Genomic DNA, 230686 nt, shown 5'->3' with positions numbered 1-230686 from the left:
ATATGTTCAGAATCAATGTAGATGCCTCCCATAAAAAACTCGATTTCCATGCAGAATATCGGTTTTACGCTAAAGCCTCTGGCGGATCGTTTTTAAAAGATGGGTATTTAACCTATCACTTCAATGACAGTACCAATCTCGCAATTGGATTAGTTCAGAATCCCTTCGGGAACACGACATATAACTCTCACAACTGGTTTTTTAACCTTCCCTACTACCTGGGCTTTGAAGACAAAGCATCCATGGGAATCCGCTTCCATCAACGCAGCAACCGCTGGATGTATGATTTAGCCTTCTTTAAAAGTGCAATGGAGCTGGATTTTGGCGATAAAACCAGTATCGACCCTTCGCGATATTCTTATGATGTTGCCGGTAGAAATAAAGAAGTAAACCAAGGGAACATAAAAACAGAATATTTACTCTCAGAAAATAAACGAATTGGTGTTTCCGGAATGCTGGGTGGTGTTTACAACATCCCTACAGGAAACATGGGCTCCAGATGGGCAGCAGCAATACATACCGACCTAAATTTCGGGAAGTTCAATGTGAAACTGCAATCCATGTATTACCAATACCATTTGGCAGATTCGGCACAATATAACCATAGTGTAAGTCTTGGCGCTTACGGATCTACTTACGATGTAGCAACAAAAGCATACCTGCACACGGCATCAGTGGCTTTTACCCAAGCGGTAAAGATCGGTCCGATCAGTTCGATCACCTTCTATGAAAACTATTCTTACATGGATAAGACGCAGCAAGGAGCCAGTGACACGCAAATGAATGTCCTGGGGATGATGCTGAAAGCAGGTAATCTGATCAGCTATGTAGATTGGGCGGCAGGGAAAAATCAACCTTGGTTAGGTCCGGAATGGCAAAATGGCCTTGCCATAGGAAATCAGGATGCCACATGGCATAGCCGATTTAACATCAACATCGGTTATTACTTTTAATACCACAGGCTATTATTTTTTAACATCATATCTATCAAAAATGTCTAAACTTAAAATAGAAGACCTTACCCTCATTTTCGGAAAAGAAAAGGAGAAGGCACTTTCATTATTGAAGCAAGGGGAATCCAAAGCAAAGATTCTTAAAGAAACAGGTTGTACAGTAGCGGTGAAAAATGCAAGCTTCGAAATTGAAGAAGGCGAGTTTTTTGTCATCATGGGCTTATCAGGAAGTGGTAAATCTAGCTTATTGCGTTGTTTGAACAGGTTAATTGAACCGACTTCAGGTAGTGTGATTCTAAATCAAAGAAACATTACCAGCCTGGGCGACCTGGAATTACAAGCCGTTCGTCGTAAAGAGATGGCTATGGTATTCCAGAACTTTGGACTCCTTCCACACCGTACGGTATTGGAAAATGTAGCCTTCGGACTAGAATTACAAGATATCCCGAAGGAAGAAAGAGAAGAAAAAGCGAAAACGGTGATTGACCTGGTTAGTCTACGTGGTTACGAAAATCAACATACCGGCGAACTTTCCGGTGGGATGCAACAACGTGTTGGCCTGGCCAGAGCTTTAGCCAATGATCCGGAGATCCTGTTGATGGATGAAGCATTTTCTGCATTGGATCCACTTATCCGTACCCAAATGCAGGATGAGCTGATCGACCTGCAAGAGAAAATGCATAGAACTATTGTTTTTATTACACATGATCTGGATGAAGCTATTCGCTTAGGAGATCGCATTGCAATCATGAAGGATGGAGAAATTATACAAATAGGTACGCCAGAGGATATTTTAACCAATCCGGCAACAGATTACGTGGCCTCTTTTGTAGAGAAGGTAGACCGTAAATCGATCATCACAGCGGCAAGCTTGCTTTTTGAAAAACCTACAGTAGCGATTTTCAAAAAGGATGGGGTAGAAGGAAGTCTGCGCAAAATGCGTTCTTCCGGATTAACCACACTACCGGCAGTATCAATTGATAAACATTTCCTTGGCTTTGTATACCTGAAAGATCTTTTGGATTTGAAAGCCCAAAAAGAAACATCAATTGAAAAAGCAATCATCAGGGATATTCCGGTGGCTTACCCGGAGACAACCGTAGAGCAGATGCTGCCATTTATCGCAGAAAACGGTAGAGCAGTGCCTGTAGTGGATGAAAAAACAAATAAACTGATTGGCATCGTTGCCCAAACCTCCTTGTTGATTGAAACTACAGGAGCAAGCTGGGAAAACGTGACCGGAAATACAATTGATAACCTTCAAAAAGAAATTATATAATGATACATATAGGGACATATATAGAACAATTTATAAACTGGCTTACGCTAAATTTTGGGCCGTTTTTCGCCTTGATTAAGGTAGTGGTAGAGTCTGTCGTTAATTCCGTAGAATGGGCACTCATGTTTCCACCGTTTTACATCGTGATCGCTTTAATTGCCTTTTTGGCCTGGAAACGTACTGGTTGGGGACTAACAGTATTTAGTGTCCTCGGACTGGGCTTAATTTGGGGAATGGGGTATTGGGACCAGACGATGGCAACCCTTGCGCTGATTTTATCTGCAGCATTTATGGCATTGCTGATGGGTGTTCCATTGGGAATCTGGGCAGCTAAAAATCCAATGGCAGGAAAAATGATCCGTCCGGTGCTGGATTTAATGCAAACCATGCCTGCTTTCGTTTACCTGATTCCTGCGGTGCTGTTTTTCGGCTTAGGAAAGGTTCCCGGAGCTTTTGCAACGGTCATCTTTGCGATGCCTCCAGCGGTGAGGTTAACCACCCTTGGGATCAGTCAGGTGCCTGCTGCTATCGTAGAAGCAACCCGTTCGTTTGGGGCAACGCCTCGTCAGCTGCTTTTTAAAGTAGAATTGCCTTTGGCATTGCCAACGATCCTTGCGGGGGTCAATCAAACGATCATGATGGCACTTTCTATGGTCGTGGTCTCTGCTATGATTGCTGCCGGTGGATTAGGTGAGGTAGTGCTGAAAGGAATTACTCAACTGAAAATTGGTTTGGGTTTCGAAGGTGGGATTGCAGTAGTGATTCTGGCCGTGATTCTGGACCGGATTACGCAGTCCTTTGGCGCTAAAAAAGTTGCCAAAGTTTAAGCCCAATCAAATGATCAATAGTAAAAAAATAATACATCAATTAAAAAAACATCACATGAAAAAGATAGTCGGTAGTATATTAATCGCATTAGTTATTGGTGTGATCGCTTCCTGCGGAACGGCCAATAATGATAAAAAAGTAACCATTGCTTATGTAAACTGGGCAGAAGGAGTAGCCATGACACAATTGTCGAAAGTGCTATTGGAAAAAGAAGGTTACACTGTAGCCTTGAAAAACGCGGATGTTGCGCCGGTTTTTGCGGCTGTAGCCGGTGGAGATGCCGATGTTTTTCTGGATACCTGGATGCCGGTTACCCATAAAGAATACCTGGAGAAATTTGGGGCAAACCTGGAAGTTTTAGGAACTAATTTCAAAAATGCAAGAATCGGTTTTGTGGTCCCTGAATATGTGAAGATCAGTAGTATTGAAGATCTAAACGTTAATGCAGCGCTGTTTAACGGTAAAATTGTAGGTATTGATGCGGGTGCCGGAATTATGAGTAAAGCAGAACAGGCGATTAAAGATTACGATTTAAAACTGGAATTGCAATCGTCAAGTGAGGCTGCAATGCTGGCCATACTGAAGAAAAGTATCGACGCGGAAGAGCCGATTGTGATCACAGGATGGGCACCACATTATATCTTTAGTACTTATAAATTGAAGTTCCTGAATGATCCGAAAGCTGTTTTTGGTTCAGTAGAATCGATTCAAACGGTAGCCAACAAGCATTTTGTAGCGGCTAAACCAAAGGTAGCAGAGTTCTTTAGAAACTTCCAGCTGGATGAAGCAGAGCTAAGTTCCTTAATGGCTGCTTTGGAAAATAATACGAATGAGAAATTAGCAGTAGTAGAATGGTTAAGCAAACACCCGGAATTGGAAATGCAGATGCGTTCTTTTATAAAATCGGATCCTGAGTAATTTTAGATTGTAGCATCACAATGCCCCGGTTATAATGCAAGTATAGCTAAAACATGCCACCTCATGAAAATGACGTGGCATGTTTTTTTTATTAAAGTTTTTGAACCACTCTTGACTTAACACCTAAAGGTATCTTTTCCTCCAGATTTGCATCATATAGGTGTTGATTTCCCATTGATTCGCAACTGGAACATTCGTGTAAGGAAGGGTAGGCATATAACTTGGCGGTCCGAATTCAGTCAACATCGTCAGGATTTTTCCTTGTTGTTTTTTCATTGCAACGACTTTGTCCCACCAAGCAAAATGTGCGGCTACTGCATTTTTCCATTCTGGTGCACGTGGATCGCTCACCTGCGGCCCTTGCTCATGTCCAACGCGGGAGTGTATATGGTCTGTGCGGGAAAGTGCAAGGTCAATCGTTTCTTTTTGGTCGTCCAGCAAGCTTTCACTTACATTGCACCAATGAGAAATGTCTAACGTTAGCCTTAAGTTCGGGTTTTCTTCCAAATAACGTAAGGATGCAGGAGCGGAGTACAGCATTCTGGACCTATGGGTTTCATGGTAAATTGGAACCCCTGTTTCTTTAGCATATTGAACGGAGTAATCAATGAACTTTTTATTGTCCTCATATTTAAAGAAATCCTTCCCGGAATGGACATTGATGTACAATGGCTTTTGATACTTGTTTTCAGCAGCTTCTTTCAATACCTTCTTATAAGTTGCAAGGTTAGCGGCAGGATTAGCTTCATCCCCCCGACAAAGAAAACCTACTTCCAGCTGATACTTCTTTAGCGCTGCAAATAATTCTTCAGCACTACCCGGCATCCATAAGATCTCTATGCCATCATAGCCATCTTGTTTTGCTTTTTTACAGCAATCGGTTACAGATCCAGGGAAACCCCAGTAAGGTGCCATAATTTTTAAGGAAAAGCCATCAACAGCTTTCAGGCTATGCAATGGCGAAGCTTCAAATGCTTTCATGGATGTTAAAAGGGTAGCGGATGTTACGAGCATACTTGCCCCTAGAAAATCTCTTCTATTATAGTTCATAATGATATATACCTGGAAAAACCAAAATACAGATTATATGTTAATTTGCACGAGATTTTCATAAAACACAGAAGAAGTTCGATGGGGAAAGAAAAGAGGATAGTCTAGGACAAGGCCTAGGGGGATTTTCATGCTCCCTTAAAGGGAGTATGAAAATAATCCAGCCTTGGAGTAGTACTGCCTCTTTTCTTCCTTTTCCTCAGCAATATCCAATAAATCAAACATGACATAAATTTTAAGATTCTAAGCTAAAAACATCACCGTTCTACTTAGAATATAGGTACTTTTGCCCCATAATTCCAAGGATTCGTGAGCAGTTTTTCTGATCCTGAAATTTAAAACAGCAAGAAGGGAGATCAGCACTAATAAATGCAGAATAACCTGAAAGCCGCAAGCGAAATAACCAAATAAAAATAGATAAGAAATATATTCTAATGAAAATAGCAATTAATGGTTTTGGTAGAATTGGCCGTATCTTTTTACGTAGTGCAATTGAAAAAAACATCAATGTTGTGGCGATCAATGACCTCGGAGATCCTGCAACACTGGCTCATTTGTTCAAATACGATACCGTTCACCGGGGATTTAAGGGGACAGTAAGTTTTGAATCTGATGCTTTAATTGTTAACGGTAAGAAAATCCAGGTCTATGCGAAGTCTAATCCTGCAGAATTGCCATGGGCGGAACTAGAGATCGACCTGGTTCTGGAATCTACTGGTAAATTTACCAGCAGAGCAGGAGCGAGCCAGCATTTACAAGCGGGTGCAAAACAAGTGTTGATTTCAGCACCGGCTGCGGATAAGGATATTCCAATGGTGGTATTGGGTGTAAACGAGGAACAGATTGATCTGAAAGCGGAAATCCTTTCTAATGCTTCTTGTACTACAAATAATGTGGCACCAATGGTGAAAATCCTGGACGATAACTGGGGGGTTCTCGAAGGTTATATTACCACGATTCACTCGATGACCGGTGATCAGAACCTGCATGATGGTCCACATAAAGATTTAAGAAGGGCGAGAGCGGCTTCGGCTTCTATCATTCCAACGAGTACAGGTGCGGCAAAAGCGATCACCAATATTTTTCCTCATCTGGAAGGAAAACTAGGTGGTGCCGGCATCAGGGTGCCTGTATTAAACGGTTCCTTAACTGATTTTACCTGTTTGTTAAAATCAACCACTACCATTGAAGATATCAATGCGGCATTTAAAAAAGCTGCAGAAAATGAATTAAAAGGGCTGGTAGAATATACCGAAGACCCTATAGTTTCCGTTGATATTCTAGACAATCCACATTCCTGCATCTTTGATGCTCAGCTGACTTCCATCGTTGGCGATATGGTAAAAGTGGTGGGTTGGTATGATAATGAGTCCGGCTATTCTAACCGTTTGGTGGATCTGGTACTGAAAATTGCAGCAACATATGATTAAAGAAATTACGGCGGCAGAGACCCTGCCATTAAGAAGTTTGGTGCTAAGAAATGGGATGGCTTATGAGCAATGTGTTTTCCCTCAGGACCAGCAGGAAGGTGTTTTTCATCTGGGGTGTTTTGAAGGAGATCAGCTGGTTACGGTGGCTACTTTCTTCCCGGAAGATCGCCCGGAGCAAGGTTCAGGCGGCTTTCGCTTGCGTGGTATGGCTTCTGATCCGGCCTTTGCTGGGAAAGGATACGGGGCAAAGCTGATAAAATTTGCAATTGATGAACTGACATCAGCTAATGCTGCTTATATTTGGTGCAACGCACGTAGTACCGCTGCTGCTTTTTATACAAAGCTCGGTTTTGTGCTGATTTCTGAGGAATTTGAAATACCGGGCGTAGGTCCGCATTTTGATATGCTCAGAAAGCTGTAAATGAATACCATTCGAAAACCAATAATTCTAAACAATAACAATAATGAGAACAATAGACCAGTGTAATTTCAAAGATAAGAAAGCAGTAGTTAGGGTAGATTTTAATGTGCCTTTAGATGCTGAATTCAACATTACGGACGACAAAAGAATGCGTGCGGCATTGCCAACGATTACTAAAATCCTTAATGATGGTGGTTCAGTAATTCTGATGTCTCATTTAGGTCGTCCTAAAAACGGACCTGAGGATAAATTTTCTTTGAAACACATCTTAGGTGACCTTTCCAGAATGTTAGACCTGGAAGTGAAGTTTGCAAATGATTGTATTGGAGAACAAGCAGTAGACAAAGCTAAGAACCTGGAGCCAGGACAAGTTTTGCTATTGGAGAACCTTCGTTTTTACAAAGAAGAAGAAAAAGGAGATAAAGCTTTCGCAGAGAAATTAGCGAAACTTGGAAATGTATATGTGAATGATGCTTTTGGTACTGCACACCGTGCGCATGCCTCTACAGCGATCATCGCTGAGTTTTTCCCTAATGATAAATACTTCGGTTATTTGATGGCTGAAGAGCTTAAAAATGCGGAGAAAGTAAACCATGGTGCTGTGAAACCTTTCACTGCAATTATGGGTGGCGCGAAAGTGTCAGATAAGATTTTATTGATCGAAAGCCTGTTGGATAAAGTAGATAACCTGATCATCGGTGGTGGTATGGCTTATACTTTTGCGAAAGCACAAGGTGGCGAAATTGGTACCTCTCTTTTAGAGGAAGACAGAATGGCACTTTGCCTGGAATTGTTGGATAAAGCGAAAGCGAAAGGTGTAAATATTTACCTTCCTTTGGATACCGTAATTGCGGATAAATTCTCTAATGAAGCAGAGAAGAAAAACGTAGATACAGGTTGTATTCCTGCAGACTGGATGGGCTTAGACATCGGTCCTAAAACCATCGCTTTATTTTCTGAAGTGATCAAAGGTTCGAAAACTTTGCTTTGGAATGGCCCAATGGGTGTTTTCGAAATGGCAAACTTCGAGCAAGGAACACGTGCAGTTGCTGATGCGGTTGTAGCTGCTACTCAGGAGAATGGCGCATTTTCGTTGATCGGTGGTGGTGATTCTGCTGCGGCCATCGCGAAATTCAATTTAGAAGACGAAGTAAGCTATGTTTCTACCGGTGGTGGTGCATTATTGGAGTATATGGAAGGCAAAGAATTGCCAGGTGTAAAAGCCATTAATAACTAATATTTTCGTCTGAAAAACTAGACAGGCGCATCTCGATTTTGTGGTGCGCCTGTTTTTTTTACCACCTCATTTACTGTGTTTTCGATCCCCTCAAGGCACAAAAAAAGTGGTACGAATTATGTTGATAATTTTTTGTGGGAGAATGTGGTAAAAAGTGGTAGAAATATCTATTTTTACACTACATTATAAAGACCACATAAAGAAATGGTTCAACTGTTAGGAGAGTTTGATTGTAAATTGGATGCGAAAGGCCGCTTGATGGTTCCTTCGTCTCTGAAAAAACAATTGCCTAATGTTGAGGTTGAGGGACTTGTGATCAATAGAGGTTTTGAGAAACACCTCGTGATCTACCCGAAAAAAGTATGGGAAGGAATAGTGGAAGAGTTGAGTAAGTTGAATCCATACGAACAAAAAAACAGAGAATTTATTCGATACTTTACTCGCGGCGCTACGGAATTGACGTTGGATGCAGCAGGAAGAGTGAATTTACCCAAATCTTTATTGGAAGCTGTAGGCATTGAAATCAATACAGAATTGGTTTTGGCTTGTCAGTTCGATAAGATTGAGGTATGGTCGAAAAAAGGGTATGATGCTTTGTTTGATAGTGAACCGGCTGACTTTTCAAAACTTGCAGAAGAAGTAATGGGTAATAAAAATAGGAGGAGCGATGGAGAATAATTACCACATTCCTGTCATGTTGAAAGAATGTATCGAAGGTTTGAATATCAAACCCGATGGCGTATATGTGGACGTTACCTTTGGTGGTGGCGGACATTCAAGAGAAATCCTGAAGCATTTAGGAAAAGACGGAGTGTTGATCGCCTTCGATCAGGATCCTGATGCACAAAGGAACAAAATTGATGACCCACGTTTCATTTTTGTAGATCAGAATTTTGCCTTTATCAAAAATAACCTGCGCTTGCTGGGTTATAGAGCGGTGGATGGTATTTTGGCTGATCTAGGTGTTTCCTCACATCAGTTTGATGTTCCGGAACGTGGTTTTTCTACCAGATTTGAATCTGACCTGGATATGCGTATGGACAAACAAGGCGCTTTAACAGCTGCCGATGTGTTGAATACCTATGCAGAAGATAAACTGCACAAGATTTTCGGAATCTATGGTGAAGTGAAAAATGCAAAGTCGCTGGCCCGTGCCGTGGTGACTGGTCGTGTAGAACAACCGATTAAAACCCTTGCGGATTTTAAAAGAGCTGCTGCTGCCCATATCCCAAAAGGGAAGGAAAACAAGTATATGGCTCAGGTTTTTCAGGCTTTACGTATTGAGGTAAACAAAGAAATTGAAGTGTTAGAGAACTTTTTAGAGCAAACAGCGGATATCCTGAAACCAGGTGGCCGTTTGGTGGTGATGTCTTACCATTCTTTGGAAGACAGACCGGTAAAAAGTTTCATACAGAAGGGTAAATTCAGAGGCGAAGTGGAGAAAGATTTTTATGGAAATGAACAAAAACCATTTAAAATCATCACCAGAAAAGCGGTGATTGCTGACGAAGAAGAGGTAGAACGCAATAGCAGGGCAAGGAGCGCAAAGCTTAGGATTGGAGAAAGATTATGAATAACCAGTTCAGGCAAAATATAGAAGAGGAAGAACTGGGAGCTGAAGAAATTCAGATTAAGAAACCCAGAAGGAAGGAAAGGGAGCCTGAGAGTGGTAAAGCGTTCTTTAAGAAGTTATTTACCGAAGGGGTGGTAACCAAGGAAGCGGCAACAGATATGTTACCGTTTTTACTGTTTTTGTCGGTTTTGTGTATGCTTTACATCGCAAACAGCCATATGGCAGTGAAGAACATTAGAAATATTGATAAGTTAAATAAAGAAGTAAAAGAGTTGAGCTGGGAATATAAATCGCTGAAAGCAGATTTAATGTTCAAAAGTAAGCTGACTGAAGTTGCTAAAAAAGTAGATACCCTGGGGATTAAAGAATTAATTGAACCCCCTAAAAAAATTGTTATAAACGCTAATGAACATTAGAGCTAACATATTACTACGTGTTTATCTGTCATTTGGACTGATTGTACTGCTTGCCGTAGCAGTATTGGTCAGACTATGCGATGTACAATTTGTAGAGGGGCATAAGTGGCGCGCCATGGCCGACAGCCTCTCTACTAAGTATATCAATGTAGAAGCAGCGCGTGGAAATATTTACTCTTCAGATGGAAGTCTGCTGGCTACTTCTATTCCTGAATATGAATTGAGGATGGATTTGTATGCTGGTGGGATTGACGACGATAAGGTGTTCTATGGAAAAGTAGATTCTTTAGCCTTGCAGTTGTCCGCCTTCTTTAAGGATAAAACACCTAAAGAATATTCACGTTACCTACGTTCTGCCAGACAGGATAGCGCACGTTACCTGTTGATCAAACGTAAAGTAGGGTATCAGGAGTTGAAAACGATCAGAACCTTTCCGCTATACAATATCGGTAAGTATTCTGGTGGCTTGATCGCTGTGCAGCAAAACAAAAGAATTAAACCATTTAAATTTCTGGCTTCCAGAACAATTGGTTACAAAAACGAAAATGTATCTAATGGTGTAGGTCTGGAAGGTGCTTATGGCAATTATATCAATGGTGAAAGTGGAAAAAGATTGGTGCAACGTATCGCCGGTGGCGTATGGATGCCAGTAAATGATGAAGCTGAGGTTGCCCCTAAAGAAGGAGCAGACATCATCTCTACCATCGATATCAATATGCAGGATTTAGCGCAGACCGCTTTGGAAAGACAGCTGAAACTGAGTGATGCAGACCATGGTACGGTGATTCTGATGGAAGTGAATACTGGTGAAGTAAGGGCAGTAGCCAATTACACCAGGGTATCAGAAGGTGTGTATGAAGAGAAATTTAACTATGCCATTGGTGGCAGTCAGGATCCGGGTTCTACCTTTAAACTGGCTTCGTACATGGCATTACTGGAAGATAAAAAAGTAGATACAAATACCTTAGTAGATACTGGTGATGGTTTTTACCGCGTTCCGGGACATACGATTAAAGATTCACATGGTGGGATTGGTGTCGTTACCGTAATGAAAGCATTTGAGCAATCGGCAAATACAGCTATTGCTAAATTGGTAAATACTCATTACAAGGATAATCCTTCGCAGTTTACCGATCATTTGTATGATATCCATATGAATGAGAAGTTGGGCTTACAGATTCCTGGAGAAGCAAGACCAGTGATCAAAAACCCTTCGAACAGAAGCTGGAACAAAAACCTGACTTTGGCGCAAATGGCCTATGGTTATGAGATGCTGATTACCCCATTACAGATCCTGGCATTTTACAATGCAGTGGCCAATGACGGGAAGTTCATCTCTCCGATTTTTGTAAAAGAAATCAGAAGACTTGGGAATCCGATTGAACAGTACCAGGCGAGAGTAATCTCTGAGCAGATTTGTTCGGAGAAAACCGTGAAGAAATTACAAGCCATGTTGGAATCAGTAGTAACCAAAGGTACAGGTAAGCTGATGGGCTCTCCTTTTTATCGTGTTGCGGGAAAAACAGGAACAGCACAGGTGGCTGATGGTAATAAAGGTTATAAAGCAAAAAGAAGTTACCAGGCTTCATTTTGCGGATATTTCCCTGCTGATAAACCTAAATATTCGATCATGGTGTCGATTAACGGGCCTAAAAACGGTTATTATGGTGCTACAGTAGCGGGCCCGGTATTTAAAGAAATTGCAGATCGTATTTACGCAAGTGACATCGATATGTACAATAATGTGAAGGATCATTTTGTAGGCAATACAAAAAATCCGGAAGCGAAGTCGGGACAGAGCAAAGCGGTTAAGAAAGTATATACTGCTTTCGGAATCAAGTCTTTATATGCGGCGAAATCGGATTACTTCAACAGCATTGATACCAATAACGGGATCGTGTATGAAGAATATAATTCTGTCAAAGGAGTGATGCCTAACGTGAATGGAATGGGATTGAAAGATGCCCTGTACCTGTTAGGGAATGCTGGTTTGAAAACAAGAGTAATTGGAAGTGGAAAGGTGTTTAGTCAGTCGATTCCTTCCGGTAGTAAAATAGGTAGAGGATTAGGAGTGGATTTAGAATTAAGATAATATGCAATTACAAGACGTTTTATATGGAATCGCAATAACAAACCTGGTTGGATCAACCAATAGGGAGATTACTGCGCTTGTTTTTGATTCCCGTCAGGTGGTTAAAGATGCGGTGTTCTTTGCAATTAAAGGAACGCTTTCAGATGGACATAAATATATTGACAATACGATACAGGCAGGTGCTGCGGTGATTGTTTGTGAGCAGATCCCTGCACAAACGGTTCCAGGTGTAGTTTATATAGCGGTAGACAATAGTTCGGTGGCTTTAGGAGAAATGGCGGCTAATTTTTATGGCAACCCTTCTTCAAAGTTGAAATTGGTAGGGATTACGGGTACAAATGGTAAAACGACGATCGCAACGATCTTGTTTAAGCTGTTCCGCAGTTTCGGGTATCATGTAGGCTTAATTTCTACTGTACAGAATCATATTGATGACCTGGTGATTCCAGCTACGCATACTACGCCAAATCCAATAGCTTTAAATGAGTTATTGCAGAAAATGGTGGATGCAGGTTGCGAATACTGCTTTATGGAGGTGAGCTCTCATGCCGTGGTTCAGCACCGTATTGAAGGTTTGGATTTTGTGGGTGGCGTGTTTTCGAACATCAGCCATGATCACCTGGATTTTCATAAAACCTTTGACAATTACATCAAAGCAAAGAAAGCTTTCTTCGATGGATTGCCAGCAGGCGCTTTTGCACTAACCAACCTGGACGATAGAAACGGAATGGTGATGTTGCAAAACACCAAAGCAAGTAAAATGACTTATGCTTTAAAACAGTTAGCTGATTTTAAAGCTAAAGTAGTAGAAAATAGTTTCAATGGTTTACACCTGGAAATTGATCAGGCAGATGTATTCTTTAAACTGGTAGGTTCTTTTAACGCTTATAATCTGCTTGCCGTTTACGGTACTGCAGTATTATTGGGGGAAGATAAATTGGAAGTGTTGACGGCATTGAGCAACCTTACCGGTGCTGAAGGCAGGTTTGACTACATGACTTCCAGCAACCAGATTATTGGGATTGTGGATTATGCACATACCCCGGATGCGGTGCAGAATGTGTTGAGTACCATCGCCGATATTAGAAAAGGCACAGAGCAGGTGATTACCATCATTGGTTGTGGTGGCGACAGAGATAAAACGAAACGTCCGATTATGGCGCAGGTGGCCTGCGATTGGAGCGATAAGGTGATCCTGACTTCGGACAACCCGAGATCAGAAAATCCACAAACGATAGTAGAGGAAATGGAAAAGGGCGTATCGCCTACAAATAAAAGGAAGACGTTGAGTATAGTAGATAGAAGAGAAGCGATTAAAACGGCTTGCCATTTAGCAAAACCAGGAGATATCATCCTGCTTGCTGGTAAAGGGCATGAAAAGTATCAGGAAATCAATGGCGTAAGGTATCATTTCGATGATAAGGAAATATTAATGGAACAGTTAAACTTGATCAGCTAATGTTATATTATTTATTCGAATATCTAAACGCAAATTACGATTTTCCGGGATTGAGGCTGTTTCAATACATCACTTTCCGTACTTCTTTAGCGATCATCATTTCTTTAATCATTACCACCGTTTTTGGTCGTAGTATTATTAACTATCTGCAAAAAATGCAGGTGGGTGAAACTGTTAGAAACCTGGGCCTGGAAGGACAAATGCAGAAAGCTGGTACGCCTACCATGGGTGGAATCATGATCCTGTTGGGGATTTTGGTGCCTACACTTTTATTGGCCAACCTTTCTAATATCTATGTGTTGTTGATGATCATTACTACGGTATGGATGGGGGTAATCGGCTTTGTAGATGATTACATTAAGGTTTTCAGAAAAAATAAAGAAGGTTTAGCAGGTAGGTTTAAAATCGTTGGACAAGTTGGTTTGGCTTTAATTATCGGCTGGACAATGTATTTCAATCCTAATATTGTGGTGCGTCAAACAGTAGATGAATCTGCGGTTTCCAAAGATTCTAATACACCAATGGTATTGCGACAAAAAGGAGAGAGCTTCTACTATACTCAGGATGTGAAATCAACGCTGACTAACGTTCCTTTTTATAAAAATAATGAGTTTGATTATGCCAAAGTCCTGAAATTTTTAGGAGATGGCTATGAGAAATATTCGGTGTTTGTGTTCTTGTTTTTCGTGGTGATTATTGTGACCGCGGTATCTAATGGGGCAAATATCACGGACGGGATCGATGGTCTCGCCACAGGAACTTCCGCCATTATCGGAATTACCCTGGGCTTGCTGGCTTATGTATCGGGTAATACCGTGATTGCCGACTACCTGAACATCATGTACATCCCGAACTCCGGCGAGCTGATGATCTTTGCAGGTGCCTTTGTTGGGGCTTGTGTAGGCTTCTTATGGTATAACTCTTACCCTGCACAGGTGTTTATGGGAGATACCGGAAGTTTAGCAATTGGTGGTATCATCGCCGCTTTTGCGATCATGATCCGTAAAGAATTATTAATCCCGGTTTTATGTGGGGTATTCCTGATTGAAAACTTATCAGTAATCATTCAGGTGAGCTATTTTAAATATACTAAAAAGCGGTTTGGAGAGGGAAAAAGGGTATTTTTGATGTCCCCTTTACACCACCACTATCAGAAAAAAGGATACCATGAAGCTAAAATCGTAACCCGATTCTGGATTATTGGAATTTTATTGGCCATCATTACGATCATTACTTTAAAACTTCGATAATGGAAAAGCAAAGGATAGTCGTTTTAGGGGCCGGTGAAAGTGGTGTGGGTGCAGCAATGTTAGCGCAGAAACAAGGATTTGAAGTTTTTGTATCTGATTTTGGTGCTATTCCTTCGCAGTATAAAGAACGTTTGCAAGAACTGAATATCGCCTTCGAAGAAAAGCAGCATACTGCTGAATTGATTTTGAATGCGACAGAAGTGGTGAAGAGCCCTGGGATTCCGGAAAAAGCACCTATGATCAAAGCGCTGAAAGCAAAAGGCATTTCAGTGATTTCGGAGATTGAGTTTGCGAAAAGATATACCAAGGCAAAAACGATCTGTATCACCGGGTCAAATGGTAAAACAACGACTTCCCTGTTGACCTACCATATTTTGAAGAATGCAGGCTTGAATGTTGCCCTTGCAGGAAATATTGGAAATAGCTTTGCTGCATTAGTAGCAACAGCTGATTTTGACTATTACGTATTGGAAATTTCCAGCTTTATGTTGGACGATATGTATGATTTCAGAGCTGATATCTCCATTTTATTGAACATTACGCCGGATCATTTGGATCGGTACGACTATAAACTGAGTAATTATGCAGCCTCGAAATTGCGTATCACTCAAAATCAGCAGAGTGATGATGTTTTCATTTATTGTGCTGATGACGACGAGACTTTGAAAGCAATGAAGTCTGTCAAAATCAATTCAGGAATGGTGGCTTTCTCTATCCGTAAGGAGATTGAAAATGGCGCCTACCTGGAAGGCAATAACATACACATCAACATTAACTTAAAAGAGGAATTAACCATGTCGATCACAGAATTAGCCTTGCAAGGCAAGCATAATGTTTATAATTCTATGGCTGCGGGCATAGTTGCGAAAATATTGGATATTAAAAATTCCGTGATTCGTGAGAGCATGAGTGATTTCAAAAATGTAGAACATCGCCTGGAACATGTGGGTAAAATCTCCGGCGTGGAGTATATCAACGATTCTAAAGCGACTAATGTGAACTCTACCTGGTATGCACTTGAAAGTGTTAATCCTGGGGTGATCCTGATTATGGGTGGGGTAGATAAAGGCAATGACTACAGTATGCTGAAGGACCTGGTTCGTGAGAAAGTTAGGGCGATTGTATGCTTAGGGAAAGACAACAAAAGAATCCATGAGGCTTTTGAAGATGATGTGGAAGTGATCGTGAATACGTTTTCTGCAAATGAAGCAGTTCAGGTGGCTTACCATCTGGCAAATAAAGGAAATACGGTGCTGTTATCACCGGCCTGCGCAAGTTTTGACCTGTTCAAAAATTACGAAGACCGTGGCAATCAGTTTAAAATGGCTGTGAAGGAACTATAAGTTATGATCGCAATTAATCAGATTTTAGATAAGACAAAAGGAGATCGCTGGATATGGCTGATCATTATCCTGTTGTCGCTGATCTCTATACTTACCGTGTATAGTGCGACGGGAACGTATGCCTATAAAGTCAATAAAACGGTTGAAAAGGTATTGTTGACGAAACACTTGATCTTCGTGATCATGGGTATAGGGATGATCTATATTGCGCATTTGCTGGACTATAAATATTATGCAGGGATCTCTAAAATCTTAATGATCATCACCATTCCACTGTTGTTTTATACTGCAGTGTTTGGAGCGAATATCAATGAGGCTTCCCGTTGGGTGAAGATTCCAGTGATTGGATTGACTTTCCAGACTTCCGATTTAGCGAAACTAGCCTTGATTACCTTTTTGGCGAGGATGCTGACGAAGAAGCAGGAGAATATTAAAGATGTAAAAGAAGCTTTTGTCCCGATTATGGGATCGGTTTGTGTGGTTTTTGCACTGATTGCATGGGCGAATTTATCGACAGCAATTATGTTGTTTGGCGTGAGTATCTTATTGCTGATTATCGGCAGGATCTCCATCAAGCAGATTTCAATAGTTTGTGCCGGTGGTGCAGTATTGCTATTGTTTATCGTGTTTTTAGGACCAAGGGCTGGAACGTATAAATCAAGGGTAAACTCCTTTTTGCACCCGGAGATGCAGAATTCTGATAAAACTTATCAAGCGGATCAATCGAAAATCGCGCTGGCAACAGGTGGTGTTTTTGGAAAAGGTCCGGGAAATAGTACGCAAAGGAACTTTTTACCGCACCCGTATTCGGATTTTATCTTCGCAATTATCGTGGAGGAATATGGTTTGTTAGGGGCGATGACAGTAATTGTGTTGTACCTGGTACTACTGTACCGATGTGTGCGGATTGTGACGCAGAGTCCCAAGGCCTTCGGGGCTTTACTGGCCGCGGGTTTGAGCTTTAGCTTAACGATACAGGCTTTTGCAAATATGGCCGTAGCCGTAGGTTTAGGTCCGGTTACCGGGGTGCCTTTACCATTGGTAAGTATGGGTGGTACTTCCATGATTTTCACCAGTATTGCCTTTGGAATTATCCTGAGTGTGAGCAGGGACGTAGAAGAGAATAGTAATAAAAAAGTAGTTGTAGGTGAGATCCCTGCAATAGATTAAAGAAGATGAAGAGAGCAACGAGAATAATTATTTCAGGTGGCGGTACTGGCGGACATATTTTTCCGGCCATATCGATAGCGAATGCTTTAAAACGCATGGAGCCGGGCTGTGAGATTTTATTTGTCGGCGCAACAGGCAGAATGGAAATGGAAAAAGTTCCTGCTGCCGGATATAAGATCATTGGTTTAAACATCAGCGGTTTCCAGAGAGGCTCGATCGTTAAAAATTTAAGTTTGCCATTTAAAATGCTTGGAAGCATGCGTAAAGCCTTGCAGTTAATTGCTGATTTTAAACCTGATGTAGTGGTTGGTGTGGGTGGCTATGCTTCCGGACCGATCTTATTTGCTGCATCACTAAAAAATATCCCTTACCTGATTCAGGAGCAAAACTCCTATGCCGGGGTAACCAATAAATGGTTAGGGAAAAAGGCTTCGAAAGTATGTGTGGCTTTTGATGATATGGATCAGTTTTTCCCTGCAGAGCATATCCTGAAAACAGGAAATCCGGTAAGGAAAGATGTGGTAGACATTGCACAGAAACATCACGCAGGTGCGGAATTGTTGAAACTGGATCCTTTAAAGAAAACCATTCTGGTAACAGGTGGGAGCTTAGGTGCAGGTACTTTAAACAAGAGCATTGAAAAGCATTTACAAGATTTAATTGCTGAGGATGTTCAGGTAATCTGGCAGACGGGTAAATATTATTATAAAGGAATTGTGGAGCGTTTAGGTTTGGATTACCATCCGAATGTATGTATTCTGGAGTTTCTGAATAAGATGGATATGGCTTATGCTGCTGCGGATGTAATTATTTCCAGAGCAGGTGCAGGCACAATTGCCGAGCTGTGTTTGATTAAAAAGCCGGTGATCCTGGTGCCTTCGCCAAATGTGGCAGAAGACCACCAGACAAAAAATGCAATGGCTTTGGTGAAACACCAGGCTGCACTTTTAATTGCCGATCGTTCTGCAGAAGATACCCTGGTATCAGAAGCATTGAGGTTGTTGAAAGATAAGGATCGCTGTAAAGTGCTTTCCGAAAATATAGGAAAAATGGCTTTGCCTGATGCGGATAACATCATTGCAGAAGAGGTGTTAATTTTAGCAGGGAAAGGAGGTCTAAGTGAAGTTAGATAAGATTAAGAGGATTTATTTTGTTGGCATTGGTGGGATTGGAATGAGTGCCCTTGCGCGTTACTTCAAAAACAGAGGTTGCGAGGTTTGTGGGTATGATAAGACCAGTACTAACCTGACAAAAGCTTTGGAAGACGAAGGGATTGCGATCTCTTATGTGGATGAAGTATTTTCTTTGCCAGTAGAATTTTTGACAAATGATGAATATACGTTGGTGGTGTATACCCCAGCGATTCCTAAGCATAGTGCCTTGTTGAATTATTTTCAGGAGCAGGGTTTTGTATTGAAGAAACGTTCGGAGGTTTTGGGAATCATTAGCGAAGGGCAGTTTTGTATTGCCGTTGCTGGAACCCATGGTAAGACCACTACTTCTTCGATCATTGCACATGTGCTGACGGACACCGGTTTTGGCTGTACTGCATTTTTAGGTGGTATTGCGAGTAATTACAACAGTAACTTTTTATTAGGTACCAACCATGTTGTAGTGGTGGAGGCCGATGAATATGACCGTTCTTTCCTGACTTTACATCCGGATTTAGCCGTGATCACTTCTATGGACGCGGATCATTTAGACATCTATGGTGATGCAAGTCAGCTGGAAGAGTCTTTTCGCTTGTTTGCCGGACAATTGAAGCCGGAAGGGACCTTGTTTGTCAAAGCAGGTTTGCCTTTAGAAGGAGGCCTTAGTTACAGCGTAGGGATGGCTTCTTCGATCAAAGGAGAAAACATTCGTGTTGCCGGATCTAAGTTTGTTTTTGACTATGTAGATGGGGAGGTTAAGATTGCAGATGTGCAATTGATGTTGCCTGGAAAACACAACGTTGAAAATGCAGTTGCAGCAATGGCAGTGGCCTTAAAGCTGGGCATTGATGCGGATAAAATAAAGGGCGCTATTGCCAGTTTTAAAGGAGTAAAAAGAAGATTTGAATACATAGTTGATACGAATAATCATATTTATATTGACGATTATGCACATCATCCAGAAGAATTAAAAGCTTGTTTTCATGCGGTGAGACAGCTGTATCCGGATAAGAAAATGACGGTGATTTTTCAGCCTCATTTGTTCAGTCGCACACGCGATTTTGCAGATGGATTTGCAGAAGTTTTGAGTACGGTAGATGACTTGATTTTATTGGAAATTTACCCTGCAAGAGAGCTGCCGATTGAAGGTGTGGACTCCTCGTTTTTGCTGAATAAAATCAGCCTTGGAACTAAGCAGATTTGCGCGAAAGACCTTGTGCTGGAGTTGATTAAAGATAAAAACCCAGAGCTGCTGATTACCGTTGGTGCTGGGGATATTGATACATTAATACAACCATTAAAAACTAATTTCACTAATGTTTAAAGACATCAATTGGAAATTTGTATTCAGGTGCTTTGCATGGGTTTTTTGCCTGTGTGGAGTGGTTGTGCTGATGAGTTTCATCAGCATGAAAAAGGATACGGTGACCATTACGAATGTCAAAATATTAATTCCTGGTGCGGATAATTTCATCGAGCGTGAAGAGATTGATGCGGTTTTAAAGCATAGCCAGGGCACTTTAATTGGTCGGAAGTTGGAAGATATCAACCTTCAGGCGATTGAGAAGAAGATCATTTCTAATCCATACATTGCCCGTGCCATTGTGTATGCGGATATGGATGGAGTGATCCACATTGAAATTACGCAGCGTCAGCCTATTTTAAGGGTGATTAATGCTGGTGGACAGGACTATTACATTGACCGAGACGGTTTGAAAATGCCGGTTTCTCCGAACTTTACTGCCAATGTTTTGGTGGCCAATGGAAACATCATGGAGCGTTTTAGCGGCCGGGTGGATACTTTAATCACCAAATTGGCAGCAGATTTGTATGAGACCGCATTGTTCATCAAAAGAGATACTTTGTGGGATGCACAAATCGAACAATTGTTCGTAGATGATAAGATGGATATTGAGTTGATCCCAAGAGTAGGTAACCAGCGCATCTTGCTGGGTTCTGCTGATTCCTTGCAGGTGAAAATGAGAAACCTTCTGGCGTTTTATAAGCAAGCCATGCCTAAAGTGGGATGGGATACCTATAAAACGATCAATATTAAATATACGAATCAGGTGGTTTGTGAAAAGAATAAGCCTGATTCGCAAATAGTAAATGGTGTGAAGCGGCCTGTGATTTCAGACACGGCAAAAGCGAATAGAGGTGTTGTTAGCAAATTGGTATTGCAGCAGATTGCAATGGAGATGAAAAACGATGCTGATGATCCTGATGTTCCGGATGGAAGCGTAGCCGTACAGCCAGCTAAGCCTCCGACAGTAAAGCCGGTTGTTAAAGCAGCTGCAGTGAAGAAGGCAGAAATTAAAAAGCCAGTAGCTAAGAAGCCGGAGCCGAAGAAGAAGACGGAACTGAAGCAGCCAGTTAAGACGACGGTAAAAGCTCCGGTTAAAAAGACGGAAAGCAAGCCAAAGCCGGCAGCAGTAAAACCTCCGGTCAAGAAGGCTGAAGCGAAAAAGCCAGTTGCGACTGCGGTTAAAAAGACGGCAACAACTACAGAGAAAAAAACAACTGCTAAGAAACCGGCAACGGCAGCAGAAAAGAGATAAAATACAGATACCAGAAAAACAACAAGAATATAACTCAGCAAATCGATATAGTTATGGGCAAAGAAAAATCTATCGTGCAGTCTCCAATCGTAGTAGGATTGGATATTGGTACTACAAAAATTTGCGTGATCGTTGGTCGGCGCACTCAGCATAAAAAAATAGAGGTATTGGGCATTGGAAAAGCGGAATCATCAGGGGTAACCCGTGGTGTGGTTTCGAACATCCAAAAAACAGTTCAGGGAATCGCACAGGCAGTGGAAGTTGCCAGCGGTCAATCGAATGTAGAAATCCGCGTGGTGAACGTTGGTATCGCTGGTCAGCATATCAAGAGTTTGCAGCACCGTGGGATTTTGACCAGGAGAGAGCTGAACAATGAAATTGGTAAGAAGGATATAGACAAATTAATCGACGATATGTTCAAACTGGTAATGCCCCCAGGAGAAGAAATCATCCATGTCTTGCCTCAGGAATTTACTATCGATAATGAGCCCGGCGTAAAAGACCCGATCGGAATGGCAGGAGTGCGTTTAGAAGCGAACTTCCACATCATTTCCGGACAGGTAACTGCGGTTAAAAATATCATGAGGTGCGTAACCAATGCCGGGTTGCAAACTCAGGAATTAATATTAGAGCCTCTTGCTTCTTCAGAGTCGGTGTTGAGCGACGAAGAGAAGGAAGCTGGTATTGCTTTAGTGGATATTGGTGGTGGTACGACCGATATTGCTATTTTTCATGAAGGCATCATCCGCCATACAGCAGTTATCCCATTTGGTGGTAACAGCGTAACGGAAGATATTCGTGAGGGATGTTCTGTGATGAGAAACCAGGCTGAATTGTTGAAGACCCGTTTCGGTTCTGCCCTGGCTGAAGAGAACAAAGAAAATGAGATCATTTGTGTTCCCGGACTTCGTGGAAGAGAGCCAAAAGAGATTTCTGTGAAAAACTTAGCTTATGTGATCCAGGCCCGTATGGAAGAAATCATTGAGCATGTTTATTATGAGATTAAGTCGTCTGGATATGAGAAAAAACTAATCGGTGGTGTAGTCATCACTGGTGGTGGTGCTTTGCTGAAACACCTTTCTCAACTGGTAGAATATGTAACTGGTTTGGATTGCCGCGTTGGTTATCCGAATGAGCATTTGTCGAAATATGAAGACATGCCAAAGACGATTTATGACGATTTGAAAAGCCCGATGTATGCAACCAGTGTTGGTTTGCTGATCAAAGGAATTCAAAAAGCAGAGGAGTTAATTGAAGAAATGAAACAACCAGGTGTTTATGTTGAAAAGCCGAAAGATCCTAAAGACAAAAACAAGAATTCTGGTGGTGGACTCTTCGATAAGCTTTTAGCGAAGGCTAAAGACTTTGTAAAAGACGATATGAACGTAAGCGACGAAGATTATATTAAATCATAAATACTTATCCACAATTAGCGATTTTTCCACATTCCAAACAGATTAATAAAAGCCCTGTTAAATTTTGGTATTATTACGTTGGTAGATGAACAGGAAAAACGAATTTTTAAACAACTGATTCATAAAGATATGCAGTTCGAAATGTTAAAAGATAAGTCATCAATCATCAAGGTAATTGGTGTTGGTGGCGGTGGTGGTAATGCGGTAAACCATATGTACCGTCAGGGAATTACAGGTGTAGACTTTATTATTTGTAATACAGATGCGCAAGCATTGGAGTTTAGTCCGATCCCTAACAAGGTACAATTGGGTGCTAGCTTAACAGAGGGAATGGGTGCAGGCTCAATCCCGGAGGTAGGAAAGAACTCAGCTATAGAGAATATAGATGACATCAAACAAATGCTGGGAAGCACCACAAAGATGTTGTTTATCACTGCCGGAATGGGTGGTGGTACCGGAACAGGCGCAAGCCCGATCATTGCTAAAGCCGCGAAAGAATTGGATATATTGACCGTTGCGATCGTGACTACGCCATTTGCCTTTGAAGGTAAAAGACGTAAGATGCAAGCCAATGATGGTCTGGATGAACTGAAGAAATATGTAGACTCTTACCTGGTTATCTCGAACGACAGGTTAAGGGAGATCTTTGGTAACCTGACTTTAGGTTCTGCTTTTGCACAGGCAGATGATATCTTAACTACCGCAGCTAAAGGAATTGCAGAGATCATTACAGTACCTGGATACATCAACGTGGATTTTAAGGATGTGCGTACGGTGATGAAGGACAGTGGGGTTTCGATCATGGGTAGTTTTGCTTGTGATGGTGAGAACAGAGCATTAAATGCAGTGGAAGGTGCTTTAGCTTCTCCATTGTTAAAAGATAACGAGATTGAAGGCGCCAGATATATTTTATTAAATATCAGTTCAGGATTACGTGAAGTAACGATGGATGAGGTGACGATTATCACGGACTATATTCAGGATAAAGCAGGACTTTCTGCGGACCTGATTTGGGGTAACTGTATTGATGAGAACCTGGAGGACAAATTATCGGTAACGATTATTGCGACAGGATTCCAGACTACGGAACAACGTGATGAAGAAAAAAAAAATGTAAGAAAAGTTTCTTTGCTTACGCCTGAGGAAGCACCATTGGTGAAACCGGTAGAGGCAGTGAATTCTTTTATTGCACCAAGACCAGAAGCATATTCAAATGAGCCAGTTATGAAATCTAAAGAAGAGATCAAGCAATCTGATCTTTTTGGTGATTTATACGGCAACAATAAAAGAGGCTATCAGGAGCCGGATAACAATGGTATTGTCAGACATACTTTAGTAGAAGAAGAGGCACCAGTTGCAGAGACACAAAATGATCCTTCATTTGAGTTTGAGGTAAAGGTAGCGGAAACTGATTTTACTTTTGAAAAACCAGAATCTGTATTCCATAACAATGTAGAGCCTCAACGTCAGGAAATCGCAGAAGCAGGAGCAGATGACGATAAGAATGATGATTCTATTGAAGATCAGTTGAAAAAATCTAAAGAAAGGATTTTGAGATTGAAAGACCTGAGCATGAAACTAAGAACCAGCAATGGTTTACAGGAACTGGAAAACGAGCCTGCTTATAAACGTAAGCAAATGCAGTTGGAGCAAGTTCAGCATTCTTCAGAGTCTCAGGTTTCGAGATTTACATTGAGTAATGATGAGGAAGGATCAACAGAGATCAGACCTAACAACTCATTTTTACATGATAACGTTGATTAGTCAGTCGGTTTAAATATTTAAAAAGCCTTAGCAATTTTCTTGTTAAGGCTTTTTTGGCATAATAATCGTGTGGCGAGGGCTAGCGGTTTAAAGCGCAGCCAGGTAAAATTGCTATTGAAGCAGATTAACCTTAAATTTGCAAAAAAATAAGATACATCACATTTAAATAAATACACATTGGATATTTTTGATAAAGTAGCAAAACGCATGGGACCGATTGGTCAGCACCAGAAATGGTCACATGGATATTTCTCTTTTCCTAAATTAGAGGGGGATATCGCACCTCACATGAATTTTCGTGGCAAAGAGCATTTAGTTTGGAGTTTAAACAACTATTTGGGTTTAGCTAATCACCCTGAAGTTAGGGAAGCGGATAAGCAGGGTGCGACTGATTTTGGTATGGCCTACCCGATGGGTGCAAGAATGATGTCTGGTAATTCTAAGTACCATGAGCAAATGGAGCATGAATTGGCAGAATTTGTAGGGAAAGAAGATGCGTTCTTATTGAACTTCGGTTACCAGGGTATGGTGTCTATCATCGATTGTTTAGTAGACAGAAATGACGTGATCGTTTACGATGCGGAATCTCATGCTTGTATTATCGATGGTTTACGTTTACATATGGGTAAACGTTTTGTTTACCAACACAATGATATTGAAAGTGCGCGTAAGCAATTGGAACGTGCTACTAAACTGACTGAACAGTCGGGTGGTGGTATTCTTTTGATTACTGAAGGTGTTTTCGGTATGTCAGGTGCGCAAGGTAAATTAAAGGAATTGATTGAATTGAAAAAAGAATTCAATTTCCGTTTATTGATCGACGATGCGCATGGTTTTGGTACAATGGGCCCAACAGGTGCAGGTACACATGAAGAACAAGGTTGTATTGATGGCGTAGATGTGTACTTCGGTACTTTCGCAAAATCAATGGCAGGTATTGGTGCTTTCGTTGCTTCTACACAGGAATTAACTAACTATTTCCGTTACAATATGCGTTCGCAGACTTTCGCGAAGGCTTTACCAATGCCAATGGTGATTGGTTTATTGAAGAGATTAGAGTTGTTGAAAAACAATCCGGAGTTAAGAGAGCGTCTTTGGTTGATCGCAACCAGCCTTCAAAAGGGCTTAAGAGAGCGCGGTTTTGATTTGGGTATTACCAATACAATGGTGACACCAGTGTTCTTAAAAGGCGAGTTGTTAGAGGCTACTGCATTAACAATGGACTTACGTGAGAACTATGGTATCTTCTGTTCGATTGTGGTTTATCCGGTGATCCCTAAGGGACTTATTGAGCTAAGGTTGATTCCAACCGCTGTTCACACAATGGAAGACGTACAGCGTACTTTAGACGCTTTTAGCGAGGTGTCTGAGAAATTGAAAACAGGTTATTATAAAGAACATCAGTTCTCTATGGCGTAGTCTTTTCGGTAAGAATACGGTAAGATTTCAGGAAAGACTGCTTTTTTTAAGCAGTCTTTTTTTTGTGGCTAAAAATTAGTTTTCAAAAGCCCTTTATTTATTGTCTGAAAATCTTTTTTTTATAGAATAAACACCTTACTTTAGTAATAGAGTATCAATCAAACCATTAAAAACTAAAAAGGAGTAAATTAACGATGAAAAAATTTAATGAAGCAAAAGAACTTGTTGCTGCTTTAGAAGCAGATGCAGACAAATTCTACAACAAAGCTAATAGCGCCGCAGGAACACGTGTTCGTAAAGGTATGCAGGATCTTAAGAACTTAGCTCAAGCGATTCGTTTGGAAGTTCAGGAAACTAAAAACAAAGAGGCGAAGTAAGCTTTTTGATTCAAAAAAAAAGCGTCCAGGCAACCGGGACGCTTTTTTTTATGGAATAAGGTTTTGCTTTTAAGCTGTAATTCTGTTGGTTTCTGCGATAATCGCTTTGCGAAGGTCCTCAGTTACCTGTACCAATGGCAAACGCACATAGTCATCACATACGCCTAATTGTTTCAGGGCTGCTTTTACACCACCAGGGTTTCCTTCTGCGAAGATTAGTCTGGTGAACTCAATTAAGTTCAGGTGTAAAGGAGTTGCCGCTTTGAAATCACCGTTTAAGCACAATCTGATCATATCAGACAATTGCTTAGGTAAAGCGTTTCCTACTACGGAGATTACCCCAACAGCACCTAATGCGATCATTGGCATTGCTACCGGATCATCACCAGAGATCAACATGAAATCTGCTGGTTTATCACGCAGGATTTGGTTGAACTGATCGAAACTTCCAGACGCTTCTTTTGTTCCAATGATGTTTTTGAAATCATTAGCTAAGCGGCAAGTGGTTTCAGGGCTTACATTGCTACCCGTACGACCTGGTACATTGTATAAAAACACAGGCAATGCACTGGCTTCCGATACTGCTTTATAGTGTTGGTAAATGCCTTCCTGAGTTGGCTTATTATAATATGGACTGGCAGATAAAATGGCATCATAACCAGCTATTTCGAATTCTTTTATACTTTGAGCAAGTTCAGCTGTATCATTCCCTCCGATACCTGCTACCAGCGGTAAACGGCCATTGTTAATTTCAGCAGTAAATTCCCAGATCTTCTTCTTGTCGCTCTTATTCAGTGTTGATGCTTCTCCCGTTGTACCTAAAGATACCAGGTATTCTACTTTTCCTTCAACAAGGTGATTGATCAGGTTTTTAAGGCCTGCATAATCCACTGTTCCGTCTGCATTAAATGGGGTGACCAATGCCACACCCGTTCCGTGAAATTTGTTCATCTTTTTTATTTACTTCAATAACGCTAATAGGTCATCCTGTGAAATCAGGGGGACATTCAATTTATTTGCCTTTTCCAATTTAGAAGGTCCCATGTTATCACCCGCGACAAGGTAGTTGAGCTTTGCGGAAATTCCGCTCAGGATCTTACCACCATTGCTTTCTATTATCTCTTTGAGTTCTTCCCTACTGTAATTGTCAAAAACTCCCGAAATTACGAATGTTTTTCCAGTTAACTTGTCACTTTGCAGGGTAATTTCTTTTTCTACCACTTCAAACTGCAGTCCGTACGACTTTAACAGCTCAATTTGCTGTATATGTTCTGGTTTTGCGAAGTATTCTATGATACTTTCTGCGATTCTCTGGCCGATTTCATCTATTGCAGTGAGTTCTTCTACCGTTGCCGTCATTAACTTGTCGATGTTCCTGGTTCCGATAGCTAATTTACGTGCTACAGTTTCACCGACATATCTGATACCTAATCCGAAAAGCACCTTTTCAAAAGGCATTTGCTTAGAGTTTTCAATTCCTTTCAGCATGTTTTCAATGGAACGCTCTCCGAAACGGTCGAGGGTTTTCAGGTCTTCGGATCTTTCTTTCAGGGTATACAGGTCGCTGATGTGTGCAATCAGACCACGCTGGTAAAAGGTTTCGATGGTTTCGTCACCTAATCCGTCGATATTCATCGCCTTGCGGCCGATAAAATGCTGGATTTTACCTACAATTTGCGGCGGACAAGCTTCGTCATTCGGACAATAAAAGGCTACTTCTCCTTCTTTTCTGACCAATGGGGTGTTACATTCCGGGCATTCGGTCAGGTAATGTATTTTTAGGGCCCCCGGTTTACGTTTCTCCAGGTTTACATTGATGATTTTAGGAATGATCTCACCACCTTTCTCTACAAATACAGTATCTCCTTCATGAAGATCCAGTCTTTCGATCTCATTAGCATTGTGTAGGGTGGCTCTTTTTACCGTTGTTCCGGCCAGTTGAACTGGTTTTAAATTGGCAACCGGGGTTACCGCACCGGTTCTTCCTACCTGGTAACTTACTTTTTCCAGAATGGTTTCTACTTCCTGTGCTTTGTATTTATAAGAGATGGCCCAACGTGGAGATTTGGCGGTAAAGCCCAATTCCTGTTGTTGTGCATAGCTGTTTACTTTGATCACAATCCCATCAATATCATAAGAAAGCTTGAAACGCTTTTCTTCCCATTTGTGGACAAATGCCAATACATCATCGATGGTACTGCTTAGTTCCGTATGTTCACATACATTGAAACCCCATTCTTTTAAGCTTTGCAGGCTTTCCCAATGGGTTTTGAAATAGTTTTTATCGGTGTTAAGTGAATATAGGAAGCAGTCCAATGGTCGTCTGGCGACTTCTTTGGAATCCTGCATTTTAACGGTTCCTGCGGCAAAGTTTCTAGGGTTTGCATATTGTACCTCTCCAAGCTCTTCGCGTTCTCTGTTGAGGCGGTCGAAGGCTGCACGGTGCATAAATATCTCTCCTCTGATTTCAAACAGTGGAGGAACGCTTTCGTCTTTTAACTGATGGGGGATATTGCTAATGGTTTTGATATTGGTGGTTACATCATCGCCTTTGGTACCATCACCACGGGTAACTGCACGAACGAGTTTGTTATTTTCGTAGGTTAAGCTGATCGATAGTCCATCGAATTTAAGCTCACATACATATTGAAACTGATCTCCAATTGCTTTTCGAACACGTTCGTCGAAGTCGCGCAGGTCTTGTTCGTTATAGGTATTCCCTAAAGAAAGCATTGGCCAGCGGTGGTTGACAGTCTTGAAAGATTTAGTGATATCTCCGCCAACTTTCTGTGTAGGGGAGTTCGGGTCAGCGAATTCCGGATGTGCTTTTTCAAGCTGATCCAGTTCGGCTAGTTTCTTATCGAATTCGTAATCTGCAATGGTCGGCATGGCCAATACATAATAATTGTAACTATGCTGGTTAAGCTCCTTAACCAAGGCTTCCATTTTGTCTTTTATCTCCATAAGTGGCATAAGACAAAGATAGAAAAACTCAGATTATAAAGGGGGTAGAATAGCTTCTATGCGGTTAAAAATATCCAGGTATTCCGGTTCCAGTGTATCACGGTAAATGATAAGTTGTTCGGTCAGCATTTCTGTTTGTGCTTCGGTAAAAGGAGCCGACCAGATGCGCATACAGATTCTGTTGAGGGCATAAGAGATATTTTCTATCTTTTGATAGCTGAATAGGTAACGGCTAGTGATGAAGTTCTCCAGGAATTTAAGGAATACGCTGGTATCTGCTACACCACAGTTTTTCAGGAAGATTTCTATTGCTTTTTTATCTGATTTGATGAGTTGTTCGTAAAAGGTGTTGATGTTTACGGTGCCTTTTACGGTAAGAATGTGGTCTAGTACCAGTTCAATCCCAATATGAGCGAGGAAAAACGGTTTCACCGGACTGTTTTCACAGGCAGGTAAGATCAGTTGCTTTAAGGCATTGGTTTGTACTTTGAAGAAGTCTGAATTGTGGAAAACCCGGTCTACTTCCAAGTGTCTTTCCCAGCCTTTTAACAGGGATTGCTGGATGGGGTCCTGTAAAAACAGGTGTTTTTCTTTTAATGGATAGAGGTTACTTTCTTTCTGCGCGTTTTTGACCAGATCGGGCAAAATAACGCCTATGACCATGTTTTCGTCAGGGTTGCTTCGTTCAAAATAATAGTGGGAAAGAAAGTTCATGGCTTTAAAAGTAGCGATTTTTGTTTGGTTTTTGTCTTATATTTGCGGCAAACTAAGGAGATACATAATGACCAATTTCGTTGAAGAGTTACGCTGGAGAGGCATGTTGCAGGATATAATGCCTGGTACTGAAGAAAAATTAAATGAAGGAATGACATCGGGATATATAGGTTTCGATCCAACGGCAGATTCACTGCATGTGGGCCACCTGACTCAGATCATGACTTTGATTCATTTTCAACGTGCAGGACATAAACCTTATGCTTTGGTAGGCGGAGCAACCGGAATGGTTGGTGATCCTTCAGGTAAATCTGATGAGCGTAACCTGCAAACAGAGGATATGGTAGAGCATAACCTTGCGGGAATGAGAAAGCAACTTTCGAAATTCCTGAACTTTGAAGAAGCAGGAAACGGTGCAGTAATGGTGAACAATAATGATTGGTTTAAGGATATGAATCTTTTTACTTTTATCAGAGATGTTGGTAAGCACATTACGGTAAACTATATGATGGCAAAAGACAGTGTAAAGAGACGTCTTGAAGGTGATTCAGGATTGTCATTTACAGAGTTTTGCTACCAGTTGATTCAGGGTTTCGACTTTTACTACTTATGGAAACACCACAACTGTTTAATTCAGATGGGTGGATCTGATCAGTGGGGAAATATCGTGACTGGTACGGAATTGATCAGACGTAAAGATGCAGGAACTGCTTTTGCGGTAACTACAAAGTTGATTAAGAAAGCTGATGGTACTAAATTCGGGAAAACGGAAAGCGGTGCAGTTTGGTTAGCTCCAGAGAAAACTTCTCCATACAAATTCTACCAGTTCTGGTTGAATGCTTCTGATGATGATACTAAAAAATGGATCAGAATCTTCACGTTAAAAACACAGGAAGAAATCGAAGCTTTAGAAGTAGAGCATGATGCAGCACCTCATTTGCGCATCTTGCAGAAAGCATTGGCGGAAGATATCACGGTGAGAACGCATTCTGTAGAGGCTTTGGAAACTGCGATTAAAACTTCGGAGTTTTTATTCGGTAATGGTTCTTTAGAGTTCTTTAAGACTTTAAATGAAACTCAGGTATTGGAAATTTTTGAGGGTATTCCTCAGTTTGAAATTTCTAAAGAGGAGTTGATGTTGGGTATTGACGCGGCGACATTACTTGCTGAAAAATCGGCAGTATTTGCTTCTAAAGGTGAAGCTAAGAAATTGATTCAAGGTGGTGGTGTATCTGTAAACAGAGAGAAACTGAAAGATGCAGCAGAAGTAATTGGATCTGAACATCTTTTGAATGATCAGTTTATCATTGTGCAAAAAGGAAAGAAAAACTACTTCTTATTGCAGGTAAAATAAGGGTGTTATTATAAAATAAAGAATCCCGGTTTGATGAAAACCGGGATTTTTTTTGCTTTTTATTTTACTGAACGAGTAGATTGCATCCTCTGATATCTGCATTGTCAAAGCGGCCAAGGACTTCGAAAGAACCATCAGGGAATACGCGACCTAGGTCCTGGGTAGCGATGAAAGCGCAGGAATTGACATTTGAAAGATCAATGACATTAATGCCACCACTGCTTTTATTGCTGATTAGACTTAAAGGGTCGTTGGTGTCACGCAGGTAGATTTTCATCCAGGGTGGACAGTTAAAAACACCTTTTCCATTAGAATAAGCTTGTCCTAGCAATTCGGTCATGCCATATTCGCTATGGATATCGGCTACGCCAAAACCATCTTGTAGTAATTGGTGTAGTTCTTCACGTACCATTTCTTTTCTTTTTCCTTTCATACCACCAGTTTCCATGACTACGAGTTCCGGGAAATCGATTTGATATTTTTCGATAAAGTCGAGCAGGGCATAGGTCACGCCGATCAGGATGGTCTTTTGCTTGCTGGCTTGTAGTTGTGTTAGTTTTTGATGTAATTCTTCATGGTTGTGCAGGAAATAGCCACTATCGGGATGTTTACTGTCGCGGATTAAAGCATCTACCATATAGATCAGGGAAGATCCCTCACGTTCCAGATAGGATGGCAGTAAGGCCAGGAAACAAGTGTTTTCTATGGGACCATAAAACTGTTGAAAGGCCAGGTTAAAACTCTGGTCGTACACGGAAAGGTCTGTTACCAGGTGTTTACTTTGGGACATTCCGGTGGTACCGGAGCTACTAAAGGTAATTTCCGCCGGGGCTGTGCTGCTCAATACTTCATGTGTTTTGAAAAAGCCGATGGGTAAAAACGGAATGTCTTTTGAAGACTTTATTGCCTCTGGTTGCAGTCTCAGGTGCGACATATAGGCTTTATAGACCTTACAGTTTTCTGCCTGGTGTTTAAACACCTCCAGGCAGGTTTCTTCAAACTGTTCGTTATTGGAGATAGAAAATATTTGCTTGATTAAGTCCTTCACGCTGCAAAAGTACAAAGAAAGCTTTAGTTGGCGACCGGATTTTTACTGAGCAAGGCTTTTCTGAACTGGTAACCACAGAAACCACTTATGCCGGCTGCAAAAGCACCGAGGATGGCGGTTAAGGCTAGTACCAGATACCAGCTTTTTACACCGATCATTTCTGCCACCCTTACAGCCAGGATATGGTCATTAGGAATACTTTTGAAAAGTGCCATACCTGTCCAGAGTAGTAAGATGGCAAAGAAAGGGGCCCATAAAGATATTTTTGCAGTCTTGCCGATTAGTCCGCAGGTAGCAAAAGAGATCGGAATGATGATCCACCAGGGAAGCAGCAGTTGCAATAAGAAGGAAGCGATGAGTATGACTAGAAAAACCATGAGCTTATTTTTTGGTTATTTTTAAGGTAGAAATAATTTTGGCAGCAGGATCATTTGGGGCTTGCATGAAATAGAGGTCGTATAATTTACCACTTGACCAGGCATCAATCATGTTGTCGTAGAAGCGACTTCCAGGGTTTCCTGATTGTCCGCCCGGAAATACGCCATGTCCTTTTGGGTTTTTACCAAGTTCGATGACCATTCTCCAGGAAGGACCATTACTTTCGCTAAGGGCATTGATGGTCATCTTTCCACCGCCTGTCATCAGTACTTTAGAGCCGAAACCTGGGATTTTAGCGAGGTGTGGCACATTGCTATGTTTCACATTCGCCCATGCCCATTCCATGCTGATGGCGCCATATTTTTTTTCCAGGCTGTCGCATGCATATTTGAAAGCTTCGTTTACGGCATCATTTAAAGTTTCTTTTGCAGGGGTATTGATGTTGTCAAACCATTTGGAATTCGGTTCTTTTTGAATCAATTGAACGGTACGGTCTCTGGATGGGAATCGCATTGGAACAGAGTCCACAGTAAATTCATCGTTCCAGATGTTGGACATCATCCTTTTGGTCCATAGGTCGAATATGCTCGCGCCAACAGATTCCGCGCCATAATATTTGTTCCATTCGGAAGTAATTCTGAAGGCTTCTTGCTGTGTTGCATTCAGCTCCAGTTGCTTAATCTGGGGTAGGATATAGGGTAGGATATTCTGCGCATAGATGCTGTAGGAATCCGTTTGCATGAGCCTGATACTATCGGCAGTAGCATTTTTCATCACCGTAAGACGGTCATTGATTCTTTTACCACGTTCGTAAGGACTGAACTCCCAATTGATATAGTAGGGGTAGGTTTGATCGGTAGAGGATTGATTGGCAGAGCTGACAAAGTTTCTCGGCGGGTTTTTTACGGTTGGATTTTGCGATGCAGGAATCCAGCCTTGCCAGTCGTTTTTAGGGTCGGTACCATCCAGAATAAATTTACCCTGATCTTTCCATTTTAGGGGGAATTTACCATTTGCGGTGATGGAGATGTCATTATCCGCGGAAGCGAAAACAAAGTTCTGTGCCGGCGCGGTATAATAAGTCAGGGCATTGCGGTAATCGTTATAGTTTTTACCTCTGTTTAAAAGGTAAAAGGTTCTGAGTTCGTTAGATTTTTCATGAGCGATCCAGCGTAAAGCATTTCCGATTGGTACGTTTGCTGCTTTCGAGAAATCTTTAGGCTTTTGCAGATATACTACAGGGCCATGGTGGGTATAGAATACCGTATCAACTTCTGTCTTTTCTCCAAGGATTTTGATCTGTTCCAGATGGGTAATGGTATTGTTCCATTTGTTGTTGTACCAATAGCTTTTATGGGTATTGTCTTTGAATTTGATTTGGTAGAAATCGAGTACATCTGCGGCTACATTGGTTACTCCCCAGGCAATATTTTGATTGAATCCGATGACAATTCCAGGTGCCCCTGGAAGGGACACACCATAGGCATTTAAGCCGGGCGCATGGAGTTGGATCTGGTACCAAATGGAAGGTAGCGTAAGGTCCAGGTGGGGATCATTGGCAAGAATGGGAGATCCGGAAAGTGTTTTTGCACCAGATAATGCCCAGTTGTTGCTACCGATTCCTTCTATTTTCTCCTGTGTTTTGATGTTAGCGGTATTCATTTCCGTAAATGCAGCAGGAGGAGTAGGGATCGGTAATGGTTTGAAATCCCATTTGGTTCCTACAGGAATGATCGGATCTTCTTTGAAGGGATAATCAGGAAATAAGTCTTTTACCACATCGGTACCTAGTTTCCTTCTGATATTGGTCATGTAAAACTCGTCGGAACCCATGGCCAGTACTGCTGACATTTGTTTTAACAATAACGCACATTTCAGTGGTGTCCAGTCTTCAGGTTTAAAGTCCAGTATTTTGTATTCCAAAGGAAGCGTTGAAGCATTAAGGCTGTGGATATAGGCATTGATTCCGGCGGTATAAGCGAGGACCATTTCTTTTGATTTTGGGTCTGCCATCATGCCTTCCATAGATTTTTCTGCGCCGTATACCATGCCCATTCGGCGTTGGTATCGATCTAATTCTATGGCTTTTTTGCCGACTACTTCAGATAAGCGTCCTGCAGCATAACGTGTTTGGAAATCCATTTGCCATAAACGATGCATGGCGGTTACATATCCCTGTGCATAATACACATCATGGTCGTTTTGTGCGAAGATGTGAGGGATCATACGATCGTCAAACGCAATATCTACATTTTGTAGGGTTCCTTTTAAGGCCAGGCTTGTTGTTGGATTGACCGTGTTTTTCTCAGCATTTTGCCAGAATCCGGTAAAGGGATTGAGGAATTTAAGCAATGGAGGAGTATTGCCAAACTTGGTATTCAAGGCATACGCGAGTAGTATGGGAATAATCACGCAAACCAAGGCTTTTAATTTATTCATCATGATTGAATTAAATGTACGGCTTTATGTTGTCAATAAAAGGAAATAGATTTTTTATGCTTTTGCAATTTAACATAAAACTTAATTCATTTGAAATGAAAATTAGATTTCGTCAATTAAATTGTTAACAAAATACAGTTTGGATAATTAAAAAATTGTATTAATTTTAAGATAAATTAACCAACTATAAATTCTCGATAGTATGAGCAAAACTTCTACAAGAACGATCCTCACGTTTTTATTGCTGTGTATGACTGCCGTATTTGCACAGGCACAAAATGTGATCATTAGTGGAACAATTACGGATAAAACCACTAAGGAACCAATACCAGGTGTTGGGATTACCGTTAAAGGCACCACTTCCGGCACAGCGACAGACATTAATGGAAAGTACAATTTCAGCACTTCACAAAAAGCTCCATTTATTCTTGTCATTTCTTATGTAGGTTATGCGCCTATAGAAAAACAAGTCACAGGCAATACCTCCGGCCTGGATGCTGCATTGGAACAGATCGGGATTTTAGGACAAGAGGTGGTAATTTCTGCTTCCAGAACTCCTGAGCGGATTTTGGAATCTCCGGTTTCTATTGAAAGGATGGGAGCTAGTGCCATTAAAGAAGTCGCGGCACCATCATTCTATGATGCTTTGATGAATTTGAAAGGGGTGGAGATGAGTACACAGAGTTTGACTTTCAAATCGATCAATACGAGAGGTTTTAACTCCAATGGAAACACACGTTTCAACCAGTATGTGGATGGAATGGATAACCAGGCTCCTGGTTTGAACTTTTCTGTTGGTAATATCGTTGGGATCAACGATCTTGATGTAGACAACGTAGAGTTGTTGCCTGGTGCTTCTTCTGCATTATATGGTGCAGGTGGGATCAGTGGAACGATGTTGATCAGCTCAAAAAACCCTTATGATTATCAGGGTGCAAGTTTTCAATTTAAAAGTGGAATCAACCATGTGAATGATGAGACTTCTAAAGTGGAGCCTTTCAATCAGCTGGATGTTCGTTTGGCAAAAGCATGGAACAATAAATTGGCTGTTAAAGGAAGTTTCTCTTTCCTTCAGGCACAGGATTGGCATGCGAATAATTACAGCGATTTTGACCGTGCTGCACGTAAATTTAAAGAAGGAACAAGAGCCTCAGATCCTAACTACGACGGGATTAACGTTTATGGTGATGAGGTGAGTCAGAATATGAGAAACGTGGCTCAGGCGGCGGTAAATGCAGGAACTTCTGGATTTGTACAACAAGCTTTGGGCTTACCAGCTCCTCCAACTGCTGCTCAGATTGCAGGATTTAAGTCTAATCCGAATGGCTTAGCCGCTTTAAATAATTTTCTAAGCACTGACCCAAGGTTCAGACCTTTTACAGCGGGATTGGCGAATAAGGCTTTACTTCCGGATCAGGCGGTTTCCAGAACAGGTTATGAGGAACAGAATCTGGTAGATTATAAAACTCAGTCCTTGAAAGCTTCCGGTGCTGTGCATTACCGTTTCACACCAACAATCGAAGCGATTGCACAGGCGAATTGGGGAACAGGAACATCGGTTTATACCGGATCTGACCGTTACTCACTACGTAATTTCAGCATTGGACAGTACAAACTGGAATTAAAAGGACAGGATTTCTTCTTAAAAGGATATACCACTCAGGAGCGTTCCGGAGATTCTTATATTTCTTCTATTTTGGGCAGTTATATCAATGAGACTTCTAAAAGTTCTACGAGCTGGTTCCCGGAATATGTAGGGAATTTTGTAGGTGCAAAAGCATTGGGTAGAACAGATGAGCAAGCACATGCTGCGGCAAGAGCTGTTGCTGATCAAGGAAGATTTCAACCTGGATCTGCTCAGTTTGAAGCTGCAAAAGATAAGATCATGAATACGACTATTGCCAGTACAGACTTTAAGAAAGGTGTGTATGGTGCAAAATTCGATGATAAAACCAATTTATACCACTATGAGGGTATGTACAATTTCTCTAATGCTTTGAATAATGTGGTAGAATTACAAGTAGGTACTTCTTATCGTATGTATCAATTGAGATCTGGTGGTACTATCTTTGATGATTTTAACAAAGGAATTGACATCAATGAATATGGTGCTTTTGCGCAAATTGGTAAGAAATTCTTCAATGAAAAGGTGAAATTAACCTTTTCAGGACGTTATGATAAAAGCTCTAATTTTGATGGCAGGTTTACGCCAAGGATAACAGGTGTATTTACTGTTGCGCCAAATAACAACATCCGCGTATCTTATCAAACAGGCTATCGTAACCCAACTACTCAGAATCAGTACATAGATTTATCAGTGGGTGGTGGTTCTCAGCGACTGATTGGTGGTTTACCAGGGAGCTTAGAGAAGTATAGCCTATTGACTAATAAGCCTTATACTGATGTGAGTTACCGTGCATTTTTAGCATCTGCTTCGGCAGGTACACCAAATCCGGCATTGCTTCAGGCATATAACTTTGATGTTAAAGGTGTTCGTCCGGAAAGTGTGCAGTCGTATGAGTTAGGTTACAAAGGTTTATTGGGCCCTAAATTCATGATTGATGCTTATGCTTATTACAGCATTTACAAAGATTTCATTACTGCAGTAGATGTTTACCAAGGTAATGCAGATGGTTCTTTCACTAAATTCGGTGTTCCTGTGAATGCTAAAGGTGAAGTGAAAACTTATGGCGGTGCTTTAGGTTTGGATTATCTAATTGGCAAATACAATTTGAGTGGTAACGTTTCCTATAACAAACTGGATCGTCTTCCTCAGGATTATATCAATGATTTCAATACACCTGAGTTCCGTTATAACCTGGGATTTGGCAATAGAGAAATCATCAAAAATGTAGGTTTCAATGTGAACTGGCGTTGGCAGGGAGATTTCTACTGGAACTCTTCTTTTGCTTCTGGAGAAGTACCTGCGTTTAGCACGCTTGATGCACAGGTTAACCTGAAAATACCTTCTGTAAACTCTATGATTAAAATTGGTGGATCTAACGTGTTGAATAAATATTATTTCACTTCATATGGTAATCCATCTGTTGGAGCGCTTTATTATGTTTCATATGTATTCAATCCATAGTCTCTCTCTTTAATTTAAATTGTAGAAACCCCGGCAGGAATGTCGGGGTTTTTTATGCGCTAAGCTTTTAGCTACCAATATAAAAGAGCTGAAATAATCCTTTGGTTTTCCTGTAAATTTTAACAACCTTAGTTGTATAAAATACACCATCTATCTATCTGCTACTTTTAATAAAACGATTTTTATGGAAGAACTAAATGAACAAGGGAAAGAAATAAAAGGGGAGGACAAAGTTTCCGAAATTGTTGGAGAGACCATTCAACATTTAAATAATCCCGTTACCGATATAAAACCAATTGTAAAGAAATATTTGTCTGCGGTGCAGAAGGTGAAGAAAGATGGGAATAAGTTCTTTTTTTCTGATGGAGATGCCAGGGTAGAAGTGAGAGTAGTAAGCGATGAGATCATCAGGGTAAGGTTGGCACCACACGGTGTTTTTCTGGATGATTTCTCTTATGCTGTGCCTGTAGTGGATCAAAAGGTGACTACTTTTAAGATGACTGAGCTGGAGGACCATTATGCGATCTCCACAAATACGATCACCTGTAAGGTCGGAAAGGCTGATTTTAACATCTCTTTTGTAGAGAATCTGAACCAGATGGTGATGAGTACGGATGAAGCGCCGATGCATTGGGAGGAAAATGTGGAGTTCGGTGGCTATTATGTGTATGCGACGAAGAGATGTCATGCGGAAGAAAACTTCTTCGGCCTGGGGGATAAATCAGGTAATATGAACCTTCGTGGCCGTCATTTCCAGAATTGGAATACTGATGCTTATTCCTTTGGATGGGATCAGGATCCATTGTACCGTACCATTCCTTTTTATATTGGGGTACATCAGCAGGCGGCTTATGGTATTTTCTTTGACAATACCTTCCGTTCTTATTTTGACTTCGGAAAAGAAGACCAGCAGAAGACCAGTTTCTGGGCAGATGGCGGTGAATTACAATATTACTACATCCACGGTCCGCATATGATGGACGTGGTAAAAAGATATCAGACTTTAACAGGGACGCATCCTATGCCTCCTAAATGGGCCTTAGGCTATCACCAATGTAGGTGGAGTTATTATCCTGAAAAGAAGGTAAAAGAAATCGCCGATGGCTTCCGTTCCAGAAATATTCCTTGTGATGCTATTTATCTGGATATCGATTATATGGATGGCTACCGCTGTTTTACCTGGAATAAGAATTACTTCCCTGATCCTAAAAGAATGATCAAGGAATTGGCGAATGATGGCTTTAAGACGGTAGTGATGATTGATCCAGGAATTAAAGTGGATGATAATTACTGGGTTTTTAAAGAGGGTAAGGAGCATAATTACTTCTGTAGAAGGAGTGATGATTATTTCATGGAAGGTCATGTTTGGCCGGGGAGATGTCAGTTTCCGGATTTTACCAATCCTGCAGTAAGGGAATGGTGGGGGAATTTGTATAAGGAATTGGTGGATATTGGCGTAGCCGGTGTTTGGAACGATATGAATGAGCCCGCAGTATTTGGTGCAGGGACTTTCCCAAATGATGTGAGGCATAATTTTGATGGCTATAGAGGGTCGCACCGTAAGGCACATAATGTGTATGGAATGCAAATGGTGCGTTCTACTTACGATGGGTTGAAGAAATTGATGCGCAATAAGCGTCCATTTACCATTACCAGGGCCGGGTATTCAGGAATGCAGCGTTATGGTTGTGTATGGACTGGCGACAATGTAGCTACCTGGGAGCATTTAAAAATGGGCAATATCCAGTGTCAGCGGATGTCGGTTTCCGGCGTTCCTTTCTGTGGAACGGATATTGGCGGATTTAGCGGTGAACCGGATGCGGAATTGTTTACCCGCTGGATTCAGCTGGGTACTTTCTCTCCTTTCATGCGTGCGCACTCTGCTGGAGATACTGCCGAAAGGGAACCCTGGAGTTTTGGAGAACCTTATACGAGTATCAACAGGACTTTTATTGAATTGCGTTATCGTTTGATGCCTTACTTGTATTCTGTGTTCTGGGAACATCACCGTTATGGTTTTCCGATCTTAAGACCTTTGGTGATGATGGAGCAGGAAAATGTAGGCAACCATTACCGTCAGGATGAATTTACTTTTGGGGATAAGATATTGGTTTGTCCGGTATTGGAACAAGGGGCAACTTCCCGCATGGTGTATCTTCCTAAAGGGAAATGGTATAATTTCTGGACGCATGAGATTCTGACCGGTGAAAGTGAACACTTGATCCAGGCTGCTTTAGACCACATGCCTTTATTTGTACGTGCAGGTTCGGTGATCCCTGAATATCCAGTGATGCAATATGTAGGCGAGAAAAATATTGATGAGGTATTGCTCAATATTTACTACTCAGATTATGAGGTGAATTCCTTCTTCTACGAAGATCATGGGGATACTTTTGCCTATGAGCAGGATATTTACTCGGAGAAAAAGTTTAGTGTAAAGGGAGATCTTAAAAAGTTGACCATCGAGCAGAGTGTAGCCGGACTTTATACTCCGAACTATGAATTGTATGATTATACCGTGGTTGGCATTCCATTTAAAGTGAATAAGATCACTGTAGATGAAAAGGATGTAAAAGATTATTATATGGATGAACGTAATTGCTTGCGATTCAAGTCCAACAAGAATTTTATGGCAGTAAAGATATATGGTGAATAAGGCAAATTATTAAAATCATTTTCATGAGTGTACCAGTTAAGAGCAGTTCCGTTAATACAATTGATGATAAAGTAGTGCAGCAAGAGAGTAGTGTTTGGCTGCATAGTTTATTTACCGATTTTGATGTTTCTTTATTTGTGAGCGGAAAGCATTTCCGTTTATATGAAAAAATGGGCGTTCATCTGCTGCGGGTTAATGGTCGGGATGGCGCTTATTTTGCAGTTTGGGCACCAAATGCACAGCAGGTAAGTGTGGTTGGAAATTTCAACCAATGGAACGCTGTTGCTCATCCACTGAATAAAAGGTGGGATGCCTCCGGGATTTGGGAGGGTTTTATCCCTGACTTGAAAAATGGAGAGGTTTATAAATATGCGATTAAAGGCTTTGATGGGGTAGATATCCAGAAAGGAGATCCCTTTGCCAGGCACTGGGAACATCCTCCACGAACGGCTTCCGTGATTTGGGAAGCTGATTACCGTTGGAAAGACAAGAGCTGGTTAAAAAAGCGACCGAAGATCAATGCTTTGAACCAGCCTTTATCGGTGTACGAATTGCATTTAGGATCCTGGCAAAGGGATCCTGCAGAACCTCAGCGGGTGCTGACCTATAAAGAGATTGCGACTAGTCTGGTACCTTATATTCTGGATATGGGTTTTACGCATGTGGAGCTAATGCCGATCATGGAGTATCCTTATTTCCCCTCCTGGGGGTATCAGATTACCGGGTATTTTGCGGCCAGTTCCAGACATGGAACTCCGGAAGAATTGATGTACCTGGTTGATGAACTTCATAAAAACGATATCGGGGTCATCCTGGATTGGGTGCCTTCACATTTTCCTGGTGATGCTCATGGTCTTTATCACTTTGATGGCACGCATTTGTATGAGCATGCAGATATGAGAAAAGGTTTTCACCCGGATTGGAAGTCCTACATTTTTAATTATGATAGAAATGAGGTACGATCTTTTCTAATCAGCAATGCGGTATTTTGGATGGATAAGTTCCATGCAGATGGATTGCGGGTGGATGCAGTAGCTTCTATGTTGTATTTCAACTTTTCAAGAAAGGCAGAAGAGGCGGCAACGAATGAGTTTGGTGGACCTGAGAATCTAGGTGCCATTCAGTTTCTGAAAGATTTGAATGAGGCCGTTTATGGGAATTTTGAAGGGGTGCATACCATCGCAGAAGAAAGCAGTACTTATCCTGGAGTTACGCATCCGGTAAAGGATGGGGGATTGGGTTTTGGAATGAAATGGATGATGGGATGGATGAATGATACTTTGAAGTATTTCAAGAATGATCCGCTTAACCGGAGTTATCACCACCACCAGCTTACTTTTAGCGCGACTTATGCATTTACTGAGCGGTTTATGTTGCCTTTTTCTCATGATGAGGTGGTTCATGGGAAGTCTTCCATGATTTATAAGATGCCTGGTGATGAATGGCAGAAATTTGCCAACCTGCGCCTTTTGTATGCCTATATGTTTACGCAACCGGGAACAAAGCTCCTGTTTATGGGCAATGAATTTGCACAAACGCATGAGTGGGATTTTAAAAGTTCCCTGGATTGGCATTTGCTACAGCATGCCCCTCATTTAGGGATGCAGAAGACGGTTAGGGCACTGAACCATTTATACCGTAGCGAACCCGCGCTTTATGAACATAGTTTTTCTTATGAAGGTTTTGAATGGATCAATGCTGATGATGTGAATAATTCCGTTTATGTATACCTTAGGAAAGGACTGAAAGCGAAAGATACATTGATTGTAATCCTGAATATGACACCTGTTTTCCGAGAGGATTACCGCATTGGACTTCCTTTCAAAGCGAAATGGAGAGAGGTGTTTAATACGGATGAAAAGGAGTTTTTTGGCAGTGGGAAAGGAAATGAGGCTTTGCTTTTAGCGCCTGAATCTTTAGAGTGTCATGGTCGGGAGTATTCCATTCAATTGCAGTTGCCACCTTTAGGGGCGATTGTATTAAAGCAAGGGAAGTAAATAGGGGATAATAAAGAATAGCCTTCATTTTTGAAGGCTATTCTTGTTTTTAATCAGCAAGGTTTTACTGGGCTTTTGCTTAGCATTCCTTGTATTTAATCTTGTGACTGAAAGTTGTAAATTACCGTAGATGTTAATTTCTTTTTGTCTTTTAACCGTTCCAGGTTATCATGCAATGCGCTTTTGTCTTCTATGCCCGTACTATTCAATAGTGCTTGCTTATAAAATTCATTAGCCGCTTCCCATCTTTTATCCTGTTCTGCGTAAATTCCCATTTGCTCATAGATACAGCATTTGCAAACACCTTTAGTAGCTAGTGCCTGTGCGAAAATCTGCTCTGCTAACCTCGGCATTTCTAAGGTACTCAATAAGCGTAAATAGGGTAGGTAAGTATCCGGAAACTCCGGCTCTAACTCAATACATTTCTTGTAATAATATCCGGCAGTCTGGAAGTTTTTAAGTTTATCCTGATAGATATTTCCCAGGCTGCAGTATGCTCTCGCATATTCCGGGTCTGTTTGAATAATTGCATTTAGTAAATGAAGCGCTTTTGGCGGCTCTCCAAAGTTTAATTCTTCAAGAGCTTCCAAATACTTTTCTTCGGTGGTATATAAAATGTCCATAAGGAATCGTGTCGTTTTTAATCCGATAAGAAAAATTCGGGGTGGTATTAATTCATTGTTTTTGGTAATGGCTGAATATCAGCGAGGGATGGCTTTTAGATCCCTGATAAAAAAGGATATTCCATGCCGATCCGATGCAGGTTAGCCTTCGGGCTACTGCTTCTAAATGGGATATGTGGATATTTTAGCATGGCCTTTTTTTACAAAGATAAGGATATGTGTCTTAATATCAAAACGTTTGGTTTTTGTGGCCTTCTTACCTGTTTATTGGCCATAAATTATAAAATTCTTAGATTTAGAAACACAATTTTGAAACCAAACCTATTTTAAATGAATTTAACTGGTACAATTCCCGGGCAAAGTAACCGGATCGATGTCGTAGACGCTTTTAGAGGATTCGCTGTAATGGCCATCTTTTTAGTACATAATATTGAACATTTTATTTCGGGGATTTATCCTGATGCAGCCACGCAACCTAACTGGTTAAATACCTTGGATAAAGGCGTTTTTAGCTTTATTTTTTCTCTTTTTGCTGGTAAGGCTTATGCGATTTTTGCGTTGCTTTTCGGTTTTACATTCTCTCTTTTATTTGCTAAGCAGCAGGCCTTAGGGAAAGATTTCGGTTACCGTTTTTTATGGCGATTGTTGTTGTTGAGTTTGTTTGCATCTTTAAATGCCTTGTTTTTTCCGGGAGGAGACGTATTACTGCTTTATTGTATTGCAGGCATAGTGTTGTTTTTTGTTAGAAAAGTAGACAATAAGACGCTGTTGATATTGGCAATACTTTGTTTACTACAGCCAATTGAATGGTATCATTACACGAGAAGTGTATTTGATGCAGGATATACTTTACCTGTTAAGCAAGCCAATGCACTTTACGGAGAGATAGGAAAAGTGGTGGCCAGTGGTAACCTTTGGGAGTTTTTTATCGTTAACCTGACTACCGGTCAAAAGGCCAGTTTGTTATGGGCAATTGAAGGTGGTCGTTTCATGCAGACCATGGGTTTATTTATGTGCGGTTTATGGATTGGAAGGAAACAGCTTTTTCTGGATTCTAAAGAAAGCAGGAACTTTTGGCTGGTCGCTTTAATCATCTCTGCCATATTGTTTGCACCACTTTATGAGTTTAAAGTGATCATGATGGATAACAATAAGGATCTGATCAGTAAATCTACGGTAGGTGTGGTACTGGATATGTGGTCTAAGTTTGCATTTACAATCGTCCTGACGGCCTCATTTATGCTCTTGTATCAGAAACTTCAGTTTAAGAAGCTGACTTCCTCTTTGATTCCTTATGGACGAATGAGTTTAACCAATTATGTGAGTCAATCTATTTTGGGTGCTTTGATTTATTTTCCTTTCGGGCTTTCATTGGCTAAATCCTGTGGCATGGCTTTGAGCTTATTGATTGGGATTGTTGTTTTCTTAGTTCAGGTACAGTTTTGTAAATGGTGGCTGAGTAAATACAAACAAGGCCCTTTGGAAGGATTATGGGCTAGAGCAACCTGGTTAAAATAGCCAGGTTTAGTTAGGTCTGGTATAAAAATGAAATTATTAATCATGGAATTGTTACATTAGAAATAGATTTCAACCAACAAACCATTTTACCAAATGACCACCACCATTAAAGATAAAAGCGCCTGGGCTTATTTGCTCAGCGCACCTGTTGTTGTAGCCTCTCTTGGCTATTTCGTAGACATTTATGATTTACTTCTATTTGGCATTGTTCGGATTCCCAGCTTAACAGAGCTTGGCCTTGATGAGGCAGCCCGTTCTGTAGAGGGGGCGAGTATTATCAATTGGCAGATGACCGGATTATTGCTTGGAGGTATTCTATGGGGTGTTCTGGGAGATAAAAAGGGAAGGCTTTCGGTTCTTTTCGGTTCCATTATTACTTATTCCATTGCAAATTTTGCCTGTGGATTTGTGCAGGATGTATTTGTGTACAAGATCCTTCGGTTTATTGCTGGAATAGGTCTGGCAGGAGAGCTTGGTGCCGGGATTACGCTGGTGTCTGAGAGTTTGCCAAAAAAGTTAAGGGCATTGGGCACTTCATTGGTAGCAGGAGTAGGCTTACTCGGCGCTGTAGTCGGCTATTTTACAGTCGAATTATTTAGCTGGAGGAATGCTTATTTTATCGGTGGAGGGATGGGTATCCTATTGCTGTTCTTAAGAATTGGTGTATTTGAATCAGGAATGTTTCATGCGATGAAGGCTAAGCAGCAATTGAGTAAAGGCGATTTTCTGTCTTTTTTTACTAAGAAAAGCCGCTTGATCCTGTATTTGAAATGTATTGGTGTAGGATTGCCAACCTGGTTTGTGATTGGCATTTTGGCCACATTTAGTAATGAAATTGGTAAAGCCTTAAATATTTCTGAGGCCATCAAACCTGGATTGGCAGTAATGTGGTGTTATGTTGGGCTTGCTGCGGGAGATTTAGTGAGTGGGGTGATCAGCTATTGGCTGGAATCCAGACGTAAGGCAGTGGCTTATCTGATGCTTTTTGCAGCTATTGGGAGTTTGATCTTTCTTTATGGAGGCATTTCAACTCCAAAAGGACTTTATGCGATGTGCTTGTGGGTAGGATTTGGAATTGGTTACTGGGCAATGTTTGTCACTATTGGGGCAGAGCAATTCGGTACAAATGTAAGGGCAACAGCAGCCACCACTATTCCAAACATGGTGCGTGGAACAGTGGTGTTGATGACTACCGGTTATACTTTTTTAAAACCGCATGTTATGGAATTGCATGCTGCGGCAATTATTGGTTTGCTTTGTTTCGGGATCGGTTTTTATTGTATTAAAACGATTCCTGAAACCCATCATAAAGACCTGGATTTCGTAGAAGATTAAGTTATAATATAGGCTGGAGGATCACTGATTTCAATTTAAATAATTCTTTCGTGTTATTCTCCGGCCTTAAATTCAAAGTATATACGCCTGGTTTTTCTATGGTAACTGTGGCTACAGGGTGTTTTATGAATAACAATGGTTTTGATGAGGTGTATTCTGAGGTTCTTAACGTTTGAAATTTATAGGTCTTGTGGTTAAATTCCATAATTCCTTCCTGTTTTGCACTTTCTTCCGGACAAGCATATTCCAGTTGTATTTTATAATCACCAGGTTCTGTGACGTTGAATTCGAAGGTCACCTGGTCTTCTGGTTTAACCATATTGGTAACGCAAGTGGTATGCTTCCAGTCGCCAAAATAATGACTATAAGTCAAAGTTTGCATTTTTGCAGCTCCTGTGGTTTTGGAGTGGATAACCTCGAGCATATTCTGGTCGTAGGCAGCAGAGACCGTTGGGACTGAATTTAAATAACCATCATTTAACTGACCATTAAAGGAAACCGCAATCACACTGTGGTAAAGATCTGTTTTTGGAGGAAGGTTCAGGTAAAGGATCTGGTCTTTAATTTCATATTTCAACTTAGTATTGCTGTTGAGCTGTGTTACACCGGTTACGTTCACATTGATTCCCGGTACCCTGATTTTCCCATCTTTTGGGGGATTAAGAAGGTGTAGAAATAGTTTTCCTGGTTTCGAAGTACTCACGCCCCAGGGTTGAGCTGGGACAAGGCCATAGGTACTCCCATAGATACTTTCTCCATTTTTATCTAACCATTTACCGGTTGCTCTAAGATACTTTTCCGAGTAATATGGGATGTTTCCTTCTCCGTCCGGGCCTACATTGAGCATCAGATTTCCTCCTTTTGAAGCTACATTGGCCAAGAGCTGGGTAATTTCTTCCGGTGTTTTAAAGTTCATATCATGACTGATATAACCCCATGAATCATTATGGGTGTAAATAGATTCCCATGCGCCTTTTATCGGCGTTGCCGGAACTTCTGAGTCTCCGAAAGTACGGTAATCTCCAAGTCCCTGGCCTACACGACTACTAAAAAGACTCTGTGGCTGTAATGCATGCATTTCATCTACCAATGCCTGTGTCTGTTGCTTGTTTAATCCCCCTGGCATATCAAACCAGACAATGCCCAGTTTACCATAGTTGGTTAATAGTTCTTTGAGCTGGGGGATTGATTTCTCTTTATAATATTTTAAATAATCTTTATCTGCTTCTTTGAAGTCCCATTTATTACCGCCACCATTGGGTTCATGCCAGTCTAAGAATTGAGAGTAATAGAAACCAAATTGAATGCCTTTTTTTCTGGTCGCATTGGCCAATGCTTTCATTGGATCTTTAGCATAAGGGGATGCTTTTACAATCGTGAAGTCACTTACTTTAGAATCGTACATCGCAAATCCTTCATGGTGTTTGGCGGTAATGACCATATATTTAATCCCGGCATCTTTTGCCAGCTCTGCCCATTCTTCTGCATTGAATTTTGTAGGGTTAAAAGTTGCAGCGACCTTTTCATAGGCTTTCGCGGGTATTTTTGCCTGATGCATCAGCCATTCTCCACTGCCATAATAATCTTTATCTTCCCATACACCTGCCAATTTTGAATAAAGTCCCCAATGGATAAACATCCCAAATTTGGCATCCTGAAACCAGGTGGTATTGGGATTTTCTTTGCCGACTGCATTTTTGTCCCATCTTTCGATGTCCTGCGCCCTGGAATGATAGATTGTGGAGAAAAATAAAAAAAGGTAAATCGCTGTTTTTCTTAGCTTGTTCATATTTGGATATCGCTTGATGGTTAGTCGGTTACTAAGATAAGTCCCCTGGTTTTTTATCATTATCCGTTTATAGCTAATGATTAAACGCTTTTGGCAATATCCAGCTGTTTGTAGGCAAAGCTTGATAGTTTGCGTTAATTGGTTTAGGTTTATCCTCCCAATTAGTAAGCGTATGGAAGACCAATTAAGAACAGAGCAGGCGATATTGAAGAACAAGGTGAAAATTAACTGGCTGGATTTACTAAAAGTGATTGCCGTTTTTATGGTCATCGTGGCTCATGCCAATGACTGTATAATTTTAAATCAGGACGGTAATTTTAATTTTGAATGGGGAACTTATATCGGCTCTTTGTACCGTTTTTCGGTTCCTTTATTTGTGCTGATTTCCGGCGTTTTACTATTGCCGACTAAACTGAATACCCTTGAGTTTTATAAAAAGAGACTCTGGCGAATTCTTCCTCCATTACTTTTTTGGGGCGTAGCATATGTGCTGTTTGATGGCCTGGTATTGAATGCTAAATCATCAAGTAAAATGTGGTTCGATGTGCTAAGGTTGCCGCTTAGTTTTGGTGATGCTTCGCCACATTTATGGTATCTGTATATGTTGGTGGGCTTGTACCTGATTATTCCCATTCTTTCTCCATGGGTAGCTAAGGCCACAAAAAGAGAGCTGGAGCTGGTATTGGCCATCTTTATTTTCTCCACTTTTATTCCTTATCTAAAATTTTTAACAGGATTGGCTTTTGGAGTTTGTGATTGGAATGAATTTCATTCCTTTTATTATTTATCTGGCTTTATTGGCTATCTGCTGTTGGGATATTACCTCTATACGTACTTGCCAGGTTGGAGTACGCTAACAAAACGTTGCCTTGGTGCGGTGTTATTTCTGAGCGGTTATGGCATCACTTATTACCTCACGGTTAGCGTTCCTTTTTCTATTCCAAATATAGAAATGGTCTGGTATTATTGTTCGCCAAATGTGCTTTTGGAAGCCGTAGGTGTATTTTTAATGGTAGAGGGCTTAACACTTAAGCCTGGTCTGTTTACGCAGTTGATACAGGCAATTGCTAAATATTCGTTCGGGATCTTTTTAATTCATTACTTTTTTATCGGAGTGATCTTCAGATATTTCGCGGCTCAGTTTGACCTTCATCCAGGCTTGAATGTGATGTTATCTTCCCTGATCACGCTATTTGTGGCCTTTACAACGGTATGGTTACTCAGTAGGATCAGCATGATGAAAAAACTACTGATGTAGTTTCATAGCAGGAGGTCATAGCGTCTTCGATAGCCTATATTTTATCTGTTGATTTTCTATCGAAGAGGCGCTAAAGCAGGTTTTGCTAAATAAATGTTAGTTTATTTTTTGCTGCTGTTTTCCATGAATTGTTTCATCAGTTCAATGATGAGCCTCATGTCGCTATTCTGTTCGAGATCCTGGTGGTTACTAAGAGGTTGTAAACCAAGTTCAGGATCCAGCTTTTTAAAAAGACTGAGTTTCACATTTAGAATTTTCGCGATTTTCAACAGCAATTCATCTCCGATAGCATTTTTCTGTTCCATTTTAGAAACTGCTTGCTGGCTAATTCCGAGGGCTTTAGCTAATGTGGTTTGTTTCATTCCATAGTATAAACGGATGCGGCTTAGATTTCTTCCTAAATGGGGTTTCTTGATCATTTTATTGTGGTTATTAAAGTTTCATGGATTTATTATTGGTTTAGTGATTGTAAAATACAACCTACTAATTGTTAAATACAACTTCTTTTGTTCACTAATCAGAACTATTGTTTTTACTTTTGGTTAATTAAAACTGAAAATATGACAATTATTGCTAAAAGGAAAGAAAAAGGGTTAAAAACTACCTATTTAAATTTTGATTTGATTTATTTCATACAATTGAAAAGGATAGCCTCCCAGTTTTCACAGGAAGAGCTTTCTTTTTTAATGGGAAGGAAGAAGGGATTTATTGCGGATCGGGAAGCATTTAAACTGAATAAAGAATTATGGCTTGGGGATGTTTCTGCCATGGCAAAGATATTTGATTGTCATACGGTTGATTTTTTTAGGAGCATTGATGGTAAACCAAAGGAAATCAAATTATGTGCATTGCAGTCGCAGAAAGGGGAGTATATTCAACATAAGGTTTATCAGCTCCATGAAGATCATCCTATGGAGCTGTTGTATATGTTGAATGAAATGGATCCTTCGAAGCGATATCATGAAAATGAGCAAGTTGCTTTTCGACACCATTCCCAGATTGAACTCAGTCATTTATTGATGGAAGGTTTTTTTGATGCCGGACCAAAAACGCCTTTAGCGATTTTCACAATGTGTAGAAACCGTGCTGGTCATTTGATTAAAGTAGGGTTTCTAGAACAAGCTTTGGAAGCGTACTTAGGAGAAGCGAAGGGATTAGCTTTAAAGCGGTATAAGCATAAGGATCTGGGATTTGTATATGAATCTGTTTAGTTTCTATTCGTTAAAATGAAGGAAAAATAATGTGCGAGTTGAAAAATATTTTAATATTTTAGTAAGGCTTTATCTCTTAGTCATATAGGAGCTGATGCGATATCTCAAACGAATCAAAAACCTTTAACCCATAAAAATTAACGCTATGAACCTAAAAGTTGGCCTAATTATCCTTACTTCAGCTGTGATCCCGGTATTGAATTCCATGATTCCCAGTGATCAGCTTACAAAAGACTTAGCTATTCAGGGTACCTGGCAACTGGTATCCGGAGTAACGATTGAAAAAGGAAAGTCTACGTTTACCGATTATAAGAAGGACATGAAGCAGATCAAAATTATCAATGGTTCTCATTTTGCCTTTTTTAACCATGATTTGAAACTAGGAAAAGATCCAAAACCTGTTTTTGTAGCTGGAGGGGGTAAGTACACTTTGAAGGGGAATGAGTATACTGAACATTTGGAATACTGTAATTACAGGGAATGGGAGGATAAGACCTTTAAATTTACGCTCACAATGAAAGGGGATACTTTGATACAAAGAGGACTGGAAAAGGACGAGAAGATTGGGGTGGATCAGGAGATCATTGAGAAATATGTACGATTGAAGGATTAGTTTATGAATTTGCCAGATATTTCAAATGCCAGGTTGAGTAACCAATGGGTTCATCCCAGGCCTGATTTTTCTAGGGCCAAAGATGTTGTGGCATGGATGACTGCGATACAGGCTCAGGATTATGCCATGTCGCTTTGGGCGATAGGGCTTCGTGGACAAGGCTTAACCGAGGGCGCGGTTCAACAGGCTGCGGATGAGGGACAAATCCTGAGGACACATTTGTTAAGACCAACCTGGCATTTTGTGGCAGCTGATGATATCTGGTGGCTACTGGAATTATCTGCTCCACACTTGAAAGCACACATGAAATCCAGATTTAAGCAATTAGGAATCAGTCCGGAAGATTATCTGAGGTGCAGTCAGGTGATTGAAAAGGCTTTGTTGAAAGCTGGGCAGCTGAATAGAGCTGAATTGCTTTTTGCACTTAAATCGGATGGGGTTTGTAGCGGAGGAGAATATCTATCGCATTTATTGTTATGGGCAGAGCTGGAAGGTGTTGTTTGTAGTGGCGCACATAAAAACAATAAAGTCTGTTATGCCTTGCTGGAAGAGCGGGTGCCAAAACCTGCAGCTTTAAAAAGAGAAGAAGCATTGGCTAAGCTGGCTCATCGCTATTTTAGTAGTCATTGTCCCGCTACACTATTAGATTTTAAATGGTGGTCGGGATTATCTTTGACCGATGCCAAAAAGGGATTGGAAATGATCAAGCATGATTTTATTGCTGAACAGGTAGGTTTAGCGGAGTACTGGCTTCCTAAATCATTTTCAGGAGCGCTTTCGCAACAAGTTTTCGATCATTCCTCTTTATATTTACTACCTGCCTTTGATGAGTTTTTAGTTGGTTATAAAGACAGGACGCCTTCCTTTCAATTGGAGCATCAGGTCCATGCTTTTACTAATAATGGGATTTTTCATCCTGTGGTGGTGGTCAATGGTCAGGTAAAAGGCGTTTGGAAACGAACAATAAAGGGAGCTAAGGTTCTGTTTGAAGCGTCTTTCTTTTATCCTGTGGATGCTCAGGTGTTGGAGCTGACCGCAATTGCAGCCAGGAACTTAGGGGGATTCTTTGAAAAGAAGATCGAGATCGTCAGGATCGGGTAAAAGAGGCATCGAATGAATGGATAAACAGCACTATATTTTTTATATCGAAGCATTTGGGCTACATTTGTCTTAATGAATCCCATTAGGCATATCAATCAGTTCCGTTATAACCAGCTCGCAACACAATTGCGAAGGGTATCGGCTGTGTCTTGCCATTTTTTATCTCTACAATATCGTTTGGGAGATTCTTTTCTTAAAAGTAGTAAGGACTTTATTAACTAAGCCCCAGCCTTTCTGAAGGTTTGGGGATTTGACCTTAATTCTTTTTTCCTTTTATCTTTTTCTTTCTTACCATGAAAAAATCAGGCATCATATCCTTTTTAAGGGTTGTTCTTGTATTGCTTTCTTTACTAAATCTTGGCGTATTGTTCATGTCCATTTTGATGGTTAAACCATTATGGATTGGGCTTTCTATCTTCTTTTTTGTGTTGATAGCAGCTTTTCAAAATGATGATCAATTTGAGGACAGTGGACTAGACCTTGTTTTGGGGAAAGAAAAAAATAACGCTTATTAAGATGGGAATATTGGTAAGGAGGATTAGGGATTTTGATGGTTTAGCCCCAGTTGAGTATTAGACTGGGGCGAGTGCATAATCCATTATTATATCATTAATCAAAAAAGAACAATCATGACTACAAATTCATTAAAAATAGACGAGACCCCTATCATTTTATCAACTGGAATTTTTGACTTACTAAAAGATCACCTGAGAAGAAGAAAACTAAGTAAGTTCAATGAAGATAAGCTAAAACTTGAGCTTCGTTTTGCCAGACAGGTGTTGAACAAAGAATTGCCGGAAGATGTGGTGACTGTGGACAGATCTGTGCGTGTAAGAGAAATGGAATCTGGTGAAGAATTTACTTATAAGCTGGTTGCACCAGCAAAGGCTAGAGATAAGCATAAGACGCTTTCTATCTTGTCGCCAATTGGTGTAGCTATGGTTGGCTACGTTAAAGGAGCACAATTACAGTGGGAAATGCCTGATGGCGTGAAAGTTTACCGTATAGAAGAGGTGAGTAAAATCGCTTAAGTTTCTAACCAAGCATCATTATCATTTTGTTTACAACAAAGCTGTTCAGGGAATTCCTGAGCAGCTTTGTTTTAAGATCTCTTTTAGCCTTTCTGAATCAATAACTCGTCTTTCTCAAGCACCAATTTAGCGCTGTTTCTGTACTTAACCAGGTTGATGAGCAATACGCTACCCAGGATAACAAATAGTCCAATAATCTGGATAAATGTAATTTTCTCATTGGTAAAGCCCAGACTGAGTAATATAGCGACCACCGGATTGACATAAGCATAGGTACTTACCTGTGTGGCTGATCGCACCTTTAGTAGCCAAACATAAGCACTAAATGCAGCAATAGAGCCAAATATGATCAGGTAGCCGATAGAAAGCCAGGCATCCAATGGCACTTGTGACCATTGAAAAGTTTTATATTCGGCGCTGAAAATGCTGCCAGGAATGAACATTATTCCAGCTGCAATCATTTGCCAGGCCGTATTTACGGTAACCGAACTGTTTGGATCGGTTTTATATTTCGCATAAAGTGATCCTCCTGCCCAGGCAATGGGACCAACTACCAATAAGCTCATACCGATGATCTGCTTTGTACTTTGATGGGTATTAAAGGAATGGATCATTTGTTCCCCAAAAAGTAAAATCACGCCGATAAAGCCTATAATTAGTCCAGCAAGGGTGGATTGGCTGGTTAGATTTTCTTTCCATTTTGGTTTATCCAGGATTACAAACCATATTGCTGCGGAAGCAACCATGATTGCGACGAGACCGCTAGGAATAAACTGCTCTACCCAGATCACGATTCCATTTCCTAAACCGAGCATCAATATCCCGCCGATTGCGGCAATCTTGATGTTTTTCCTGTTAAAGATCTGCTCTCCCTTCATTGAACACCAGGAAATTAACAATCCCCCGGCAACCAAAAAACGGAAAGTACCCAAGATAAATGGTGGAAAACCTGCAAGGGCTTTCTGAATGAAAAAGTAAGTCGAACCCCAAACGATGTAAACAATGGCAAAAGCTAGGTATACCATCAGTGGGGAGGCGGTTTTAGTTGGAGCAGTCATAAGAGGTTCAGTTTATTTTTCAGGGATGACCAATTGTATTTCTTCTTTTACAGTTTCGAGTACAATTGTGGTTCTTATAGATTGTATCGTGGTTATTTTGCTAAAGGAATCTCGCATTAATGCCATTAAAGAGGCCGAATCCGTAGTCCTTACTTTGACCAGGTAACAATCGTCTCCGGCAATAATATGTACTTCCTGTACTTCCTTAATCTTGGACAATTCATTAGCTGTAGTGGTGCAGCCTATGCTATGGGATGCTTTCATAGAGATGAAGGCCAGTAATTTTAAATCTACGGCAGCAGGGTTGATCCTTGCCGTGTATTGTGTAATTACATTCTTCTGCTCTAATTTTTTCACACGTTCCAATACTGCAGAAGGAGCCATTTCCAATTCTTTAGCCATGTGAACGTTGGAGATTCTTGAATTCTCTTGCATCAACCTTAAAATAGCAAGGTCGATCTTATCTAAACTAATGTTGTTTTCGATTATCATTCTATAAATTTATATAAAATCAGAATAATATTCAAAAATACTTTTAAAAAAGTGATTATTGTTCTTTATGTGTTCCAATTAGCTTTTTTGTCTGCGCTACGATAATTTTAGTTGAGTTTTCAAATTAGGATGTATATTGGCGGATATCTGCTAAACGATAAATAAGCTATGAAAAACCTTAAGGCTGTATTATTTGATCTTGATGGGACATTGATTGATTCCGAATATTTTCATTATGAATGTTGGAATGAGATATTGGGAGCTTATGGCGTTCAACTAAATTATCCTGATTGGTTAAAAAATTATGCAGGAATTCCACTACCTGTGAATGCGAAGAACCTCTTGTCGAAATATGAAATAAATGCCGTTTTGGAGGATGTAGTGAAAAGGAGAGAGGCGCTTACTTTGGAAAGATTGAAAACAAAGGATGTGGGCTTGATGCCTTATGCTTTGGAGATGATCGAATTTCTGCATGCACGCAAGTTGTTACTGGCGATTGTGACCTCTAGTCCGAGGGAAGACGTAACCGCAATTTTCGATAGAAATGGATTAGGAAAGTACTTTACACTGATCATTACGCGAACGGATGTACAACAGAATAAACCTGATCCGGAAGGTTATCAAAAATGTTTTACAAGTCTTGGTTTAGCAAAAGAAGAATGCCTGGTATATGAAGATACCCTCAACGGAATTAGGGCGGCAAAAGCGGCTGGAATCAGGTGTGTTGCGGTACAAAGTAATCTGGAAGTTCATCCTTCATTGAGCATAGCGGATGAATTATTTGCAGATTTGGGAGCAGCTAAAACAGCATTAGAGGGAGCAGGGGTATAGGTCCTCCTGCTAAATGTCTGTATCTATGATTTTGTGTTTGAAAGCAAAGACAACCAGTCCTGCTACATTTTTCGCCCCTGTTTTTACCAGTAAATTATTTCGGTGACCATCTACTGTTCTTAAGCTGATGGAGAGTTTCTCCGCAATCTCCGCTGTCGTAAATTCTTCGCAAATCAGTCCTAATATTTCTTTTTCTCTTTGGGTAAGGGAAGAGCCAGCGTCAAAACCTCGAAGGTTGCTTTTTTGCAATAGCTTTCCTGATTGTAGGGTTTTCAATACCATATCATTGAAATAGAACCCGTTATTGTATGTCGTTTCTATGGCATTTTTGAGTTCAGAAAGCTCTGAGTTTTTAGCGATATAACCATTTACTCCTTGTTGAATCATCCTGGAGATGTGTTTCTCTTCACCATGGACGGACAGCACGATTACTCTTACATCCGGGAAGGCTATTTTTAGTTTCCTGGTAGCTTCCATTCCGTTCATTTCAGGCATGTTCAGGTCCATCAGCACAATGTCTGGCTTGATGTCGCCACATTCATTCATTGCTTTTAAAAACTCCAGTCCATTTCCTGCTTCAAACAGGACCTCCATGTTTCCAAAACTTTTGATATTGTTGACCAGGCATTCTCTAAACATCACCTGGTCGTCGGTAACGGCTATTTTTATCAATTTGTTCATTTTATTCGTTTAACGCAGGGAAACAGATAGAAACGCCAAATCCCTGAGTACCGGTGTGGTAACTGAGTTCTCCGCCATTCATTTCTACCCTGCTGGTGATGTTTTGTATACCCAGTCCTCTGCGAACCAGGTCTTTGTCGAAACCAATACCATCGTCTTTATATTGGTACATTACTTCATTTTCACTGCAGTTGAGCTGTATTTCTACATGTTTCGCCTTAGCATGTTTTACGGTATTACTGATCAATTCCTGAGTGATGCGGTAAAGGGCAAGTTCTATTTCAGTTCGGCCACATTTGTCAAGACCTTCGCTTTCAAAGCTGACATCGAGTCCGTCGGATCCTTCTATCTGAAAGCATAGTTCTTCAATTGCTGCTGCGATTCCAAACATTTCTAATTCATTGGGGATCATATTATGAGAAATCCGCCGCACGCTCATTACGCCTTTATCTACCAGGAGTTTCGTTTCTTTAATGAGTTCTATTCCTCCGTTATCATTTGCTAACGCGTTATTTTTCTTCTCAAACTGTATGATTTTTATGCCAATGGTAGAGAAAATACTGCCTACTTCATCATGGAGATCTTTTGCAACTCTACGTCTTTCTTCTTCTATTTTTTCGATGTTATTGTGTAGTAGTTTCTGCTGGTATTCTGCTTCTTTTTCACTAAGCTTTACCTGTTGGTTGTAGAATTTCTTCTGATATACAAAGAAGAGGACTACCACTGCCGCGCTCAGGATGAACATGACAATCATTCCAGTAAAGAGAAAGAAGTAAACGTCTATGTTTTCTTGTGCTGCCATAAGCCGATAAAGATTAAAATGTTGTTCACAATGGAAAGGAAGGCATGAAATTGCCAAACCATCATATTGAATTTAAAGCTATATGGCAGGATATAATTGCTAATGGTAAAAAGTAAGAAACTTCCGGAAAAGTAAATGAAAAAGCCTGTATTGATCCAAAATACCGGACTTTTTTCGATTTGAGTATATAGGGTTTCGCGGGTAATTTTATAATAATAATATAAGGATGCGCTAATAACCAGGATACTTTCCAGCGTTCGGGGATAAGTATTGAATATTTTCCAATCCTGGATACAGGTGGCATTGAGTATACAAAATGCCAGGAATACCCCAATGACTAACCAAAACCAGTGTTTTGCAATGTATGATTTGAAAATTACCTGATAAAAAAGCATGATGGCAGTAAACTCGACCATCGTATAGATATGCAATACCGGGAGGTTATTTTTAAGCTGTGCCCATAAGTAGGCGCTATAAGATCCGATAACCGCAATGGATACCAGATATAGGGTGATCACTTTTAATTCCTTAGGATAGGATTTAACATTGATCAGGGCTAAAATCAATGGGCATATCACTATGCCCATTGAAAAGTATAAGTAAATTTTTTGTAGCGTTGATGCCATTTTACGAAAAGGGCTCAGGTGAACATGTCGGTGGACAAGGCATGGTAAAATCAAACACATTACTGTTTACCTCTGAGGTTTCAGATGTAGCTTCAACAGGTTCTTTATTGACCATATCCTGGCCATATTTATCAGCAGGAACCATGATCATTCTTTGTTCTCTTCCGGCTTCCATTTGTACGTCCCAACCAAAATATACCCTTACATATCTGGTGTCTTTTTCTCTTAGCATGTCTTGTAATTCATCCTTATCAATAAGAAATCCTTTAATGAAGTGCCCTTGTTTGGCCCAGGCTGCTGTAAGTTCTTTTGCTTCAGCTAAAGGAATTTCAAAAATACTTTTGTCGTGTTTAACGGCTTCTTTTCTCATGGTTTATTCTAATTTTTATTGATTTATTGGCTTGTTTAAGAACTCTAGGGTTTAAATTCTTGATCTAAAATAAAACATTCCTTGTTAAGCGCAATGATTATTTATTGGTAATTCATATTTGTTACGATTCTATTATTTAAACAGGTATTTATACCTGTTTTTTTTTTCAGGTACTCTAGCGCATTTATAGGTTATTTCATTTGTTGATCTTTATTTGTGATACAACCAGTGCATTTAACGTCCCATTATTTATGAAAGCTCCGGATCCTTTATTTATTGCCTACTGGTTAGGTTACGCGAATCAAAAGATGATTATTGAAGAGTTGCCGGATGGAATTGATGTGATCAATTTGTTTCTCATCAATCTGGATGCTGATAAAACGCTGCAGCATTTATACCTAACTAGCAATGGAATGAATTGGGATACTATTCTGACTGGAGTAAGGGTACAGCAAAAGAGAGGGGTGAAGGTTTTAGCATCTATCGCAACTGCTGTTCATCCACGAATCTCCTGGAATACGATTTCAGACCCTAAGGCTTTTGCCGCTGATGTTTATGAGTTGGTAGTCAATACATGGGGCCTGGATGGGATTGATATAGATCCGGAAATGGCGGGAGATGTCCCTAATGAGACCTTTATCAAAGTTATTATGGAGCTGTCCAGGTATTTTGGACCCAGGTCTGCAAGCGGGAAAAAGATGAGTTATGTAACCTATCAATATTATGCAGATGAGCAGCTATTAAAGCAATGTAATGCTTGTTTTGATTATGTAGCTCTGGCAGGTTATCTATGGGATATGGAAACGATGATTAATCAGTTTGAGTTATATGCCGGCCTGGTTGGCAGTAAAAAGTTACTATTTGGTGTACAGCCAGGTAAGCATCAGTCTACATCATTAGAGGAAGCTGTTGAATTGTCTCAATGGCAACCTGATAATGGCTTAAAAGGGGGGATGATGCTATTTAATATCAACCTGGACAAAGATTTTCATTATACCAGTGAACTGATTAAAGCACTTAAACCAGTAGTAAGTAAGCTATAAAAAAATAAAAATAATAAGATATAGAAGCTCTCAAATCTTCTGGCGGAATCGGTTCTTAAGAATTGTTTCCGCCTTTTTTATTGAATAAAGCTGTGTTATAACTTTTCAATTGATTTCCCAAAATACCAGCATATCCAGCTAAATAGCGGCGCTGCGAGCACATCAGCAGTATAATGCACGTGCTGAACCAGGAGCAGTACTCCAATCACTCCGGATGCAATGAAAGCGATAGTTTTCTCCCGTTTATTCTCCAGGCATAAAGCGCCTAAAAAGATCGTAGCAGTGTGACCAGAGAAGAAAAGATCTTTTGTGATTACATTAGAGCCATAGAACAGAACAGAACATGGGTCTACCAATTCAATGATATCTTTAGGTGGATGAAGTGGGACAATAGAAATGGTAATGATTCTTGCGGTGCAGAGAAAAACATACGACCACAATGCCGTTAGGCATATGGAGGTATTTCTGGACATGCGAATGATGAAGAATATGGACATGCCATAGAGGATAATGAAAATCCACCAGGATACATCAACTGCAGGAATGTTTGCCAACAACCAGTCGTTTAGAATAAATCCTTTCTCCCGATTTTCTACGAAAGCGAAAAAATGAGGAATGAAAAGGAGAATCAATGCAAGAATTGAGATTCCCAGGATAAATTTAAGTCTGAATGGGGGGTAATCCCAGGCAATTTGCCAGGAGAATTGTTTAAACTGCATTAATATGTTCTGTTGATATATTTTAAACTAATCAAAACAAATAACGGAATTAATCTATTATAAATGAATACCCAAGATGAGAAATAGTGCTTATTTCTCTAAATAAATAAGATGTTTAAACAGATAATTTGTACTTTTTCTGTTTAAAATAGACTGAGCTGTTGGTCTTGTAGTGGTTTAGCATCAGCAAAGACCGTTTTCCCTCCGTATTTCCAAGAATCTCGTCTTTCTTTTTCAATGACTGCCTCAAAATTATCATTAGGAATAAAATCTTTTTCTACTTTTCGGGCAATAATACTCAGTTGCTGGATGGCGTTTTGTTTATCAGATTGCCCTATTTTAGCTTGTTGAATTGCTTTGTTCAATACCTGAATGGTTTCATCGTAAACTGTAATGGGAACAGGAAAAGGATGGCCATCTTTTCCGCCCAGTGCAAATGAGAAACGGGCAGGGTCAGTAAAGCGGGAGGGACTCCCATAGATCACCTCAGCTACCAGTGCCAATGATTGCAAGGTTCTTGGACCCATTCCTTTTAGCAACAGGAGTTCTTCAAAATCTTTTGGTTGTTTTTCCTGTGTGAGCCATAACATGGCCCCCAATCTCTTAAGGTCTACATCTTTTGCTTTTAGTTCATGGCGGTTGGGCATAACAAGTTTTTTAGCTTCATTGATGATGCGGTCGGGGTGTTCAGTGGTCATGGCCAGCATAGATTGTTGTGCTGGAGCAGCTGCTTTTGCAACCAGGTTCAAAATTTGACCCTGATGGACTCCGCAAACACCCGTATGTGGCTCTTCCACGAAGGAATTTAGCGCAGAGGAATGCCAGTGGTATCTTCTTGCAGTACCATTGTGTTGCTGCATCCCTTGTTGAACAACGGTCCAGAGGCCTTCTTTGTTGAGTATGAAATTGTGAGTATAAAGCTGAAATCCGTCCTGGATAGCTGTATTGTCTACTTTTGCGCTGAGCTTGCTACACCTCACTAAATGGTTTCCGTCTAAACCTATTTGATTGGCAATGTGTAAGAGTTCCGTTGGAGTTTGTTTTGATCTGTTGCCTTTTCCACCACAAATATATAAGCCCAATTCCTTGCTATGAGGATTGATGGCGGCTTTTAAAGCCCCCATTACGGAGGTTGTAATTCCGGATGAGTGCCAATCCATACCCATTACAGCACCTAGACTCTGAAACCAAAAAGGATCGCTTAATCTGCGCAATACTTCGGCCGTTCCATATTCTGCAATGATGGCCTCGGTAATTGCCAAACCAAGTCGGGTCATTCTTTCGGTTAGCCAGCTGGGTAAATAGCCGTAATGCAAAGGTAGGTCTGCTGTTCCTGAAGATTTCATTACTAACAAAGTTAGTGCTTACAAATCGTTTACCGGTGATTTTCTGCTATTCGTCGGTTTTTTTATAGGCTTTGGCTGCTGCTACTTTTGGAAATACGTTGGATAATGCATTTTTAAAGAAGTTTATTCTTGAAAACTAAATCAGAAAACGATGAACATAATGATTTTTAAAACTTCGGTACAGGATCAAAAGGATTTGATTTCTATTAGACCAGTGATGAATACTTTATTCGGAGAGAAAAACTGGTCTTTTGCTTTTGAAGATGTGGACAAAATATTAAGGGTAGTAAGTTCTATTCCGGCTGTTGCTGTGGTGAAACATGTCCTCCTAAACAACGGCTTTTTCTGTGAGGAACTTCCTTACTCCCTGGATGATTTTGATGTCTAAAAGCTATTTTTTAAATTCGCTAATGTCGACAATTCTGTCATTGTCATTTTTCTTCAAGAAGGAAACGCCTTGTTTGTCTTTCTGAAAGCTGTAATTGTTTTGAACCCAGCTATAAATTGCAGGTAGCTCTGAAGGTAAATCACCTGGAAAAGCTTGTTTTAAAGTTTGATCAGTGATGAAATTTACCTGATATAATTCTTTTGGAGTCGCAAAGACGATAGTTTGTCTGTCTGGCGATAGTAATAAAAACTTTCCTGCAATACGTTGCTCAGGAGCCTGTCTTTTTAGAAGGTATGCTTTTGCTGTCACACCAGTGATGAAAAAATCATTGTTGATCAAATGTCCTGTTCTGCCCAATCTATTTATGCCTAAACCGGATTTCTCTCCAGGTCCAGGTTGAGTTGGACGATCCAAACTGATGACTTCCAATCCACCATCTTTTAAGGAGATGATGTAAACAGGTGCAACTATTGTAGTTTCATCTGCAATTTGTACAAGTAGACTAGTCTTTTGGGTGTTTATGAATTCGGCGAAGGTAAAATGTGGTGTCGTTTTTTTAGGATCTTTGGGATCCGTCTGGATACTTACCGTACTGTCTCTGAATTTTACGGTTAACCATTCCTCCTGTTCTGGTTTGTTTAATTTGTAAATAGAGAGAGAATCACTCTTTTTTTCGGAATACTCATTAAAGGCTTCGTTTTTTGCTAAAACTCTTGGAACATAGTTTTTGGTCTTCTCTTCATCTTTACTACAGCCAAAGATTATGGCCACTAGTGAAAGGGCAAGCAGTGATTTTTTCATAATTGAGCGGAAAGGTATTTCATTTGTTTAGACGCAAATATAAAAAAGAAAGGGTAATTAGCGATATGGTTTTAGTATAGAATTAGGGTTTGCCGAGGAGTTAATAAGGTTTACAGGGAGGACCTCATGAACTGGATTTTTTTAGTTTTGAACGTAGCTAGTTAGGGGAAGATTACACGGGGACGAGAAAAGGGATAATAGGGACGAGAGACTACAAAACTTACTTCAAAACAGTAAATTTGAAAAGAAATAAATAACAGATTAATTACACCTTGTAACTGCAATCTGCTCTAATAGGTTCAAAACAGCATATAACTGGTCGGAAAACAAGAAAGGGATGTTCCATCCAGACACATCCCTTTTCTAACCAAATATAAACCTGTATGAACGGGTTTTACTTTAAATTTCCGTAGTATTCTACGAATTTAGCTAATGCATTAGAATAGCCCCATTCGTTATCATACCAAGAAACCACTTTCACGAAGTTGTCATTTAATGCAATACCTGCATTTGCATCGAAAATTGACGCATGATCATCTCCTATAAAGTCAGAAGAAACTACTTCATCTTCTGTATATCCTAGCACACCTTTCAAGTAACCTTCTGAGGCTGCTTTCATGGCTGCTTTAATTTCTTCATAAGTTGCTGCTTTTTCCAGACGAACTGTTAAATCAACAACAGATACGTCAGCTACCGGTACACGGAAAGCCATACCTGTTAATTTTCCTTTTAAAGCAGGAATTACTTTTGCTACTGCTTTAGCAGCACCAGTACCAGAAGGGATAATGTTAGAGAAACCTCCACGTCCACCTCTCCAGTCCTTAGCTGAAGGACCATCTACTGTTTTTTGAGTTGCAGTTACAGCGTGAACTGTACTCATTAAGCCTTCAACGATACCGAAGTTATCGTTTAATACTTTAGCGATTGGTGCTAAACAGTTAGTAGTACAAGAAGCGTTAGAAACTACAGTTTGATCAGCAGTTAATAACTCATGATTTACACCCATTACGTAAGTAGGGATTGAATCATCTTTTGCAGGAGCAGAAAGAACTACTCTCTTAGCACCAGCCTGAATGTGCTTTTCAGCATCAACCTGAGTTAAGAATAAACCTGTAGATTCAATTACAGTTTCTACACCTACTTCATCCCATTTTAAGTTTGCTGGATCTCTTTCCGCAGTGATGCGGATCGTTTTTCCATTTACTACAAGGTGTCCGTTTACTACTTCAATAGTACCATCAAAACGACCGTGAGTAGTATCGTATTTTAACATATAAGCCATGTAATCCGGCTCAACTAAATCATTGATTGCAACAATATCTAATCCTCTTTTTAAAGCAGCTCTAAAAACCAGTCTGCCGATACGGCCAAAGCCGTTTATTCCAATTTTGCTCATTTTGTTAATTTGAATAGTAGTTTAGTAAATTATATATCGGTTCTTTAGTAATCGATGTTATTTCCAGTTCGTGCCTTTTTGCAGTTGCCCGCAGCTCTTCCTGAAAGTTTCCGGCCACAAGACCTACAAAATGTATTTCTTTACCGGGGTGTAATTTCAATGTTGGTAACAAATAAGTATTAAAATAACTTTCAAATCCTTTCTCTATTATCCCTAACAAAAATTTATCGTTTCTGTTTTCCAAAAAGAAGTCAAAGAAAGAACTTAGAAACTGCTGAGCCAGAGGGCGTTTGTATACGCGTTCCAGGATTTGCGGCCTGTCCAGGTTATACTTCAGTTCAAACTTTTTATGTAAGTCCTTTGGCAGTTTATCTTGTACAAAATACTTCAACAGTGTTTTTCCAAGGTAGTTTGCCGAACCTTCATCCCCAAGGATATACCCCAGTCCAAAGTTGTTCTTCTCCGGTTTCTTTCCGTCGTAATAAGCGCAATTTGCTCCACTACCCAATAAGCCTACAATTCCAGGGTTATTGTAACAGGCAGAGATTGCTGCACCATACAGGTCATCTTTAACCGTTATTTTACTATATCTAAAGAACATTCCAAGCGTTTCCGCCAATTCATTTCTTCTTTCTTCTGAGGAAGCACCAGCAGCAAAAACATAAATCTTCTTAATGCTTTCTGCGTGATTCACCAGAATCGATTTTTTATTTAAAAACTGAAGTATAGACTTCTGGTCATTAAAACAGGGATTAATTCCTGGCATATTGCATTCGGCAATGGTTTTCCCATCCTGAGCAATTTTCCAGTATGCTGTTTTAGATCCACTGTAAACTACCGCTATCATAATTAAATGGATAAAACCTTAGTCATCTCCAATAAATCACTTTCCAGTTTAAATGTATGTCTGGTTAGCGCTTCGTCTATACTTGTCGTCTTTATATCATTACCACGTAATCCAACCATTTGCATAGTACTTCCTTTTAATAATTCATTCACGGCTGCAAAGCCCAAACGACTACCTAAAATTCGGTCGAAACTACTTGGGCTACCTCCACGTTGCAGGTGGCCTAATATCGTAACTTTCGTATCATAGTGGTTAAAACTCTCTTTAACTTTTTTCGCAACATCGTAAGCACCACCGGCTTTATGGCCTTCAGATACAATTACAATGCTCGAAGATTTTTTTGTAGAAGCTCCAATTGCCAATTGTGAGATCAGCTCATCCAGACTGGTTTCTTTTTCCGGTAGGAGTACAGCTTCTGCGCCACTGGCGATTGCACTTCTCAAGGCAATACATCCTGAATCTCTGCCCATTACTTCAATAAAGAATAAACGGTCATGTGAATCTGCAGTATCTCTGATTTTATCTATTGCTTCAATAACGGTATTTATAGCCGTATCGTATCCTAAAGTAAAATCAGACCCATATAAATCATTGTCGATTGTTCCTGGAATTCCAATTACACGAATTCCGAACTTCTTGCCAAATAGTTGTGCGCCTGTAAATGTTCCATCGCCTCCGATCACTACTAAGCCGTCAATATCACGGGCTTTTAAGTTCTCAAAAGCTTGCTGCATACCTTCTTCAGTTTTAAACTCAAGACAACGTGCTGTTTTTAAAATGGTACCACCTAAGTGAATAATGTTACTAACGGATCTTGCATCCATTGGGTTGATGTTGTTGTTGATCAAGCCCTGGTATCCCTGCAAAACCCCAAACATGTTGATTCCATTGTATATGCCGGTACGTACTACTGCTCTGATGCAGGCGTTCATCCCTGGAGCATCTCCTCCAGATGTTAATACGGCGATATTTTTAATATTTGGTTTCATGATTTATGATTACGAATATAGCGTGTATTTATTACACTAAGTAATTTATTTTTTATTTTCCTTCCTAATGAGGATGCGAGTGTATTTTATTGCTTCAATGTTTAAAAATTTACTGTTTAGGCATAGTTGATTAAAAACTGTCTGTTGCTTTAATGATTTAGCAGCTAAAAATAAAAGCGCAGTACCGGATGGTTATTCCGACAAAAAACAGAATCTAACCTCCATCAACAAGATTTTACATCTCTGCATCCGAAGCATTAGCGGATGCAATATAGAAAACACGACGGAAAAATCCGATTCAGCACCTCAATTCCTCAAAGATTCTTTTGCAACATTATTTTTATAATTATACTTTTCATTTTGTTTTTAACTTAAATCCTGTTAATCTTGTTAAAACACGATATTATTTAAGAACTTTATAGATTAAACCCGAATAGAGGAAGGAAGTATAGCAGCGGGGAGCAAGGGTAAAAGAATAGAACAGATAATAATCTACCACAAATTAACGCCTTAAATAGAATTCAAGGCAGATTGAAAAATAAGTTTGATAAATAAAATTAGATATTTTGAAAGAAGTCTTACCAAAGTTTAATTCCACTTTCTCGATTGATTGTGTGCTGTTCGGATTTGATGAAGGAGAATTGAAAATTCTTTTGATTGAAAGAAACGAGGAACCCTTTAAGGACTGGTGGGCATTGCCAGGAAATATAGTTGCAGAAGATGAGAGTCTAGATCAGTCTGCTTCCAGGATTCTGCATGAACTTACCGGATTGGGGGATGTGTATATGGAACAGTATTACACATTCGGTGATGTAAACCGACATCCACAAGGAAGGGTTGTCAGTATTGCCTATTACGCTTTACTAAGGTTAGGAGGCGATAAAGCTTTAAAACCATTAAGTAACTATGCCAAACAAGCGCATTGGATCAATGTGAAAGATCTGCCAAAGCTGGCATTTGATCATCAACAGATCTTCGATAAAGGGCTTGAAAAGATTAAAAGGCGGATTAAACACCAGCCAATTGCTTTCGAGTTGTTACCAGAGAAATTTACCCTGACACAATTGCAAAATGTGTATGAGATTATTCTGAACAAAAAACTGGATAAAAGAAACTTCAGAAAGAAAATGCTGAGCTTCGGTGTATTGAAAGACCTGGAGGAGAAACAAAAAGGGGTAAGCTTCAGGGCTGCAACCTTATATAAATTTGACAAGCGTAAGTACGCCAAATTATTCAGCAAAGAAATCTCTTTTTAAATAATTGAAACTATTCATTAAAATGGCCGTAGCATTCTAAATGCTACGGCCATTTTGCATAAAATTCCTTTTTATTTCCCTTTATGTATGGAGAATTTATATTGGTAGGTGGCCAGAAAGTACCTTCTAAGGATTTGTTGCTCAGAAATACTCACCGAATTTTCATTCGCATATTGGTAAACCGAAATACTTTGATCTAAAAGGTCGAATACAGAAAGTTTGAACTGTCCACGGTCTTTCTTTAACATTTGAACGGTTATTGCAAGATTCAGGATATTGGCGCTTTTTGAAAAGCCCTGTGTAATCTTCGGATTGTAGTTGAAATTGTATTTGCTGTCGATAATGATTCTCTTGGGCCACCTCAAAGTCAACTCCGCCCCGATATTGTGTGAAGGATTGTTGACGTTTTTATAGTCTACCTTTTTGTAAGTGGTGATGGATTGGTTATAATCATATTTCGTACTGATGGTAAAAGAAGATTGGTAATTAAAATTGACGGATTGACCAACACGGAAACGATAATTGTATTGTATGCCTTCATCCTCATTCAGGAAAAATGCATTCTTATTGATATTCAGATAGAAGCTGTTGTTTAATCCAATTTGCCAGTCCTGGGATTTTTTAAATTGCTTCCCAATATTGCTGCCCATATAGGCATAAATGCCACCATCTTTGTTGATGGGGGTAGTAGTGCTGGCGCCATTGGCGTCTATGGTGCTTTTTTCTATCGTATTATTTTCTGAGAATGTTAGTCCACCATACATATTGTAATTGAGTTGTTTTTCATGGTTGTATTTATAAACATTACCTGAAATTTCACGATTATATTTAGGTTTAAGGTCAGGATTTCCTGTATACTTATAAAGCTGTGTATATTCTCTTACGATTGGTTGCATTTGAGCGAGTCGGGGTTGTTCGATACGTTCGCTATAAGAGACAGAAAAACTCGGCCCCTGGAAGGAGAATACAGGAAATAGGTTAGCATACTTCCTGTGCTGATCTTCAATACTCCTGTTGAACTTGTTTTGGATATTTTGCAAAGCGGCATTAATCCCGAGTTTTAGCCTATACTCTTTTCCAATGGCATAGGAAAGCTGTGGTCTTAGGTTCTGAGTCCAGGTAATTCTGCTCAGCTCGCTGCTTTGATTCGGTAAAAAGATGTTGTAATTGCCATCCTCAGGGTTTTTATCATTGTTGGATACTTTTTCTGTGAAATTAGAGTAACTCCCGCCTGCATTGATTTCAAGATCAAATACTTTGCTAAGTGGGTAGTTATATTCGACACTGAGGCCTGCATCATTTGATTTGTTATTGTTTTCTTCCAATCGGTCAAATAGTTCAGGTTTGATGCTTTCTACATATGATTTTAAATCATAGAAGGAGTAACGGTTGGAAATACTTTTGTTTAAGGATAGGTTGTGCTGGATGTTGATCGATTCGCCTTTCTTTTTTAGACGTCTGTAATAGGAGGCTGTATGAGAAAAGGAAGAATTATTACCATTAGAATTTGAACGGTTGCTGACCTCATTTAGCTTTGGATGTAAAGTGTTAAAACTATTGCTAAACGCTGTGCTTTCCCGTGTATCATAACCTAGATTGAGTTTTGGCTGATATCGGAATTGATTTAAGGTGTCTGGTTTCCATTCTATTAAACCACCTATTGCATGTTTATCATCGCTACTCCAATTTCTGGATGATGAAGCAGAAGTAATTTTTAGGTCTTTTAAAGTCTGTTCATTAAAACTGCTGGAAGCAGCGTTGGTATTCGTCTGGGTGTAGAAATAAGTGAGATTGGTTTTTAGTTTTTTCCCATAATTGTTATTGATGTTCAGCCCGCCGGCGCTCACCTTTTGCATATTGCCACCCCAACTATTTCCGCCAAAGGTGCCATCGTAATATCCGGAACCTCCAGAGCGGTTAAAACCACCCATATTATAGAGTTCATCCTGCGAAAAGCCAGTTTTATTCAGGTTATTGGATAATCCGATGAGACTCACCTGTAAGGTATCTCTGAAATTACTGAGGATGCCACCTCCCTCATAGCGATCGCGGCTTCCGGTACCTCCATAAAATTTACCTATGGTGCTTTTCTTGATTTTGCTTTTTAGCTTCAGATTAATGATTTTTGATACCTTGGAGGCACTGATTTTATGGTCAGGGTCATTTTCCCGATCATCATAAATCTGAATCTGATCCAAAAGATCTGCATCCAGATTTCTGGTGGCGACCAAAGGGTCATTTCCAAAAAACTCCTTACCATCAATCAGTAATTTGCTGATCGACTTGCCATTTACCAGTATGGATCCATCAGCGTTTACCTGGACGCCAGGTAGTTTTCTGAGCAATTCTTCCACCACTGCATTTGGTCTGGTTTTAAATGCTTCTACGTTGAACTCAATCGTATCTTTTTTAATGACTACCGGTGATCTTTCTCCTTGAATAACGACTTCTTTTAGATGGGCACCAGTAAATAATAAAGTGCCAAAATCTTTGATTTCCCCTGCTTTCAGCAAGAGGTTTTGCCGGCGTGTAGGATAGCCTACATAAGAAATGATCAGTTTTGTTGGGCGATCTGTTGGAAGGCCTGATAAGTTAAAAGCACCTTTTTTATCAGATAAGGTATAAGAGATTAAGGAAGTGTCTTTGGCATTGACCACTGCAACTGTGGCGTATTCTATTGGGCTATTGCTACTGGAATCGGCTAAAGCTCCTTTTATGGTCGCTTTGTTTTGTGCATAGGTACTGGACGCTATTAAAAATAGCAGGAGAGGCGCTAGAATTTTAAACATGAAGAGGAGGTTGTTTGGTTTGATTTCCTTTTAGAGAAATTTTTTGGTTAATCAATGATACCAAATTTTCTCAAAAACCGCCTGTTAAAATATGTTAAAATAATTAGGGCCTTAAAATAAAAAGAGGGCACCTTTTTGGATGCCCTCTTATTTCTTTATAGGAATTTATTGCTTATTTGTTCACGGTATTCATGTGGTAATCCACTAAATCATCTATAGGAGAGCGGATCACTTTACCAACGCCCATCTCATATCTGTCTGCAACGATGCTTAAAATATCTCTGAAACTATAACCTACAGATCCTACACAGTTTAAAGAGTAGTCTTTGTAGTTTGGATAATGAATCACCAAATTCTCAAAGAAAGCTGTAAATGCGAAATCTACTGTAGAGAAGGTATAATCTTCATAATTGTCTTTATAGTCGTATAAGAACTTGCTGAAACCAGCGCAAAAACGATTTGGAAGAGGTTTGTTATAAATATGATCAAAGATGTCCTCGTTAGTTAAAGCGAAGTTATCATAGAAACTTTCTCTTAAACCTTTAGGCATATAACCTTTCATATAATCACTAAGGATTCTTTTTCCGATGAAGCATCCGCTACCTTCATCTCCAAGGAAATAACCTAGAGAATCAATGTTTAGTGTAATGTCTTTACCGTCATACAAACAAGAGTTTGTACCAGTGCCTAATATCGCTGCAAAACCTGGCTCATCACCTAGTAAAGCACGGCATGAAGCCAATAAATCGTGTCCTATGTTGATCTTTGCATTAGGAAAAACCTGTTGCATAGCATCTGCTACAATTTTGCGCTTGGCATCTGTCGAACAGCCCGCACCATAGTAATTTACTTCGGTAAGTTTATCTGTTTCTAAATGATCAGGAAGAGACTTTCTTAACGAACCAACAATGTATGCTGTATCTGAAAAGTATGGATTGTATCCTTCTGTGTTAAATAGAATTTTTCTGCCTGCTTCATTAATTAAACACCAATTGGTTTTGGTTGAACCACCATCTGCAATAACTATCATCTTAATTTGTTTTTTTCGGGATAAAAGTAAATAATCCTAACACTTTTGTATGGTTTTTTTTCATAAATTTAATTCTTTGGTTTAAGTTTTTAAATAATTTACCGCCTCTATTGTGTAAATAAGGGCGTTTTTGCTCGTTTTACTTATTGATTTAAAGTTACCATATTGTTAAAAAAACACTAAGCCTAAAATACACTTGTTATTTTGAATTCCAAATTTAAAATCAAGCATTTACGGTAAATGGCATTTTAATTCTGGAAAAGGAGCTTTTTAAGAATTAAAAAAACCTCATTGCAGTGGTTAATAAACGTTTTACTAGCGTTAAATGCTGTTTTTGAATAAAATGCAGCCCTTCCAGATTTAATGTAATTATATCGTTAGCTCTATTGATTTTGTACTGCAGCACTTTTTAACGAGATTTAAAAAGTTAATATTTGTAGAAAGCTATAATAATATATGATGGCAATAAAGATTGATTTGAGAAGCGATACTGTGACCAAACCAACGGCAGGAATGCTGGCTGCAATGATGGTAGCGAAAGTTGGAGATGATGTTTTTGGAGAAGATGAAACGGTTCATCAATTGGAAACAAAGCTGGCAAAGATGTTTAACATGGAAGCTGGATTATTTTGTCCTTCTGGAACAATGACCAATCAGATTGCAATCAAATGCTTTACCCAGCCAATGGACGAAGTGATTTGCGACCAGACTGCTCATGTATATCGATATGAGGGCGGCGGGATTGCCTATCATTCTATGGCTTCAGTACGACTGTTGAATGGTCCTCGTGGCATCATTAGTCCGGAGTTAATAGAACCGGAAATCAACGATGAAAATATTCATTATCCAAATTCAAGCCTGGTGGTACTGGAAAACACTGTCAATAAAGGAGGCGGTGCCTGTTATCATCTGTCCCAAATCGAGCCTATCCATACCTTATGTAATATAAAAGGACTTAAGTTGCACTTGGATGGCGCCAGGATCTTTAATGCCTTGGTGGCTACTGGAGATACTGCAAAACATTACGGACAATATTTTGATGGCATCTCGGTATGTTTATCCAAAGGATTAGGCGCTCCGGTGGGTTCTGTATTATTGGGGAGCAAAGAAACAATCAAGAAAGCGGTTAAAATCCGCAAAGCATTTGGTGGTGGAATGAGACAGGCAGGATTTCTGGCTGCGGCTGGAATTTATGCATTAGATCACCATGTAGAACGGATGGCTATTGATCATGATCATGCCAGGGCTTTATCTGCAGCATTGAATCAGGTGAATTACGTAGCTTTAGTACTGCCTGTAGAAACTAATATTGTGATTTTTGAAGTCGCATTGGGCTTTAAAGCGGAAAGTATTGTCCAGCTTTTAGCCGAAAAAGGGATCGTTTGTACTGCTTTCGGGCCTAGAGCGGTCCGTATGGTGACGCATCTTGACATTTCATCGGAGATGATCGACCGTGCCATTGAAACCATTTTACATTTACATCCTTCCTTCCATAAATAACCCTTACATGAAGAAAATTTTGATAGCCAACAGGGGCGAGATAGCATTGCGTATCATGCGCTCTGCACGTGAAATGGGGATTAAAACGGTGGCCGTTTATTCGGAAGCCGATAGAACAGCACTCCATGTGCGCTATGCTGACGAAGCCATTTGTATAGGCCCGGCAGCATCTAGTCAGAGTTATTTATTGGGCGATAAAATTATTGAGGCCTGTAAAATTACCGGGGCTGATGCCATTCATCCGGGGTACGGCTTTCTATCAGAAAATGCTGCTTTTGCCAGATTGGTAAAAGCTTCAGGTTTGATTTTAATAGGCCCTACGCCAGAAGCCATGGAAATCATGGGTAATAAATTATCTGCAAAAGCAGCAGCTTTGAAATACCAGATCCCTATGGTTCCAGGTACGGAAGAGGCCATTACTGATGTTGAAGAAGCGAAATCCAGAGCGGTAGAAGTAGGTTTTCCAATCTTAATTAAAGCCGCTGCCGGTGGTGGTGGTAAAGGAATGCGGGTAGTAGAAAAAGTAGAAGATTTCGAAGAACAGATGCAGCTGGCCGTGAGCGAGGCAACTTCCGCTTTTGGTGATGGCGCTGTCTTTATCGAACGTTATGTTTCTTCCCCGCGACATATAGAAATACAAGTTCTGGGAGATACCCATGGGAATATTGTTCATCTTTTTGAACGCGAATGTTCTGTGCAACGTAGGCATCAGAAGGTGATTGAAGAAGCACCATCCAGTGTCCTTACCGAAGAGATCAGAGCGAAAATGGGCAAGTGTGCCGTAGATGTGGCCCGTTCTGTAAATTATGTAGGTGCAGGTACCGTAGAATTTATTCTGGATGAAAACCTTGATTTCTTCTTTTTAGAGATGAACACCAGATTGCAGGTAGAACATCCGGTAACCGAGTTAATCACAGGTTTAGACCTGGTAAAAGAGCAAATTAAAATTGCCAGGGGAGAAGCACTGTCTTATGTGCAGGAAGACCTGGAAATTAATGGCCATGCGATCGAACTCAGAGTGTATGCAGAAGATCCGGAGAATAACTTCTTGCCTGATATAGGCGTACTGGAAGTTTACCAAACTCCCAAAGGGAATGGCGTACGCATAGATGATGGTTTTGAACAGGGAATGGAAATTCCTATTTATTACGATCCAATGATCGCAAAACTGATTACTTATGGTCAGACGCGTGAGGAAGCGATCGAGAGAATGGTACGCGCAATCGACGAATATCACATTACCGGGATAAAAACTACCCTTGGTTTTGGTAAATTTGTCATGCAACATGAAGCTTTTAAATCAGGTGATTTTAATACACATTTCGTGAGCAAGTATTTTAGCCCGGATCGGATGAAAGAAAGTGATGAAAATGAAGCACTGATGGCAGCAGTAGTGGCAGCAATAACTTATAAAAAGAAAACCAGTGCAGCGATTGCAGTTGCTCAAGAACCGCAAACCAGCAATTGGAAAAGAAACCGTACAAAATATAATTAGCAGATGTTTACAGGAATTATTGAAACATTAGGAGAAATAACAGCGATTAGGGAAGAAGGAACTAATCTTCATTTTACTGTTAATTCAGAATTGAGTAATGAATTGAAGATAGACCAGAGTGTAGCCCATAATGGGGTATGCTTAACAGTGGTGGCTTTAACGGATAGCACACATACTGTAACCGCTATCCAGGAAACCTTGGAAAAGACCAACCTTTCAAATTTAAGTGTAGGTAGTAAAGTAAACCTGGAGCGTTGTATGCAGATGAATGGACGCCTGGACGGACACATTGTTCAGGGCCATGTAGACCAGACTGCTCTTTGTGTAAAAAGAGAAGAATTAGATGGCAGCTGGGAATACCGCTTCAAATACGATGGGCAAAATGGAAATGTGACTGTTGAAAAAGGCTCTGTATGCGTAAACGGAATCAGTTTAACCGTTGTAGGTTCAGAAAATGATGAGTTTTCTGTTTTTATCATTCCCTACACTTTTGAACATACCAACCTTCATCAGGTGAAGGTTGGAGATACGGTAAACCTTGAATTTGATATTATTGGTAAATATGTAGCGCGCTTAATGGCACGCGGGGAATTACCGCTTTAATTCTTCAATTTTATTCTTGATAAAAACGACCAGTTTGACTTGCTCTTTAGGGTCGACTGTTTTCAGGTACTGCTGGTAGTAATTGATTGCATTTTTCTTATCATTTAGCTTGGTCTCATAAACTAAAGCGATGTTATAGTATAAACTGCCATTATTATCAAATAATAAACCTCGTTTGTAAGCGGTGTTTGCCAGGTCGTTTTTATCAAGACTTTCATACGAGTCTCCCAATAGACCATAATAGCTGGATGTTTTCTTAGAAATGGCGGCTTTTATGGTATATTCCAAATATTTGACCGCATTCTTGTAATCTTTTATCCCACGATAACTCAGTGCAATATTGTAAGATAAGGTCTCCATGTCATCAAGTTGAGGGTCTACTCTTAAAAAGTAATCCAGCGCTTTTTGATAATCAAGCAGTAGAAAATAGCTTTTCGCCATGTTTTTCAGTACAAAGTTAGAGCTGTCTCCGTAATTCATTATTTTCTCGCCAGTCAGAATGGCTTCTTTGTATTGCTTGGAACCGATACTAGCAGGCATTTTCATTTTTAGCAATTGAAGATTACTACTATCCACCGCCAAAGCAGGTTCAAGCACCTTTAAAGCAGCAGGAAACTGATTCATTTTGAAGTAAAGTTCACTTAACTCATAAGCGACATCTGCATCAGTTGGATTCAGTTGAATTGCCTTTCTATAATTCTTCAACATCTCTAACAATTGACCCTGTTCTTTTTCTATTCGTCCGATTTGTTTGTAAGCATTGAAATTGTTGCTATCTAATGCCACCACCTTAGTTAGGTATTCTTTGGCTTTCGCATTGTTCCCTCTTCTTAAATTGATATTAGAAAGATTGAATAGGCCGGCAATGTCTTCTGGTTTTTCTGCATACAATTTCAAGTAGTTTTTTTCTGCTTCGGGTAGTTTTCCCGCCATTAAATAGGCATAAGCCAGTTGTGAGATCTCCTTAGGATCTTTTGTGTCTTCGGTATAGGTGCTTTGCAGGTATTGAGCTGCTTCCAGATAGCGCTGCGTTTGAAAATAGTCCAATAGTTTTTCTTTATCAACAGTAGCCGTTTGTCCATTTACGCAATAATTGCTGATCAATATTAAAAAGGGAAGCAGGAGTTTTTTCATGGGCTAAGCTGGTTGTCTAAAAATTCAATTGGGATTTATATGGGATAAACTTAATCAGGTTATTCAATAAACTAAGTTATTAGTTTGATCTGAACTTTCCAAATAATACCTGTAAGCATTTAGTTTGATCGGAAATAAGGAAAACATCTTGGCAAGGTAATTGGTTCTATTAGCATATCAATAATAGGTTAAACTAAATCGATAAAAATATGGATACATTAAAAAAGTTTGAATTAATGGAGAAGATAGTTAGGGAGTTGGAGGATTTACAACATTCACAACAAGCAATTATCCAGAAGATAGGTAAGATTGAAGTGGACAATATTGAACTGGGAGATAAACGACTAGACAAAGATCTACCGGACATGCACCAAAGGGTTTCAGATAACCTGGATACTATTGTAGGGATCCTTGAATACTTTGCTGATAAAACTCAGAATTTTGGAAATAAGAACAATGTGGAAGCTTTAAAAGAGAAGCAAGCCATTAACGAAGCTACAGGGCATTAATGTCCTTCAAAAAGCCGGTAAGCAGTTAATGTTTATCGGCTTTTTATATTGAAATCATCATTACTGGGCCCCACGGGAATAAACAAGTTGAACTTGGTTCCTACGCCCAATTCACTTTCTACGTTAATGGTCCCGTCATTACGTTCCATAAACTCCCGGCATACGACCAAACCAAGTCCGGTTCCTTTTTCATTTAAAGTACCCCTTGTAGACATATTCTCCCCACTAAATAGCTTTTCAACAGTTTCTGCTTTAATCCCTATCCCATTGTCATGTATGCTGAGCATCATTGTCCCCTTGGCATAGACGGAAGAAATGTCAATTTCACAGCCTTCATAACAGAATTTTATCGCGTTACTCAACAAGTTACGTACTACAATTTGGATCATTAACATATCTGCATATACCATGATTCCTGGAAAAACATCCTGAATAATCTTCACGTTTTTTGAAGAAGCGGAAGGTAAATGATAATTCACCTCATTGACAATCATACTCCTGAGATCGAAAAACTCCCTGTTGAGTCCATATCCTTTTAACTGACTTCTAGACCAATGTAATATGTTTTCCAGCAACTCTGTAGTATATAAAATGTCCTTGTTTAAGGTCGGTGATAACATTTTAAATTCATCAATGGTGATCTGATCATTAGAAATCATTTTGAGTACCTCCGAAAGATTTACCAAGGGACCACGCAGGTCATGCGCAATGATAGAAAAAATCCGATCTTTTAACTGGTTTAGCTTTTTAAGCTCTTCAGTTTGTTCCTGAGATTTTAAGGCTTCCTGTTTAAAATTGGTGAGGTCCTGAAACTTAATCACCGTGGCATTATTGCTCAGTTGATTCTGATCCAGGTAAAGGATATCCGCTTCCAGGTCATGCACACCTAGAGGGCTTTCTACGCGCAATTCCACTTTGCCCGATCGGTGGTTTTTTAAGAATTGAAAGAAAGCATCCTGTTCCGGGAATAGCGTTTCAATCGATGTTCCTATGATTTTTTTACTGTTGGGTTCATCCAGGTATTTTCTTAGCGCATGGTTGTAATCAATCACCCTAAACTGCTTGTCGATCACTAAAAATCCATCCTGAATTAATTCCAATACCTTTTCTCTAGCCACTGGCAGCACATCAAAAAGCTTATAACGGTAAATGGCAATGGTTACAAAAGTAATGGTCCCAGCAAATGCAAATGGGGTAAGGTCCAGGTTGTCTACTGGTCTGAAACCAAAGGTATAGGCGATATTGGTGATCCATGGGATCAGTGCAGCGATGATAATGCTGTAGTTTTGCCTTTTATAAATAGGGTCAGATTTACGGAAAGTGGAGATCAGGAGGTAACTGCCAATCGCCAGTAACAGGTAAAAATAGCCAGTGAATAACTTGTAAACGATACCTGGTTCAATGGAAACCATTGGAAATGGACCACTGTTGTCCATAAAATAATGCTTGTAATGGAGGTGGTGACTATCATTGGTCCATACCAGGATTGAGGTAACTGCGGTTACGCAAATCAATAGAGACAGGTTTACCGTCCGCTTATACCAATACTCTTTTCCGGAGAGCTTTAAACAAAATAGCAACCAGTATAATGGGAGGGTAGTGATGCCAATATATTCGATGTCGATCAGTAGCTTCGCTTGTGCTAAGTTGCTGCTGGCAAGTTCGAATCCATAGCCTAAAGACCATATGGCATTAGACAACATGACCAGGCCAAAAAGTCTAACTGCACCATGTTCCTTCCGGTAAGCATAGCCGGATAAAAAAAGCGTTACCGCCCCGAAAAAAATTAAGAAATAGGAGTATGCATTAAATGTAAAATCCATCTAAATAGGTGATGATAAGGGCTCACCTTTGAATTCTAACGCGATTTCAAACAGGCGATTATAAATATAAAATTACGTAATATACTGATGAATTAAAAATATTCTTAGTTTTACATAACAGTATACATATCAACCTATTCATTATATTATGAAAAAAATAATCTTATCTGCGCTATTCATCTGTTCCAGTATGATGGCGTTTAGTCAGATCCTGCCTAGTTTTCAATTCGGACTAAAAGGTGGGGTCAACCTTACCAAATTTAGTACGGAAGGTACATTGAAAAGCGATAATAGAGCGGGATATTATGGTGGTATCTGGGCGCGTATTGGCGCGGCAGGAATTCACTTGCAACCAGAGATGTATGTTTCAGGTAAAAATACTACGTTAAAAGCAGATAACGGCTTTGAAAATAAAGTTGACTTTACCAGTTTAGATATCCCGGTTTTAGTGGGTACAAAAATCGGCGCAGCTGGTATTGGCCTTCGTCTGAATACCGGACCAGTAGTATCTTTTGTATTGAGTAAAGATCAGTCTATATCAGACGCGGCAGGTCAGGCTTTTAAAGGTAGTTTTAAAGACCAAAACTTTGCATGGCAGTTTGGTGCCGGACTGGATGTCAGTAAATTAGGTATTGACCTGAGATATGAACAAGGTTTGTCCAAAATTGGCAAAGATGAGTACAGTGGTGCAAAAAAACTAGGTTTATTCACGCTAGGACTAGCTTACCGTTTGTTCTAAAATACAATTTTTCAACATTTGTGGAAAAGGGCTGAACTTTAGGGTTTTGCCCTTTTTTTTGGCGCTAAAATTGATATTATGATTCTCCCTAACTTAATTAAGAAGACCATGAATATCAAAGAATTATTATTGAATGGAAAAGGCTTCTCAGAGCTGCTGAAACAATTCTCTATTGAAGCTGATGATGTCAAAATTCAGGATGAAGACGTGATCTTGTCTGACCAGATTTTGCGACACAAGGATATCCTAAGAGAGAGTATCTGTATTGAAGGAAAAAATAAAGAAGGTATTGTAAACCTTTTTGGAACCCTTCATTACAACCTGCTCAATAAACTGGCCGTGTTCGAAATGCAGGGATTTGAGAAAATTGCTACAGTTTAAACTTGCTTAGGCATCTTTTACTATTTCCTTGATTTCGTAATTGAAAGCGCCCTTTATAGGGCGTATAGGACGATTCTTGTCGTCACTCAGCACTTTTACATAGCAAGCCCCAAAGTAAAAGATAAAGGAAGAGTAAAATACAAACAGCATAATCAGCACGATTGAGCCTGAAGTACCATAGATATTTCCAATACCACTCAGCGGCAGCATAATTCTAAGAATGGACTTACCGATGGTAAATAGGATACCTGTCAGGATCCCCCCATGTATGGCAGCTTTCCAACCCGGACGGCCATTGGTAAGGTATTTGAATAGTACAGAAAACCAGGTGGTTACAATTGTAATGAACAGCAATTGATTCAACATCAATAGGAAAAACCTTCCGAAATTTGGGGAAGCATTGTTGACATAAGTGCCAATAATAGCTTGCATGCTATCTGTCATGATGCCGACAAAAAACAACAGTCCTGCCAGTAAAATAATCACAAAAGAGCGGGCTCTGAGTTTCATCTTGAAAACAAATCCTACCTTTTCTTTGATGCCAATAGACCAGATTTGGTCCATTGAGTTTTTGATCACCGCAAAGAGTGTGGTGGCAACAAAGATGAAAAAGATAAAACTCAATACCGTTGCATACCATTGATGATCTACGCCCCGGATATTTCTCAAGACCTGTTTGATTTGAGTCGTACTGCTGTCGTCTAAGACCGTACCCAGGCGTTCAAATAAGGTGTTTGCCAATTCCTTTCTGTCCATGAAAAATCCGAACAAGCGAATTAAGATAATCAGGATTGGTGGCAGCGCGAAGTTGGCAAAGAAAGCAGTTGCTCCCGCAAGACGCAGTGGATCATTCTTTTGGAATAATTTAAATGCCGCGCTAAAGCGTGTTAAAAATAATGAGATGCTTCCGATGATGTTAATGTCCATTCCCCGCAGGTTGCCTTGAAGCCCGAAAATAGCTATTTTTTCCTAAATCTACAGCAGTTATGATGTAAAAAAGCCAGTACTGTTTCCAGACTGGCTTTCGTTTTATGAATAATAAGAATCAGTTTTTTATAAGTTACCTCTCAGTTCCTGCTCACGTTCCAGGGACTCAAATAAGGCTTTAAAGTTGCCGGCACCAAATGATTGTGCACCTTTTCTCTGGATAATTTCAAAGAATAAAGTCGGACGGTCTTCTACCGGTTTAGTAAATATTTGCAATAGATAACCTTCCTCATCGCAATCTACCAGGATACCCAGTTCTTTCAACTGCGCAATCTCCTCATCGATCTCACCCACACGGTTTGTCATCATGCTATAATAGGCATCAGGGGGTGCACTTAAAAACTCAACCCCTCGAGCTTTTAATTCTCTCACGGTAGACAAAATATCTTTTGTAGCTACCGCAATGTGTTGCACCCCTTCGCCTTCATAAAACTCTAAATATTCTTCAATCTGAGATTTCTTCTTTCCTTCTGCAGGTTCATTGATTGGAAACTTGGAAAAACCATTCCCATTGCTCATCACCTTACTCATCAGGGCCGAATATTCGGTATTGATCTGCTTATCATCAAAGGATAAGATGTTGACAAATCCCATCACTTCTTCGTACCATTTAACGGTCTCATTCATCCTGTTCCAGCCTACATTACCCACACAGTGGTCGATGTACAATAAGCCCGCTTCTGTTGGTGCATAGTCGCTTTTCCAGTCGCGATAGCCTGGCATAAAGGTCCCCGTATAGTTTTTACGCTCTACAAACATATGGATGGTTTCTCCATAGGTGTAAATTCCTGACATCCTTATTTCTCCGAATTCGTCAGTTTTTGTAACTGGCTCCAGATAAGGTTTTGCCCCACGTTTTGTAGTTTCTTCAAATGCACTATAGGCGTCATCCACCCATAATGCCAGTACTTTTACGCCATCACCATGTTTTTTCACATGTTCTGCAATCGGGCTATCCGATTTTAATGCAGTGGTCAATATCAATTTGATTTTTCCTTGTGTCAATACATAGGAAGCGCGGTCACGTACCCCTGTTTCCGGTCCGGCATAAGCCAGAGATTGGAAACCAAACGCTGTTTTATAATAGTGTGCAGCTTGCTTTGCATTGCCTACATAGAATTCTATGTAATCCGTTCCATTAATTGGAAGAAAATCAGGCGCTTTAGCAATCTTTTCTGCAAATGTTTGTGTACTCATGATTTTTAAATATTTTAAAACTTTATCTGATTATTCTACGTTTTCTTGCCAGCTTTTATGGTAACTCTCATCCTCAATATTAATGGCATCTTCCGTTAACATTAAAGGACGGAAAGGATCTATCATCACGGCCAGCTCTTCAGTACTCTCTTTACCGATAGATTTTTCTACTGTTCCCGGGTGTGGTCCGTGCGGAATTCCACCTGGATGCAAAGTAATCTGCCCTTTAACGACACTCTTTCTGCTCATGAAATCACCATCCACATAATACAATACCTCATCACTGTCCACATTACTATGGTTGTATGGGGCAGGAATAGATAATGGGTGGTAATCATATTTCCTTGGTACAAAAGAGCAAATCACAAAATTATGACCTTCAAAAGTCTGGTGTACTGGAGGTGGCTGATGCAAACGACCGGTAATTGGTTCAAAATCATGGATAGAAAATGCCCATGGATAATGAAAACCATCCCAGCCTACAAAGTCAAAAGGGTGAGTTCCATAGGTGTATGGATACATTAAGCCTTGTTTCTTGATCAAAACCTTGAAATCACCGTACTCGTCGATAGTTTCCAGGTCCTGAGGACGCCTGATGTCACGCTCACAGTATGGAGAATGCTCCATTAACTGTCCGTATTCATTTCTATAACGTTTCGGAGAGCGGATCGGACTGAAACTTTCGATGATAAAAAGTCTGTTCTTCTCGTCGTCAAATTCCAATTGGTAAATGGTACCACGGGGTACTACGAGGTAATCGCCATAGGCAAAACGGATCTTTCCAAAGCCTGTTTTTAGCGTTCCTGTACCTTCATGGATAAAGATCACTTCATCTGCCTGACTATTCTTATAAAAATAGTCGGTCATAGATTTTCTTGGCGCGGCCAAAGAGATGTGTAAATCGCTGTTTACGAGTACAGGTTTTCTGCTTTTCAGGTAATCATCTTCCGGTTTGATGTTGAAACCAATCAAACTGGTATGACGAAGGTGCTTTTCACGCGCAATCTTTGGCTCTACAGAGTAAGGCTCACCGAGTGCTTTTACAATGGTTGGCGGGTGACAATGGTAAACGAGTGAGTATAAGCTGGAAAACCCTTCAGTAGAAACCAATTCTTCTGCATATAAATTGCCATCGGGCTTTCTAAAAACGGTATGACGTTTCGCAGGAATAGTTCCTAAGGTATGATAAATAGGCATAACAGTAGGTTAATTTGGTTAGAATTATATATGTATTAATAACAGTAAAACGCGGAAAACGTTTTATTCAAAAGCAGCGGGAAGCTATATGGAGTATTGTGCAAAGATGATCTTGGAAAGCATCGCATACCTGAATGCAGCCAACGCTTGTTTGGCCACCTGATTTTGATATGTGAGTTGTAAGATCATTTTGTTTGCGGAGCTAAATTAAGTAATAATTATAGTAAAGAACAAACAATCAGTCCGATTATATGTAGATAAAATATATTTAACCACTGATGCTGTATTTTTATATAGCTTTGAATAACTTGATAAAAAACTGCACATATGAAGCTGGTATCCTATAAAACAGAAGACAGAGAACACCTGGGTGTTTTTGTAAACGGACATATTTATAACCTGAACTCTTGCGACAAGCTGTTGCCTGATGAAATGTATGCTTTCCTACAGGGTGGGGTCGATCTGATGGATCGTGCTAAAAAGGTTGATGCACAGATTAAATCTGGCGAAATCGAACCTAAAGAAGAAGCTTTCTTTGAATTATTGGCACCAGTACCGCACCCAACATCTTGTAGAGATGGCTACGCTTTTCGTCAGCATGTAGCTGCGGCACGTAGAAATCGTAAGGTAGACATGATCGCTGAGTTTGATCAGTACCCAATTTTCTACTTCACCAACCACAATGCCATTCAAGGTCCTGGCGACATAGAATGTATGCCGGATCATTTCCAGAAACTGGATTTTGAATTGGAAGTAGCGATTGTAATCGGTACGAAAGGCCGTAACATTACTGCCGCAGAAGCCGATAACTATATTGCCGGTTATATGATCATGAATGATATGAGCGCAAGAACCCTGCAAATGGAAGAAATGCTGTTAAATCTAGGGCCTGCAAAAGGAAAAGATTTCTCTACCGTAATCGGCCCATGGTTGGTTACTCCTGATGAACTGGAAGAATACCTTTGCGAAGCTAAACCTGGTCACACCGGAAAAGCTTATAACCTGGAAATGACTTGTACAGTGAATGGGGTACAGGTATCTGCCGGAAATATGGCCGATATGGACTGGACTTTTGCGGAGATCATTGAGCGTTGTGCTTATGGTGTAGATATTTTACCTGGTGATGTGATTGGTTCTGGTACAGTAGGTACAGGATGCTTCCTGGAGCTTAATGGAACAGGATTGTTGAACGACTCTGATTTTAAACCACAATGGTTACAGGACGAAGATGTGGTCGAAATGGAGATCACTGGTCTTGGACACCTGAGTAATGTCATCAAAAAAGTAGATACAGACTTCTCTATCCTTGCTTTGAAAAAGAAATAATAGATCATCTCCGGTAAGCAAGAATAACTGTTTACCGGAGTATCTTATTTTTATAAGGCGATAAACTGGCATTCCCTAGCCCGCTCCCCTAAATTAATCTTCGAGATTAAAATTCAGTAAGCCCTTTTTTAAACTACATTTAGGCAGTAACTTTGAGCTTAAACAAGCCCAAATCCATATGCTGACGATCGATGTAACCACAATTCCTGCTGTTCAATTGCAAAACTACCTGCAATATGCCATTGCACCCAGACCCATTTGTTTTGCAAGTACCATAGATCAGGAAGGAAACATCAACCTCAGCCCTTTTAGCTTTTTCAATATGTTCAGTACTAATCCACCGATGTGCATCTTTTCTCCATCGAGAAGGGTGAGGGATGGTAGTACCAAGCATACACTGGAAAATGTACTGGAAGTAAAAGAATGCGTGATCAATATTGTCAACTATCCAATGGTACAGCAAATGAGCCTGGCCAGTACGGAATATTCGAAAGGCGTTAATGAGTTTGAAAAAGCTGGTTTTACCATGTTGCCTTCCCAGTTGGTGAAGCCACCAAGAGTGGCCGAAGCACCTGTACAGTTGGAATGTATAGTTAAAGAAGTGATTCATTTAGGAGATCAGCCCGGTGCTGGTAACCTGATTATGGCAGAAGTAAAGCTGATCCACATTCATGAGGATATTCTGGATGCAGATGGCAAAATAGATCAGGAAAAGATAGACCTTGTAGCACGTTTAGGCGGCGATTGGTATTGCCGTGTAACTCCGGAAAGCTTGTTTAAAGTGGCTAAGCCCTTAACTACACTGGGTATTGGGGTAGATGCTTTACCTAAAGCCGTAAGAAACTCTTATGTGCTTTCAGGGAACGACTTGGGTAGGTTGGGGAATATTGAACAACTGCCTAGCGCAGATGATATCGATGAAATGCAACAACATCCTCAGGTGAAAGAAGTTTTAGACGCTACGATTGGTGATGCGAATAACCGTGAGCGTGAACTTCATGAACTGGCGAAGCAATTCCTGACAGAAGGAAATGTACTGAATGCTTTAAAAGTAGTATTGCTTTAAGAGGCGGGCTATAAAATGCTCACCACTTTCATAAAGCGCTTCTTGTAGAAACCATCATTTAAACTGGTGATGGTTACGCCTTTTGCACTTCCTGAAGAAGAGTGAATGAACTTGATTTCATCACCATTCACTGCAGAAATAATACCTACATGACCCACACGACGAATGCGACTGTTGGTGCCGGTAAAGATGATCACATCTCCAACCTGCGCATCAGCAAGCTTCTTGTCCTGGCCTTTAGTGGCAAAATCTCTAGAGGAGCGAGGGGCATTGATCCCAAAATTCTTAAACACATAGTTTACAAATCCTGAGCAGTCAAAACCAATCTTAGGATTGCTGGAAGCATAACGGTAACGTGTACCAATCATAGACTTTGCAAAAGATAAAAGATTGCTCGGTTGAAATTTGCTGGCAGGAATTGCCGGTAAGTGTTCCATCAGCTTGAAAACCATATCCTGATAGGGGATAGGTGTCAATCCTTGCGACTTTGCCGCAAACGTACTCATGGATAGAAACAGGAGAATGATGATGCTTTTCTTCATAGGGATCGGGCTAAAGATAGTAAAACTATCTTTAGCCAAAAATAATGTTGATAAGTAATTGATTAAGGGGTGGTTACTGCTACAGGTAGCACTTTTCCGTTGAAAAACTTATGACCGGTCTTCGCAAAGTCGGCCACATATTTCCCCATTTCGAAGGCCATTACCGGCGATTGATAGCCTGGGAAAGCCTGTTCTAACATTTCTGTTTGTGCAGAACCTAAAGCCAGACAGTTCAGCTTTATGCCAGTCTCTGCCAATTCAAATGCCAGGCATTCTGTAAGCGTGTGTAAAGCAGATTTACTCGAAGAGTAAGCAGCAAGCCCAGGGAACTTTACGCTGCCCTGAAAACCACCCATACTGCCAATATTTACAATATGACTACCAGCCGTCATTAATGGCAAAAGGTTTTGAATCATATTAAAATGACCCAATACATTGCTTTCGAACATCTGGTACAAATCCTCTTTGCTGGTTTCCAGGAAAGGCTTGTTGATCAAAGCACCCGCATTATTGATTAAAATATCAATGGTACCTAGTCTTTCCTTTAAAAAAGGAAGTAATACAGCATAATCATCATTTACAATGTCAAATTCAACCGGAAGCAACACGCAATCCGGATTGATACTCCTGGCAATTTCCAGCAGTTTACGCAGCTTGTCCGCAGAACGGGCAATACATACAATTTTATTCTCTTTATGGAGTGCGAATTCTAAGGCAGTTTCAAATCCAATCCCACTACTCGCACCTGTTAAAACTATATTCATTTAATCTTCTTCTATAATCAATTGAGTTACCGGATTTTCAATCACATGTAAGCCATCGGTAATTAATTTATAATGATCTGGTTCATTTGCTGCTTTTAGCTCCAGATAAATACGTATTTCTTTCTCCAGCTCAGGATCAAGGTTCTTATGGTAAAGGATCTCCAGAATCTCTAAAGCAGCCAGCCAATCGTAACGGTGTTCTGTTTTTAGGGCTTCAAATAGTGCAATCACCTGTTCATAATTTCTCTTTTCTTCTCTGATCGTACGGATTTCTTTGTAGATGGCATGAAGTTTCTGCGTTTTTTCATCGTAGGTCACTTTATGCGTCTGTTTATCACTGATATGTGTGATTTCTTCGTAGGCATCTTTATCCGCGGCACCATTAAATACGGAAACAATTTTCTCTCCAACAGCCATGTCATAAGTACCCCATTCCGGTTGGAACAGGACATTACCATTGCCTTCTTTTACGGTACAATCTTCAAATACAATCAGGATTGTTTTACCGCTATGTTGCAGAATCTCTTTTACTAAACCATTAAGTTGGATGCCACTGTCGAAAGTTAAATCTGCCCTGCTACCCGTCGCAATTCCTTGCTCCTGTAGTTCAGATAAACTTAACTCTTCCAGTACCAAGCCATTTAATCTACCAACAGGAGAGGAGAACCCGTCCTTATGGTAAAATTTACCATGCCCTTCCAATTGCTTTGAATCTACTGCTAATGCAGAAGGTCCGGTTGTTTTTAGGAAAGTAAGCTCATCAGCAGCATTCAGCCCCATATCTGTAAAGATACCGGTTACCTGTAATCCAGAACTGTATACTGCCGTTGCCGGGTTTTTACACTCAATTGCTTTGACTATACTTTCTGCACCGCCACGTCTGAATGCCATGGTATCCGCAAACTGCTCTAAAACGTCGATCAGATTTTGGAAATTTTCCGTTACAAATAGCTGTGGCTGTGGTTTCGTGATGTCATAAGAGTAATTGATGGTATCAATATTATACCACAACTTTTTCACTTCTTCTTTCATGCAGCTGGAACTTTCGCCAATAGAGGAAAGTAAACCTGCACCGTATATTTTCGGATTTTCTAATGTGCCGATCAAGCCGTATTCTACAGTCCACCAGTGTAAACGACCCAATAAGGCCATTTCAGAAGGCTCGCCCATATTTTCAGCTACGGTCTGTAAATGTTTTTCTGCCTTTGCAATTTCCTGCTCAGGGGTATTCGCCGATTCTTTTAAAATGCTCAGGTTTCGAATGGCTTCGTAAAGTTCAAAATCTTTCGAAGAGAACATGGCTTTAGCACCGATAGAACCAAAATAGCTTAGGTAACTGTTGTAATCCATATCTGCGATAATCGGGGCATGCCCTGCCGACTCATGGATGATATCCGGAGCAGGAGTATATTCAATATGGTTAATCTGACGGATGTCTGCTGCAATCACCAATACCTGGTAAGCCTGATATTCCATGAAGGCTGCAGGTGGAATAAATCCATCAACAGTTACCGCACCCCAGCCAATCTTGCCCAGGTTGTCGTTCATGGTTTGCAAATTCGGGATGTGTTCTATACTTAAACCTGCGCGTTGCAAACCTTTAATATAGGGATAATAGGCCACTTCTTTCAGGTAGCTATAGTTCTGGCGCATTACATAGCGCCAAACAGCCTGATCAATTGGCGTATATTTTTCATAATGCTGCTCTACAATAAATTGCCTTAAATGCTTTGGAAGCTTAGCTACTCTTGGATTGTTAAAGTCATTAAAATCACTCATTACCTATATGGTTTATATGGAGGCCAATATAAGAAAATCTATTTCTTCTCCTAAACAAAACCTGCCTTGATTTATGAAAAATAACGGAAACTAGACATAAATAGGGATAGGCTTCTTTATTTCTTCACTTTGAAAGAAAAGTGCTTTTGTGAGAAATAACTAAATACAGCCAGTAATAAGGAAATGATGATTTTTGAAACCGTAGGATAAAAACCGAAGGCTTCTACCAACACTTTTAGCAGGGCATAATTGATGAGGATATTTGTGGCCACTACAGAGGCATACCTAAACAATTGAATCCTGCCTTTTAAGGTCGACTTCGTAAAAACCAGGTACTTATTTAAGGTGAAGCCGATAAAAAAAGTAATCACAGATTCTATACAAAGTGCTGCTACCGGAGCGGTAATGAGCTTTGGCAACATTGGAAAGTCCAAATGAACATCCTGTTGCTGTAAAATCCAGTTGTAGGCAATATAGTAAATCACAATACCAGCCACGAAGGTAGTACCTCCGGAAGCGATATACCTGAAAGTATGTAAGGAAATGTATTTCGAAAAAGGGGGATAGAAAAAGTCTATGAGCTTTAACAAAGCTTTGCGCATACTTATTTATAGGTTAACTGATTTGCGATCATTCTGTTGTTATATTGTTGACGGAAGGCTTTCAACTTCTTTTCCATAGCTGCGGCAACATCCGGTTCCTGCGCTAAAATATTGTTTTTACTCAGGCGGTCTTTTTTCAGGTTGTATAAAGCCAGGTTCTCTTTACCATCATTTACCAGGTAATAATCGCCCATATAAAAGTTAAAGGAACCATCGTTATTGTTCACTACAAAGTTATCTGTTTTTTCATCAAAGGCATCAAAGCCCATAGAGAAGTAAGGCTTGTTGTAATGCAGGTAGTTCAGTACCGTAGGCATGATGTCTGTTTGTTGGATCAGCTTATCGGACATTCCTTTAAGAGAGCCATCCGGGCGATAGAAAATAATAGGAATAGAGAAATAACCTGGGGTATTCTGGTATTCCGGGTGGTAAGAAACTGTAGCATGGTCGGCACAGAGTACAAATAGCGTGTTTTTGTACCAGGGCATACTGGATGCAGTTTTGAAGAAATTACGTAAAGCCATGTCCGTATAACCCAGAGGCTCCTGTACGGGTAGTGGTCCTTTTGGAAATTTGCCTGCATACTCATCCGGAACACGGAAAGGATGGTGAGAAGATAAGGTGAACACACTGGCAAAGAAAGGCTGTTTAAGCGTATTCAATGTTTTTGCTGTGAACTGTAAAAAAGGATCGTCCCAAATGCCCCAGGTACCATCAGTATCTCCGGTTTTTCCATACTCATTTTGTCCGAAGTATTTTTTTATTCCGGCAAGGTTGGTATAAGAAGAGAAGCCCATAGAGCCATTGGCTGCGCCATGGAAAAAGGCAGTTTCATAACCTTCATCACCCAGAATCTTAGCGATACTGGTGGTCTTGTTGCTCGAATAAATCGACAATACAAAAGGTTCGTTGATAGAAGGGATGCCGGTGATCACAGAAGGCAAGGCGTCAATAGACTTTCTGCCATTTGCGAAACTTCGTTTAAAGGTATAGCTCTCGGCCACTAAAGAATCCAGGAAAGGAGTGTAGCCTTTGTATTTACCACCATCAAGGTCTTTGTTCAGGCTTCCTATATGTTCTTTCCCAAGGCTTTCCACTATGATCACCATTACGTTTAACTTATTAAAGCTAGCGGTATCTTTTGGCAGGTGAATCGGGTTGTATAGTGAATTTAAAGTCTGTTCATCAAAATAGTTCAGCGGCTTTAACTTCGAAGCTTTTAAGGTTCTGATGATGGAAAAAGGAGTGTTTAATACCAGACTCATCTGATCTGGTGTGTCTACATAATCTCCCGCATTACTCAAGGTAATTGGTCTGGTTTGCGCTCCCCAGCCCCCGCGGACACCCGTGATACAGCCTACAGCCATCAGACCCATCAATGCAGTATGTAATAGATAAGTTGTCCAGGTAAAAGTAACGGTTTTTTTAACCTGAACCAGTTGGTATAGTTTGATGAATAGCCAAATCAATACCGCCAGTAAAATCAGCAGGTACCAATAGTCTTTTAGGAAATCGCCAAAGAGTTTTAACTTGTTTTGCTCATTGCTAAACTGGTTAAAAATCGTTGCTGTGGTTCTTTTAAGCGTGAATTTATAATACGCAAAATCCATTAGATTGGCAATTATACCTAAGCTGTTGGTCACAATAAACCACCATTTGAAAAACTTTTGATAACCTTCATTATAGCGGAAAGGAAAGGGGATCAAATGGGCAAGGATATAAATCGAGTTGATATAGATTAAGGCAGAAACATCAAATTTCAGTCCACCCCAAAGGATGTACAGGTATTTGGGAAGCGTGATATTTTGGAAGAGGTCCTGATTGAAGAGGTAGAATCCGATTCTACACAAGGTATATAGTAATAGTAAGATTAGAAATCGATAGGCCAATACCAGATAAAGATTCAGGCCTGTAGTGTCTTTTATTTTCAATTTTCGAATATTTGCTCCAAAGCTAAGTATTGATAATGATTTATTAATGTTAAATTCATCAAAAGGGCCATCTCCTTATGGAAGACAGCCCTTTATGATCATTGTTAGCTATTTCTCTATAATATCATGCTCTAGGAGAAATAGATGTCTTTAAAGTTCAACGATTTGGTGGTATCGATTCTTCTGTTAAAACGTTCTGGTTTGATCTCATTTAAGGTGTCAAAACCACAAGCTTCCATCAGTTCAATCGTAGCGTGAACGGTGTTTTTATGGAAGTTGGCCACACGATGTTTTTTATCGGTCACGTCAATTCCTTTAAACAAGCTCTTATCTTGTGTAGCGATACCTACAGGGCATTTACCACTGTCGCATTTTAATGCCTGGATACAACCTAACGCCATCATCATTCCTCTGGCACTATAGCAGGCATCTGCACCAAGTGCAACTACGCGCATAATGTCAAATCCGGTGATGATCTTTCCTGAAGCCAGGATCTTAATGTCATTTCTTAGTCCGTATTTTTTCAAGGTGATGTTTACAAAAGCTAGGGCATCCAATAATGGCATCCCTACGTAATCTGTATATTCCAGAGGAGCCGCACCGGTTCCACCTTCTGCACCATCAATGGTGATGAAATCCGGAGAGATTTTAGTAGCTATCATCGCCTCACAGATGTCAATAAACTCTTCTTTACTACCGATACATAGTTTGAAACCAATTGGTTTACCACCAGAAAGTTCACGTAATTGCTTGATAAAATGCATTAAGCCCGTTGCATCTGAGAAGGTACTGTGTGCTGGAGGAGAAAGAATTGTAGTTCCTGCAACTACATTTCTAATTTCCGCAATCTCGGGTGTATTTTTGGCTGCTGGTAAAATACCACCGTGACCAGGTTTCGCACCTTGAGATAATTTAAGCTCAATCATTTTCACATACTCTCTTTTTGAGTTCTTTTGGAACAAGGCACCATCAAATTTACCTTCTGCATCTCTACAGCCAAAATAACCTGTACCTACCTGCCAGATCAAATCACCACCACCTTTAACGTGGTAAGGGCTGATTCCACCTTCGCCAGTATTGTGTGCGAATTTATTCAGGTTGGCACCGTTGCTCAACGATTGGATCGCTGTTTTACTCAATGCACCAAAACTCATGGCACCAATATTCAGGATACTTAGGTCGTATGGCTGTAAACAACCAATACCACCAACTTTTACCCTTAAATCCATATTGGCAATCTTTTTAGGATAAATACTGTGGGATACCCACTCGTAGCCTTCCTGATATGGGTCTACCTGCATCCCGAAGGCTACAGTTTCTCTTTCATTTTTTGCTCTTTGGTAAACGATAGAACGCTGGCGACGGTTAAATGGCTTACCATCCAATTCCGATTCGAAGAAATACTGACGCATCTCAGGTCTGATCGATTCGAAGAAATAACGTAAACGGCCAATTACAGGATAATTGCGGAGAACCGCATGTTTGGATTGAAAGCGGTCGTAAGCCAATGCGGTGATCAGGATAACGGGTAATGCAATCAACAGGTGGAAGGCGGATTTTTGATAAAACGCATTCACGATTAAAGCGATAATGCCTAATAAGGCGATCCAAAGAAATACTGTTCCAAGTATGGAACGAAATCCTTTTTGTTTCATAAGGTGCTGATAAATAAAAGTAGAATGAACATCTTGAAAAGGAAATGACTTTTGAATCATAAACCTTCAAAATGAATTTAAATAATGATTTTTCGAATAGAATAGGCCCCTGAATCGAGAATCTTAAGGTGAAGGACTCGGGGCTAAGAGAATAAAATCTCTACAGGTACTCTGGAAAGCGAAGCCGAAAGCGTAGTTCTCCCGCTCATATCGCGCGAAGCGCCTATATGCGGTGTTGTACTTATCCTCAGTCGTTTTCATTGGCGCAAAGCTCGGCACCTTTTTCCTCAATTCAAAGGATTTCGACGTTATTTAATTGTAAATATTAATCTGGAAGGGAGACAAAGTCGATCACGGCACAATAACGGTATCTCGGATGCGGTTGAATGCTCAGGCCAACGGTATTCAGTTCAGAGGATTTATTTAAGATCAGTTTCCGGTGACCGAGGTTTGGAACACCCTTGTCCAACAGTAACATACATACGTTTTCTAAGCCGGAGTTGAAGCCGAAAGCAATGCATTCTCCATTGGATTTCCTTGGATATACGGTACTAATCCGCTGATTTAAGCTCCTTCCATCTTTCGAAGTATGCCCTGCATAATTGTTTCTGTTCAAGTCTTTTGCATGGGCTTTAGCGATGCTAGTGAGTGCCTGGTCGGGCCAGAATACCGGAAAATCCTTTATTTGTTGAAGATCTCTTCTCAATGAGCGGTAATAACTGTCATTTCTACTCACTTTCAGCTCTTCGTAATTTCCGTACTGTTTCATTCTAATATTATAGGCATCAACAAAGTCCTGGAAATAGGTGTCAAAAAATCTGGCACCATCCATTCTCGCCAGGTTCATGTAAATCACCATATCTTTCTCCTCAGCGGTTAGGTAGTTGGCATTACCCGCAGTATTGGCCATTTTTAGTTCTTCCCTGCTCCAGTTGTCATCTGGTGATTGTGCATTTAATGGAGTAATAGCGGAGGTAAACGGGAGGGTTAGCAAGAGCGCAAGGGCAATTATCTTCATCTTATCTTTCTTTTTGCAAGGATCTGTTATGTTTTCGCTGATCTTTGTTGTTGCTTTAACGCAAAACACAGGCCATATCATATATAGGCGCTAATTTTTTTGCGATCCCTATAGGTTCCATTCTAAATAATCCTGAGCTGAGTTTAATTATAGGTTAATTCTAATGCTTGCCGTATGTACGCCAAAAATTCTACTGATCTGATTTTGTTATGGTTTTGCTTTTGTCTTGCTCAGGCAAAAGTAGAGCAAAACAAAAGCAAAAGAAAAGCAAAACAAGAGCAAAACAAGTAGCGTCAAAAAGTAGTAGAAATGACGGCTAAATGTAGGAGGAAATTGCTCTTGATTTTTGTTTAATCTCCTGCTTTTTTAAAATTTAAGCAGAATTTCTTCTTGTTTTTTGAGGGATTTAAGGAGAAATAATAATTTCATATATGTGTTGATTTGTTTCTTTTATAAAAAATAAAGCAAACCTGGTTTCAGATAAAAAAGATTGGATCTTAAATGCGAATGAAAAGAAATGATCCTGAAAACAAAAAAAGAGTTGTCCGCAAAGACAACTCTTTTTAAATATGGTTTAGCTTTTTAGCCAATATCCGTAAAACAGCATCCTTAGAATCTGTAGCTTAAGGTAGTCATAAATTGTCTTGGTGGAATTGGGTTGATACTATAGTTCTCATGAACATAGTAATTCAAAGTGTTTCCAATATTTGAAACTTTTCCTAAGATGGAGAACTTCTTGAAGTTATAACCAGCAGAGAAATCAAATGTAGTGAAACCTTTAACCGGGATCAGGCGTGATATACCTTTGTCCAAATCCAATTTTGTATTGTTCCATCCAGCATAACGTTTACCCGTGTAAAATGCAGAAGCACCTAATTTTAGCCCTTTTACCGGACCTTCACTGAAGGTGTAAAACAACGTTCCATTAGCGGTATGTGCAGTATTACCAACTATACGCTCTCCAACTACATTGCCATTATCTTCTACTGAAGTTTTGGTATAGCGCATAAAGTTATAGCTATAACCAGCAAGGAAATTCAATCCTGAAACAATCGTTCCAGATAAATCAATTTCCAAACCATCACTTGTTGTTTGTCCGGCAAATTCTTTTGCTGCTGTTGGTTCATTCCCAGGAAGCACTACGTTTTGAACAAAATCATGGTTAATAATTCTGTATAATGACACGTTTGCCGTCATTTTTCCATTGAACAAATCATTTTTTACCCCAATCTCATATTGATCAATGATAGAGGCTTTAAGGTTATCATTGTTAATGTCAAAACCACTGTTTGGTGCAAAGTTATTAGAGTAACTCGCAAACAATGACGTCGTTTTGAAAGGTTGGTAAACAAGTCCAACTCTAGGAGAGAAAGCCTGGTCGTATCTCGCTTTAGTTGTTGTAGACTTAACGGTTTCACCTGTTGCTACGGTATACACCTCTGGAACACCTACGGCCTGATAAGAATAACGTAAACCAGCAAGTATTTTTACTTTTTCAGATACCGCAATTAAATCCTGGAAATAAACACCTACGCGATCAGTTGGCGTTTTAGTATTTCCTGTAATATTGGTGACTGGCATATCTGTACGTGGTACAAATTTGTTCGGATCAAGGGTGTTGATTTTGTCGTAAACAGTTTTGGTGTTTAAATCAAATTGATTCGTTAAGTTCATATACCTGTCGCCATCAATACCAACTAATAAAGTATGTTTGATCTTACCCGTGTTGAAAAATCCGTTTAAGTTTACTTGTCCGGTATAATAATCTTCGGAAGTTTTCAAACGATTTAACAAACGGTCTAAATCTCCGTTTTCTTTCGCCTGGATTCTTTCCGAAGCAAAATAATCTCTGTTGAATGACTGGAATGAACCTACTGCATTCAACTTCCAGTTGTCATTGAACTGGTGGTTTAACTCCGCAGAAGCTGTTCCTTGTTTTCCTTTATTGTAAGCCCAGGCAGTATTGAAAAATGCAGAGCGCGGAATAGAAGTAGGGATTTTTCCATCTACAGATCCAATTCCAAAATCAGGAGTAAGGTCATAATCTAAATAATCACCCTGTACTAAAAGGCTTGTTTTTTTGCTGATGTTATATAGTAAAGATGGATTTACATAAACGCGGTCAGATTTTACCGAATTTCTAAAACTTCTCGCATTCTCATAAGTACCAATTACACGAAAGGCAAGGTCTTTGGTAATCGGGCCGTAGATGTCGGCTGTTGGCTTGTATAAGTCATAGCTACCTGCTCGAAGAGATACTTCTCCACCATATTCAAATTTTGGTTTTTTGGTGATCATATTGACGATTGCACCACTGCTTACATTTCCGTAAAGCAATGCGGCACTACCTTTCAATACTTCTACACTTTCTAAAGTGCTGGCTTCAGGTAAAGCTCCTGAATTTGATCTAGCACCATTTTTAAAGTAATTGTTTGCACCAAGACTATATCCACGGGCAAAGAAATTATCTCCGGTAGTTCCTCTGGTAGAACCCAATGCAATACCGTTTACGTTTTTCAATACGTCGCTTAAACGGTTCGCTTGTTGATCTCTGATGACCTCTTTACCAATAACGGTAACACTTTGAGGAAGATCCATCGGTTTGATTGCGATTTTACCTGTACTTATCGGTTTAAGGTTCTGAGATTTATAAGAAGTAATCACCACCTCTTCCAAATCAGCAGCACTTTCTGGAAGTACAAAATCTATGGTCACCGTTTGTCCTTCAATAACTGTAACTTTTTTAGTCTGTACTTTTAAGCCTACATAAGAACATTTTATGGTAAATGTTCCAGCTTTTAGGTTGTTAAAAATGAAAGTACCGTCTTCATTTGTGATTGATTTTTTACCATTTTCTACCAATTGTAAGTTTACAAAAGAAGCAGGTTTGCCATCTATGGTATGTACCGTTCCGCTGATCGTTCCCCTTAGAGGTGCAGATGCCAGTTGGGCGAAAGTGTTATTGGTTAGTAGTATTAGCAGTACAAAATTTAATAATATGTAAAGTCTATTCATATTCTTTATTTAGATTAATTCTATAAAGGCGCAAATGTAAGCGCTGATCCTGACAAGTACAAGAATTATTTAGATTAATTGTAAATAGAGAAATCGGGAATAGGAGGGCTAAAAAATGAGGATTGCGAATAGCAATAAAAAATATTTTCAGTCAGATATAATAATCTGAATAGACGAGCGTCTATATATATGAGAGCGTTAATTTAAACGGGGAGGTTTCGGAGGAAACTTCCCCGTTTTACTTTTAAAGCTTATTTTAAACACCAAACATGGTAGGTGTCATCTTTCATTTCTGATCCTTCCACTACCTTTTCGAAACCAGGGAACTTTCTACCCCAATCCTGTAGGCTGCGGATATAGCTTAACCAAGGACCATCTGCCGGACCGAAGTTTTCACCAGGCATAATGATTGGAATTCCCGGAGGATAAGGAATAACCCCTACTGCCGAAGTTCTGCCTGTCAATTTATCCAATGGCAATAGTTCTACATCGCCTGACATTAATTTTTGGAATGCAGCTCTTGGCAAGGTAACCGGTGTTGGCAACTGACTAAATGCTGCGGTCTGCCATTTATCCATATTGCTTTCTCTCATGTTATGGAACATCTCATCAGCAAGGTCCTTTATTCCCATTTTACCATAACGATCAGGATAGTTCGCAGGCAAGTCAGGAATAGTCGCTGTTAATGGCGCATTTTCATCATAAAATCTTTTGAACTCTAATAGCGCATTGATCAATGTACCCCATTTTCCTTTGGTATTTCCTACCGAGAACAGGCAAAGGACCATAAAGTCTGTCGTTCTTGAAGGGATAATTCCTTTCGCATATAGGAAAGAAGACAATACAGCTGCAGGGATTCCCCAGGTACTCAATTTACCATCATCTTCCATGCCTGGACACAATATCCCTGCTTTAATCGGATCGAGCATACACCAGTTGTCGGTCATATGATCGAAACCATGCCAGGCATCCCCAGGCTTTAATACCCAGCATTTCGGATCATGACTCAATAATTCTTTCGGCGCATCTGCAAAATCTATTTCTTTTCCAGTTGCCGGATCAGTTACTGTTGGTGCATTCCAGGAGCCAAAGAACCAGTCTTTTTTCTTATGAAAAGCACGCTGTGTACGTGCTAATGCCTGACGGAAATCTACCGCCTCATCAATAACATCCTGGATCAGGATTTCTCCTTGCGGACCATCCATCATCGCAGCGCCAATTTCATTAGAAGCGATGATCGCGTACAATGGGGAAGTAGTGGACTGTAAAAGGTAAGATTCGTTAAAGCGACTGTGTTCAATTGGCCTTCTTCCATTCCGTACATGGATGTAGGAAGATTGAGAAAGTGCAGCCAATAATTTATGCGTAGAATGTGTTACAAATATCGTTGGCGCATCTTTTGGATGATCTTCCGCTTTGCCACGTAAGCCAAACCGATCTTTGTATAATGGGTTGAAACGGGCATAAGCATACCAGGCCTCATCTAAGTGAATCTGGTCTACCGTTGGTGCCAATATGCTTTCAAGCTCTTTTGAATTGTAACACATGCCATCGTAAGTACTGTTCGTCACCACGGCATAAACCGGTCTGTCCTGAACAGCTAAATCTTTAAGCGCATGATTTTTTATTTTCGATTGAATCACCTCCGGAGAAAACTCTTTCGCTGGAATTGGACCGATAATCCCAAAACGGTTACGGGTAGGGATAAAGAAGACAGGAATCGCACTCGTCATTGTCAAGGATTGCTCTATGGATTTATGACAATTTCTATCGCATAGTGCGTACTGTCCATCTGAAACCGCAGCCACAAATATCGCCCTGTTGGAACCGGAAGTTCCATTCAGCATATTGTAACTTAAGTGGGAGCCAAATACCTTAGCGACATAAGCTTCAGATTCTTTTACTGGGCCTTCATGATCCAAAAGAGAGCCAAGCGGTGTTCTTTCAATACCGGTGTCGGTACGGAAAAGGTTCTCTCCAAAGTAATCAAAAAATACTCTTCCTACCGGAGATTTTGTAAAGGCAATGCCACCTTGATGCCCCGGAGCAGCCCAGGAATACTCTGCTGAATTTTCAGTGTAATTGATTAAGGCTTTAGTAAATGGAGGTAATAAGTTTTCGAAATAATGATTAATGGCAATTTCTACTCTTCCTCCAAGGAAAGCAGCGGTGTCTTCCAGCATCCATATGAATTCATTCGCCAGGCTCATTGATTCTATTGTGAAAGAATTTTGGTCGCCTTTCTCCGCAATCAAGAACACAGGTACTGTAGCATTTCTTTTCCTGATCTCTTGCAATAATGCGGTACCTTGCTGATGAGTAGCGGTGTCATTATCACCCAAAGTCCAGTCTAACAAGACACAGCTGATTGCGGCATCAGAAATGATCACAGACAGCGCATCGTCGTAAGAAATGGCCTCTATGACTTCAAAATTGCGGTCTTTTAGCTCATTTACCAATGCTCGAACCGCTCTGCCATTAGCTGTATTTAGGATCAGAAGTTCATCATCGATGATCAGAACTTTTCTTTTGTTGAGTTTATTGATACGTTGAATCATAGGTTTATTTATTTAATTAGAATCAAGTGGATATGCGCCTTTATGAGTACGGTTATAATTGAATGCGTAAAGAGCAGTAGTAATCAGTACAGAAACGAAAGCACCCAATACGGTAGTAGAATCTGAACTTACCACCGACCAGATACAGTAGATGAAGGCAACGCCGATAATCACGATGTAAGCATTGCGCTTCTCGCCAAGGTTTCCATGACCAATGAGCATCAAAGCCGCACAGGTATAGATATATGGGATTACAGTAAATATGACCGTGATTGAAGACACTACGCCAAACTGTTTTGCTGCATTTGGAGATATGGTGGTCAATTGTAAAATGGTCATCAGGATGCCCACAATCACCAAACCGGTAACCGGAATCCCGTCTTTGTTGACTTTCCCAAATATTTTAGGGAATAATCCGTCATCTGCTGCTGCTTTTGCCGTTTGTCCGGCTACAAGCGTCCAGCCACCAACAGAACCTAAACATCCTAACATCGCACAAAATGCCACTACTGCACCGGCAGTTTTTCCTAAGGCCATGGCTACGGCATCGCCAAATGGGGAAGAGGAAACTTGTAATTCCGCATTTGGAATCATACCCATAATGGCAGTGCTGGATAATATATAAGAAACTGCAGCAATTAGTACCCCTCCAACTGTCGCAATAGGCACATTCTTCTTAGGGTTTTCTACTACTCCCGCAACTACTGAAGCCGTTTCTACTCCAATAAATGCCCATAAAGTAATGTTTAGGACGCTTTGTACCGCGCTTAAAGAGTCTTTTCCACTTACGTTCCAAGCCTCCATATAGGTACTGCTTTTAAACCAGAACCAACCAAATACGGCCACTCCGATAATTGGAATCAAGGCTAAAACGGTCGTTACGGCTTGTACTTTGGTCATTAACCTTGGACCAGAGATATTGATGAATACAAATGCCCATAGGATGGCAATTGATGATATGGTAGCGGGAATTGGTTCTTTTAATATCGGAAAGAAATAACTGAGGTAGCCAACACCGACCACCACAATGGCGATATTACCTACCCAAGCGGCGACCCAATACAACATATTGGTCTGGTAACCTAGAAAAGGACCGAAAGCTCTTCTGGCATAGGCATAGGATCCACCCGGACTGTGGTCTATCGAAGAGATCTTCGCATATACAATAGAGAGCGCAATCGCACCAACAATGGTGACCAGCCAGCCGTAAATGGCGATACCACCGGTAGCCGCCAGATTTGCAGGCAATAGGAATACTCCGGAGCCCATAATGTTTCCCGCAACCATCAGCATTACAGGGATTAAACCAACTTTCTTATTATTTTCTGCCATAATATTTAAGGATTTAGATAGACCTTAATAACAAAGCTATTGATACCCTTCAACAAAGTGGACTAAGCTCTGGCCCAATGCGTTTCACTTTAGAATGTGGAACATAGTTGAGCGAATACGGGGAACGCTTTTATGTAATTTGAGGAAATAAATATATTATGGCGCTGACTGAAAACCGATTGATTAAGCTATCTATTTATCTGACAGGTGTTTTTGCTTTTTTAAGCATCTGTTTTGGCTTGTTTACCGATGCCAAGGCTATTATTTTTGACGGCCTTTTTAGCCTGATTGGGATGGTTTTATCTATCGCCTCTATATTTGCACTCCGCTTTATCAGAAAGCCTGAAGATCAGGTGCTTCCCTATGGAAGAGCACATTTTGAACCTTTTATTATTTTGATCCAGTGTCTGGTCATCATCTTCCTCTGTCTCTATTCTTTAATTACGGCATCGCTGGATTTTATGCATGGTGGCAGAATTGTAGACCTGGATGTTGCCATTCTATATTTAATATTTTCTGCCCTGGGTTCCCTCGTTATTTGGTTGTATTTCAGGAAGAAAGCGTCTAAGGTGTCTTCTGAATTCCTGAAAATTGAGGCATTGGAATGGCAACTGGGGAGTTTTTTAAGCGTAGCGATTTTAGTAGGAATGCTGATTGCCTTTGTATTGGACCGGCTCGGTTTCCATGCGGTTGTTCCTTATGTAGATCCGACGCTGGTGATCCTGGCCTCTCTTATTTTTCTCGTAGAACCTATCAAAACGGGGATAAGGAACTTGAAGGAGCTACTGTTATATGCACCCGAAGATGAAGTAGAAATGACTACCAAAGCTTTGGTTCAGGAGATTGTAACCAGTAAAAATTTTTTAGAAGTAAAGAGTCACATTGCCAAAACCGGGAAATACCACCTGATAGAAATAGATTTCCTCTTACCAGAAGGCTATCCGCTGCATTCTGTGGATGAGCTGGACTTAATCCGGGCAGAAGTGTATGATGGCATTAAAAATAAGAACAATAACCTATGGCTCACCATTTCTTTTACCGCACAAAGAAGATGGATGTTATAATGAAATATTAACCTTTGAAAACTGATCAAATGATGCTTTTTAAACTGACTCTTACCTTTGTACTCCTCCAAATGCTGGCGATCACCGCTTTTTCACAAACTGACTCCCTCACCAGGAAACGTTTGGATAGCCTGGAAGCCCGCTTAAATTACCTGGATATTCGCTTAAAGAAAAATGCTTCACCACCTAGAACACAAACCAGAAGTGCGGTAGAATCCGGAAGATATACAGGAGTAGTAATGGCAGACGATGAGGGGATTGCTTTACAGATTGGAGGTTTCATTCAGACGGATGCAATTCATGATTTTCACAATAATAATAGTCCTTTAGGCTTTCTTTCTTCTGGAATAACGATTCCTAATGATAAAAAAAGCAATACTACTTATAGTGTTGCGGCCAGTCGTTTTAACTTGAGCGGACAGATTCCAATAGAAGGGAAAGCACTGAAAACTGTTTTGGAGTTTGATCTTTTTAACAGCTCCTTTAGTCCGAATTTAAGAATGGCCTATGCGGAATATGGGAAGGTGCTGGTTGGGATGTACTGGTCTAACTTTATGGACGTGGATGCTTACCCCAATACGTTGGATTATAACGGTCCTAATGCCATGACCTCCGGGAGGCAGGTGCAGTTCAGACTTAGCCTGCCAGTTACTAAAACGACAGAGCTAGTATTGGCGCTCGAAGATCCGGTGAGTTTTCTGACGCTGCCAGAGCAGTCGGGATTTAAATCATTAAAACAAATACCTGATTTTACCAGCAGTATTCAATATAGTAAAAATGGAAGTCACCTGCGTTTTGCTACAGTATTACATCCTATCGTTTACGAAAACGAGCAGCAAAAACGCAAAAGTAAGCTGGGATATGGCTTAAGTGCGAGCGGTGTTTTACAGCAACCTGGAAACAAGGATAATTTCGTGTTTCAGGCTACTTATGGCAAGGGAATCAGTAAATACATTAACGACATTGGTCCCGATAATTACGATGGTGTCTATAATCCTGCCACTTCCAACCTGGAAGTATTGGCCGTTTGGGGCCTGTCTGCCTCTTACGATCATTGGTGGGCCGATAAATTTAGTTCCACTGCTGGCTGGGGATATTTAAACCTGGAAAATAAAGGGCTGTCTGAAGATCAGAACTTTAAAGCTTCCAATTATGGGATTTTGAACCTGATCTATTATCCAAATTCCTTTATAAAAGGAGGTGTTGAATATTTATATGGTACCAGAAAGAACGTTAATGGCGATTCCGCTAATAATAGTCGCATTCAGCTGACTATGCAATTCAGATTCTAGTTATTCTTTTCCTTAGTTTTTTGTTAAGAAATTAATTGTTTCTCCTCTTTTATCTTCATGAAAGATGGAGGACTTTACGTAGAGTTATTCTGATAATAATCCTCTATTTAGGTAATTATTTATTTGAAAATAAATAAAACCTTTTTCTCTAAAAACTGTACTATAATAAACCCTGCTCTATATAAATGGAAGTTTTGGCTCATTTTATAGAGATACAGGTTGTGAAATTATTAATTGCTTAGCGGAAAAATATACCAAATCCATTACCTATGGAAAAACATACTCCTCATGCTAACAGGTATCTCCGTCCGGGGTAGGTCTTCCTGTTGCCAAAAAACCTATCTATCCTTGAAATATTAAATGCTCATTACATGGTACATTTTTCCCCGCAAATTGATAATAACGCGTTTGCTAGCGCAGCTTATCTGCTTTTTTTCGTTCCGCAAGTCGTAAAACACCCCATTTTTCGATTTATAAATACCCTCAAAAAGAAACTTTCTCCCGACCAAAAAATGGAGCAATCCGATGAAATCCCCATGGAAAAATCTAAAGAAGAGACCATGGAAAAAAACAACGCTTGTGAAGGGCAGCTTTTATATAGTAAAGATAAGCGCAATGCTTACCTGCAAACCCTCGAAGAAATCCTTACCGAGGATCAGCCTTTTCTCAAAAAGGGTTATTCTATCAAAGACCTTTCAGATGATACCGGTATTCCTTCCCACCATCTTTCTTCTCTGATTAACAAGGAGTATCAAATGAATTTCCAGAATTTCATTAACTTCCAGCGAGTGGAATATGTGAAGTCGCAGATCCAACTGGAGGAATGGAAACAATTGTCTTTAGAAGGCATGGCATGGCAGGCAGGATTTACTTCCAGAACTACTTTTTTCAGGGCCTTTATTAAAAACACCGGTAAAGCCCCTTCATATTATTTAGGTGATGCTCATCAAAAGGTCTAATTTAATGAAGTTCAAAATTCTAACGTTTTTATCGTTTCTATGTACCCCAGTTTTATTGAAGGCACAGGGCGTAGAAATTCCTGTGTCCTCGAAAACCAAGCTGACGCTTTCTGGAATGCTGCAAAGTCAGTTCAATTACTCGCTCGATGATGATGTAGACATTAAAGGTTTACACCATTCCGGTGATGAGCATTTTGCACACAATTCCTTTTCTGTAAAAAGAGCCAGGGTACAACTGAATGCCGCCATCAACGATCGTATCAATGCGGTGATTTTGGTCAACTTCGGTGACTTTACCGGAAATCCGCAAAACAAGGTATTGGAAAATGCTTATATCAAATATAGTGTCAATGATTATGTGAATTTTCAATTCGGACAGTTTCGTCCACAATTTGGACAGGAAGACAATTATCCGGTGGACTTTGTTAAATCTATAGACTTTTCTAATCAATATTATTTGTTTGGTGCCAATAGCTGGCAAAGTTTCCAGATTGGTGCTAGTTTCTCTGGTCAGATTAAAGACATCGCCATTCCGATTCAATATTCGGTAGGCGTGTTTAATGGAAACAATAGAAACCAGATTAGCGACAATGATGATGGCAAGATTTTCCCTGCCAGAGTCGTACTTGGCTTAAGCAAAAATACTCATTTGGGAGCCAGTGCTGGTGTTGGAAAGAACATGGGACAGCGGATCTGGGCTTATGGTGTAGATGTAGACTATACCAAAAAACTAAACGAGCGCTGGGGAATGTCCTTTGTTTCTGAATACAAACAAGGAATCAACAGTCAGGAGTTCTTTGGACAGGAAACACCGACAGTTCCAATTAGTAAGTATGCCATGAGAGGGATTTATGTATTGCCTAATGTTAGCTATAGCTTTAAAAACACGAGGTTGAAAGAGCTGGAATTTGCCTTTCGCTATGAATATCTGGATGCTGATTTCAGGCAGGCCGGAAATTCCAGGGAAACTTACATTCCAATGCTGAGCGCCTCTTTTGCCGAAGCTTATGCCATCCGCGTACAAGTTGGACTGCAAATGGACCGCTATGAAAAAAATATACCGAACACCACACAGTATAATACCAATCGGGTGATCTGCCAGGTGCAAGCCCGCTTTTAAAAAAGTCAGTCTCTTTTTTAAGAGTGACTAAGTCAGTTTAAAAAAAAAGTATAAACCAAACTATGCAAGAAATAAACTACAAAATGTTACTGATCACCCTCGTATTCGGGTTGATCATCTGGTTTATTCCAGAACCAGAAGGAGTCAAGGCTGAAGCCTGGCATTTATTAGCCATTTTCCTGGCTACAATTCTTGGGATTATCCTCAAAGCCGCTTCTATGGGCACGATGTCTATCGTTGCTATAGCTTTAGTGGCCCTTACTGGTGTACTCGCCCCCGGAGATCCAGGAAAAGCAATCTCTTTAGCTTTAAGTAGCTTCGGTGATAAGGTGATCTGGTTAATCGGGATCTCTTTCTTTATCGCCCGTGGATTTATAAAAACGGGTCTGGGAAGCAGAATCGCTTACCTCTTTATCCGCGTGTTTGGCCGTAGCTCTTTAGGCTTAGGTTATGGATTAGGATTGGCGGATTTAGTTTTGGCACCTGCAATTCCAAGTAATACCGCTCGTGGGGGTGGGATTATCTATCCGATCATGAAATCTATGGCCATCAATTTTGGCTCTTTTCCTGATAAAGCAGAAACGCACCGAAAATTGGGTGCTTACCTAAGTCTGAGTAGTTATAATGTAAACCTGATCACTTCTTCTATGTTCCTGACCGGTACGGCAAGTAACCCGATGTGTCAGAAGTTTGCTGCGGATCTGGGAATCCAGATTACCTGGATGTCATGGATGTGGGCTGCAATTGTTCCTGGTATCATCTCCCTGTTGGTGATCCCTTATGTATTGTACAAAATATATCCGCCGGAAATAAAGGCCACTCAAGGTGCAACCAAAATGGCAGTGGATAAGCTGAAGGAGATGGGGGCGGTTTCTAAAAATGAGTGGTTGATGCTGATCGCTTTTGTCCTGCTCCTGATTTTATGGGTAAGTGGAGATTTCTTCAAGATCGATGCAACTACTACTGCTTTCATCGGACTGGTGTTTCTGTTGCTTTCCAGAGTACTGACCTGGGAAGATGTGAAAAGCGAAAAAGGAGCCTGGGATACGATTGTCTGGTTCTCTGCCCTGGTCATGATGGGCAGTGCCTTAAATACCTTAGGGTTGATTCCATGGTTGAGCAACCTGGTGAAAAATGAAATTGGTGGCTTAAGCTGGACGCTGGCATTCCCTATCATTATACTGGTCTATTTTTACAGTCACTATCTTTTTGCCAGTGCAACGGCACATGTGGCCTCTATGTATGCCGCATTATTAGGAGTGGGGGTAATCATTGGGATTCCACCAATGTTACTCGCTTTATCACTGGGTTTCTGTGGTGGTATTTTCGGCACCTTAACCCATTATGGACATGGACCTGCTCCAGTGTTTTTTGGAAGTACTTATGTAGATGTGAAAGACTGGTGGTCTCGAGGCTTTATTCTCAGCATCATTTTCCTGGTTATCTGGATCGGAATCGGTGGCCTTTGGTGGAAAGTAATTGGCGTATTTTAATTTAAAGCTATGGATAGAAAAACAAATACCTCTACGCTGATGCGTAAAACATTGATGGCTTTAACAGGTTTATTCCTATGCTTTTTTTTGGTGATTCATTTGTTGGGGAACCTGCAATTGCTACTTCCCGCAGATCAGGCAAAAGGAAGCTTTAACGGTTATTCCCAACTGCTTTCGGGAAATATCTTTATTAAAATCGTATCCTATGTATTGTATGCATCGCTAATTATACATGGTGTCGATGCCTTAGTTATCACCCTAAAGAATAAAAAAACAGCAGGTAAATATGCTGTAGATGGAAGAGCTGCCACCAGCAAATGGTATTCCCGGAATATGGGAATTCTAGGTACGCTGATCCTGATCTTTCTGGTCTTCCATTTTAAAGATTTCTGGTATCAGTATAAGTTTGGTAGCCTGCCTTTGGACGAATCCGGACACAAAGATTTATATACGATTGTGATTGCTGCTTACCAGGATTGGTGGTATGTATTGTTCTATGTACTATCGATGTTTGCATTAGGTTACCACCTTTTACATGGCTTTTTTAGTGCCGCCCGTTCGCTTGGACTCTATCATCCTAAATACGTTACCTGGGTAAGGAATTTTGGAAAAGTATACAGTTACGCAATTACGCTAGGCTTCGCAATTATCCCAATTTATGTTTATTTAACTCAGCATGTGGTATGGAATTAAATGCTAAAATCCCGCCGGGCCCATTAAAAGATAAATGGAGCTTTTATAAAGACCATGCCCGATTGGTGAATCCCGCCAATAGAAAGAAAATGGATGTGATTGTGGTAGGAACCGGACTTTCCGGAAGTGCCGCCGCCGCATCCTTAGGCGAAATGGGCTATAATGTGAAATCATTTTGCTTTCAGGATTCTGCCAGAAGAGCGCATTCCGTTGCCGCCCAAGGTGGTGTGAATGCCATGAAAAACTATAAAAACGATGGCGATAGTGTTTATCGGATGTTTTACGATACGATTAAGGGAGGTGATTTCCGCTCCAGAGAAGCCAATGTGTATCGGCTTGCAGAATGTTCTGCACAGCTGATTGATCAGGCAGTAGCCCAGGGCGTACCTTTTGGCCGGGAATATGGTGGATACCTAAACAACCGATCTTTTGGAGGGGTACAGGTGAGCCGGACTTTTTATGCAAGGGGACAAACCGGACAACAGTTATTGTTAGGCGCTTATCAGGCACTCATGAGACAGGTGGCTGCCAAAACTGTGACCTTATATACCAGACATGAAATGCTGGACCTGGTGATAGTAGATGGGAAGGCGAGAGGGGTAATTGTCAGGAATCTTGATACGGGAGAAATCGAAAGACATAGCGCACATACGGTGATCCTCGCAACCGGTGGTTTCGGTAAGATATATTACTTATCTACCCTTGCCATGGGCTGTAATGCCTCGGCAATCTGGCGTGCCCATAAAAAAGGCGCCTTTATGGCCTGTCCAAGTTGGACACAGGTGCATCCAACTTCTTTACCACAATCTGGAAGTTACCAAAGTAAGCTCACCCTAATGTCTGAATCCTTAAGAAATGATGGTCGGATTTGGGTGCCTTTGAAAAGTCCTGAAACTAGAAAACCCAATGATATTCCTGAAACAGAAAGAGATTACTATCTGGAACGTCGTTACCCTGCTTTTGGAAACCTTGCGCCAAGGGACATTTCTTCCCGCGCGGCTAAGGAACGGATCGATGCCGGTTTTGGTGTAGGTCCACAGCTTAACGCAGTTTATCTTGACTTTTCAAAAGCGATCAAAGAACAAGGGCAGGGGAAAATAAAAGAGAAATACGGAAACTTATTCGATATGTACCGTAAAATCACAGATATCGATGCTTATAAGGAGCCAATGATGATTTCACCAGCAGCTCATTTTTCTATGGGTGGTTTATGGGTGGATTATGAACTGATGACCACCATTCCGGGGTTATTTGCGCTTGGAGAGGCCAATTTTGCTGATCATGGTGCGAATAGGTTAGGTGCAAATTCCCTGCTGCAAGCTTGTGTGGATGGTTATTTTATTGCGCCTTATACGGTGTCCAATTACCTGGCCGGAGAGATTAAATCTGCCAGACTAACCACCGATGAGCAAGAGTTTGTTGCTGCGGAAGTTCAGGTAAGGGCACAGCTTGGTAAACTACTCGCAATTAATGGTACGAAAACCGCTGATCACTATCATAAAATTTTGGGAAAACTTCTTTACGACTATTGTGGTTTATCAAGAAGTAAAGCAGGATTAACAACAGCAATACAGGAGATCAAAAATTTGCGTGCAGACTTCTATCAGCATCTAAAAGTACCGGGTACGGAAGATGAAATGAATGGGGAATTGGAAAAAGCAGGCCGCATCGGCGACTACCTGGAAATTGCAGAACTGATGTGTCAGGATGCCTTAACCAGGGAAGAGTCTTGTGGTGCGCATTTTAGAGAAGAATACCAGACTCCGGAGGGAGAGGCTTTACGAAACGATGATCTGTATTGTTTCGTATCCGCATGGCAATACAAAGGGGAGGATAAAGAAGAAGCGTTGGTTCGGGAGCCCCTGCATTTTGAAAACGTAGAATTAACCGTAAGGAGTTATAAATAATATACCGGCTATGAAGATCTATTTAAAAATATGGCGACAAACTGATGCCGGTAGTCCGGGGAAATTAGTCGATTATGAATTGGATAATGTGATTCCACACATGTCATTTCTAGAAATGATGGACACCCTGAATGAACAACTGATCCTAAGTGGTGATCGGCCAGTAGAGTTCGATCATGATTGTAGAGAAGGGATTTGCGGACAATGTGGGATGATGATCAATGGCCGTGCGCATGGCCCGATCTCTCATTTAACCACTTGTCAGCTGCATATGCGCGAGTTTAAAGATGGGGATACGATTTATATTGAACCTTTTAGAGGTGCAGCTTTTCCGGTAAAAAGGGATCTTCGGGTTGACCGATCTGCATTTGACCGCATTATTCAGGCAGGAGGTTTTGTTTCCGTAAACACCGGTCAAGCGCCGGAGGCCAATGGTATTCCGATTACACATGAACAGGCAGAATCTGCTTTTGATAGTGCCGCTTGTATTGGTTGTGGCGCCTGTGTAGCCACCTGCAAAAATTCCAGTGCAGCATTATTTACTTCTGCTAAAATTTCACATCTGGTGAAATTGCCACAAGGGAAGATGGAGTCTAACAAACGTGTGTTGGCTATGGTGGCTCAAATGGATCTTGAGGATTTTGGCCATTGTACCAATACAGAAGCTTGTGAAGTGGAATGTCCACAAAGTATTTCCGTACTCAATATCGCCAGAATGAATTGGGAATATACCCTCAGTAAAGTTTTAAAAAAGTAACATGTTTAAAGAAATACATACCTATAAAAGCTATGTCCTCCTTTGTGGCCTGATGGCTTTTGGCGTTGCTGCAAACGCACAAAATACCTCTTTGGAAGATTGTTTTAACCTCGCTCAGCAAAATAACCTGAGTCTCAGACAGGCGAAATCATCCCTGGCTTCAGGAGAAGCGAACCTGAAAGCCGAGAAAAAAAGCTACCTGCCAAAGGTGGATTTATTGTCGAGCTATACCTATATGAGCAGCCCTTTAACCATCAACCTGCAACAGGCAAGAGATGGTGTGGTGAACGGTTCTTCGCAACAAAGTGTGAATACAGCAAATGAGGTGTTTAAAGAAATCACCGGAACGCCCCTTCCTCAATCGGTACAAGATCGTATTTACAATACTTCGAAAAATGTGATTGGTGCCATTTATCCGGACTACAATCCGAGTTTGAGCAGGCAATCTTATTTTGTAGCAGGGGTCGGTTTTAGACAACCAATATTTTTGGGTTATAAACTGGATGCTGCGGGAAACCTGGCTGAATCTCTGGTGAAGTCGGCAGATATCAATGTAGACCTGGTAGGGAAGGAAATTGAATTCCTCATTTCTTTACAATACCTCCGGATTTTATACCTGAATACTTTGCTACAAGAACAGCAAACGATGGTGACAGCGCTGACTAAAAACAAGGCTTATGCACAGGAACTGGTGAAAAATCAAATCCTTGCTCCTTACCAAAAAAGCTGGACTAACGTTGTTTTGATTCAGGCAGAAAGCCAATTCAATAACATTAAGTTAGAACAGGAAAATGCTAAAGTAGAACTGAATAAACTGTTGGGTATTCCTCTGGATTCCAATATCGTGATCGCAGATACCTTAAAATATCGCCATATCGCACCGGCTCCTCCAAAAGAAGATTTCTGGGTGTCGAATCCTATTTACAGACTCGCTGGGAGCAAAATCAATTATGCAAAAACTGCGGAGAAGATCAGCAAGTCTTTTTCTTTACCTAATATTTTTGCGATCGGTAATTATAATCTTTACCAGAAAGACCTTCCGGTTACTATGCCTGATTGGTTTATCGGTGTGGAAATGCAATGGAGTTTATTTAACGGGCAAACGCGTAAACGTACGCAAGCTGCCCGAAAACTGGTAGAAGAAGCCAAACTAGGCGAGCAAAGTGCAGGATTAGCACTTCAGGTACAATCTACAGTGGCCAGAAATAAAATGAGGTCCCTGCAAAATGATGTGAATGCTTTAGACAATGCTCGTAAAGAGGCGCATACCACTAGCACACTTATTGGCGAAAGGATGAAGAACCAGCTTTCTTCTCCTAAAGATGTGAACGATGCTTTATTGGTTGAAACAGAGATTGATAAAGGGTATCACACTGCTGTTTTTGGCTATTACCTAGCTGTTGCCGCCTACTTTAACAGCATCGGAACACCAAAAGAACTGGCTCAGTACCTTAAATAAATTACCAGATTAATTAACAAACATAAAAACTCAAGCTATAAAACACTTATACATGAAAGATATCATCAAAAATTACTGGGCCTTACTGATCCCTATTATAGTGGTCATCGCTGCTTTGTTCTTTTTCCTGGCAGGGAATAAAAAAGAAGCCAATAACTTTATTGGTATGGTGGATGCTTCCAGCGTAGATGTGGCGGCCGAATTTCCGGGTCGACTGGATTCTTTACTGGTAGAACTTGGAGATACGGTAAAAGAGGGGCAAATTGTGGCCATTCTTCGTTCCAATGAGATTGATGCGATAAAAGCACAAGCCCTTGCTGCAATTGATGCAGCAAAAGGTCAACAGGAATTGTTGCAGAAAGGTGCAAGACCAGAATTGATCGATGCGACTTCCAAATTATACCAGATCAGTGAGGATCAATATAAATTGTTTAGCGCAACCAACGACAGGATGCAACGCCTTTACAATGCAGATGTGATCTCCGGTCAGGAGAGAGATGTTTTCTATTTCCGCTATGAAGCAGCTAAAAAAGAGATGGAAATGGCAAAGCTGAACCTGAAAATGTTGAAGGATGGGACACGTCCGGAGATTATGAAAACGGCCAACGCGATTGTAAAACAAGCAGAGCAGGCTTATGAGTTAACCAAATCATTAGGCGACAATACCAGGGTGCATGCACCTGCCGATGGGGTGATTTCTAGTTTAGTAACTCACCAGGGAGAGATTATTTCTATTGGTTATCCAATGATGACGATTGAAAAGAAAAATTCGAAGCTGTTGAGGTTCAATGTTCGTCAGGATGAATCCAATCTTTTGAAAGTAGGTTCTAAAGCTTCTGTAAAAGTACCCGGTTGTGAGCCGGAGACTTTTGAAGTAAAGGTGACTTCTATTGCACCAACCTTAGAGTTTGCCAATTGGGTGCCTACAAAAGACAAAGGACAGTTTGAACTGAGAACATTTACCATAGAGCTGAAACCAGAAAATGCTGCCGGAATTAAAGGTCTGCGTGCTGGAATGACTGCTTCCTTAATTTTGCCATAATGCGTTCGACTTGTCAGATCATCATTCGGGAATGGGACAGGATTCTCCATCTCAAGGTATTTTACCTCGTGATGTTGGTGATTCCTGCCCTGTTGTTTTCTTTTTATGCGTATATCTATCAGGAGAAAGAAGCAAAACACCTTCCTTTTGCGATATGGGATGACGATCAGAGTCCGGTTAGCCGACAGCTGATTTTTTTACTCGAGCAAAGGGATGCCTTGCACATCACCAAAAGATTGTATAGCGAAGCAGAAGTGCAGTCTGCGATCCAAAAAGGAGAGATCATGGGGGCTGTGCATTTTCCGGTAAATATGCAGAACGATATTTACAGCCGTCACCCTACAACAGTGACGTTGTATACCAATGCAGCGGCTTTAGTTCCCGCAAAAATGGTGTATAAGGCTGCAGCCCAAGTAATCATTACGGGAAGTACGGGGATTGTGCTTAAAAAGCTGGTCAAGACAGGGATGGAGCCAGATCGGGCAATGGCTTTGGCCAACCCCGTAAAGCTGGATACTTATCAGTTGTATAATGCCACTTACAATTACCAGGAATACCTCGTGCCAGGACTGATAACGGTGGGGATGCAAATGATTCTGATCATCAGCAGTATGCTGGCACTCAATTACGAGTATAAGACGAATACGATGTCTCAGTTGTATGAACTGGCAAAAGGCTCGGCATTTCGCGTGATTGTCGGTAAAACGATCGCTCATTTGGTGGTCAGCTGGTTTAATTTTGTCCTGATTGCATTTATCCTGTTTCCTTTTTTTGATATAGGTGTACCAGCGGCAACAGGTAAGTTTTTTGCCCTTTATACGCTGCTTTCTATCGCCTGTATCGGGATTGGAATGTTCATTTCTGCTTTGTTTAAAGATGTGATGCTTTCCGGTGATGTGGCTTTGTTTTATACTTCACCGGCTTTTGTGTTCAGTGGTTTCACTTTTCCAAGGTGGGCAATGCCCTGGTATGACCAATATTATGCGACCATCATGCCCTATACCCCTTTCCTGGATACGTTCTTTAAGATTTACTATATGAACCTGCCTTTCTATTATGCGCAGGCAGATTTGTATAAGCTATTGTTGTTTCCAGCGGTCATGTTCCCGACTGCCTTAATTCTTTTCCAACGTCAATTTAATAACAGCAAAAATGAAGCAGCAGCCGAACCCGTCCTTAATTAATCTTCTACTGAGAGAGGCGAAGCTAGTAGTAAAGGACCATAGTTTGCTCCTTACTTTGCTGATTGCCCCTTTGCTGTATGCCTTTTTCTATGGCAGTATTTATATCAATAAAGAAGAAGAAAATGTGAAACTGGCAATCGTTGATGATGATCAGACCCGCTTGTCTCGTTTATTACAGCAGAATATAGACAATTCTCCGATGGTAGAACTGATCCATTTTTCCAACCTGGAAGATGCAAAGGAACAGATGTATGAAGGAAATTGTCAGGGCTATATGTACATTCCAAGAGGCACACAAACAAATTTGTTGAGCCTCAAACAGAGTAATGTGGTATTGGCAGTCAATGCCGCTAGATTTTTGCCCTCCAGTGATATCCTGGCAAGTGTCCAGCAAATTTGTCTGACTGTTGGTGCAGGAGTGCGACTCCAGTTTTTCGAGAAGAGCGAGGGGATGACTTCCGCAATTGCCATGCAGAATGTGATGCCGGTGAGTCTGGATTACCGACCGCTATTTAATGAACGCTCTAGTTATGGCGCTTTCCTTTTGCCCGGTTTACTGGCATTGATTTTACAGCAAACATTACTGATTGGACTTTCCGAGAGTGTAGCTTCCGAAAGGCAGCATTCTACGTTGGGAGCCTGGTTAAGAGGAGGGGCCTCCACGGCGATTTGGGGTAAGGGGTTATTTTACCTGATCCTGTTTTCGGCCTATGCTTTTTTCTTTTTGAATGTTAACTATAGTTTACTCAATCTGCCCATGAGGGGCAATGGTTTCGAGCTGAGTTTATTGTTACTCTTGTTCCTGCTGACATTGATCCCTATGGGACAGTTTATCGGTTCTTTGTTTAAGTCACAGTTGCTCTGTTTACAAATGATGGCCTTTTCAACGTATCCGATTTTCTTGATCACGGGCTATTCCTGGCCATTTGAATCCTTGCCTTTGCTGGTACAATGGTTGTCGATGCTATTGCCTACTACGCCATTTATCCAGCTGTATACGGCAGTGGTGCAGTCGGGGGCGAGTATATGGGATAATCCTAAATTATTGTTGCACCTGGTGCTGTTATGGGCTTTTTATAGTGGGATTTGTTATGCGCGATTATATACTTTGAGAAAAAGAACGCTGGCCTAGTTTATCCTTCTTCAGCATCCATATAAAAGAAAATGCCCTGCTTATCATAGGATGAGCAGGGCATTTTTATTGGTTTGTATCCTTATCTTAAAAGATTTTTCCAGCTTACTCTGCTAGAGATTAACTCTTCCAGGTCTTTGATATCAATTCTTTGTTGCTCCATTGAATCACGGTGACGGATCGTTACCGTATTGTCTTCTAAAGTCTGGTGATCTACCGTTAAACAGAATGGCGTACCAATTGCATCTTGTCTGCGGTAACGTTTACCAATTGCATCTTTTTCTTCATACACACAGTTGAAATCAAGTTTCAGGCTGTTCATGATTTCTCTTGCTTTTTCTGGTAAACCGTCTTTCTTCGTTAATGGGAAGATGGCTACTTTAACTGGTGCTAAGCAAGGGTGTAAGCGTAATAAAGTTCTGCTGTCTTGTTTTTCTTCAGTACTCAAATCCTGCTCTTCGAAAGCATTGATCATAGTTAATAAGAACATACGGTCTAAACCGATAGAAGTTTCAATTACGTAAGGAACATAGTTTCCGTAAGGCTTGCCTTCTTCATTCAGTTCACTGTCGAAATATTGCATTTTCTTACCAGAGAAAGTCTGGTGTTGTACTAAATCGAAATCTGTACGACTGTGGATACCTTCTACTTCTTTAAATCCGAATGGGAATTCAAATTCGATATCTGTAGCTGCATTTGCGTAATGTGCTAATTTCACATGGTCATGGAAACGGTATTTCTCCTCAGGAGTACCTAAAGCCTGGTGCCATTTTAGACGTGCTTGTTTCCAATATTCAAACCATTTTGCATCTTCACCTGGGCGAACAAAGAATTGCATCTCCATTTGTTCAAATTCACGCATTCTCATGATGAACTGACGTGCAATTACTTCATTTCTGAATGCTTTACCAATTTGTGCGATACCGAAAGGAACTTTCATTCTTCCAGATTTCTGCACATTTAAGAAGTTTACAAAAATACCTTGTGCGGTTTCAGGACGTAAATAAACCTCTTCTGCACCTTCTGCCATCGCACCAAACTGCGTGCTGAACATCAGGTTAAACTGACGAACATCCGTCCAGTTTTTAGTGCCACTCACCGGACAAGCAATTTCATGCTCTTCGATCAGTAGTTTTAAGCGTGGAAGATCATCAGCTGTTAATGCGTCATCCATATCAGCTTGCAATTTTGCAGCTTTATCAGTTTTACCGTCTTTTTCGTAACGGGCAATTTTATCTTCTAACAACTGGTCAGCGCGGTAGCGTTTTTTCGAGTCTTTGTTGTCGATCATAGGATCGCTAAAGCCATCTACGTGTCCGCTGGCTTTCCATACTTTCGGGTGCATAAAGATTGCAGAATCAATTCCTACAATGTTTTCATGCATCTGAACCATGGATTTCCACCAATAAGTTTTAATGTTATTCTTTAATTCCGAGCCTAATTGTCCGTAGTCATATACAGCACTTAGTCCGTCATAAATCTCGCTACTTTGAAATACAAAACCGTATTCCTTGGCATGTGATATTACATTTTTAAATTGTTCGTCGTTAGTGTTCTTTGCCATAATGATGCAAATATAGAAGATTAACAAATATATATAGGGCCTAAATTCCTACTTTTGACCATGAAACAATTTAATCTGCTTCTGGTAAGCTTCCTAATGCTTGCCGTATCCTGCACAGGACAAACAAAAAACTATATTTCTTTTAGCAATAGCGAAGAATTAAGGTCGTTTTTAAATAGAAAAACACCGGGTTATCCGCTGATCTCTGCACATAGAGGCGGACCAATGAAAGGTTTCCCTGAAAATTGTATTGCAACATTTCAGAATGCAACGAAATATCAACCAGTAGTGATTGAATTTGATGTGGCTTTGAGTAAAGATTCGGTATTGGTGATTATGCATGATGACCGTCTGGACAGAACCAGCAATGGAACGGGGATGATTGGTAGCTATACTTATGCAGAACTACAAAAACTACAATTGAAAGATGATGAAGGAACTTTAACCAACTATAAAATCCCTACTTTAAATGAAGTGCTGACCTGGGGGAAAGGGAAGGTGTTGTTTACTATAGATGTTAAAAAAGGGGTGCCTTTCGCAAAAATCATTGAAGAAGTACGTAAAACAAAATCTGAATCCAATTCTATTGTGATCACTTATAATGACAATCAGGCGGTAGAAGTACACCGTTTGGCACCCGACCTGATGATTTCTGCTTCTGTTAAATATGCGACAGACTTAGAACGATTGAATGGCAAAGGTGTTCCAAATAACAGGATTGTGGCTTTCGTAGGCACCTCTCTTCCAACGGAGAAAGTGTTTCAAGGATTACATGAAAATGGGATTACCTGTATCATGGGGACCATGGGCAACTTAGACAAACGCGCATTGGCCAGACCAAATGCTAAAGATTACTATCAATACCTGGAAGCGGGTGCTGATATGATTTCTACCGATAACCTGGCCTTGGCAGGAAAACAATTTGATCAGTACAGAAAAGATAAAAAGATTCGTTCCTCACACGTTAAAAAGGTAAAATAAATTGAGCATCCAGGTAAATTCACTCAGCAAGCATTTCGATCAACAAAAGGCGGTAGACGGAATTAGCTTTGAAGCTAAGCCAGGTAAGATATTGGGTTTTCTTGGTCCTAATGGGGCTGGGAAATCAACTACAATGAGGATGTTGACGAGTTACCTGAAACCTAGTTCCGGTACGGCCAGCCTCTGCGGTTTTGATGTCCAGACGCAGTCGATCGAAGTTAGAAAGATCATGGGCTATCTTCCTGAAAATACACCTTTATATGCCGATATGTATGTTCAGGAGTTTTTACTGTTTGTAGCCAATACTTATCAATTGAAAGATGCGAAACAAAAAGTTAAGGAAACTATTGAAAAGGTAGGCCTTGCTTCGGAACAGCATAAGAAGATTGCAATGTTGTCTAAAGGCTATAAACAAAGGGTGGGATTGGCACAGGCGATCATCCATGATCCCCAGGTTTTGATCCTGGATGAACCAACCTCTGGACTGGATCCTAATCAGCTGGTGGAGATCAGGGACTTGATCAAACAATTGGGGAAGAATAAAACGGTGATCATTTCTACGCACATTATGCAGGAAGTAGAAGCACTTTGTGATGAGGTTATTATTATTGATAAGGGAAGAATTGTAGCAAATTCGGGTATCAATGAACTCAAAAAAGAACACCATCTGACTTCTTTAGAGGATATATTCAGGAAACTGACTTCCTAATGTAGTTTTTTTGCTGCGGTTTTAGTCATTGGCCAAGTTTTTGCTTTTGAGTATTGATTTTATATCAATAATAAAAATTAAACTTAAACACATGAAAAAAGTATTTTTACTAACAGCAATCGCAGGTATTTTTGCATTCTCGAACGTAAAGGCTCAGAAAGATCCTGCTATGAATGGCCCTAAATTAGGTATAGGTGCAGAATTTGCGTTTCCAATGGGAAACTTCGGTGATATTTATAATATGGGATATGGAGGTTCATTATTGTACCAACATCCTGTTGCTCCGAATTTAAACTTAACTGCAAATGCAGGTTATTTAAGCTTTAAAGCTAAAGATATTTTTGGTGGTGGTACTTCAGGAGTTATTCCGGTTAAAGTTGGTGCTAGATATTTTGTAGCTGAAAACTTTTATTTGAATGGTGAAATTGGTGCTGCATTCTCAACTGAGAATGGTGGTGGAACAAAATTCGCGTATTCACCAGGAGCTGGTGTTGAATTTCCTGTGGCTGATAAAGCTTCCATTGATTTAGGTGTACGTTACGAAGGATGGTCTAAAGGTGATGGATTGGTTACGCCTTCTTTCATTGGTCTACGTGCTGCATTTAACTTCGGTTTATAAGCTCGATCCATTTTATTCCGTGCTAACATAAGCACATAGGCAAAGCCTTCCTGGAAACGGGAAGGCTTTTCTTTTTTTGTCTTTTAAATTTTCTAACTTCGGCATCGTTAATCCAAATGAATGTACGCGGTATTTAAAAGAGAGTTATTTAGTTTACTGAATTCATTGATGGCCTATATTACCATTGGTGTTTTTTTGCTGGCTTCCGGCCTATTGTTATGGTTTTTCCCCGATACTTCCATTCTGGAGTATGGATATGCAGAGCTTAGCGGATTTTTCGGTCTGGCTCCTTTTTTATTCCTTTTTCTTATTCCTGCCATCACCATGCGTTCTTTTGCAGAGGAAAGAAGGGAGGGGACTTATATCTTGCTGGCCACGCGTCCGGTAAGCGATTGGCAGATTATTTTCGCTAAATATCTGGCCTGTTTTGTCCTGGTGATATTTGCCCTATTGCCCACATTGATTTATTCTTATTCGATTTCTGAATTGACCTTGCCAAAGGGGAATATCGATACTGGTGCTATCATCGGTTCTTATATTGGATTATTATTATTAGGAGCGGCTTTTGTCTCCATAGGGATTTTTGCTTCATCGCTGACTAAAAATCAGGTAGTGGCATTTGCTTTATCTGTGTTTCTTTGTTTCTTCGCTTATAGCGGATTTGAGGCGATGAGCCAGATCTTCAGCTTTCGCTCGATTGAAAATGTATTAATCAATCTGAGCATCAATGAACATTACCAATCCATGAGCAGAGGGGTGTTAGATACACGAGACCTGGTTTACTTTCTGACTTTTATCCTGGTTTTCCTGGGCTTAACCAAACTGCTGATCGGAGGTAGAAAATGGTAATGAAACAGCATAAAATAGGCAGCATTGCTGTTTTTATTATTGCTTTGGTTTTAGTCAATGTGCTGGCACAATATGTTTATACCAGAATCGATTTTACCAAAGAAAAACGATATACCTTAACACCAAAATCTAAGGAGATCCTGAAAGGAATTAAGCAGCCGATTACCATTACTGTATTTCTAGATGGCGATTTACCAGCTCCTTTTAAAAGGTTGAGAAATGCCACAAAAGATCTGCTGGCAGATTATAAAGCGGAATCCGGACAGGAGATTAAAGTGATTTTTAAAGATCCGATTTCCGGACTATCTATTGCTGATCAGGACACGGTAATGAATCATTTATACAGTGCAGGGATTGAACCCACCACTATCAACATTAAAAATGATGCTGGATTTGCACAGAAAATTGTTTTTCCGATGGCTATGCTCGAAAGTCCAGACAGACAATTACCTGTCAAGCTGTTGCAGAATTTAGGAGCTACAGGTGGTTATGAAGAAAATATCAACAACTCTATTCAGAATCTGGAATACCTGTTTACTTCCGCCATTCAGAAAGTGCTTTCTGCGGATCATCCGAGGATTGGTTTTACAGAAGGCAATGGGGAGTTACCGGACTTGATGTTAAATGATGCGATCACGAGTTTGTCTGACAGCTATGAGGTGGGTAGGGTGAATCTGAGTACGATCGATGCTGCGGGACTGGATAAATTGAAAACATTGATCATTGCTAAACCTCAAAGAGAATTTACAGAAGCTGAAAAATATAAGATCAATTACTTTGTGATGAAGGGGGGCAGGGTAGTCTGGGCGATTGACCAGGTGAGTGCCGATCTGGATAGCTTAAAGGGTTCTGGAGAGCAACTGGCCTTCAATAAAAAGCTGAACCTGGACGACATGTTGTTTATGTACGGTGCAAGGATAAATTATAACCTGATTGCTGATGCCAATTGTGCCGAAATTCCATTGAGTATGGGGGCTAATGGGCAAATAGAAATGGCGCCATGGGTATATTATCCTTTGGTGCAGCCGGACACTTCACATAACCTGGTTAAGAATATAGATGTGCTTAGAGGGGAGTTTGTGAGTACAGTGGATACCATTGCCGTTAAAGGATTAAAGAAAACGGTGATTTTACATTCTTCGCCTTTTAATAAAATTTTCAATGCCCCTAAATTATTGTCACTGCAAATGGTGGCAGAGCAACCAGATCCCCGTGATTATGCGAGTGTGCCGCAGTCATTAGGTGTATTGATTGAAGGAAGCTTTCCTTCGGTGTTTTTGAATCGTTCTGTTCCGGCAGGGATTACCGGAAGCTATCCGCTTCCCGCAGTTAGCAAGCCTACCAAAATGGTGGTGATTGGTGATGGTGATGTCTTCAAAAATCAAATCAGCAGTAAGGACGGTTCTGCATTTCCATTGGGCTTCGACAGATACACGCAAAAAAATTACGGAAATAAAGCTTTGCTCTTAAATATCGCAGATTACCTGTCAAATGACGATCATTTAATCGCTTTGAGGAATAAAGAGGTTAAGATCAGACTGTTGGATAAGGCAAAGCTGCGTACGGAAAAACTACAATGGCAATTGGTCAATATGGCTTTGCCATTAATATTGTTAATATCGTTCGCGATTTTTCAACATTATTACCGCAAGCATAAGTATGCGAGGTAATTTTTATATTTTTGAGAACTGACAAGATCATACTATGAGATTTATTGTATCCACATCAACGTTATTAAAACATTTGCAAACAGTAAATGGTGCATCAAGCAGCAGTACTGTATTGCCGATATTGGAGAATTTCCTTTTTGAAATTAAAGATGGAAGTTTAACCATCTCTGCTACTGATTTACAAACCAGCATGACCACCTCTTTACCGGTTGAGTCTAAGGAAGGCGGAAAAGTAGCTGTGCCAGCAAAAATACTTTTAGACACATTAAAAACATTACCAGATCAGCCGATCTCTTTCAATATTGACGACAACACTTTCTCTATTGAAATCAGCGCAGGTGACGGTAAATATAAACTAAGCGGAGAAAATGGGGACGATTTCCCGAAAATCCCGGTAGTTGAAAATGCTTCATCGGTAAACCTTCCTGCCTCTGTATTGACAGAAGCGATTACCAAAACCATTTTTGCAGTAAGTAGCGATGAGTTACGTCCGGCAATGACAGGTGTATATTGCCAGTTATCTGAACAACACATCACTTTTGTAGCCACTGATGCACATAAATTGGTAAGATATAGAAGAATGGATAGCAAAGGCGAAAAAGCTTCTTCATTCATCCTTCCTAAAAAAGCATTGACCTTATTAAAAGCAGCACTTCCTTCTACTGATGTGAATGTTTCTGTGGATTATAATGCAACCAGTGCTTTCTTTAAATTTGAAAACATCAATTTGGTTTGTCGCCTTATTGATGAGCGTTACCCGGATTATGAAGCAGTAATTCCTGCGAATAACCCAAATAAGCTAATTATTGACCGTGCTTTATTTTTAAATACCTTACGTAGGGTGGTGATTTTCGCCAACAAAACTACACACCAGGTGCGTTTAAAAATCAATGGTTCTGAGCTGAATATCTCCTCTGAGGATTTAGATTTCGCCAATGAGGCGCATGAGCGTTTGAGCTGCCAGTATGAAGGTGAAGATTTAGAAATTGGTTTCAATGCCCGTTTCCTAATTGAGATGCTGAGCAATCTGAGCGGAGAAGAAGTGACATTAGAACTTTCTACACCTAACCGTGCAGGATTACTAATTCCACACACGAATGACGAGAATGAAGATGTTTTAATGTTGGTGATGCCAGTAATGCTGAACAACTACAACTAGAATTATCTTAAAGTATAATGTAAGGCCTGGTATTTATATCAGGCCTTCTTTTTGCCAAATTCCCAAAAGAACCACGGAATTTATTCTGTCACAGCTAACTAATTATTGACGACTAAAATTTAAAATAGCAGGTTTATTAACAGGTTATTCTTAGTTTTGGTGCTTAAACTATACGATTTGGAACTTTTATCACAACTAGTAGATTTTATATTGCATACCGATAAAGCCTTAGTGCAGCTGGTAAGCGATTATAAGACATGGACTTATCTAATTTTATTCTTAATCATTTTCGCGGAAACCGGATTTGTAGTGACGCCATTTTTACCTGGTGACTCGATGCTATTTGCTGTTGGTGCATTGATTGCAAAGGGCGGAACAGGCCTGGACATCTGGATCATGTTCCTGTTGCTCACCATTGCTGCTATTGCAGGAAATAGTTTGAACTACCGTTTGGGCAGCTATTTTGGGATTAAAGTCTTTAAGGAAGGCAATAAAATCCTAAAACTGGAATACTATAACAAATCTCATGAGTTCTTTGAAAAGCATGGTGGTAAAGCGATTATTTTTAGCCGCTTTCTTCCGATTTTCAGAACGATTGCGCCTTTCGTTGCAGGGGTAGCCAAAATGCCTTTCGGCAGATTTACCTATTATAACGTAGTGGGTGGTATTGGCTGGATTTTCAGTTTATTATTTGCTGGCTTCTTATTGGGACAGATTCCAATCATCAGAGATAACTTTTCAATTGTGATCATTACGATTGCTGTTGTGACCTTCGGTCCGGTAATTTATGCAGCTGTGAAAAGCAGAATCAAACCCAAAGATATTTTGAAGGACTAATTCGGTTCTCTACCAATAATACGCCCTTTATCATTGGGCAGCGGCGCAGCTTCAAGCTCTTTAACAAGACTTGAAGCTGCGTTTTTTTTAGGCATATTTCTTAAGTTGGGTTGTCCGGCATCAATCCATGCGGAGTACCAGTAACTTCCTGTGGCATGGACAGCAGCGCGCATTTGTCGCTCCACCATCTGGTTCATTTCCTGGTGATAAGCAGTTGAGTACTGCAAAGAATACTGGCGGATCAGCAATTGCTGTCGCTTAGAAAAACTGTATTTCTTTCTTCCAGGGGTGTTTGCGCTTACTTTCGCTTCCATGGCCAGTACGCTATCCAATAAGCGATGACTATTACTGACGATCTTCCAGGCTGTTTTTAATGGGTCATCTACATAGACTGCTTTTCCGACCTGGAAATTGTATTTTTCAGCAAAGAGTTCCGGTAATCGACTTTCCCAGAAGGCATGGATACCGTGCTGGTTGGTCAATTGCCCGTTGTGGTTTTGGGTAGTGTGCAAGGGGACGTGGGCATCAGAAAGGTAATGTCCGAGGTAAGCAGAATAAATCAGAATTTTCAGAGAATCCCTTTCTGTAAAGGCTTTGACGAGTTTGAAATAGGATTTTTGGATTTGCCAGGGGAGGGTGCCATTGAGCTGTAGTTTTTTAGCACCATATTTTTTTAGGGCGTCATTCCATTTCCGTGGAATACTGTCAATATGACTTTCATAGCATTCTACATCGAGGAAATGTCTGGGTGCTTCTGCCGAGTCTGCATAGCGACGTTTGTCGGCATCTACCGCATGTTCGCTGAGGTAGTTGATGTTTTCCTTGTAAAAAGTATTGAGGCCCTTATGGAGCGTAAAAACAGCCAGATAGTTGATGCGTTTATGTGCGTAAAATCCCCAGGAGGAACACAACATAAAAATGCCTAAAAGCAAAACAGGGATAAATACACGATTCATCCCTGTCAAGTTCTATATTTTTACCTATTGAGTGGTTATTCTTCGATACTTTTTCCTTTCATGGCTGAAGATACGGCCATGTCCATCACTCTTTCTGCAAAAGGACGGGTGAATTCATTCAGCTCATCCGCTTTTTTCAAAATAGTATCTTTTTCTGCAGTAGCCAATGCGGTTTTAAGCGCCTCAATATGAGTTTTAGTGTCTGTGATTTCTGCTGCTGTTAAGAAGTTGCCATGTTTTTCAATGAAACGTTCTGCGGTATATACCAATTGCTCGCCTTCACTTCTTGCCTCGATCAACATGCGTTGTTCCACGTCACTTTTCGCATGGGTAATGCTGTCGATCAACATTTTTTCTACCGTATCATCGGTAAGGCCATAGCTAGGGGTAATGTCGATTTCCTGTTTTACACCAGAACGAAGTTCAATGGCCTGAACAGTAAGAATTCCATCGGCATTCAACATAAAGTTGATGTCTACTTTAGGCAATCCTGCCGGCATTGCCGGAATTCCCTTTAGGTCGAATTCTGCCAGTTTCCTGTTTTCTTTAACCAGGTCACGTTCTCCCTGGAATACAGAGATCTTCATGTTCACTTGTCCGTCGATAGAGGTGGTATATTGTCTACCTGCTTTGGTAGGTACTTTTGCATTTCTAGGGATGATTACGTCCATCAATCCGCCCATGGTTTCAATTCCAAGGGACAATGGCGTTACATCTAGTAATAGGATGTCTGAGCGGTTTCCAGCAAGGATATCTGCCTGAATTGCAGCACCCAATGCTACTACTTCGTCCGGATTGATCTGGTCGTGTGGCGTAGAATTGAAGAACTCAGCTACTTTTGCTTTTACATAAGGGGTACGCGTGGAACCACCTACCAGGACCACTTCGTCGATTTCATCTACAGTTAGATTGGAATCACTTAAAGCTTGTTTACAAGCGTTCAGGGTTTCTGCAACTTTGGCCGAAATGAGTTCTTCAAAGGTCTGTTTATCTAAAGTACACCAGATTTCTCCGATTTTTTCATTGAAAAGATTTTGAGTACTCAATGCTTTTTTAGCTTCTTCCGCTTTTAGTCTTAAAGACTGCATTAAGCCTTGATCGGCTGATAATGCTGCAGCATCAAGTTTATTTTTTTCTATCCAGTGGTGAACGATGGCACGGTCAAAATCATCACCTCCTAAGAAGGTGTTTCCATTGGTTGCCAATACTTCAAAGATTCCATTTTGAATGGATAGGATGGAAACGTCAAAGGTTCCGCCACCAAGGTCGTATACAGCAATGTTTTTTTGTTGAGTAGGGTCCAGACCGATACCATAAGCCAGACTGGCTGCGGTTGGTTCGTTTACGATTCTCAACACATCAAGACCTGCTAATCTGCCCGCATCACGTGTTGCCTGGCGCTGACTATCATTAAAGTAAGCAGGGACAGTAATTACAGCACGGTTTACAGGTGTTTTTAAGGCGTGTTCTGCTCTTGCTTTTAGTTCTTTCAGTATTTCTGCAGAAAGTTCTATTGGCGTGTAAAACTTATCACCAGCTTTAATCTTTACCAATGAATCGTTTTCGTCATCTATGATTTTGTAAGAGAAAGTATCCTGGTGAGCAGCAACATCTTTATAGGATCTGCCTAATAATCTTTTTACTGAGAATATGGTGTTTGAGGGATCGCTGATTAAAAATTCTTTGGCTTCATTTCCTACAACTGCATCGCCATTTGAATTAAAATGCACGATAGATGGTACCAATACACCTTTCCCAGTGTCATTAATGACCATAGGGTTTTTGTCGGGGTTGATAAAGGCCACCAGACTGTTGGTTGTACCAAGGTCAATGCCGACGATGATTTCTTCTTTCTGTAGGGAACCTGTTGCGAGGTTAATGGATATCTTTGCCATAGTTGGGCAAATTTAGGAATGTTTTGTTCTTTTTTTGTTTTAAGGTTGTAATGTTTTATCCTTCTGACGTTGAATCAGCTCTTTTTTATGAATATTATACAACCATAACACGATATCCTGATAGCTATCAGTTCCTTTTTTCTGGTTATTTAGCTTTAAAAAGCTATCCAGGGCTATATCCATATACCCATACATATCGCTGTTGTATTTTCTCCAGAAAGCTCTTTCTATTTTAAAATCGTTTATGGTAACCGGGTTTATGGTCTCGTATAAACGCTGATAATCTTCTGGAGATTTGATTTTGACTTCAAAAAGAATGCTTCTGAGCATGTTATAGGCCGCAGAATACTGGAAGTTTTTATCACTGCTATTGATGGCTACGAGGTAACCGATCAGGTTGGCTTCATCTTCCCGGCCGATACCTAACTGATGTGCAATCTCATGACAGGTGACAAAAGGTAAGGACGTTGTAGGGAGTCTGGTGTTGACATTGGCTTCGCCAGATACTGGGTTGTAATAGCCTTCAATGCCGATTTTAGTGACTATCCAGCTGTTCAATACGGCTTTCACAGCAGGATTTCGATAGTTGAAAAGAGGATTGGTTTTCTTGAGGTCATCATAGGAAATTTTGGCTTTGCTTTCCAGTTGATCCAGATTATATCGCTCTTTTTTAATTGTTTGTAAATCGTTGAGCTGCGCTATGAAGTACTCGCCTAGCAAGACTAAATCTGCTGTTGTGTATTTTTCATTTGAAATACCCAGTTGTTGGGAAATGGATGGACGGGAGTAGTTCAATCCCCATAGGATTTTAAAGACGAGGTATAAGATCAATCCGAAATTAACGACTTGCAGTGGAATCCTGATCCGGTCTGCCTTTGTTAGTTTCTTTTGAAATAGTTTTTTGAAAAATAAATACAGGCTTCTTAATACGAATAAAACGAGTAGGACGTATAAGAAATCGCCAAGAGGGAATGGGAATAGGGAGCTGACCCAGCGTTGAACAAGGGAGCTGACCTGATACAGGCCGTTGGAATAGTATTTTTCTATAAAATTACTGTTCAGTCCGGCAAGAAATACGATTCCTGACAGACTGAACAGCAGGACAAACTGTTTAATCCGGGGTTTGTCCATTAAACTCATTATCTATTAAAGGCCAGTCTTTTTCCTTTTTCATTGGTCATAAAGCTACCTTTTTGATAAGCCAGGTTTCCAGAGATGAAGGTATGTGTGATTTCCGACTGGAAGGTTTGTCCTTCGAAAGGCGACCATCCGCATTTGTACCAAAGGTTTGCTCTGGTTACTTTAACAGGATCATTCAGGTTTACTAGTACTAAATCTGCCCAGTAACCTTCTCTAATAAAACCTCTTCTATCCACCTGGAAACAAGTAGCCACGTTATGAGCTGTTTTTTCTGCAATCTGCTCTAGTGTGATTTTCTTTTGATGGTACATTTCCAATAATGCAGAAAGGGCATGTTGTACCAATGGGCCACCAGAAGGGGCTTGCAGGTAAGGTTGCTCTTTTTCGGCAATGGTATGTGGGGCATGGTCTGTTGCAATGATGTCTATATGGCCATCCAATACGCCTTTTAAGATCGCATCTTTGTCCTGTTCTGTTTTTACAGCTGGATTCCATTTGATCCAGTTGCCTTTTGTAGCATAATCTCTATCGTCAAACCATAGGTGATGGACACAGGCTTCTGCGGTGATTCTTTTATCTTTTAATGGCGTGATGTTGTCAAATAATGCGACTTCTTTAGCGGTAGAAATGTGGAGAATGTGTAAACGGGTCTGGTGTTTTTTAGCCAGTTCCACTGCCATAGAGGAAGAAATATAACAAGCTTCTGCGCTTCTGATCAATGGGTGCATGTCAATGGTGATATTATCGCCATACTGTGTTTTGTAACGCGCCATGTTTTCTCTGATGGTCTTTTCATCTTCACAATGTGTAGCCACCAACATGGGTGCATCTTTGAAAATGTTCTCCAGAACGGTCTCATTGTCTACCAACATATTTCCGGTAGAAGAGCCCATGAATACTTTAATTCCACAAACGTTTTTAGGGTCAGTTTTCAATACTTCATCCAGGTTATTGTTGGATGCGCCCATGAAAAAGGAGTAATTCGCTAAAGAAACTTCTGAGGCAATTTTGTATTTATCGGCCAGTAATTGCTGACTTAGTGTATTGGGAACCGTGTTGGGCATCTCCATGAAGGAGGTGATCCCACCGGCAACGGCAGCCATACTTTCAGAAAATATATCTGCTTTATCCGTTAGTCCGGGTTCTCTAAAGTGTACTTGATCATCGATCATTCCAGGGAAGAGGTGCAAGCCCTCTGCATTGATTTCTTTTGCGCCCTCCGCTTGGATATTCGGCGCAATTTTCACAATAAATCCCTCTTTAATTAGTACGTCAGCAACAAAGATTTGGCCTTCGTTTACCACTGAGGCCGCTTTTATCAGAATGGTGTTCATGCCTTCAAACTTAAATAAAAAAAATTGTTATTTGCCCTTCCAGATGTTATCTGCAGGGTTCGCATCAACAAATATCCCTCCATCAACCAGGATTTCGGTCACTGCCTGTTTTGCATTTAAGGTGATGGTGGTCGTTTTTTGATTGGCTTTCCATAGGGCAGCGCTCTGGTGAAATATGCCTGTTGTACCATCTTTATATTTCAATTTTATATCAAAAGGGACGGCGAAACCACCAATGTTATCAAGTTTAACCTGGTAAACAAGTCCTTTATTGGACAATGATTTAATAGCGAGGTCAATGTAATTATTGCTAAAAAACCAGTTATTCCAGTACCAGTTCAGGTTTTGTCCGGATACGTTGTTAAAGGTGTAAAAGAAATCCCATGGAATAGGATGTTTACCATTCCAACGCTCCATGTAGGCATGCAGGTATTTCTTAAAAGCGACATCACCTAACATATCTTTTAAGGCCAGGTAGGCCAGTGCAGGTTTTACGTAAGCATTATTGCCGTAACCGGGACCGGACACTTGTGTAGAAAGGCTGATGATTGGCTGATCTTCTTCTGTAGAAGCGTCACTGATCCAGGGGTTTGTTCGGAATGTTTTGAAGTTCTCATCTGCTTTCTCTTTTCCTAGTTGTGCGCTGGAGATCAGGTATTCCAAAGTGGTGGCCCAACCTTCATCCATATGTGCATAACGGGTTTCATTGGTTCCCATGTAAAAAGGGAAATAAGTATGTGCGACTTCGTGGTTCAATACAAATTGAGAGAACTCGAGGTCAGGAGTGGTAGAGTCGTTGATCATCATCGGATATTCCATATCCGCGAAGCCCTGAACAGCGGTCATTTTTGAAAAAGGATAGGCTATCCCGGGCCAGTTGTTGGAAAACCAGGACAAAGATTGTTTGGTCCAGTCTACTGCATGTGGGAAATCGCTGGCCTTAGCATTGTAAGCTGCCTGCGCACTGGCTCTTCTACCAGTTTTCTGATCTACAATGACGCTACCGCCATCCCATAAATAATGGTTGCTCAATGCAAAGGTCATGTCTGTGATGTGATCTGCTGTAAATACCCAGCTGTTCCAGTCGTTTTGCTGGGTCACTAGGCCTTTCGTCATTTCTTCTGCATTCGCAATTGGGGCAATCGCATCGCTGGTATAAGATTTTTTTAGTCGCTCTGCAAAGATAGGTTGCAGTACTTCATCCGGATTTTGAAAATCGCCGGTAGCCCAGACCACATAGTTTTTTGGCGCTTTGACAGTAAGCTTGTAATCATTAAAGTCATTGTAAAATTCGGTTCTGTCGGTATGGGGAATCAGGTCCCAGCCATTGTAATCATCATATACGGAAACCCTTGGAAAGGCATAGGCCACAAAAAATGTATTGGGATCCAGCTGACCTTCTCTGCCGCTTTCTTTAGATAAAGGGTAGGACCAGCTGATGTTCAGTTCGGCCGTTTGTCCGGGGGATAGTGGTTTTTTGAGTGTAATCAATTCTACTGTTCCCCAGTTATCTGTTTTTACTTCATATTTTTGCTGGTCAATTTGAAGCGCGCTGATGGTCAGCCCTTCAGTTAAAAAGTCTTTGTTTACCGCATTGGCACGAGGAGCGGTAGGTTTATGGAGGTTGTTGACAAACCGAATGGCAATTTGATTCAGAGTATCCGGACTGTTATTACTGTATTTAATGGTTTCTGAACCGCTTACAATTTTACTGTTTGGGTCTACACTGATGGTCATGTCGTACTTCCCCTTATTCTGCCAGTATTGTTTTCCAGGTTTCCCATCTTTAGAGCGGCTTCCTTTTTCATAAGCCATTTTTATATTTCTTGGCAGGTATAAATCCTGGGCATAAACGTTTGTAGCTCCGCTGAGCAGGAACAGGAAGGCAGCGGAAATTGTTGCCTTTAACCATCTGTATTGTTGTTTTTGCATGTGGTTCATTCGTTATACTTATAAAAGTACAGTATTTATGATTTTTTAAAACAATCGCCATCATAAATAATACGTTGAGCTGTTGATCCTATAAATAATAGTATCTTTGCAAAATGCCCAAAACATTTGAAGAGTTTAACCTTAATCGACAGATTTTAAATGCTGTAGCTGATGCAGGGTTTACTGTTGCCACACCTATACAAGAAAAAGCAATTGCACCTGTTTTATCAGGACAGGATATATTCGGTATTGCCGAGACTGGAACCGGAAAAACAGCGGCGTATGTTTTGCCGATTCTGATGCAATTGAAATACGCTCAAGGCGTTGCGCCAAGAGCATTGATTCTTGCACCAACCAGAGAGTTGGCCATGCAAATCACTGAACACGTCAAAATTTTCTCTAAATATACAGACTTACGTACCGTAGTAGTTTTCGGGGGTATCGGTCCAAAAACACAAATCGAACAAATTAAAGCGGGTGTAGACATCATTGTGGCTACTCCTGGAAGATTTTTAGACATCTATTTAGCCGGACACATCAATACGCAGTATATGAAGTTTTTGGTGTTGGATGAAGCGGATAAAATGATGGATATGGGTTTCATTGGCTCTATCCACCGTATTTTAGAAGTGGTGCCTCGCCGTCGTCAGAATTTATTGTTCTCTGCTACGATGAGTGACCTGGTACAGAAAATTGCTGGTGACTTCCTGAAACACCCAACGATTATTGAAGTGGGCTTACAGGCTACACCTGCTGCAACTGTTACGCAGAAGCTGTATGAAGTTCCCAATTTCAAAACGAAGATCAATTTATTACAGCACCTGTTGAAAAATGATGAGGAGTTTAAAAGACTGATCATTTTCTGTAAAACGAAGACGGTTGCCGACAATATATTTAGCTTCATCGTGCGTAGGTTTGGTGAAGATGCAGTAAGGGTAATCCATGCCAATAAGGGGCAGAATACCAGGATCAACTCGATTAACAGCTTTAAAGAAGGAAATATCAGGGTGTTGGTGGCTACAGATGTGGCTTCCAGAGGAATTGATGTTTCTGAGGTGAGTCATGTAATCAATTTCGATGTACCAATTATTATTGAAGATTATGTACACCGTATTGGTCGTACTGGTAGGGCTTATGCTAAGGGGGATGCCTTAACTTTTGCTACGCCTTCTGAAAAATATTACATTGAGAAAATAGAGAAATTGATCAGACAACAGATTCCTGTGCTACCTTTGCCGGAAGAAGTTTTTGTGGAAGAGACGCCATATGAAGAACGTCAGGCAATCGCAAGAGCAATTGATGACCAGAAACGTAAGGATGATCCTGATTTTAAAGGAGCTTTCCATGAGAAGAAACACGCGGCAGCGATTGCAGCTTCAGAAAGAGAGAAAATGAAAAATAAAACTCCTGCCTGGAAGTCAAAGAAATTCAAAAACAAAAAGTAAAACAAGGGAATTGAAAGTAAAACTGACACCACTTAATATCATTTCAGCTGTCTTTTTAACGATAGCAGTAGTGATGTTATTTGAAAAAAGACAGCCAGTAAATGCACACGTAATCAATCTATATCCAATCCTGATTGGTTTTAGTCTGTTGATTGTGGTGATTGCTTTCGTGTCCGATCAGATTTTCAGGAAGTTTATTCCTGAACTGAAAAAGATCTGGATTGTGGAGTGTACCGTGATTCTTTTTACCATCCTCTTATTTATTATTATAAAAGTCAGCATAAATTAAATGAAACAAGCAGAAATTAAAATTACCGTTGAGTTAGACGACAACAATGTACCTGAAAATATCCTTTGGGAATCTACAGATTCAGCTAATAAAGAGCAGGTGCCTGTGAAATCGATGATGTTGGCACTGTGGGACCATAATTATAAAAACTCTATGCGCATCGATCTATGGACTAAAGACATGCCTGTAGATGAGATGAAAAGATTCTTTTATGAAACTTTACAAACGATGGGAGATAGCTTCCTAAAAGCTACCGGAGAGAAACTAATTGTTGAAGATTTACGCGATTATTGCGCGCATTTTGCAGACAAAATGGGAATTAACACGCAACAATAAAATCAGGATGAAAATTCAGGGAGTTATTGGTGCAGCAGTTATGGCTGTTGGTGGATTATGTCCGTTGATGCGCTTACCAATCATTGGAAACTGGAACTATTTTGATATCGACACTACTTTAGCGATCACTTTTTATGTGGTGGTACTTGTGGCTTTATTGGGTTCTTTTACTAATAAAGTAGGCTTGATTAAGTTTGCTGGTTGGGCAGGGATTGCATTAGTTGCGATTTCGCTGGTCGGTATTTATTTTAAAGTCAACGATTCTTTTGGCTTTCTTCATTTCAAAAAGCTGGTGAGTGTGGCTTCAGGAATGGTGAAACTGAAATGGGGTTGGTTTGTGATCCTGGCGGGTGCCGCAGTGTTGATCACAGTTAGGAGACCAAGAGTGGTATTGCAGCAAGCTGGTACACCAGATGTTGTGAAATAGCCTTTATTAACCTTATAAAATATAAATGAGCTGATCCATTCCGATCAGCTCATTTTTTTTGGCTTGATATTCAGTTCAATCCACCAAGCGCCTTTTGTTTTCTTTTTCGTTTGTAATGTGTTTGTTTCAGGCTATCTGTGCCGCTAATGATACTGATGTTTCCATCCACTTCAAAAATGGCAAGTTTCACTTCTTTAAATTTTTCTACGCCGTGTTCCCTCATGGCCTCTCTCAATTCATCATCGGTAATGTCTAGTTTGGCGAGTTTCTCAAAATCTAGTTTGCCATTATGAATTAGGATTTCCGGTTTCTCGGAAAGTATCTCTCTGATTTTTTTGCTTTTATACATCAGCTTTTTTAGCCCAAAATTCAGTGCAAAAAGAACAGCTGCAGCAACTAAGCCGCCTAATAGGCTCGTGTTGTTGCCTACCATTGCATTTTGAACCGCATTACTGATCAGTAAAATCAGTACTACATCGGTGGTGTTGAGCTGTGAAAGCTCCTTTTTACCAGTTAAACGAATGGCCACCAACATAAAGGCGTAAACGGCGAGACTTCTCAGAATGATGTTCAGATACTCGTTCATAGGTTTGTAGTTTATAGATTCAGCGTCATTTGTCCCTTTTTACTAATTGCCCGTTCATGGTCTAGTAGCCATTTTTTACGCCATAACTCTCCGGCGTAGCCCACTAGTTTGCCATTACTACCAATCACCCTGTGACACGGTATAATAATAGCCAGGTTATTTTTTCCATTCGCTGCGGCGATGGCTCGAATGGCCAATACGTTGTTTTGTTGCTTTGAGAATTCCAAATAGGAGCAGGTATCGCCATATTCAATGGTTTGCAAGGCGGTCCATACCCCTTGTTGGAAGTCGGTTCCAGGTTGTTTTAGGGGCAAAGTGAAGTTTTTTAACTTTCCTTCAAAATAGTCATTTAGCTGTGTAGCTGCAAGTTTACTGATGTTATTTTCCGAAAGGTCCTGTGTGTCGCTTTCCTTGAAAGTGACTTTGATTACTGATTCCTCATTGGCAAATATATAAAGCGGGCCAATTGGGCTTTGTAAAATACTGCAATAGATAGTGGTCATAATCATACTTAGGTGATTTTTGCAATTCAAATGTAGAAAATTTTAAGGCTTTAGTTTTTTTTGCTAGTATTGTCCTGATTTATAAAATGGAAGCGCAAGAATTTGTTGATATCGACGAGCTGGACTTCAATAGAAGTATGGCCAGATGGGTGAAGAAGAACCCACATATTATGCGTGCAATGACTGGACATCATTTGTTGATCATTTTGAGCAATGGCAATCTCCGCATTAATCTGAATCATTTTAGTCCGGAATATCAGTACAAATTTATAGACCATAATTTTGAGCATTATTGTTTGAAATTTATAGACCGACTGGATGAGTCAATTACCAGTTACCTCAGCACCTGGGGCATTCCTCAATGTGGCCTTCATTTTATCTTTCTTTTGAAAGGAAGAAATTTTCAAAAGTACATTACTTATCAGGTGTAAGTGTTGTTCGTTTTTCTGGATTACTTCAGTAAACAATTGCTGATGCTAAGACTCTTTTCTGGGCCTCTGTTGTTGGTTTTAACTAAATTACCCTGCTCATTAGCAAATAGAACGATTAAGAATTATCTTTGCGACCGGATGAATTTAGCAGAACAGATCAAACATTTAATAAAAAAGGAATTATTGTTAGAGTGGCGTTCCAAATACGCATTAAACGGAGTGCTTTTATACGTTGTCTCTACGGTATTTGTCTGCTTTTTATCTTTTGTGAGTACAGATAAGGTCACTTTAAATGCTTTATTCTGGATCATCATGCTGTTTGCCTCCATCAATGCTGTATCAAAAAGTTTTCTACAAGAGAGTAGGGGTAGGCAGGTGTATATCTATACGATTGCCAGTCCTTTGGCATTGATTATTTCCAAAACGATTTATAATGCATTGCTGATGATGGTGCTTACCGTAATTGCATTGGGCTTTTATATCCTGGTTTTTGATTTTGGTCCGGAGGATTTAGGTTTGTACCTGTTGGCAGCTATATTGGGTAGTTTAAGCTTTTCCACGATTTTTACGATGGTTTCTGCAATTGCTTCCAAAGCTGGAAACGGTGGGATGTTGATGGCGATTTTGAGTTTTCCGATTATCATTCCGGTACTGGTGGTACTGATTAAACTCACTAAAAATGCGATGGATGGTTTAGACCGAAGTGTGAGTATGGACGAAATTGGCTTGTTGCTGATTATTAACGCCTTGGTGATGTCGGTATCGGTCTTATTATTTCCATACCTCTGGAGAGATTAACTTTTTAGTAAGTCCCATGTCATTTACTGTACTTTAAGCCGGAAAGGCCGCTGTTTATCGGCTGATATATAACGGAAGTAGCAAATTTTCTCGCTACATTTGCCGATTAACAGAGTTAAAGAGATCAAATTTTAATGTCAATGTATAAGAACTGGTGGAAAGTATTAGGTGCAATATTGGTGATTTATTCAACCGTTGCTGGTTTTCTAATGAAAACTCCTGAGTTGCCAATTATTCGGGAGAGTATCCGAAATCTTTATTTTCATGTGCCGATGTGGTTTGGCATGATTGTATTATTCAGTATTTCAGTTTTTTACAGCATTAAATCTTTGAGAAGTAATGATCCTACGGATGATATTAAAGCCGTAGAAAGTGTGAATGCAGGGGTGATATTTGGACTTTTAGGTATTGTAACTGGCGCTATATGGGCTAAATTTACCTGGGGACAAGCCTGGAGTTTTGACGTAAAACAAAACTTCGCTGCAATTGCCATTTTACTTTATTTCGCTTATCTGGTACTTCGTAATGCAATTGATGAAGAGCAAAAGAGAGCAAAGATCTCTGCGATTTATAATATTTTCGCCTTTCCAATTATGGTGGTCTTACTATTCGTACTGCCTCGTTTGTCGGATTCATTACATCCGGGCAATGGTGGTAATCCAGGTTTCAATGCCTACGATTTAGATAGCCGCATGAGAATGGTGTTTTATCCGGCTTGTTTGGGTTGGATTCTGATCGGTTGCTGGATTTACAATCTCTTGTACAGACTCCGCGATTTAGAAAGAAATAAACGCTCCAAATAAAATAGGGAATGATCATTTCATAACCTTTAATCATCAAAAGATATTCTAATGAAAAAATTTACAGCCACCTTTTTAATGTTCCTATTAACGCTGCAATTGTTTGCACAGGGAACCGGTTCTTCGATCAGTGATAGCCTTTATGCTTCTGATAAAATATACGTTGTAGTAGCTTGTGTATTGGTAATTCTGCTTGGCTTGCTTTTCTTTCTGTTTACTATAGAAAAAAGATTAAAAAAGTTAGAAAAGAAATAATCGGCTTAAAAGTTATTTTAAATCGTTTAAGCCCTGTTTTGGCGCTTGTTTTGATGTAGTGTGTGCCTTACACTAAGTAATTTACCATTTGCATAAATGGTATTTTTTACTGCAATTTTGCAGGTAATTAGTATAAGAACTTATATTCAATTCATAAAAAACAAAGAATGGCTAATACAGCAAACGACACAAATTTTTTTGCAGATGTATGCAAAAACTTTGACAGTGCGGCACAATTTACTTCCCATCCAGAAGGTCTGTTAACCCAAATTAAAGCTTGTAACAGTGTGTACCGTTTTCAATTTCCTATCCGTAGAGGAAATGGTTTTGAAGTAATCGATGCATGGCGCGTGGAGCATTCTCATCACATGAGTCCTACCAAAGGCGGTATTCGTTACAGTGAGATGGTAAATGAAGATGAGGTAATGGCTTTAGCGGCATTAATGACGTACAAATGTGCGATTGTAAATGTTCCTTTCGGTGGTGCTAAAGGTGGGATTAAAATTACGCCTAAAAACTATACCGTGGGAGAGCTGGAGAACATCACCCGCCGTTATACCACAGAATTAATCAAAAAGAACTTTATCGGTCCTGGTATTGACGTTCCTGCTCCGGATTACGGATCAGGTGAGCGTGAAATGAGTTGGATCGCAGATACTTATATGACCATGAACCCAGGTCAGCTAGATGCTTTGGGTTGTGTTACCGGAAAGCCAATTGCTTTACATGGTATTCGCGGACGTAAAGAAGCGACTGGTCGTGGTGTAGCTTACGCCATCAGAGAATGTGTGACGGTAGCAGAAGATATGGCTAAAATTGGCTTTAAAGCTGGTTTAGGTGATAAAAGAGTGATCGTTCAAGGTTTAGGAAATGTAGGTTACCACTCTGCTAAATTTTTAGCTGAATTTGGTGCTACGATTGTTGGTCTTTGCGAATTTGAAGGTGCCATCTACAATGAGAATGGATTGAACATTGATGAAGTGTTTGCACACCGTAAATTAACAGGATCTATCTTAGGTTTCCCAGGTGCTAAAGAGTTTAAAAACTCTATGGAAGGTTTGGAGCAACCATGTGATATTCTGGTTCCTGCAGCGCTTGAGAATGTGATCACTTCAGACAATATCAGAAACATTCAGGCGAAAATCATCGCTGAAGGTGCGAATGGTCCTTGTACTCCTGAAGCTGAAGCGATTTTCACGGAAATGGGTGGTATCATCATTCCTGATATGTACTGTAATGCTGGTGGGGTAACTGTATCCTACTTTGAGTGGTTGAAAAACCTTTCTCACGTAGCTTTTGGTCGTATGGAGAATCGCTATGCGGAAAATTCAAATAGAAACCTGATCAATACTTTAGAAAGCTTAACTGGTAAAAGCATTCCTGCTGAACACCGCTTAATGATTGTTAAAGGTGCTTCAGAATTGGAATTGGTGAACTCTGGTTTAGAGGATACCATGATTCATTCTTACCATGAGATCAGAGAAACATTAATGAGTAAGCCAGGCATTGAGACGCTAAGAACGGCGGCTTTTGTAGGCTCAATAGATAAAATTGCGATTTCTTATATGAACCTTGGTATTTGGCCATAATCGTTTGAGAATCTTTATAAAAAACGAGCTGCGCATTTGTCTCAGCTCGTTTTTTTTATGTCCTTATTTTTGTCATTTTTCTGTAGCAGTTTGTAATCTGCAACATCTTTTCTTGCCTTACTCTCGTAACTTAGGAAAAAGAGAGGTAAATGATGAGGTATTTAAATTTTATTGCTGTGGTGTCGCTGCTTTTATTAGCGAGCTGTTCTTCAGCTGATCAAAAGCTGCAACAACTGGAAAGTAAAAACGGCTTTGCAGTAATGGTTCCGGCAGTAGGAAATGAAAAACTGGCCACTTTTGCTGGAGGTTGCTTTTGGTCAACTCAGGAAGCGATGATGGAATTGAGAGGCGTTCATAAAGTCATTAGTGGCTATGCTGGTGGAACAAAACCAAATCCAACGTACCAGGATTTGCAATCGCAAACCACAGGATATGCCGAAGCCGTACAGGTTTACTATGACCCCGCTGTTATTTCTTTTGAAACACTTTGTAAAGCCTTCTTTCATGCTCATGACCCGACGCAAGTGAATGGACAAGGTCCAGATATCGGACCTGAATATCGGTCCATTGCATTTTTTCGTTCGCCAGAAGAGTATCGTACGCTTTCCGCATTGATCCACAAATTGGAAAGAACGGATTTTAAAGGCCAAAAAATCGCAACGGAGCTGATTCCTTTTGAAGTAATTTACCCCGCAGAGACTGAACATCAGGATTATTATCAGCGTAATCTGGGGAATAGTTATATCAAAAATGTTTGTGGACCGAAAGTGATGAAACTGAGGGCGAAAATGCCGGAAATCATCAAATCTGACTACCTAAAATAGCGGAAATATTTTCTTTTTCGATCATTGTTCCCTGAATTACATTGTTTTTGTCAGAGAACTATCAATAAATCGTCATCAAAGTGAATTGCAGGGCTCTAAAAGATTTTAGGTAAGTATATTTTTTATCTTTGTGTTCAATCTAAAATTTTATTAGCATCATGAGAAAAAGTGCAATTATTGGTTTGATCACAATAGCCATCTGTGTAGGATTCTTAATCAGTTTGAATGCCGGTACCAGCAACTATTCGACCTTTACTGAGGCTGCCAAAGATTCTAGAGAATTCCATGTGATGGGATTCTGGGAAAAAGAAAAAGGCATGTACTATGATGCGCTAAAAGATGCCAATCATTTCGCTTTCTTTATGAAAGATGAAAAAGGGATGGTGAATAAGGTGGTTTATAAAGGCAGCAAACCCCAAGATTTTGAACGTTCAGAAAAATTAGTTTTAATCGGTAAAATGAAAGATGGTACCTTTTATGCTTCAAAAATATTAATGAAATGTCCTTCTAAATACAACAACGACCTTGTTGAGGTAAAAGCGGACGGTCAGGTAATAAAATACAACTAATCTTAATGGATATACAATTTTTTGGAGAGAACCTCCTGCCCGGTAAAATCGGCCAATTCTTTATTGTTTTAGCATTTGCTGCTTCACTCCTTTCTACGATAGCTTACTTTTTTGCTACTAAGAATAAAGACCTTGGAGATCGATCATGGACACGCATAGGTCGGATTTCATTTCTAATCAACTGGGTAAGTATCCTGGGAATTGGAGTTACTTTATTTTATCTGATTTTAAATCATAATAACGAATATTACTACGTTTATTCGCACTCTTCTAAAGAACTTCCTGTTTATTACATCGTTTCTGCGTTCTGGGAAGGACAGGAGGGAAGTTTCTGGTTATGGGCTTTCTGGCAAGCTTTGTTAGGAGGAATCCTGATCTGGAAAGCGAAGTCATGGGAAAATGGCGTGATGACGGTTGTTGCTTTTTCACAGGTATTCTTAACCTCGATGTTATTAGGGGTAGAGATTTTTGGAGAAAGAATCGGTAGCTCACCGTTTATCCTGTTGAGGGAAGCGGTAAACCTGAAAGATATGGCGCCGGTTGTATTCGCTGATCCTGAAAACTTTAAAAATTATTTGAAATTTATTACTGATGGTAGAGGATTGAATCCATTGCTGCAGAACTATTGGATGGTGATTCACCCGCCAACATTGTTCCTTGGCTTTGCCAGTATGATCGTTCCTTTCGCTTATGCGGTAACTGGTTTATGGCAGAAGAAATATAAAGAATGGGTTAAACCTGCAATGCCATGGGCTTTATTTGCCGTAATGATCTTAGGAACCGGAATTATCATGGGCTCTTTCTGGGCTTATGAAGCCTTAAACTTCGGTGGTTTCTGGGCTTGGGATCCTGTAGAAAATGCATCCATCATTCCATGGTTAACGCTGATCGCAGGAGTACATGTTATGATCGCTTTCAAGAACACTGGACATTCGTTTTTTACTGCAATTATTTTAGTGATTATCAGTTTTGTATTGGTATTGTATGCTTCTTTCTTAACAAGAAGTGGGATCCTTGGAGAAACTTCAGTTCACTCGTTTACAGATCTTGGGATGTTTGGTCACCTGATTTTATACAATGTAGTGTTCCTGAGTATACCTGTGGTATTGTTGATCCTTAGATGGAAAGAATTACCTATTACCAATAAAGATGAAGAAACTTACTCCAGAGAATTCTGGATGTTTATCGGCGCTTTAGTGATTACTGTTGCCTGTATTCAGGTGATCTTCTCTACTTCTGTACCAGTATTCAATGCAGCTTTCGGAACTAAATTTGCACCTCCGATTGATGCGATTAAATATTACAACCAATGGCAGGCACCTTTTGCCATCCTGGTTACAGTGATCTCTGGTTTCGCTCAGTTTATGAAGTACAAGAGAACAGACATTCGCAAATTCTATAGCAGCCTAATCGCTTCAATTGTTTTTGCAATTATCATTACTGCGGGCTTTGTATACCTGACCAATATTTACACCAATTTAATGTACATCCTGCTTACTTTTAGCTGTGTATTTGCCATTCTAGCGAATGCAAGGGTACTGGCTCAAGGGTTGGGTGGTAAGCGTAAATTAGTAGGTGCTGCTGTGGCACACATGGGTTTTGCATTGTTGTTGATCGGTGCTTTAGTTGCTGCGGCAACCAATAAACCAATCTCTATTAATACCACTAACTTTATTCCGGTAAAGGATTTTGAGAAAGCAGAGAAGCCGGGTGAGAATATCGTGTTGTATAAAAATGAGCCTAAGAAAATGGGCAAATACACGGTTACTTATACCAGAGATACAACGATTGCACCAAATACCATTTATACACTGAATTTTAAAGTTTATGATGAAGAAACTGGTAAGCTGAAAGAAGATTTTGAATTGAATCCACATGTTCAGGCGAATGAGAAAATGGGATTGATTGCTTCTCCGGATACCAAACATTATCTGACTTATGATGTGTATACGCACATCACCAGCGCGCCAGATAAAAAGGAAACGCATGAAGATCATGAAGGACATAGTCCGGAAGAAAACTATAAAGCGCCAAGAATTGCAAATGTAAAAGTTGGTGATACTTTACACACCAGTAGTGGTATCATTACCATTAAAGCTCTGAACAATAAACCGGAGGCGAAAAGCCTGGTATTGGGTGCGAACGACCTTGCAGTAGGTTTACCACTGGAAGTTGAAGTGAATGGTAAAGTTTATAAAACTGAGCCGATTTTCCTTGTAAAAGGGAACAATACCTTCGATTTTGCCCGTAATATTGATGAGCTTGGATTGAGATTCAGGTTTACCAAGGTGCTTCCTGATCAAGGGAAAGTAGAGTTGCAGGTTTTCGAAAAACCTCAGCAAGCTAAGGATTGGGTTGTATTTAAATCTATTGAATTCCCATACATCAATTTATATTGGGCGGGTACAATAGTCATGGTGATCGGATTTTTATTGTCGATCCTGAGAAGACAAAAAGAAGCTAAAGTAGTTTAATTATAAATGGCCTGAGCATTCCCGATGATGGTTTCATCTGGAATGCTCAGGCTTTTAATTTGGTTATGAAAATGAAAGTAGTTTGTATTGGTTCTGGCAATGTGGCCACACATTTTTCTACTGCATTTGTTGCAGCAGGATTGGAATTGATACAGGTATGGAGTAAGAATCAAGACCATGCTGCTTTATTGGCAGAGCAGGTAGGCGCACAGGCGATTTCCGACAAAGCGGAGATCCTGTTGGATGCTGATTTATACCTGATTGCAGTAAAGGACGATGCGATCCCGGAAATGGTGGAGGTATTGGCTGACGTAAATGGTTTGGTAGTACATACTTCGGGTGCAACGGATCTGAATGTATTTCCAGATTCAATGAAAAACTTCGGGGTACTTTATCCATTACAAACGTTCTCCCGGAGTAAGGCGCTGGACTTTTCAAAGGTCCCACTTTGTCTGGAGGCAAAAAATGAAGCGGTACTCGCTGTTTTGAAGCAGATTGCATTGAGCTTAAGTCCGCTGGTTTATGAAGTGAATTCTCAGCAAAGAAGGATTTTGCATTTAGCTGCAGTTTTTGCCTGTAATTTTAGCAACCATTTGTATGCAATCGGTCAGGATATTCTGCAAAAGAACCAGCTTGACTTTGAGATTTTAAGGCCTTTAATTATGGAAACCGCTGAAAAAGTACAGCATGCTTTTCCACGCGATGTACAAACCGGTCCGGCCATCCGCAATGATGAACAAACATTAATTAAACATAAAGAATTGTTAACAGGGATGCCTGAACTCCAGGATCTCTATGAAACTTTAAGTAAAAGCATTAAAAAAACATATTAATCACGTAATTGCCGTTTTTGGTGCTTATTTTTGACACATAAATTATGAGTATTTTTAAATTAAAGATAAATTTTGAAGAGCAGGGTAAAGAGCCAATCGAACTTCCAATCGCTGGAGGAGAATCGGTTCTTGATGTATGCCATGATCACGGAATAGAGTTACAACACAACTGCGGTGGTGTTTGTGGATGTAGTACTTGTCATGTTTACGTGACTAAGGGTATGGATAATATTCAGGAAATTTCCGATAAGGAAGAAGACTTTATTGACCGTGCAGTTCGTCCTAGAATTACTTCCAGATTAGGCTGCCAATGTGTAGTGATCAGCGGAGATATCGAAGTGACTATCCCGGACCAATCCGAATTTTTAGGCCATTAATTAACAAACAAACAGCATCATGCAAGATAAATTTGCTTTACCAATTTATTGGAACGACCACGAAGACATCGCTCAGGAATTATATGAGAAATTCGGGGATGAATTCAATGAAGCCAAAATATACCGTATCAGGTTTACTGAATTATTAGAATGGGTACTTTCTCTGCCTAATTTTAAAGGAACCAAAGAAGAGAGTTCTGAAGGTCACCTGGAGCAAATCCAGTCGGCTTGGGTTTATGAATGGAGAGATAACCAAAATTAAACCGAATGTTTCTGCAAAAACTTAAAGAGATTACCACCTTCATTTTTGATGTGGATGGTGTATTGACAAACGGGGATATCCTGGCCTCAGATTCGGGGGAGTTTTTGCGGACATTTAATATTAAAGATGGTTATGCCCTGCAGCTTGCTGTAAAAAAGGGCTACCATGTTTGTATCATCTCCGGCGGTAAAGGCCTGGCGATGCAGAAACGTTTTGAAGGTTTAGGTATCACTGCCGTTTTCCTGGGCGTATCTGATAAAGTACAGGTCTTGAACAATTACCTGGAGAAACACCAGTTGAGTATGGCTGAGGTGACTTATATGGGAGATGACATCCCAGATTTAAAGGTCATGAAACTGGTAGGGCTCCCTACTTGTCCGGCAGATGCCGTTTCTGAAATTAAAGCAATTTCTCAATATATCTCCCCTTATACTGGTGGTAAAACGGCGGTTAGGGAACTGATTGAGAAAGTAATGCGTGTGCAGGGTAAATGGTTTGATGAAAACCCTGCTGCTGCCGATTCCGGCAAATAAATATTCCTGATTAGTTTAGCTTTTTCTTCTTTTATTTGTAATAGATATGTTACATTCGAAAGATTAAACCATGTGATTTTTTTTTGCTCTAATTCTACAAAAAACGGGGCTTTTAATGCTGGACCGAATGTGTTGGATCAGTGTTTTGAACTCAGAACTTAGAGAAATTAAATAGAATCACATGAAGAAATTATTAATGATCTGCGGACTGTTATTCAGTGTAATTACATTCGCACAGGCACAAGATGGAGGTCGTCAGAAAATGACACCTGAGGAAAGAGTTCAAAGAAGCGTAGCAGGTTTGTCTAAAAAACTAAACTTGAACGAAGATCAGAAAACTAAAGCTGCGGCGATATTTTTAGATCAGATGAATGCGATGGAAAAAGCCCGTGCTGCTGGTAACACTGATAAGGAGGCCAGAAGAGCAGAAATGATGAAACTATCGGAAGAGACAGATGCAAAGATTGCTGAAATTTTAACTGCTGATCAGAAAAAAACTTACGAAACATATAAAGCGGAGCGTAAAGAACGCATGAAAGGTAATAGGATGGGTCAGGGACCCAAAGCAGGGGGGGAGCAATAAATCATTTTATTGCAAATAATAAAGGCGGCCATTGGCCGCTTTTGTTATTTTTGCACAAATATTATTTATGTATCAGCAAAAACTTCCCATTATCCTGGCCTCTAAATCTCCACGCAGACAAGAGCTAATGACTGCAATGAACCTTGATTTTAAGGTCGTATTGAAAGAGGTGGATGAGACTTATCCGGAAGACCTGCTTCCAGCAGAAATCGCGGTTTATATCGCAGAGAAAAAAGCAAAGGCATTTGATGAAGACAGCAAAGGAAGTATTATTATTACTGCGGATACCATTGTTGCTTATAATGGCGAGATTCTAGGGAAACCGGAAGATGCACACCATGCCACAGAAATGCTGACTAAATTATCAGGTACCAATCACCAGGTATATACTGGTGTTAGTTTAACGCATAATGGCGAAATGCGTTCCTTTTATGATACTACAGAAGTATTTTTCAATACCTTGACGCCAGCGCAAATTCAATATTACATTAAGAATTACCAGCCTATGGATAAGGCCGGTTCTTATGGTATTCAAGACTGGATCGGTTTAATCGCTGTTGCGAAAATCATCGGTTCTTATACCAATGTAATGGGCTTACCTACAGAACGCCTTTATAAGGCTTTAGCTGAAGGTAACTGGTCTGTCTGATCTTTCAGGCTTGCCAATACCCCCATTTTCAGGTCGTAGGTAGATAAACTCATTTGATGAAGGTTGCCCAGCTCCAGGATATAATCTGTGAGTAGGGTGGCCATCACAATCATATCCACCCTTAATTTGATCAATCCTGGCATCTTTTCTCTTTCCGCATGACTGGAGGCAATAAAGGTTGACGATAATTGCTGATAATCCGAAAGGGGGATCGGGTGTGATTTGATTGCCTTTAGATCCAGCTCTGGATATAGCATTCCTGTAAAGGTTTCAAATGCGCCCGCTGAGCCAATCAAATGACTTGGCTGGTACAAGTTCAGGTTTTCCTTTAAATCGGCTAATTCAGTGGTTAGATGCTGTGTAATCGCAGATCTATCGGAAGTATTGATGGGGTCAGAATGAAAGTAAGCCTGCATCAATCTTGCTGCACCAATATTATAGCTTTTCTTCCAATAGACTTGTTTAGGATCACAAATGATAAACTCTGTGCTTCCCCCTCCAATATCCATGATTAAACAGCGTTCCTGAATAAGTCCAGTGGCTCTTACGCCCTGAAAAATATAGGCGGCTTCTTCTTCACCACTAATGACTGTAATCTCAATTCCTGCATAGCTTTTGGCAGCTTTGACAAAATCTGCACCATTGGCAGCACTACGAATGGCAGAGGTAGCGGTAGCTTTAACCAGTGACACATTGTATTCCTGGATCAGCTGACTGAATTGCTCAAGAGCCAGGAGGCCTCTTTCAAAAGCCTCCTGGATGATTACATTGTCATTAATTTTTCCTTCGCCAAGTCTGACTGGCAGATTGGTTTTAAAAATAACTTTCGCCTCAGGCCCATCAAGATCAGCAATGATCAAATGAAAAGTGTTGGTGCCTAAGTCTATAACTGCAACCCTCATGCTAATTAATTTTTATAAGTAAACCATTTGATCATTTCTTTCAGACTGGTTTTCTTGCCATACATTAAAATTCCTACTCTGTAGATTCTGGAGGCCAACCAAACGGTACCTAAAAATCCGACTACTAAAATAAACATTGATAGCGCCAATTGCCAATCTGGCACCCCATAAGGTAAACGCACTACCATGGCAATAGGTGAAGTAAATGGAATCATGGACAACCAAAAAGCGACAGGCCCATATGGATCATTAGCCACTACGCTTAAAGACAACGCATAACCTACCAATAAAGGCATCATAACGGGCATCATAAATTGCTGGGTTTCAGTTTCACTATCTACGGCCGAACCTATTGCTGCATACAATGCACTATAGAAGAGGTATCCGCCAATGAAAAAGAATATAAATACAATAATGATTTTAGTAAGTGGTAAACTGGCCAGGCTTTTCTGCATAGACAAAACCGGACTATCAATTGCAGCAGTTGCTGGTGTGCTGATGGCTGTACCGTCTTTAGCTTTTATCGTCATTCCGCTGCTTTGTTTTAACTGATCTTTTCCAACTAGGGTGGACACGGCAATGGTAGAGATCGAGGCGGTAAGTACGATCCATAAAATGAATTGTGTAAGTCCAACCAAGGCAATTCCGATGATTTTCCCCATCATCAATTGAAAGGGTTTCACGGAGGAAATCATGATTTCTATAATTCTGCTGGTCTTTTCTTCAATGACACCGCGCATCACCTGGATGCCATAAAGCATGATAAACATGAACATCAGGATACCGGCAATCGTGCCAATAATGGTGCTGGCGCCTGCACTGGAATCTTCTTCTTTACCGCTTTCACCAATCTTTTTATTGTCAATATCTACATTGGTTTTTAAACCATCCAGGTCCTTTTGCGAGATACCTGATGCTTTTAGTTTCTGATTTCGGATCGTGTTTTCTACATCTCCCGTGATCTTTCCATTGAGTGATAAGCCGGCTTGTTTGGTTCCTAGTAGTTGAATGCCAGTGGGTTTGTTCAAATCGAAAGGAGGGATGTACAAAATATAGTCATAGTCTGATTTTTTAATGGAAGCTTTCATCTCCTCCAAAGACTGATCTACATAGGTGTAAGTGATGTTTTTATTAGAGCTGATCTGCTCAGACAATACTTTATTTTCATTAAGTACAGCTACTTTGCTATGGGAGCCTTTTACTCCTTGAATGGAGAAGTAAATGATTAAACCATAAAAAACGGCAATGATAACCGGTGTGAGTAAAGTCATCACAATAAACGACTTTTTCTTTACCCTTGATAAGTATTCTCTTTGTATAATGAGTAAGATTTTGTTCATGGTGTTAGCTTTTTTGGGTTACTTTTTCAATGAAAATATCGTTCATGGTTGGGATGACCTCGTCCAGTCTGTTGATGGAGACATAGGGAAGTAATGCCGATAATACCTGATTGGCAGTCTGATGTTCTCTGATTTTGATTTTAAGTCTTGTTTTTTCTGGAGAGGTTGTGTTTTCCAGCACTTCAAAAACCTCTTTGGCGTTTTCGAAATTATACTCGCCCTGGTATTCCAGCCAGTAGGTATTGTTGCGGTATTGTGCTTTAATCTCCTGAACAGGGCCATCCAGGATTTTCTTAGAACGGTGGATCAGAGCGATGTTGTCGCACAGTTCTTCTACAGATTCCATTCTGTGGGTAGAGAAAATGAAGGTGGCACCTTCTTTATTGAGTTCTAAGATTTCGTTTTTGATGACATCTGCATTCACAGGGTCGAAGCCTGAAAAGGGTTCGTCCAGGATGATTAGTTCTGGTTTATGTAAAACCGTAGCTACAAACTGTACTTTTTGCTGCATCCCTTTACTTAGGTCTTCTACTTTTTTATTCCACCAATCGGCCATTTCGAGTTTTTCGAACCAATATCTGATTCTTTTTGTGGCCTCGGCAGTGCTTAATCCTTTGAGTTTGGCCAGGTATAAAACCTGTTCGCCGATTTCCATTTTTTTATAAAGGCCTCTTTCTTCCGGCAAATAACCGATTTGAGAGATGTGTTGGACGTTAAGTCGTTCTCCGTTAAAAATTACTTCTCCGCTATCCGGGGCGGTAATTTGGGTGATGATTCTGATCAGGGAGGTTTTTCCTGCACCATTTGGGCCTAGGAGGCCAAAGATTTTTCCTTTTTCTACATGTAGACTGACATCATCTAAAGCGCGATGAGCAGCATACTGCTTTACAATATTATTTATAATCAGCATCTTTTAGTTTTATTAGTTTAGTATCCTAACTTATTAAAATGTTACTGATTATTGAGATAATATTTTAAAGTGCAATAAAAATGAGACATAAAAAAAGCCACCCGAAGGTGGCTTTTCTAGCATGCTGACTAATTTACATTAGTCAAAGTATTCTTTCATTTTCTCAAAGAAACTCTTGTCGTTTTTTCCTGGCTGAGGTTTGAAGTTAGGGGATTCCCTAAGTTTCTCCAGCATACTTCTTTCTTCCGAGCTTAATGCTTTTGGTGTCCAGATGTTTACGTGGATGATCTCATCACCACGGTGGTAAGAATTGATTTCCGGGATACCTTTGCCTTTCAAACGTAGCAGTTTGCCGCTTTGAGTACCTGGTTCAATTTTGATTTTTGCTTTACCATCAATAGTAGGAACTTCCGCACTGTAACCTAAAGCCGCATCAACGATAGAAACGTGTAAATCGTAAACGACATTGTTTCCTTCGCGTTTCAGGGATTCATGAGGAATTTCTTCAATCAGGATGATTAAATCACCTGGAATACCACCTTGAGGTGCTGCATTACCTTTACCGCTCATGCTCAGTTGCATACCGTCGCTTACCCCAGCAGGGATATTGATGGTAATGGTTTCTTCGCCGCGAGTGATACCTTCACCATGACAGGAAGTACATTTAGAGGTAATCTGTGAACCGCTACCGTTACAGGTAGGGCAGGTAGAGGTTGTTTGCATTTGTCCCAATATCGTATTGGTTACTCTGCGTACTGCACCACTTCCACCACAGGTTTGACAAGTGCTTACCGAATTACGGTCTTTAGCACCTGAACCATCACAGGTTTTACAGCTAACTTGTTTGTTAACCTTGATTTTCTTTTCTACGCCATTGGCGATTTCTTCCAAGGTAAGTTTTACTTTAATTCGCAGGTTGGTACCTTTCGCTACACGTCGGCCACCACGAGATTGTTGACCACCGCCGCCAAAGAAGCTATCAAATGGGCTGCCGCCACCACCACCAAAGATGTCTCCAAACTGACTGAAGATATCTTCCATGTTCATGCCGCCACCACCATAGCCGCCACCGCCGCCAGAAGCACCGCCAACACCCGCATGTCCATAATGGTCATAGCGTTGTTTTTTCTCTGGATTACTTAAAATCTCATAAGCTTCAGCTGCTTCCTTAAACTTATCCTCTGCTGATTTATCATCCGGGTTTTTATCCGGGTGAAACTTAATGGCTAACTTACGGTAAGCCTTTTTAATTTCTTCAGCAGATGAACTCTTGGATACGCCAAGCACATCATAATAATCTCTCTTGCTCATAAAATATTAACTCCCTACAACGACTTTGGCAAAGCGAATTACCTTGTCGTTTAAAGTGTATCCTTTTTCTAATTCGTCCATCACTTTTCCTTTTAACTCCTCATTTGGAGCAGGAATATTAGTTATTGCCTCATGAAGATCTGTATCAAATGGAGTATGTAATGTTTCCATTTCTTTCAGGCCTTTTTGGCTCAATGTACTTTTTAATTTGTGGTGAACCAATGCCAGTCCTTCAAGGATTGGAGCTACGTCTGTAGCACCTTGCATTGCTTTGTTGGCACGGTCAAAATCGTCCAATACCGGAAGCATAGAGACAATTACGTCTTTACCTGCAGTTTGTAAAAGCTCTACGCGTTCTTTTTGAGTACGACGTTTATAGTTGTCGAACTCTGCAAATAAGCGCAGATATTTATCATTTAATGCAGCAACTTCTTGTTGTAGTTTTTCTTCAACTGAAAGTTCTGGAAGAACTTCTTCTGTTGTTGAAGCGGCATCTGCACTTTCTTCGGCTTGCACGTTGGTTACCTGCTCATCAGCAGTATTTTCCATTATAGGATCTTCGATGTCGTTTTTTTTCTTCTTGCTAAACATGGTATAGTAGAATTTTTGGATTCAAACTCAAAAGGTTTGCCAATGAATGATATCAGCCATACTGTCAGTTTTCAAATGAAAAGACTGACTAGAATGGCTGAATAATAATAATTTGTCAGAATATGGTTACACAATTTGTGCATCCTCATGCACGATACCACCTTCACATTTTATGATTCTGGAAGGTAAAGTACGGATGATATGGTAGTCGTGGGTAGCCATAAGTACAGCGGTTCCTCCCTGACTGATTTGTTTCAGTAACATCACAATTTCTTCAGAAGTATCCGGGTCAAGATTTCCTGTAGGCTCATCGGCCAGGATAATTTCCGGATTGTTCAATAATGCACGGGCAATTACCACACGTTGCTGCTCTCCACCGGAAAGCTCATGAGGCATTTTTCTGATCTTAGAACGTAAACCTACTTTTTCCAATACGTCTTTAATGCGCTCTTGAATTAAGGCTGCATCTTTCCAACCCGTTGCTTTTAATACAAACTCTAAGTTTTTTTCTACCGTTCTATCGGTTAGCAGTTGAAAATCCTGGAAAACAATACCCAGTTTTCTACGTAAATAAGGAACGTCTTTAATCGCCAGGTTCTTTAAATCAAATCCTGCAATCTGTCCTTCACCGTTTCCGATATGAAGGTCGCCGTAAATGATTTTTAGTAAACTACTTTTACCAGATCCCGTCTGACCGATTAGAAAAACGAACTCTCCTTTGTCCACATTCAGATTTACATTAGATAAGACCAGGTGTTTTTGCTGGAACACATCTACGTTCTTTAAGTTTATAACTGCGTTTTCTGTCATGTTTAAATATCTAATTTAGCAATTTGTCCGAAGGGCAAATCGTTCACAAAATTCATTATATAGGTCAATTTCTCCCCTAAACCTAGCTTTTCTAAAGATTTCTCAGGTCTATCTACCCTAAAGTACGCCAATAGCGTGAATTTATCATCCCTTAACTGTACATAGTCTGGGATTTTGGCAATGCCTTTAACTTTGATTACATACATTTTGTTCAAAAATAGTATTTCAAAATGAGAAATGAAGCGGTCGCCCTAATTTTACCTCTTCATGAGTTTGGATACAAGAATCAAGCCTTTATATTCCGTTTAGGAATTCAATGGTGTTTACATTGTCGGCATAATCCCACAATCTTGGCGCCTGGCTTTGTCCCGGTGCCAATACAGTAGTATTTAGCTTTAAATCAGCCTTAGAAACAATACATTGGATGTTTTCCTCTTCTTTAGCCAATCTTTCCTGAACTTCTTCCAGGTTCTCATAGCGTTCATAAAACAGTACTGCCAATGGCGATACCATATTTACATCTTCTTTCAGCAATAGAAATCCATTGTCGAAATGTGTTGCGGCATTGACCAGGTATATTGATTTGTTGTAATCGTAGTTGTTGTTGTATTTAAAATGATTGATGATGTCCTGGAAAGACTCTATAGGCTCGTAGAAATTTTTGATGTCATAGTCTTCAGGGATGAAAAGCTTGGATACATTTCTGCAACCTAATCCGAAGTAATCGAAGATGTCATGACCTAACATTGCGATTTCTTCCCTGCTTTCTTCGCCGGTCAATACCGCTACGCTATTTCTGTTTTTTCTGATGATATTAGGTACTTTACCGAAATAATACTCGAAATATCTGGAGGTATTGTTGCTGCCGGTTGCAATCACCGCATCAAAATCTTTTAGTCTTTCTACATAAACGATGTGATCTGCCAGTAAAGGTTCGATCTCAATTAGTCTTTTCAATAAAGCTGGTAATAGTTTATCATCTGAAGAGGAAAGTTTGATGAGTGCAATGTTTCCTGTAGCCAGAACAGAAATGACATCGTGGAAACCGACCATCGGGATGTTTCCAGCCAGGATCAGTCCTACTTTTTTAGGTGTTTCGCTAACTTTAATGGCTTTAAACCAGGTTTCAATATCCTGGTCATTGAGCATATGATTTAAAGCTTTAAGTGCTTTTTCTACTTCTTCAACAGTGAACCAGGCATTGCTATTTGGCGCTGATAAAATTAAATTTTTAAAGTCAGGATCGGGATTAGCAGTAAATTGACCAAGCTTTTTGAATGCAATTTTGAGTTTTTCAGCAGTAAGGATTGCCATATTCCAATTATTTTAAAGTTTATGTGTTATATTTGCCTTGCAAAGGTAACCTTAGCATTAGAATTAGACGAAGACATGGCTATTAAAATAACAGACGAATGTATTAACTGTGGAGCATGTGAGCCTGAATGCCCAAATAATGCGATTTATGACGCAGGCACAGCCTGGAGATTCTCTGATGGAACCAATTTAAATGGTATCATTGATTTCGGCGGTAAAGAAGTGGACTCAGAAGCTGCTATGGAAGCAGGATCGGACGAAGTTTATTATATCGTTTCCGATAAATGTACAGAGTGTAAAGGTTTTCATGATGAACCTCAATGTGCGGCAGTTTGCCCGGTAGATTGTTGTGTTGATGATGAAGATGTGCGTGAAACTGAAGAAGAGCTATTGGCTAAAAAGGCCTGGTTACATCAGGAAAACTAAGAACAGAATTATTGAAAAATATAAAGGACGCTTTTGGCGTCCTTTTTTATGCTTAATCTTTATCTTCAAATTTATTGGGAACAATCAATACAGGGCAAGCTGATTTTCTGGCGACGTGTTCTGCAACACTTCCCATTAGGAAATGGTAGAGACCTGTACGGCCATAAGTGCCAATTACAATCAGGTTGGAGCCCCATTCGTCGGATTGCTGAATGATGCCATGTGCTGCATTATCAATCACACTTAAATAAGTGGTTGGAATTCCTAGACTATATTTTCCTTCTATTTCTTTCAATAGCATATTGCTATTTTCTTCACTATTGTCGTAAGTCTCTAAAAAAACCGGGGCAAGGGTGAGGTCTGGGTTGATATTTGCCGGAATAGGCTCTATGATATTAACCAGTGCGACTTCTGCACCAAATGTTTTTGCGATTTCATACCCTGTCTTGGCCGCCTTTTCGGAGCAGGTACTATTGTCGACAGCAATTAAAATCTTTTTAAGGTTCATGATCTTACAATTTAATGGTTATACTATTAAGACATCTTGTAACTATGAATTGTTTGCTTGCTACCAAGCGATAAAAAAAGCGAATTTTCTGAATCCGGTAATCCTTTGGTCTAATATATAGATTTTCAAGCGGTTTATAGAAAACAACCAGGAAATTTGAAATCTTATAATATTGCTTAATAATGATAGAGATATTGTTATTTTTATAGCACCAGAAATGCAACAATATGGAACAAGAATATGGAATTTGCAGGGTGGCCATCGCCCCACTAAGGACTGAAGCTTCTGATAAGGCAGAAATTAGTTCTCAGTTGCTTTTTGGTGATCATGTAGAAATTCTTGAAAAGAAAGAAAACTGGTGGTTGATCTACAATGCTTACGATGGTTATGAAGGCTGGATGGATTTCAAACAACTGGCCATGCTTTCTTTAGAGCAGTACGTCCATAATCATGATTGTGACCATATTGTTCCTGCAGAATTGCTGGGAACAGTGATCGATGATGAGGGGACTAAGTATTACCTTTCTCCGGGTAGTAACCTGCCAATGTTGGACAATGGTTTTTGCTATCTGGGCCAACAAAAGTTTAAAGTGATGTTTACGCCTTTAAAAATTACTGCTTTTCATACGATAGAAGAATTGATTCAGCATGCGCTTTTCTTTTTAAATGCACCTTATTTATGGGGAGGGAGGAATTTGTTTGGGATAGATTGCTCTGGATTTGTACAAATTGTGTTTAAAATGAATGGGCTTCAATTGAAACGGGATGCCTGGCAGCAGGCAGAGCAAGGGGAAGTGGTAGACTTTTTACCAGGTGTAAAACCAGGCGATGTTGCTTTTTTTGATAATGCCGATGGGAAGATTATCCATGTGGGCATTATGCTCAGCACTGATCGGATTATACATGCTTCGGGTAAGGTTAGAATTGATCCAATAGATGATCAGGGGATTTACAATGCAGAACTGGGACGTTATAGTCACAAACTGAGAATCATAAAGCGCTTTATTTAAAAGCCCAGTCTTTTTCGACTGGGAGATCATTCATTAATTACTTTCTACCAAACAACTAGGCTGATACTTTACCGGGAAGTTACAGGAATTGGCAATAAAACACATTTTATGTGCCTGTTCATGCAATGCATTGGCTTTGTCCTGATCTTCTGCTTTAGTAATCGTGACCACCGGATATAAGGTCACTTCTGAAAAATGACCACTACCATCTGGGTTTTCTAACATGGTACCTACGGCATTGTCCTTGTAATCCATCACAATAATATCATTCTGAGAGCAAAGGTGAAGGTACCATAGCATGTGACAAGAGGAGAGGGAAGAAACCAGTAAATCCTCTGGATTATGTTTGGTCTTATCTCCCATAAAATCAGAATCAGAAGAACCAGAAATGTCTGCTTTATGATCAATTGATATCACATAGCTTCTATCGTAAGAGCGGTAGTCCATCGTCCCCGAACCTTTGTTTCCAGTCCAGGTGACTGCAGTTTTATATTGATGTTCTTTTGCCATGATCGGTACTATTTTATACCAATTTAAACATTCTTACTTTTCTTTTCTCAGTTTTTTGAAAGTAAATGGCAGTGTTCTGATAACCTGCTAGTTAAATTCCCAGACCATGACTTGTCGGTCGTCTCCGGTAGAGATCAGGTATTTCCCATCAGCAGACCAAATCAGTTTATTAATGGAATGGAAATGGCCTTCTGTGTTCTTCTCCAGACTCAGAATTTTGTATAATTTGAAATCTTGACTGCCCCATATTTTAATGCCTTTATCCTGACTACAGGTGGCGAAATAGGGTTCTGTAGGATGAAATGCAATAGCGTAGATACTAAACATATGAGCAGCGATGCTATTGATCAATTCGTATGTAGGGAGGCTCCATACTTTCAATTGAGCATCCCGGCTCCCTGAAATCAGGTAATCTCCGCCAGGAGCATATTGTAAGGAGGTAATGGGTAAAGTGTGACTGGTTAGTTCTTTAACAAGGCTGTAATCTTCAGAATTATAGATTCTAATCACTCCGTCTTTACCACCTAATGCCATTTCCTTTTCATCATTACTTAAGGCAATGACCCTGAGGGTTTGGGGAATCACCTGGAAATGATACAATAAAGAGAAGTCTGCTAAAGACCATACTGCCAGTGTTCCATCTTCTCCAGTACTGATCAATTCATTTTTGTAAGTAATGGTTTTTAGGTCAAATACCCCTTTTTGATGGAAGCTTAAAGTAGCAATTACTTTTTCTTGATCGAGGTTAAAGACCAGGATCAATCCGCTACGTTGTGCGATAAATAACAGGTTGCCGAAGCGGTGCAAAGCATATACAGAGCTTTGCACCGGTACAAGAACTTTTACAAAACCCATCGTTTCCAAGGACCATTCTACCACACCTTTGTCATTACCGGCACTAAAAAAGGTGTCTTTTTTAGGGGAGTTCGCTAGGGCATAAATTGGATTCTGGTGTCCATTTAGGGTATGTAAGTGTTTCAGCATAATTATGTTATTCGGTAATTTTTATTTTAGAGCTGTTGTTATTTACAGCACCATTTTTATTTAAGGTGTCTTTTCTCCAGATTCTGGGCGATCTCTGTTAAGCTTTTTCCTTTTTCTTTTAGCAATACTAAAAGGTGGAAAATTAAGTCGGAACTTTCATTCACAAAATCTTCATCAGTTTCATTTAAAGCGGCAATAACGGTTTCTACACCTTCTTCACCTACTTTTTGTGCAATCTTGTTCAGTCCTTTCTGACGAAGTTTGTTGACATATGATTCTTCCGAAGGGTTTTCGTATCTGTCGGAGATAATGCTTTCCAATTCAAAAAGGAAGTTCTGATTGTAGTCTGTTTTAAAGCAGCTTCTGCTTCCTGTATGGCAAGTTGGGCCTACTGGACTGGCTTTAATCAAGATGGTATCACGATCGCAATCAATGTGCGTATCTTTTACGAAAAGGAAGTTGCCACTTTCTTCACCCTTGGTCCACAGGCGGTTTTTAGACCTGGAAAAGAAGGTTACTTTACCTTCTTCCTGAGTTTTTGTCCAGGCTTCCTGATTCATGTAACCCAGCATTAAAACTTCCAGTGTCTGGTCGTCCTGAATGATGACAGGAACCAGTCCGTCTGTTTTTTCAAAATCTATATTCATAACCTTACAGGTATATTGTGGTATTTTAATTTTTGTTTCAGGTCGGGGATAGGGATCTCACCGAAGTGAAATACCGAAGCCGCAAGGGCTGCATCGACGCCTGTTTTTTCAAAGACTTCAATAAAATGTTCTACTGTTCCGGCACCTCCAGAGGCAATAACAGGGATGTTGATCATTTGAGTAATGGTATTCAATAAGCCACAATCAAATCCTTGTTTCGTCCCATCATGGTCCATAGAAGTCAGCAGAATTTCTCCGGCACCTCTACTTTCCGCTTGTTGAATCCAGTTTTCTGTTTCCAATTCTGTGATCAGCCTGCCACCGTTTAAATGAACGCGGTTTTTCCCTTCCACCAATTTGGTATCTACAGCAACCACTACAAACTGAACGCCAAATGCAGCAGCCAGTTCTTCAATTAAAGCAGGGTTCTTTACTGCTGCAGAATTGATACTGATTTTATCTGCTCCAGCATTTAACAGGGCTTCTGCATCCTGAATGGTGGTAATTCCACCACCAATAGTAAAGGGGATGTTCAGCTGACGGGCAACTGATTTGACCATTTCTATCATCGTTTTACGACGTTCATGGGTAGCGGTAATGTCCAGAAACACGAGTTCATCAGCACCTTGCTGGGCATATTGCCAGGCCAGTTCTACCGGGTCTCCCGCGTCTTTAAGGTCGATAAAGTTGACCCCTTTAACCGTTCTGCCATCTTTAACATCCAGGCATGGAATGATACGTTTACTTAGCATCGGCTTAAAGAGAAGTCATTTGCTTTAAATTCCATTCTTTGATCTCCTCGATAGTGATTCTATTTTCATAAATGGCTTTACCCACTACTACAGAACGGATGTCTAATTTCGCCAGCTCTTCAATATCTTTCATTGAACTTACTCCACCAGAAGCGATCAGTTTAATGAATGGAGAGTGTTCCAATAGTTTTTTATAAAGATCTACAGCAGCTCCTCCTAGTTTTCCATCTTTGTTGATGTCTGTGCATAAGAACCTGAAAAAGCCCAGTTGCAGACATTTATCTACGTAATCCATTAATTTGATTGGTGAACTTTCCATCCAGCCAGAATATTTGATCACTTCATCCAACACATCAATCGCAACTACGATTCTGTTGGCATAATCATATTTCTTGCCTACTTCCTGACTTAATTCCGCAAGAAAATCAGGATTAGTAATGGCTTGTGTACCTACGATAACGCGGTGAATTCCTGCATCCAATAGGTCTGTAACCTGTTGAATGGTGCGGACTCCGCCTCCGTATTGTACACGCATATCAGTTTTACTGATAATTTCAAACAATGCTTTCTGGTTACTGAAGTCACCTTTAGCACCGTTTAGGTCAATAATATGTATGAATTCTGTACCGTTAGAACGGTATGTTTCGATCATTTCAGCGATGGAAACATCATATTCAGTTTTCTGGTTATAGTCACCTTCTCTAAGGCGGACTACTTTACCATCTAAAATATCAATAGCAGGAATAATGTACATTTTATTGTTTTAAGTTTGAGAAATTCTTTAATATATGCTCGCCGGCGCTCCCAGATTTTTCCGGGTGGAACTGAACGCCATAGAAATTATCTTTTTGTATGGCTGCAGAAAATGGCGTACCATAGTTTGCAGTGGCAATATCAAAAATAGGGTTATATTCAATAAAGTACGAATGCACAAAGTAAAATTGTGTCAGGTTAATAACCCCTTCAAATAATGCATTGTTTTTATGTTCGATATTATTCCATCCCATATGCGGGATTTTAATGCCCTGGTTTTTGTCAAATAAACGGGTTTTTAAAGGGAAAATCCCCATTAGTTTAGCATCTCCTTCTTCAGAATGATCGGTTAGGAGCTGCATGCCTACACAGATGCCTAAGACTGGTTTTTTAAGCGCTTTAATAGGTGCTACCAGACCGGTCTGTTCCAGCTTTTTCATGGCTGCACCAGCGTGACCTACCCCTGGAATGATGATATGGGTATATTTATCCAGATCAGCTTCCGTATTGACCATTCCATAGTTGAGGTATTGTCTTTCCAATGCTGAGGTCAGCGAAAAGATATTACCCGCTCCGTAGTTTACAATTCCAATCATTACAATACGCCTTTAGTACTCGGTAAGACTAGCTTTTCAGCATCGCGTTTAATAGCCATTTTGATGGCTTTTGCGAATGCTTTAAAGATCGCTTCAATTTTATGGTGTTCATTTTCGCCTTCGGCTTTGATGTTCAGGTTGCATTTTGCAGCATCGCTAAACGATTTGAAGAAGTGATAAAACATTTCTGTGGGCATATCACCAACTTTTTCACGTTTAAAATCTGCATCCCAAACGATCCAGCTTCTACCGCCAAAGTCGATGGCGGCCTGTGCCAAACAATCGTCCATAGGTAAACAGAAACCATAGCGCTCCAAACCTAGTTTATTGCCGATTGCCTTTGCAAAAGCCTCGCCAAGGGCGATACCTGTATCTTCAATAGTATGGTGTTCATCGATATGAAGATCGCCATTGGTTTTTATTTTCAGGTCGATACTTCCATGACGCGCAATCTGATCCAGCATATGGTCAAAGAAATTTAATCCTGTAGCTATTTCCGCTTTGCCAGTGCCATCCAGATCAATATCGATGCTGATCTTTGTTTCATTGGTATTTCTTTCATGGTGAATTGTCCGTGTTCCGGCTTTCAGCATGGTATAAATGTCTTCCCAGTTTTGGGTCTTTAATGCGATATGATCATTTAGGGCTTCTATCTTATCCAGATTTTCATTGGCACCCAATTGCAGGTTATTGCATAACCAAATAGCTTTTGCACCTAGATTCTTAGCAAGAATGATGTCATTGATGCGGTCACCGATTACAAATGAGTTTTTAAGGTCGTAATCTGAGGTTAGAAAATGTTGCAGTAAGCCGATGTTAGGTTTACGTGTTGGGGCATTTTCATGGGCAAAAGTTTTGTCAATGATTACCTCGTTGAAAACTACGCCTTCATTGGCGAAGGTGTTCATTACAAAGTTGTGTACCGGCCAGAAGTTAGCTTCCGGGTGAGCATCTGTTCCCAATCCATCTTGATTGGTTACCATCACTAATTCATAATCCAGTTCTTTGGCTATTTTAGAAAGGTAATAAAGAGAACGCGGGTAGAATTCCAGTTTCGCAAAAGAGTCGATCTGCTCATCAGGTGGTTCATTAATGAGGGTGCCGTCTCTGTCAATAAATAATACTTTTTTCATCAGAATATATTTTTTCAGGGGTTATGAAGCTACCATAAGCATATTTATGACTGTTAGTAAGGATATGCTTATGATGGTTTTCATGTTTTATTAGTTAAGCGCTTTTAACGCTGCTAAGAGGATTTCGTTTTCTTGTGGGGTTCCTATGGTGATTCGAAGGCAACCTTCGCATAAAGTTACTTTAGACCGGTCTCTGACAATGATGCCCTGGTTCACTAAAGCATCATAAGTTTTCAACGCGTCAATGACTTCAATTAGTATAAAATTGGCATCAGAAGCATGAACTTTCTTAACGATAGGTAGGTTGATCAGCTCTTCGCTCAGGTTTTCTCTTTCTGCAACAGTGAGTTTGATCCATTCGTTGACCTGTGCAATGTTTTCCAGGGCTTTTAAAGCAAGGTCTTGTGTTGCCTGGTTGATGTTGTATGGAGGTTTTACTTTATTTAGAATATCGATCACAGGGCGGGCAGCAAATGCCATTCCCAGACGTAATGCGGCAAGGCCCCATGCTTTAGAAAAGGTTTGTAAGACCACCAGGTTAGGGTATTCTGTTAATTCCTTAATAAAGGTGCGTTGTTTTGCATAGTTAATGTAAGCCTCATCTATGATTACCAATCCCTGGAAATTTGCCAGCACGGTTTCAATATCTGTGCGGATGATAGAATTTCCTGTAGGGTTATTTGGAGAACAGATGAAGATTAGTTTCGTGTTTTCATCAATTGCTTCTGCAATTTTCTCCAGGTCCAATTGGTAATTAGGCAGAAGACTTACTTTTCTAGCTTCTACATTGTTGATGTTTGCAGAAACTTCATACATTCCATAAGTTGGAGGAAGGATGATGACATTGTCTTTTCCAGGCTCACAAAAAGCACGGAATAGGATGTCTATTGCCTCATCGCTACCATTTCCAAGGAAGGTATTTTCAATAGGTACACCTTTGATCTTGCTGAGTGCATCTTTCAGATCCAGTTGTAATGGATCAGGGTATCTGTTAAAATTGACATCTAGAGGAGAACCGTATCCGTTCTCATTAGCATCTAAAAATACACTGGCCTGTCCTTTATATTCATCTCTTGCAGTAGAATATGGTTTCAGATTTTTGATGTTTTCTCTTTGGAGGTTATTGATATCCATCTTTATGATTTTAAACGAATAGTGATTGCATTTTTGTGCGCTTGCAGACCTTCTGCAGCAGCTAATACTTCAACGGTATTGCCAATATTGGCTAATCCTTGTTCCGTGATGTGTTGAAAAGTGATTTTTTTAAGGAAAGAATCCAGGGATACCCCAGAATAGGCTTTTGCGAAGCCGCTGGTAGGTAAGGTGTGGTTGGTTCCAGAAGCATAATCACCGGCACTTTCGGGAGTCAGGTTGCCTAGAAATACGGAACCTGCATTCTCAATTAAGGGGATTAGCTGCTCAAATTTAGCGGTAGCTAAGATGAGGTGTTCAGGGGCATATTCGTTGCTAAATTCCATGGCCTGTTCCAGGTTTTCCACCAATACTACATAAGAATTGGCGATCGCCTTTTCTGTGACGTCTTTTCTAGGAAGTACAGCAATCTGCGCTTCAATTTGTTTTAAAGTTTCGGTAACTATTTCCTGAGAAGTTGCCACTAAAATTGCCTGACTATCAGCGCCATGTTCTGCCTGAGCCAATAGATCGGAGGCGATGAATGCTGGATTGGCAGTGTTGTCGGCAATGACTAAAACTTCTGAAGGACCTGCAGGCATATCTATAGCAGTCATGCTGCTGGATTGAATTAGTTGTTTCGCTTGTGTTACGTAACGGTTTCCAGGACCAAAGATCTTGTAAACTTTAGGCACGCTTTCCGTCCCATAAGCCATGGCAGCAACGGCTTGCGCACCGCCTATCATATATATTCTTTTGATACCAAGCTTTATCGCACAATAAGCAAGGTAGCAATTTGTTTTTCCGTCTTTTTGTGGAGGTGAACACACTACGATTTCTTTACATCCAGCCAATACAGCAGGGATACCAAGCATCAAAAAGGTGCTGGGTAAAACCGCTGATCCGCCGGGGATATATAGGCCCACACGACTGATTGGTCTGGATTCCCGCCAGCAGGTTACGCCGGGCATGGTTTCTAACTTATTTTCCGTGTTGGCCTGTGCCGCGTGAAAGGCCCTGATATTTGCATAAGCCGTATCAATGGCTGCTTTTTCTGCTGCAGGAATAGTTGCGGCAATGCTTTCAATCTCAGCTTCTGACAAGTATAATTCTGTTAGGGCTACCTGATCAAATTGCGCTGCATAGTCTATCAAAGCAGCATCCCCACGCGTTTTCACTTGCTCAATAATTTGAGTTACACGATCCGTAATATTAGTATCGTCTTCAAGTTGTCTTGAGCATAGATTTTTGATCTCTTCTTCATTCAACTCTTTATAACTATAGATTTTCACTGTGTTGAGTTTTTAGGTGAAACTTAAGCGATGATTTTCTCAATTGGCATAACTACAATTCCCTGGGCACCGGCAGCTTTAAGGCTGTTGATCTTTTCCCAGAAATCGTGTTCTGCAATTACAGAATGAACAGCAACCCATTCTTCATCAAACAAAGGCACCACAGTTGGACTTTTTACACCTGGTAATAAATCTACTACTTTCTTTAGGTTGATTTTCGCCACGTTGAGCACCACATATTTGGTTTCTTTAGCGCGTAATACCGAAAGGATCCTTTGTAATAACTCCTGTACTTCAGGTAGTAACTCTGATCCTTTGCTGCCAATCAGGATGGCTTCAGATTTCATCACTTCAGAGAATGGTTTTAAACCGTTGCTCTTTAAGGTACCACCGGTAGATACGATATCGCAAATGGCATCGCTCAATCCTAATCCAGGGCCGATTTCTACCGATCCGGAAATGGTTCTTACTTCTGCCTTTACATGGTTTTCTTTTAGATACTTCTCTAAGATGACCGGGTAAGAAGTCGCGATGGCTTTACCTTCTAATTGTGCGATCTCCGTAATCCTGCTTTCATTAGGAATAGCAATTTTTAAGGTGCATTTTCCGAAACCTAATCGTTGAAGATAAGATACATCTGCGCCTGATTCTACAATCACATTTTCACCAACAATACCAATATCGGCAATGCCATCCTGAACATATTCTGGAATGTCATCATCTCTTAGGAAAAGAATTTCTAATGGGAAATTGGTAACGGTGGATATTAGGGAACTTTTGTAGTTTTCGAATGATAAACCACAGTTTTTAAGAATTTCTACTGACTTTTCGTTTAATCTACCAGATTTCTGGATAGCTATTTTAAGTGTTTTCAATTATGCTGTATTGAATATATTGAATATTGGACAAGAAGATATTTCGGAAACAAGTTTTGAAGTACAAAACATTACATATACATCGCCGACAGGCGATGGTGCAAATGTAAATGATGGTTCAAAATTTGATTCATAATTCTTTTTAAGTCCTTAATCAACAATGTTTAGCATGTTGTGGAACTGCAAATATATAGATTGAAAGCAAAAAACAAAATATATATGGCATTTAATTTGCCTAAAGGAGTTTGATAATGACAATTAACGTCTAGTTTTGTAAAAAAAATACCACATTGAAAAAAATACTGTTCTTCTTAATCCCGTTTTGTTTGCTTTTAAATGGTTGTTCTTGGTTTAAAGAGACACCAGAGATTGGTTTGATACTTTCTAAACACTTTGACCGTAAACTTTATAAAGATTTTGATACTGCGGAGTATAATGTAGTGTTTAAGCAACAATTTGATGTTTTGAAAGGGAAGTTGTCTAACCCTAATACCATAAAATACTTTTATGCGAGCCATAATGAAGAGCCACGTTTAGTGACTCAGTTTTTCATTACCGGCGGATTGGATACCTTAACTGCTTACATTTCAAGAGTAGATGCGCATGGCTTCAATCCTGAATTATTTAGATTGGAAGAATTGAAAAAGGCTTTACAAGATTTGTCTGTCAATAAATTCAAAACCATTCAGGAAGTTTATCCTGTGATTGCAGCTTTAGAATTGAATGCTGCGGAAAGCTTAACCAAGTATGATAATTTTGTGAGCTATGGCAGTGTCAATCCACGTAAACTGTTTTCCCGTTATTATGTTCCGGTAAAGCGCCCGGATAGTGGCAGTATGTCTAAGGTGTTGGCCACTAAGGATATTCAAGGATTGCTGAAAGAGATGCAGCCTGATTCTAAACAATATATTGCTTTACAGCGCAAATTAGCGAGTTTAAAAGCTGCTGGTCTAGGGAAAAGTGATCAGGCGAAAACCATAATGGTAAACATGGAACGTTTGAGGTGGAAGCTGCCCGAGATGGGCAATGAATACGTAGAAGTGAATATTCCTGATTTCTCGCTCACCTGGTTTAGTAAAGAAGATACGGTAAGCCATATGAAAGTGTGTGTAGGAGGGAAGAGAGAAGAAGGATATGCAGAGAAAATCGCTAAGTACGTGAAAAGTGGTAATCTGGATGACAAGCCTAAAAATCATGAAACCCCAATTTTGTATAGTAAGCTGAATTCTATTCAGGTAAATCCAATCTGGAATATTCCAGTGAGCATCGCCAGAAATGAAATCTATTGGATGGCAAGAAAAGATCCTTATTACCTTTCGAATAGCAATATTAATGTGTACCGCAATGGGAAATTGATTGGGGAGCCAGATACGATTCAATGGAGCAATTACTCCAGGGAGAAGTTACCTTACCAATTTAAACAAGGTTCAGGGGATGGGAATGCCTTAGGTAAGTTTAAATTTATCTTTGATAATGGTTCCAGCATTTACTTACATGACACGAATAATAAAAGCGGTTTTGCTAGAGCCAATCGTGCCATTAGCCACGGTTGTATACGTGTAGAAAAACCATTAGAATTTGCCCAGAATCTGGTTAAAGATAAAAACCGTTACGATCAGTTGAGGATGGAGGTTAATCTTCCGCCTTTAGATACCACTAAAATGGCGCTGTATCGCAAAAAACTGGCAAAGAAAGCAGATACTGTTAATTTATTTAAGCTAAAACCTACCTGGTTTGGTACGAAAAAACAGGTGCCCTTGATTATTAATTACATTACCGCCTGGTCACAGAACGGTACAATGCAATATAGAGCAGATGTTTATGGTTTAGATGAAACTTTATGGTCTGCTATGAGGAAATTCATGTAAAAGTTCTACCTTTGGTTTTTAATGAATTTCCTATACCCAGGTTTTCTTTTCGCAGTGCTGGCAATAGCCATTCCTATTGTAATTCACTTATTTAATTTCAGGAAATTTAAGAAGGTATATTTTAGTAATGTACAGTTTCTTAAAGAAGCGAAAGAACAGAATTCTTCCAGGGATAAGTTGCAACATTTATTGGTATTGGCCTGCAGGGTTCTTGCAGTTCTGTTTTTGGTGCTTGCTTTTGCAAGGCCCTATATCCCGCTTGAAACTGGTGCAGACCCTAATAAGGGAAACCTGATCAGCGTTTATATCGATAATTCCTACAGTATGGAAACGGTAAACAAGGAGGGGAATTTACTGGATGAAGCCAAGCGAAAGGCGAAAGAAATTGCCAATGCGTACCAGCTGAATGACCAGTTTCAGTTGCTAACCAATGATTTTGAAGGTAAACACCAACGCAAATTAAATAAGGAAGCATTTATTCTGATGCTGGAGGAGTTGAAAATATCTCCGGCCAGCAGAACGTTGCAACAGGTGGTCAACAGGCTACAACAAGAGGGGGATTCCAGGAAAAACCATTTGGTTTATTTGCTTTCCGACTTTCAACAAAACTTTACAGGCCTTGAAAAGATCAAATCTGATCCGGATATCAGGTATTCCATTATTAAGTTAAATGCCAATGCGCTTCCAAATATTGCAATAGATAGTGTATGGAGTTTATCTCCTGTTCATCAGCCCAATCAATCGGAACAATTGGTGGTAAAGTTGCATAATTATGGTTTGGAAGATGCAAATGATGTCCCTTTGAAACTCCTGATCAATCAACAACAGAAAGCCATTAGTAATATAAAAGTTCCGGCAGGTAAATCTGTGAAAGATACTTTAGCTTTTAGCGGCCTGCAAAAAGGCTGGCAGAAAGGCGTATTGTCCATTAAAGATTTTCCGATCACGTTTGATGATGAATTGAATTTTAGTTTTCGCGTGAATAGCGAGATGAAGGTTTTAAGTATCTCAGGAGATCCTAGCCAACTATACTTAAAATCACTCTTTGCCGCTGATCCGTATTTTAAACTGACGGAGATGGCAGAGTCGAACATCAAATATTCGAGCTTTCCGGAATATAGGCTCATTATACTGAATGGCTTAAAACAACCTTCATCCGGACTGGCACAGCAACTGAAAAGTTATGTAAAAAATGGAGGTTCTTTGGTGATCTTTCCGGATCTGGATGCTGGTACAGCGGTTTATACCCCATTTTTAACAGCCCTTTCTCTACCTGCAGTAAAGCAATTGAATACAGGGACAGTTGTAAGCAGTAGTATCGAGCTTAAGGATCCTTTGTTTAAAGATGTATTTGACCAGGTCCCTGCGAATATGGACCTTCCGGTAGTCAGTAAATATTTCAGCTATCTGGAACGAAATACGGCGGGGAAAGAAAGTATCCTTCAATTGCCCCTCAACCAGAGTCTTTTTGCGAGATACCCGGCAGGAGCAGGGAAAATGTATTTGTCGGCCAGCACTTTGAAACCCGAAGATGGCAATTTATCCAGACATCCTGTTTTTGTGCCGCTTTTGTTTAAAGTTGCCTTTAGCAGTGCGAAAACACAGCCGATGTATTATACTGCCGGTAAAGATGATCTGTTGGCACAGCAAAAGACAAGTGTAGGGGCCAATCAATCCCTGGTACTTAAATCAGCTGATGGCATAGAAATTATCCCTGAGATTCGCCAAACACCTGGAGAAACATTGCTCTATATCGCAGACCAGGTTAAGAAACCCGGTTTTTATGACCTTAAAAGAACCGATTCTGTGTTGGCAGTGCTTGCTTTTAATGACGACCGTAAGGAGTCCAATATGAGTTATGCGACCGAACAAAATCTGAAAGATTTGTTCGATGGGCAACAGATTGCCTTACACAATTCTCAGAAAGATGCCTTGTCGCTAAATATACAGGCGAAAAATAGCAGTATAGAGTTATGGAAACTTTGCCTAATTTTGGCTGTTGTTTTTTTAGCCATCGAAATACTATTGATCCGATTTTTTAATAAAACAAAAAACATACAAAAACCATGAATCTTCTCATCACTGGGGTAACCATTGCCGACCCAAACAGCCAGTTCCATCAAAAAACTTGTGATGTACGTGTAGAACAGGGCAAGATTACTGCAATTGGCAGTAACCTGCAGTCTTCCGGCAAGGAAGAAGTTTTTGACGGAGCAGGGGCCATTTTATCACCAGGTTTTTTTGACCTGAACTGCTCTATTGGAGATCCTGGATTTGAAACGAAAGAGGATGTGGAAACTGGAACCCGTGCCGCGATGGCTGGTGGTTTCACTGGATTGGCCGTTTTGCCACATACCAGACCTATTGTTCATTCCAAAGGGGAAATCGCTTATATCATCAACAAAGCAAAAGGAAACCTAGTAGATGTATTGCCAATTGGGGCAGTGAGTCAGGACCTGGAAGGCAAAGAGCTGGCAGAGATGTATGATATGCAACAAGCTGGTGCCATTGCTTTCTCTGATGGTAGCAAGCCAATCTCTGACGATGGGTTTATGAGTCGCGCGTTGCAATATATAAAAGGCTTTGATGGCTTGATGATGGTGCATCCGGAAAACAAATCGATCTCTGGAAAATCACAGATTAATGAAAGTAAAACCAGTGTTTTGCTGGGCATGAAAGGTGTTCCGGCATTAGCTGAAGAAATGCACATCAGCAGGGATATTTTCCTGGCTACTTACCACGATGCCCCATTACACATCAGTAATATCTCTACTGCAGGTTCGGTAGCACTGATTAAAAAGGCTAAAAAAGATGGTTTAAAGATCAGCTGTGATGTTGCTGCTCACCATTTAGTATTTACTGAGGAGCTTTTGAATGATTTCGATAGCAATTACAAGGTGAAACCGCCATTGCGTGGGAAATCAGATGTGAAAGCATTGATCAACGGTTTAAAAGACGGGACCATTGATGCGGTATGTTCACAACACCGCCCTCAAGAAATAGAATTCAAAGCAGTGGAATTCGAAATCGCCGCCTATGGCATCATTGCCCTGCAAACCGTTCTACCTTTAATGCTTAAAGCTGGATTGGATGCGACGCAAATCGCAGAAAAGCTAGCGATTAACCCGCGTAAACTGTTAAAAATTGCAGTTCCAGTGATTTCAGAAAATGAGATCGCTAACTTCACGGTGTACCACCCAACTCTGGACTGGGAATATAACACAACAAATAATCAATCAAAATCAGCGAACTCGCCGCTTTTAAATAAAAAATTAACCGGTAAAGTTCAACTGGTATATAACAACAAACAAATACAATATGGATAATCATGTTAGAACAGCGCTAATTGCGTCGTTAGATAAATTTGCTGCGGTATCTGGAATAGATTCCATCAAATTAGAAGAGGGGTTGATCGAAGTATTCAGTAAAGATCTTGGCTTCCTTGAAAAAGTAGAAGAATTTGATGAGGTATTTGATGAGTACCCGGCGTTTGAGGAATTGAGAGAGGTTTTCTTTGATTTATTGATGATTAATTTCTTTGCCAATGATGTAAAAAAATTAGAAGAAGATTACCTGGAAACTGATGAGTGGGCGGATATTGAAGAGGAGACGATCGATAGGGGTACAGAGCTTTTAAACCTGTTGTTGTACATCAATGAGTGTCATGATGAGCGCATTAAGCCAGAGCTTGGCGACTTCCTGAAAGAATTCTTATTGGTAGAAGAAGATGAGTTCCAGGATGAGTTTCATATCTATGAGGATTTGATCACTAATCAAAATCTGGTAGAAAGTAGCGTAGAAGATATTTGTAGCCATGTAGGTATGATTGATCTTGGAGAAGAAATGGAAGATTTATTTATTCCTTTCATGTGTTTCTTCCACCAGCCAAAAGAAAGTGAAGAAGTAATTAAGGATTTACAAGAGTATAGCCCTAATAAAGAATTTGATGTTGCAGTTTATACGTTAATTGCTAATTTTAACAAAAACTAAACAATTCATCAAATAAAAAAAACATGGAAGCACAAAAAGCGACACTCAACCAATTGTCAGCTAAAAACGGGTTGATCATTGGAACAATTATCATAGTTATTTCTCTGGTGATTCACTTTATCAACCCTTTATTGCCTTATACGAATATCTGGATTCAACTTGGTACGTTTGCGATTTGTATTGGTTTACTGGTTTATTCTGGTAGATCTATCAGAAATGAACTTGGGGGGTATTGGTCATTTGGTGATGCCTTTAAATCATTTTTGATTATTGCGTTAATCCTTACGGCATTTACTACGCTGTATAACATTTTGTTGATGACGGTAATTGATCCAGGGCTTCCTGCTAAGGCAGCAGCAGCAATTGAAGAATCTCAAAGAACGATGATGGCGAAAATGGGTGTTTCTGAAGATCAAATTGATGAGGCGCTTGCTAAAGGTGGCAACATGGAAGAGAAACTGAAGATCACCGGTAAAAACATCGTGACCAGCTTTGGTGTTGCATTGGCGATCTATGGCGTGATAGCTTTGATTCTTGCCGCTTGCCTGAAAAAGAATGCTCCGCTTTTTAAATCTTCTGTTGAAGAGTAAACCTTATACAATAATATTGCAGCGTGCAGTTTTATCATTTTATTTGATGAAATTTGCACGTTGCTTTTTTTTAGCACGTTATTAAGTCATGGATATTTCTATTGTAGTTCCTTTATATAATGAAGAAGAGTCTCTTCCGGAGTTAACTTCCTGGATTGCTAAAGTGATGGAAGCGAATAACTTCTCTTACGAAGTCCTGTTTGTTGACGATGGTAGTACAGACACTTCCTGGTCAGTGATTGAAGATTTGAAAACTCAGTTTGATGCTGTGAAAGGCATTAAATTCAGGAGGAATTATGGTAAATCAGCGGCGCTGAATGTTGCTTTTGAGGCAGCACAGGGTGATGTTATCATCACGATGGATGCAGATTTACAGGATAGCCCTGATGAGATTCCTGAATTATTCCGCAGGATCAAAGAAGAAAAGCTAGACATCATCTCCGGATGGAAGAAAAAGCGTTACGATCCGATTTCAAAGACCATTCCTACCAAATTATTCAATGCAGCCACCAGAAAAATGTCTGGTATTCAGCTAAATGATTTCAATTGTGGTTTAAAAGCATACCGTAAAGAAGTGGTGAAAACCATCGAAGTTTATGGTGAAATGCACCGTTATATCCCTGTAATTGCAAAATGGGCCGGTTTCAAAAAGATCGGTGAGCAGGTGGTAGAACATAGGGCAAGGAAATACGGCGTTACTAAGTTCGGATTGAGCAGATTTGTAAATGGTTTTCTGGATTTATTGTCGATCTTCTTTGTAGGTAAATTTGGCAAAAGACCAATGCACTTTTTCGGTTCATTAGGTGTGTTGAGCTTCCTTTTAGGAACCTTCATGGCATTATGGATGATCGGTGTAAAGTTATACCATATCGCGATGCTGATCCCTTATAAAAGGGAAATCACCGATCAACCCTTATTTTACATTGCATTAGTAGCTATTATTTTAGGTTCTCAGCTGTTCCTTACGGGATTTGTGGCGGAACTGGTGACTAGAAATGCACCGGAAAGAAATGCTTATCTGATTGAAAAGGAAATCTCTTAATTCATGTTTTTTTCTATAATAATCCCGCTATATAACCGTCCGCAGGAAATTGATGAGCTTTTGGGCACTTTAACAAAGCAGACTTACCTTCAGTTTGAGGTATTGGTGATAGAGGATGGATCTACAAATGATGCGAAAGCTATTGTAGCGAAATATGAAAATCAACTGGATATTAAGTATTTCTTTAAACCAAATGCAGGACAAGGATTTGCCAGAAACTACGGTTTTGAGCGTGCTAAAGGTGATTATTTCGTCATCTTCGACTCAGATTGCTTGATTCCTGAAGATTACCTGGAAACGGTTAGGGACTACCTTTATGAACATCAGCTGGATGCTTATGGTGGTCCTGATGCGGCACATGAAACTTTTACGACCGTACAAAAAGCGATCAGCTATGCAATGACCTCTCCGTTTACGACCGGAGGGATCAGAGGCAATAAAAAACACATCGGTCAGTTCCATCCCAGAAGTTTCAATATGGGAGTTTCTAGAGCGGTATGGGAGAAAGTTGGCGGGTTTATTTTGACCCGTTTAGGAGAGGATATCGAGTATAGCATTAGAATTCATGAAAATGGTTTTAAGATTGGTCTCATTCCCGCTGCTAAAGTTTTTCATAAGCGCAGGACCAGTTTCGGTCAGTTTTATAAACAGCTTCATTTTTTTGGAAGGGCAAGGATTAATATCTATAAACATTTCCCTTCGGAACTGAAAATTGTACATTTCTTCCCAGCGGCTTTTACTTGCTTTGTGATCTTCAGTTTATTGATGAATATCGTTTGGCCAGCACTGGCTTTTATCTGTAACTTTATATTGTTGCTGTACTTCGTAATGATCTTTTTTCATTCCTGGCAAGTCAACAAATCTTTAAAAGTTGCATTTTTTAGTATCATTGCATCATTCATTCAACTAACCGCTTATGGGTTAGGGTTTATACAGGATTTTTTTAAGCGTGTAGTATTTAAACAACCATGATAAATTTTTTAAAGGAGAGTACGTTTACGGTGAAGGATGTGATCATGCAGGCCTGGATCGTTACGCGCGACAATTATTTTTCTATTGCCACCTTGTGTTTCCTGGTTTTTATAACCGTTTCCACCTCAACTTTTATGGCCTTTTTTATGGGAGAACTCCCTACAGGCGTAAGGGTGGTGATGTTGCTGATCTTTATCTTATTATATTGTATCGTTAATCTTTCCCTTCTGAAGTACATTTTTCGGTTGCTGGACAAGGAGGATGATCAAGATATTCAGATCATCGAAACCTTACCAACAAGAACAGAGATCATTAGGTTTTTAGTAGGTACAGTTTATTTTGGGATCAGTATTTTTCTGGTAGGCATCTTATTACTACCTGTATTATACATTTTAGATCTGATTCTTAAGTTTGCAGTTAACCAGGGATTGATAGAGAATTTTACTGCTGCGGGAAAAGTAATTGTCAACATTGCAGTAGCAATTGCGATTTTAAGTATCTTTTTTACGTTTATCAGGATCATTTTCTTTCCTTTCTTTATCATTGATAAACATGTACATCCTTTTGAATCGATTAAGCTGAGTCTGGCAACTACCAAAGGAAACTTCATTAAGTTGTTGTTTGTTTTTGGAGGATTTGTGTTGATTCAGGCTTTGGTATTCGGATTCTTCTATATTGTAGTGGTCAGCGGTTTTCAATTGATCAGCTTGATCTTCAATTACGAGATTTACTCTTACGTTTCTTTATTCACAGCTATTTTTAGTTCCTTTATCGTCGTACCATTCTCTACCGCACTAGTTACTGTTGCTTACCGTAGAATGGTTAAGGAATATAAAGGAGATGAACATCCTGATATTTTACACAACATCGTTTAAAAATAATTTATGGGATTAAAAGCGGCATTAAGTAAACCGTTTGCTGCCCTTGTAGTCAGGGGTATTAATAAATGGAAAAAAAATGCAGTTACTGCACAACAGACGATTCTTGCACAGCTGATTGATTCCTCAAAAAATACGGCTTTCGGTAAAGACCATGGTTTCGGGGAAATCCGGAACTATGAAGATTTTAAAAAGCAGGTTCCACTAAGGGATTATGAGGCTTTAAGGCCTTATATTGATCGGGTAGTGGCCGGCGAACCTGATGTGATGTGGAAAGGGAAACCGCAGTATTTCGCTAAAACATCGGGAACCACTTCCGGCGTGAAATACATTCCTATCTCTAAGGAATCTATGCCTGAACACATCAAGGCAGCAAGAAATGCATTATTAACTTATATTCATGAAACGGGCAATGTGAAGTTCATCAACGGAAAGATGATCTTTTTACAGGGGAGTCCGGTGATGACCAGGAAAAACGGCATTAATGTAGGCCGCTTATCTGGAATTGTAGCGCATCTTGTACCCAAGTATTTGCAAAAAAACAGGCTTCCTTCTTATGAAACCAATTGTATTGAGGATTGGGAAGAGAAAGTTGATGCGATTGTCCAGGAGACTTTTCATGAAAATATGACGCTGATTTCTGGCATTCCGCCATGGGTACAAATGTATTTTGATAAGTTAACTGAGAAATCCGGTGGCAAAAAAATCAAAGATATTTTCCCTGAGTTTAGCTTGTTCGTTTATGGAGGGGTGAATTACGAACCTTATCGTTCGAAAATTGAAGAGAGTATTGGCAAAAAAATTGATGCCATAGAAACTTATCCGGCATCAGAAGGTTTTATTGCTTATCAGGATAGTCAAAAAGATAAAAGCTTGTTGTTATTGGCGAAGGCCGGAATCTTTTATGAGTTCGTGCCAGCTGATGAATATTACAATGAAAACCCGACGCGTTTAAGTTTAGGGGAGGTGGAACTAGAAAAAAACTATGCCTTAATTCTGAATACTAATGCCGGTTTATGGGGTTATAGTATCGGAGATACCATCAAGTTTGTTTCAAAAGATCCTTATAAGATCATGGTTACCGGAAGGATCAAGCATTTTATCTCTGCATTTGGAGAGCATGTGATTGGGGAAGAAGTGGAACACGCACTTTTAACCGTAGCCAATGAAGAGGGCGTGGGAATCACTGAATTTACAGTGGCACCACAGGTGAATACACCTCATGGAGAATTACCTTATCATGAATGGTTTGTTGAGTTTTCTGTTGCGCCAAAAGACCTTGCTGCATTTAGCAAAAAGGTAGATCAGGCATTGCAAAAGAAGAATATTTACTATTTTGACCTTATTGAAGGCAAAATATTGCAACCTTTAATCATTCGTTCCCTTCAAAAAGATGCTTTTGTAAACTATATGAGGGCAGAAGGTAAGTTGGGTGGACAGAATAAAGTGCCCCGTTTATCAAATGATAGGAAGATTGCGGAGGTTTTAAGTAGTTTTACAATTCGTCAGAAAGACGAAGAACAGGGAGAATTTTAATTGAAGAATATATCAATACTAGGGTCTACAGGATCTGTAGGTACCCAGGCCTTAGCTGTGGTTCAGGCAAATCCTGGACTATACAAAGTTTTGGCGCTGACCGCTCAATCCAATGCCAGTTTACTCATTAGCCAGGCTTTAACATTTATGCCTGATCTTGTCGTAATCGGTGATGAAAGTCAATATTTAGCTGTGAAATCTGCATTGGCAGGTACCTCAATAAAGGTGTTGGCCGGAGAAAATGGATTATGTGAAGCCGCTGCTTTAGCAGAGGTTGATCTGGTACTGACTGCAGTTGTTGGCTCGGCAGGTTTGAAACCAACTATTGCAGCGATTGAAGCCGGAAAGGACATCGCCTTAGCAAACAAAGAAACTTTAGTGGTGGCTGGTGATTTGATTACCAGTTTGGCTAAGAAACATGGAGTAAGCATTATTCCTGTAGATTCAGAACATTCTGCAATCTTCCAGTGTCTGGTTGGCGAAGGAAATGAATCGCTGGAAAAGATTTACCTTACTGCTTCTGGTGGTCCATTTAGAGGTAAAGATCGGGAGTTTCTTGCTAATGTAACCAAAGCACAGGCGTTAAAACATCCCAATTGGGTGATGGGTGCTAAAATCACGATAGATTCAGCTTCTTTAATGAATAAAGGTCTGGAAGTGATTGAAGCAAAATGGTTATTTGACCTGGAGGTAGATCAGATTGACGTGATTGTACATCCTCAGTCTATCATTCATTCCATTGCGCAATTTAAGGACGGATCTATGAAAGCGCAAATGGGTGTTCCTGACATGAAATTGCCAATTCATTACGCTTTGGCATACCCGGAAAGAATAAGTACGGACTTTAAGCGTTTTAACTTTCTGGAATACCCGGAACTGACCTTTTATCCGGCGGATAATACAACCTTTAGAAATCTTGATCTGGCTTATACTGCTTTGAGAAAAGGAGGAAATATGCCTTGTATTATTAATGCGGCCAATGAGGTGGTTGTAAATGCATTTTTACAAGATAAAATAGGCTTTTTGGAAATGAGTGAGGTGATTGAAAGGTGTATGGAAGAGATTGGATTTATTGCAGAACCAGTGCTGAACAATTATTTAGAAACAGATCAGCATACGCGTATATTTGCGAATCAACTAGTAACAAAATAAGAATTAACGAATCAAAATTAAAACATTAATATAAGATATGAGCGGATTGATTATGGCGGCCCAGTTACTTTTAGGGTTATCGATACTAGTAATTTTACACGAATTAGGACATTTTCTAGCGGCACGTGCCTTTGGGATTAAAGTAGAGAAGTTTTATTTGTTTTTTGACGCCTGGGGCTTCAAATTATTTAGCTTCAAACGTGGTGATTGTGAGTACGGAATAGGATGGTTGCCTTTAGGAGGTTATGTTAAAATTGCAGGGATGATTGATGAATCAATGGATACCGAGCAATTAAAGCAACCGGTACAACCTTGGGAATTTAGGGGTAAACCGGCCTGGCAACGTCTAATCGTGATGTTAGGCGGTGTAATCGTGAACATTGTGGTTGGTATCTTCATCTTCTGGATGATGACTTTTAAATACGGAGAAACGTACATTCCTAACAGTTCTGTATTGGTTGGAATTAACCCAGGAGAGATCGGTAAAGAAATCGGACTGGAAAGAGGAGACCGTGTAATTGCCGTGAATGGTAAGAAAGTGATCCGTTTTGAAGAACTGATCAGCTCTAAAGTGCTATTGGGAAATACTACTTTAACAGTGGTTCGTGGTAATAAAACTTTAGATATTAAAGTTCCTGATAACATTTTGAACAAAGTATCTGATTTAGGAATTGAAGCCTTTATCAGTCGTGTGCCACTTAGAACGGCAACAGTAGACAGTGTGATTGCGGGCAAACCGGCTGCAAATTCTGGTGTCTTGAAAGGTGATCAGATTATTGCCATCAATAAACAACCTGTTAAAAGTGATATTGATGTTCGTGAGGCAATTTTAAAAAATAAAGGTAAAGCAACTGATTTTACGATCAATCGTGCTGGAAAAGCATTGGATCTGAGTATTCCTGTAGATACTGCTGGGACTATCGGCTTTGCTTTTAACCCTAATGAGATTAAACAAGAAACGATTAAGTATAGCTTGCTTGCCGCATTTCCAATCGGAGTAGATCAGGCATGGAAAACTTTCAGCGACAATGCTAAAGGAATCTGGAAAGTATTAACTGGAAAAATCAATGCAAATAAAGCATTTTCAGGTCCTGTAGAGATTGCACGTAAAGTTTATGGTGGCGAGTGGATCTGGGCTAGATTCTGGGCATCTACTGGTTTTATCTCAATTGCATTGGCATTTATGAACTTGTTACCTATTCCTGCATTGGACGGTGGACACGTAGTATTCTTGCTAATTGAGATGGTAAAAGGTAAACCATTGGGTGATAAATTTATGGAGCGGGCACAAATGGTTGGTTTCGTGATGTTACTGGCATTGATGGTTTTTGTATTGGGGAACGACTTGTTCAAAGTCTTCTTCAAACCTTAAGGCGATGGTAGATTATTTTGAATTTTACGGACTACCCCTTACTTTTCATCCTGATGCTGCAGTGATTAAAAATAAGTTTTATGAACTGAGCAAGAAGTATCATCCGGATTTCTATATCAATGAATCGGAGGAGAAACAAGCAGAGGTTTTGGAATTAAGCACGGTCAACAATAAGGCCTACCAGGTATTGAGTAATCCTCAAAAACGGGTGCATTATATTCTGGAATTAAAAGGGCAGCTGATAGAGGGAGAGAATTATACGCTTCCTCAGTCTTTCCTGATGGAGATGATGGATGTGAATGAAGCGCTGATGGATTTACAGTTTGATCCGGATCCAGAACGTTTGGCCGCATTAAAAGTAGAGGTAGACGAAATAGAAAAGGGTTTAAGCGAACAAATAGCTGCGCTAACGAGTTCATTTGAAAATAAGGATAAGGAAGCTCAGCTTCGGATCCTAACAGCTATAAAGGATTTATATTACCGCAATAAGTACTTGTACCGAATCCGGGAAAGTATCAAAAAGGCAGAATCTGCCGCATAAGGTGTTATCAGATTGTAAAAAAGCCCATCAGGGCTTTTTTACAATCTATGTTTGAGGTACTTTTGGAATCAAACCCATTTTTATGAACACATTATCCATTTTTAGAAAAGTTGCCGTAGCTGAAGGGCTGTCTTACCTATTGTTATTATTTGTAGCGATGCCGATGAAATACTGGGCAGGTATGCCATTAGCAGTGAAGTATACTGGCTGGGCGCATGGTTTACTCTTTGTGATGTACATCGTGATCTTGATCATGGCCTGGATGGAGTACAAATGGAATTTCAAAAAAGTGGCGATGATCGGTGCTGCTTCTTTACTTCCTTTTGCGCCATTTATTGTGGATAAAAAGCTAAAAGAAGAAAATTAAAATAAAAATTTGCATTTATAAAAGTAGTTCCTATATTTGCAACCCGCTAACGAAGCAAATGCCCGGATGGCGGAATTGGTAGACGCGCTGGTCTCAAACACCTGTGGGAAACCGTGCCGGTTCGACTCCGGCTCCGGGTACATTGGAAAGCCTTAGAGAAATCTAAGGCTTTTTTGCTTTCCGGCCTTAGCCAAAGCACATCCCCTTTTTCGGCTATATTAATCCCATAAAATACATTAGCATGTTCCTTTAGTCGATCGATTATTTTATATTTAGGCGATTTTAAAATATGGATGGATTTATAATTAAAAATCTATCGAATAGTTAATCTTATAAAGCAAAAATCAATATGTCGAATACATCAAAAATTATCTACACCAAAACCGATGAGGCGCCAATGTTGGCAACCTATTCACTTTTACCAATCGTACAAGCTTTTACCGCATCAGCAGGTATTGATGTAGAAACAAGAGATATTTCTTTAGCAGGTAGAATTTTAGCGAACTTTCCTGAGTTTTTAAAAGATGATCAAAAAGTAGGTGATGCTTTACTAGAGCTTGGTACATTAGCAACCACGCCAGAGGCTAACATTATTAAATTACCAAATATTTCAGCTTCTATTCCTCAATTGGTAGAAGCCATTACTGAGTTACAGGCACAAGGTTATGCTTTGCCAAACTACCCAGATAACGCACAAACTGAAGAAGAAAAAGCAATAAAAGCTAAATACAGCAAAGTTTTAGGTTCAGCAGTAAATCCTGTTTTACGTGAAGGTAACTCTGATCGTAGAGCGCCTAAAGCTGTTAAAAACTATGCAAAAGTAAACCCTCACTCTATGGGTGCCTGGTCTGCAGATTCTAAAACTCGTGTGGCCAGCATGACCGAAGGTGATTTTTATGGTTCAGAGAAATCTGTAACTGTTACTGATCCAACTCAATTTAAAATAGAATTTGTTGCTGAAGATGGTAGTGTTACTGAATTAAAAGGTTTAGCACCATTAAAAGCAGGTGAAGTGATTGACAGTTCTGCTTTAAGTTTAGCTGCTTTGAAAGCATTTGTAGCTAAAGAAATTGCAGCAACTGAAGCTGAAGGGACTTTATTATCTGCGCATTTAAAAGCAACGATGATGAAAGTTTCTGATCCGATTATTTTTGGAGCTATTGTAGAGGTTTACTTCGCTGATGTGTTTGCTAAATATGCAGATTTATTTAAGGAATTAAATATCGATACCAGAAATGGTTTAGGAGATGTTTATGCAAAAATTGCTGGCCATCCGAAACAAGCAGAAGTTGAAGCTGATTTAGCTAAAGCCATCGAGAATGGTCCGGCATTGGCAATGGTAAATTCTGATAAAGGAATCACCAACCTTCATGTACCAAGTGATGTAATTGTAGATGCTTCTATGCCTGCAATGATCCGTAATTCTGGTCAGATGTGGAATAAGGAAGGTAAATCTCAAGATACAACAGCCTTGATTCCTGATCGTAGTTATGCTGGTGTTTATACTGCAACAATTGACGATTGTAAGGCTAATGGTGCATTCGATGTAGCTACAATGGGTTCAGTACCTAACGTAGGTTTAATGGCACAAAAGGCAGAAGAATATGGTTCACATGATAAAACTTTCCAGGCAAAAGCAAACGGAACGATCCGTGTAACAGATGCTGATGGAAAAGTTTTCTTTGATCAAAAAGTTGCAACAGGTGATATCTTCCGCATGTGCCAGACTAAAGATGCGCCAATTCAGGATTGGGTTAAATTAGCAGTAAACAGAGCGCGTTTATCAGCTACACCAGCAATCTTCTGGTTAGATGAAAACAGAGCACACGATAGAGAGATCATCGCGAAAGTGAAAAAATACTTAGCTGATCATGATACTGCAGGTTTGGATATCCAAATCCTTGCGCCAATTGAAGCTACTAAATATACATTAGAAAGAATCAGAAAAGGTTTAGATACCATCTCTGTAACTGGTAACGTATTGCGTGACTACTTAACAGATTTATTCCCAATTTTAGAGTTAGGAACTTCTGCTAAAATGTTATCTATCGTTCCTTTAATGAATGGTGGTGGTTTGTTCGAAACCGGTGCAGGTGGTTCTGCTCCAAAACATATCGAGCAATTTATCGAAGAAGGTTATTTACGTTGGGATTCTCTAGGTGAGTTTTTAGCTTTAGGTGCTTCTTTAGAGCATTTAGGTCAAACTCAAAACAATGCAAAAGCATTAGTTTTGGCGGAAACTTTAGATGCAGCAACGGAAACTTTCCTTGCTAATGATAAATCTCCAGCTCGTAAAGTTGGACAAATTGACAACCGTGGTTCTCATTTCTACCTGGCTCAATATTGGGCTCAGGAGTTGGCAAAACAAACTAAAGACGCTGATTTGCAAGTTAAATTCGCGCCATTAGCTAAAGCCTTGACTGAAAATGAAGCTAAAATCTCTGCGGAACTAATTGCTGCGCAAGGTAAGCCACAAAATATTGGTGGTTACTTCCATCCAAATGATGAGCTGGCAGAAAAAGCCATGCGTCCAAGTGAAACATTGAATACTATTTTAGCTTCTTTGTAGGCTAGAATAATTGATAAATAGGAGCGTCCTGATGAAAATCAGGACGCTTTTTTGCTTTAAGGTTTTGCCTGAGATAAAAAGATATTACAATTAATTACCATGGTAATCAATATCCAGGTTGTATTGATAAAGTAATCCGGAAAGATTTAAGGCGGAAAACTTCGCCTGTTTTACTTTATTCACCGAAGGATCAAGGCTGAAATTCCTTGCCGTACGGAAATCCGTTTTTTCTAAAACAGACCTTACAAAAGTTGCCCCTGAAAGGTCACAGTTATCAAATGTGCTTGAAGTCAAATCCGCTTCTTCAAAATCCGTCTCTTTTAGGGAGCAGTCTGTAAACTTCGTTTTCCTGAGCTTTGTTCCATAAAATGTAGAATAATCCAGGTGACTCTGCTCAAAAATGAACGAAAATAAGAACTTGTTACATTTTGAAAAATCTATCCCTAATACCTTACAGCCAGTAAAAGTAACATCTTTGAAGCCAGTGCCAGTCACTATGGTAAGGGAGAAATTACATTGTTTAAAATGGCAATTCATGAAATCATTGTGGCTTAGATCACTATTAGAAAAGTCGCAGTTTACAAATTCACATTTGATAAACTCCCGGTTTTCTAACCGCTTTTCTGCATAATTGATATTGGTAAACGTTTTTCCTTCGTGGAGGGTAGTTTCGTTGGAATTGTTCATAGAACCTATTTTAATTGGAGTAATCTATTGACGATGTTTTCTTTATTTTCTTCAGTGATGTTGTAGAGGCTTAGGTTATCTGCAAACCAAAGTCCATCGGCAACTAACATTATAATCTGACTGTTCACATCCAGGTCTTGAATAGATCCAGATGCGATGTGTTCAGTAAACCAATCATTCCACATTTTCTTATAATGCTCATTGACCAGTGCGGCTTGCAAAATAACTTTCATTGTTCTCCTGTATTGCAAATCACCGCTCTTTTTGATCACAAAGCGTAGAAAAGCGATAGGAGCAATGTTATTTCCTAAGGTTCTTTTTTCTGCGATAATTGAATTAGTAAGTTCAAGAAGACTTTGGCGTACGAGTTCTTCCAATAATTCTTCTTTATTGCGGAAATGATGGATGATACCCCCTTTGCTCAATCCCGTTTGATCAGAGATCGCCTGGAAGGTAACTTGATGCCAATCTGCTGTGGCACCAATCTCGGCAGCAGTATTTAGAATCAGTTGCTTATTTGCTTCCGGATCTTTTTTTCTTTTATATGGATTTTCCATGACACAAAGATACCGACCGATTGGTTTGTTTGCAAGTTATTTTTATACATTTGTTAGCTCAATAAGTTCTCTCTTATGCCCAGACACGTTATTATTCTATCCACAGTAATCAATACACCAATTGACCTGCAGCATATTAATCAGGTAGTTGCTACTTTTTCTGAGATCTCAGACTGGTCTGTTGATTTGGAGGATTGTGACCAGATCTTGCGGGTAGTTTGCGCTAAAGATCTCGGGTCTGACCTTGTCGAAAGCCTGGAATGCATAGGAGTAAAGGCCTTATTGATAGAGGTTTTTGATGAAAATGGAATTCCTTGCCTTAAGTAATACCCTGCTATTCTTTTATTCCCGCTTTAGCAGACTATTTGCATTAGCCACAGACAATTTCTTTTATTGGAGGATTAAAGCTTAAATTTGCAGCTTTAAATAAGAGCATGATTAAATTATTTGTGGTGGGGTATTCACTAGATATACAGGAAGCTGAACTGATTGATATTTTCAGCATCCACGGAACAATACAGAGTGTACATTTGCTTACCGATAAATTTACCCAGAGACATAAAGGCTTTGGTTTTATCGAAATGGAGGACCAAGCTGGTGCCGACAGAGCAATTGCTGCCATCAATGGCATGGTACATAAAGGTAGAAAGATCACTGTTAAACTAGCTGATGAAGATAGAGCAGAGAAACCAAGAACAATGAGAGAGAACAGATTTCAATCTCAGGAATTACAAGGCAATGCAACAAGCATTGAACCCTTTAAAACGAAGCGTCCAAGAAAATTAATGTCCAATACATTCAGGGCTGAGAATTCTTAAATTATAGCATTTAAAACCCAGGCAGATTGCATTCTAAATCGGCCTGGGTTTGATGTTTATAAGGCATTGCTAAATCTAATTTAGATGCCAAATATTTGGCGACAGCCTCTTATCAGATACTGCCTAAATGGGTGTGTTTAAAATCATCATTGTACTTTAATCCATACCCAAGCATTCTATCAAATGATGCATGGGCAAACAGCAGGATACCAATTGAAATCCATATTTCCTGTTGGCTAAAAATTCCTATTCCAAGTAAAACCAGCGCAATACCTCTGTGGTGAATGATATTGTAAGTAAAAGCTCCGGTTTTTGTGCCGAACAAATAACCAATCATCGAGATATCCGGACTGAAAAACAGGAGGATCCAGATCCATAAGGAAAGACCATGGGAATGTTGGGAAAGGAAATAAATGGATATGGCAGTCATGGCTGCTTCTTCCAATTTGATATTGATGCTCATTTTTTTACTCATGACCTGATGTTTATAATTGTCAGCTCAAAAGTAGGGTAGAAACAAGGCCTTTGTAATTGACAAAAATCAAGAAGTTTTTTTATTGCGGATGCGGCTCAAGGTTTCAGGTGTCATTCCCAGCATAGATGCCAGATATTGGAGTGGAACCTGGTGAAACAGTTCTCTTTGCTCTTCAAATAGTATTTGATAGCGTTCTTCTGCAGATAAAGAAATCTGATTGAACATTCTATTTTCAAGGCTGACAAAGCATTTGCCAATAAACAGTTTTTCAAATTCGTTCCATTTCGGGATCAACTGACCGATATTCAGGTACTGTTCATGACTAATGGTATACAGTGTTACTTCGCTTAATGCCTGAATGTTCCACCGACTTGGGTTGCGAAAAAGGAAACCGGAAAGATCTGTGACGAAAGTCCCGCTATTGGCGATCCATTGTGTCACTTCTTTATCTGGTAAGGTCACAAATAGCCTCAAAAGACCATGCTGAATAAAGCTCAATCGGTTACTTTGCTGCTGACTTTTTAGAAAGAAATCCCCCTTAGCCAGTTTCTCTTCCTGAAATAGACCTGCTAGTTTTTTACCATCATGAAGTCCGATGCTGAAATAATGATGCAGATAGTTTTCTAGTTCTGTCAATTTACGGACTTTTTAAAAATTTGGAATTCAGCTAAAATGAAGCTGTGATAGTTTTTGTTCCTAATTTCAAATATACCAATTAAAATCAGACCGTATTCAAGACACTATATTAGCGGATACCTGGGTTGACTTGCTTTTGAATAATTTAAAAGGACCTGAATACCCCTTTATTTTGTCTTGTTTAGCCCCATGATATCTGTCTTAATTTGTTGAACTTAGTATAGTTAAGAGAATTGGTAAAATTTATTCATGATTTAAAACCTAAGACAATGGCAACAGCAAAAAATCCTTTTGGATGGACAGAAATTTATGTAGAAGATATGGCGAGAGCGCAAAAATTCTACGAAACAGTATTAGCAGTAGAATTGGTAGCACTGCCTATGCCAGCAGGGGTAGAAATAGAAAATGATGGTGAAGATTCCTATGAAATGGTCTCTTTTCCTGGAGATATGGCTGCTCCTGGTACCAGTGGTGCCCTGGTGAAATCAGCGATGTTTAAACCAGGCCTTGGTGGTACATTGGTTTATTTTAGTTGTGAAGATTGTGCAACAGAAATATCAAGGGTAGCTGCGGCAGGGGGAAAGGTCCTGAACGATAAAATGTCAATTGGAGAATATGGATTTTGTGGTGTTTGTATGGATAGCGAAGGGAATGCTATTGGATTCCATTCTATGAAATAAGTACCAAAAGATCGATAAATAAAATGGGGCCTCCCATTATAGAAGGCCCCATTTTATTTAGCTATAAATATTTTACATTTTCAGTTTATATACAGTTTTACCTTCTTTAATGGTTTCATCCACCTTAATGTCCTTTATTTTCAAAGGATCTATTGTGGTAGGATCCTGATCAAGAATTACTAAATCGGCAAGCTTACCAACTTTCAGCGATCCTTTATGATCCTGTTCCTGATATTGGTAAGCGGCATTAATCGTGATTGATTTTAAAGCTTCCAATGGCGTTATTTTCTCATCAGGGCCTAAGATTCTTCCAGATTGTGTTTTTCTGTTTACAGCGGCATATACCGCGGTGAGCAAATCAGGAGGAGTTACTGGTGCATCATGGTGAATCGTGAAGCTAATTCCTGCTTTTTTTGCAGAATTTGCCGGACTTAAGAACTGGCTTCTTTCAGGTCCAAAAACACTGGTATAATGCCAATCGCCCCAAATGTAAACATGCGTAGAGAAATAAGAAGGTAGCACACCTGTATCTTTAATCTTCTGGATATGATCTGGTCTGCTATTTTGCACATGGATTAATGTGGCGCGCATCTCAGGTTTATAAACTCCTTCTTCTTTTAATTTTTTAAATGCAGCAAGGGCCTGATCAATTGCCGCATCACCATTGACGTGTAATTGCGCAGTAAAGCCATGTTGGAAAACTTTTTTCAGACCGTTATATACAAACTCATCAGTGAAAGCTGGAAATCCTTTATAGTCTTTACTAGCTCCTTCTGGAGGTACCACATAAGGAATGGTTAACCAGGCGGTTTTTCCTTGTGGAGAACCATCTAAAGAAAATTTAAAACCACCTAGTTTTAAACGATCGGTATACTTCATATACTCTGGTTTAAAATCATCGATTTTATCCTTATACATATCGTAATCCGGAAAATAAACCACATCGGCAACCAGTAGTTTTTTAGCTGCTGCTTCTTTTAAAAGTGGAATACTTTGGCCCATCGTTCTGCCATCACAGATCGTGGTTTGTCCATATTTTAGCCACTCTGCCTGTGCTTTCATCAGGTTTTGCATAGCCTGAGACTCTTCTCCAGGTTTTACTTTTGTTACTGGCATCATCGTTACCAATTTGTTTAAAGCCATGAAATTGGCATTCTCTTCCAGTTTTCCATTGAGCTTGCCAGTTTTTTTATCGCGGCCATAATGCCCCCCAGGAGGATCTTTAACGGTTTCTGTAATGCCTAGAAACTTCAGCATAGCCGAATTTACGACACTCACGTGTCCGGAGGCATGTAGCGCCAGAATAGGGTGGGTATCAGAAATCGCATCCATTTCTGCTAATGTCGGATTGGTATGCTCTACCATTAATGCATCGTCATAACCATTACCCAATAGTGGCGTATTTGCTGGCATTGGATGATCCTTGATGTATTTTTTGATAGTAGCCTGCATATCCGGAATCGAATTCACGGTTCCATAAGGGGCAGCACCAAGGTCTATGGCCTGTTCCATACCTGCTCTGGAGGTCAGGTGACCATGAGCATCAATAAAACCAGGCATCAATGTTTTTCCTTGTAAATCGTGAACCGTAGTTTTATCGTCTACATATTTGTCGGCTTCAGCTTTTTTACCAGTAAATAGGATTTTACCATCCTTAATCACAATGGCTTCAGCGGTAGGTTCTGCATCCTCCATCGTTAAAATAGGCCCGCCAAAATAAATGGCATCACCTTTATCTCCTGTTGTTTTGCTTTGACAGCTGAACAACAGCCCGGCAATGAGCAGTTGGAAATAGTATATTTTCTTCATAATGTATATTTATTTAACACAGGTTGGTGCTTAATAGCTATACATTTTTAAGAGATCATTTGTTTTAATGTTTTTCAATTACCCCTGCAGGGTTCAGTTCTCTTTGTTTAGTCAGGTTAAATTGGTACAATTCTTCTGTGGGTACCAGCTTTCTAGATACCTTGTTGATGTCCATTCCTGCTTCTGTCCATAGATATGGTTTGAAACTGTAAGATTTGTTGCCGTCCAGATTGGCAATAAACTGATCCCATGTAGACCATCTTAAGCCTTTGTAAAAATCAGAAAGATCACCATCCAGGCAAAAACGTAGAAACTCAGTATAACCTAAACCTAAAGATTCCCATTTCAGACTGTTCGGAGCCAGGTAATAAACGCTTTTTAAGTCTGTCCCAAATGCGCCGTAATTGATGGCAAAGAAACCACCGATCGCATCATCTGCTACCAGATAGAATTCCGGTTGATCCCCATATTCTTTGATACTTTTCCCCTTATTCCATTCTGGTACAGAACGACTGAGTTTAGCGCTGCCAGAACCTAAAATTCTCAACCAGCCATTGTCGATCATGATCCCGCCAGTATGGTAAATGACCGCTCCTAAGGTCGCATAGGTAGATAGTTGTGCGTTATACAAGGCATTTTTAGCCATGGCCGTATCACATTCCAATACCTGAACCTTATTCTTCGCCGAATCCAACCATTTTTGAACCAATGGCCAGGCCGGATCAGTAGTATTGATCAATTCATCCAGGTTTTGCATTTTATTTTGGGCAAAGCTGGCTACAGAAAAAAGAGTCAGACCGATAATGAAGGCGGTTTTTAGGATGCTTTTCATAGCTTATGAATATTTTTTGTCAAAGATAAGCGGATAAAGTACAAATCTGGAATGCTTATGTAGGTTTTCTTATGAGGAAAATGTCGGGGCTTGAAGAATCATAAAGAATTGGAAAAGCAAGGTTATAAGCTAGCTGTGCCGAAGGGGAGGAAGTCTGGGTTCAGTAGGGGTTGGCTTAGGGTTGATATAGGGGAACCCTAAGCCAACCCTTACCGAAATCCTTCCGAACCCTATCTGAACCTGCCGCAGTTCCTAGACACAACTACCCCCTTTGTTGAATTGCTTTCATTTTCTCTAAGCTTAAAACTGGCCGGATTTTTTTTAACACTGGCCAGATATTTGATTGTTGTTAAACGAAAAACACCAGGAATCTATGATGGGAAATCAGAAGAAAAAACTCAAAAGAACCGTTTCGTTGGTCAAAATCCTGGCGAAATATGGATTTGGGGAGTTGTTGAACTATACAAATAATGACCACAACAATGAATACAGTTCTTTAACGGTTTATGAGCGGATTCGAATGACTTTGGAAGAGCTTGGACCCACCTATGTAAAATTCGGACAAGCATTTAGCATCAGAGAGGACCTTTTGCCTAAAGAGATGATTGTAGAGCTGCAAAAGCTACAGGACAATGTCGAGGCAAAGCCGATAGCAGTAAGAGAACTACTATGTACAGATTTAAACATAGAACCTGAGGCCTATTTTTCACATATAGAAGAAATTCCATTTGCCTCTGCTTCGATTTCACAAGTATATAAAGCTACCCTGATTACCGGGGAAGATGTTATTTTGAAAATTAAACGACCTGGAATTCGAGAGGTGGTGACTTCCGATATGTTGATTATGAAAGACATTGCCAAAGTCCTGATCAGCTATAGTGAAGTGTTTCGCAGGATAAATTTGGTAGAGGTACTGGAAGCATTTGAAAAATCAATTTTTCATGAGCTATCATTTGTGAATGAGTTGGACAACATCGAGCGCTTCTCCAGAAATTTTAAAGGACATCGATCCATTTATCTCGCTAAGGTATTTCCCGAGCTTTCAAATGATAATATCCTCTGTATGGAATTCATTGAAGGTGCTAAAATTACAGATAAGCAAGCCTTAATCGAGATGGAGTTGAAGCCGGCTCAGATTGCAGAAAACGGATTAGACTTATACCTGATCCAGGTATTGGAGCATGGGTTTTTCCATGCAGATCCACATCCTGGAAACCTGATGGTCCTGGAAAGCGGACAGATTGCTTTTATAGATTTTGGTTCTATGGGGAGCATGATGCCAATTGAGAAGGAAATGCTGGAAGATTTTATCTCCCATTTCATGGCTCAGGATGCGAGAAGATTGATCATGACCCTGAAAAGGATGGCACTTCGCTTTAATGTAACCGATGAAAATCAGTTGGAACGTGATATTCATGGTTTCTTTAGTCTGCTGGAAGGAGCTTCGCTGCAGGAGATGGACATCAAAGAGGTGTTGACTAAATTCTCTGCCATTTTGAATCAAAATGAAATCCTGATGCCCGATCATCTTTACCTGCTGGTTCGTGGTATTGTACTGATTGAAGGGATCGGCAGAGCATTGGTTCCGGATTTGAATATTGTAGAAAGCTTAAGGCCTTATATTCTGAAAATCGCGCTGCGGAAACTGAGCCCCGATGAAATGAAAAAGAATGCGCTAAACCTACTCAGAACACTGACGGAAGCGATGAAAACCATGCCTGATGAATTCCAATCGGTTTTAAGCAAGTTAAACAATGGTGAGCTAAAAGTGATTCAGGAAGTACCACAATTAGAATCTACCCGGAAAATGATGGGAAGCCTGATGAACAGGCTGATCATGGCGCTACTTTTATCTGGATTATTGATCGGTTCGGCAATTTTGATTTCTGCAAACCGGCCACCAATGTTCCATGGAATGCCCGCGCTGGCCGTTATTGGTTTATTGCTCAGTTTCATTCTTGCCCTTTGTATTTTTATTCCTTTGATTTTTAAGAAAAATAGCTGAAGCCTCAGGAACTGAATTTTTGTCAGAAACAGGAAATTTTGACAAGCGATTTTCCTTTTATAAGGCGCTGTAAACCTTTGGTATAGCTCTTGTATTGTTGATGTTAAAGGTTTTTAATTCATGGTGTTACAAAAAATGAAAGGAGGTTTTACTGCATGCTTAAGAAGTTCCGTAATGATAAATATAAGAATGACCTAACCACTCATGTAGGTGATTTCCTGGAATCGTTACTTAATGATGTCCCTATTTCGGCAATAGGTGGGAATGATTTCTTGCCCATAAGCGGTACAGGATCAGGATTAAAGGATTGCTCTGCTGTAATGGGGAGTACCCATGATCAGGCAAATCCTCACAAAGCATAAACATTTTTGGAGATTTTGTGTTGTCTTCATAATCCTGTTTTGTGATTGATAACGCTTTCTTATACTTGCCATACGTATTGGTTATTGGATTTGATGAGTTCGACAAGAACATAAAAGGAATAGCACCGACATCAAATTTTAAATATAAAATCAATACTATGGAAACACAAATTTTAGGAAACATCAGAAAGACAGTTAAATATTGGTATTTACTGGGCTTATTAGGACTTGCTTTAATTTTAGTAGGGATCTGGGTGTTTATGACGCCTTTACAGTCTTACATTACCCTTTCTATGTTGTTCGCGGTAACTTTTCTCTTTACCGGGATCATGGAACTGGTATATGCGATATCCAATCGTAAGTCGCTGGACAATTGGGGATGGTCGCTGGCTGGTGGTATCGTCGATTTATTAATCGGTATTATGTTGGTCACAAATCCACAGATCTCTTTATTGGTGCTTCCATTTTATGTTGGTTTTGCTATTTTATTCCGTTCTATTATGGCCATAGGTTGGTCAATAGAACTTAAAAAACAAAAGGTGTTGAGCTGGGGTAGCTTACTGGGAATTGGTATTGTGGGCTTGATTTTCTCGTTCATCATGCTTTGGAACCCAATTTTCGCAGGGATGACCATTGTTTTCTATACTGCAGCTTCATTTATTGTGATCGGGATTTTTCAGGTTTACCTTTCTTTGAGATTGAGAAAACTTAAAGATTAATCAGGATATAAAGAATGACATTATAGGCTTTGCTATAAAAATTAAGGGATAATCGAATGATTATCCCTTACGATTATATATGCTCTGCTAAGAGCATGTGGGGGAAAACAATAGTAAATTAGTATTTATAGCGGGAATTAAAATACGGTAAATTCGGTTATAAATACGGTTTTTTAAAAGAGGTAAATACAGCGTATTCTGCTGTTAATCGATTAAAAATACGCAGCAAAAAATATCAGTAAGCGGCTTTAATCTTTGGCAAAGCATTAATTTTTTGATAACATTGTATCGCTCTTGTGATTTATGGTGTTTTTGTCGGGTAATACTTTCATGAGCAGAGCTAAATAATTGCTTTTTCATGAACTTGTTGTGCATAATTTTATTGTCTCTCTCCATTGTCAATAGCCTGACATTGATTTTTAAAACCGGGAATCAGCTCCTAAAGAATAAAATGCTAGGCATCTCCCTGCTTTGCTATAACATTTCTTTACTGGTTTATTTTCTCTGGATAGATACCGGCTTTATTATAGACCAGCCACATTTATTACGATCCTTAAGCCCTCTAATCTATCTGAATGGCCCTTTCTTTTATTTTTATATCAGAAATTCCCTCAGTAACAGGTCTGGATTAAAAAAGTACGATTACCTTCATTTTCTTCCTGCTGTACTTCATTTGATAGATTTAATTCCGTTTTACCTATTGCCGGTAGCGGAAAAACAAGTCGTCGCCAAAATGATATTTCATAATAAAGATTTATTGAATTACATCGGCTCAGGGTTTACGCCGATCTCCTTTCATTATCTTTTTAGATTGGTACTCCAATTAGGATATCTCATGTATAGTGTTTACCTGGTCGGTAAGTTGCAGCCTCAGTTCCTGAAATCAATTCATAAAACGCAATTGAAAAACTGGTTGTTCATTTCGCTATTCGTGATGGGAACGATCATCATCAGCAATTTCTGCTTTATGTTATTTACCTATTTCGGGGAAAATCAGGATCAATATTCCGGGCCTAAATTTATCTGCTCCCTGATCGCTTTTCTGGGGATCCTATTCCTCAATGCTTACATTAATTTTAAACCGGAGCTGGTGCATGGATACCAGATGGAGGTTGTTCCTGAAAGCCTAAGCAATGAAGTTCAGGTAGCGCCGGAATTGCAACAACAGGAACGGAAAATAGAAAATCCGCAATTGCAGGAGCCTGTAGAATTAGAAATTAAAGACGCAGATGGCTGGATAGAAAAGCTCAGATTTGCACTCGAAGAGGAGCAGGTTTTCCTTAATAAGGGGATCACCATCATTGATCTCGCGAAAAATATTGCCATTCCTCCCAAGGTTTTATCAGTATTGATTAACCGGAAATTTAAGACGAACTTCAGTGAGCTGATCAATAACTATAGGGTTGATTATGCTAAAGAGTTGCTTGATCAGCATATTTTGGATCGATATTCTATAGAAGGACTGGCCTCAATGGTCGGTTTTAATTCTAGAATCACTTTCTTTAACGCCTTTAAAAAGAAAGTAGGAATAAGTCCGAAAGAATATTCTAAAAACCAGGTAACTGTTATTGATTCAGGGTTTTAGGGGTGTTTTTGTTGTCTTTTTTGCGAACTCTCCTCAGGCTATGTTGTTTCGATTTCCTCTTTTGAAACAACCATTGGTTGTATCTTACTTTTAATTTGTGGTATTTCGCTTCATCAATAAAGAGCTAGCAATTTGCTTTACCCTCTGCTCAGGATTGCATTATAAGATTTAACAAGATATTTTAATACGCTCAATCAGGGCGGCCGGAGTTTTTCGGCCGCTTGTTTTTTTTAGAAATATCTGCCTTTGCAGGCTATATAAAAATGTTGATTCCAAAAAAAACAGGTTGAGAAAATTGATCTCAACCTGTTTTTTTGTATAAATTCCATCTTATTTTTGTACGAATTCAGTGTTTGCAGTTAAAGCAACTTCTTCACCTAACATTGCTGAACCATATTTAGTACCAAATTTAAAGTCAGCTCTTTTGATCGTTCCTGTTACTTTAAAACCAGCAGTAGGTTTTTTAGACATTGGGTTAGTAGTTAATCCTCTTAATACTGCATCTAAAGTAACTACTTTAGTTACACCGTGGAAAGTAAGGTTACCAGTAACTTTGTATTTATTACCACCAACTTTTTTCACTGAAGTGCTTTTGAAAGTTAATGTTGGAAATTTAGCTGCATCAAAGAAATCTTCACCTTTTAAATGCTCATCTCTCTGGCCATTGTCTGTATTTACAGAGTTTACATCTGCAGTTAAAGTAATCACAGCATCAGAAAAATCTGGTTTCGAAGAAACGATGGTAGATTGGAAGTTTTTGAAAGATCCTTCTACATCAGAAATCATCATGTGAGTGATTTCAAAACCTATTTTAGAGTGAGATGGGTCAATTTCCCAAGTCGTTTGTGCATTAGATTTGAAAGAAAAAAGGGTAGTACCTAAGACTACAACAGCTAAGATTAATCTTTTCATTGTTTTATTTTTTGAAGGGTTTTTAAATATTTCCGACAAAGGAAGGGATTAAATGCAGGATTGATCTTGACCTATGGTAAGAAAAACAAAAAGAATAAAACGACTGCAGTTATTTCTTTGTGAATTTATCGGCAATCAGGTTTAAATTGATCCCATGTTCCAGGTAGGCTTTTAATCCATCCAGAACGGTTGTAAAACCGCCACTAGCGCCATTAATTTCTTTAAGCAATTCATCACCTGTGGTCTGGAACCCACATTGTTTGATGGTGACATATGTAGTTTCCGATCCTGTTTCCTCGAATAGGAAATCTACGGTGGTAGAATATTGATCCCATTCTACAGAGATCTTTTCATTGGGTATGATCTCTTTGACCAGAACCGAACTGGATACATTATACATTTCCCATTCCCAGGTTACGCTTTTTCCGGTTTCCAAATGGCCACTGCCTTTGGTAAACCAAAAGTTTTTGGTGATTTCCGGATCAATAAATGCCTCAAAAACGGTAGCTACAGGTTTTCTGATCAACATTTGTGCTTCTACAAAAGCTATATTAGTTTTCATATGATTTGATATTAAAAAAATAGAATTTAAAGTTTACAATAAGCCTCTTTTCCCCAGCATAGGTTTTATATTCGGTTGATGGCCACGGAAATTAACGAACATCTTGTTCAGGTCTTCGGTATTCCCTCTTGATAAAATCATGTCGCGGAAACGTTGACCGTTGGCTCTGGTCAAGCCCCCGTTTTCTTCAAACCAGGAATAAGCATCATTTTCTAGCATGGAAGTCCAGGAGTAGGCATAGTATCCTGCCGCATAACCATTGCTCCAGATGTGTAAGAAATAACTGGAACGGTAACGTGGAGGTACTTCAAACAGGTCTAGCTTTGTTTTCTTTAAGGCATTGGTTTCAAATTGGTCTACATCTTGTAAAGGCGAACCAGGTGCCAAAGTATGCCATTGCAGGTCTAGCTCTGCAGCAGCCAATGCTTCTGTAAATTCGTAGCCCTGGTTAAAGCTGCTTGCTTTTTTAATCTTATCCAGCAATTGCTGTGGCATTGCTTGTCCGGTTTTATAATGCAAGGCATAATGCTTTAAGATTTTAGGATCTGTAGCCCAGTGTTCATTAAACTGGGACGGGAATTCTACATAATCGCGAGCCACATTGGTGCCAGAAAGGCTAACATATTGCTGATCCGCAAAAAGCCCATGCAAGCCATGTCCAAATTCATGAAATAAGGTGATGACATCATCAAAGCTGATTAATGCAGGTTCACCAGGTTTTGGTTTAGTGAAATTGCAGACGTTGTAAATGACCGGTATGGTACCTAGTTTTTTGGATTGTGGTACGAGATTGTCCATCCAGGCACCACCATTTTTATTATCGCGTTTGTAATAATCGGTGTAAAATAATCCCAGCTGACTACCATCCTTATCCATCACATCAAATACTCGGACATCTTTCTGGTAAACGGGAAGGTCTTTCCGCTCTTTGAAAGTGATTCCATACAATTGGGTTGCCGCATAAAATACTCCCTTCTCTAATACGGTATCCAGCTGAAAGTAAGGTTTGATCTCATTTTCATCCAGGTCGTATTTTGCCTTGCGTACCTGCTCTGAATAGAAATTCCAATCCCATGGCGCCAATTTGAAACCACCTTTTTGCTGGTCAATCACTGCCTGAATGTCTTTTGCCTCAGCTTTGGCTTTTGCAGTGGAAGCTGGAACCAGCTGACTAAAGAAAGTCGCTACCGCTTCCGGAGTTTTCGCCATTTGGTCTTGTAATTTCCAGCTGGCATAGTTTTTAAAACCTAATAGCTGCGCTTGTAAGCCACGGATTTGTGCAATTCTGGAAATGATTTTGCGTGTATCATTGGCATCGCCTTTCTCTGCACGGGTCCAGGAAGCATTGAATAGTTTTTCCCGCGCAGCACGATCTGCCATACCCGAAAGTGGAGGCTGTTGCGTGGTATTGGCCAGTCCTTTTCCTGCCGCCAATAGTTTGTTGCTGAAACTGGTACTTAAGGTCGACTCTTCTTTATTTAAAGTTCTTAGTTTTTCTTTATCGGCCTCAGAAAGTTTTGCCCCTGATAATTCAAATCGCTGATAATAATAATCCAGTAACTTTTTGGATTCCGGATCTAGTTTTAGCTGCTCACCCTGCTGATGAACGGCTGCGACACGTTCAAATAATCGGGTGTTCAGGTATATTGCATCATTGTTTGCGGTTAGTTTCGGTGCTTCTTCTTCCTGTATTTTTTGTAATTCAGGATTGGTATTTGCAGCTGTCAGTAAATTGAAAACGCGATTTACGCGGCCCAATAACTGGCCACTATTTTCAATTGCGATGATGGTATTGTCGAAGGTTGCAGCCTCAGGATTGTCGATGATTTTTTGTATTTCCGCCATTTGCTGCTGCATTCCTGCTTCAATCGCTGGTTGAAAATCGCTGTCTTTGATCTTATCAAATGCCGGGGCCTGAAATGGAAGTTTGCTGGCCTCAAAAAACGGATTCGAGGAATTGAAATCTTCGCTGCCCGCTGTGGTTTTCTTTTGAGACTGATTACAAGCACCAGTGATGGCAAACATGGCCAGTAATGGGAGGTAAGCTATTCGTTTCATAGTTTTATAAGATGGTTTTATAAATAAAAATAAGGTTTTATAGGAGATGTAAGCTATCCTGATCTGAAATTTTCGGAGACATCTAATTCAGGACTGTTTTCTAATCAGGACTCTGATAGATAAAGTATTATAAAACTAGCCTTTATTTTTATAATTTCGTTCTGGGGATCTAAACGTAATGTTGGAATATAAAATACTCAGTGATCGGGAATTGACCAGCCTGCTCAGAGTAGGTGATAAATACGCCTATGCTGAGATTTATAACCGTCACAAAAATTTGCTTCAAAATCATTTGTATAAGAAATTAGGGGATCTGGAAGTGGTGAAAGATGTTTTACAAGATCTGTTTGTGAAACTCTGGGACAATAAATCGGAGATGCCCCTCACGGACAACTTGCCAGGATACCTGTTTTCCGCCGCCAGGAATCGTGTTTTTAATCATTTGTCGCATAAACAGGTAGAGTCTAAATACATCAGTTCCATCCAGACTTTCATCAACGAAGACAATTATATCACTGATCAACAGATCCGAGAAAAAGAGTTCTCCCAGATTATCCGCAGGGAGATTGAAGCATTGCCACCTAAAATGAAGGAGGTGTTTATCTTAAGCCGTGATGGTCATTATTCTCATGAGGAAATTGCGAAACAACTGCAGATTTCCCCTCAAACCGTCTCTAAGCAAATCAGTAATGCACTCAAAATTCTAAGAGTCAAATTGGGCATTCTATTCTATTTGCTATAAAAAGAGAAAATATTTTTATTTCGTATACCTGTTAGGGTAGCCTTTAACTGTCATAGTATAAATGGAGAAAATTCCTGAGTACTTATGCAAAAAGAAGAGGTGACCAATTTATTAAAGAGATATCTGGCAGGGAATTGCTCAGATCAGGAGCGTGGGCTATTGGAAACCTGGTACCTAAAACAGGAGGAAAAGGACTTACCGGAGCTTCCTCAGGAAATCAAAGACAAGCAATTAGATGACATTTGGATTTTTCTTTCGAATAGAGTAGAGCTACCAGTAGCTGAAGAAAGCGCACCATTGCCTCAGAAAATATGGAAGTTTGGGTGGCCAAAGCTGGCAGCAGCGGCAATTATGCTGATCGCATTGAGTATTGGTTTTCATTTTTATAATGCGCCTGATAAAGTCATTTCAGCTCCAAATCAAAACATTAGTCAGCGGGTAAAATCAGCAAACAACAGCGCCATGCTGACACTTGCCGATGGTCGTACAATTTCGCTGTCCGAAGCGCAGAATGGGGAAATCGCTGAACAAGCAGGAGTAACCATTACTAAAATGAAAGATGGACAATTGGTTTATAAAGGAGAAGCAAAAGCAAGTGCTTTTAATAAGATTGCTACACCTAAAGGCGGGCAATACCAGATCAGTTTACCTGATGGAACAAAAGTCTGGCTCAATGCAGCTTCATCTTTAAGTTATCCCGCAGCATTTACAGGAGCTAAACGAGAGGTCAGACTCCTTGGTGAAGCCTATTTTGAGGTAGCCAAAAACAAGAAAATGCCATTTGTAGTGTATACAGAAGGGCAGGAAGTGATGGTTTTAGGGACTCATTTTAACGTCAATGCTTATGAGGATGAAGTAGAGACAAAGACAAGCCTTTTAGAGGGTAGTGTAAAAGTAAGATTGGTTAACTCGGCTGCATCAGCAGTCCTTAAACCCGGTCAGCAAGCCGTTTTTGAATCCAACAAACTGGACGTACTTGCAATAGATGTGGCGGAAGCTATCGCCTGGAAAGAAGGACGTTTCCTGTTTCAGGAGGAGGATATCAGATCGATCATGAGAAAGATTGCAAGGTGGTATGATGTGGATGTAGTTTATGCTCCTCATGTCAGTATGAATAAAATTGGAGGTCGAATTTCCCGGGACACCCCCCTCAGTGCCGTACTAAAAATGCTTTCGAGTACGGATAAATTTAATTTTAAAGTCGAAGGAAGGAGGGTTACAGTTATGCCTTAAATTCTACTATCTAAAGGCCTGTAACAAAAAACCAGAAGCGTTGAAGCCGCTCCTGGCTGATTAAGTTTTTACAGGTACCCATTGCATAAAACACGAACGTATTATAAATGACCAGGAACGAGGGTCACAGCATTGCTATGCCTCGTTCATAAAAAACCAACTAAACCAAATGTATGAATTTATAACCTTTAATTCCTACGGCTTTCGCCGTATGAAATGCAAAATATTATTGACAATGAAACTTACGGTACTGTTGTTAATGTCCTGTTTACTACAGGTGAGTGCTGCGGGTTTTGCTCAGAATAAAATCAGTATTTCGCAGAAAAGTGCCTCCTTGAGGAAAGTCCTGAATGAAATTTCCCGACAAAGTGGCTTTGACCTGGTCTTTGTTTCTGATGCGCTGAAACAAGCAAGACCAGTAGATATTAATGTGAAAGAGGTGAGTCTGGATGACGCATTGAAACACATCTTTAAAAACCAACCGCTGATCGCATATGCCATTGAAGGGAAGAGTGTGATTGTGAAAGATAAAAAGATCAGCCCAATGATGCTAAATCAATGGAATTCTGCTGCCGAAATAGAAGTAAAAGGAAAAGTTTTGGATGAAACGGGACAAGGTGTTCCGGGAGCAACGGTAAAAGTGAAGGGCAGTGGACAAGGGGCGGTAACAGATCCCAACGGACAGTTTCTTTTGAAAGGGCTGGATGAAAATGCAATCTTAGTCATTTCTTACCTGGGTTATATTACTCAGGAAGTGCAAGTAAACGGCCAAAAGCAAATTACGGTGAAGCTGCTGGTTAATTTAGGATTGCTAAATGAAGTGGTTGTAGTTGGTTATGGTACGCAAAAGAAAGTAAACCTGACTGGTGCCATATCCGTAGTAAAAGGTGATGAATTAGAAAACAGACCGGTAGGCAATGCTACACAGAGTTTACAGGGATTGGCTCCCGGATTAAATGTATCGGTTGCAGGAAACACTAAACCCGGACAAAGTTTCAATGTCAACATCAGAGGTGCTGGAAATCTAAGTGGAAGTGATGGTGCTTTTGTATTGGTTGATGGAATGGCCATGTCTTTGTCGGATGTAAATCCTAATGACATCGAATCTATTTCCGTATTAAAAGATGCTGCAGCCTCTGCAATTTATGGGGCCAGAGCGCCTTATGGGGTGATTTTGGTGACTACAAAAAAAGGAGTAGCAGATCGTACCAGTATCACATATTCCAATAATGTGGGTTTAACCTCGCCACTGTTGCTGCCACAAATGGCCAATTCTTATGATTTTGCGACCTTTTTTAATAGCGCAACCTTTAATGCTACAGGAAGCAAGCAATATTCTGATGAAAAATTGGCTTTGTTGCAACAGTATATCAAGGATCCTACAGGAATGAACATCTTTCCTGAAGCCAATGATAATTTTTACTCTAACTGGGAGAATACCGCTAATGGGGTAGCCAATACCGATTGGTTTGCCTTTCATTATAAGCCTTATGCAGTACGTCAGTCGCACAACGTAAGTGCGAGTGGAGGAAATAAAAATACACAGTTTTTTGTTTCAGGGGCCTATTACAATGAGGGTGGCAGTATGCGTTATGCGGATGTCAATTACGATAGATATAATCTGAATGCCAACATCAATACGCAATTGGCAAGTTGGGTAAAACTGAAATTGAATACCAAATTCACGCAGTCTACTTATAAATCTCCATTCAGCGCATTTGAAAATTTATTCTTTCATAATCTGGCCAGGATGAGACCGAATGTTTCTCCTTACGACCTGAATGGGAATTTCTCGGAGATGTCTAACGTTCCTTACCTGCAATCTGGTTCCAGCGATGTGACCAAGGAAAGAACGCTGGCGATTTTGCCGGGTCTGGAATTGGAACCGGTTAAAAACTGGAAGATCATGGCTGATTTTAACCTCCTGAAGAAAGACATCAATCAGGATATTTTAAAATTACCAGGTCAGATTTATGGAATTGATGGGACCCCTAAATTTGTAAACAGATCTGAGTATAATATTCCATTGCTGGGTGGTTATGAGCGTAACGTAAGAGGGACCAATTACTTTTCACCAAACGTTTACACCTCTTATAATTTCAGCCTGAATGAAGACCATAATTTTTCGGCCATGTTGGGTTTTCAACAGGAATTGAATGAGTTTAGCAGGCTTTCTTCTTCCGTTCAGGATTTGATTAGCCCTACCAGACCTGGTCTTTCCTTGGCTACAGGTAACCAAACGACTACTGAAGAACGTACGCATTGGGGCACACAGGGCTTTTTTGGTAGGTTCAACTACAATTACAAAAGTAAATATCTGGTAGAGATCAATGGCAGATACGATGGTTCTTCCCGCTTTGCATCAGGTAGCAGATGGGGATTTTTCCCTTCATTCTCCCTAGGCTACAACATCGCTCAGGAGGAGTTTATGGAGCCGCTAAAGGATCATATCAGCATGCTTAAACTTCGTGGATCATATGGTTTCTTAGGAAATCAATCTGGTGCAGGGCTATATTCTTATGCACAGACCATGAAAATTGTGGTTCCTGGTCCATCGGGAACAGGTGGACCCTGGTATTTTCAAAATGGTAGAGAAGGATACATAAAAGCACCAGACCCTTTTAATCCGGAAATTTCCTGGGAAAAGGTACAGAATGGGAATATCGGACTGGACTTTGAAGCCCTAAAAGGCAGGCTTTCTGGTAGTATCGATGTTTATCAAAGAAGTACGAAAGACATGTTAGGCCCCTCGTTGGATGTTGCCGATATGTTTGGCGGGATACCTCCGAAAAGTAATAATGCCAACCTGAGAACAAGGGGATGGGAACTGTCATTCAATTGGCGCGATAAGCTTGAGAATGGCATTCAATACACGCTGGGAGTGATGTTGTCGGATAATAAATCGGTAGTCACGAAATACCAGAATCCGACAAATAGTAATCCTGGCGGTGCCTGGTATGAAGGTAAAAAAGTGGGCGAAATCTGGGGATACCGTGCTTCAGGCCTAATTCAGACGGCAGAAGAAGCTGCGGCTTTTAACAAGCTGAACCATTCCTTCCTTTCTCCGGTGAATTGGGTGCCTGGAGATGTGAATTACCTGGACCTGAATGGTGATGGGAAAATCAACAATGGAAATAATGTACTGGGCGATATGGGGGATAGAACTATTATCGGGAATACTACTCCTAGATATGCTTACTCTTTTAATGGGTCGATTCAATGGAAAGGGATTTCCGTTTCAGCTTTATTCCAGGGCATTGGAAAAAGAGATTATGCACCGGGAGATGGGGATGTTTATTTCTGGGGAGCAGGAGCTTTAGCTCAGGTAACCGTATTTAAACAACATCTGGACTATTGGACACCACAAAATACTGACGCTTATTATCCGAATCCATATGCTGCTCCAGCAGGTTCTATCGGAACTTTTAAGAGTAAAACCCAACAGGTTTCCGATAGATATATGCAAAGTGCCGCTTATTTAAGATTGAAAAATGCAACGATCAGTTATTCACTACCAGAACAATGGATCAAAAAGGTAAAACTCAGTAAGGTGAATGTATTTGTGACCGGTGAGAACCTATTTACGATCACTAAGCTGGCTAAAATGCTGGATCCGGAAACCATTCTTGGCGATGTCGAAGCTGGGAAAATTTACCCTTTGAGTAGGGTATATGCAATAGGTGTAAATATTGGTTTATAAAAAGAGAAGAAAATGAAAAAGAATTTAAATATATGTGTTGTACTAGGCTTGCTGTTTGTCTTTTCTGCTTGTAAGAAAGGCTTTCTTGATCTTGAACCGCTCGATACCTTAATTACCACCAATAGTCTCGCTTCTACCAATGAATTGAGAATGTATATGAATCAATTTTATCAGGGAGCGCAGCTGAATCAGGGAACGGATATTTATCCGGAATCTTTCCCGCTGCAGCCCGGAGCCGTAGGTGGTGCAGGAATAGCCTTTAATGATGCTGGAACTGATAACATGGTTTTCTCGGCTGTAAATACCCGCACAACTGGGCTGTTTTCCTTGAGTGCTGCACCTTCAATTAAGGAATATGTGGCGGTAAGGAACCTGAATTATTTCTTTGAAAACTTTAAAAATGCAAAAGGAAGTTCTGTAGAGAACAATAAGTTTTTAGGGGAAGCGAGGTTCTTCAGGGCTTACTACTATTTTGCAATGTTGAAAAGAATCGGTCCGGTAACCTGGGTGAACAAGGTCTTGCCGGGTGAGAAAGAGGTAATGGAAGTGCCAAGAGCATCCAGAACTTTAATCGTAGATTCTGTACTGGCTGATTTAGATCAGGCAGTGGCTTTACTGCCAGCGGCAAACAATAGCGCCAGTATGCGCCTCCATAAAGATGTGGCATTGGCTTTTAAGTCGAGGGTGGCCTTATACGAAGCGACCTGGGAAAAATACCATAAGGCTAAAAACGATCCATTTTTCAGCAAAGACATCAGCCCGGAAAAGATTCAGAGTTATTTTGAACAGGCGCGTGATGCTGCATCGGCTGTGATGACCGGTGGTAAATGGTCTGTTTATACCACTGGTAAACCTTTGGAGGATTATGGAAACCTGTTTATTACCACAGATCTATCTGCAAATTCAGAAGTGCTGTTTTGGAAAAAATACAATGCCAATGATAATATTGCCCATAGTGTGAGTAAATACACTTCTACAGGAGGAGCCGATCTGGGCTTAACCTTATCCCTCGTGGATGATTATTTAACCAGAGATGGAAGGCCATTTGTTGGTACTGAACGTGCAGATGCACAAAAAGTATATGCCAAAGAGTTGAGCCCTGTATTGAGGGATCCACGACTAGGACAAACAGTAGCCCTTCCTGCAAAACCTTTAAAACCGGCAGTAGTGGTTCCGGGGTATCCGCCGATCAATCAGACTGGCTTTAATAAAAGTACAACAGGTTATCCGCTCTATAAGTTCCTGGAATATAACAATGCCGCTGCGGTTTCCGACGATTTTAAAAGTGTAGCTCCAGCAATTATTTTCCGCTACGCAGAAGTACTGTTAAACTATGCGGAGGCAGTTGCCGAACTAGGAGGGGATCCGGGCTCCATCGCAAATGCGCTAAACCCATTGAGAATCCGTGCTGGAATGCCTGCTGTGGATTTCAATAGAGAGTATAATACCGATGCTGCTTATCCTTTCCGCAACCTGAGCAATGTAATCCAGGCGGTAAGAAGAGAGCGAAGAGTAGAATTGGCCGCTGAAGGGATGCGTTTGGATGACATCATGCGTTGGGCAGCAGCAGGAGAGTTGCTAATTGGGAAACGCCAGTTAGGGACGCTTTTTGTGGGTAGTGATATGACCAGCCAGAATGTTGCCGGTGGATTTTACAGCGCTTCATTGTTGTATTATGATACTGCGCCAAGCGGTAAATCAGTAAATCTTTACCTGAATGGTAACCCTGGCGATGCACAGCGCTATATCGATCCTTATAAAAGTGTGCTGCCTAATGGTTCCGGATTTAATCCACAGAGAGACTATTTATTGCCAATTCAACAGCGAATGATTCAGTTAACTGCAGGTCAGTGGGTTCAAAATCCAGGATGGTAATCACCTATAAATCAAAAGAAATGAAGACAATTAGTTATAAATTGAAAATACTGTTATTAGTTATGTTCATCGGTCTGAGCTTTTCCTGTAAGAAGGAACATAACTCGCCAAAACCTCAACCTAGTCCTTTTTCCGCAAGTATAGAGGGAGCGCCTGCCACGATTCCTGCTGCGGGTGGGAAAATAGATATCCTGATTACTGCAGGTACCGATGGCTGGTGGATCACCAGTCCGCAGATAAATTGGTTAACCATTACCAGGATGTATGGTTCCGGAGATTTTAAACTTCCGGTTACTGTAAAAGAAAATACAAGTGGCGTAGCGAGAGTCATTTCTATAAAAGTAAACCCTACCTTTAACCTTCCGGCAGTTACTTTTAATATTACCCAGGATAAATAAACCTTTCAGGCGGTAGGTTAGACCGCCTGAATTTTAAACCTTAACACCAAAAAATGAGAAAAATTTCTTTGTTATTTTTACTGCTCTGCGGACACTTGACCTATGCCCAGCAACAGCCCAACATTATCATTATTGTTTCTGATGACCATGCCTTTCAATCTATAGGTGCCTATGGTAGCAAGTTGATGAAGACACCGGCAATCGATAGAATTGCCAAAGAAGGGGTACGCTTCGATAAAGGATACGTGACGAATTCAATTTGTGGCCCTAGTCGCGCAGTAATTTTAACCGGTAAATACAGTCACAAAAATGGTTTTAAAGACAATGAAAACTCCAAATTTGATGGGAGTCAGGATTCCTTTGTAAAGCAGCTGAGAAATGGGGGCTACCAAACTGCCTGGATCGGAAAATGGCATTTGGAAACTACTCCGCAGGGATTTGACCATTGGCAGGTATTGCCAGATCAGGGGCAGTACTATAACCCGGATTTCCTGATGCAGGATGGTTCGAAGAAAAGGTATGATGGTTACGTCACCAATGTGGTAGAAGATGTAGCAGAAGAATGGCTGGACAAACGTGACCAGTCGAAACCTTTTTGTCTGGTAATTGGTCATAAGGCTACCCACCGTGTGTGGTTGCCGGATACTACCGATATGGGCATGTTCGATAAGGTTACTTTCCCTTTGCCACATAACTTCTACGACGATTATAAAACCCGTGAGGCCGCGAAAATTCAGGATATGAGTATCGCTAAAACAATGGTGATGGGCTATGATTTGAAAATGTTCGGATCAACAGCAGCAGCAGATAGAGAAGGTTCTGTGAAACGAATGAATCCCGCGCAAAGGGCAAAGTTTGATGCCTATTATCAGCCAATTGAGGCGGATTTGAAGGCAAAGAATTTAAGCGGTAATGCATTGACGGAGTGGAAATACCAACACTATATGCGCGATTACCTGAGTACTGCAGCTTCTTTAGACCGCAATATTGGTAGAACACTGGATTACCTGGATAAACAAGGCTTAACTAAGAATACCATCGTTATTTATATGTCCGACCAGGGTTTTTATCTTGGAGAACATGGCTGGTTCGACAAAAGGTTCATCTATGAAGAGTCTTTCCGCACCCCAATGGTAATGCGTTACCCTGGCGTAATAAAACCAGGCTCTGTATCAAAAGATTTTGTGATGAACCTGGATATTGCACCAACCATGCTGGATGCTGCGGGAATTGCCATCCCAAAAGATATACAAGGGAAATCAATGCTCCCTCAGTTAAAGGACAAAAAGGTAGCAGGTAGAAAGGTGATGTTTTACCATTATTACGAAAATGGAGAACATAGTGTATCGCCGCATTTTGGAATCAGAGACAGCAGGTATAAGTTGATCCGTTTTTATAAACGTGTGAACAGCTGGGAGCTTTTTGATCTGAAGACAGACCCTAATGAGTTGAATAACCTATATGGGAAACCAGGTTATGAAAAGGTGACTGCTCAAATGAAAAAGGAATTAGATCAGCAGATTGCAAATTATGAAGATCAGGATGCTGCAGCTATTTTAGCTAAAGGGCTTTAAGCCGGATGTAATCATGATGATTAAAAACCCGGGTTGCATTAGGAGCAACCCGGGTTTTTGATTTATTAGTGTCGTTGGTTGACACCTGATTTGGTCGGTTTCTCTATTTTGAAAAAGTTGTTATGGATGCTTTTAAGGACTAAGGTTAGGCAGGTTCCTGCTACAAAAGGAAAGGTCAGTAAGGTGAAATTATAGGTTGCCATTAACCAGGCCACAAACAAGGCTAATATTACCGATACTAAGACCCAGAATCCATCCATCACTTTCGTTCCCGCAAAAACGATCGCACACAAGACTGCATTGTAACTACCGAGTCCCATGGCAATACTTTCCTGAGGATTCAAGGATAAGCAACTTGAAATCGCAGCTGCAAATACAGCGGCGGTCATCGCATATAATGCGGAAATTGGGGAGCTGATAAATACAGCAATGAAAAATAACAATCCGGCAATGGTACCTCCCTGAAAAATCACTTGTCCGAAACCACGGAAAGCATGGGCGAAATCCTGGTTTAACTGTGTTTCCATTGTTAAAACATCAGAAGGAGCGACAGGGTACACCTGATGGAAAATATAGAGCAAGATCCAGGTCACGAATACAAAGGGAAAGGTAAAAACCGGGATTTTTTTGACAATGAAAAAGTGTTGTAGCATCGTGGCTAAAATTGCACCGATCACAATCGCAATCCAGATGACTGCAACCGACTGGAAATAAAAAGGCAAGGCTACACCAACTAATGCTGCGCTGAATCCATAAAGGCCACTCTCGATTTCTTCCTCCTTATATTTTAGAACTTTTGCTGTGATGGTTCCACATAATGTGGCCAGAATAGCACCTATTCCCATTTGCAGGGAACCACAAAAGATACCAGCTAAAAACAAGAGGCCTGTCCAGGCATTTTCCTGTAACATGATTTGTCCAATTCCTTTTAAAACAGGATCGAGTAATGGAACTTTTTGTAGGGTTGATTTCATAGGGCGTAATTTAAAAACTTAGCTGGATACTTGAATTGTAACATTAAACTTAGCAATAAAAACAAAGTGATTTCACTTATAAAATCAATTAAATGATATATTTGCGGCGATGAAAACGATAAAACACTTATTTCTACTGGTTTGCATAGCGGCATGCTTTGCAGCTTGTTCTAAAGACTTTGATCAGGATGCCCAATCAAAAAAGGACAGAGAACTGATTCTTAAGTTTATTGCTGACAATAAAATTCCGGATGTTAAAGAAGATCAATCAGGTGTATTCTACCAGGTGATTAGTCGTGGAGAAGGTACTGTGATTTATTCTGCAAATACACAGATTACTGCAAAATATGAAGGAAAATTGTTAAACGGTTCTATGTTTGACAATGGTGGTGGCGAAGCCATTAACTTTCAATTAGGTGGTGTAATTCCAGGATGGCAGATTGGTATTCCTAAGATTCAAAAAGGGGGTGAAATCCGTTTGATTATTCCTTCTCAGTTGGCTTATGGAAATTCTTCTCCATCAGGTTCAATTCCTAAAAATTCAGTGCTTGATTTTAAAGTAACCTTAGTTGACGCTAAATAAGCGAATAAAGCATTATTGCAATAGATAAAGTACATCAGCAGCAATTGCTGAATAAATAAAACGCCCTGCAAATTCTTTTTAATAAGAGTTGCAGGGCGTTTTGCTTTAGCAGGGTTTATCTACTACAATCCCGGTAATGAATCAATGACTGCTTTTAAACCGGGCTGATCTGGCATATCTGCTTTGAAGACCAATAGCTTTCCTTCCGGGTCATATATCAGGTAATGTGGGATTCCGCTAATGTTAAGCTGCTTAGCGAAAGCACCCGGTAAATCCAGATATTGATGACCATGTAACTGTAGCTCTTTCATTTTGCTCAGCCAGTTCTGACGGTTTGCATCAATAGAAATGGCCAGGAAATTAATATTTCTACCTTCATAGTGCTTTTCCAGCTGCTGCACGTAAGGGGTCATTTTGATACATGGAACACACCAGGAAGCCCATAAATCAATAAACAAATACTTGCCTTTAAATTGCGCCAGGTTGACTGTATCTCCAGCAACGTTTTCAAATGATATAGGAGGTAAGGAAGCACCTTTCATCGTGTACCTTAAATTTTCAAAATTGCTCATTAACTGATTTTTTAACCCAGGATTTTTGATGCTTTCTGCAAGCATATTGAAATCTTTAAGGTCTTGATCAAAATCACCGGAAACTTTGTAACTAGCCGTATAATTGGCTAAAAGGTATCTTGATACTTCATCTGTGATAGTTACAGGTGGGTTATGTTGTTTTAACCAGGCCAGTTCTGTGCTCACAATATCCAGGGTCTTCTTCTTGTTAGATGGACTTCCTTTGGTCTGAATTTCTATGAATTTGACTAGGTTATAAGTCGCATTTGGGAAGAGCTGGATCATGGGATCCTGATAGTAAGATAGGAAGTCTACAGGCCCATTATAATAGGCAGCCTGGATTTCTACCTTGCCTTTCATCAACCTCAGGTAATCAGAACTGAAACGGTACAGGTTAGATTGGTAGGTGTCAAAAGCCTTAAACCTAAGGAATTTCTCTACCTCTGGATTTAACTTTTTATCTTTAATTGCAGTGTCAGCGATTAAAAAGAACTGGTTCAGCTCGGCTTTAAGTCCGAGGGTATCTGGAGTTTTTACAAACATTTTCCTAATGTTCTGATTGTATTTCTCCTGTGTTTCCAGTAAAGCCTGATTGTTTTGGTCTTTTACTTTAGCATAATTCGAAATCAGACTGAACTCCCCATGAGGAAGGTATTCCAGATTTAGTTGCTGATTTGGAATCAGGTAAATGATGCTGGTATTGACCGATTTGCTTTTCCCAGCTTCCATCACCAGGCTTAAACTATAAAAACCAGCGGTTTTTATGTCTGCTTTCAGACTAAAGGAATTCCGTTTTCCCAGGTTGATTTCCTGGAGTAAAGGTTTTTTATCAGAAGAAAAAGGAACAACCTCTTTTAAGGAAACAAGGAAACTGCGGTCTGAGCTGGTTTTAATGCTTCCTTTAATGACGGTTATTGCCTGGCTGATCAGACTTGAGCTGATCAGCAGGGCACATAATAAGAATTTCTTCATTTAATTATCTTGGGTTTTGAACGATATTCGGGTTTAAACTAATGACTTTAGAAGGAATCGGCAAAACAAACTTCGGATCATTAGCCGGTAGTGTTTTTGGACCATGAACAATGCTGATGTTTCTTCCTTCCAGGTTTCCACGTTTGATGTCGATCAAACGGGCGCTGGTAAAGGCAAGTTCTAATCTACGCTCTTTAAGCACTAGATTAACGACCTCTTCAGGACTTGAAGCACTCAGCTTAGCATAATTGGCTGTTTTGATACGTTTTTCACGTAAAATTTCCAAATCTGCCAGGGCTGGAACAGTATTCCCTAATCGTGCATTGGCTTCCGCACGGATCAATAGCATTTCCTGAGTGGTAATTCCCGCATTGTTATAGTCGTAAGGCCCCCTTGTATCCATAATGCCTAATCCGCCATTCGGATATATCGTTCCGCTGTAGTTTCTTGGAGTCGAAGCCAGTTCTAACCTCAAATCTCCAGTTCCATATGATGCCTTTTGCGCATTAGAAAAAGTGAAAAAGTAGTTGAAACCGCCTGCCTTATTGTTGAATTTTAGTAATACAATATGCTTTTTATCCAGTGTTACATTTGGATATCCTAACAATTGACCAGTTGTTTTATTATCAGGGACACTGAAAGAGAAAGTATTATAGTCGTAGATGAAACTATTCAGTTTAAAAGCTTTGTCGGCATATTCGAATGCTTTATTCCAATTTCCCATGTATAAATACATTCTGGCCAATGTTCCATATGCAGCTACTTTATTCGGGTGGTAAATAAAGTTCGATTTTTCTGGCAATATGGCTGCGGCTTCCAATAGATCTTTTTCTATCTGCTGATACACTGTTTTCACAGTAACACGTGGCAGTAAGGCATTAATATCCACTTTTAAGGGCATCGGGATCCCTGGGTCTGTATCTGCAGTAGCACTATAATGCTTCGCATATTCGTTGACCAAACTTAGGTTGGTATAGGCACGGTGTACCAAAGCTTCCCCTTTTACCTGATCTCTTTTTGCGGGATTGTTTTCAGTATTGTTTTCCAGTCCTGATAAAATAGTGTTACAGATGTAAATGGTACGGTAGGCAATCCTCCAGTCTTCATCACTTTCAGTGACATCGTACAATTCGTCCTGAAAATCATAAGCCTTAATGGATGAATTTCCGGCAAAACCTATTGCGCCAGCTCTATAGTTATCTAAAAGCTCTATTTCATCGCTCATATAAATACTATTGTTGGAAGTTCTGCTGACCTCCTGTGAATTATTCATTAAAGCTTGGTAATCTTCTAAGGTGCTTGGAATAACGATCCCTTTGGGTTTTACATCCAGGTGCTTGTCGCAGGAAGCGAACAAAACAATTAGGAGGATCAATGAAGATTTATATAGTGTTGAAATTTTCATGAATGTTAGGGTTAAAAGTTAAGATTTAAGGAGATCACATAGTTTTTTACCGCAGGGAAGCCAATGCTACCGGTGCTTAAATTCACGTAATCAGGATCCAGATTTTGCTTGTTGGCTGTCCATAACCATAGGTTATTTGCCTGGCCAGTGATGCTGGCTGCGGTAAATACCTTTCCAAGATATTGCTTTGGCAATTGGTAAGATAAACTCAGTGACCTTAGACGGATAAATGAAGCGTCGTCATCCCAAACATCAGCTTTTCTATAGTAATCGTTCCATCTGGCATCTATGGATGAAGTGTTGTAAATGCGTGGGATATTGGTGTGCAATTCATCACCAGGATTCTGCCATCTGTTGGTGATATCGTTGCTTAATCCTGCAATAAGATCAGTACGAGTGGTATTAATGCGCATCACATGACCGAACTTATAGGTAAACTGTGGGGTCAAGGTGAAATTCTTGTAACCAATATTGATCATCATCCCTCCATATACCGGAGGATCTAGCGTACCCACATATTTTAATGCTTTTACATCAGTTAAGCGTGTAGCCGACCAGCTTTGGATATTTCCGTTGGCATCATAAATTTGTGGTTCTCCTTTGTTTGAAAGACCAGCCCATTTATAGCTGTACAAATAGCTCAAAGGAATTCCGCTAATTGGACTGATACCTGCAACATAAGTGCTGGCGTTATTATTAGGGGCCAATACATTTGTTACTTTGTTTTTGTTGTAGCCAAAGGTGAAATCTGCAGTCAAACGTATATCGCCTTGCAAAATTCTCGCATTCAGATTTAGCTCAATACCATGGTTACTCATACTGGCAGTGTTCTTTTCTGCTCGCTCAAATCCGGTTGTCGGATCCAAAATACTGCTCCCTAATAAGTCGTAACTTTTCTTTCTATAGAGGTCTAAAGCACCGGTAATTCTGTTGTTGAACAAACCGAAATCTACACCAATATTAGTAGTGGAGGTTTTCTCCGGACGTAAAGCCCGGTTTTCAGGATTGGTAAATAGCAACTGATTTTCCTGAGAACTGAAGTTTTTCCCAGTCGATGCAATTGGATATGGGCTGGAATTTCCTATGTTTCCATTAATTCCATAAGTAGTTCTTAAGATCAATTTACTTAAAAAGGTAACAGGAGCAAGGAATGCTTCATTTGTGGCATTCCAGCTTGCACCTACACTCCATAAGGGACGGTAACGGTATTTTGGGTCTGTTCCAAAAAGGTTACTCTGGTCGGTACGGATACTTCCTGAAAGGGTGTATTTGTTTTTATAAGTGTAAGCGGCATTGGCAAATAAAGAGAAGAACCTATTGTCATTTTCAGCAAAAGCAGGGTTCCATAAATATTGTTCGTAAGTACCCAATGAGGTTAAGGTATAATTTGCAAGTGCAGCAGCATCGAAATTATCAACGGTTAGTGCTTGAGAATTGTAGTTGTAATACCTTTCCATATTGCTTTTACGGTCTATCTTTCTCAGTTCCATACCAGCAATACCGGTAATGGAATGGTCGGTTCCGATTTGCTGATCAATGTTGACCATATTACGGAAGGTCCAGCTGTTCTGACGATCTTTGGTCTTGTCGTATACCGGGCCAATAGGGAACCTGCTGACATAGGCTTTCTTGGTATCGTCGTAAACTCTCCAGGTATTCGCCAGATTTCTTACATAGTAGGTGTTTAAATTCTGAAGGTTGTCGGTATTGATAAACCTCAGATCCGTTTGAAATTGAGAAGTAATATTTACACCTTTTACCACCTTATAATCTGCGCCAATATTAATTCTGGAAGCAAAAGTATTGGTGTTGGTTTTTGTGTTTTGAATATTTTGTAATGGATTGATATCCCAGTTTAAGTATCCTTTATCATAGTATCCTTGTTTCAAATGATCAGAAACTCTGGAACCATGTGATACATACGCATCATTTTCATCTAGTAGAGGAAGGTAAGGGCGACCGGTAGAGAAATCGTAGCCCGCAGTGCTGCCGCTGTTATCTGCATAGGTTGCGTTAACACCTAAAGAAAGCGTCAATTTAGGTAATACCTGTAAGCTGTTTTTGAAGTTTAGAATGAACTGATCATTTTTGTTGCCTACATTGGAAGTCAGCTGTTTGGTATAAAAGGATGAGATGGCAAATTTGTGCTTTTCCGTGCCTCCACGTACAGAAAGGTTGATTTGGCGTTGTACAGCTTTGCGATAAATCAGGTTCTGCTGATCTAATGCATTTAGTTTTTTTAGGTTGTTAAGCCCTTCTTCTACCTGTGCATCGTTCATTAGCCCTTTGTATTTTTTGTAGAACAATTCGCCCACTTTAGAATAAGGATTGTTGTCGGCTGTTGCGAAATTAATCCATCCTTTTTTGATGGTCTCTACTTCAAAATCGATGTAATCTGAGGTACTCGCAATTCTTTGGCTACCAAAATCTGGTCTCTGGTCTATGCTTAGGTTGGTGGTAAGGTCGAACACTGCTTTCCCATCAGTAGCCATTCCACTTTTTGTGGTGATCACGATCACGCCATTTGAAGCTCTTACACCCCAGATGGAAGCTGCCGCTGCATCTTTTAATACGGTAATGTTCTCAATATCGTTCGGGTTGATGGTGTAATTTCCACTTTCAACAGGGAAACCGTCTACTACAATCAGGACTTCCCTGGTTGCTGCTTTCAAAGAGGAAGCCCCACGTACCTGCATTTCTCCTTTAGGACCAATCAATAGCCCAGGAACAATACCTTCCAGGCCTTTTGCGAAATTTGTTGAACCAAGGTTGGTGATGGCCAGTTTTTTCTTGTCTACGAAACTGAAGGAACCGGTTGCTCTTTCTTTGGGAAGATTTTGATAACCGGTAGAAACGGTGATCGCTACTTCCTGAAGCTTGGTGTTGCTAGGTTTTAGCTGGATGTTTAAGGCTTTTGTGATGCCTTTTGTCGGGATTTCTGCTGTTTCATAGCCGATATAAGAGGCCGTTAAAACCGCATCGTCTGTTACGTTTTTAAGTTCAAATTCACCATCAGAATTCGTCGCCGTTTTATTACTACTGCCTTTTTCGGCAATAATTACACCTGGTAGTGCTTGCTGATCTTCTGTAACCACACGACCACGCACAACTTTCAATACCCGTACTACCGGATTCCTTAACGTGTTTTTTGAAGTCGGGTTTAATGGTTTGATCAATATGGTTTTCTCAATAATCTCATAGCCGAAATTCTGTCCTACTAAGGTTTGATTCAAAGCTTCTTCCAGCTTTGCATTGCGGATATGAAGGTTTACTGCTGTCGCCGTTTGTAATAAATCAGAGCTATACAAAAGCTCATAGCCACTTTGTTTTCTGATTTCCTGAAGGATGCTTTTTAGAGAAGCATTGCTTTTATTGATGGTAATCCTTTGGGAAAACCCTTCCGCACTCACCTGTAAACACAATACCGTGAGCAGGATTGCAACTAATTTCATAATAAAAATTGGTTTGGATTTTAAAAAGCCGGATAAATTTAAGCCCGTAATTCGGCGATAAATCCCCTTGCTTTGAAGGTTGAAATTCATAAATTTGTTAGGTTAAGGTTGTTCGTTTTGTTAACTGATTCTAATTTGATGAAGAAACTTCCTTGAATGCCGGTAGTGTTGCTGCACTACCGGCTCTTTTTTTTGTGTTGCTGCACAAAAAAAGGTTTTCTGCATTCTATTTATTTATAAGCCCCCCTGGGTCTATTCCTTCGTACCTGTTGGTACCTTATTTTTAAAGTTTTATGTGGTGATAAATTGAATATGGTTTGTTGTTATTTATTTTGATGCTTTAATGCTGGAGCCTTCCAATGTGAGCTGGATGTTACCAGTTAGCTCTAACATTTTCAAGACCTTGGAAAGGTTGACGTTCTTAGAAATTACACCACTAAACTTTCGGTCTGGCACCTGACTGTAATCTACTTTTACACCGTACCAGCGTTCTAATTCCCTTAGAATAGTACTCAGGCTCTCGTCATTAAATACGAAGTTTCCTTTTTGCCAGGCAATTACCTCTGCTACATTTACGGTTTCGATGTTCCACTTTCCTCGGTTAAAGGTTCCCTGTTGACCAGGTTTCAATTTGGCCGAAGGTCCATTGTTGAAATGCATTAAGACTGAGCCTTCCAATAATGTTGTTCTGATCGGGCCTTCATTTGAATAAGCATTGACATTGAAATGAGTCCCTAAAACTTCTACTTCCTGTTGATTGCCTGATACTTTAAATGGTTTGTGTTTATCTTTTGCAACTTCAAAATAGGCTTCCCCATTTAAGCTTACTTTTCGTTCTTTTAAGCCATCAAATGATGCCGGAAAACGGATGGAACTAGCAGCATTCAGCCAAACTTTAGTCCCCTCGGGTAGCACAACCTGGTAGGTGCCTCCAATAGGAGTGGATATGGTATTGAATTCAGATGGATGGCCAGCGCTTTGTGAACCGTCTTTTACCTGATATACAATTAAGCCTTCTTTAGATTTTGTGATGCTGATGCCGGATTGTTCGGCAAGCTCCCCGGTTTTAAGATCATTCAGAGATACAGTACGGCCATCTGCTAAGGTTAATGTGGCTTTATGACCTCCAGGTTTAATGTCCTGCTGTTGGCTATATAGATTACCCGAATTGTTTTTTAAAGGAGGTAAGAAAATTAAGGCCACAGCTATTGCCATAAAAATTGCCGCTGCGGCAGCGATACTGACCCAGAAAGATATTGGTTTGGAAGAAGGAATAATGGGCAGCTGCTGAGCAATATTTTCCGCACTTAAAATATGTGCATACAACCTGTCTTTTAAAGCAGAAACGCTTTCCTGGGCCTCAGGGTCTTCCAGGAGGGAATCGTCAAAAGAATCATACCATTGGTTGAATTCAATTTGCTCCTCAGGACTGATGGTCCCGTTCTTCCATTTTTCTGCTAATTGCTGTAGGTATTCGTTATTTTCCATCAAATATGAACCGCTGCTTTTATAGATAGCCAATGCTAAAGCAACAATCCCTTAGTGGAAAAGAAAATATTTTATAAGTTGATCAATAATACGAGGATACTGAGGGTTCCAAGTTTAGCTTTTATCGTTTTTCTTGCTTTTGAAAGATGTGCTTCGACAGTCTTCTCAGAGATGTCCAGCTGTTCTGCAATCTGTTTCTGAGCATATCCTTCCTCATGTTTTAACCGGAATACCAGTTGACATTTTTCCGGTAAACTTTTAATGGTAAGCTCCAGTAATTGTTTCAGCTCATTAAAACTCAGCTGATCCTGTGTACTTTGATCTATTTCAGTAAGCTCAATGCTCCAGTTTTTCTCAAAAGACTGCGTCCTCGCCCTTTTCTGTAAGCGGTTAATGACCTCAAATTTAATGGCTACGGAAAAGTAATTGTTAAAACCTTTATGGAGTTCAAAGTTGGTTCTTTTACGCCATAAATTGCAGAATACATCCTGAACGATTTCTTCAGCTTCGGTTGCATCATCCAGACGTTTTCTGGCCACTATATAAAGTTTATCCCAATAGCGACGATAGATCTCGCTGAATCCAGCTTCACTACCTTTTTTTAACAAACTGGCAAGTTCATCCTCAGAATATTCGCTTAAAGAAATCATGATATTACCCCGCCCTAAAATTACGATTAAATCTCAGGAGCTGAAATGTCAATGCCTGTTTTTTTTAAGCTGCTGAAAGGCTTGCTTTCCTTTGGCGGGAATGACCCCCGAATTTGTCGCATCTGCGGTGCTTCAAAAGTTGGACTTACTGTTATCTTTGAATAAGCTATATTTAATACAGCTTTAACCTGCTAAATATTGAACTTATGAAAACAATGGAATTTAAAACGATGATCAATGCTTCGCCTGAAAAGGTATGGGAGGTATTGTTGGGAGAGGAGACTTATCCGATATGGACGGCCGGATTTGCTGAAGGCTCCAATGTAAAAACAGACTGGAAGAAAGGAAGCAAAGCGATTTTTCTGGATGGTACTGGAAATGGAATGGTTTCCGAAATTGCTGAAAATATTCCATATAAATTTTTGTCAATCAGACATCTCGGAAATGTGATCAACGGAACAGAAGATCGGGTAAGTGAAGAGGTAAAAGGATGGGCAGGTGCCCTTGAAAATTATACCCTCACTGAAGTCGATGGTCAAACGGAATGGAAAATAAGCGCAGACATCACGGATGATTTTGAGGGATATATGCTCAAAACCTGGCCATTGGCTTTGCAAAAAGTAAAGGAATTGGCAGAAAAGAAGAACTAATTACCTTTTTACTGCATAGAAAAATCCATTGGAGTCGCCAAAATAAACCAGATCTTTCTCTACCACAGGTGTAGAGAGGATCGCTCCTAGCGCAAGAATCCTTTTTTCTACCTCTAAATAGTTTTTTCCATCAGGATCGATATCTTTTCTGATTTTATCTTCTTTATCGAATAAATCTGCATAGTGTTTTTTGCTTTCCTCGGTTTGAAAGCTCGCCTTAATTTTTCCGGACGCCGGGTCTACAAAATAAATGTGTCCATTAAAGCAGCCGAAGATCAATTCGTCATTATGGACCGTTGCAGCCCCATACACCCTCATGTTGAGTGGCAATGTCCATTTGATATCGCCGTATGTGCTGCCCATACTGTGGAACTGATGGGTGTCTGAACTGCCAACAAAAACCTTGTCCTGGTAAAGAAGCGGTGTTGCAACGATCCAGCTGCCAGCTTCTTTCCGGTTCCATTGCCCCGTTCCAGTCTTTAAATTGAGCGAATAAATGTTATAATCACGGCTTCCAAAGAAAACATCATTTTCGTTTGTCCTGGCCGCTTTTTGTATTTCTCCTTTTGGGAAGTTTAAGTCGCCCACCGTTTTAAACTTCCAGATCAGTTCGCCGGTCTTGGTAGCTAAGGCATAGAAATTACCGTCGTAACTACCAATCAGGACTTTTTTATCTTTAATCACCGGACTGGCATGTACCATTCCTCCGGTTTTAAAAGACCAGATTTTCTTTCCTGAGTTTAAATCAAGTGCATATACGCTGCTGTCTCCGCTACCAATATAAACGATGTTTTCGGCCACAACAGGTGAAGAAAGGTAATAGTCCCAGGCATCGTATTGCTGCTCTCCTCCGGTAGTATAGCTCCAGATTAATTTTCCGCTGTTGGAATTTAACGCATAGACTTTACCATCCCCACTGGAAAAGATCACTTTGTCTTCATGAATCAATGGATCGGATTGTATTGCTCCCTTTGTTTTAAATTGCCAGAGTACCTTTCCTGAAAGTTTGTTTAAGGCATAGAAATTGTGATTCCCACTTCCGAAATAAATATGGTCATTGTGTATGGCGGCTGTTCCATATACTGCAGCACCAGTATTAAATTTCCACAATACCGCAGGCTGTGCCTTGCTTTTAAGGCTGCAAAAAAGAAAAGGCAGGAAAATCAGTAATCGAATGGAGATGTTGAGATTTGAGCGCGTTATTTTCATAATAATTAAGTTTTTTATGGCAATACTCATATTTGGAGTACGAAAGGACCATGAAAGTGAACGTATTTATAAATATATAAAAATATCTTAGCTGTATAATTATTGCTTATTTTTAAGGAAATTAATATGATGGAGACAAGTGACCACAGAGAAGCTTATGATGCCTGATCAATCTGCGCTCATTATCCGGAAACGATTGATGTTTTTTGTGGTGTTACTGACTATGTTATTCGGTCCCACAACTGGGTTTTCTCAAATCGCAGAGGTTAGGGATTTAGAATCTAGTCTTCCGAAAATTAAGGATAGTATCAGGTATGTCGATGTACTCAACCGGATTGGGATGCTTTCCCATCTTCAATATCGGGATTCCTGTCTCTACTATGCTCAAAAAGCAGAAGGAATCGCCCTCAGACATCAGTATGATAAAGGTATTGCTGATGCGCTAAACTGTCAGGGTATTTATTATTTAGCGATCAATAACTACCTCTCAGCAAAATACTTTAATGATGCGCTTCAAATTTATAAGAAAATAGACGATCAGGAGGGCATTTGTAAGGTGAATATGAATGTGGGTTCTTTGATTTCTGTAAATAAATCAGGAGGAAATGCACAACAATACATTCAGGAGGCTTATGAGAACAGCAAGTCTTTGAAAAAGGATTCTATTCGTTCTATTCTTATTAGTAAATACCTGAGTATCGATACGAGTTTAAGCAGTCAGCGCTTTAAAGCGTTATTTGAGGAAGGTGATGCCATTGCAAAAAAATACAAGGATCATCGGATGATTATCTTTTATAGTGCAACGGCTGGGGTTACGCTTTATAAAGAGGGGCAAAAACAAGCAGGTCTGGATACTTTGTTGAATGCTTTAAAGCAGGCTGATTTGATGGGCTATGAAAGTGTAAAGGTATGGACTTATGCTGCGCTGAGCGATATGATGTTGGACCAGGGAAAAGACCAGCTGGGGATTAATTACCTGACCAATGGATTGGAAGCCTCGGAGGAATTTGGTTATGCGGAATACTATACCACTTTCGCAGAAAAGCTATACAGTTATTACAAATTACATGGACAGCCGGAAAAGGCGTATTACTATGTTTCGCTATTATTGGCAAAAAGAGATCAGATTGCGAAAGCCGCAGATAAATCCGGTTATAACTATTTGAATTTCGCCCTGCGTGAAAATGAAAATATGGAGCTTAAAAGTAAGGCAGATTCCAGGTTTCGGATGGTTGCACTATTGGCTTGTCTGTTTGCCCTCAGTATCGCCCTGCTATTTTTTGTATACCGTTCATTAAGGGTAAAAAGAGAGCATGCGGAGGCCCAAAGAAAACTTCATGAGCTGACATTGAGACAGAACATAGAATTGCAAAAAACAAATCATTTTAATACCATGCTGATTTCCGTGATTGCGCATGATGTTCGACAACCTTTTAGTACGGTAGTGATGCTTTCCAGTATTTTTAATAAAGAAGTGGATTTACTAGGGGAGGAGGAGAAACTGGAAATCATGAGGGAGCTGAATGGAACGGCACAGAAAAGCCTTTCTTTTATGGATGGTTTGTTGGAATGGATAAAATCTAAGAAAAACGGTTTTGAATACCATCCTGAGAAATTAATACTCAAAGGACTTATCCATGAAGCCAATACCTTTTTCCAGATGGGACAGGAGAAAAAATTGATCCGGCTGGAACTCGATGTTCCAGAACACATCGTCGTTTGCGCACACAAGCAGATGCTGCTTTTCATTCTTAGAAATATGTTGAACAATGCAACGAAGTTTTCTCCTGTAGGCGGAGTGATTACCGTTGCAGTGGAGCAGAATGAAACGGAAATAGTAGTGAGTATTAATGACGAGGGGATGGGGATGAGCCAGAAAAAGATAGACCACCTTTTTACTTTAGCAGCGGCTAATGGGGACGAAAATCAAAATAACGGTGCCGGCCTTGCCTTGAGCATTTCCTATGAAATGGCTACGATCATGAAGGCCAGAATTCATGCCAGGAGTGCATTAGGAAAAGGAACCACCTTTTTCTTAACCCTGAAAACTAAGGGCTAAGCGCTCTAAGTTCTACTTTGTTTGAATTGTGTAATTTTTGTTTTGGACTTGAGCTGTGTTTTGTCGAAATTAATGCTTTTGTGGTGTTTTTAAGGCGTTTTGTGATTCCGCTTAATTGAATTATGTAATAGCATATTTGATTCTCATAATTCTCTCTGATGGTAAAGTGTTAATTTTGCCGAATCTATGATTACAAGTCTATCAAAAACAAAAACAATAAAAGAAAACCATCAGCAGATTGCTACATGGCTCGCCTTTGCATTACTTCCTTTATCGGGCTTTGCTACCGATATTTATATTCCATCATTGCCTACTATGGCCGGGGAAATGAATGTTTCCAGCATCCAGGTGCAACTTACTCTAAGCATTTTCCTGATCAGCTATGGTGTTTCTCAATTGTTTATCGGCAGTGTGCTGGATAGCTTTGGCAGGTATAAGGTTTGTCTGGTTTCTCTTTTGATCTTTGCAGGGGCAAGTCTGGTGATTGCGCTTACACATAATATTTATTTGATTTACGGGATGCGCGTAATCCACGGGCTTACCGTAGGAGCCATCGTTGTCGCTAAAAGAGCCTACTTTGTGGATGTTTTTAAAGGAGATCAATTGAAACATTACCTCAGTCTATTCTCTATCATCTGGTCTACCGGACCTATTGTTGCACCTTTCGTTGGAGGTTACCTGCAAGCGGTATTCGGTTGGGAATCTAACTTTTATTTCCTGGCAGGTTTTGCCCTGGTTTTTGCTGCACTTGAACTGATCTACAGTGGGGAAACACTGGTTCATGTAACAGAATTTAACTTTAGAAAGATTGTGAATATCTATTTAGAGATGATAAAAACGGCAAGCTTTACACTAGGTATTGTGATGCTTGGATTGGCCTATTGCATGGTCATGGTTTACAATATGACAGGTCCTTTTATCATTGAACACCACCTTCATTTTTCTCCTGTGATTGCGGGTTATAGCTCATTGGTATTGGGTTTTGCCTGGATGGTAGGTGGATTTATTGGTAAAGCAACGATCAATAAGCCGTTTTTTAGTCGACTGGTATGGAATGTTTCCTTACAACTCGCATTTGTTGGCCTAATGATTTTTAGCCTTAATTACATTACCAACTTATACTCACTGATTTTCTTTGCCTTTATTATTCATGTAGGGGCGGGTTATACCTTTAACAATTATTTCACTTTTTGTCTAAGTAAGTTCCCGAAAAATGCAGGTATTGCAGGCGGACTAACCGGAGGGATCACTTATGTAATTGTTTCTTTCTTAAGTTATGGTATTGTGAATATTGTACCAGCACAGGATGAAAGGAATCTGAGTTACAGTTATTTGATCCTGATTTTGTTGTCTATAGTTGTGATGTTTTTTATCTTCAGAATGAATAAGAAACAACCGGGAAGTATAGCATCGTAGCTTAATTTTTATTTTGTTTTTGCTAAACTTTGGTTAATTTAGATGTAATCATGTCCGAATCTACCTCTCAGGTGATCATTGATCACCCAGCCCAGAGCATACGCTGCCTTTATGATCAGCATGCGGGGAAGTTATTAGGCTATATTTTTGAAGTGGTAAAAGACCGAAAATTAGCCGAAGAATATTTAGTGAAAATATTTTCAGCCCTTTCTCTGCTGCATCAAAATCAGGAGCAAGAGGGCGTCAGCAACTGGTGTCAGTTGTTGAAATTTGCAAAAACAAAATTGCTCCTTTTTCATGTGGTTAAGGGATACGAAGAGGTGTATGATTTGAAAGGAATGGCGCTCGCGCATCCTGTTAATGACTACCTTGATCAGTTAAATGAAGCGCAAAGGAAGGTTTTCTGTGAGGTTTACCATCATGGGAAAACAATTTCTGCACTAGCTATCGCATTAAATACAACAGAGGATTTAACCAGAAAGACTTTAAAAGAGGCTTTCCTAATTATGAGAAGCAATGGTTAAAATAAACGAATACCTGGAAAGTGGAATATTAGAATCCTATGTATTGGGGTCTGCATCCAAAGCTGAAATTGAAGAGTTGTTGGCCCTTAAATCCAGTCATCCTCAGGTGGAAGAAGCGCTGGCAATCCTGGAAGCTGATCTGGAACGTATTGCCGAACATATGGCCATTGCACCACCACCAAATACCTGGGCTAAGATTGAAGCCAATATGAATGAATTGGTGAAAACACCACCAAAGATGGAATACCTTATCGGTGATGAACCGGTAGAAAGAAGTCGTCCAAATTCAAGATCAGGTAGAAGCGAACAGTTTATTGAGGTTGAAGGGGAATCCGGTCATATGCGGATCCGCAAGATCTGGAGATGGGTATTTGCCGCAGTATTCGTATTAGGGAAGATATTCTTAGCCTTTGCAATCTATTATTACCTGGAAAACAAACATACACAGGAAGAAATCCAACAGTTGAAATTGGAGATGCGCAGTATGAGAAAATAGCTATTAAAAGAATCCGGATTTTCTATTGGAAAAGATCCGGATTCCTTTTTTATATTCATAAGCCCAAATCCGGGCTGTTTCTTTTTAAACTGCTATTGAAATAAGTCGATGATCTTGTTATACGACAATTCCTGGTAATCGTTGATGTATAAATCACATTTCGGAAGTTCTTCAATCGTATGAGAAGTCAATACGCCCACTACCCGCATCCCTGCGTTCAGCGCAGCAGAAATCCCGGAATAAGAATCTTCAAATACCAGACATTGATCAGGTGATACCCCTAGGTTCTTCGCAGAAGTAAGGTACACTTCCGGATCCGGTTTGTGTTTTTTTACATCTTCACTAGCCATAATAGAACCGAGTTTATTACGGATGTCTACTTCGCTCAATATCAAATCAAGGTTAGCATATGGAGCTGAAGTGGCTACGCCTAGCTTTACGCCATGCTGATCCAGGTCGGATATAAACTCCAAAATACCAGCAATGGGTTCAATGTGGTCTTTATAAATTTTGCGGAATAATCCTTCTTTTTCTTCTTCTAGTTCCAATAACTCCGCACCAACAATCGGTCTGTTAAAAAAGTGATTGAAGATATAGCTATTGCTTTTTCCAAACATATGTTGGGCAAATTCAGCTTCAGTAGGAGCCAGGTTTCTGACTGCAAAGAAATCACGAAAGGCAAGTGAATGATAAGGATTGGTATGGCAGATAACGCCATCCATGTCAAAGATGACTGCAATTTCTTTATTCATCCGGCAAAGTTAATCAAATTCGGAAAGATAAATTTTTTCAGATCATTATCCTACAGATGAATAGCACCTGGGATAAGCCAGTAGGATAATGATCTGTATTTGCAGATTAGTTTAAATCGGATTTATTTGTTTGTCCGTTTTCTCGTATTGTCTTTGTTAGAGGTCTGATCGGACCGTTGTCCACCTCCATTGGTAATGCCAGTTTGTTTCTTGTCATCTTTAACACTATGATGGGCACGATCTGAAGTCGGATTTCCCTGGTTAGATGTACTTTTTTTGGGATGCTGTTCTTTGTTCATGATGATTCCTTTCTATGTTTAGAATTTAAAAACAAGTGTTAGCTTTTTTAGTTTTAACAGCATCGAGATATACGCTTTTTGCTGTTGGTTTTAGGAGTTGATTTTTGTGATAACCGCTTGGTTAGATTTTGGATTCAGCTGGTACAATTGGCTCTAATAAGTTTGCTAAGGAGCTTTCTTCCAATACTGTTCGTTTAGAGCCAGTTTGCGGAATGAACTTCCATTTGATTAAACGGATTTTTCCATCAGCTATTTCTATTCCAGTAATGTCACCATCATTAAAACAGCAACACCCAGTGTTGAAATAAGTATTTCTGGAATAATCCAGCCTGGGAGAGGTATCTCCGCTAATTTTTCCGGCTATTAACTCCGCTTCCAATTTCTGAACCACTTCGGCATTGCCATTTTTTCTAGCCTCCTCTAAACGGATATAGGTTCTTTCCAAATGGGTAAGGGAGTTGAATACTGGTTGATGCGTATGTCCGGTAATTAATGCCATTCCAGATTGTTGGGCAGTCCAGTCATACATCATCGCATTATGCTTAGATTTTAATTGATTGTCGAAGGCCGGTGTATTTGGATTGATGCGAAGATAGGCCTGGAATGGAGCCCAAACATTGGAGACAAACCACTTACTAAACCAATTCCCATCGCTTTGTAAGTCGCCCTGATGTCCATGGGTTAAAAACACAGCCAATGTTCTGCTGTCAATTGGGATGCGCAAAATGATGCCTTCATGAACTTTCAGCTTTTTGCCATATGCTTTTTCTAATTGGTACCCGGCAAGTGGATCATTGTCCCAGTATAAATCATGGTTGCCAAAAATTTTAAAGAAAGCGTTCCTCTTTAGGAAATTGGCCTCCTGTTCAAAAGTAGCTTTGTTGTGTTTAAGGACGCTGAGTACCGGATACTTCCAGAATTCTTCGCTATCCCCCAGACTGCAAAAGAGAAACTGTTGATCGTTGTAATATTTTAATGCAGCGAGGTAGTTCTTTTCTGATAAAGCGAAATCATCACCCGGACTGCGATTGCCTTTGTGCTGATCGGAAAAAATAATGAGTCTGGAGGAGGGGTCAAAATCAAGTATTAAACCATGCTTTCCCTGACCCTTGTTAATGTGGTTAAATAAGGAGGTTAAGGCCTCATGGACGCGTTTTTGATTTGGCCTTGAAGTATACTTGTTCGCTAGTTTGATCACCCGATCCGTCAGCAATTTTTGTAAAAATACGCGCATGTTTGTAAAATATTTTCAAATTCATGTAACCTTCTGCCACTTAAGGACATCTTATATTCAGAAAACAAGATCACCCAAACCATTCACTTTACCTGATGATATGCTTAAAAGCGTAGGTGAAATAACTATGTCCATATGAAAACGAAAATATACTACTTCTTTCCCTTGTTGCTCAGTACTTTGTTATTTATTTTTAATGAGGCACAGGCGCAAAATGCCGGAGCATTTTCGGGAGAGATCTCAGGGAAAGTCCTTGATGAAACACAGAAAGCATTTCCTTATGCAAGTATCAGTTTGCTAAATGCGAAAGACTCCAGTTCGGTAAGAGGAACTTTGAGCGGCGACAATGGAACTTACGAGTTTAAAAGCATTCAACCGGGGAAATATTTGGTGGCTATTTATGTAGTTGGCTATAAAAAAATGGTCAAAGGCCCTTTCTTGATTGCTGCAGATCAACGCTTGCAAACGGTAGAACAGGTTCAAATGGTAATTGACGCGAAGCAGTTGAAAGGAGTGGAGATTGTGAAGCAAAAGCCCCTGATTGAAAGACAGATTGATAAAACAGTACTGAACATAGAAAATAGCATTCTCGCTACCGGAAATACAGCCCTGGAAATTTTACAGAAAGCTCCGGGAGTAACCGTTGATAAAGATGGTAAGATCGCACTGCGGGGGAAACAAGGGGTGACAGTGATGCTGGACGGAAAACCTACTTACCTGTCGGCAGAGCAATTGGCCAATTTATTGCGTTCCACAGAAGGAAGTGCCATTCAGTCCATAGAATTAATTACCAATCCTTCCGCTAAATATGATGCTGCGGGGAACTCAGGCATCATCAATATCAAATTAAAGAAAAACCGCAATTTCGGTACTAACGGTTCATTGTCTGCAGGTGCAGGATATGGCACTTTCTATAAAGCGAATGCTGGATTAAACTTGAATCACAGAGAAAAGAAGTTTAATATTTTTGGAAATGCAGTCTTCGGTATGAATAAGAATTTTGGGGAAACAGATATAGTAAGGGTAAATAAAACGGCTGTAGATCAAACTTATTTTGATCAAACCAGTCATTCTGAACGCAGAAGGAGGAATGGCAATTTTAAAGCTGGAATGGATTATTTTATCAATGATAACCATACCCTCGGATTCTTCGTAAATGGTTACCGTAGTACTAGAAAATCAGCTTCAGATGTATTAACGTTAATTGGCGACCAGCCCGGTAAAACAGACTCTTCGGTAGTAGCGCCAAATACTGGTAGCTCAAAATATACAGGAATCACTTATAATTTAAACTATCGTGGAACATTGGATACCACAGGGCAGGAAATCAGCTTTGATGCAGATTATTCCCGTTACAATGGTTATGAGGATAATGTTTTCAATAATATGTTTAAAAATGCAGTAGGACAACCGCTAAAACCTGATTATATTTTCAGAAATTCTTCTCCTTCCACAGTGAAAATATGGGGCGCAAAAGTTGATTATACTTACCCAATAAATAAAGACATGAAGTTAGACCTGGGCATGAAATCCAGTTTTGTGACGACAGATAATAACTTCCTTTATGAGAATTTTGTACAGAGCCAATGGCAAAATGACATAGGCAAGAGCAATCGCTTTATTTATGATGAAAATATCAATGCAGCCTATGCTAATTTTAAAACCAAATTCAAAAATACTACCGTTCAACTTGGATTAAGAGCTGAACAGACCAATTCTAAAGGCAACTCTGTCACCGAAAATAAAGTAGTTAAAAGAGATTATATCAATTTGTTTCCAAGTGTTTTCATCAATCATGAATTGTCAAAAGATCATGAGGTTGGACTTTCTTATAGCCGCAGGATTGATCGTCCGGATTATGGTAATTTAAATCCCTTTATCAGTTATTTGGATTTGTACTCATACAGACAAGGTAATCCCTTCTTAAAACCACAATTTACCAATGCCTTTGAATTCTCCTATTCCTTTAAAAAGAGCTTAAATGTAACTCTTGGTTATAGCCATACCAGTGACGTGATGACTGATGTATTGTTAACCGATACTGCCCGAAAAACTATTTTTATTTCGATCCAAAATCTGGCTAAACAAGATTCTTATAACCTGAACCTGAGCTACCCAGTTGCTATTACTTCCTGGTGGAGTACCAATAATAACTTAACGACCTATTATAATAATTTCCAGGCACCTGATATTTTGGGAGCCGCTTATAAAAGTGGTCGATTAGCATTCAATTTTAATACAACCCAAACGCTGACCTTGAATTCTTCCACAAAATTTGAATGGTCCGGTTACTTTCAGTCAAAACAAGTATATGGAACTTTGCTAATTGCCTCGCAGTATGGAGTGGATTTGGGCGCCAGTAAGTCCTTTATGGACAATAAACTGAACCTTAAGTTCTCTGCAAATGATCTGTTTAAATTACAAAAAAGTAAGATTACCAGTGCGTTGCCTTCTCAAAATTATGTAGTCAATGAAAGATGGGAAAGTCAGGTATTTCGCCTAACTTGTACCTATCGTTTCGGAAGTAAAGATGTTAAGGGGGCCCGTCAGCGCTCAAGTAGTTCCGAAACAGAGGGGAGACGGGTAAAATCCGGCCGTTAAGGCCATATAAAATGATGGGCAGATGATGTATACTTCTGAAAGAGATTATCATTCGACAAAATTGATTAAAAAGGGAGAGAAGGAATTGGATAGTTCTTTTTCCAGATTCGCGGACTGGATTTTAGAAGAATTTGGATGGCGACCGATCAATGTGATCTATGATAAAATTGATCCTAATAACCGACCTAAACTCAGCTTGATTTTTGAACTTCAGGGTCAGGCATCTGTGTTTCATAATGGAACTGGTTATGATGAAGAGAAGAGAAAGGCTATTGTAGATAAGTTCAAGACTTTTCAAAATGACCCTCATGGAATTTCAGATAATTCGGATATCTGGGTGATTTTTCAGGAATTTGAACCAGCTGAACAGGCGGCTTGTAATGAAAGAATTCCCCAGGAAGAGGTCAATGGTTTTAAAACAAGGTTTTTAGAACAACAACTTTGGGAAGTCGCTAGATTTGGTGCTTATACCACCTTTTTCTTTTTAACGAAAGAGCAGATGCTCAATAGTAAAGAAAGTGGACTCCAAGCTGAGATCAAAATGGAATACCTGAAACTGCTGAAACCTTATGATGAGTTTAATTATTTCAGTCTGGATCGATTACCAGTAGTTTTTGATAACAAAGAGAATTTTGAAGAACATTACAAGGGAAACTGGGACCAGTTCTATAAGTAATTTTTGAATGGAATACCTAATAATTAATACCTGCGGAACTAATCCGCAGGTATTACAGGTTCCAAATCTTTCAATTCCTCTTCCGTAAATATTCTGGAATGGATTAAAAAGCCCATGTCCAGGGTAGACTCCAGAGAAAAACTGGCGGCTCTTCCAGAGATGACATCCAATGTAAGTTTAGTGTGCTTCCAATATTCAAACTGGTCGCCGGCCATATAAAATTTACAACCCTCGATTTCGCCAATGCAAACATCGTTGGAGCCAACTAAAAATCCACCCTTCTCGAAGCAATGTGGATAGGAGCCTTCACAACAGCCACCACTTTGATGAAACATCAATTCTCCATATTCTTCCTTGAGTTTAGCAATCACTTCTTTGGCTTGTTCGGTAGCTTCAATTCTCTTGATTCCCATGTCTGATTGATTTATTGATCGAAAACTTTATTGCGGCTTTCATTGTTTTAGGGCGCATAGTTTACTGGATCTAAATGAAAAAAAATCCCGGCTTAACCGTCGTTAAGCCAGGATTGAATATTAACCATTAAAAGAATCCTAATTTATTTTTGTCGTAAGAGATCAGCATATTTTTGGTGCTGCGGTAATGATCCAGCATCATTTTATGATTTTCTCTTCCGAAACCTGATTTTTTATAACCTCCAAAAGGTGCATGTGCCGGGTAAGCATGGTACTGGTTCACCCAGATTCTTCCAGCCTGAATAGCACGCGGTACTTGATACAGCTCATGGGCATCACGTGTCCAAACGCCAGCACCCAATCCATACAAGGTGTCGTTTGCAATTTCTATCGCCTCTTCTACAGTTTTAAATGTTGTGACACAGAGAACGGGACCAAAAATCTCTTCCTGGAAAATCCGCATTTTATTATGGCCTTTTAGAATTGTAGGCTCAATATAATAACCGGTTTCCAGCTCTCCTTCCAGCTTATTGGCTACTCCACCAGTCAGCAGCTCTGCACCTTCTTCCTTGCCAATGGCGAGGTAGGAAAGTATCTTTTGATATTGTTCATTGGAGGTTTGTGCGCCCATCATACTGGTTTTATCCAGTGGATGTGTGATCTTTATCGCTTTAGTACGCTCAATTACGCGCGCTATAAATTTATCATAGATGCTTTCCTGAATCAGAAGACGCGATGGACAAGTGCAGATCTCACCCTGATTTAAGGCAAACATCACAGCACCCTCTACTGCTTTGTCAAAAAAGGCATCATCTTTGTCCGCTACCGATTCAAAGAATATATTAGGAGATTTTCCACCCAGTTCCATCGTAGAAGGAATGATGTTTTCTGCAGCATATTGCATAATTAAACGACCGGAAGTGGTACTTCCTGTAAAGGCTACTTTGGAAATCCTAGAGGAAGTGGCCAGTGGCTTGCCTACTTCAATACCATAGCCATTAACGATATTCAATACACCCGGCGGCAAAATATCCCCAATTAATTCCATTAATACCATGATAGATACCGGCGTTTGTTCCGCTGGCTTCACTACCGTACAACAACCAGCAGCGAGAGCTGGGGCAATTTTCCAGGTAGCCATCAATAATGGAAAGTTCCATGGGATGATTTGTGCAACTACACCAATTGGTTCATGTAAAGCGATGCTGACTGTATGCTCGTCATGCTCGGCAATAGATCCCTCATCTCCTCTGATTACTCCTGCAAAATACCTGAAATGGTCTACTACTAGTGGTAAATCTGCAGCCAGTGTTTCTCTAAGTGCCTTTCCATTGTCTATGGTTTCTACTGTTGCCAGGTACTCTAAATTGTCTTCTATTTTCTGTGCAACCTTTAATAAGATATTGCTTCTGTATGTCGGAGAACTTTTGCTCCAGGTTTTGAAGGCTTCATGCGCAGCATCCAATGCCAGCTCCACATCTTCTTTACTTGACCTTGCAGCTTTGCTGAACACTTTTCCATCTATCGGAGAGATGTTGTCGAAGTACACCCCTTTTACAGGTGCTACAAATTTACCGCCAATAAAATTGTCGTAATGCGATTTAAATGACGGTCTTTTTACTAGATTTTCCATGAATATATCGTCTTTTTAATGATTTTTAAAGTACATTGAATTTGATAGGGACGAAGTCGCTATTACAAACCTAGGGCATACGAGCTGGTCTAGGTAGTAGGATCGTTTCATTGCATAGCACTATTGTCTCATGATATTAAAGGCTTTGCAATACCATATGTTTGAATCGTTTATAGGTTAAACCAAATTATACTTTTGATATGCAGCACAGACTAAACCCATTAGGCCTCAGCAGACCAGAAAGCTTAAAGACACTTGTAGAAAACAGAACCGCATATACCTTGCAAAGCTGTGAATTGAATGTCTTTGAAACCTATACAGAATCTTATACTGTACCACTTGTATTTAATGATTTTGTGATTACAAGTATGTTGAGGGGGAAAAAAGTGATGCACTTGTCGGGTAGACCTGAATTTGAGTATTATCCTGGCCAAACGGTAATTGTGCCAGCCCGACTAAGTATGAATATTGATTTTCCGGAAGCTACAGATGAAAATCCAACACAATGTATCGCATTGGCCATCGACTCTGATCAGATCAAGAAAACCATAAGGTACCTGAATGAATTTTTTCCTAAAGAAGGTTCCCTGGGAGATTGGGAGCTGAAAGTTGAAGATGATCACTTTCATAATAGCGAAGATATTACTGCGCTCATTAATAAAATTGTGAACCTTTGTGCAGAACGTTCGGGAGCTATAGATGTTTTGGCAGACCTGACTTTAAAAGAATTGCTGGTACGCATTATGCAAAAACAGAATCTGAAAGCATTAGGAGCAGATGCAGACCATGCGAACCGAAACCCATTGGGATATGTACTCCACTATATTAAAGCCAACCTGAATGAAAAAATCAACATCAATAGCTTAACAGATAAAGCTTGTATGAGTAAAGCTACGTTTTACCGCTTATTTAAACGGGAGCTGGGATTAAGTCCGAATGAGTTTATCCTTTCGGAAAAAATCACCAAAGCGAAACAACTATTGAGTAATCCAAAAGCGAAAGTTGCCGCAGTGAGTTATGAACTTGGATTTAGCGACGCGAACTATTTTATACGTGCATTTAAAAAGTTGGTAGGGATGACACCAGGTCATTATCAACTCCAGGTAAATGCGGGATTTCATTAATCATATAGATAATTTTTTATCTTAATATAATTGTAAGGAATATAATGAACGAACTGAACGATAGGAGTTTGTACATTATTCATTAATTTTATGTACATCCCCTTAACTAGAAACGCTCCCAATACATATTGTATGAAAAGCTGAAGGTCATCCTTCAGCTTTTTCTTTTTACCATTCCAGGCTGGGCCAAGCGCTGGTTAATGATTTTTTTATTCTTTTAACGTCTAAGGATCTCTTCCCAGGTAAAAACAGGGATTAGGTAGGTCTGAAGTTGCTAGTTTCTTAATTAATTCCTGTTTATGTTTTATATTTTGTATCATTAGCTAACGTTTTGAACCACAGCTGAAACACCAAATAGAACCAACATAAACACATGAAACATTTAATGCAAGTTAAGCTCGCTTTGAGCTGTTGCCTGCTTTTTTTATTAATCAGCAGTAACAGTTTTGGCAAAGAACTCTATATTTCCGTCAAAGGAAATGATAAAAACCCGGGGACTAAGGAAAAACCACTCGCCAGCTTCCAAAAAGCGCAGCTCCTGGCCCGTAAAATCCATGAAGCGGTTACAGTGTATGTTCGAGGAGGTACTTATTACCTTTCAGCCCCCCTGTTATTTACGCAGGAAGATGACCGATCTCCAAAAACAGCCGTTGTTTATAAAGTTTATCCAGGAGAATACGTGAAAGTAAGTGGAGGGAAACCTTTACAACTCAGTTGGGAATCACTTCCTAATGGCATCAAAAAAGCAAAGGTAACTGCAAATGTAGCTTTTGATCAGTTGTTTGTGAATGGAAAACAGCAAAGGATGGCTAGGTACCCAAATTACAATCCCGCAATAAGATTTTTTGGTGGTGCCTCAGCAGATGCCCTTAGTCCGGAAAGAGTAAAGAGCTGGAAACATCCGGAAGGTGGTTTTGTGCATGCCCTACACCGTCATGAATGGGGCGGATATCATTATGAAATTACAGGGAAAGATGAAGCAGGAAAACTAACGCTAACAGGTGGATTTCAGAACAACAGGCAATCAGGGATGCACGATAAATACCGGTTTGTAGAGAATATCTTCGAAGAACTCGACACTGCCGGAGAGTGGTATTTCGATAAAACTGATAAAACCCTATATCTATATCCAGAAAAGAGTGAAGATCTAAATAAAGCATTAGTAGTAGTTCCACAGTTAAAGTCACTTTTTGAATTCCGTGGCAGCGCATTAAAGCCGGTGAGGAATATCCGGATCGAAGGAATGGAACTAAGCCATACTTTAAGGACCTTCATGGAAACCAAAGAGCCTTTATTGCGTAGCGATTGGACAATTTATCGTGGTGGCGCCGTAGTGATGGAAGGTGCAGAGAATTGTGTGATCAGCAAATGTTTTTTTAATACTGTTGGTGGGAACGCCGTTTTTATGAGCAATTACAACAGGAATAATGTGGTTACGGGTTGCCATATTGCCAATGCAGGTGCCAGTGGTGTTTGCTTTGTTGGTGATCCCAAAGCTGTTCGTTCTCCGAGTTTTGAGTACGCACAGTTTGTCCCTTTAAAGGATATGGATCGCGAATCTGGCCCAAAAACGAATAACTATCCGGCCAATTGTACCGTAGAAAATACATTAATGCATGGGCTGGGTAGCGTTGAGAAACAAGTGGCAGGTGTAGAAATTTCTATGTCGATGGATATTAAGGTGAGTCACAATACGATTTATGATGTGCCCAGAGCAGGAATTAATATTTCTGAGGGTACCTGGGGTGGACACCTGATTGCTTATAATGATGTTTATGATACCGTATTGGAATCTGGCGACCATGGTGCTTTTAATTCCTGGGGAAGGGATCGTTTCTGGCATCCTGATAATGCATTGATGGGCGTTATTGCCAAAAACAATCCTAAGTTGATCACTGCAGATGTGATTAAGCCCATTGTAATCCACGATAACCGTTTCCGTTGCGATCATGGCTGGGATATCGACCTGGACGATGGTTCTGGTAACTACCATATTTACAATAATGTTTGTCTGAATGGTGGGTTAAAACTCAGAGAAGGTTTTTTTAGAACAGTTGAAAATAATGTGATCCTCAATAACTCTTTTCATCCTCATGTATGGTTTGAAAATAGTGGGGACATTTTTAGGCGCAATATTGTGATGCGTAATTATTATCCGATTCAGGTGAAAGATTGGGGTAAAGAAGTTGATTTTAACCTTTTCCCTGATAAAGAAGCCTTATCGCAAGCTCAAAAGGTAGGTACTGATGCTCATTCCTTATTTGGAAATCCTCAGTTTATCAATTCTGAAAAAGGAGATTATCGGGTGAAAGCCAGCTCTCCGGCATTAAAACTAGGCTTTAAGAATTTTGCAACTGATCAATTTGGGGTAACTAGTGCTGATTTGAAAGCATTGGTGCGGCCGGTAAAATTGCCTGTTATTGTTTCAGAAATGAAATCTGAAGGAGCGGAATACTATGAGTTTTT

Annotated in this window: 209 protein-coding genes and 1 tRNA gene (2 of these 210 cut by a window edge); 123 read left to right on the top strand and 87 right to left on the bottom strand. The window is 40.0% G+C overall.

What is annotated here, in order from left to right:
* The 4 genes in view from R2S10_RS10485 to R2S10_RS10470 are tightly spaced (at most 55 nt apart) and all read left to right on the top strand, a layout consistent with a single transcriptional unit that may run on beyond the window.
* Positions 1-953: the 3' portion of a hypothetical protein gene (locus R2S10_RS10485; RefSeq protein ID WP_316840399.1), read on the top strand. 382 nt of this gene lie to the left of the window's left edge; 953 of the gene's 1335 nt are visible here — the last part of the coding sequence; its start codon lies beyond the left edge, outside the window; it ends in the stop codon at positions 951-953.
* 40 nt (positions 954-993) lie between these two features.
* Positions 994-2232, top strand: coding sequence for a glycine betaine/L-proline ABC transporter ATP-binding protein (locus tag R2S10_RS10480; protein WP_316840398.1), 1239 nt, complete (start codon positions 994-996; stop codon positions 2230-2232).
* Positions 2232-3059, top strand: coding sequence for a proline/glycine betaine ABC transporter permease (locus R2S10_RS10475; protein ID WP_316840397.1), 828 nt, complete (start codon positions 2232-2234; stop codon positions 3057-3059). The genes R2S10_RS10480 and R2S10_RS10475 overlap by 1 nt, the downstream gene beginning before the upstream one ends.
* A gap of 55 nt (positions 3060-3114) precedes the next feature.
* Entirely contained in the window at positions 3115-3978 is an 864-nt protein-coding gene (locus R2S10_RS10470) for a glycine betaine ABC transporter substrate-binding protein (protein ID WP_316840396.1), read from the top strand.
* A 123-nt stretch (positions 3979-4101) separates the two neighbouring features.
* On the opposite strand, the gene R2S10_RS10465 is transcribed toward R2S10_RS10470, so the two are convergent.
* On the bottom strand, positions 4102-5028 hold the full coding sequence (locus R2S10_RS10465) for a sugar phosphate isomerase/epimerase (RefSeq protein WP_316840395.1): 927 nt from the start codon (positions 5026-5028) through the stop codon (positions 4102-4104).
* Between the two features lie 434 nt (positions 5029-5462).
* Here R2S10_RS10465 and gap (R2S10_RS10460) point away from each other — a divergent pair, with 434 nt between their 5' ends.
* The 18 genes from gap (R2S10_RS10460) (at position 5463) to R2S10_RS10375 (ending at position 26103) form a co-directional block, all read left to right on the top strand.
* A complete protein-coding gene (gene gap, locus R2S10_RS10460; RefSeq protein ID WP_316840394.1) occupies positions 5463-6458 on the top strand; it encodes a type I glyceraldehyde-3-phosphate dehydrogenase in 996 nt (331 codons plus the stop codon).
* Positions 6451-6879, top strand: a complete 429-nt coding sequence (locus R2S10_RS10455) for a GNAT family N-acetyltransferase (protein WP_316840393.1) — start codon at positions 6451-6453, stop codon at positions 6877-6879. The genes gap (R2S10_RS10460) and R2S10_RS10455 overlap by 8 nt, the downstream gene beginning before the upstream one ends.
* A gap of 43 nt (positions 6880-6922) precedes the next feature.
* Positions 6923-8116 (top strand): phosphoglycerate kinase, encoded by a 1194-nt coding sequence (locus tag R2S10_RS10450; RefSeq protein WP_316840392.1) that lies wholly within the window; start codon positions 6923-6925, stop codon positions 8114-8116.
* Positions 8117-8320: 204 nt separating this feature from the next.
* Positions 8321-8794, top strand: coding sequence for a division/cell wall cluster transcriptional repressor MraZ (mraZ, locus tag R2S10_RS10445; RefSeq protein WP_316840391.1), 474 nt, complete (start codon positions 8321-8323; stop codon positions 8792-8794).
* Complete coding sequence (rsmH, locus tag R2S10_RS10440; protein ID WP_316840390.1) at positions 8784-9689, top strand: 16S rRNA (cytosine(1402)-N(4))-methyltransferase RsmH; 906 nt, start codon at positions 8784-8786, stop codon at positions 9687-9689. The genes mraZ and rsmH overlap by 11 nt, the downstream gene beginning before the upstream one ends.
* Complete coding sequence (locus R2S10_RS10435) at positions 9686-10105, top strand: FtsL-like putative cell division protein (RefSeq protein WP_316840389.1); 420 nt, start codon at positions 9686-9688, stop codon at positions 10103-10105. The genes rsmH and R2S10_RS10435 overlap by 4 nt, the downstream gene beginning before the upstream one ends.
* Complete coding sequence (locus R2S10_RS10430; protein ID WP_316840388.1) at positions 10095-12197, top strand: penicillin-binding protein; 2103 nt, start codon at positions 10095-10097, stop codon at positions 12195-12197. The genes R2S10_RS10435 and R2S10_RS10430 overlap by 11 nt, the downstream gene beginning before the upstream one ends.
* Before the next feature lies 1 nt (position 12198).
* Positions 12199-13656, top strand: coding sequence for a UDP-N-acetylmuramoyl-L-alanyl-D-glutamate--2,6-diaminopimelate ligase (locus R2S10_RS10425; protein ID WP_316840387.1), 1458 nt, complete (start codon positions 12199-12201; stop codon positions 13654-13656).
* Entirely contained in the window at positions 13656-14906 is a 1251-nt protein-coding gene (gene mraY / locus R2S10_RS10420) for a phospho-N-acetylmuramoyl-pentapeptide-transferase (RefSeq protein WP_316840386.1), read from the top strand. The genes R2S10_RS10425 and mraY overlap by 1 nt, the downstream gene beginning before the upstream one ends.
* Positions 14906-16249 (top strand): UDP-N-acetylmuramoyl-L-alanine--D-glutamate ligase, encoded by a 1344-nt coding sequence (murD, locus tag R2S10_RS10415; protein ID WP_316840385.1) that lies wholly within the window; start codon positions 14906-14908, stop codon positions 16247-16249. The genes mraY and murD overlap by 1 nt, the downstream gene beginning before the upstream one ends.
* Before the next feature lie 3 nt (positions 16250-16252).
* The gene (locus tag R2S10_RS10410; protein ID WP_316840384.1) at positions 16253-17419 is read left to right on the top strand and encodes an FtsW/RodA/SpoVE family cell cycle protein; all 1167 of its coding nucleotides are present in this window, start codon (positions 16253-16255) and stop codon (positions 17417-17419) included.
* Between the two features lie 5 nt (positions 17420-17424).
* Positions 17425-18552: an undecaprenyldiphospho-muramoylpentapeptide beta-N-acetylglucosaminyltransferase gene (gene murG, locus R2S10_RS10405; protein WP_316840383.1), complete on the top strand. Its 1128-nt coding sequence runs from the start codon at positions 17425-17427 to the stop codon at positions 18550-18552.
* On the top strand, positions 18539-19894 hold the full coding sequence (murC, locus tag R2S10_RS10400) for a UDP-N-acetylmuramate--L-alanine ligase (RefSeq protein ID WP_316840382.1): 1356 nt from the start codon (positions 18539-18541) through the stop codon (positions 19892-19894). The genes murG and murC overlap by 14 nt, the downstream gene beginning before the upstream one ends.
* On the top strand, positions 19887-21128 hold the full coding sequence (locus R2S10_RS10395) for a cell division protein FtsQ (protein WP_316840381.1): 1242 nt from the start codon (positions 19887-19889) through the stop codon (positions 21126-21128). The genes murC and R2S10_RS10395 overlap by 8 nt, the downstream gene beginning before the upstream one ends.
* Before the next feature lie 53 nt (positions 21129-21181).
* On the top strand, positions 21182-22543 hold the full coding sequence (ftsA, locus tag R2S10_RS10390; RefSeq protein ID WP_316840380.1) for a cell division protein FtsA: 1362 nt from the start codon (positions 21182-21184) through the stop codon (positions 22541-22543).
* Positions 22544-22672: 129 nt separating this feature from the next.
* A complete protein-coding gene (ftsZ, locus tag R2S10_RS10385) occupies positions 22673-24307 on the top strand; it encodes a cell division protein FtsZ (protein WP_316840379.1) in 1635 nt (544 codons plus the stop codon).
* Positions 24308-24484: 177 nt separating this feature from the next.
* Positions 24485-25726 (top strand): aminotransferase class I/II-fold pyridoxal phosphate-dependent enzyme, encoded by a 1242-nt coding sequence (locus tag R2S10_RS10380; RefSeq protein ID WP_316840378.1) that lies wholly within the window; start codon positions 24485-24487, stop codon positions 25724-25726.
* A gap of 194 nt (positions 25727-25920) precedes the next feature.
* Positions 25921-26103, top strand: coding sequence for a histone H1 (locus tag R2S10_RS10375; RefSeq protein ID WP_316840377.1), 183 nt, complete (start codon positions 25921-25923; stop codon positions 26101-26103).
* Between the two features lie 69 nt (positions 26104-26172).
* Here the strand turns inward: R2S10_RS10375 and dapA are convergent, their stop codons facing one another.
* From dapA to R2S10_RS10360, 3 genes are read right to left on the bottom strand one after another with little or no spacing between them, the layout of a single operon-like run.
* A complete protein-coding gene (gene dapA, locus R2S10_RS10370; protein ID WP_316840376.1) occupies positions 26173-27054 on the bottom strand; it encodes a 4-hydroxy-tetrahydrodipicolinate synthase in 882 nt (293 codons plus the stop codon).
* Between the two features lie 9 nt (positions 27055-27063).
* Positions 27064-29076: an NAD-dependent DNA ligase LigA gene (gene ligA, locus R2S10_RS10365; RefSeq protein ID WP_316840375.1), complete on the bottom strand. Its 2013-nt coding sequence runs from the start codon at positions 29074-29076 to the stop codon at positions 27064-27066.
* A 24-nt stretch (positions 29077-29100) separates the two neighbouring features.
* Positions 29101-29781: a hypothetical protein gene (locus R2S10_RS10360; protein WP_316840374.1), complete on the bottom strand. Its 681-nt coding sequence runs from the start codon at positions 29779-29781 to the stop codon at positions 29101-29103.
* A gap of 67 nt (positions 29782-29848) precedes the next feature.
* Between R2S10_RS10360 and tyrS the strand changes: the two genes are divergently transcribed.
* Positions 29849-31135 carry a tyrosine--tRNA ligase gene (tyrS, locus tag R2S10_RS10355; protein WP_316840373.1) on the top strand — a complete coding sequence of 429 codons (1287 nt, stop codon included), beginning with the start codon at positions 29849-29851 and terminating at the stop codon, positions 31133-31135.
* Between the two features lie 64 nt (positions 31136-31199).
* Here the strand turns inward: tyrS and R2S10_RS10350 are convergent, their stop codons facing one another.
* Genes R2S10_RS10350 through R2S10_RS10340 form a run of 3 tightly spaced genes read right to left on the bottom strand, consistent with a single transcriptional unit; the run spans position 31200 to position 35003 of the window.
* Entirely contained in the window at positions 31200-32183 is a 984-nt protein-coding gene (locus tag R2S10_RS10350) for an acyl transferase (protein WP_316840372.1), read from the bottom strand.
* Between the two features lie 23 nt (positions 32184-32206).
* Positions 32207-32560 carry a hypothetical protein gene (locus R2S10_RS10345; protein ID WP_316840371.1) on the bottom strand — a complete coding sequence of 118 codons (354 nt, stop codon included), beginning with the start codon at positions 32558-32560 and terminating at the stop codon, positions 32207-32209.
* A gap of 4 nt (positions 32561-32564) precedes the next feature.
* Positions 32565-35003, bottom strand: coding sequence for a penicillin acylase family protein (locus R2S10_RS10340; protein WP_316840369.1), 2439 nt, complete (start codon positions 35001-35003; stop codon positions 32565-32567).
* Positions 35004-35202: 199 nt separating this feature from the next.
* On the opposite strand from R2S10_RS10340, the gene R2S10_RS10335 reads away from it, so the two are divergent.
* The 3 genes from R2S10_RS10335 to glgB all read left to right on the top strand — a co-directional run bounded on the left by R2S10_RS10335 (position 35203) and on the right by glgB (position 42741).
* Positions 35203-38088, top strand: a complete 2886-nt coding sequence (locus R2S10_RS10335; RefSeq protein ID WP_316840368.1) for a TonB-dependent receptor — start codon at positions 35203-35205, stop codon at positions 38086-38088.
* A gap of 184 nt (positions 38089-38272) precedes the next feature.
* Positions 38273-40744: a glycoside hydrolase family 31 protein gene (locus tag R2S10_RS10330; protein ID WP_316840367.1), complete on the top strand. Its 2472-nt coding sequence runs from the start codon at positions 38273-38275 to the stop codon at positions 40742-40744.
* Between the two features lie 23 nt (positions 40745-40767).
* Entirely contained in the window at positions 40768-42741 is a 1974-nt protein-coding gene (glgB, locus tag R2S10_RS10325) for a 1,4-alpha-glucan branching protein GlgB (RefSeq protein ID WP_316840366.1), read from the top strand.
* A 95-nt stretch (positions 42742-42836) separates the two neighbouring features.
* Here the strand turns inward: glgB and R2S10_RS10320 are convergent, their stop codons facing one another.
* Complete coding sequence (locus tag R2S10_RS10320; RefSeq protein ID WP_316840365.1) at positions 42837-43364, bottom strand: hypothetical protein; 528 nt, start codon at positions 43362-43364, stop codon at positions 42837-42839.
* 330 nt (positions 43365-43694) lie between these two features.
* On the opposite strand from R2S10_RS10320, the gene R2S10_RS10315 reads away from it, so the two are divergent.
* Together R2S10_RS10315 and R2S10_RS10310 are read left to right on the top strand one after the other, a co-directional pair.
* Positions 43695-44882: a DUF418 domain-containing protein gene (locus R2S10_RS10315; RefSeq protein ID WP_316840364.1), complete on the top strand. Its 1188-nt coding sequence runs from the start codon at positions 43695-43697 to the stop codon at positions 44880-44882.
* 93 nt (positions 44883-44975) lie between these two features.
* Entirely contained in the window at positions 44976-46217 is a 1242-nt protein-coding gene (locus tag R2S10_RS10310) for an MFS transporter (RefSeq protein ID WP_316840363.1), read from the top strand.
* A gap of 1 nt (position 46218) precedes the next feature.
* Here R2S10_RS10310 and R2S10_RS10305 read toward each other — a convergent pair whose 3' ends face one another.
* Complete coding sequence (locus tag R2S10_RS10305; protein WP_316840362.1) at positions 46219-48066, bottom strand: alpha-L-fucosidase; 1848 nt, start codon at positions 48064-48066, stop codon at positions 46219-46221.
* A gap of 112 nt (positions 48067-48178) precedes the next feature.
* On the opposite strand from R2S10_RS10305, the gene R2S10_RS10300 reads away from it, so the two are divergent.
* Positions 48179-49264 (top strand): acyltransferase, encoded by a 1086-nt coding sequence (locus R2S10_RS10300; RefSeq protein WP_316840361.1) that lies wholly within the window; start codon positions 48179-48181, stop codon positions 49262-49264.
* Between the two features lie 101 nt (positions 49265-49365).
* Here R2S10_RS10300 and R2S10_RS10295 read toward each other — a convergent pair whose 3' ends face one another.
* Complete coding sequence (locus tag R2S10_RS10295; RefSeq protein ID WP_316840360.1) at positions 49366-49683, bottom strand: helix-turn-helix transcriptional regulator; 318 nt, start codon at positions 49681-49683, stop codon at positions 49366-49368.
* Positions 49684-49824: 141 nt separating this feature from the next.
* Between R2S10_RS10295 and R2S10_RS10290 the strand changes: the two genes are divergently transcribed.
* From R2S10_RS10290 to R2S10_RS10270, 5 genes are all read left to right on the top strand, one after another.
* Positions 49825-50475 carry a hypothetical protein gene (locus tag R2S10_RS10290; RefSeq protein ID WP_316840359.1) on the top strand — a complete coding sequence of 217 codons (651 nt, stop codon included), beginning with the start codon at positions 49825-49827 and terminating at the stop codon, positions 50473-50475.
* A 145-nt stretch (positions 50476-50620) separates the two neighbouring features.
* Positions 50621-51088: a hypothetical protein gene (locus R2S10_RS10285; protein ID WP_316840358.1), complete on the top strand. Its 468-nt coding sequence runs from the start codon at positions 50621-50623 to the stop codon at positions 51086-51088.
* 3 nt (positions 51089-51091) lie between these two features.
* On the top strand, positions 51092-52189 hold the full coding sequence (locus R2S10_RS10280; protein ID WP_316840357.1) for a winged helix DNA-binding domain-containing protein: 1098 nt from the start codon (positions 51092-51094) through the stop codon (positions 52187-52189).
* 293 nt (positions 52190-52482) lie between these two features.
* A complete protein-coding gene (locus tag R2S10_RS10275; protein WP_316840356.1) occupies positions 52483-52704 on the top strand; it encodes a hypothetical protein in 222 nt (73 codons plus the stop codon).
* A 114-nt stretch (positions 52705-52818) separates the two neighbouring features.
* Positions 52819-53220: a GreA/GreB family elongation factor gene (locus R2S10_RS10270; RefSeq protein WP_316840355.1), complete on the top strand. Its 402-nt coding sequence runs from the start codon at positions 52819-52821 to the stop codon at positions 53218-53220.
* Positions 53221-53303: 83 nt separating this feature from the next.
* Here R2S10_RS10270 and R2S10_RS10265 read toward each other — a convergent pair whose 3' ends face one another.
* Both R2S10_RS10265 and R2S10_RS10260 read right to left on the bottom strand, forming a co-directional pair.
* Positions 53304-54278, bottom strand: a complete 975-nt coding sequence (locus R2S10_RS10265) for an EamA family transporter (protein WP_316840354.1) — start codon at positions 54276-54278, stop codon at positions 53304-53306.
* Positions 54279-54290: 12 nt separating this feature from the next.
* Positions 54291-54770: an Lrp/AsnC family transcriptional regulator gene (locus R2S10_RS10260; protein ID WP_316840353.1), complete on the bottom strand. Its 480-nt coding sequence runs from the start codon at positions 54768-54770 to the stop codon at positions 54291-54293.
* A 168-nt stretch (positions 54771-54938) separates the two neighbouring features.
* Here R2S10_RS10260 and R2S10_RS10255 point away from each other — a divergent pair, with 168 nt between their 5' ends.
* On the top strand, positions 54939-55601 hold the full coding sequence (locus tag R2S10_RS10255) for an HAD family phosphatase (protein WP_316840352.1): 663 nt from the start codon (positions 54939-54941) through the stop codon (positions 55599-55601).
* A 9-nt stretch (positions 55602-55610) separates the two neighbouring features.
* Here the strand turns inward: R2S10_RS10255 and R2S10_RS10250 are convergent, their stop codons facing one another.
* Genes R2S10_RS10250 through R2S10_RS10235 form a run of 4 tightly spaced genes read right to left on the bottom strand, consistent with a single transcriptional unit; the run spans position 55611 to position 58080 of the window.
* Positions 55611-56282: a response regulator transcription factor gene (locus R2S10_RS10250; protein WP_316840351.1), complete on the bottom strand. Its 672-nt coding sequence runs from the start codon at positions 56280-56282 to the stop codon at positions 55611-55613.
* Position 56283: 1 nt separating this feature from the next.
* Positions 56284-57084: a sensor histidine kinase gene (locus R2S10_RS10245; RefSeq protein WP_316840350.1), complete on the bottom strand. Its 801-nt coding sequence runs from the start codon at positions 57082-57084 to the stop codon at positions 56284-56286.
* On the bottom strand, positions 57063-57671 hold the full coding sequence (locus R2S10_RS10240) for a hypothetical protein (RefSeq protein ID WP_316840349.1): 609 nt from the start codon (positions 57669-57671) through the stop codon (positions 57063-57065). The genes R2S10_RS10245 and R2S10_RS10240 overlap by 22 nt, the downstream gene beginning before the upstream one ends.
* 40 nt (positions 57672-57711) lie before the next feature.
* Positions 57712-58080 carry a hypothetical protein gene (locus tag R2S10_RS10235; RefSeq protein WP_316840348.1) on the bottom strand — a complete coding sequence of 123 codons (369 nt, stop codon included), beginning with the start codon at positions 58078-58080 and terminating at the stop codon, positions 57712-57714.
* 251 nt (positions 58081-58331) lie between these two features.
* Between R2S10_RS10235 and R2S10_RS10230 the strand changes: the two genes are divergently transcribed.
* Complete coding sequence (locus tag R2S10_RS10230; RefSeq protein ID WP_316840347.1) at positions 58332-59123, top strand: glycosyl hydrolase family 18 protein; 792 nt, start codon at positions 58332-58334, stop codon at positions 59121-59123.
* Between the two features lie 95 nt (positions 59124-59218).
* On the opposite strand, the gene R2S10_RS10225 is transcribed toward R2S10_RS10230, so the two are convergent.
* Positions 59219-59842, bottom strand: a complete 624-nt coding sequence (locus R2S10_RS10225) for a phosphatase PAP2-related protein (RefSeq protein WP_316840346.1) — start codon at positions 59840-59842, stop codon at positions 59219-59221.
* A 143-nt stretch (positions 59843-59985) separates the two neighbouring features.
* The gene (locus R2S10_RS10220) at positions 59986-61188 is read right to left on the bottom strand and encodes a DUF763 domain-containing protein (protein WP_316840345.1); all 1203 of its coding nucleotides are present in this window, start codon (positions 61186-61188) and stop codon (positions 59986-59988) included.
* A gap of 151 nt (positions 61189-61339) precedes the next feature.
* Between R2S10_RS10220 and R2S10_RS10215 the strand changes: the two genes are divergently transcribed.
* On the top strand, positions 61340-61576 hold the full coding sequence (locus R2S10_RS10215) for a hypothetical protein (protein WP_316840344.1): 237 nt from the start codon (positions 61340-61342) through the stop codon (positions 61574-61576).
* 3 nt (positions 61577-61579) lie between these two features.
* Here R2S10_RS10215 and R2S10_RS10210 read toward each other — a convergent pair whose 3' ends face one another.
* From R2S10_RS10210 to pfkA, 4 genes are all read right to left on the bottom strand, one after another.
* The gene (locus tag R2S10_RS10210) at positions 61580-62377 is read right to left on the bottom strand and encodes a hypothetical protein (RefSeq protein ID WP_316840343.1); all 798 of its coding nucleotides are present in this window, start codon (positions 62375-62377) and stop codon (positions 61580-61582) included.
* A gap of 394 nt (positions 62378-62771) precedes the next feature.
* Positions 62772-63773 carry a type I glyceraldehyde-3-phosphate dehydrogenase gene (gene gap, locus R2S10_RS10205; protein WP_062547140.1) on the bottom strand — a complete coding sequence of 334 codons (1002 nt, stop codon included), beginning with the start codon at positions 63771-63773 and terminating at the stop codon, positions 62772-62774.
* Positions 63774-63777: 4 nt separating this feature from the next.
* Positions 63778-64620, bottom strand: coding sequence for a hypothetical protein (locus tag R2S10_RS10200; protein ID WP_316840342.1), 843 nt, complete (start codon positions 64618-64620; stop codon positions 63778-63780).
* 2 nt (positions 64621-64622) lie between these two features.
* A complete protein-coding gene (gene pfkA, locus R2S10_RS10195) occupies positions 64623-65609 on the bottom strand; it encodes a 6-phosphofructokinase (RefSeq protein ID WP_316840341.1) in 987 nt (328 codons plus the stop codon).
* A 566-nt stretch (positions 65610-66175) separates the two neighbouring features.
* Between pfkA and R2S10_RS10190 the strand changes: the two genes are divergently transcribed.
* Positions 66176-66865, top strand: a complete 690-nt coding sequence (locus tag R2S10_RS10190; protein ID WP_316821494.1) for an NUDIX hydrolase — start codon at positions 66176-66178, stop codon at positions 66863-66865.
* Positions 66866-66936: 71 nt separating this feature from the next.
* On the opposite strand, the gene R2S10_RS10185 is transcribed toward R2S10_RS10190, so the two are convergent.
* Together R2S10_RS10185 and R2S10_RS10180 are read right to left on the bottom strand one after the other, a co-directional pair.
* Positions 66937-69654, bottom strand: a complete 2718-nt coding sequence (locus R2S10_RS10185) for an outer membrane beta-barrel protein (protein WP_316840339.1) — start codon at positions 69652-69654, stop codon at positions 66937-66939.
* A gap of 172 nt (positions 69655-69826) precedes the next feature.
* Positions 69827-70684, bottom strand: a complete 858-nt coding sequence (locus R2S10_RS10180; RefSeq protein WP_316840338.1) for an N-acetylglucosamine kinase — start codon at positions 70682-70684, stop codon at positions 69827-69829.
* 459 nt (positions 70685-71143) lie between these two features.
* On the opposite strand from R2S10_RS10180, the gene R2S10_RS10175 reads away from it, so the two are divergent.
* From R2S10_RS10175 to R2S10_RS10165, 3 genes are read left to right on the top strand one after another with little or no spacing between them, the layout of a single operon-like run.
* Positions 71144-72184: a threonine aldolase family protein gene (locus tag R2S10_RS10175; protein ID WP_410478971.1), complete on the top strand. Its 1041-nt coding sequence runs from the start codon at positions 71144-71146 to the stop codon at positions 72182-72184.
* 7 nt (positions 72185-72191) lie between these two features.
* On the top strand, positions 72192-73679 hold the full coding sequence (accC, locus tag R2S10_RS10170) for an acetyl-CoA carboxylase biotin carboxylase subunit (protein ID WP_316840336.1): 1488 nt from the start codon (positions 72192-72194) through the stop codon (positions 73677-73679).
* A 3-nt stretch (positions 73680-73682) separates the two neighbouring features.
* Complete coding sequence (locus tag R2S10_RS10165) at positions 73683-74282, top strand: riboflavin synthase (RefSeq protein WP_316840335.1); 600 nt, start codon at positions 73683-73685, stop codon at positions 74280-74282.
* Here R2S10_RS10165 and R2S10_RS10160 read toward each other — a convergent pair.
* Positions 74271-75416: a tetratricopeptide repeat protein gene (locus R2S10_RS10160; RefSeq protein ID WP_316840334.1), complete on the bottom strand. Its 1146-nt coding sequence runs from the start codon at positions 75414-75416 to the stop codon at positions 74271-74273. The genes R2S10_RS10165 and R2S10_RS10160 overlap by 12 nt on opposite strands.
* A 209-nt stretch (positions 75417-75625) precedes the next feature.
* Here R2S10_RS10160 and R2S10_RS10155 point away from each other — a divergent pair, with 209 nt between their 5' ends.
* A complete protein-coding gene (locus tag R2S10_RS10155; RefSeq protein ID WP_316821488.1) occupies positions 75626-75925 on the top strand; it encodes a hypothetical protein in 300 nt (99 codons plus the stop codon).
* 32 nt (positions 75926-75957) lie between these two features.
* On the opposite strand, the gene R2S10_RS10150 is transcribed toward R2S10_RS10155, so the two are convergent.
* Positions 75958-77748: a histidine kinase N-terminal 7TM domain-containing protein gene (locus tag R2S10_RS10150; RefSeq protein ID WP_316840333.1), complete on the bottom strand. Its 1791-nt coding sequence runs from the start codon at positions 77746-77748 to the stop codon at positions 75958-75960.
* Between the two features lie 148 nt (positions 77749-77896).
* On the opposite strand from R2S10_RS10150, the gene R2S10_RS10145 reads away from it, so the two are divergent.
* Together R2S10_RS10145 and R2S10_RS10140 are read left to right on the top strand one after the other, a co-directional pair.
* Positions 77897-78487 (top strand): porin family protein, encoded by a 591-nt coding sequence (locus R2S10_RS10145; RefSeq protein WP_316840332.1) that lies wholly within the window; start codon positions 77897-77899, stop codon positions 78485-78487.
* A gap of 108 nt (positions 78488-78595) precedes the next feature.
* The gene (locus R2S10_RS10140; protein WP_316840331.1) at positions 78596-78868 is read left to right on the top strand and encodes a hypothetical protein; all 273 of its coding nucleotides are present in this window, start codon (positions 78596-78598) and stop codon (positions 78866-78868) included.
* A 6-nt stretch (positions 78869-78874) separates the two neighbouring features.
* Here R2S10_RS10140 and R2S10_RS10135 read toward each other — a convergent pair whose 3' ends face one another.
* From R2S10_RS10135 to R2S10_RS10125, 3 genes are all read right to left on the bottom strand, one after another.
* The gene (locus R2S10_RS10135) at positions 78875-79795 is read right to left on the bottom strand and encodes a YihY/virulence factor BrkB family protein (RefSeq protein WP_316840330.1); all 921 of its coding nucleotides are present in this window, start codon (positions 79793-79795) and stop codon (positions 78875-78877) included.
* Between the two features lie 126 nt (positions 79796-79921).
* Entirely contained in the window at positions 79922-81052 is a 1131-nt protein-coding gene (hppD, locus tag R2S10_RS10130; protein ID WP_316840329.1) for a 4-hydroxyphenylpyruvate dioxygenase, read from the bottom strand.
* 30 nt (positions 81053-81082) lie between these two features.
* The gene (locus tag R2S10_RS10125) at positions 81083-82249 is read right to left on the bottom strand and encodes a homogentisate 1,2-dioxygenase (protein ID WP_316840328.1); all 1167 of its coding nucleotides are present in this window, start codon (positions 82247-82249) and stop codon (positions 81083-81085) included.
* 327 nt (positions 82250-82576) lie between these two features.
* Here R2S10_RS10125 and R2S10_RS10120 point away from each other — a divergent pair, with 327 nt between their 5' ends.
* Both R2S10_RS10120 and R2S10_RS10115 read left to right on the top strand, forming a co-directional pair.
* Entirely contained in the window at positions 82577-83575 is a 999-nt protein-coding gene (locus R2S10_RS10120) for a fumarylacetoacetate hydrolase family protein (RefSeq protein ID WP_316840327.1), read from the top strand.
* A gap of 178 nt (positions 83576-83753) precedes the next feature.
* Positions 83754-84641 (top strand): flavin reductase family protein, encoded by an 888-nt coding sequence (locus R2S10_RS10115; RefSeq protein WP_316840326.1) that lies wholly within the window; start codon positions 83754-83756, stop codon positions 84639-84641.
* Between the two features lie 8 nt (positions 84642-84649).
* Here the strand turns inward: R2S10_RS10115 and R2S10_RS10110 are convergent, their stop codons facing one another.
* The 10 genes from R2S10_RS10110 to adiC form a co-directional block, all read right to left on the bottom strand.
* Positions 84650-85183, bottom strand: a complete 534-nt coding sequence (locus tag R2S10_RS10110) for a C40 family peptidase (protein ID WP_316840325.1) — start codon at positions 85181-85183, stop codon at positions 84650-84652.
* 62 nt (positions 85184-85245) lie between these two features.
* Complete coding sequence (locus tag R2S10_RS10105; protein WP_316840324.1) at positions 85246-85947, bottom strand: SDR family oxidoreductase; 702 nt, start codon at positions 85945-85947, stop codon at positions 85246-85248.
* Positions 85948-87726: an aromatic amino acid hydroxylase gene (locus R2S10_RS10100; RefSeq protein WP_316840323.1), complete on the bottom strand. Its 1779-nt coding sequence runs from the start codon at positions 87724-87726 to the stop codon at positions 85948-85950. It lies immediately after the preceding gene.
* Between the two features lie 116 nt (positions 87727-87842).
* Entirely contained in the window at positions 87843-88328 is a 486-nt protein-coding gene (locus tag R2S10_RS10095; protein WP_316840322.1) for a GtrA family protein, read from the bottom strand.
* 2 nt (positions 88329-88330) lie between these two features.
* A complete protein-coding gene (locus R2S10_RS10090) occupies positions 88331-90259 on the bottom strand; it encodes an LTA synthase family protein (protein WP_316840321.1) in 1929 nt (642 codons plus the stop codon).
* A gap of 131 nt (positions 90260-90390) precedes the next feature.
* Positions 90391-91914, bottom strand: a complete 1524-nt coding sequence (locus R2S10_RS10085) for an FMN-binding glutamate synthase family protein (protein WP_316840320.1) — start codon at positions 91912-91914, stop codon at positions 90391-90393.
* Positions 91915-92239: 325 nt separating this feature from the next.
* A complete protein-coding gene (locus tag R2S10_RS10080) occupies positions 92240-92932 on the bottom strand; it encodes a CAP domain-containing protein (RefSeq protein ID WP_316840319.1) in 693 nt (230 codons plus the stop codon).
* Positions 92933-93541: 609 nt separating this feature from the next.
* On the bottom strand, positions 93542-95947 hold the full coding sequence (locus R2S10_RS10075; RefSeq protein WP_316840318.1) for a TonB-dependent receptor: 2406 nt from the start codon (positions 95945-95947) through the stop codon (positions 93542-93544).
* 251 nt (positions 95948-96198) lie between these two features.
* On the bottom strand, positions 96199-98505 hold the full coding sequence (locus R2S10_RS10070; RefSeq protein WP_316840317.1) for an Orn/Lys/Arg decarboxylase N-terminal domain-containing protein: 2307 nt from the start codon (positions 98503-98505) through the stop codon (positions 96199-96201).
* A gap of 12 nt (positions 98506-98517) precedes the next feature.
* The gene (adiC, locus tag R2S10_RS10065) at positions 98518-99837 is read right to left on the bottom strand and encodes an arginine/agmatine antiporter (RefSeq protein WP_316840316.1); all 1320 of its coding nucleotides are present in this window, start codon (positions 99835-99837) and stop codon (positions 98518-98520) included.
* Positions 99838-99995: 158 nt separating this feature from the next.
* On the opposite strand from adiC, the gene R2S10_RS10060 reads away from it, so the two are divergent.
* The 12 genes from R2S10_RS10060 to R2S10_RS10005 all read left to right on the top strand — a co-directional run bounded on the left by R2S10_RS10060 (position 99996) and on the right by R2S10_RS10005 (position 113939).
* Positions 99996-100901: a cation diffusion facilitator family transporter gene (locus tag R2S10_RS10060; RefSeq protein ID WP_316840315.1), complete on the top strand. Its 906-nt coding sequence runs from the start codon at positions 99996-99998 to the stop codon at positions 100899-100901.
* 29 nt (positions 100902-100930) lie between these two features.
* Entirely contained in the window at positions 100931-102193 is a 1263-nt protein-coding gene (locus R2S10_RS10055) for a DcaP family trimeric outer membrane transporter (protein ID WP_316840314.1), read from the top strand.
* 512 nt (positions 102194-102705) lie between these two features.
* Positions 102706-103152: a helix-turn-helix domain-containing protein gene (locus R2S10_RS10050; RefSeq protein WP_316840313.1), complete on the top strand. Its 447-nt coding sequence runs from the start codon at positions 102706-102708 to the stop codon at positions 103150-103152.
* A 4-nt stretch (positions 103153-103156) separates the two neighbouring features.
* Entirely contained in the window at positions 103157-104272 is a 1116-nt protein-coding gene (locus tag R2S10_RS10045) for a porin (RefSeq protein ID WP_316840312.1), read from the top strand.
* Positions 104273-104334: 62 nt separating this feature from the next.
* Positions 104335-105765: an anion permease gene (locus R2S10_RS10040; protein WP_316840311.1), complete on the top strand. Its 1431-nt coding sequence runs from the start codon at positions 104335-104337 to the stop codon at positions 105763-105765.
* A gap of 9 nt (positions 105766-105774) precedes the next feature.
* Positions 105775-106458 carry a succinate dehydrogenase cytochrome b subunit gene (locus tag R2S10_RS10035; RefSeq protein ID WP_316840310.1) on the top strand — a complete coding sequence of 228 codons (684 nt, stop codon included), beginning with the start codon at positions 105775-105777 and terminating at the stop codon, positions 106456-106458.
* Entirely contained in the window at positions 106449-108365 is a 1917-nt protein-coding gene (locus R2S10_RS10030; protein ID WP_316840309.1) for a fumarate reductase/succinate dehydrogenase flavoprotein subunit, read from the top strand. Before R2S10_RS10035 ends, R2S10_RS10030 begins: the two co-directional genes overlap by 10 nt.
* A gap of 10 nt (positions 108366-108375) precedes the next feature.
* Positions 108376-109122 (top strand): succinate dehydrogenase/fumarate reductase iron-sulfur subunit, encoded by a 747-nt coding sequence (locus R2S10_RS10025; RefSeq protein WP_316840308.1) that lies wholly within the window; start codon positions 108376-108378, stop codon positions 109120-109122.
* Between the two features lies 1 nt (position 109123).
* Complete coding sequence (locus tag R2S10_RS10020) at positions 109124-110581, top strand: TolC family protein (RefSeq protein ID WP_316840307.1); 1458 nt, start codon at positions 109124-109126, stop codon at positions 110579-110581.
* A 52-nt stretch (positions 110582-110633) separates the two neighbouring features.
* Positions 110634-111623, top strand: a complete 990-nt coding sequence (locus R2S10_RS10015; protein ID WP_316840306.1) for an HlyD family secretion protein — start codon at positions 110634-110636, stop codon at positions 111621-111623.
* Positions 111623-112807, top strand: a complete 1185-nt coding sequence (locus R2S10_RS10010; RefSeq protein WP_316840305.1) for an ABC transporter permease — start codon at positions 111623-111625, stop codon at positions 112805-112807. Before R2S10_RS10015 ends, R2S10_RS10010 begins: the two co-directional genes overlap by 1 nt.
* Positions 112776-113939 carry an ABC transporter permease gene (locus tag R2S10_RS10005; protein WP_316840304.1) on the top strand — a complete coding sequence of 388 codons (1164 nt, stop codon included), beginning with the start codon at positions 112776-112778 and terminating at the stop codon, positions 113937-113939. Before R2S10_RS10010 ends, R2S10_RS10005 begins: the two co-directional genes overlap by 32 nt.
* Before the next feature lie 82 nt (positions 113940-114021).
* Here the strand turns inward: R2S10_RS10005 and R2S10_RS10000 are convergent, their stop codons facing one another.
* The gene (locus tag R2S10_RS10000) at positions 114022-115503 is read right to left on the bottom strand and encodes a glycine--tRNA ligase (RefSeq protein ID WP_316840303.1); all 1482 of its coding nucleotides are present in this window, start codon (positions 115501-115503) and stop codon (positions 114022-114024) included.
* A gap of 60 nt (positions 115504-115563) precedes the next feature.
* Between R2S10_RS10000 and R2S10_RS09995 the strand changes: the two genes are divergently transcribed.
* The 7 genes from R2S10_RS09995 (at position 115564) to R2S10_RS09965 (ending at position 122327) form a co-directional block, all read left to right on the top strand.
* Positions 115564-116484: a glycerophosphodiester phosphodiesterase family protein gene (locus tag R2S10_RS09995; RefSeq protein ID WP_316840302.1), complete on the top strand. Its 921-nt coding sequence runs from the start codon at positions 115564-115566 to the stop codon at positions 116482-116484.
* Between the two features lies 1 nt (position 116485).
* Positions 116486-117193, top strand: a complete 708-nt coding sequence (locus R2S10_RS09990; RefSeq protein WP_316840301.1) for an ATP-binding cassette domain-containing protein — start codon at positions 116486-116488, stop codon at positions 117191-117193.
* 91 nt (positions 117194-117284) lie between these two features.
* On the top strand, positions 117285-117812 hold the full coding sequence (locus R2S10_RS09985; protein ID WP_316840300.1) for an outer membrane beta-barrel protein: 528 nt from the start codon (positions 117285-117287) through the stop codon (positions 117810-117812).
* A 120-nt stretch (positions 117813-117932) separates the two neighbouring features.
* Entirely contained in the window at positions 117933-118661 is a 729-nt protein-coding gene (gene gldF, locus R2S10_RS09980; protein ID WP_316840299.1) for a gliding motility-associated ABC transporter permease subunit GldF, read from the top strand.
* Complete coding sequence (gene gldG / locus R2S10_RS09975) at positions 118661-120331, top strand: gliding motility-associated ABC transporter substrate-binding protein GldG (RefSeq protein ID WP_316840298.1); 1671 nt, start codon at positions 118661-118663, stop codon at positions 120329-120331. The genes gldF and gldG overlap by 1 nt, the downstream gene beginning before the upstream one ends.
* 34 nt (positions 120332-120365) lie before the next feature.
* The gene (gene dnaN / locus R2S10_RS09970) at positions 120366-121490 is read left to right on the top strand and encodes a DNA polymerase III subunit beta (protein ID WP_182961418.1); all 1125 of its coding nucleotides are present in this window, start codon (positions 120366-120368) and stop codon (positions 121488-121490) included.
* 177 nt (positions 121491-121667) lie between these two features.
* On the top strand, positions 121668-122327 hold the full coding sequence (locus tag R2S10_RS09965; RefSeq protein WP_316840297.1) for a VTT domain-containing protein: 660 nt from the start codon (positions 121668-121670) through the stop codon (positions 122325-122327).
* Here R2S10_RS09965 and R2S10_RS09960 read toward each other — a convergent pair.
* Genes R2S10_RS09960 through R2S10_RS09940 form a run of 5 tightly spaced genes read right to left on the bottom strand, consistent with a single transcriptional unit; the run spans position 122324 to position 129593 of the window.
* Complete coding sequence (locus R2S10_RS09960; RefSeq protein ID WP_316840296.1) at positions 122324-123283, bottom strand: zinc dependent phospholipase C family protein; 960 nt, start codon at positions 123281-123283, stop codon at positions 122324-122326. The genes R2S10_RS09965 and R2S10_RS09960 overlap by 4 nt on opposite strands.
* A 35-nt stretch (positions 123284-123318) precedes the next feature.
* A complete protein-coding gene (hscA, locus tag R2S10_RS09955) occupies positions 123319-125178 on the bottom strand; it encodes a Fe-S protein assembly chaperone HscA (RefSeq protein WP_316840295.1) in 1860 nt (619 codons plus the stop codon).
* Positions 125179-125217: 39 nt separating this feature from the next.
* Positions 125218-126309, bottom strand: a complete 1092-nt coding sequence (locus R2S10_RS09950; protein WP_316840294.1) for a DUF3810 domain-containing protein — start codon at positions 126307-126309, stop codon at positions 125218-125220.
* An 8-nt stretch (positions 126310-126317) separates the two neighbouring features.
* A complete protein-coding gene (locus tag R2S10_RS09945) occupies positions 126318-127652 on the bottom strand; it encodes a dihydroorotase (RefSeq protein ID WP_316840293.1) in 1335 nt (444 codons plus the stop codon).
* Between the two features lie 27 nt (positions 127653-127679).
* Positions 127680-129593 carry a M1 family metallopeptidase gene (locus tag R2S10_RS09940; RefSeq protein WP_316840292.1) on the bottom strand — a complete coding sequence of 638 codons (1914 nt, stop codon included), beginning with the start codon at positions 129591-129593 and terminating at the stop codon, positions 127680-127682.
* Between the two features lie 104 nt (positions 129594-129697).
* Between R2S10_RS09940 and R2S10_RS09935 the strand changes: the two genes are divergently transcribed.
* The 4 genes from R2S10_RS09935 to R2S10_RS09920 are packed head-to-tail and all read left to right on the top strand — an operon-like array spanning position 129698 to position 132081.
* The gene (locus R2S10_RS09935; RefSeq protein WP_316840291.1) at positions 129698-131029 is read left to right on the top strand and encodes a DEAD/DEAH box helicase; all 1332 of its coding nucleotides are present in this window, start codon (positions 129698-129700) and stop codon (positions 131027-131029) included.
* A gap of 10 nt (positions 131030-131039) precedes the next feature.
* Entirely contained in the window at positions 131040-131318 is a 279-nt protein-coding gene (locus R2S10_RS09930) for a hypothetical protein (RefSeq protein ID WP_316840290.1), read from the top strand.
* Positions 131319-131654, top strand: coding sequence for a gliding motility protein GldC (gene gldC / locus R2S10_RS09925; protein ID WP_316840289.1), 336 nt, complete (start codon positions 131319-131321; stop codon positions 131652-131654).
* 7 nt (positions 131655-131661) lie between these two features.
* A complete protein-coding gene (locus R2S10_RS09920; RefSeq protein ID WP_316840288.1) occupies positions 131662-132081 on the top strand; it encodes a hypothetical protein in 420 nt (139 codons plus the stop codon).
* A gap of 70 nt (positions 132082-132151) precedes the next feature.
* Here the strand turns inward: R2S10_RS09920 and R2S10_RS09915 are convergent, their stop codons facing one another.
* Both R2S10_RS09915 and R2S10_RS09910 read right to left on the bottom strand, forming a co-directional pair.
* Entirely contained in the window at positions 132152-132667 is a 516-nt protein-coding gene (locus R2S10_RS09915) for a DUF421 domain-containing protein (RefSeq protein ID WP_316840287.1), read from the bottom strand.
* An 11-nt stretch (positions 132668-132678) separates the two neighbouring features.
* Positions 132679-133176, bottom strand: coding sequence for a methylated-DNA--[protein]-cysteine S-methyltransferase (locus R2S10_RS09910; protein WP_316840286.1), 498 nt, complete (start codon positions 133174-133176; stop codon positions 132679-132681).
* Between the two features lie 80 nt (positions 133177-133256).
* Here R2S10_RS09910 and R2S10_RS09905 point away from each other — a divergent pair, with 80 nt between their 5' ends.
* The 14 genes from R2S10_RS09905 to R2S10_RS09840 all read left to right on the top strand — a co-directional run bounded on the left by R2S10_RS09905 (position 133257) and on the right by R2S10_RS09840 (position 144147).
* Entirely contained in the window at positions 133257-133601 is a 345-nt protein-coding gene (locus tag R2S10_RS09905; RefSeq protein ID WP_316840285.1) for a hypothetical protein, read from the top strand.
* Positions 133602-133739: 138 nt separating this feature from the next.
* Entirely contained in the window at positions 133740-134399 is a 660-nt protein-coding gene (locus tag R2S10_RS09900) for a heme exporter protein CcmB (RefSeq protein WP_316840284.1), read from the top strand.
* 140 nt (positions 134400-134539) lie between these two features.
* Positions 134540-135202, top strand: a complete 663-nt coding sequence (ccsA, locus tag R2S10_RS09895) for a cytochrome c biogenesis protein CcsA (protein ID WP_316840283.1) — start codon at positions 134540-134542, stop codon at positions 135200-135202.
* Positions 135203-135250: 48 nt separating this feature from the next.
* Positions 135251-135454, top strand: coding sequence for a CcmD family protein (locus R2S10_RS09890; protein ID WP_316840282.1), 204 nt, complete (start codon positions 135251-135253; stop codon positions 135452-135454).
* Positions 135455-135621: 167 nt separating this feature from the next.
* On the top strand, positions 135622-137043 hold the full coding sequence (locus tag R2S10_RS09885; RefSeq protein WP_316840281.1) for a Glu/Leu/Phe/Val dehydrogenase: 1422 nt from the start codon (positions 135622-135624) through the stop codon (positions 137041-137043).
* Positions 137044-137192: 149 nt separating this feature from the next.
* Positions 137193-137867, top strand: a complete 675-nt coding sequence (gene msrA, locus R2S10_RS09880; protein WP_316840279.1) for a peptide-methionine (S)-S-oxide reductase MsrA — start codon at positions 137193-137195, stop codon at positions 137865-137867.
* A gap of 158 nt (positions 137868-138025) precedes the next feature.
* Complete coding sequence (locus R2S10_RS09875) at positions 138026-138436, top strand: cytochrome c maturation protein CcmE (RefSeq protein WP_316840277.1); 411 nt, start codon at positions 138026-138028, stop codon at positions 138434-138436.
* A gap of 5 nt (positions 138437-138441) precedes the next feature.
* Positions 138442-140910 (top strand): heme lyase CcmF/NrfE family subunit, encoded by a 2469-nt coding sequence (locus tag R2S10_RS09870; RefSeq protein WP_316840276.1) that lies wholly within the window; start codon positions 138442-138444, stop codon positions 140908-140910.
* A 65-nt stretch (positions 140911-140975) separates the two neighbouring features.
* A complete protein-coding gene (locus R2S10_RS09865) occupies positions 140976-141743 on the top strand; it encodes a Rossmann-like and DUF2520 domain-containing protein (RefSeq protein ID WP_316840275.1) in 768 nt (255 codons plus the stop codon).
* Positions 141744-141787: 44 nt separating this feature from the next.
* Positions 141788-142120 carry a 2Fe-2S iron-sulfur cluster-binding protein gene (locus R2S10_RS09860; protein ID WP_182961363.1) on the top strand — a complete coding sequence of 111 codons (333 nt, stop codon included), beginning with the start codon at positions 141788-141790 and terminating at the stop codon, positions 142118-142120.
* 19 nt (positions 142121-142139) lie between these two features.
* Positions 142140-142382 (top strand): Fe-S cluster assembly protein IscX, encoded by a 243-nt coding sequence (iscX, locus tag R2S10_RS09855; RefSeq protein ID WP_182961361.1) that lies wholly within the window; start codon positions 142140-142142, stop codon positions 142380-142382.
* A gap of 5 nt (positions 142383-142387) precedes the next feature.
* Complete coding sequence (locus tag R2S10_RS09850; RefSeq protein WP_316840274.1) at positions 142388-142915, top strand: HAD-IIIA family hydrolase; 528 nt, start codon at positions 142388-142390, stop codon at positions 142913-142915.
* A gap of 181 nt (positions 142916-143096) precedes the next feature.
* The gene (locus R2S10_RS09845) at positions 143097-143498 is read left to right on the top strand and encodes a hypothetical protein (RefSeq protein WP_316840273.1); all 402 of its coding nucleotides are present in this window, start codon (positions 143097-143099) and stop codon (positions 143496-143498) included.
* Between the two features lie 67 nt (positions 143499-143565).
* A complete protein-coding gene (locus tag R2S10_RS09840) occupies positions 143566-144147 on the top strand; it encodes a Maf family nucleotide pyrophosphatase (RefSeq protein ID WP_316840272.1) in 582 nt (193 codons plus the stop codon).
* On the opposite strand, the gene R2S10_RS09835 is transcribed toward R2S10_RS09840, so the two are convergent.
* The 8 genes from R2S10_RS09835 to R2S10_RS09800 all read right to left on the bottom strand — a co-directional run bounded on the left by R2S10_RS09835 (position 144111) and on the right by R2S10_RS09800 (position 151325).
* Positions 144111-145049, bottom strand: a complete 939-nt coding sequence (locus R2S10_RS09835; protein WP_316840271.1) for an exopolyphosphatase — start codon at positions 145047-145049, stop codon at positions 144111-144113. The genes R2S10_RS09840 and R2S10_RS09835 overlap by 37 nt on opposite strands.
* A gap of 5 nt (positions 145050-145054) precedes the next feature.
* Positions 145055-146389 (bottom strand): ABC transporter permease, encoded by a 1335-nt coding sequence (locus tag R2S10_RS09830; RefSeq protein WP_316840270.1) that lies wholly within the window; start codon positions 146387-146389, stop codon positions 145055-145057.
* A 4-nt stretch (positions 146390-146393) separates the two neighbouring features.
* A complete protein-coding gene (locus R2S10_RS09825) occupies positions 146394-147299 on the bottom strand; it encodes an ATP-binding cassette domain-containing protein (RefSeq protein WP_316840269.1) in 906 nt (301 codons plus the stop codon).
* 138 nt (positions 147300-147437) lie between these two features.
* Positions 147438-148610 (bottom strand): molecular chaperone DnaJ, encoded by a 1173-nt coding sequence (dnaJ, locus tag R2S10_RS09820; RefSeq protein ID WP_316840268.1) that lies wholly within the window; start codon positions 148608-148610, stop codon positions 147438-147440.
* Between the two features lie 6 nt (positions 148611-148616).
* Positions 148617-149201, bottom strand: coding sequence for a nucleotide exchange factor GrpE (locus tag R2S10_RS09815; protein WP_316840267.1), 585 nt, complete (start codon positions 149199-149201; stop codon positions 148617-148619).
* Between the two features lie 126 nt (positions 149202-149327).
* Positions 149328-150011: a cell division ATP-binding protein FtsE gene (locus R2S10_RS09810; RefSeq protein WP_316840266.1), complete on the bottom strand. Its 684-nt coding sequence runs from the start codon at positions 150009-150011 to the stop codon at positions 149328-149330.
* Between the two features lie 2 nt (positions 150012-150013).
* Positions 150014-150217 carry a fructose-6-phosphate aldolase gene (locus tag R2S10_RS09805; protein ID WP_316840265.1) on the bottom strand — a complete coding sequence of 68 codons (204 nt, stop codon included), beginning with the start codon at positions 150215-150217 and terminating at the stop codon, positions 150014-150016.
* An 88-nt stretch (positions 150218-150305) separates the two neighbouring features.
* The gene (locus R2S10_RS09800; RefSeq protein WP_316840264.1) at positions 150306-151325 is read right to left on the bottom strand and encodes an acyl-CoA reductase; all 1020 of its coding nucleotides are present in this window, start codon (positions 151323-151325) and stop codon (positions 150306-150308) included.
* A 75-nt stretch (positions 151326-151400) separates the two neighbouring features.
* Between R2S10_RS09800 and R2S10_RS09795 the strand changes: the two genes are divergently transcribed.
* Positions 151401-151751 carry a 4Fe-4S dicluster domain-containing protein gene (locus R2S10_RS09795; protein ID WP_316749989.1) on the top strand — a complete coding sequence of 117 codons (351 nt, stop codon included), beginning with the start codon at positions 151401-151403 and terminating at the stop codon, positions 151749-151751.
* A gap of 52 nt (positions 151752-151803) precedes the next feature.
* Here R2S10_RS09795 and R2S10_RS09790 read toward each other — a convergent pair whose 3' ends face one another.
* Positions 151804-152259, bottom strand: coding sequence for a universal stress protein (locus R2S10_RS09790; protein ID WP_316840263.1), 456 nt, complete (start codon positions 152257-152259; stop codon positions 151804-151806).
* A gap of 227 nt (positions 152260-152486) precedes the next feature.
* On the opposite strand from R2S10_RS09790, the gene R2S10_RS09785 reads away from it, so the two are divergent.
* Positions 152487-153269 carry a C40 family peptidase gene (locus R2S10_RS09785; RefSeq protein WP_316840262.1) on the top strand — a complete coding sequence of 261 codons (783 nt, stop codon included), beginning with the start codon at positions 152487-152489 and terminating at the stop codon, positions 153267-153269.
* Between the two features lie 33 nt (positions 153270-153302).
* Here the strand turns inward: R2S10_RS09785 and R2S10_RS09780 are convergent, their stop codons facing one another.
* The 10 genes from R2S10_RS09780 to hisG form a co-directional block, all read right to left on the bottom strand.
* Positions 153303-153779, bottom strand: a complete 477-nt coding sequence (locus tag R2S10_RS09780) for an OsmC family protein (RefSeq protein ID WP_316840261.1) — start codon at positions 153777-153779, stop codon at positions 153303-153305.
* An 87-nt stretch (positions 153780-153866) separates the two neighbouring features.
* Positions 153867-154763, bottom strand: a complete 897-nt coding sequence (locus R2S10_RS09775) for a WD40 repeat domain-containing protein (RefSeq protein WP_316840260.1) — start codon at positions 154761-154763, stop codon at positions 153867-153869.
* 56 nt (positions 154764-154819) lie between these two features.
* Positions 154820-155410, bottom strand: coding sequence for a bifunctional phosphoribosyl-AMP cyclohydrolase/phosphoribosyl-ATP diphosphatase HisIE (gene hisIE / locus R2S10_RS09770; protein WP_316840259.1), 591 nt, complete (start codon positions 155408-155410; stop codon positions 154820-154822).
* Positions 155407-156162: an imidazole glycerol phosphate synthase subunit HisF gene (gene hisF / locus R2S10_RS09765; protein WP_316840258.1), complete on the bottom strand. Its 756-nt coding sequence runs from the start codon at positions 156160-156162 to the stop codon at positions 155407-155409. The genes hisIE and hisF overlap by 4 nt, the downstream gene beginning before the upstream one ends.
* 4 nt (positions 156163-156166) lie before the next feature.
* Entirely contained in the window at positions 156167-156916 is a 750-nt protein-coding gene (hisA, locus tag R2S10_RS09760; RefSeq protein ID WP_265841304.1) for a 1-(5-phosphoribosyl)-5-[(5-phosphoribosylamino)methylideneamino]imidazole-4-carboxamide isomerase, read from the bottom strand.
* 1 nt (position 156917) lies between these two features.
* Positions 156918-157511: an imidazole glycerol phosphate synthase subunit HisH gene (hisH, locus tag R2S10_RS09755; protein ID WP_316840257.1), complete on the bottom strand. Its 594-nt coding sequence runs from the start codon at positions 157509-157511 to the stop codon at positions 156918-156920.
* Positions 157511-158644, bottom strand: a complete 1134-nt coding sequence (gene hisB / locus R2S10_RS09750) for a bifunctional histidinol-phosphatase/imidazoleglycerol-phosphate dehydratase HisB (protein ID WP_316840256.1) — start codon at positions 158642-158644, stop codon at positions 157511-157513. The genes hisH and hisB overlap by 1 nt, the downstream gene beginning before the upstream one ends.
* A gap of 90 nt (positions 158645-158734) precedes the next feature.
* Positions 158735-159778: a histidinol-phosphate transaminase gene (gene hisC / locus R2S10_RS09745; protein ID WP_316840255.1), complete on the bottom strand. Its 1044-nt coding sequence runs from the start codon at positions 159776-159778 to the stop codon at positions 158735-158737.
* Between the two features lie 2 nt (positions 159779-159780).
* The gene (hisD, locus tag R2S10_RS09740) at positions 159781-161067 is read right to left on the bottom strand and encodes a histidinol dehydrogenase (RefSeq protein ID WP_316840254.1); all 1287 of its coding nucleotides are present in this window, start codon (positions 161065-161067) and stop codon (positions 159781-159783) included.
* A 23-nt stretch (positions 161068-161090) separates the two neighbouring features.
* Positions 161091-161942, bottom strand: coding sequence for an ATP phosphoribosyltransferase (gene hisG / locus R2S10_RS09735; protein ID WP_316840253.1), 852 nt, complete (start codon positions 161940-161942; stop codon positions 161091-161093).
* A 290-nt stretch (positions 161943-162232) separates the two neighbouring features.
* On the opposite strand from hisG, the gene R2S10_RS09730 reads away from it, so the two are divergent.
* The 15 genes from R2S10_RS09730 to R2S10_RS09660 all read left to right on the top strand — a co-directional run bounded on the left by R2S10_RS09730 (position 162233) and on the right by R2S10_RS09660 (position 178819).
* On the top strand, positions 162233-163810 hold the full coding sequence (locus R2S10_RS09730) for a L,D-transpeptidase family protein (protein WP_316840252.1): 1578 nt from the start codon (positions 162233-162235) through the stop codon (positions 163808-163810).
* A gap of 21 nt (positions 163811-163831) precedes the next feature.
* Positions 163832-165880 (top strand): BatA domain-containing protein, encoded by a 2049-nt coding sequence (locus R2S10_RS09725; RefSeq protein ID WP_316840251.1) that lies wholly within the window; start codon positions 163832-163834, stop codon positions 165878-165880.
* Entirely contained in the window at positions 165877-167136 is a 1260-nt protein-coding gene (locus R2S10_RS09720) for a dihydroorotase (protein WP_316840250.1), read from the top strand. Before R2S10_RS09725 ends, R2S10_RS09720 begins: the two co-directional genes overlap by 4 nt.
* Complete coding sequence (locus R2S10_RS09715) at positions 167129-167800, top strand: hypothetical protein (RefSeq protein ID WP_265841313.1); 672 nt, start codon at positions 167129-167131, stop codon at positions 167798-167800. The genes R2S10_RS09720 and R2S10_RS09715 overlap by 8 nt, the downstream gene beginning before the upstream one ends.
* A gap of 23 nt (positions 167801-167823) precedes the next feature.
* Positions 167824-168390 carry a DUF4199 domain-containing protein gene (locus R2S10_RS09710; RefSeq protein ID WP_316840249.1) on the top strand — a complete coding sequence of 189 codons (567 nt, stop codon included), beginning with the start codon at positions 167824-167826 and terminating at the stop codon, positions 168388-168390.
* A gap of 88 nt (positions 168391-168478) precedes the next feature.
* The gene (locus R2S10_RS09705; protein WP_316840248.1) at positions 168479-169432 is read left to right on the top strand and encodes a glycosyltransferase family 2 protein; all 954 of its coding nucleotides are present in this window, start codon (positions 168479-168481) and stop codon (positions 169430-169432) included.
* A 3-nt stretch (positions 169433-169435) separates the two neighbouring features.
* Complete coding sequence (locus tag R2S10_RS09700) at positions 169436-170404, top strand: glycosyltransferase (protein WP_316840247.1); 969 nt, start codon at positions 169436-169438, stop codon at positions 170402-170404.
* Positions 170401-171279 (top strand): hypothetical protein, encoded by an 879-nt coding sequence (locus R2S10_RS09695; RefSeq protein WP_316840246.1) that lies wholly within the window; start codon positions 170401-170403, stop codon positions 171277-171279. Before R2S10_RS09700 ends, R2S10_RS09695 begins: the two co-directional genes overlap by 4 nt.
* 9 nt (positions 171280-171288) lie before the next feature.
* The gene (locus R2S10_RS09690; protein WP_316840245.1) at positions 171289-172818 is read left to right on the top strand and encodes a GH3 auxin-responsive promoter family protein; all 1530 of its coding nucleotides are present in this window, start codon (positions 171289-171291) and stop codon (positions 172816-172818) included.
* Complete coding sequence (locus R2S10_RS09685) at positions 172819-173970, top strand: 1-deoxy-D-xylulose-5-phosphate reductoisomerase (RefSeq protein ID WP_316840244.1); 1152 nt, start codon at positions 172819-172821, stop codon at positions 173968-173970. It abuts the gene before it with no gap.
* A 37-nt stretch (positions 173971-174007) separates the two neighbouring features.
* Positions 174008-175342 (top strand): RIP metalloprotease RseP, encoded by a 1335-nt coding sequence (gene rseP / locus R2S10_RS09680; RefSeq protein ID WP_316840243.1) that lies wholly within the window; start codon positions 174008-174010, stop codon positions 175340-175342.
* Between the two features lie 4 nt (positions 175343-175346).
* Positions 175347-175883: a Fe-S protein assembly co-chaperone HscB gene (gene hscB, locus R2S10_RS09675; RefSeq protein WP_316840242.1), complete on the top strand. Its 537-nt coding sequence runs from the start codon at positions 175347-175349 to the stop codon at positions 175881-175883.
* Positions 175884-175965: 82 nt separating this feature from the next.
* On the top strand, positions 175966-176250 hold the full coding sequence (locus R2S10_RS09670) for a DUF3817 domain-containing protein (protein ID WP_265841322.1): 285 nt from the start codon (positions 175966-175968) through the stop codon (positions 176248-176250).
* A gap of 60 nt (positions 176251-176310) precedes the next feature.
* Positions 176311-176390 (top strand) — tRNA-Leu (locus tag R2S10_RS09665).
* Between the two features lie 209 nt (positions 176391-176599).
* Positions 176600-178819, top strand: coding sequence for an NADP-dependent isocitrate dehydrogenase (locus tag R2S10_RS09660; protein ID WP_316840241.1), 2220 nt, complete (start codon positions 176600-176602; stop codon positions 178817-178819).
* Positions 178820-178909: 90 nt separating this feature from the next.
* On the opposite strand, the gene R2S10_RS09655 is transcribed toward R2S10_RS09660, so the two are convergent.
* Positions 178910-179506 (bottom strand): pentapeptide repeat-containing protein, encoded by a 597-nt coding sequence (locus R2S10_RS09655; protein WP_316840240.1) that lies wholly within the window; start codon positions 179504-179506, stop codon positions 178910-178912.
* Positions 179507-179511: 5 nt separating this feature from the next.
* Complete coding sequence (locus tag R2S10_RS09650) at positions 179512-180063, bottom strand: TetR/AcrR family transcriptional regulator (RefSeq protein ID WP_316840239.1); 552 nt, start codon at positions 180061-180063, stop codon at positions 179512-179514.
* A 75-nt stretch (positions 180064-180138) separates the two neighbouring features.
* On the opposite strand from R2S10_RS09650, the gene R2S10_RS09645 reads away from it, so the two are divergent.
* Both R2S10_RS09645 and R2S10_RS09640 read left to right on the top strand, forming a co-directional pair.
* Positions 180139-180390 (top strand): hypothetical protein, encoded by a 252-nt coding sequence (locus tag R2S10_RS09645; protein WP_316840238.1) that lies wholly within the window; start codon positions 180139-180141, stop codon positions 180388-180390.
* Positions 180391-180497: 107 nt separating this feature from the next.
* Positions 180498-180881 carry a hypothetical protein gene (locus tag R2S10_RS09640; protein ID WP_316840237.1) on the top strand — a complete coding sequence of 128 codons (384 nt, stop codon included), beginning with the start codon at positions 180498-180500 and terminating at the stop codon, positions 180879-180881.
* 112 nt (positions 180882-180993) lie between these two features.
* On the opposite strand, the gene R2S10_RS09635 is transcribed toward R2S10_RS09640, so the two are convergent.
* Entirely contained in the window at positions 180994-181356 is a 363-nt protein-coding gene (locus R2S10_RS09635) for a DUF4260 domain-containing protein (RefSeq protein WP_316840236.1), read from the bottom strand.
* A 66-nt stretch (positions 181357-181422) separates the two neighbouring features.
* A complete protein-coding gene (locus R2S10_RS09630; protein WP_316840235.1) occupies positions 181423-181992 on the bottom strand; it encodes a Crp/Fnr family transcriptional regulator in 570 nt (189 codons plus the stop codon).
* 269 nt (positions 181993-182261) lie between these two features.
* Here R2S10_RS09630 and R2S10_RS09625 point away from each other — a divergent pair, with 269 nt between their 5' ends.
* Positions 182262-182672, top strand: a complete 411-nt coding sequence (locus tag R2S10_RS09625) for a VOC family protein (RefSeq protein ID WP_316840234.1) — start codon at positions 182262-182264, stop codon at positions 182670-182672.
* A 72-nt stretch (positions 182673-182744) separates the two neighbouring features.
* Here R2S10_RS09625 and R2S10_RS09620 read toward each other — a convergent pair whose 3' ends face one another.
* Both R2S10_RS09620 and R2S10_RS09615 read right to left on the bottom strand, forming a co-directional pair.
* On the bottom strand, positions 182745-184481 hold the full coding sequence (locus R2S10_RS09620; protein WP_316840233.1) for an amidohydrolase: 1737 nt from the start codon (positions 184479-184481) through the stop codon (positions 182745-182747).
* Positions 184482-184545: 64 nt separating this feature from the next.
* Complete coding sequence (locus tag R2S10_RS09615; protein ID WP_316840232.1) at positions 184546-185313, bottom strand: DUF2625 domain-containing protein; 768 nt, start codon at positions 185311-185313, stop codon at positions 184546-184548.
* A 373-nt stretch (positions 185314-185686) separates the two neighbouring features.
* Here R2S10_RS09615 and R2S10_RS09610 point away from each other — a divergent pair, with 373 nt between their 5' ends.
* From R2S10_RS09610 to R2S10_RS09595, 4 genes are all read left to right on the top strand, one after another.
* Positions 185687-187318: an ABC1 kinase family protein gene (locus R2S10_RS09610; RefSeq protein WP_316840231.1), complete on the top strand. Its 1632-nt coding sequence runs from the start codon at positions 185687-185689 to the stop codon at positions 187316-187318.
* 155 nt (positions 187319-187473) lie between these two features.
* The gene (locus R2S10_RS09605; RefSeq protein ID WP_316840230.1) at positions 187474-187680 is read left to right on the top strand and encodes a hypothetical protein; all 207 of its coding nucleotides are present in this window, start codon (positions 187474-187476) and stop codon (positions 187678-187680) included.
* 158 nt (positions 187681-187838) lie between these two features.
* Positions 187839-188399 carry an HdeD family acid-resistance protein gene (locus R2S10_RS09600; RefSeq protein WP_316840229.1) on the top strand — a complete coding sequence of 187 codons (561 nt, stop codon included), beginning with the start codon at positions 187839-187841 and terminating at the stop codon, positions 188397-188399.
* 451 nt (positions 188400-188850) lie between these two features.
* On the top strand, positions 188851-189984 hold the full coding sequence (locus R2S10_RS09595) for an AraC family transcriptional regulator (protein ID WP_316840228.1): 1134 nt from the start codon (positions 188851-188853) through the stop codon (positions 189982-189984).
* 330 nt (positions 189985-190314) lie between these two features.
* Here R2S10_RS09595 and R2S10_RS09590 read toward each other — a convergent pair whose 3' ends face one another.
* From R2S10_RS09590 to R2S10_RS09580, 3 genes are all read right to left on the bottom strand, one after another.
* Complete coding sequence (locus R2S10_RS09590; RefSeq protein WP_316840227.1) at positions 190315-190896, bottom strand: YceI family protein; 582 nt, start codon at positions 190894-190896, stop codon at positions 190315-190317.
* A gap of 109 nt (positions 190897-191005) precedes the next feature.
* Complete coding sequence (locus tag R2S10_RS09585; RefSeq protein WP_316840226.1) at positions 191006-191458, bottom strand: SRPBCC family protein; 453 nt, start codon at positions 191456-191458, stop codon at positions 191006-191008.
* A 33-nt stretch (positions 191459-191491) separates the two neighbouring features.
* Entirely contained in the window at positions 191492-193516 is a 2025-nt protein-coding gene (locus R2S10_RS09580; RefSeq protein ID WP_316840225.1) for a M3 family metallopeptidase, read from the bottom strand.
* A 178-nt stretch (positions 193517-193694) separates the two neighbouring features.
* On the opposite strand from R2S10_RS09580, the gene R2S10_RS09575 reads away from it, so the two are divergent.
* The 6 genes from R2S10_RS09575 to R2S10_RS09550 all read left to right on the top strand — a co-directional run bounded on the left by R2S10_RS09575 (position 193695) and on the right by R2S10_RS09550 (position 203038).
* Complete coding sequence (locus R2S10_RS09575; RefSeq protein WP_316840224.1) at positions 193695-194258, top strand: RNA polymerase sigma-70 factor; 564 nt, start codon at positions 193695-193697, stop codon at positions 194256-194258.
* 84 nt (positions 194259-194342) lie between these two features.
* Positions 194343-195491, top strand: a complete 1149-nt coding sequence (locus tag R2S10_RS09570; protein ID WP_316840223.1) for a FecR family protein — start codon at positions 194343-194345, stop codon at positions 195489-195491.
* 235 nt (positions 195492-195726) lie between these two features.
* Complete coding sequence (locus tag R2S10_RS09565; protein WP_316840222.1) at positions 195727-199191, top strand: TonB-dependent receptor; 3465 nt, start codon at positions 195727-195729, stop codon at positions 199189-199191.
* Positions 199192-199203: 12 nt separating this feature from the next.
* On the top strand, positions 199204-201066 hold the full coding sequence (locus R2S10_RS09560) for a RagB/SusD family nutrient uptake outer membrane protein (protein ID WP_316840221.1): 1863 nt from the start codon (positions 199204-199206) through the stop codon (positions 201064-201066).
* Positions 201067-201086: 20 nt separating this feature from the next.
* Positions 201087-201464 carry a BACON domain-containing protein gene (locus tag R2S10_RS09555; RefSeq protein ID WP_316840220.1) on the top strand — a complete coding sequence of 126 codons (378 nt, stop codon included), beginning with the start codon at positions 201087-201089 and terminating at the stop codon, positions 201462-201464.
* Positions 201465-201517: 53 nt separating this feature from the next.
* Positions 201518-203038: a sulfatase gene (locus tag R2S10_RS09550; RefSeq protein WP_316840219.1), complete on the top strand. Its 1521-nt coding sequence runs from the start codon at positions 201518-201520 to the stop codon at positions 203036-203038.
* Positions 203039-203103: 65 nt separating this feature from the next.
* Here R2S10_RS09550 and R2S10_RS09545 read toward each other — a convergent pair whose 3' ends face one another.
* Complete coding sequence (locus tag R2S10_RS09545; protein ID WP_316840218.1) at positions 203104-204012, bottom strand: urea transporter; 909 nt, start codon at positions 204010-204012, stop codon at positions 203104-203106.
* 109 nt (positions 204013-204121) lie between these two features.
* Here R2S10_RS09545 and R2S10_RS09540 point away from each other — a divergent pair, with 109 nt between their 5' ends.
* Positions 204122-204595 carry an FKBP-type peptidyl-prolyl cis-trans isomerase gene (locus tag R2S10_RS09540; RefSeq protein ID WP_316840217.1) on the top strand — a complete coding sequence of 158 codons (474 nt, stop codon included), beginning with the start codon at positions 204122-204124 and terminating at the stop codon, positions 204593-204595.
* A gap of 122 nt (positions 204596-204717) precedes the next feature.
* On the opposite strand, the gene R2S10_RS09535 is transcribed toward R2S10_RS09540, so the two are convergent.
* From R2S10_RS09535 to R2S10_RS09515, 5 genes are all read right to left on the bottom strand, one after another.
* Positions 204718-206139 carry a TlpA disulfide reductase family protein gene (locus tag R2S10_RS09535; RefSeq protein WP_316840216.1) on the bottom strand — a complete coding sequence of 474 codons (1422 nt, stop codon included), beginning with the start codon at positions 206137-206139 and terminating at the stop codon, positions 204718-204720.
* Positions 206140-206143: 4 nt separating this feature from the next.
* Positions 206144-207544 carry a RagB/SusD family nutrient uptake outer membrane protein gene (locus tag R2S10_RS09530; RefSeq protein ID WP_316840215.1) on the bottom strand — a complete coding sequence of 467 codons (1401 nt, stop codon included), beginning with the start codon at positions 207542-207544 and terminating at the stop codon, positions 206144-206146.
* 11 nt (positions 207545-207555) lie between these two features.
* A complete protein-coding gene (locus tag R2S10_RS09525) occupies positions 207556-210996 on the bottom strand; it encodes a SusC/RagA family TonB-linked outer membrane protein (protein ID WP_316840214.1) in 3441 nt (1146 codons plus the stop codon).
* Positions 210997-211323: 327 nt separating this feature from the next.
* Complete coding sequence (locus tag R2S10_RS09520) at positions 211324-212484, bottom strand: FecR family protein (RefSeq protein ID WP_316840213.1); 1161 nt, start codon at positions 212482-212484, stop codon at positions 211324-211326.
* A 71-nt stretch (positions 212485-212555) separates the two neighbouring features.
* Positions 212556-213134, bottom strand: a complete 579-nt coding sequence (locus tag R2S10_RS09515; RefSeq protein WP_316840212.1) for an RNA polymerase sigma-70 factor — start codon at positions 213132-213134, stop codon at positions 212556-212558.
* 206 nt (positions 213135-213340) lie between these two features.
* Between R2S10_RS09515 and R2S10_RS09510 the strand changes: the two genes are divergently transcribed.
* The gene (locus tag R2S10_RS09510) at positions 213341-213784 is read left to right on the top strand and encodes an SRPBCC domain-containing protein (protein WP_316840211.1); all 444 of its coding nucleotides are present in this window, start codon (positions 213341-213343) and stop codon (positions 213782-213784) included.
* Here the strand turns inward: R2S10_RS09510 and R2S10_RS09505 are convergent, their stop codons facing one another.
* A complete protein-coding gene (locus tag R2S10_RS09505) occupies positions 213785-214993 on the bottom strand; it encodes a PQQ-binding-like beta-propeller repeat protein (RefSeq protein WP_316840210.1) in 1209 nt (402 codons plus the stop codon).
* A 157-nt stretch (positions 214994-215150) separates the two neighbouring features.
* Here R2S10_RS09505 and R2S10_RS09500 point away from each other — a divergent pair, with 157 nt between their 5' ends.
* The 4 genes from R2S10_RS09500 to R2S10_RS09485 all read left to right on the top strand — a co-directional run bounded on the left by R2S10_RS09500 (position 215151) and on the right by R2S10_RS09485 (position 219488).
* The gene (locus R2S10_RS09500) at positions 215151-217052 is read left to right on the top strand and encodes a HAMP domain-containing sensor histidine kinase (protein WP_316840209.1); all 1902 of its coding nucleotides are present in this window, start codon (positions 215151-215153) and stop codon (positions 217050-217052) included.
* A gap of 186 nt (positions 217053-217238) precedes the next feature.
* Complete coding sequence (locus R2S10_RS09495; RefSeq protein ID WP_316840208.1) at positions 217239-218468, top strand: MFS transporter; 1230 nt, start codon at positions 217239-217241, stop codon at positions 218466-218468.
* A 50-nt stretch (positions 218469-218518) separates the two neighbouring features.
* Positions 218519-218992 carry a hypothetical protein gene (locus R2S10_RS09490; RefSeq protein ID WP_316840207.1) on the top strand — a complete coding sequence of 158 codons (474 nt, stop codon included), beginning with the start codon at positions 218519-218521 and terminating at the stop codon, positions 218990-218992.
* Positions 218985-219488, top strand: a complete 504-nt coding sequence (locus R2S10_RS09485) for a hypothetical protein (protein WP_316840206.1) — start codon at positions 218985-218987, stop codon at positions 219486-219488. Before R2S10_RS09490 ends, R2S10_RS09485 begins: the two co-directional genes overlap by 8 nt.
* A gap of 92 nt (positions 219489-219580) precedes the next feature.
* Here R2S10_RS09485 and R2S10_RS09480 read toward each other — a convergent pair whose 3' ends face one another.
* The 3 genes from R2S10_RS09480 to R2S10_RS09470 form a co-directional block, all read right to left on the bottom strand.
* Positions 219581-220240, bottom strand: a complete 660-nt coding sequence (locus R2S10_RS09480) for an HAD family phosphatase (protein ID WP_316840205.1) — start codon at positions 220238-220240, stop codon at positions 219581-219583.
* A gap of 122 nt (positions 220241-220362) precedes the next feature.
* A complete protein-coding gene (locus tag R2S10_RS09475) occupies positions 220363-220539 on the bottom strand; it encodes a hypothetical protein (protein ID WP_316840204.1) in 177 nt (58 codons plus the stop codon).
* Between the two features lie 121 nt (positions 220540-220660).
* On the bottom strand, positions 220661-221773 hold the full coding sequence (locus tag R2S10_RS09470; RefSeq protein WP_316840203.1) for a metallophosphoesterase: 1113 nt from the start codon (positions 221771-221773) through the stop codon (positions 220661-220663).
* Positions 221774-221908: 135 nt separating this feature from the next.
* Here R2S10_RS09470 and R2S10_RS09465 point away from each other — a divergent pair, with 135 nt between their 5' ends.
* Positions 221909-224374 (top strand): outer membrane beta-barrel protein, encoded by a 2466-nt coding sequence (locus R2S10_RS09465; protein WP_316840202.1) that lies wholly within the window; start codon positions 221909-221911, stop codon positions 224372-224374.
* A 22-nt stretch (positions 224375-224396) separates the two neighbouring features.
* Positions 224397-225050, top strand: coding sequence for a hypothetical protein (locus R2S10_RS09460; protein ID WP_316840201.1), 654 nt, complete (start codon positions 224397-224399; stop codon positions 225048-225050).
* Between the two features lie 38 nt (positions 225051-225088).
* On the opposite strand, the gene R2S10_RS09455 is transcribed toward R2S10_RS09460, so the two are convergent.
* Positions 225089-225463 (bottom strand): DUF779 domain-containing protein, encoded by a 375-nt coding sequence (locus tag R2S10_RS09455; protein ID WP_316840200.1) that lies wholly within the window; start codon positions 225461-225463, stop codon positions 225089-225091.
* Positions 225464-225590: 127 nt separating this feature from the next.
* Complete coding sequence (locus tag R2S10_RS09450) at positions 225591-227096, bottom strand: aldehyde dehydrogenase family protein (protein ID WP_316840199.1); 1506 nt, start codon at positions 227094-227096, stop codon at positions 225591-225593.
* Between the two features lie 200 nt (positions 227097-227296).
* Here R2S10_RS09450 and R2S10_RS09445 point away from each other — a divergent pair, with 200 nt between their 5' ends.
* Both R2S10_RS09445 and R2S10_RS09440 read left to right on the top strand, forming a co-directional pair.
* The gene (locus R2S10_RS09445; RefSeq protein WP_316840198.1) at positions 227297-228220 is read left to right on the top strand and encodes an AraC family transcriptional regulator; all 924 of its coding nucleotides are present in this window, start codon (positions 227297-227299) and stop codon (positions 228218-228220) included.
* 373 nt (positions 228221-228593) lie between these two features.
* On the top strand, positions 228594-230686 hold the 5' portion of the coding sequence (locus R2S10_RS09440; RefSeq protein WP_316840197.1) for a right-handed parallel beta-helix repeat-containing protein. The gene runs 274 nt beyond the window's last position; the window shows 2093 of its 2367 coding nt (coding positions 1-2093); the start codon lies at positions 228594-228596; its stop codon lies beyond the right edge, outside the window.

Source organism: Pedobacter gandavensis (genome assembly GCF_032678745.1).
GTDB lineage: Bacteria > Bacteroidota > Bacteroidia > Sphingobacteriales > Sphingobacteriaceae > Pedobacter > Pedobacter gandavensis_C.
Note: the sequence above shows the minus strand (reverse complement) of the source record. Positions and strands in the feature narration are given on the sequence as shown.

Excerpts from the sequence above, each read along its gene's own strand:
- R2S10_RS10480 (WP_316840398.1), top strand. The coding sequence starts at position 994 with ATGTCTAAACTTAAAATAGAAGACCTTACCCTCATTTTCGGAAAAGAA.
- R2S10_RS10475 (WP_316840397.1), top strand. The coding sequence starts at position 2,232 with ATGATACATATAGGGACATATATAGAACAATTTATAAACTGGCTTACG.
- R2S10_RS10470 (WP_316840396.1), top strand. The coding sequence starts at position 3,115 with ATGAAAAAGATAGTCGGTAGTATATTAATCGCATTAGTTATTGGTGTG.
- R2S10_RS10465 (WP_316840395.1), bottom strand. The coding sequence starts at position 5,028 with ATGAACTATAATAGAAGAGATTTTCTAGGGGCAAGTATGCTCGTAACA.
- gap (WP_316840394.1), top strand. The coding sequence starts at position 5,463 with ATGAAAATAGCAATTAATGGTTTTGGTAGAATTGGCCGTATCTTTTTA.
- R2S10_RS10455 (WP_316840393.1), top strand. The coding sequence starts at position 6,451 with ATGATTAAAGAAATTACGGCGGCAGAGACCCTGCCATTAAGAAGTTTG.
- R2S10_RS10450 (WP_316840392.1), top strand. The coding sequence starts at position 6,923 with ATGAGAACAATAGACCAGTGTAATTTCAAAGATAAGAAAGCAGTAGTT.
- mraZ (WP_316840391.1), top strand. The coding sequence starts at position 8,321 with ATGGTTCAACTGTTAGGAGAGTTTGATTGTAAATTGGATGCGAAAGGC.
- rsmH (WP_316840390.1), top strand. The coding sequence starts at position 8,784 with ATGGAGAATAATTACCACATTCCTGTCATGTTGAAAGAATGTATCGAA.
- R2S10_RS10435 (WP_316840389.1), top strand. The coding sequence starts at position 9,686 with ATGAATAACCAGTTCAGGCAAAATATAGAAGAGGAAGAACTGGGAGCT.
- R2S10_RS10430 (WP_316840388.1), top strand. The coding sequence starts at position 10,095 with ATGAACATTAGAGCTAACATATTACTACGTGTTTATCTGTCATTTGGA.
- R2S10_RS10425 (WP_316840387.1), top strand. The coding sequence starts at position 12,199 with ATGCAATTACAAGACGTTTTATATGGAATCGCAATAACAAACCTGGTT.
- mraY (WP_316840386.1), top strand. The coding sequence starts at position 13,656 with ATGTTATATTATTTATTCGAATATCTAAACGCAAATTACGATTTTCCG.
- murD (WP_316840385.1), top strand. The coding sequence starts at position 14,906 with ATGGAAAAGCAAAGGATAGTCGTTTTAGGGGCCGGTGAAAGTGGTGTG.
- R2S10_RS10410 (WP_316840384.1), top strand. The coding sequence starts at position 16,253 with ATGATCGCAATTAATCAGATTTTAGATAAGACAAAAGGAGATCGCTGG.
- murG (WP_316840383.1), top strand. The coding sequence starts at position 17,425 with ATGAAGAGAGCAACGAGAATAATTATTTCAGGTGGCGGTACTGGCGGA.
- R2S10_RS10395 (WP_316840381.1), top strand. The coding sequence starts at position 19,887 with ATGTTTAAAGACATCAATTGGAAATTTGTATTCAGGTGCTTTGCATGG.
- ftsA (WP_316840380.1), top strand. The coding sequence starts at position 21,182 with ATGGGCAAAGAAAAATCTATCGTGCAGTCTCCAATCGTAGTAGGATTG.
- ftsZ (WP_316840379.1), top strand. The coding sequence starts at position 22,673 with ATGCAGTTCGAAATGTTAAAAGATAAGTCATCAATCATCAAGGTAATT.
- R2S10_RS10375 (WP_316840377.1), top strand. The coding sequence starts at position 25,921 with ATGAAAAAATTTAATGAAGCAAAAGAACTTGTTGCTGCTTTAGAAGCA.
- dapA (WP_316840376.1), bottom strand. The coding sequence starts at position 27,054 with ATGAACAAATTTCACGGAACGGGTGTGGCATTGGTCACCCCATTTAAT.
- ligA (WP_316840375.1), bottom strand. The coding sequence starts at position 29,076 with ATGCCACTTATGGAGATAAAAGACAAAATGGAAGCCTTGGTTAAGGAG.
- R2S10_RS10360 (WP_316840374.1), bottom strand. The coding sequence starts at position 29,781 with ATGAACTTTCTTTCCCACTATTATTTTGAACGAAGCAACCCTGACGAA.
- tyrS (WP_316840373.1), top strand. The coding sequence starts at position 29,849 with ATGACCAATTTCGTTGAAGAGTTACGCTGGAGAGGCATGTTGCAGGAT.
- R2S10_RS10345 (WP_316840371.1), bottom strand. The coding sequence starts at position 32,560 with ATGGTTTTTCTAGTCATACTCATCGCTTCCTTCTTATTGCAACTGCTG.
- R2S10_RS10340 (WP_316840369.1), bottom strand. The coding sequence starts at position 35,003 with ATGATGAATAAATTAAAAGCCTTGGTTTGCGTGATTATTCCCATACTA.
- R2S10_RS10335 (WP_316840368.1), top strand. The coding sequence starts at position 35,203 with ATGAGCAAAACTTCTACAAGAACGATCCTCACGTTTTTATTGCTGTGT.
- R2S10_RS10330 (WP_316840367.1), top strand. The coding sequence starts at position 38,273 with ATGGAAGAACTAAATGAACAAGGGAAAGAAATAAAAGGGGAGGACAAA.
- glgB (WP_316840366.1), top strand. The coding sequence starts at position 40,768 with ATGAGTGTACCAGTTAAGAGCAGTTCCGTTAATACAATTGATGATAAA.
- R2S10_RS10320 (WP_316840365.1), bottom strand. The coding sequence starts at position 43,364 with ATGGACATTTTATATACCACCGAAGAAAAGTATTTGGAAGCTCTTGAA.
- R2S10_RS10315 (WP_316840364.1), top strand. The coding sequence starts at position 43,695 with ATGAATTTAACTGGTACAATTCCCGGGCAAAGTAACCGGATCGATGTC.
- R2S10_RS10310 (WP_316840363.1), top strand. The coding sequence starts at position 44,976 with ATGACCACCACCATTAAAGATAAAAGCGCCTGGGCTTATTTGCTCAGC.
- R2S10_RS10305 (WP_316840362.1), bottom strand. The coding sequence starts at position 48,066 with ATGATAAAAAACCAGGGGACTTATCTTAGTAACCGACTAACCATCAAG.
- R2S10_RS10300 (WP_316840361.1), top strand. The coding sequence starts at position 48,179 with ATGGAAGACCAATTAAGAACAGAGCAGGCGATATTGAAGAACAAGGTG.
- R2S10_RS10295 (WP_316840360.1), bottom strand. The coding sequence starts at position 49,683 with ATGATCAAGAAACCCCATTTAGGAAGAAATCTAAGCCGCATCCGTTTA.
- R2S10_RS10290 (WP_316840359.1), top strand. The coding sequence starts at position 49,825 with ATGACAATTATTGCTAAAAGGAAAGAAAAAGGGTTAAAAACTACCTAT.
- R2S10_RS10285 (WP_316840358.1), top strand. The coding sequence starts at position 50,621 with ATGAACCTAAAAGTTGGCCTAATTATCCTTACTTCAGCTGTGATCCCG.
- R2S10_RS10280 (WP_316840357.1), top strand. The coding sequence starts at position 51,092 with ATGAATTTGCCAGATATTTCAAATGCCAGGTTGAGTAACCAATGGGTT.
- R2S10_RS10275 (WP_316840356.1), top strand. The coding sequence starts at position 52,483 with ATGAAAAAATCAGGCATCATATCCTTTTTAAGGGTTGTTCTTGTATTG.
- R2S10_RS10270 (WP_316840355.1), top strand. The coding sequence starts at position 52,819 with ATGACTACAAATTCATTAAAAATAGACGAGACCCCTATCATTTTATCA.
- R2S10_RS10265 (WP_316840354.1), bottom strand. The coding sequence starts at position 54,278 with ATGACTGCTCCAACTAAAACCGCCTCCCCACTGATGGTATACCTAGCT.
- R2S10_RS10260 (WP_316840353.1), bottom strand. The coding sequence starts at position 54,770 with ATGATAATCGAAAACAACATTAGTTTAGATAAGATCGACCTTGCTATT.
- R2S10_RS10255 (WP_316840352.1), top strand. The coding sequence starts at position 54,939 with ATGAAAAACCTTAAGGCTGTATTATTTGATCTTGATGGGACATTGATT.
- R2S10_RS10250 (WP_316840351.1), bottom strand. The coding sequence starts at position 56,282 with ATGAACAAATTGATAAAAATAGCCGTTACCGACGACCAGGTGATGTTT.
- R2S10_RS10245 (WP_316840350.1), bottom strand. The coding sequence starts at position 57,084 with ATGGCAGCACAAGAAAACATAGACGTTTACTTCTTTCTCTTTACTGGA.
- R2S10_RS10240 (WP_316840349.1), bottom strand. The coding sequence starts at position 57,671 with ATGGGCATAGTGATATGCCCATTGATTTTAGCCCTGATCAATGTTAAA.
- R2S10_RS10235 (WP_316840348.1), bottom strand. The coding sequence starts at position 58,080 with ATGAGAAAAGAAGCCGTTAAACACGACAAAAGTATTTTTGAAATTCCT.
- R2S10_RS10230 (WP_316840347.1), top strand. The coding sequence starts at position 58,332 with ATGAAAGCTCCGGATCCTTTATTTATTGCCTACTGGTTAGGTTACGCG.
- R2S10_RS10225 (WP_316840346.1), bottom strand. The coding sequence starts at position 59,842 with ATGCAGTTTAAACAATTCTCCTGGCAAATTGCCTGGGATTACCCCCCA.
- R2S10_RS10220 (WP_316840345.1), bottom strand. The coding sequence starts at position 61,188 with ATGAAATCTTCAGGAACAGCAGACCTACCTTTGCATTACGGCTATTTA.
- R2S10_RS10215 (WP_316840344.1), top strand. The coding sequence starts at position 61,340 with ATGAACATAATGATTTTTAAAACTTCGGTACAGGATCAAAAGGATTTG.
- R2S10_RS10210 (WP_316840343.1), bottom strand. The coding sequence starts at position 62,377 with ATGAAAAAATCACTGCTTGCCCTTTCACTAGTGGCCATAATCTTTGGC.
- gap (WP_062547140.1), bottom strand. The coding sequence starts at position 63,773 with ATGAGCAAAATTGGAATAAACGGCTTTGGCCGTATCGGCAGACTGGTT.
- R2S10_RS10200 (WP_316840342.1), bottom strand. The coding sequence starts at position 64,620 with ATGATAGCGGTAGTTTACAGTGGATCTAAAACAGCATACTGGAAAATT.
- pfkA (WP_316840341.1), bottom strand. The coding sequence starts at position 65,609 with ATGAAACCAAATATTAAAAATATCGCCGTATTAACATCTGGAGGAGAT.
- R2S10_RS10185 (WP_316840339.1), bottom strand. The coding sequence starts at position 69,654 with ATGTTTAAAATTCTAGCGCCTCTCCTGCTATTTTTAATAGCGTCCAGT.
- R2S10_RS10180 (WP_316840338.1), bottom strand. The coding sequence starts at position 70,684 with ATGATAGTTATTGCAGATGGTGGTTCAACCAAAACCAATTGGTGTTTA.
- R2S10_RS10175 (WP_410478971.1), top strand. The coding sequence starts at position 71,144 with ATGGCAATAAAGATTGATTTGAGAAGCGATACTGTGACCAAACCAACG.
- accC (WP_316840336.1), top strand. The coding sequence starts at position 72,192 with ATGAAGAAAATTTTGATAGCCAACAGGGGCGAGATAGCATTGCGTATC.
- R2S10_RS10165 (WP_316840335.1), top strand. The coding sequence starts at position 73,683 with ATGTTTACAGGAATTATTGAAACATTAGGAGAAATAACAGCGATTAGG.
- R2S10_RS10160 (WP_316840334.1), bottom strand. The coding sequence starts at position 75,416 with ATGAAAAAACTCCTGCTTCCCTTTTTAATATTGATCAGCAATTATTGC.
- R2S10_RS10155 (WP_316821488.1), top strand. The coding sequence starts at position 75,626 with ATGGATACATTAAAAAAGTTTGAATTAATGGAGAAGATAGTTAGGGAG.
- R2S10_RS10150 (WP_316840333.1), bottom strand. The coding sequence starts at position 77,748 with ATGGATTTTACATTTAATGCATACTCCTATTTCTTAATTTTTTTCGGG.
- R2S10_RS10145 (WP_316840332.1), top strand. The coding sequence starts at position 77,897 with ATGAAAAAAATAATCTTATCTGCGCTATTCATCTGTTCCAGTATGATG.
- R2S10_RS10140 (WP_316840331.1), top strand. The coding sequence starts at position 78,596 with ATGAATATCAAAGAATTATTATTGAATGGAAAAGGCTTCTCAGAGCTG.
- R2S10_RS10135 (WP_316840330.1), bottom strand. The coding sequence starts at position 79,795 with ATGGACATTAACATCATCGGAAGCATCTCATTATTTTTAACACGCTTT.
- hppD (WP_316840329.1), bottom strand. The coding sequence starts at position 81,052 with ATGAGTACACAAACATTTGCAGAAAAGATTGCTAAAGCGCCTGATTTT.
- R2S10_RS10125 (WP_316840328.1), bottom strand. The coding sequence starts at position 82,249 with ATGCCTATTTATCATACCTTAGGAACTATTCCTGCGAAACGTCATACC.
- R2S10_RS10120 (WP_316840327.1), top strand. The coding sequence starts at position 82,577 with ATGAAGCTGGTATCCTATAAAACAGAAGACAGAGAACACCTGGGTGTT.
- R2S10_RS10115 (WP_316840326.1), top strand. The coding sequence starts at position 83,754 with ATGCTGACGATCGATGTAACCACAATTCCTGCTGTTCAATTGCAAAAC.
- R2S10_RS10110 (WP_316840325.1), bottom strand. The coding sequence starts at position 85,183 with ATGAAGAAAAGCATCATCATTCTCCTGTTTCTATCCATGAGTACGTTT.
- R2S10_RS10105 (WP_316840324.1), bottom strand. The coding sequence starts at position 85,947 with ATGAATATAGTTTTAACAGGTGCGAGTAGTGGGATTGGATTTGAAACT.
- R2S10_RS10100 (WP_316840323.1), bottom strand. The coding sequence starts at position 87,726 with ATGAGTGATTTTAATGACTTTAACAATCCAAGAGTAGCTAAGCTTCCA.
- R2S10_RS10095 (WP_316840322.1), bottom strand. The coding sequence starts at position 88,328 with ATGCGCAAAGCTTTGTTAAAGCTCATAGACTTTTTCTATCCCCCTTTT.
- R2S10_RS10085 (WP_316840320.1), bottom strand. The coding sequence starts at position 91,914 with ATGAAACAAAAAGGATTTCGTTCCATACTTGGAACAGTATTTCTTTGG.
- R2S10_RS10080 (WP_316840319.1), bottom strand. The coding sequence starts at position 92,932 with ATGAAGATAATTGCCCTTGCGCTCTTGCTAACCCTCCCGTTTACCTCC.
- R2S10_RS10075 (WP_316840318.1), bottom strand. The coding sequence starts at position 95,947 with ATGAATAGACTTTACATATTATTAAATTTTGTACTGCTAATACTACTA.
- R2S10_RS10070 (WP_316840317.1), bottom strand. The coding sequence starts at position 98,505 with ATGATTCAACGTATCAATAAACTCAACAAAAGAAAAGTTCTGATCATC.
- adiC (WP_316840316.1), bottom strand. The coding sequence starts at position 99,837 with ATGGCAGAAAATAATAAGAAAGTTGGTTTAATCCCTGTAATGCTGATG.
- R2S10_RS10060 (WP_316840315.1), top strand. The coding sequence starts at position 99,996 with ATGGCGCTGACTGAAAACCGATTGATTAAGCTATCTATTTATCTGACA.
- R2S10_RS10055 (WP_316840314.1), top strand. The coding sequence starts at position 100,931 with ATGATGCTTTTTAAACTGACTCTTACCTTTGTACTCCTCCAAATGCTG.
- R2S10_RS10050 (WP_316840313.1), top strand. The coding sequence starts at position 102,706 with ATGGAGCAATCCGATGAAATCCCCATGGAAAAATCTAAAGAAGAGACC.
- R2S10_RS10045 (WP_316840312.1), top strand. The coding sequence starts at position 103,157 with ATGAAGTTCAAAATTCTAACGTTTTTATCGTTTCTATGTACCCCAGTT.
- R2S10_RS10040 (WP_316840311.1), top strand. The coding sequence starts at position 104,335 with ATGCAAGAAATAAACTACAAAATGTTACTGATCACCCTCGTATTCGGG.
- R2S10_RS10035 (WP_316840310.1), top strand. The coding sequence starts at position 105,775 with ATGGATAGAAAAACAAATACCTCTACGCTGATGCGTAAAACATTGATG.
- R2S10_RS10030 (WP_316840309.1), top strand. The coding sequence starts at position 106,449 with ATGGAATTAAATGCTAAAATCCCGCCGGGCCCATTAAAAGATAAATGG.
- R2S10_RS10025 (WP_316840308.1), top strand. The coding sequence starts at position 108,376 with ATGAAGATCTATTTAAAAATATGGCGACAAACTGATGCCGGTAGTCCG.
- R2S10_RS10020 (WP_316840307.1), top strand. The coding sequence starts at position 109,124 with ATGTTTAAAGAAATACATACCTATAAAAGCTATGTCCTCCTTTGTGGC.
- R2S10_RS10015 (WP_316840306.1), top strand. The coding sequence starts at position 110,634 with ATGAAAGATATCATCAAAAATTACTGGGCCTTACTGATCCCTATTATA.
- R2S10_RS10010 (WP_316840305.1), top strand. The coding sequence starts at position 111,623 with ATGCGTTCGACTTGTCAGATCATCATTCGGGAATGGGACAGGATTCTC.
- R2S10_RS10005 (WP_316840304.1), top strand. The coding sequence starts at position 112,776 with ATGAAGCAGCAGCCGAACCCGTCCTTAATTAATCTTCTACTGAGAGAG.
- R2S10_RS10000 (WP_316840303.1), bottom strand. The coding sequence starts at position 115,503 with ATGGCAAAGAACACTAACGACGAACAATTTAAAAATGTAATATCACAT.
- R2S10_RS09995 (WP_316840302.1), top strand. The coding sequence starts at position 115,564 with ATGAAACAATTTAATCTGCTTCTGGTAAGCTTCCTAATGCTTGCCGTA.
- R2S10_RS09985 (WP_316840300.1), top strand. The coding sequence starts at position 117,285 with ATGAAAAAAGTATTTTTACTAACAGCAATCGCAGGTATTTTTGCATTC.
- gldF (WP_316840299.1), top strand. The coding sequence starts at position 117,933 with ATGTACGCGGTATTTAAAAGAGAGTTATTTAGTTTACTGAATTCATTG.
- gldG (WP_316840298.1), top strand. The coding sequence starts at position 118,661 with ATGAAACAGCATAAAATAGGCAGCATTGCTGTTTTTATTATTGCTTTG.
- dnaN (WP_182961418.1), top strand. The coding sequence starts at position 120,366 with ATGAGATTTATTGTATCCACATCAACGTTATTAAAACATTTGCAAACA.
- R2S10_RS09960 (WP_316840296.1), bottom strand. The coding sequence starts at position 123,283 with ATGAATCGTGTATTTATCCCTGTTTTGCTTTTAGGCATTTTTATGTTG.
- hscA (WP_316840295.1), bottom strand. The coding sequence starts at position 125,178 with ATGGCAAAGATATCCATTAACCTCGCAACAGGTTCCCTACAGAAAGAA.
- R2S10_RS09950 (WP_316840294.1), bottom strand. The coding sequence starts at position 126,309 with ATGGACAAACCCCGGATTAAACAGTTTGTCCTGCTGTTCAGTCTGTCA.
- R2S10_RS09945 (WP_316840293.1), bottom strand. The coding sequence starts at position 127,652 with ATGAACACCATTCTGATAAAAGCGGCCTCAGTGGTAAACGAAGGCCAA.
- R2S10_RS09940 (WP_316840292.1), bottom strand. The coding sequence starts at position 129,593 with ATGAACCACATGCAAAAACAACAATACAGATGGTTAAAGGCAACAATT.
- R2S10_RS09935 (WP_316840291.1), top strand. The coding sequence starts at position 129,698 with ATGCCCAAAACATTTGAAGAGTTTAACCTTAATCGACAGATTTTAAAT.
- gldC (WP_316840289.1), top strand. The coding sequence starts at position 131,319 with ATGAAACAAGCAGAAATTAAAATTACCGTTGAGTTAGACGACAACAAT.
- R2S10_RS09920 (WP_316840288.1), top strand. The coding sequence starts at position 131,662 with ATGAAAATTCAGGGAGTTATTGGTGCAGCAGTTATGGCTGTTGGTGGA.
- R2S10_RS09915 (WP_316840287.1), bottom strand. The coding sequence starts at position 132,667 with ATGAACGAGTATCTGAACATCATTCTGAGAAGTCTCGCCGTTTACGCC.
- R2S10_RS09910 (WP_316840286.1), bottom strand. The coding sequence starts at position 133,176 with ATGATTATGACCACTATCTATTGCAGTATTTTACAAAGCCCAATTGGC.
- R2S10_RS09905 (WP_316840285.1), top strand. The coding sequence starts at position 133,257 with ATGGAAGCGCAAGAATTTGTTGATATCGACGAGCTGGACTTCAATAGA.
- R2S10_RS09900 (WP_316840284.1), top strand. The coding sequence starts at position 133,740 with ATGAATTTAGCAGAACAGATCAAACATTTAATAAAAAAGGAATTATTG.
- ccsA (WP_316840283.1), top strand. The coding sequence starts at position 134,540 with ATGTATAAGAACTGGTGGAAAGTATTAGGTGCAATATTGGTGATTTAT.
- R2S10_RS09890 (WP_316840282.1), top strand. The coding sequence starts at position 135,251 with ATGAAAAAATTTACAGCCACCTTTTTAATGTTCCTATTAACGCTGCAA.
- R2S10_RS09885 (WP_316840281.1), top strand. The coding sequence starts at position 135,622 with ATGGCTAATACAGCAAACGACACAAATTTTTTTGCAGATGTATGCAAA.
- msrA (WP_316840279.1), top strand. The coding sequence starts at position 137,193 with ATGATGAGGTATTTAAATTTTATTGCTGTGGTGTCGCTGCTTTTATTA.
- R2S10_RS09875 (WP_316840277.1), top strand. The coding sequence starts at position 138,026 with ATGAGAAAAAGTGCAATTATTGGTTTGATCACAATAGCCATCTGTGTA.
- R2S10_RS09870 (WP_316840276.1), top strand. The coding sequence starts at position 138,442 with ATGGATATACAATTTTTTGGAGAGAACCTCCTGCCCGGTAAAATCGGC.
- R2S10_RS09865 (WP_316840275.1), top strand. The coding sequence starts at position 140,976 with ATGAAAATGAAAGTAGTTTGTATTGGTTCTGGCAATGTGGCCACACAT.
- R2S10_RS09860 (WP_182961363.1), top strand. The coding sequence starts at position 141,788 with ATGAGTATTTTTAAATTAAAGATAAATTTTGAAGAGCAGGGTAAAGAG.
- iscX (WP_182961361.1), top strand. The coding sequence starts at position 142,140 with ATGCAAGATAAATTTGCTTTACCAATTTATTGGAACGACCACGAAGAC.
- R2S10_RS09850 (WP_316840274.1), top strand. The coding sequence starts at position 142,388 with ATGTTTCTGCAAAAACTTAAAGAGATTACCACCTTCATTTTTGATGTG.
- R2S10_RS09845 (WP_316840273.1), top strand. The coding sequence starts at position 143,097 with ATGAAGAAATTATTAATGATCTGCGGACTGTTATTCAGTGTAATTACA.
- R2S10_RS09840 (WP_316840272.1), top strand. The coding sequence starts at position 143,566 with ATGTATCAGCAAAAACTTCCCATTATCCTGGCCTCTAAATCTCCACGC.
- R2S10_RS09835 (WP_316840271.1), bottom strand. The coding sequence starts at position 145,049 with ATGAGGGTTGCAGTTATAGACTTAGGCACCAACACTTTTCATTTGATC.
- R2S10_RS09830 (WP_316840270.1), bottom strand. The coding sequence starts at position 146,389 with ATGAACAAAATCTTACTCATTATACAAAGAGAATACTTATCAAGGGTA.
- R2S10_RS09825 (WP_316840269.1), bottom strand. The coding sequence starts at position 147,299 with ATGCTGATTATAAATAATATTGTAAAGCAGTATGCTGCTCATCGCGCT.
- dnaJ (WP_316840268.1), bottom strand. The coding sequence starts at position 148,610 with ATGAGCAAGAGAGATTATTATGATGTGCTTGGCGTATCCAAGAGTTCA.
- R2S10_RS09815 (WP_316840267.1), bottom strand. The coding sequence starts at position 149,201 with ATGTTTAGCAAGAAGAAAAAAAACGACATCGAAGATCCTATAATGGAA.
- R2S10_RS09810 (WP_316840266.1), bottom strand. The coding sequence starts at position 150,011 with ATGACAGAAAACGCAGTTATAAACTTAAAGAACGTAGATGTGTTCCAG.
- R2S10_RS09805 (WP_316840265.1), bottom strand. The coding sequence starts at position 150,217 with ATGTATGTAATCAAAGTTAAAGGCATTGCCAAAATCCCAGACTATGTA.
- R2S10_RS09800 (WP_316840264.1), bottom strand. The coding sequence starts at position 151,325 with ATGGCAATCCTTACTGCTGAAAAACTCAAAATTGCATTCAAAAAGCTT.
- R2S10_RS09795 (WP_316749989.1), top strand. The coding sequence starts at position 151,401 with ATGGCTATTAAAATAACAGACGAATGTATTAACTGTGGAGCATGTGAG.
- R2S10_RS09790 (WP_316840263.1), bottom strand. The coding sequence starts at position 152,259 with ATGAACCTTAAAAAGATTTTAATTGCTGTCGACAATAGTACCTGCTCC.
- R2S10_RS09785 (WP_316840262.1), top strand. The coding sequence starts at position 152,487 with ATGGAACAAGAATATGGAATTTGCAGGGTGGCCATCGCCCCACTAAGG.
- R2S10_RS09780 (WP_316840261.1), bottom strand. The coding sequence starts at position 153,779 with ATGGCAAAAGAACATCAATATAAAACTGCAGTCACCTGGACTGGAAAC.
- R2S10_RS09775 (WP_316840260.1), bottom strand. The coding sequence starts at position 154,763 with ATGCTGAAACACTTACATACCCTAAATGGACACCAGAATCCAATTTAT.
- hisIE (WP_316840259.1), bottom strand. The coding sequence starts at position 155,410 with ATGAATATAGATTTTGAAAAAACAGACGGACTGGTTCCTGTCATCATT.
- hisF (WP_316840258.1), bottom strand. The coding sequence starts at position 156,162 with ATGCTAAGTAAACGTATCATTCCATGCCTGGATGTTAAAGATGGCAGA.
- hisA (WP_265841304.1), bottom strand. The coding sequence starts at position 156,916 with ATGTACATTATTCCTGCTATTGATATTTTAGATGGTAAAGTAGTCCGC.
- hisH (WP_316840257.1), bottom strand. The coding sequence starts at position 157,511 with ATGATTGGAATTGTAAACTACGGAGCGGGTAATATCTTTTCGCTGACC.
- hisB (WP_316840256.1), bottom strand. The coding sequence starts at position 158,644 with ATGAAAAAAGTATTATTTATTGACAGAGACGGCACCCTCATTAATGAA.
- hisC (WP_316840255.1), bottom strand. The coding sequence starts at position 159,778 with ATGGATATCAATAACCTCCAAAGAGAAAACATCAAAAATCTGAAACCA.
- R2S10_RS09725 (WP_316840251.1), top strand. The coding sequence starts at position 163,832 with ATGAATTTCCTATACCCAGGTTTTCTTTTCGCAGTGCTGGCAATAGCC.
- R2S10_RS09720 (WP_316840250.1), top strand. The coding sequence starts at position 165,877 with ATGAATCTTCTCATCACTGGGGTAACCATTGCCGACCCAAACAGCCAG.
- R2S10_RS09715 (WP_265841313.1), top strand. The coding sequence starts at position 167,129 with ATGGATAATCATGTTAGAACAGCGCTAATTGCGTCGTTAGATAAATTT.
- R2S10_RS09710 (WP_316840249.1), top strand. The coding sequence starts at position 167,824 with ATGGAAGCACAAAAAGCGACACTCAACCAATTGTCAGCTAAAAACGGG.
- R2S10_RS09705 (WP_316840248.1), top strand. The coding sequence starts at position 168,479 with ATGGATATTTCTATTGTAGTTCCTTTATATAATGAAGAAGAGTCTCTT.
- R2S10_RS09700 (WP_316840247.1), top strand. The coding sequence starts at position 169,436 with ATGTTTTTTTCTATAATAATCCCGCTATATAACCGTCCGCAGGAAATT.
- R2S10_RS09695 (WP_316840246.1), top strand. The coding sequence starts at position 170,401 with ATGATAAATTTTTTAAAGGAGAGTACGTTTACGGTGAAGGATGTGATC.
- R2S10_RS09690 (WP_316840245.1), top strand. The coding sequence starts at position 171,289 with ATGGGATTAAAAGCGGCATTAAGTAAACCGTTTGCTGCCCTTGTAGTC.
- rseP (WP_316840243.1), top strand. The coding sequence starts at position 174,008 with ATGAGCGGATTGATTATGGCGGCCCAGTTACTTTTAGGGTTATCGATA.
- hscB (WP_316840242.1), top strand. The coding sequence starts at position 175,347 with ATGGTAGATTATTTTGAATTTTACGGACTACCCCTTACTTTTCATCCT.
- R2S10_RS09670 (WP_265841322.1), top strand. The coding sequence starts at position 175,966 with ATGAACACATTATCCATTTTTAGAAAAGTTGCCGTAGCTGAAGGGCTG.
- R2S10_RS09660 (WP_316840241.1), top strand. The coding sequence starts at position 176,600 with ATGTCGAATACATCAAAAATTATCTACACCAAAACCGATGAGGCGCCA.
- R2S10_RS09655 (WP_316840240.1), bottom strand. The coding sequence starts at position 179,506 with ATGAACAATTCCAACGAAACTACCCTCCACGAAGGAAAAACGTTTACC.
- R2S10_RS09650 (WP_316840239.1), bottom strand. The coding sequence starts at position 180,063 with ATGGAAAATCCATATAAAAGAAAAAAAGATCCGGAAGCAAATAAGCAA.
- R2S10_RS09645 (WP_316840238.1), top strand. The coding sequence starts at position 180,139 with ATGCCCAGACACGTTATTATTCTATCCACAGTAATCAATACACCAATT.
- R2S10_RS09640 (WP_316840237.1), top strand. The coding sequence starts at position 180,498 with ATGATTAAATTATTTGTGGTGGGGTATTCACTAGATATACAGGAAGCT.
- R2S10_RS09635 (WP_316840236.1), bottom strand. The coding sequence starts at position 181,356 with ATGAGTAAAAAAATGAGCATCAATATCAAATTGGAAGAAGCAGCCATG.
- R2S10_RS09625 (WP_316840234.1), top strand. The coding sequence starts at position 182,262 with ATGGCAACAGCAAAAAATCCTTTTGGATGGACAGAAATTTATGTAGAA.
- R2S10_RS09620 (WP_316840233.1), bottom strand. The coding sequence starts at position 184,481 with ATGAAGAAAATATACTATTTCCAACTGCTCATTGCCGGGCTGTTGTTC.
- R2S10_RS09615 (WP_316840232.1), bottom strand. The coding sequence starts at position 185,313 with ATGAAAAGCATCCTAAAAACCGCCTTCATTATCGGTCTGACTCTTTTT.
- R2S10_RS09610 (WP_316840231.1), top strand. The coding sequence starts at position 185,687 with ATGATGGGAAATCAGAAGAAAAAACTCAAAAGAACCGTTTCGTTGGTC.
- R2S10_RS09605 (WP_316840230.1), top strand. The coding sequence starts at position 187,474 with ATGCTTAAGAAGTTCCGTAATGATAAATATAAGAATGACCTAACCACT.
- R2S10_RS09600 (WP_316840229.1), top strand. The coding sequence starts at position 187,839 with ATGGAAACACAAATTTTAGGAAACATCAGAAAGACAGTTAAATATTGG.
- R2S10_RS09595 (WP_316840228.1), top strand. The coding sequence starts at position 188,851 with ATGCTAGGCATCTCCCTGCTTTGCTATAACATTTCTTTACTGGTTTAT.
- R2S10_RS09590 (WP_316840227.1), bottom strand. The coding sequence starts at position 190,896 with ATGAAAAGATTAATCTTAGCTGTTGTAGTCTTAGGTACTACCCTTTTT.
- R2S10_RS09585 (WP_316840226.1), bottom strand. The coding sequence starts at position 191,458 with ATGAAAACTAATATAGCTTTTGTAGAAGCACAAATGTTGATCAGAAAA.
- R2S10_RS09580 (WP_316840225.1), bottom strand. The coding sequence starts at position 193,516 with ATGAAACGAATAGCTTACCTCCCATTACTGGCCATGTTTGCCATCACT.
- R2S10_RS09575 (WP_316840224.1), top strand. The coding sequence starts at position 193,695 with ATGTTGGAATATAAAATACTCAGTGATCGGGAATTGACCAGCCTGCTC.
- R2S10_RS09570 (WP_316840223.1), top strand. The coding sequence starts at position 194,343 with ATGCAAAAAGAAGAGGTGACCAATTTATTAAAGAGATATCTGGCAGGG.
- R2S10_RS09565 (WP_316840222.1), top strand. The coding sequence starts at position 195,727 with ATGAAACTTACGGTACTGTTGTTAATGTCCTGTTTACTACAGGTGAGT.
- R2S10_RS09560 (WP_316840221.1), top strand. The coding sequence starts at position 199,204 with ATGAAAAAGAATTTAAATATATGTGTTGTACTAGGCTTGCTGTTTGTC.
- R2S10_RS09555 (WP_316840220.1), top strand. The coding sequence starts at position 201,087 with ATGAAGACAATTAGTTATAAATTGAAAATACTGTTATTAGTTATGTTC.
- R2S10_RS09550 (WP_316840219.1), top strand. The coding sequence starts at position 201,518 with ATGAGAAAAATTTCTTTGTTATTTTTACTGCTCTGCGGACACTTGACC.
- R2S10_RS09545 (WP_316840218.1), bottom strand. The coding sequence starts at position 204,012 with ATGAAATCAACCCTACAAAAAGTTCCATTACTCGATCCTGTTTTAAAA.
- R2S10_RS09540 (WP_316840217.1), top strand. The coding sequence starts at position 204,122 with ATGAAAACGATAAAACACTTATTTCTACTGGTTTGCATAGCGGCATGC.
- R2S10_RS09535 (WP_316840216.1), bottom strand. The coding sequence starts at position 206,139 with ATGAAGAAATTCTTATTATGTGCCCTGCTGATCAGCTCAAGTCTGATC.
- R2S10_RS09530 (WP_316840215.1), bottom strand. The coding sequence starts at position 207,544 with ATGAAAATTTCAACACTATATAAATCTTCATTGATCCTCCTAATTGTT.
- R2S10_RS09525 (WP_316840214.1), bottom strand. The coding sequence starts at position 210,996 with ATGAAATTAGTTGCAATCCTGCTCACGGTATTGTGTTTACAGGTGAGT.
- R2S10_RS09520 (WP_316840213.1), bottom strand. The coding sequence starts at position 212,484 with ATGGAAAATAACGAATACCTACAGCAATTAGCAGAAAAATGGAAGAAC.
- R2S10_RS09515 (WP_316840212.1), bottom strand. The coding sequence starts at position 213,134 with ATGATTTCTTTAAGCGAATATTCTGAGGATGAACTTGCCAGTTTGTTA.
- R2S10_RS09510 (WP_316840211.1), top strand. The coding sequence starts at position 213,341 with ATGAAAACAATGGAATTTAAAACGATGATCAATGCTTCGCCTGAAAAG.
- R2S10_RS09505 (WP_316840210.1), bottom strand. The coding sequence starts at position 214,993 with ATGAAAATAACGCGCTCAAATCTCAACATCTCCATTCGATTACTGATT.
- R2S10_RS09500 (WP_316840209.1), top strand. The coding sequence starts at position 215,151 with ATGATGCCTGATCAATCTGCGCTCATTATCCGGAAACGATTGATGTTT.
- R2S10_RS09495 (WP_316840208.1), top strand. The coding sequence starts at position 217,239 with ATGATTACAAGTCTATCAAAAACAAAAACAATAAAAGAAAACCATCAG.
- R2S10_RS09490 (WP_316840207.1), top strand. The coding sequence starts at position 218,519 with ATGTCCGAATCTACCTCTCAGGTGATCATTGATCACCCAGCCCAGAGC.
- R2S10_RS09485 (WP_316840206.1), top strand. The coding sequence starts at position 218,985 with ATGGTTAAAATAAACGAATACCTGGAAAGTGGAATATTAGAATCCTAT.
- R2S10_RS09480 (WP_316840205.1), bottom strand. The coding sequence starts at position 220,240 with ATGAATAAAGAAATTGCAGTCATCTTTGACATGGATGGCGTTATCTGC.
- R2S10_RS09475 (WP_316840204.1), bottom strand. The coding sequence starts at position 220,539 with ATGAACAAAGAACAGCATCCCAAAAAAAGTACATCTAACCAGGGAAAT.
- R2S10_RS09470 (WP_316840203.1), bottom strand. The coding sequence starts at position 221,773 with ATGCGCGTATTTTTACAAAAATTGCTGACGGATCGGGTGATCAAACTA.
- R2S10_RS09465 (WP_316840202.1), top strand. The coding sequence starts at position 221,909 with ATGAAAACGAAAATATACTACTTCTTTCCCTTGTTGCTCAGTACTTTG.
- R2S10_RS09460 (WP_316840201.1), top strand. The coding sequence starts at position 224,397 with ATGATGTATACTTCTGAAAGAGATTATCATTCGACAAAATTGATTAAA.
- R2S10_RS09455 (WP_316840200.1), bottom strand. The coding sequence starts at position 225,463 with ATGGGAATCAAGAGAATTGAAGCTACCGAACAAGCCAAAGAAGTGATT.
- R2S10_RS09450 (WP_316840199.1), bottom strand. The coding sequence starts at position 227,096 with ATGGAAAATCTAGTAAAAAGACCGTCATTTAAATCGCATTACGACAAT.
- R2S10_RS09445 (WP_316840198.1), top strand. The coding sequence starts at position 227,297 with ATGCAGCACAGACTAAACCCATTAGGCCTCAGCAGACCAGAAAGCTTA.